Origin of the sequence: Paenibacillus tuaregi (assembly GCF_900086655.1) — a bacterium.
In the GTDB taxonomy this organism is placed as follows: Bacteria; Bacillota; Bacilli; order Paenibacillales; family Paenibacillaceae; genus Fontibacillus; species Fontibacillus tuaregi.
The window spans coordinates 3,734,543-3,965,228 of sequence record NZ_LT575476.1 but is presented as its reverse complement, the minus strand read 5'-3'; the positions used below and the strand labels follow the sequence as shown (position 1 = coordinate 3,965,228).

Sequence of the window (230,686 nt, the reverse complement as noted above, 5' to 3'; positions counted from 1 at the left end):
CAATAATTAATTAGGCGGGATGAACGATGAATTTAGAACAGCTTGAGTATATTGTTGAAATTGCCAAGGCAGGCTCACTGACAGGAGCGGCGCGAAATGCGCACGTGACGCTGCCGGCAATCAGCCAGGCCCTGTCCTCCTTGGAGGAAGAGCTTGGGCTCAGCTTGTTCTCCAGGGCGAGGGGACAGGGGGCGGTGCCAACGGCGGAAGGGCTTGTCATCATTGGGAAGGCCGCAGAAATCATTCATCAGATCCAGGAGATCCGGGAAGAAGCTCAGAGCTATACGAATTCCTTAAGCGGAGAGCTGCGGATTGGAACGATACCGGGTCCCATGCATCTGATTGTGGATGTGGTTGCCCAGTTTAAGAAGGATTTTCCCAAGGTGAAAATCACATTGGTGGAGAAGGGGCCTAAGGAGATTATGGAGGACCTTACCCATCACCGGATCGATATCGGGCTGATGGTTTTATTTGAGCATTTCTCGCTCAGCGGGAGCGGACTGAAGTTTGAGAAGCTGCTTGAGGGGAATATTGTGGCCGCGGTGAGCAAGAGATCCCCAATAGCCCTTTGCCGGAAGATGACACCGGAAAAGCTGTTGACCCAGACCCTGGTCCTGTATGATGATGACTATATCAAATGGTACATGGAACGGTTCATCGGGCAGTTTGGAAGCCCGGAGATTCTATTCACCACAAATAACACACAAGCCATCCAAAATGCGGTCAGAGACGGAATTGCCATCACTATCGGCCTCGATTACTCTTTCATTTCCCAGCTGGCTTACCCAGAAGAGATGACCGTTATCATTCCACTCGACCTGCCAGATTCCAAGCCTGTTTATTACGGCTGGGTTCATCCAGAGGGCAAGTATTCCTCACAGATCGCCAGGAAGTTTGTAAATCGGTTGAAGTCAAGGCTGTAGAGAGACGAGGTGGTGACTTGAATGGCAGACTGTCCTGAGTGCTCTTCCTAATTAAAAAGGCTTAGCGGATTGTGTATTATGTTATGTTGCCTGTACACAGGGGGGAGCTGTATGAAAAAAAGACCGCATAAGCGGTCTTCAGAGCTGTCCTCTCAAATTTTCGGTTAATTACTTCCTTCAGGCTGTCCGTAGCGAATCCCGAATAAGTTACACTTATCATTAGTGGAAAAAATGTAAAACATTAGTTTGGAGAAGACATATTTAATGTCTACCAAGTTTACTATTCCGGCAGATGTACCTTCAGTGCTTCTATTCCGTTCATGTATTTCCTTAACGCCGACGGAATTGTAATCGAGCCGTCTTCCTGCTGATGATTCTCGAGCAGAGGGATCAGAATCCGAGGAGTAGCCACGGCCGTATTATTCAAAGTGTGGCAGAACTTCAGCTTCCCATCGGCTGGGTCCTTGTAGCGGATATTTGCCCTTCGTGCCTGAAAATCGTGCAGATTGGAAGACGAGTGTGTCTCCCCATAAGCTCCTCGGCTGGGCATCCAAGTCTCGATGTCGTACTGCTTGTAAGTCTTCTGAGACATGTCCCCGGTGCAGACCGCCATCACCCGGTACGGAAGCTCCAGCATTTGCAGCAGATCCTCGGCATTACGGGTAATCTCCTGCAGAACCTGCTCGGACAGATCAGGGTCAGCTGCTGTTATGGCGATCTGTTCGACCTTGGAGAACTGGTGTACACGGTACAATCCGCTAACATCTCTGCCTGCCGAGCCAACTTCACTGCGGAAGCAGGTGGAAGCAGCCGCGAGCCGGACGGGTGCAGCCACGTCCACGATATCTTCCGCATAATAATTAATCAGAGGAACCTCTGATGTGCCTGCAAGCCACTTGTCCTCATCTTCAATATGATACGACTGATCTTGCCCCAATGGAAAATATCCCGTATTAACCATCGCCTCGGTGGTGACAATTAGCGGCACCTCCAGCGGTGTAAAGCCGCGCTCTATCAGCATATCCAGCGCCAGCTGCTGTACTGCCCGGTGCAGCAGTACGCCAGCTCCCTTTAGATAATAACTGCGGCTGCCGGACGTCTTAACTCCGCGTGGGATATCTATGAGGCCGTGAAGCTGGCCAAGCTCCACATGGTCTTTCATAGGAAAGTCAAAGGCTGTAGGTTCTCCGATGGTGCGAAGCACCACATTGTCGGCATCCGATAACCCAACCGGTGTATCCGCAGATACGATATTAGGAATCAGCAGGCTCATGGTGTAAAACCGTTCATTCAGCCCGTTCAATTGCGCTTCCAGCTGATCCAACCGGATACGGTCCTCTTTGACCTGCTCCTTCAAGCTATCAGCAGTTTGGTTCTGTCCCAGCTTTATGGCTTCCCCAATCCGCACGGACAACTCATTACGGCGGCTTCGGAGCAGTTCCGTTTCCTGCATGACTCTCCGCCGTTCTTCTTCGAGCTGCAGGAACTCTCTGACCGATACCCGGATTCCTTTCTGATCCGAGACCCTTTGAACCTCATCCGCATGTGCCCTAATCCAACGTACATCCAACATTATAAACCGCTCCTTCGTCTGTAAAAATACAAAAAGCGCCCTCGCCACGTTGGGACGAGGAGCGCTTAGACTCGCGGTGCCACCCAATTTGACCAAACCGGATACGGTATGGTCCTCTTTGGTCCGCGGTAACGGGCGGTTCCGGTTAACTTAGAGGAACAAAGATTCCTCTTGGCGAGAACGCCTCCGAGTTGGATTCTCTTCATCGGCATGATCGGATTTGGATAATTTAGTGAGTAGTATACCTTAATCTGAAGTTCCGATGCAAGAGTTTTAGGGAAATTACTTCACTATATAAAATGAACATTGAAGGTTCCACTTTTGGACGCTGCGATGCCGAGTGTTCTTACGACCGCTGTAGTCTCCGAAATATGCTTGAACTGGCTATCCAAGTAGGGGCATTTCGGAGACAAAGGCGGACGCTCCGCTTCTTCAGAATCACTTGTCCTCCCGCTGAGAAAATTATCGTACCACAATCATCTGAAACAAGCTGCGTGAATCTCCGGTCAACCGGGCTTCTGCCGCGTTCAGCTGGGCGGACCCGTCACCGTCCAGGAATATCCCTTCCTTGACCAGATCTGGGGCCAGGCTGCCTTGTATCGCTGCTCTAAATTCAGCAGCGGTGCAATGGGTTGGAGTCACAATCAGCCACACTGTTCCGCTCTGATCATACACGAGTCCTGAGCGGAGCCGCTTCTCGTCGCCAAAGGGAAGGTTCTCCTGCTTCGCGGCAACCGGCCAGCGTGAATCCTCCTGAAGATTCATACTGACACCGCCCTGGGCAAAATAGCGGCGGCGGTCAGACACCTGAATCTCGGATGCGGAGGACACCACCTGAACGGAAAAGGTGCCCGCTGCCCCGTCCCAGACCAGTGTGCCTCGCGGATACTTCACATTGAACCAGCCGGAGCCGTACTTACCGGGATCACCCTTGACCGGACGGTCGTTCATCACGGCGATGGACAGCAGATCTGCACCGTAAAAGAATCCACCGTTAATTCCGTACTCGGGATAGGCGGATAGAGGCCCTGCAAGGGCCTTCAGCGTGATTTCCTCCGGTTTAGCCGCCAAGGCATGAAGCTGTACCCCGTTGGGCGCTTGCGCCCTCACATAGCGGTATGCATGAGGAACCTCATAGAGACTCCCCCATAAGATTAGAAGCAGCACACCTAAGGTCAGGAGGGCGGCTGACACAATTCCAGGATAGGGCGGTTTACGCCGTAACATACGCCCCAAGCAGCTTGACAGTGTTCAGTACCGCCTGCTTATGGGTGCGTTCCATGGAGTGAGAGGCGTGGACACCAGGCCCAATCAAGGCTGCGCGGATGTTATGTCCCCCGCGAAGGGCAGCGGAGGCATCTGATCCGTAATAAGGATAAATGTCTACGGCATAAGGAATCTTTTCCGCCTCAGCCAGCTCAATCAGCTTGCTGGTCATATCGTAATCGTACGGTCCGCTGGAATCCTTGGCGCAGATGGATACTTCGGTTTCCTTGCAGCTTAGATCATCCCCCATAGCTCCCATGTCAACGGCGATCATCTCATGGATGCCGCCCGGGATGTGAGAGGCACCGTGCCCGACCTCCTCGTAGTTGGAGATGAGAAAGACCAGGTCATGGCGCGGCGTCCAGCCTTCACGCTTGGCCGATTCCAGCAGGCCGAGAAGAGCTGCGACACTGGCTTTGTCATCAATGTGCCGGGACTTGATATATCCGCTTGGCGTAATGACTGCGCGGGCATCAAATGAAATGAAGTCACCGGTCTGGATGCCAAGCTTGCGAACATCCTCCTTGTTCTCGACCAGTTCGTCAATGCGAACCTCCATATTGCTCTCCTTGCGCGGAAATTCCCTTGCATCACTGTAAACATGCACAGAAGGATGGGTGGTCAGGATCGTTCCGGTATACACTTTGCCGCTGCGGGTATGAATTTGACAGTATTCATTCTCAATACTGTTCATAGAGAAGCCGCCAACGGAGGTAATGGCAAGCGTGCCATGGGCCGTTATGGAGCGGACCATCGCGCCAAGCGTGTCCACATGGGCGCTGAGGGCGATCCGGCGGCTGTCATCCCGCCCCTTCAACGTGAGAAGGGCGCCGCCTTTCTCATTCAGGGAGAAGGGAACGCCAAGCTTCCCTGCTTCTTCTTCCACAAGCCGGATGGCCTCTTTGGTGAACCCGCTTGGGCTTGGGGTATCCAGCAATCTTTTGAGTACATCCAGCACATAATTCTCGTTTACGGAAATTGTCATGGTTGAACCTCCAGTTATGTATTTGACGGTTTCTCTGGATCTGGAATGCTCTCTTCCACAGGTGTGGGTTCGGGGAATACATACCCGGTCGCTTTCTGGATGTGAGCTAGCTCAGCTTTTAGTTTCTTGTTCTCCTTGTCAAGCAGGTAGCCTCGGTACAGGCCGAAAGCACCCACGATGATGCCTCCCAGCAGGGTACAGCCGATAATGAGCAGGATCAGGGGAATGCTTACTGTGCCGAACAACAGGTTGACATTCACAGGCTCGACATTAATGACCGCAAAGATGGCAGTAATCAGGGCGAATACAAGTGCGGCAATCAGGGACCACTGAATTTTCATGGTACACCTCCTCTTAAGACAGTATAAAATCCCCTGCCCGAAGCGGGCAAGGGATGAATAGGCTTTTCCCGTAAATATACGGGGCTTATTCCATTATTTCGTCAAATTCTCCATCTGTTCAATCAGCTCTCCGAACACGCTCATCGCTTCGCGAATCGGCTCTGGAGAAGACATGTCTACGCCAGCCTTCTTCAGAATGTTGATGGAATAATCGCTGCCGCCGCTCTTCAGGAATCCAAGGTAGCGGTCGACCGCCGGCTGGCCTTCCTCCAGAATCTGCTTCGAGAAGCTTGTAGCTGCAGAGAAGCCTGTAGCATATTTGTATACATAGAAGCTGTTATAGAAATGAGGGATGCGGGCCCATTCCATTTCAATATCCTGATCTACAACCATGCCTGAACCATGATACTTCTTGTTCAGATCATAATAGATCGAAGAGAGCTCCTGTGGTGTCAGGGATTCTCCAGCTTCAGCGCGTTCATGTATGATTTTCTCGAATTCAGCGAACATGGTCTGGCGGAACACCGTGGTCCGGAACTGGTCCGCATAATAAGTCAGCAGATACATCTTCTGCTTCGGATCTGTGGCCTTCTTCAGCAGGTAATCCATAAGCAGGGCTTCATTTGTAGTTGATGCCACCTCGGCGAGGAAGATCGTATACTGGGCATCCCGGTATTTCAGCGCCTCATCGGAGAAATAGGAATGCAGCGCATGGCCCATCTCGTGAGCGAGCGTGAACATGCTGTTCAGATTGGCATTGTGGTTGAGCAGCACGTAAGGATGCGTGCCGTACGCTCCCCAGCTGTATGCGCCAGTCCGCTTGCCTTCATTCTCATAGACGTCAATCCAGCGGTTGTCGAAGCCATCCTGAAGCACCTTCAAATAATTGTCGCCAAGCGGTTTAAGCCCTTCCTTAACGAGCTTCTTCGCTTCTTCATACGGGATTTCCCATTTATATTCCTCAACCAGTGGAGCGAATAGGTCGTACATATGCAGCTCATCCACCCCAAGAAGCTTCTTGCGCAGCGCCATATAGCGGTGAAGCAGGGGCAGGCTTTCATGGATGGTGTCAATCAGGTTCGTATAGACTTCCTTCGGAATGTTGTCACCGTACAGGGACATTTCCAGAACAGAAGGATACTTGCGGACATGGGAATAGAAAATATTTTTGTTTACGTTGGAGCTGAGTGTTGCGGCCAAGGTATTCTTTTGCTTGCCGTAGGTTTCATATACCGCCTTGAACGCTCTTTGGCGCACCTCGCGGTTAGGATTCTCCAGGAACTGAATGTAGTTGCCGTGAGTCAGTTCGACCTCCTGGCCATTCTCATCTTTAATCTTAGGGAACTTCAAGTCCGCGTTGTTGATCATGCCAAAAATATTTTTTGGTGCCTGGGACAGGTTGCCCACCTGGGCAAGCAGAGCCTCCTCGGCTTTCGTCAGCACGTGGGCTTTCTCCCGCTTGATCTCCTGGAGTGTGAATTTGTAATCAGCCAAAACCGGATTTCCGATCAGGTTGTCCAGCTCCTGCTCCGGCAGGGATAGAATTTCAGGAGTGATATAAGAGAGCGCTTCGCTCACTTCAACACTAAGCTTCTTGGCTTTCTGAACCAGAGCTTGATATGTAGGGTTGGTAGTATCCTCATCATGATGAAGATTGGCATATACGAACAGGCGCTCAAGCTCAAGGGAGATTTCGTCCTCAAGAGCGAATGCCGCCTTGATATTCTCCGCAGTGGTCAGCTTTCCCTCAAACTCCGAGGTTTTAGACTTCTGCGCTTTGATTTGCTCATAGGACTGATCCCATGCCTTCTGGTCAGGGAACAGATCGGTTAGCTTCCATGTGTTTTCTTCAGCAGCTTCGGAACGTTTTGGTAGTGTACTCATGGGAATCCTCCTCGGTAAATGAATAGATAAGGGCCTATTCTGTGGAATGGCCCGCATATCCGTACCCGGGGCAGCTGCGGTCAGCAGACTGCATAGCGTGATTGTACAGAGCAACTTGGCATATTTCACGGGCGGAACGCCTCCTGACCTGTAGTCGGTTTCCATATATGGAATGAACCATCCATATAGTATGACCCAAGGCGGAGTGCAATATTATAGATATGCAGGCCCCAACAAACTAGGCTAAGAAACTGTAAATCACAAGTACAAATGCTACAATGATCATCACCAGGGCGGAGATGGCCATGGGCCGTTTCAGCTTGGGCGGGATGGTATCCCTATTCATAATCAGAATCAGACCCAAGGCGATGGCCAGTACAATAAACAGGGCAATTCTCGAATAGTCCATAAGTAGTGATTCTAAACTCCTTTTAAGGTAGCTCTAAATTTGCTTGAAGGAATCCATCAAAGTGCGCCATTCCTCTTCTCTTCCTTCAAAGTCTTCCTTCGGGAAGCGGTTCTGAGCCCACTGCATCAAGGCTGGACGGCTTAGAAAGGTGTGTGTTTCTTCACCCCACTGATCCGAGATCTCACGCAGAACCAAATATTTCCCCTGAACTTCGACGGTCATCATGTTCCATTTGTCTGTTTTGTAAATTTGATGTTTTTTGATCATCGTGTACTTATCTCCAGTCTGCAGATCATATATGGCTTTTCAGTAGTAGGAACGCATGTGCAAAAGCTTTATAAAATCATAACGCACGACTATTAGGAAAGCAAATGGAATACAGGATAATTCCGCCAATTTCTGCTTCCGGAGATGCAGGGCCAAAGATGCGTTGCAATGAGCCGGACCATAGGTTATAATTTAGATATTCGCCAGTAAATGGCGTTATTTTTAGGAGGTTGTTCATTTGAAAGGTACAGTTAAATGGTTTAACGCAGAGAAGGGTTATGGTTTCATTTCAGTTGAAGGCGGCGAAGATGTATTCGTACATTTTTCTGCAATTCAAGGCGAAGGCTTCAAGACTTTGGAAGAAGGCCAAGAGGTTGAATTCGATATCACTGAAGGTAACCGTGGTGCACAAGCTGCCAACGTAAACAAACTATAATTGATCTTGAACTTTATACGAGAGACACAGCTCCTTTGCGGGCTGTGTTTTTTTGCTTGTCTTTGACGGAAAACCCGGCCTAGTGATAAACTGGGAGAAGATTTGTGCCACGGAATTCACAAAGCGGCAATCGAATTATTACTTGTGGGGAGCGTTAAGGTATGAAATTCAAACTGTTTAAGGAACGCAAAGGTAAAGCCGATCAGGCCAAAAATAACCAGTGGGTGAAGCTCAGCCGTGAGATTTATATGCAGGCTCGTAAGGGTGGACCTAATCCGGAAGCGAATTTCGGACTGAAGACAGCGATTGCCAATGCCAGGGCGATCAAGATGCCTGCCGATAACATTGAGCGTGCGATCAAGAAAGCGTCTGGTAATACGGACAATGTGGATTACGAAGAAATTTATTATGAAGGTTATGGCCCGGGCGGCGTAGCTATTATGGTCAAATGCTTGACAGACAACCGCAACCGGACCGCGGCGGATGTCCGCGCCATCTTTAATAAGAGAGGCGGCAACATGGGCGAATCCGGCTGTGTCTCCTATATGTTCGATGAGAAAGGGCTGCTCGTTATCGACCGCGAGAAATATGAGGATCTGGATGAAGATACCCTGCTGCTGCAGGCGGTTGAAGCCGGAGCGGAGGATTTGGTAACTACGGACGAGACGTTCGAGCTTGTAACCCATCCACATGAGCTGGAGAAGGTGAAGAGCGCACTGGAAGCGGAGAACTTCGAATTCAGCAGTGCGGAAGTCCGCTGGGTACCGCAAAATACCGTGGATGTGGAAGGCGAGAACGCAGAGAAGCTTATGAAAATGATGGATGCGTTCGAGGACAACGACGATGTTCAGGACGTGTACTCCAACTTCGAAATCAGTGCCGAAGAGATGAACCGCATCGGCTAAGATACAGATGAAATTAGAAAGGCTCGTACCTTGTTATAAGGGACGAGCCTTTTTGAAATTTCTATTCAGCGATTTTCTATTCGACGATGCGGAGGATTTCCGCTACTTCCTTGCGCGGTGTAGCCTTAGGTGAGATGGCCGGATGCCCCAGGGCGATGACCATATTGACCAAGCGGTCTTCCGGAATATCCAGGAATTCCCGCAGCTTCTCTTCAGCGAGAAGAACCGGGCCGGTCATCGGGCAGGTTGCAAGCCCTTTGGCATGCGCAGCAAGCATTAGATTCTGTGAAGCCAGACTGCTGCTCTTCAAGCCTTCTTCGTCCCAAATCTCGGGACCGCCGAATTCCAGCGGGTCGAAGATCCGCTCCCGGAATTTGGAGGCATAAGGCGTGGACAGGCATACGATCAGTACAGGAGCGCCGGAGAAGGCTGTCGCATAGGGGCCGAATGATCTGACCAGAAGCTTGGCTTCCCGTGCGAGCCCTTTCTCTTCAGCTTCGGCAGCTCTTAAGTGAAGCTGTTCCCAAGTGAAGTCCTCAATCTGTTTGATCTTCTCACGGTTAACCACAGCGATGAATTCCCATGTCTGTGAGTTGGTGTCGCTTGGAGCGAACCTCGCACAGTCGATAATTTCTTCAATATCCTTAATTGAAACACTCTCTTCCGTAAAGTCGCGAATACTGCGACGAGTCTGGATGAGCTCCATGAATTCAGTAAATACCATTAAGTTCCCACCTTATTAAGACTTGGTACTAACAATTTATAATCACTATTATAACGGAAAGATTCCAGGTTTGATAGGGTGCCCTGAACTATAGTGTTTCTTCCAGATTCCGGCGGGATGGCCCGCTGTATAAGTAACGGGCAGCAAAGCCGAAGAAGGCCAGGATGACAAAGGCCATAGCGATTAGGTAAAAGTCTTTGCGGCCAAAGGTTTCGTAAATTGCCCCGCCGAGTGTGCCGCTGACCAAGCCTGACGCGCTTGACCACATAATCGTAAAGAGAGCAAGTCCAGTTGCCCGGTAATTATCAGGTATCATTCTTGTTAAATAACGGACGGCTGTCACAAAGAAAATTCCAAACGTCACGCTGTGCATCGTCTGGATCACAATGACCATATACGCGGAGTCTGTCAGACTCATCAAGAAGAACCTCAGGGCAAACATCAGACATGCAAACAGAAGTAGAGGAAGTTCCTTGAATCGTTCGCCGTATATGCTTAATAGGAAAAACACAGGGATCTCTGATAAGGAGGAGGCTAGCACTCCCCAGCCGACCAGATTGTCTGCTGCGCCCATTTCCTTCATCGCGATGGTCAGGAACGCATCATTCATCCTGTATCCGATGGACAGGCAGAAGACACAGCCGAAGAACCACAGCAGCTCCTTTTGCCGCAAAATCCTCCAAAGCCCTGAAGCGTCCATTTTATCTACGGAAGAGCGCTGGTCTTTAATCATAAATGTCAGGAACAAGGCTAGAATCGTCAGGAATGTACTGATTCGGATCGTCCAGGACGTGCCTAGGTTTGAAAGGACGTAGCCGATAAGAATTGCAAATACAGCAAATCCAAGTGAACCAAATATCCGGATTACCGTAAAGTTTCTTCCCTGCTCCTTGGCGGTGGCAATGGCCATTGTATCAGCCAGGGGAAAGATTGGATAATAGAAGAAATAGAACATCATAATGACAATCAGGATGCTTATAAACGATGTGGATACCGACAGAATCAAGGAAAGCGCAAGCTGGCCGGCAAGCAGGAACATAAGTATTTTCTTAATTGTCCGGTACCGGTCGCTGATCATACTCCACAGCAGGTTGGAGAAAAGGGAAACCATCGGCCCGATCGCATACAGATAACCGATCTGGGTGGTCGTGAAGCCCAGAGAGCGGTAATAGAGCGGAAAGAAGGAGAAGACAAGCACGCTAAGCCCGTATATGGTAAAAGTAAAAGCCCGGAGCCAGTTGATGTCTCGCCGGGATTGGGGGTTTGATTGCATGGTAGAAGGACTCCGTTTCAGATGAAATATACATCGGTCTATACCATTAGACCACCATGCCAGTATAGCATATAAAGCCCACAAATCCTTGATTTTCCGATATAATATAGAGAAGCGATTTTGTGTCTTGGGAGGGATTGGGTTGGACGTTTTTGTGTATGACAGCAGACTTGGAATCAAGGTTCCGCAATTCGAGACCCCGTTCGAGGAGCTCCCGCTCTCCGAAAGAGCCCGCATTATTGAAGTGTGGGAGGATATCCGCGGTACCATTCCAACCCGGGTCATGGAGCTGGAACAGGTCATTGTGAGTAAGCTGCTTGAGCTAGGGGAAGAGAATAATTTCGAACAATCCTGCCGGATTAACAGTGATATTGCAGAACTTGCGAGCATCGTTAACGATCTTCATATATGGTATAGGGTGTCGGCTGAGGTGTCGGAAGGGAAGCGGCATTCCTGAGTGTCTATGACATAGTTGTTTGTAGATTGGGGAGGAACATATTATAATAAAGAATGGTTTTGGACCATTCTGTAACGACTATCCTCTGGAGGCAAGCCTTTGATTGATCTTGAAGAACGCCCATATCAGATACCCCGTGATCCGATCAGGCTGATGAGCCGGGTATATAAGTATTTATTGCCAGACGTGCGCTCCGAGCTAGGTGAATGGAAACGAAGGGCTGAAGCCATTCCGGATCCTGAGCTTAGACGCCAGGCACTGGCAAGTATTGAGACGAAGGAGTTCCACTGTCAGGGAGGCTCCGTCTATGCTGCCGCCAATTTGGAGATGAGGCACATCCTGATTCCACTCATTGTCGCTTTTCAGACAATCAGTGATTATTTAGACAACCTCTGTGACAGAAGCACATCCATGGATGCGGATGATTTCAGACGGCTGCATCAATCGATGCTTGATGCGGTGGACCCTGATGCCAGTCTGCATGATTATTACGAATTACGCGACGAGAAGGAGGATGGGGGGTATCTGCACCGCCTTGTCGCCACGTGCCGTAAATGCATAGGTGATTTACCCGGATATGAAGCGGCTAAGCCGCAGATTCTTATTCTTGTCAAGCTGTACACTGACTTGCAGGTGTACAAGCACATCAAACCTGAGCTGCGGGAAGACGCTCTGCTTCATTGGCATTCAGAATACGCAGATCTTGCGCCGGATTTGAGCTGGAACGAGTTCGCGGCGGCTACCGGATCGACCTTGGGCGTATTTATGCTGTTTCTTGCCGCAAGCAGCAAGAATCTGGACCCGGCCAGTGCGGAAATGATTCGCCATGCTTATTTTCCTTATGTATGCGGACTTCATATCATGCTCGATTACTTAATTGATCAGGATGAGGACCGGATTGGCGGAGATCTTAACTTCTGCAATTATTATGACAGTTCCGAACAAATGGTGGATCGTATCTCGTTTATTGTACAGTCAGCAAGGCAGGATGTAAGAGTACTGCCGTCGTCATCCTTCCACCGTATGATCATTGAAGGGTTGCTTGCCTTGTATTTATCAGACCCCAAAGTCAGCGAGCAGCAGGAGATTCGCAGCGTATCCAGAAGGCTCATGAAGAAGAGTCCGCTCACCAGATTGTTTTTTTTCGTGAACAGCCGCTGGATCCGTAAGCATATATAAGCATTCATTTTGAGGAGGCAACCATTATGTCAGAAGTGAAAAAAATTGCAATTTTAACAAGTGGTGGAGATTCACAGGGGATGAACGCGGCTGTACGTGCCGTTGTGCGCAGTGGACTATACTATGGCCTGGAAGTGTTCGGAATTCAGCGTGGTTATCAGGGACTGCTGAACAATGATATTTTTGCGATGGACATCCGCAGTGTGGGAGATATTATCCAGCGTGGGGGAACCATCCTCCAATCGGCCCGCTGCCTGGAGTTCAAGACGCTTGAAGGCCAGCAGAGAGGTGCTCAGATTCTGCGTGACCGCGGAATCGACGGGCTGGTCGTTATCGGAGGAGACGGTTCTTACCAAGGTGCTGAGAAGCTCAGCCGTCTTGGGATCAAAACGATGGGACTTCCGGGAACCATTGACAATGACATCTCTTTCACAGACTATACAATTGGTTTCGATACAGCGGTGAATGTCGTTGTGGATGCCGTGAACAAGCTGCGTGACACGATGTCTTCGCATGAGCGTTCTTCAGTGGTTGAGGTTATGGGACGTCATTGCGGCGATATTGCACTGCATGCGGGTCTGGCTTCTGGCGCCGAGACGATTCTCGTGCCTGAGGTGCCTTACGATCTGAACGAGGTTGCCGACCGGATGAAGGCGAACTTTGATCATGGCAAGCGCCACAGTATTGTCATTGTAGCGGAAGGGGTTGGCCGCGGAGAAGATGTGGCCACAGCGCTGAAGGAGCGTTATCCTTCCATCGATCCGCGTGTTACGGTGTTGGGTCATATCCAGCGTGGGGGATCTCCAACTCCGTTCGACCGTAACTTGGCAAGCCGCCTTGGCGATTTTGCCGTACGCAAGCTGATCGAGGGAGATTCCAACAAAGGCTGCGGCGTGCTGAAGGGTGAGCTTGTGGTTACGGATATCGAGAAGGTTGTTAATACGAAGAAAGAGTTCAACATGGAACTTTATGAGCTTGCTTCCCGATTGTCCCAATAAGCGATTGGTAAATTAGAAAAGGCGTCATAGGTGTTTAAGCCTGTGACGCCTTTTTGTTTTACTTCGAATCGTGGTCCGGATCTCCATACGGGTAGTTTATCCGGACTTTTATGGGGAGGTGCTCTAGTGGCGACCTGGCCGCTCTATCTTAGACGATCTTTATTCCGTTTAAGGTAGGGAAAAGCAAAAAAATGAGTGTACCGTCAGCCCGTTGATGCAGCCGCTATATTTGATCCGGGCAGTTTAGTCCTTCTTGCTGGAAATCTCCTCAAGTGTGGAGAGAATTTCTTCGGTAGGCCGAAGCCCTTTCTCTGCATATACAATTCGGCCATCCAGACTGATGATATATACAATTCGCTGCTGGGTGAGAAAGCCCAGAGTTTTCCCAACCTCATACAGATGCCTGATCCGTCCGTCCACATCCGCAATCAGTGGAAAGTCGTAGTTATGCTTGGCTGCGAATTTCTGATGGCTCTCCAGGGTCCCCGGATTTACACCGAGAACAAGAGCTCCATACCCTGCATAGGATGGCTCGGCATCTCTCACAGCACACAGCTGTTTGGTACAGCCGGGTGTATCATCCATAGGGTAGAAAATGAGTACAATGGGTTGTCTGCCCATAACTTCAGCTAGATCTATAGTTCCTTTAGTACTGTCAGCCCGAAAGGCTGGCGCCAAGGCTCCAACACTTAGCATGATTGAATCACACTCCTATCAATTAGTGGGCGGTACTATATAAATAACCTAAGAAGGCACGTACTTCAACTATTGTAGTATGGTTAGCTTCCTGTTGCAAAAAGCGGGCTGGGAATATTTTGGATAAAAATATGTAAAACAGTGGACAAAATGCGGATATAGCTATAATCTTATACATAGAATTACGATGCATAGATTAATGATGTATAAGTGAATTAGCGAGCTGGTTTAAACGGCAAGGAGGATTGTGGTATGAAGATTAGCAAGGAAATGATCAAAGGAAGCACCGGAACTTTGATCCTGACCCTACTGTCCCGACAGCCGATGTATGGTTATGAGCTGATCAAACAGCTTGAGCTGAGCTCGGGTGGTGTATTTGCCCTTAAGGAAGGGACGCTTTATCCCTTGCTGCACACGATGGAGACTGAGCAATGGGTCGAGTCGTATTGGACCGAGAGCGGAGGACGAAAGCGCAAGTACTACCGGATTACGGAAGGCGGGCGGGGACAGCTTGAGGTTAAGCGGACGGAGTGGCAGGTTTTCAGGCAGGCTGTCGATTCGGTTTTAGGGGAGGGAGGTCAGGTATGACTGTGACTGCAAATGAGCTTCGGGACAGGTTTTTGGCTGAGGTGTGCGGATATGTTAAGGCTAGGGAAGTACATACAGCTGTTAAGGAAGAGCTGGGGAGTCATTTGACAGAGCTGGCGGAAGAGCGAATCACAGATGGTTATGAACCTGTAGAAGCCTGGGAGTGGGCGATTGGACAAATGGGGGAACCGGCGGTACTCGGCAAGCAGTTCAACCGGGTGTATAAGCCGCGGGCTCATTATGGGCTGATTATTTCGGTCATCATTCTAGTGGCCATCAGTGTGCTGACTTTGCTGTCGGTACATGAGAATTATGCAGGGTTTTCCCCAAAGTACTATCAGGTAGACTTACCACAAAAGCAGATTGTCTTTATAATCATCAGCATAATCATTATGCTGGCTGTGTGCTTCTTTGACTATCGTAAGCTGTATAGATGGTCCTGGCACGTTTATTTTTTGACTATTTTAAGCTATTTCCTTACCTTTAAGGGTCCGATCGTTAATGGCACACACCGGTATATTTCGATTGGACCTATTGCTCTTGATTGGGCAAATATTAGCTCGTATGTCTTTGTGTTGGCGTTGGCAGGCATCATGCGTCAGGTTTCCACTCGCCAGTTGAAGCCTTGGAAGGGCAGACTTATATTAACGGTGGCATTCCTAGCCCCAGTATTTATATATGTAATGTTACCTGCAGCGTCGGAGCTGGTCTTCTATTTGCTTGCCTGTGGTATCTTGTACATATGGATGTATCGGGACTGGAAAATTCCCGTTTCAGCATTTTTGATTGGAGCTGCCACAGTGTACTATTATGCAGCAATATCAACTCCTTATAGTTCAATATCGAGAATTGTTAAGGGTCCACTTGATCCATATGCTGATCCTAAGGGATTTGGTTATGCATATGTTCAAATGAGGGAGGCAATCCGGTCATCTGGTTGGTGGGGAAACGGATTCGGAGCACCGCTCAATAAAGTACCCTATCTGCACTCTGAAGCGATTGTTACCTATCTCATCTACTGTTTTGGATGGGCAGCGGGTATTGCCTTATTATTTATTGTGATCCTGTTTCTTCGTTATATGTTTGTTGCATTCAGAAGACTGGATGATCCTTACGGGAAATCTCTGTTTCTAATATTATGTGTGATTCTCGGTGCCCGGATGTTATACTGCCTCACTATGGCAATGGGGATTGTTCCTATCCTTGGGCTTTCCTTCCCGATCCTAAGTTATGGCGGCTCACATTTATTCACCGAATTTACTGCCGTCGGTATGCTGCTTGGTATCTACAGGAAGAAAGATATTGTCAGAGCTGCCTCGCGCTTTGATAAGGGAGATAGCATCTTAATAGACAAATAAAGATTTAGGGTAATTACCTTGATTAGACCAAGCCTACCGAACAAGATCAGTTTTTTGGTGGAGATTTCGCCAAAGACTGCTGCTGAGAGACGAATGACCCGCGTACAAGCGTTAGCAGCCGCCTTTGGTTTTGAATTTCATCCACTGTTAAAAGTTCAAGAAATCTAGAACCAAAAGCGATGGGAGCAGGCGCTTGTTCTCGGAGCCTTTCGAATATAAACCGAACTCCTAAACAAAATTCAGGGCCGTCTTTTGGGACGGCCCCGAATTTTTGCAACGAACCCTACACCGCCGACTGCCCGGTCCGCCGTGCATATTTCTTCTGAATGTAGTTCAGACGCAGATACAGCGACACAGCAGCCACCGCCAGACCGCTGATTAGTCCTACCCAATAACCGTAGGGCCCCAGATCGGTAAAGTTGGCAATAACATAACCAAGCGGCAGCCCGATGACCCAATAGGCTACAAAGGCCAGCAGGAATGGGGAATTCACATCCTTGTATCCCCGCAGAGCGCCTTGAATCGGGGCGGCAATTGCATCAGACAACTGGAAGAATATCGCGTAGAGCAAGAAATGCTTAGTCAGCTCAATCACCCGTGGCTCATTCGAATACAGCAAAGCCACACCATCTTGGAAGACCAAGAGAATAACCGCAGTCAGCACGGACATGCCGGCTGCGGTGCCGATTCCGAGTCTTGCGTACTGCTTGGCGTCCTTCAGCCGGGATGCCCCCGTCTCAAAGCCGACCAGGATCGTTAGAGACAAGCAGATGCTCAGCGGAATCATATAAAGTGTTGAGGCGAAATTAAGTGCTGACTGATGAGCAGCAATCGTCTTCGTATCATACTGGCTCATGAACAAGGTCACAGCGGCAAAGACGGCCGTTTCGAAGAAAATAGCAAATCCGATCGGCACCCCAATCTTAAGCAGCTCCTTCCATTTAGCCAGGGAGATCCGGTACAGTTTGCGGAGCATTTGGTATTCGGAGAATACCCCGCCTTTGCGTACGATGATCAGAGCAAGCAGGAAGATGCACCAGTAAGTGAATGAGGAGCCAACACCGGAACCAACTCCCCCAAGCTGAGGGAAACCCAGCTTGCCAAAGATCAGCAGATAATTCACGACCACGTTGATCGGGAGGGAGAGCAGGGTGATAATCATCGAAATTCTTGTCTGACCAATAGAATCGATGAAGGAGCGCAGCACCGTGTATCCGAACAAAGGCAGAATTCCCGTTCCGATTGCGACAAGGAAATAATGGGCGACATGCTGAACCTTGGGTTCCAAGCCCATGGCATTCAGAATGGGGTCCAAGGCAAAGCCGCCAGCGATAATAACAACAATAGAGACAACCAAGGCGAGCATGAGAGCCTGCATTACATTGAAATCCGCCTTATCCTTCTCGCCCCTGCCGATTAAATGGGACACAATTGGCGTAATCCCCATGAGAATTCCGCTAAGACCCGTCTGAACCGGCACCCACAGGCTGGAGCCAATCGCGGCACCGGCCAGATCGGCGGGGCTGGCATGGCCGGACATGGTCGTATCGAAGAAAGTCATGAGAGAGAGCGTAATTTGGGTGACCAAAATCGGAATTAGAATGTGGAAAAACTGAATATACTTTTGTTTCAAGCTTATGGCATGTTTCATCGTTTTCTCCATTTCAAAGACGTATTTACAAGCACGCAATAGAAAGAGCCCGCGCAAACGGGCTCTTTCGCATCACATTCGCTTATTTATAAGTTACACCTGCGGTGTATCGGTTATTAGCATTCCAAAGCAAATACTCATCGACATTCATGTCCTTGAGCGCACGAATCTGCTCTTCCACTTCGTGCTTGCCGTATTTGGCATAATGCCCGCTTCCCAGCCAGCTCGCCGTAAAATCCTGAATCCAAGGACGGATGAGCGGTTTCTTCTCACCTAGGGGGTCCAGCTTTTTATGAGTATCCACAATGGAGCCCTTGATGGTCTGATAAGGTGCCTTATCCGGGTCTTTGGCGCCAAACCAGCCGGCCGTATAGTGGCTTGGATAGATCATCGGAGAGATGACATTGACATTTTTGGAGATCTTCACAAAGTCCTGGCCGATTCCCTCTGCAGCAGGAACCGATGCCGCGTAGCCAAAAATGTCCACGGATACACGAACGCCGAGCGGGTCAAGCTCTTGTCGGGCATGCTCCACAAAAGAGGATACCGCATCTACCCGACTTTTTCCATCTTTAATATATTTCAGAGAATTTGCCCGTTTCTCGAACCCTTCAGGGAACCGGACATAATCGAACTGAATTTCTTTAAATCCGAGTGCCGCTGCCTCCTTGGCAATGGCCACATTATACTCCCACACTTCCTTGCTGTATGGATTCACAAAGCTGTCGCCTTTGCCGTTGCTCCAGACTGTGCCGTCACTTTTGCGGAAGGATAATTCAGGATGCTTCTTAGCCAGAACCGTATCCTTAAACACTACGACACGGGCAATCGGGTATACCTTGTGCTGGTTTAGACGGTCCATAAGTGTATGAATATCATGGATAAAAGATTGAGGTTTGCCGTATTTAAGCAGTTCTTTATTCGTAGTCGGATAAGTTATGTATCCCGAGTCGTCTTTCAGATCGATAACCATTGCGTTAAGATCCGTACTGTCAGTCAGTTTAAGCAGCTGCTCCATCCGGGAGCCTCCTGCACTGTAGGCGGTGACGTATATCCCTTTTACTTTGGGGGCATCTGTCTGCGGATCTGACTTCACCGATCCGGTTGTAGTTGATGTGCCTCCTTTGGACAGGTTCTGTGAAGACGGGTTCTGTGAATAAGTAACCAAAGATTGATAGGATGATTTCAGAATGCCTGATAGATTATCATGTCCGGGATGATCCGCCGGATTTCCGCCTGAAGCGGCACCGGCAGCAAGCAGCAGTAGCGACCATATGATGTTCATGTCCAGTTCTCTCCCTTGTAAAGCATTCTCGATAATTATATCTGAATGAAACATAGCCTTAAAGATCAGGTTTGCCATATTTAATAGATTCAAATTAAAGCGATGTGTCCTTTTAAACTTAAAAATATGTGGTTAAACGCCCGGAAATTAGAAAATCCCAAAATTTAATACTGTCCCCGAAAAAAAGTACAAGCCGCCTCTAAGAAATAAGAAGCGGCTTATTGGTGCATTGATGGTTTTCAATTAATGAAGCTGCCCGGTGCTTTGGTGCTCACAAATGCTGTACTGAATTATCTCTAAAGCATCCTCGGGTTCCAGAACGGTGAAGCCGTCACGGAGTAGAATCTTGGAATCTAACTCCTTGGGATTGAAGAATGGCATCATGTCGGGGAACCATTTCATGACGATCTGAGAAAGTTTTACCGTTTCCATATCCACAATAATCATCCTTTCCTCCGGAATCATTCATTACAGAATCATTCATCGTACCGGAAAAGCCGTTAACCTGTGAAGATAAAGGGGGTAAATCTTAACTTCGCAATCCATGAAACTGGCAAAGATCCGTGCGTCAATATCATAACATATAACCAAGAAAGGTGCTATCGGGGCAATTAACTACGCCTGAAAGCTCCCATTACGCCAACCGTCTCTACAATGTTAACAAAGGCGGCTGGATCGGTAGCTTTGATAATCTCCCTAAGCTCCTGGAGTTCATAACGGGTTGTTACCGTCATCAGCATATCTTTCTCTTTGTGGGAGAATGCGCCTTGGGTCTTTATAAGAGTTACCCCGCGGGGACGGCCAAGAAGCTTCTCAAGCAAGGCTTCTTTCTGATCCGTAATGATGAATAGAGTCACCTTGACATGGCTGATATGAATGTAATCAACCACTTTCCCGCTTAGATAAATAGAAACCATGGAGGCAAGAGCGAGGTTCCAGTCACCATTTAAATATCCCATAGCCAGAACGACGAGGGCATTCAAGACAACGACGACGCTTCCTACAGGGAAGTCCCGGTATTTAGTGACAATGGAGGCCAGAATGTCAAAGCCACCGGATGACCCTCCGGCCCGGAAGCAGATTCCCGCGCCAATTCCTACGAGCACACCGCCGAAAACGGAAGCAAGCAGGGCGTCCTGGGCAAGCATTTTGGCCGGAACCGGAATAATGGAAATGAACGCTGTGGTGGCGACGACGGATAGTATGCTCAGTCCGATATATTTTCTGCCGAGGACGAACAAGCCGGCCAGGAGCAGCGGGATGTTGTAGATGAGATATAAGTTTCCGATGTCGAAGCTGGTGAAGTAACCGGTCAACATGGCTAGTCCGGATACTCCGCCGCTTAGAAGCTTGTGCGGAACCAAGAAGAGATTGAAACCCGCGGCAATGAGGGCGGCCCCGAAGATGACCGCCAGGCTGTGACTGATTAATTTGTACAAATGGTTTCACCTCACACAAATTGGTCTAGGTATGTAACTGGTGTTTCAAGAATGTTTTATGCTATAATGTTTGAGATATTCTTGAGTAGGGATGGATTTCCATTTTAATGAATATATGTGTCACGGTTGCATGGTTCAAAAGAAACGGTAAAGTTTAAATGATTTAAGGGTTTATTTCCAGCTTTCCCCTGCCTGCTGAAATGAAATTTTTTTGCAGGATGGGACAGCCTATAAACGTTTACCGCTACTTAAGAATAACGTCAAGATTGTGGATTTGTCCACCATATAGAAGGAGCATGAATGAATTTGAGTACATTTGCAGAATTTGGCCTAGAGCCTAAGGTTTTACAAGCCATTACAGAGCTTGGTTTCGAGGAAGCTACCCCAATTCAGGCTAAATCGATTCCGTTCGCTATGGAAGGAAGAGACTTGATCGGACAGGCACAGACTGGTACAGGTAAGACCGCAGCTTTCGGTCTTCCGCTGATCAACAAGATCTCCAGAGAAGAAGACCGGATTGTGGCACTAATTATGGCGCCGACCCGCGAACTTGCGATCCAGGTTGCTGAAGAGATCAGCAAGCTGTCCCGCTTTAAGGGTATCCGTTCCCTGCCGATTTACGGTGGTCAGGATATCGTTCGTCAGATCCGCGCTTTGAAGAAGAAACCGCAAATTATTATCGGAACCCCTGGTCGTCTCCTTGACCACATCAACCGCAAAACAATTAAGCTTGACGACGTACAAACCGTCATTCTTGATGAAGCTGATGAAATGCTTGATATGGGCTTCATGGAGGATATCCAATCTATCCTGAAGCTTGTCCCCGAACAGCGCCAAACATTGCTATTCTCTGCAACAATGCCTGCGAATATCCAAAAGCTGGCCCAACAATTCCTGAAGAATCCTGAGCATGTATCTGTTATCCCTAAGCAAGTCAGCGCTCCGCTGATCGATCAGGCTTACATCGAAGTGCACGAACGTCAGAAGTTCGATGCCTTGACCCGTTTGCTTGATATGGAGTCTCCAGAGCTTGCCATCGTATTCGGACGTACGAAGCGCCGGGTTGACGAGCTTGCTGAAGCGCTGTCCAAGCGCGGATATTCTGCAGACGGATTGCACGGGGACCTGTCTCAGAACCAGCGCGACACGGTTATGCGTAAGTTCCGTGACGGCAGCATTGATGTTCTGGTTGCTACCGACGTGGCCGCACGCGGCCTCGATGTGTCCGGGGTAACCCATGTGGTGAACTTTGACCTTCCGCAGGATCCGGAAAGTTATGTTCACCGGATTGGCCGTACTGGACGTGCGGGTAAAGAAGGTGCAGCTTATTCCTTCGTAACGCCGCGTGAGCTCGATCATCTGCATTTTATTGAGCGTGTAACTCGCCATCGCATTACCAAAAAGCCACTTCCAAGTATTGCAGAAGCAATTGAAGGCAAACAGCGCATCACAGCTGAGCGTTTGATTGAGCTTGTGGAGAACGGCGAATTGAACGAGTACAAAGGCATTGCTATTCAGCTGTTGGAACAGTATGATTCTGTGAATCTGCTTTCTGCGGCGATCAAGCTGGTTACTGGCGACAAGAAGGAGACCGGCAACATCGAGCTGACACCGGAAGAGCCAATCCGCGTGAAACGGCGGAAGCCGGATATCCGCTCCAACGGACGCAAGCCGTCCGGCGGATATGGCAACCGTGGTGGCAGAGAAGGCGGCTCCTACCGCCGGGATAACCGTGAAGGCGGCGGCCGGAGCTATGGAAGCAGCTACGGAAGCGGCAAGGGCGGATATAACAGCGGCAGCAGAGAAGGCGGACGTGACGGATCTTCCCGTTCCTCTTATGACCGCAAACCGCGCACAAGCGGCGGCGAGCGTCGTCCATCCACCCGCAGCGACAACGAATAAGGCATAGCCATGCAAACGAAGAGGACGAAGCGGCAGGCGCTTCGTCCTCTCTTTTTTACATTAGATAAATGTGCGGCTAACGATGACGAGCAGAATAAACAGAACCAGAATTGTGCCAGTAGAAGTAAACATGTTGCCGTATCCACCTACATTAGACATGGTCGGGTACCCTCCTTTAATGTGTAAATGTTGATGTTTACAAAGTATCATATGGTATAAAGGATACTCGTGATTAGACGACTACCCATAGCGGTCAAAATAGGCGCTGGAATGCAGGTTCCCAATGGGGTATAGTAATATTAGACAGACACGCAATCAGAGGGGGAGAAACAGTTGGAAACAAGAGGAATAATGGGCGGGCTGTATAAAGTTACAGAATGGATTACAAGAATCGCGGTTAGCAATCTATTGTGGCTGATGTGCTCGATCCCGTTCTTTTTTGTACTGCTTACTAAATATCTGCTTTGGGTTAATATGCCGAATCAGCCCGAGACGCTGACGATTTATCTTATGATTATTTTGGCACCGGTTACATTGTTCCCGGCCACCTCGGCCTTGTTCGCGGTAACCCGCAAATGGGTGATGGGGGAGGCGGATGTGTCGGTATTCCGCACTTTCTTCAAAGGCTACAAAGAGAACTATAAGCAGAGCCTTGTTGGCGGCATTTTTTATACGCTGTTGTTCGTCATTGTTGTTGTGGATTATAAGGTGTACATGAATCAGCTCGGCGCCCAGTTGATTGGCATGGTCATGCTGGTCTTCCTGCTGATACTTATTATTTCGATGTTCAATTTCTTTTCCATGGTTACTCACTATCATATGGGAGTCATACAAATTCTCAAGAATTCAATGCTCTTAACGCTTGTACGTCCACTGCGGATTCTTTCCACGGTGATTTGTGTAGGGGCGCTCATTGCAGCCACTGCTAAGTTCCCGTTCCTGATTCTGTTTGGCTTGGGAAGTCTTAGCGCATATATCGCGTTCTTCAACTTCTATGCGACTTTTACGAAGATGCAGCAGATGGCCGAGAAGCAGCGCTTGGCTGATGAGGCCAAGGCTGCCGGGGACTTGGATAACATGATTAATGAGGAATCCAAGAAAGATTAACTAGGTAACCAAATCTAAGCAGGACTGAGGATTAGGAAATTTTACCATAAATTTTCCCTGCTGGCTTAGTTTACTTTTCCGATGTAAGCGTCTATAATTATCAATACATCCTGCGATGTGCGTTTCGGTTATACTTTGTTTTGAACCAATGAAGATGTCTTGGGAGATCAACATTGCAGCGCGGCTGATAAGCCCTATCTATATGATTAGGGGACTTCAAAAACGGTGCTGAGGTCACCCACCTGCCAATGCAGGTTCTAAGACAATGTGATCGGACGGCATAAGCGGGATTCCTAATGATATGAATCAGGCACTCAGGCTTTCATTTTATGGAAAGCAGGGGTGCTTTTTTGTTTGGCGGGGATCTTGTGATCAATTGACTTTTGTTTGCTTCCTAACAATGTTACACTAGAGATAGCGTATACAAATCTCAGTTTTGATCCGTACGGACTGAAGGAGGTAAAATTTTGTCACTCAAGAGAACGCTTACCGGGCTGCTGCGAAGTTATGAAGGGACCAGCGACCGGGCGAAGCTGCCAGAACTTAAAACACGTTATTATCAATTATCCAAAGAAAGAGCTTGGGAGGAAGTATCCTCCACACTTAAGAAAATCCCGGGGTATAAGGTGCTGCATGAGGTTCCTACGGTAGGTGAAATCCTGCTTGAGAAAAGAAGCACGTTCGGGCGCATGATGGACATTACGGTGTCCATTATACAGACGGGACCTACCCGTTCCGCGGTAGATATCTACTCTGCTTCGCGTGGTTCCATGGGTGATCTCGGCTCCAACTACCGGAATATTATTCAGCTGTTTGGCGTCCTTGACAAAAAGCTGAGTCAATATAAGACTACCAGCGGTTAGGGGTACGGCATAAAAAAACGGGCCAAGGAACTTTTTCCTTGTGCCCGTTTTGCTTAGATGAGTTCTTTAACAGCCGCAATGGCTTTGTCATAATCCGGATGCTCGGTCATCTCGTTGAGATACTCGACATAACGGATTTTGTTATCTGCATCCACTACGAAGATCGCACGGAAATCAATGGCAAATTCCTTGATCAACACGCCGTAAGCTTCGCCGAAAGAGTTGTTCTTATAGTCGGACAAAGTAATTACACGGTCGATTCCGGCAGCACCGCACCAGCGAGCTTGGGCAAATGGGAGATCCGCACTTACGGTGAGAATGACGACTTTGTCTCCCAGTCCGTCAGCTTCTTGGTTGAAGCGGCGGGTCTGAGCGTCGCATACGCCTGTATCCAGTGAAGGGACTACGCTGATCAATTTGATCTTGCCGGCATAATCCTGCAGAGTTGCGGTTTCGAGCAGGTTCTTGTTCAAAGTAAAGTCTGGAGCTGTGTCTCCAACCTTTAGTTCAGGACCTACCAAAGTGATTGGATTGCCTTTGAATGTGGCTGTTTGACGTTCTTGTGCCAAATGAATCTCCTCCTTAAAATGGTTTTACATACCAGAATACATTATAATCTTTTTAAAAAGCGCTTGTCCAATCCTAAAGATCCAAAATCGGTAAAGGGGAGTAATCATGATTTTCATCCGTTATGAGAATTGGAAGAACTACTTGCGGTATTATCCGGTAACTTCCTTGATTCTATTAATTAATGTAATCCTCTTCATCCTTCTCCTACTGAACGGGAATGACTTAATCTCGCTTGGTGCGCTTACCAACTATCCGCCATATGATGAGGAGAAGTGGAGATACATAAGCTCGATCTTCCTGCACGACGGCTTTGACCACCTGCTGTTCAACAGCTTCGCGCTTCTGGTCTTTGCGCCTCCCATGGAGAGACTGCTGGGGTCGTGGAGATACGTGGTGCTGTATCTGGGAAGCGGCCTGTTGGCGAATATGCTGAGCATTGCTTATTATAACTACCAGATGGAACTCACCATGACGGTTGGGGCATCTGGCGCGATATACGGGATATATGGGGCGTTTCTATACGTGGCTGTGCTTCAGCGCCGTCTGATGGATGAAGCTTCACGCAAAATGATCTATGTCATCCTAGCCATCGGGGTGATTTTCTCGTTTATGGTTGATAATATCAACTGGATGGCTCATCTTAGCGGGCTCGTGACCGGGTTCTTTATTTACGGCCTGCTGATCCGTGTGACAAATCGGCGTTGAAGGATAGAGTAGGACATGGTAAAGTTAGTCTGAAATTATTAAGGATTGGAATATTAAAAGCGGCACTATAGTGGAACGCGTTGGAAGCAGAATGGAGAGGTTAAGGAAGTGGAGTTAAGACAACTGCTTTACTTTGTAAAGGTGGCCCAGAAGGAGCACGTGACAAAGGCGGCGGAAGAACTGCATGTGGCCCAGTCTGCGGTGAGCAGACAGATTCATCAGCTTGAACAAGAGCTGGGTGTTGATTTGTTTATCCAGAAAGGCAGGAATGTTCACCTGACGGCAGTGGGGCAATTGTTTTGCGGGCGGGTGGAGACAATTCTTAAGGATTTGGAGCTCGCGGTAAAAGAGGTTCATGAATTTCTCGATCCGGAGCAGGGGGAGATCCGGCTTGGATTTCCACATAGTCTTGGCATTCATCTGATCCCAAGCATTGTGGCGGATTTCCGCAAGCTGTACCCTAACGTGAAATTCAGGTTCAAGCAGGGCATGTTCCCGTCATTGATCCAGGACGTGACTATGGCCGAAGTTGATCTGGCTTTTATTTCTCCGTTCCCGGAGAGCCACGATCAAGTGCAAGGGAATTTGGTGCTTACGGAAGAGCTGGTGGCTATCCTGCCGCAGAATCATCCCTTGGCCCATGAGGAGAGCATTCATCTGAGTCAGCTTAAGGATGATAAGTTCATCCTGTTCAGCAAAGGGTATTCCCTGCGGCCAATTGTGTGGCAGGCCTGTCTTGAGGCTGGGTTTACGCCAAAAATCGCTTTTGAAGGTGAAGAGACAGATACAATACGGGGGTTAGTTGCAGCGGGTATGGGTGTCAGCCTGCTTCCGGAAATGGCCTTGTTCCAGACCAATCTGCTCCAGCCTGCCAAAGTGCGAATTGCGGTGCCAAAAGTAACCAGAACCATAGGGCTGATCCACCGTTCTGATGATAAGCTGCCGCTTGTAGCTCAGTCGTTCCGGCGGTTCCTGCTGGAATACTTCGAGACTGCATCTAAATATAAGCAATAGCGCGCAACAATAAAAGAGGCCGTCCCCAAGCGAGTAATTTTACTGCAGAGAGGACGGCTTCTTTTGTTTTGATTTGTTCGTTCTTGGAGACTTTTGAACACAAATAGAACTCTTAAACAAAAGCAGGGACCGTCTTATGGGACGGTCCCTGAATTAAAGATGCTGGTTAGTCGCGGTTGCTAGCGAAAATCATGATATAGCGGATCAACTCCAGCAAGGCGATGAGAGCGGCAGCCACGTAAGTCAATGCGGCTGCGTTAAGCACCTTGGCTACGCCGCGCTCTTCTTCATTTGTAATGTAACCCTCAGAGACCATAATTTCGCGGGCCCGGTTGCTCGCATTGAATTCCACTGGAAGGGTGACGAGCTGGAAAGCTACAGCTGCCGAGAAGAATATAATTCCTAGCCCAACCAAGTTCATGAATCCGAAGATCAGACCGGCAAGCAGCAGGATCGGAGCAAACCCGGATGCAAAATTAACCACAGGGAACATTTTGTGACGAAGAACAAGCATTGGGTAGTGAACCTTGTGCTGGATAGCGTGGCCTACTTCGTGGCAGGCAACCGATACAGCAGAAATGGATCTCTCATAATATACAGGCTCAGACAACCTTACAACACGAGCAATCGGGTCGTAATGGTCTGTGAGCGAACCTCTGACCGGTTCCACGGGAACATCGTAAAGTCCGTTGGAATCCAGCATGTGTCTGGCGGCTTCCTGTCCGGTCATTCCACGGAGATTTGGCACGTCCGACCATTTCTTAAAGGTGCCCGAGACTCTGAATTGAGCCCACAAAGAGAAAATAAAAGCAATAATTATAAGTATATACATACCGTCAAAATACATCGTTCATTCCTCCAACCGTCAAGATTAAGTAAATGGCCCATGATTAAGCAGGATACGGATGGCTTCGATACAGGCAAGGCTCTGAGGCATGAGATGCGTAAATGCACGATTGATTTGGTTAGGCTGGAGCTGGGAGATAATCGGTTCCAATTCTTTGACTTCCCGCTCAAGCTGCTGCATATGGATCTCCAATGCGGTAAGTTTCTCGGTGACCTGTTCTTCGTTGGTGATTTTGTTCCACATCTCAAGCTTGGCCCGTATTTCTTCCAACGTATACTTCTCTTGTTTCATCTGGTTAATACGTTCAAGCCGTAGTAAAGTTTCATGATTATACAGACGGTAATTCTTCTGTGTACGGGTCTCTGGACTGATGAGCCCGATCTTTGTGTAATAATCGATGGTCCGTTCACTAACGCCTGCGGACTTGGCTAATTCTCCTATGCGGTAAAGCTTCGTATCTCCAATATAATCACTCCTTATTTCCACAGATGATCCTATCCTAACTTATGCCTAAATTTTCTCTCTTATATATGGGCCTTTCCTATAGTCCAACATCTAAAAATATCATACACGATCCTAAAGTGTACAGTCAAACGTCACACTTACAAAAAGTAGTTGGTGTTTCTAGTGTTGTGTAATTAAACGTTACATGAAGCGGCACATTAATTAATTTTATTGCAGTTTTTAATAATTTTTTGTTGTACTATTTAGCGATATAGATATATAATCACTTTAACAAATCAAAAACGTGTTAGATAACATGACATTAGGGGTGGTTTTCAATGAGGAAGAAATGGATGATTGGATTAATTGCAGCTGTGATGCTGATGGCTTTCCCGGTTTCGGCCTTTGCTGCGGATGAGGTGACCGCACCGGTGCTCGAAATTGGCCTTAATACGATGTTCGTTTTTCTGGCAGCCTTGTTAGTGTTCTTCATGCAAGCGGGTTTCGCTCTGCTGGAGGCGGGTTCGGTCCGGATGAAGAACGCCGGTCACGTGGCCGGGAAAACGGTTCTGACCTTAGGTATTGCAGTCATTGCTTTTTGGGCTGCAGGATTCGCGCTCGGATTTGGTAATGGGAACAGCTTCTGGGGTACAACCGGATTTTTATTCGGAGGGGACAGTGCTGCAGGCTCCTTCGCTTCACTTTCTGCTTCGAATGTATCGCTGAATGTCAAGTTTTTGTTTCAGCTTTCTTTTGCAGCCGTGTCTCTGGCAATAGCTTGTGGCGGGATGGCTGAACGGGCGAAGCTCAGCGTATATATTATTTTTGGAACTTTGTTCATGATCCTTATCTATCCAGTAGTTGCTCACTGGGTATGGGGCGGAGGATGGCTTGGAAGCCTTGGCATGCAGGACTATGCCGGCTCTACAGTAGTACATTTGACAGGCGCGACAGCGGCTTTGGCGGCAACCTTCCTGCTTAAGCCCCGGCTTGGCAAATATAATAAAGAAGGTAAGCCTAATGTGATACAAGGTCATAACCAAGTTCTTACGGTGCTTGGAGTGATCATTATCTGGATTGGCTGGTTCGGCTTTAATCCGGGCAGTGCTCTAACCCCGCTTGCGGACGGATTTTTCGGTTATGTGGCTCTGACTACCAATATTGCAGCAGCTGCTGGGGCTCTTGCCGCCTTGTTCATATCCTGGGTATTTGCTGGTAAATCAGATATTCCAAGCATGCTGAACGGAGTACTTGCCGCATTTGTGGCTATCACAGGCTCCTGTGCTTTTGTGGAAGCTTGGGCTGCTGTAGTAATTGGGGCTGTCGCAGGTATTATCGGTTTCCTCTCGGGAAAATGGCTGGAAAGAGCCGGCCTGGATGATCCAATCTCTGCTGTATCTGTTCACGGGATTGCAGGTATATGGGGAGCCGTCTCCACTGGCTTATTCGCCACACCAGAGTTGGTGGCAGCTACTGGAGTAGGGAAGCCGGGATTATTCTACGGCGGAGGCTTTGAACAGCTGGGTGTACAAATCTTGGGAGTCGCCGGAACGTTTGCATTTGTGCTCGTTGCCTCTTTCTTGATTCTTGCAGCTATGAAATGGCTGATGGGCATTCGGGTTACTGAAGAGGAAGAAATGATGGGTCTGGATATCAGCGAACATGGAACCTATGGTTACCCAGAACAAATGCAGCTGCTGACAGGTGAAATCGACAAAGAGAGTCTGAAGGCGCGGACAAATCCGGAGCTTGGGACTATCAGTGTAATTAAATAAATAATAAGCAGGAAGAGGGAGTGAGGCATTCATGTCTGAAGCGCTGGCTTATGAGAATAACTATGCGGGCATACGTGCAGCTTCCTCCCCCCGCACCTTGCGGGCAGCGAGAATTAAAGAGCAGAGCCGGCTCTTGGATTTATTCGCCGCTATGCCCTCACCCGATTGGAATCATGCAGTTAATCAAATGCATGATGAGGTGATGGCCCGCTGCGCTTATCTTGCTGAGAAAGTCCTTGAAGTTGAAGGTATTGGCGTTCCGCCAGTCCCTTATGCTTTTGTGGCTTTTGGCAGTGCCGGCCGTGGAGAACAGACCTTATGGAGTGACCAGGATAACGGGCTGATTATCGGGGAAGGCGGTGGAGAGAGGGGCGAGCTTTATTTTAAATATTTTGCCGGGGTATTGGTCAAAATTCTGGAGAAGGTTGGTTATCCGCCATGCCCGGGGAATGTTATGTTATCGAATGCAATGTGGAGGCACACGCTAACAGGCTGGCGTGAGCAGCTGCAGGGCTGGAGGGATGAACTGCAGTGGGAGCAGATTAGATATCTGAATATCGCTTCAGATATGAGGTGTATTGCGGGAAGCCGTGAGCTTGAAAGGGAGTGGAAGAAAGCATTTCAGGAAGTAATGGAGCCTGGAGAGGCGCTTACCGCTGCATTGCTTAGGGGAACGGTGAGGCATAAAGCGGGCCTTAATGTGTTGGGGCAGGTCATTACCGAACCTTTCGGGGAACACGCAGGCAGCTTCGACGTTAAATATGGACTTTATATGCCGCTTGTCAACGGGATGAGATGTATCGCTTTGCAGTATGGTATCCCCGAGACTTCAACAGCCGAGCGGCTTAAACAGCTCATTCGGCTTGAGGCCGTTCCGGGGCTTGGCCTTGAAGCCTGCCGCCAAGCTTTTTATACGACACTTAAACTCAGGTCCTTGACCTCTTATACGGTATATGACGGTATGCTGCAGGGAAGCTCCTATCTTACTCCGTCTATGATGAAGCAAAAAGAGGTTAAGCAAGAGCTGCGAGAGAGCCTTGGCACGGTTAAGCTGCTGTACAGGACCCTGCAAAGGCAGCTTCGGTTCACGGAGAGGAAAGGGCTATGAAGGAGTCCGGCAAGAAAGGTGGCGGATTCTGGAATACCCTGATAAACCGGAGTGTTCCCTCGGCTGCCGCTTTGAGGGCAGGAAATCCGAGTGCTCAGCAAATCGCTTTTATAAGGTCGATGAACAAAGGGCAGAGAAGAACAGAGACCCTTCATATCCCGCTGACCCAGCTTAAGACCGCAGTATTTGATCTGGAGACGACGGGCTTTCATCCGCATCACGGAGATGAAATTCTGTCTTTCGGTGCGGTGAAGATGGAAGGGGGAAGGATTACCGATCAGACCTTTCATGAGTTATGCCGATCCTCAGGGCCTGTTCCAAGGTCCATTACAGAGCTGACCGGTATTACCCAGGAAATGTCCGACCAGGCACCTCCCCTGATGGGGTCACTTCACGGGTTTATGTCCTTCATTGCTGACAGGGTGCTGATCGCTCATGGGAGTGCACATGATAAGTCATTTCTTGATCAGGCGTTATGGAGGACTACGCGATCCCATCTCGGCCACAGGGTGCTGGATACCATGATGATTGCGGGCAAGCTGGAGCCTTACCGGGGCATCTCCAGCCTGGATGACTGGCTTAACGCCTACGGCCTTCCCATTAGAACCCGCCATCATGCCCTCGAAGACGCGTTGATGACAGCCTCTCTATGGGCTGCGTTAATCCCAAGGCTCAGGCAGATGAACATCATAACCTTAGGAGATTTATACGTGTTTCTAAGCAAGACCTAATGACTCTAACGCATATAATCCATTCTCTTGACGGTGCACCGTGTACACGCCAATCTCAGCGTCCGGTTCACCGTCTACACTTGTTCTGGAGGCGATCAAATAAAGCTGAATCATCTCCCCAAACAGCTGGAGCTGCATAGTATCTTCGGGAGAAGGAACGGGAGATGAATTGGGGTGGGTGTGAAAAATCCCCATCAATCTCGGATTAAAGCTGGAGGTAATCCAGCCCGTAGGGTCCAGCTTGAACATATGTTGTGGATTGCTGGCTGTGTTGCGAATAGGCTGAAAGTGATCCAGAATCCACCCGTTGTCTGTCTTGTCGCCAAGAAGTGCACCGCAGCCTTCCTCCGGAAATACGCGGTATAGATGGGTGACCAAAGAACGACGCACTTCAGGGGTGAGGATGCACTGCTGACGGGATTGAAGCTGCATGATACTCTCTCCTTTGAATAAAAATTTCATCTCTATTTGTGAAAATAAACCTGGCCAGAAACAGACCGCGAATGGATACGCTACCCCGTTGTATATAAGCTGAACTATTGATTTACATGTAAGGCAAACAAGAGAAATGTCCTGGTCTATTGGTAATTTTTATGTTCAACTTATACGGCAGGATTTGATGATGTTTCCGGTTCTTTAACGTACACCTGTAACATTTTGCTCATTAAGGGTACAATAGTAGAAGTTAGTCCTTCAACCTTAACAGCAAAGGAAAGAGAACCATGAAACGAAACGGATTTATTCTGCTCGGGATTGCGCTGCTTCTTGGCGTTGCGTTATATCAAAACTCCGACAAAGGCATCTTGTCCTGGTTTACAGGGGCCAGTGAGCGTAAGTCAGCTTCCATTAGTGCCACTGCTTTGGAGAAGAGCGGACTGAAGCCGGGCGGTGAAGCACCGGCTTTTAGCTTAACTGCGCTGGACGGCAAAACTTATCAGGTTGGCGGCAAGCGGGAGAAGCCGCTGCTGGTCAACTTCTGGGCATCATGGTGTGATCCCTGCAAAGATGAGGCTCCTGATTTGGTTAAGCTGGCTGACAAATATAAGTCTAACCTTGATGTCTATAGTGTAAATGTTACCATGTATGACAAGTTATCCAAAGCCAAGGATTTTGTGAAAACCTATAAAATGACATTTCCTGTGCTGCTGGATGAAAAAGAGACCGCCTACCGAAAATACAATGGCGTGGCTTTTCCGACTAATGTCTTAATTGACCGGAACGGTATGATTCAGGACGTGATCATCGGTTTGATATCCGCGGATGAACTTGATCGTAAATTGGCGAAATTGGTTAATCTGTAACGAATTGTTAAATAAACTGGTGTGAATAAGGCCCGGCTGCTCCTTAGAGGATTAGACGGGCCTTTGATGTCATGATATTAAGTTTGGCCGAAGCTATACGGTTTGTTTAATGATTGACGATTCCTCCGCGCTCTGCGGTGATCTCCTGATTCTCCAATTGGTTCTCGCCGAGCAGGGCGTAGCGGATACTGTCAACCAAGGCTTCCCAGCTTGCTTCGATTACGTTGCCGGATACCCCAACGGTATTCCAGCTGCTGGTTAGGTCTCTGGATTCAATCAGAACCCGTACCTTGGAAGCGGTAGCGTCCATTTCATCCAGCACGCGGACTTTATAGTCAGACAGATGCATTTCGTTCAGCCGCGGGAAGTAAGTGATTAGCGCCTTACGCAGGGCATTATCGAGTGCGTTGACCGGACCGTTACCCTCCGCAGCGGTATATACGCTGGAGCCTGCAATATTAAGCTTAACGAAAGCTTCTGATACAACCGGTCTGCCGGCGGTTTTCTCTACCAGCATTTTGAAGGACTCGAATACGAATAACTCAGTCAATTCCCCATTGGCTTGACGCAGGAGAAGCTCCAGCGAGGCATCAGCCCCTTCGAATTGGTAGCCTTGATGCTCCAGGTTCTTGATCCGGTTAATCACTTCCCGGGTGTCCTCATTGGCCGGGTCGAACTCAATCCCCATATCTTGCGCTTTGGACAGAATATTGCTCTGGCCGGCGAGTTCGGAGACGAGCACCCTTTGTTTGTTGCCCACCGTCTCGGGAACCACATGTTCATAGGTACGGGAGTCGCGGAGAATCGCTGACACATGGATACCGCCCTTATGGGCAAAAGCGGACGTCCCGACATAGGGCTGGTTGTTCGGCATATGAACGTTGGCAATTTCACTGATGTAACGGGCTGTATTGGTCAGCTGTGCCAGCTTGCCCGGCTCCAACACCTCATAGTTCATTTTGAGCTGAAGATTAGGGATTACACTGCAGAGGTTCGCGTTCCCACAGCGTTCCCCATATCCGTTCATCGTGCCCTGGATCTGCCGCGCTCCAGCCTGTACTGCGCTGAGTGAGTTGGCTACGGCCAGCTCGCAATCGTTATGGGTGTGAATGCCGAGATGGGCACCAGGCACCTCCTGAGCAAGAGCCGATACAATTTGGTGAACCTCATGGGGAAGAGTTCCACCATTCGTGTCACACATGACGAGCCAGTCGGCACCGGCTTCCTTGGCTTTCTTCATGACAGACAGCGCGTATTCCGGATTGTTCTTGTAGCCGTCAAAGAAATGCTCTGCATCAAAAATCACTTCAAGTCCACTTTGCTTCAAATAAGCGATGGAATCAAAGATCATCGCGAGGTTCTCGTCCAGTGAGGTCTGCAAAGCCGTGTGGACGTGGAAGTCCCAGGATTTGCCCACGAGGGTAGCGGCTTGCACGCCGGATTCGATGACCCGGTTCAGGTTCGCATCCGCGGAGGCAATGCTGTCTTTGCGGCGGGTGCTGCCAAATGCGGTAATTTTAGCGTTTAACCCTAAGCTTTTGACCCGTTTGAAAAACTCAATGTCTTTATTGTTGCTCCCCGGAATGCCGCCTTCGATGTAATGCACACCCAGCTGGTCCAGCTTTGAGGCGATCTTTAGTTTATCGTCCGCAGACAAGCTGATTCCTTCGCCCTGTGTGCCGTCACGCAAGGTTGTGTCGAAGATGGATAAGGCCTTTGACATAGTGGAGAGTCCCCCTTTAAAAGTCATAAACATGCACGGTATTTTGGTATAATGAATTATTATAACATTTGTTATTTTAAATGTAACATGGAATTAGGATTTTTGCATAAAACCATGAATTTACAAGCAAGTGAGGGGGATTCCGGTGAAGAATGTGGAGGAGTATTATCCCGCTAAGGGCCGGGTCATATTACATATAGATATGAATGCATTCTACTGCTCCGTACATGAAGCGGAGGAGCCGCACAAGTACAAAGACAGGCCTACAGCGGTGGCAGGCAGTGTGGAGCTTCGCAAGGGTGTGATAGTGACGTGCTCTTATGCGGCGCGGAGGCTGGGCATTTCAACGGGGATGCTGGTCAGCCAGGCGCTTAAGTTGTGTCCGAACCTCATTGTCATCTCTCCGGATTTTCATCTGTACCGAAAGTATTCAAAGGCTTTTATGGATATTGCTTATGGATACACCCCGCTTCTTCAAGCTGTGTCCATCGATGAGTGTTATCTGGACATCACGGGCTCCAAGCAGTTTGGAACCCCATTGGAGATTGCTGGCGAAATCCAGGGGAGAATCCGCAATGAGCTTGGCCTGCCATGTTCGATTGGCGTTGCTCCCAATAAGCTTCTCGCCAAGATGGGCTCGGACATGAAGAAGCCAAATGGCATAACTGTGCTCCGGATCAGGGATGTACCCAAGCTGCTCTGGGACAAGCCTTGCTCGGAGATGTTCGGAATAGGCCGGAAGACGGCGGAGAAGCTTCAACGGTTAAGGATTTATACGCTTGGCCAGCTGGCGGCCGCAGACGAGCGGCTTCTCGCGGAGAAGTTCGGAGTGATGGGACTCTGGATGAAGCAGGCTGCCTGGGGAATCGATGACTCTCCTGTAAAGGAAGAGAGGGATAAGAACAAGTCGATTGGCCATACCACAACGCTTCCAAAAGACATCAGCAAGTACGAAGATATATCCCGTGTGATGCTGAACTTGGCTGATCAGGTTGCACGCCGGTTGCGAAGGCAGAATATGATGGCACAGACGGTGCAAATCACGATTCGCACACCGGATATGAAGACGATAACCCGCTCTCAGACCTTGGGAAAAGTGACCGAGAATATGGAGGACATTTACCGGGAAGCCTGTAAACTGTACCAGCGTCACTGGAAAGAAGAGCGTCCTGTGCGTCTTCTTGGAATTACAGTCCAGAACCTGGTTCCCAAGGATGAATCGGCACTTCAGCTGGATCTATTTGATTATGAGAAGCAGCCCAAAAAGGAGCAACTCACCAAAACGATGGATATGCTGCGCGACAAGTTCGGTGAGAGTGCTGTTCTTACAGCCGGGATGCTGGGGGACGACCCCTCCACCTTGATCCGGAATCACCGGATTCGGGGCACTTCCTTGCAGACTGATTTTCTTAGAGAGAAGCGGAAATGATGATAATAATTATCAGTTAAGATTACCTGCAAAAGCATTTGAAATTGTGGTTATATTATTATATATTGTACATGGTGGAACGCACCGGACTTGTACCGTCTTATATTAGGAGGCAGATTAATATGGCGAAATATACTTGGGTGGAGAAAGATACTTGCATCGCGTGCGGCGCATGCGGAGCTACAGCACCAGATATCTACGATTATGACGATGAAGGTTTGGCTGAAGTCATCTACAAGGGTGACGGTAACCATGGTAACACAGAAATTGGTGAGGACCTGTACGACGATCTTCAAGATGCTTGCGATGGCTGCCCTACGGACTCCATCAAGATCGCCGATACTCCATTTAACAAGGAAGGCTAAGATTACAGCCCTCTGTTGATATTCACCATGAGACATCTTTCATCCTGATTTAAAGGATGGGGGATGTCTTTTTTTGGGTTTAATTTCCTATATTATACCCCTGGGTATAAAGTCGTGACTTGCCGCTTAGAACTCCCTTGATCTATAGACTTAAACCCGTCTGCCGATATATAAATAAGGGCTGGTGGCATTGGCTGATAAGAAATAAGTAAGATTCGATACATAAAAAAACCATATACCAGGAGGTTTCGATGAACCCTTCATATCTGAAGAAATACGTCGAGATGCATCCCGGCAATAAGATGGCTTGGTATCTGCTGGGTAAAGAATATGAGCGAAGCGGTCAGGTCGGGAAGGCAAATTACTGCTTCAATAAAGCGGGCCATATTTATGAAGCATTTGAGAGCAGCAAGGTTCCCGCCGAAGTATGGAAGGAATATGAAGCGAAGCTGCTGGAAGCCTCGGCGCAGAAGGAACGAAGAAGCCGCCGAAAGCGTAAGCTGCTGTTAGCCCTGATGATTCTGCTCCTGATGTTTATTCCTTCAATTAATGATCCAAGTATCGCTGAGAATTCCATGATGGCTGGGGATACATCTTCGATCGAAGAGGATTATCTGACGTTGCCTGTTCAGGAAGCGGACAATCCGCCAGCAGCACCTGTCCAGGGACCCCGCGCGGCTTCGTTGGCATTTACGGCTAAGGCTTATGGCGGCGGGGCGGGAAATAAAGCCCTTGGGGAACTGATCATGGACAAGGGACCACAGGCGCAACTAACAGCCGTCCTTGGGATGCGGCAGCACGGCAAGTGGCTGCTGTGGAAGCGTGACATGCCGGTGATGTTCACGGTGGAGAGAGACCCGGCCAGCGGCAGAGCAGCCGTGCAGTCTTATGATGCGAAGAGCTGTGAGTGCAAGCCGCCGGATGAGGGCCCGCTTCGAAAGAAGGCCAACCAGTGGACGAAGGAGCAGGAAGCAAACGCGGTTGTGGCTTCCGCGGTAGAGCATTTCAGGCAGAAGAACGGCAGGAAGCCCGCAAAGCTGGGAGAGCTGGTCAAGCCTTACCCGGACAACTGGATTGCCGGAAGCAGTCCCGAGCTGGAAGCGGCCTTCGAACGGGCTGTTCAGGCGAACCTTGATCCGTCTGGAACAGGAGCAAATGGGAGCTCGAAGGGCAGCTCGACGAAGAGCGCTGCTGGGACTGATGGGGAGATTCGCAGCAATGCGCATGCTGGCAGCAAACCATTTTTTAATGAACCTTTGGAGATTTTGGTCGACAAGACCAGCCACCGTCTGGCCTTGGTTAGCGGGAATGTAATTCTACGCAGCTACAAGGTAGGGCTTGGTGCGGACCGCACGCCTGAAGGTAGTTATGCGATAACGGAGAAGATTGTGAATCCGAATGGGAGGTCAAATGGGGAATTTGGCAGCAGAGGAATGCAGCTGTCAGATACGAACTATGCGATACACGGGACGAACGAGCCGGACAGCATAGGCAAGGATGAGTCGCTCGGATGCATCCGGATGAGCAAGGAGGATGTGGAGGAGCTGTTTGACCTGGCCCCGAAGGGGACGAAGGTTACGGTCGGGAAGGGGATTGTACCTGATCTATCAGCGGACTCGGAGATACGGTTTGTTTTGCAAGACAGACCCGATCAGACCAATCCCCACAGGACATATCACTGGCTCTTCTAGCTTCGGCTCCACAGCAGCAGGATCGTGAATACGATCACAACAACCACCAGGGATGAGCCAATCCAGATCAACGCTTTTTTGTTGACTTCTTCCTTCTTCTGCTGAAGTGTTGGCGGTTTGCGTTTGGTTGACATCGCGCTTATTCCCCTCTCATAACTATCTTTGCATCAAATGGGTTGTTTCTTATGAGGAACAGCCCATTCAGCTATATTGTAACGGCTTTCAAAAAGGTTGGCTATACGTTTGATTAGGCTTGTCCCCGTCAGGTACAAGACTTTTCTTTTGGGGGAGAAAACGATAAACTGAGTTATGGGGCTATAATGTCCAGCGAGAGAGGAACGGAGTGAGTTAACATTGCTATATCGTAACGTAGGCAAACCGGTGTTCTTCCGGATTGATCCGGAGAAGGCGCATCATCTTGTTATTAGCGGATTACATAAAACGTCCAGGATGCCGGGAGGAGTAACGCTCCTTAACAAATTGTACGGCGTGTCCGAAACCCCGGATCTGGCCGTTGATTTGTTTGGTATCCACTTTCCGACACCGGTGGGGCTTGCCGCAGGTCTGGACAAAAATGCTGAGGCGGCTGAAGGTTTCTCAGCCATAGGCTTCGGATTTATGGAAGTGGGCACGGTGACCCCGCTGGGGCAGCCAGGGAACGAACAGCCAAGGTTGTTCCGCCTGCCGCCGGACGAAGCGCTGGTCAACCGGATGGGATTTAATAACAAGGGAGCCGAGAGCATGGCGGAATCGTTGTCCGCTCTGCCCACAAGAAGGATTCCTATTGCTATAAATATTGGTAAGAATAAGGTGACGCCGAATGAAGAGGCGCATAAGGACTACGCCAAGTGCATATCGGTGCTGTATCCGCATGCGGACTTTTTTGTTGTGAATATCAGCTCGCCGAATACGCCGGATCTCCGGGCACTTCAGCATGGAAATGAACTGGCTGATCTGCTTGCGGTGGTGATGCGGGAGATGAACGAGCATAATCAGAAATCCGGCTTGAATAAGGCGGTTCTTGTAAAAATTGCTCCAGATGTAAGTAACGAAGAACTGGAGTATATGGTTAATACGATTAAGGACAGCGGAGTATCTGGGATTATTGCGACCAATACCACCATTTCCCGAGAGGGGCTGACCCACTCCAATGCCAAGGAGACAGGAGGCCTTAGCGGGCGTCCACTGAAGGAGCGTTCAACGGAGATCATTTCAAGAATATACCGTCAGACAGAAGGCAAGCTGCCTATCATCGGATCGGGCGGCATCTTTGACAGCAAGGACGCTTATGAGAAAATTCGTGCTGGCGCCAGTCTGGTGGAGATTTATACTGCACTTATTTATGAGGGGCCAGAAATTAACCGCCGGATACACCGCGGGTTGCGGGAGCTGCTTGCCCGTGACGGGTTCACTCATATATCCGAAGCGGTGGGCGCGGACCACCGCTGATATGCCGGAAATATAGAGAGGAGGCAACAGAATGGATGGCAGAGATTGGGGAACATTTTTGCTTCCGTATGAACAGGCAGTTGAGGAGTTGAAGGTTAAGTTCAAGACGATGCGCTCAGAGCTCAAGAAACGCGAAGAGTACGCGCCGATCGAGTTCGTGACCGGACGGGTTAAGAAAATTTCCAGCATTCTGGACAAAGCGAAACGTCTGAATGTCTCTATGGACAATCTGGAGACGGGGATTGAGGACATCGCGGGAATCCGGATTATGTGCCAATTCGCGGAGGATATCCGGCGGGTGGCTGAATATATTCGTAACCGGAAAGATCTGAAGGTTCTGTATGAGAAAGACTATATTACAAATTATAAGGACAGCGGGTACCGCAGCTTCCATATGATTGTTGAATATCCGGTGCAGACAGCACTCGAACAGAAGATTGTACTGGCCGAGATTCAGATCCGGACACTTGCGATGAATTTTTGGGCGACCATCGAACATTCGCTTAATTATAAATACCGGGAGAGCCTGCCCGGGGAAATGCGCGAAAGGTTGAAGAAAGCTGCGGAAGCCGCTTTTGTGCTCGATAATGAGATGTCCAGCATCCGTCAGGAAATTCTGGATGCCCAGAAGTCCTTCGAGGATGACTCCAGCCTGGTGGCTGAAGCGCTGAAAACCATTCACCAGCTGTATTTCTATCATTTGATCAGCGAGGCCATTCAAGCACAGCGGCGTTTCAACGAGCTGTGGGAAGCGAAGAACCTGACGGGAATGAAGGAGCTTGTGGAGGACGTTAAGGCGCTGCTTAAGGCGGCCCGCAAAGGGGAGGGAACGGATGAAGTATGATCCGCTGTACTTGGCGTATCTGATCTATTTCAACCGGGACCGTGATTATTTTGAATGCCATGAGGTGCTGGAAGAACTGTGGCTTGCCCAGGGACGGGAACCTCTTTATAAAGGATTGCTTCAGGTGGCTGTCGGAATGTTTCATTTCCGCAGGGGGAATTTCAAAGGCAGCAGCAAAATGCTGGTCTCGGCTGTGGATAAGCTTGAAGCATACGGAGATGAATGTTTGGGGATCAACTTGGGCCGGCTGAGGAGAGAGATCCAGCAGTTGTCTGAAAAGCTTGCTGGTCCGGTGCCGCCGGCATATGCCGATCTGACCATTGAAATCATAGATGATGAGCTTCTTCGCGCAGTTGAGACGGCCTCTTCGGAAATACGTCCGAACGAGCCGATTCAGATCCATCCTCAGCGGGGCGAGAAGCACGCGCTTCGGGAGAAGAAGATGCTTGATAAATAGATGCGCCGGCCCGCTGCCTGATCTCTTAGGCGGCGGGCCGCTTGCAGGTTAGAGGGGATGTTATGATGACCGTATATTTGCCTACGGCGTTCTTGGAACGTATGAAGAGAATGCTTGGAGAGGAGTACCCGGCATTCCTTGCTTCTTATGAGAAACCTCATTATGCCGGGGTGCGGGTCAATCCGCTCAAAATTGCACAAGATGAATTCGAGAGTGTGGTTCCTTTCCCGGTGAAACCCATCCCTTGGTGCGGAACGGGGTATTATACGGAAGAGGGACTGAAGCCGGGGAAGCACCCGTATTATCATGCTGGGCTCTATTATATTCAGGAGCCGAGTGCGATGGCGCCGGTAGAGGCGCTGGACGTTCAGCCTGGAGACCGGGTGCTTGATCTGTGCGCGGCACCGGGAGGAAAGTCGACGCAGATTGCCGGGAAGCTTAAGGGAACAGGGCTTCTCGTTACGAACGATATCAGTGCGGACCGGACCAAGGCGTTAGCCAAGAATGTGGAGTTATATGGTGTGCGCAACGCAGTCGTGCTTAATGAATCGCCCGAGCATATAGCGGAGGCGTTTCCGCACTTTTTTGACCGGATCTTGATTGATGCTCCCTGCTCGGGGGAGGGGATGTTCCGGAAGGAGCCGGACATGGCACGTCAGTGGGAGAAGCATTCTGTGGAGAAATGTGTAAGCATGCAGCGGGATATCCTGGCCAGCGCAGCAGATCTGCTCGCTCCTGGCGGAACTATTGTATACTCCACCTGCACCTTCGCCCCGGAGGAGAATGAGGGGATGATCGCTTCGTTTCTGACTTTGAACCCGGAATTCAGGGTTATTCCTATTCCGGAAGAGTGGGGAATTTCAGGTGGACGCCCGGATTGGCTGGAGCTTATAAGTGCTGGTGACAAGCATGAGGCCTGGAGTGAAGAGGCCTTACGGCAAACCCGGAATTGCGGAAGACTATGGCCTCACAAAATCCATGGTGAGGGTCATTTTGTCGCTATACTCCGTCACCAGGGCGCTGGAGGTACAGCTGGGTCCCTGAGTGGAAGCCGCACTGAAAGCGGCGGTCAAGTGAGCCTAAGTATAGCGCCGCCAGTTCAGGCTCAAGGAAAGAGCAATCCTAAGGCAGAACGGCTTGCGAAGGCCAAGCCCGTTAAAGGCAAGGGAGATGCCCGTTCCACGAAAAAGGGGGTTGAAGAGCAGGACCCGCTTGTCAGCTGGCGTGAGTTCTTATCTGGTAATTTGAATCTCGAAGCCACAGGCGGGCCGATATTTTACGGAGGCAATGTATACCTCTCTGTGTTCGCAAAGGAGCGGCTGAATGGCCTGAAGACGGTACGTCCCGGCTGGTATGTGGGTGCGGTGAAGAATGGAAGATTTACGCCGGGTCACCCGCTTGCCGTGGCTCTTCGCCCCGAAGAGGCTAAGCGGGTGCTCTCCCTGTCCTCCAGGGACGGGGAGGCTGTGCGTTATCTGAAGGGAGAAACGCTGATGATTCCGGCTGAGCGGATTGAATGCCGAAGTGACGCGAAGCCCAAAGGGTATGTGCTCGTGTGCATAGATGGTTATTCAGCCGGATGGGGCAAATGGCAGGACGGTATGCTGAAGAATGAATATCCTGCTGGATGGAGGTGGACGTAAAGCGACATGAGTAAAGGCAGAACAACACTGCGGGTGGACAAGATCCTCAGCCATCTTGGGCTGGCCACCCGTTCGGACAGCAAGAAGCTGGTTAAACAGGGAAGAATCCTGGTGAATGGCCTTGTCATTAAAGACAGTGGGCTGCAGGTCGACCCCTATCATGACAAGATTGAGCTGGACGGCGAGCCGGTGCTCTACAGGGAGTTTGTTTACATTATGCTTCATAAGCCTGCTGGGGTCGTCTCGGCCACTGAAGATAACCGGGACCGTACAGTTATTGATCTACTCCCGCCACAGTTCCGGGTGTTCTCCCCTTTCCCGGTAGGGAGGCTCGACAAGGATACGGAGGGTCTGCTGCTGCTTACGAATGACGGACAGCTGGCTCATGATCTGTTGTCACCACGCAAGCACGTTCCCAAAACCTATTACGCCGAGGTCCAGGGAGCAGTTGGTGATGCGGAGGCAGTTCGGTTTGAGCAGGGGGTGGATATCGGAGAAGGATATATCACCCTACCAGCCAAGCTTGAGGTGCTTGAACGGGTCGGGACGGAAGAGGCGACGGTCAGCAGAATTCTCCTGACTATCTCCGAAGGTAAGTTTCACCAAGTCAAGCGGATGTTTGAGGCTGTTGGCTCTAAAGTACTGTACCTGAAACGGGTCTCTATGGGGGCGCTGAAGCTGGACGAGTTCCTGCCCAAAGGGGCGTTCCGGGAACTGACTGAGGAGGAACTGGCTTCCCTGCGATAGACAGAAAGAGAAAACCGCAGGAACAAGGGCTCATTTTCAAGAGACAGCTTATCTTATATAATTATTTATACATAGAGAGGGTGGAGTTATGAAATACAAACTGATTGCTTTGGATGTGGACGGCACGCTGCTTGACGATAATCATGTTTTAACCCCGGCAACTGCAGAGACGATTAAGAAGGTTGCGGCTCAGGGAACAGAAATTGTGCTGTGTACGGGAAGGGCTCCACTGAGCTGCATTCCATTTATGGAATCCATGGGCCTTGAGGGATATGTCATTACTCATAACGGGGCAGCTACGGTAGATGTGGCGACCCGTAAAATTATACATGAATATGCGGTTAATCCAGCCGCACTGGAGCCGTATATCGAGTACTGCCGCAAGAATGGCATACACTTTGATATCAATACGACCTATGGTATTTATGTCGAGAAGCTGGATGAAGTCGGCCCGGATGTGCTGGACATGTATCATAAGTTCTTGATTGAACCTTTAAATCTGCCCGCTTGGGTAGACTTCACCGAGCCGATCGTGAAGATGACCGCATCGGGCTTTACGGAAGCGATGAATAAGGTTGAAGCGGATTGGAATTTGTGGACACACGAGCTGAATATGCTGCGCAGCGGCGACTACTTCATCGATTTGATGCATCCTGAGTCCTCTAAGGGGAATGCTCTTAGGGAGCTGGCGCTTCAGCGTGGAATTCCGGCGGAGCAGGTGATGGCGATAGGCAATTTCTATAACGATATCACGATGCTGACCTTTGCCGGATTAGGTATTGCCATGGATAACTCGCCGCTGGAGGTTAAGGCGGCAGCGCAGGATGTGACAGCATCCAATAATGAGGAAGGCGTGCGCCTTGCTCTGGAAAAATACTGCTTGTAGCTAATGCGCGAAAGGGGGCCGTCTCAGAAAGACGGCCCCCTGATTTTGTTTAGGGGTTAGATTTGTGTTCGAAAGGCTCCTAGGCAAACGCCCGCTCCCATGGCGGTTGGGTTGGGGTTTGGTTTTAGGCCGCTGAATTGGTTCGTGCCCATCGCTCCCGGTTCTCAGCGGATGCCTGTAGATGCCATCGCGAGCCGCTGGGGTCCTAACGGTTAAGCCGGAGACCTTTGGGCAGATGATTCTTCAGCTGCCCGTTACTGGCCTTGCCGAATCCGAGCGGATATCCGGAGACCGTCACAAGGACCCAGCCCCGCAGGGTACCCGGCACCGGCAGAGTCTCTCCCCGCAGATAAGCTGCCGCCTCGGCAGAATCTGGCTCCAGATTCAGGGTCCTTGCAGCTTGTTCCGCAGTGGAGGCCATAGCCAGGGCGTGACCTGGCTGGAAGCGTCCTTTCTTGAACTCGCCAAGATGCAGGCCCGCTCTGGGCAGCTTAAGACCATTTAGCGCTCCCAAGCTGAGCTCAAGCTGGCTGCTGCGTGGAATCAGGTAGAGTGCTTCCCCGAAGAGCTCGGGCGTGCCCGTTGGCTCTCCGAACCCTGGGAGATCCTCGCTCTTCCATGCCAGGTATGCCTCCCAAGCGGCATTGATCTCCTTGCGGGACATAGCATCACGGCCGGTTTTCCCGCGTTTGGAGTCTTTCCCCTTCCTGCCTGAGGTGCTCGTAGAGGCCTCTATCACTTCAGAAGTAGCTGCATCTTTGCGCCGTTCCAACAGAGCAACATAGTGTCCTTCCCCTTCGTGTATATGGGGCCATATGCGTTTCTCCGCGATCAGTTCCATGAACGGGTAGGCCTCGATCAGGCGGGCTATCGTCTCCTCGTTCTCGTTCCTATTGAACGTACAAGTTGAGTAGGCCAGCCTTCCTTCAGGCTTAAGCATCTTAACTGCGTCCTGAATGATATCCCACTGTCTAGCCGCACAGGCATCCACGGAAGCCTCTGACCATTCGCTCACCGCATCCGGGTCCTTGCGGAACATGCCCTCCCCAGAACAAGGGGCATCCAGCATAATCCGATCGAACGCAAGCGGAAATCTCGAGGATAGGTCTCCGGGAGTGGATTGGGTCACCACCGCATTCGGAATTCCAAAGCGCTCAACATTCTCAGCCAGAATCTTCGCCCGCTGCGGATGGATTTCGTTGGCAATCAGCAGGCCCTGGCCTTTCATCTTCGCGGCAATTTGTGTAGTCTTGCCACCGGGAGCAGCGGCCAGATCGAGCACGGTCTCTCCCGGGAGTGGGGAGAGCAGTTCCACCGCGGACATGGCGGAGGGCTCCTGAATATAATAAAGCCCGGCAGCATGGTACGGATGCTTCCCTGGCCTTGTGCTCTCTTCGTAGTAGAACCCCTGTTCAGCCCACGGCACAGGCCTCAGGTGAAATAGCCGCCGCATTTCCTCTGATACAGGTGAAGCAAGACCCACTTTCAACGTATTGAGCCGCAGCCCGTACGTTCTTGGGTTATGGTAGCTCTCCAGGAACCTAGCGGCTTCCTCGTCTCCGAGCAGAGAGGAGGAAGCTGCTAGGTAGGCTGCGGGCAGATCAAGGTTGTCCATCATTGCTAAATCTCCTTCCGGGTCCGTTTCCCTCATGAAAAATTCAAAGTATTAGCAGTTTATCATAAAGGAATTGGATTCTCAAAAGGGAAATGGATGTTCGTTCAGAGCTATGGCATAATGGAAACACAGACTACGATTCTTGTGACACAGAAATAGAGAAAGGGGCAACCCTATGAAATTACTACAGGCGCTTTTCTTCCCTCCGGAGCAGCCAGGCGGCGTATCTTCCATGATTCCTTATCTGCAGGAGAGATTTAACCCGCCCCATTGGGAGATGGATCTGTTCTCGATACCCAAACGCATCCGCAGCAAAGGCACGGAAGAGATAAAGTTCCATACCTTTGACTGGACCGAATTCGGGGATAGTCCCGTAGTGCAAAAATATATCCAGACCTACCGTGATTATTTGTGGTGGACCAAGCTGCGCATACAGCGGCCTTATGACCTTATTCATGCCCATCATCCCATTGCAGGGCTTGCCATGAAACAGACTTTCCCAGAGACCCCGGTGATTCAGACGATTCACTCCAGTTATGAGCGTGAGCTGCTGCTCAATGGCGCCATTCAGGAGGGGGGACCGGAGCAGCGGTTTCTGACTTCGATCTATAGAGAATTGGAGCATCAGACGGACGAGATGCTGACGGTGTCCCGTTCGTTTCTTGAGTATTTGTCACCTTATGTGGATCGTCCCGGCGAGATCCAGGTAATTCCCAACGGTTATGATGAAAAAAGATTTAAGCCTGTTCCTCATGACAATGAGGTTGCCCAGCTTGTGACCGTCTGCAGACTTGTCCCGGCCAAGGGGCTGGACATTCTGCTTAAAGCCTGTGCGGAGCTTAAGCGCAAAGGCCATTCTTATGTGCTTCATATTATCGGGGATGGGCCGATCCGTCCTGATTTGGAGAAGATGGCCCAGGAGCTTGGGATTTATGAAGAGACCATTTTTTACGGGTATACCCTTCACCCGGAGGAATTCATGCCATTCTTCGATATTTTTGTGCTGCCCTCCCGGGCGGAGGCTTTCGGTTCCGTCTTTGCGGAAGCGGCTTTATGCTGTCTGACACTTGTTGGAACAGAAGTAGGAGGGATTGCTGAGCAAATTGAGCATGGGGCAGGAGGACTGCTGGTTCCACCGGAAGACCCGGCTGCGCTGGCAGCGGCTTTGGAATCCGTGATTCTCGATCCATCCTACCGTTATGCGCTTGCCCGCGCCGGTTGGGAGAAGGCGAAACGGGAGTATTCCATAAACCGGGCTGTACATGAACTGAAGAAGACCTATCTGAAGTATTATCCTTAGTTTGGTTTCTCTTTTCGGTACAGCACCAGGTTAGCTACCCATACCAGGCTGAACAGGCCGAACAGGGGATACAATACGGACAGCAGGGAACTGAATCCGAATTGGCTCGTAAGGTAACATATTAGAAGCAAAATTACAGACAACAGCTTAGGACCGATCTTAATACGCTGCCGAATCTGGAGAGCAACCCCATATACATCCGCAACAAAAGTGCTGAAAATTTCCATAAAGATGAGCGCGACATAGATAAGCCGTACAATTGGGCCTAGATGGTTGGCGATATGCCCCATTGGAATCTCGAACTGCACGATGCCGGGCATGTGGGCGGAGAGGGCAAAGTGGCCTGCGAGCAGCAGGAAGCCGACCCCAATCCCCCCTGTAATGCCTCCCCAGACCAGCACTTTTCTGTTCTGGGTGTGGCTTCCGATAGGGACAAGCACCGCTTGAGCCATGCCGAGGTTGAAGGCTGTATACATCAGGGGGGACATCCAGGCGGCACCGACGCTGCTGTCCGTTGTGTACGTTAGGAATCTTGCAGCCTCAGGCATTCCAGCCGTGTTGCCGATAATAATTAGCGAGAGGATCAGCATTAGCGGAACAACGATGGAATTCAGCTGGAGAATAGCCTGAATTCCCCGGTGGAGCAGCAGGTAGGTGCCTATGAGAGTAATCCACAGGCCTGTCTGGAAATGCAGTCCAAGGTGTTCCATGAATACAGAGCCTGCACCGGCCAGCATGACACTGTTAACTCCCATCAGGACAACTAGAGTGAACAAGCTGATCCAGCCTCCCGCCCGGCTGCCAAACAAACGGCGGTTCAGGTCCTCGTAGGAGGAAGCTCCGATATCATGAGCTAAGAGCATCATCTTCGTGCCAAGCCAAATGAACAGCAGGGTGGCCAGCAGGATGGTAAAAGCCCCCCACCTTCCGTATTGGGTGAAAAATTTGATGATTTCCTGCCCGGTGGCGAAACCGGCGCCCACGATGGTGCCGATATAAGTGAAGCCGATCTGAAGTACTTTTACGGCGTTTCTCATCTTTTTCCTCCTTACAGTTTCGGGGAACCCTGTATGGGTAACATTCGAAGTACGAGACTACCGAACCTTCCGGTTCTGTGCTATATATAGTACAAGGTATGTAGATTCGGAACAGGACATGACTGCAACATGTCCATTCTTAAGCAGCGCGCCTGTGTTTTATCTTTAGAAAGGTGAGATATATGTGAGTGTAATTATGTCCTATATCGCCCAATATGGTTATTTGGCTATGTTCGGACTGCTGGCATTGGGCTTTATGGGCATTCCTGTACCCGATGAGACTCTGGTGGTGACCTTCGGGGGATTGACAGCGGAAGGGCATTTTGTATTTTGGATTGCGCTTCTGATGACTTTTCTTGGCAGCATGACGGGGATGATTCTCAGCTACACGCTTGGAAGGGTCGTTGGAACGCCGCTGCTGCACAAGTTCGGGAAATGGATTTTTATTACCCCAAGCAGACTGGAGACCACAGAGAGGTGGTTCGCACGGTACGGGAATTGGAGTGTTCTTTTTGGTTACTTCGTGCCCGGACTTCGCCAGCTGACTTCATATCTGTCGGGTGTTTATCGCCTTCCCATACATGTGTATCTCATCTATGCAAGTATTGGCGCAGCTATATGGTGTTCGGTGTTTATGGCGCTGGGGGCTACAGTAGGACATCACTGGAGAAAAATGGCCTATTTCGTGCATCACCATGTCTGGCGTATAGCCCTTGTGGTCATTGTGCTTCTTCTGATTGGGGTGATTGTCTACTTGTTCATAAGACAATTTAAATTTAAAAAAATGGTGAACCTAGACCAAGAGGCGCCCGAAGACGAGTCTGGGTCCACGGGGAATCCAAATAGGAAATAGGAGGGGAACCATGGAATTATTAAAACAAAGAATTTTGGAAGAAGGCGTGGTTGTATCAAATCAGGTGCTGAAGCTGGACGCTCTTCTTAATCATCAAGTCGATCCTGCCCTAACCATGGAGATGGGGCGGGAGTTCGCGGCACGTTTTCGTGAAGACGGGATAACCCGTGTGGTTACCGTGGAGTCCTCAGGCATACCTGTTGCATTTGCGACGGCTTACGAGCTGGGGGTACCCTTGGTATTCGCCCGCAGAAAGAAGACGCTGCTGGCTGATCCGGATGCGCTGTGCGAACGGGTTCCTTCGTTTACGAAAGGCATTGTAACCGACATTTTGCTGTCTAAACAATTTATTTCGGAGAATGACCGGATTTTGTTTATCGACGATATTATTGCCAACGGGGATGCAGCGCGCGGACTGGTTAAGATCATTCAGCGTTCCGGGGCTGAACTGGTGGGAGTTGGTATTGTGGTGGAGAAGAGCTTCCAGGCAGGTGGAAAAGCGATCCGCGAGCAGGGCATCCGTCTGGAGTCACTTGTGCGGATTGTCTCGTTGGAAGACGGCAAAATAACCTTTGACGAATAGGCGAAACGGAATCAAATTTGCGGGCAGTCCTTTGCAGGCCCTTTCTTTTCAGTTATAATGAAGAAGAAGTAGGGAGAGGAGGCAACGACATGGGGGAACAACAACCGGTAGTCAATGCAGAATATTTTGTTGCTAAGTTGAGTGAAGCTAAGGTTACTTTCGAGCGAGCCCTTGATTGCAAACATACAGAATTTGATGACCTTTATCCCTATATGCTGGAGCATCCACAGTTCTTTTGGTACAAACGCTATGTGGCCTGGTCACAGCTGCTGACCATTGCGGGTCTATGCGAGGATCTTTCCTTCCCTTGGAAGGAGCAGTTCAGTCCTCAGCAGGTAGCCTATATAGAGGGACGTGTGATGTCGGCGAAAGTGCTGGATTTCTGGTTTGAGAAAGAGCATGCACAAAGATAAGGATCATAACATATTTGCGGTTGTCGCCTAGATACCGCGTTCAAGCGGGTCGTTCACCGGTAACGGGAGTGGCCCGTTTTTGTATTTGTTAGCGGGAGTAGAGACTCATTATGGTATAGTTAAGCTTAAATCTCTGACTTGTCTGTCAGGCAGGAGGTGTCCACGTTAAATGATTAGTGACGAACAGTTGGATGCGTACCGGTTATCCGGAGAGAAAGTCCGAGTAGTCCGTGATGCGCTTCCGGAGAATGATGTAAGAGGAATTGTGGTAGCCTGGAGTGATACACAGGTGATGATCCGCAGGCCCAACCGGAATATTGTTAAGCTGGACAGAAATTATACGTATCAGCCGGCTAAGGAGCCACGCATTTCTTTTGACGAATAAAGCATATTATGATCGGCCCTGAGGCAACGTAGTAAGGAAGGCAAGTTAGGTTAGCCCATCTTACGAGGAGGAAATGCCGATCATGTCAGTGCAAAACGATAAAATCAGGGAATACAAAGACGGAATCCAGGCTTTTGGAGACTCCCTGCCCGGCGTAGCTGAAGCATATCACGAGTTCACGGGAAAGGCACTTGCTTCCGGAGAATTGGATGCCAAGACCAAACAGCTGATTGCCCTGGGGATCAGTCTCTTTGCCAATAATGAAGTATGTACCTATTACCATACGGAAGAGTCCAGGTCCAAGGGAGCCACGGATGCTGAAATCCGGGAAGCGGCTGCAGCGGCAGCCGCGGTCAGCTCGGGGCATATTCTATCCCAGGGAGCAACCCGGATAGAACAGGCGCTATCGCATGGACATGTTCACCATTAGCAAGACAAGGCCTGCCTTAGTTCTAAGGTGGGCTTTTTTAGTATGGGGACATGTATACGGAGGTACAGTCAAAATGCACTAATGCTGCAGAGTCTGCTCGTGAACGGACACTGGAATTGGAGCGTCTGCACCGAGGTAAGCCATCATCCGGCTGGACAGTTCCTGTTGAAGAGCGGACCATAGAAAGCGCATTTCACCCTGGTAACCGCGACATATGTAGCTTGCGGTGATTCCTTGATCATTCTGTTTGGTTTCATATACGCGGATTTTGCGTTTGAAGCATTCGTTCTGGACTTCAGACATCACTAGATTGACCCGCCGGATGCCTGAATCAATCATTTCACTGTAAATATGAGGGCTCTTCAGCATTCCGCTTTCCCGAATGATCTTTGAATCCCGCTCAAAGATTCTGCGGATAAGCTGAAGCAGCAGCCAGCTTTTAACTAATGCCAGTTCATCGGCCGTTGTACGAGGGACTGCCATATCAGAAGCCACCACCTTAATGCGAACTTATGTTCTTATCTTATCCTGATTTCCGAAAAAATATCAATGGTAATAATTTTTTTAATTTGGTTGTTGACTTGCTAGGATATGCGTGATAAGATATTTCTTGTCGCCGCAGAGAATATCTTTGCGAAAGACGATGAGCGGTCGTGGCGGAATTGGCAGACGCGCACGGTTCAGGTCCGTGTGGGCTAACCCCCGTGGAGGTTCGAGTCCTCTCGACCGCATTAACTTAAACATAAACAAGCTCTTGACTTTCCCTTCGGGGAGATTCAAGAGCTTGTTTGCATGAAAATGTAATGTCCTACCATTAATTATTTGACTTTTATGGAAGTTCTAGATACATTACAATTCTTATATTTGCAGGTCGATTGGTTTTAAAAGGCGTCCTAACCGTATGGGAGAATGGAACTCCTGCCACGGTGCATTCACACACAGTTCTCAAATTAGAATTTTTTTTGAAAGGGGTGTCATATACTTAATGCTTATCCCATCATTTGAAGACGAAATACTTGACCGGACCTTGTCCTTATTTGTCAATGATATCCATGCCATTCTTAATAGGAAGTTACAGAGCGTTTACCTATACGGTTCTGCCCTTCATAATGATTTATCTCCGGGATACGGGGATTTGGATTTTCTCGTCTTAATTGGAGAGGATCTTAACCAAAATGAGATTGGGCTTTTAAATAAATTAAGAGCAGTTTATAGATCATCCCCTCTTAGAATATGGGTTGGTAACCAGATACATAATCTCTACACCGATATGCTTGAGGGTGCCTTTTTTACGGTTAATATGCTGAATGGGGGGAAGGGATGTGGCTTGTGGTGGGGAACAGTGCGCGAATCAGTCTGGACGGAGAATCAATTAGATCTATTCACCCAGTACACGATCAAGGAGCAGAGTATCTTGTTATATGGCGAGCTCCAGAAGGATAAAATACCATCGTATTCGAGGGAAGAGCTCATTATTTTCCTTAAGGAATATGCCACGTGCATGCGGACGTATGGCAAGGGAAATAGTCTACATTCAGTGGACTGGCTACTGTTAGCTTCCAAGTTCATAGCTTGGTGGCAGGAAGGTAACATTTTGTCTAAAAGCCAAGCGGCAGACTGGGGATATTTACATCTTAGTGGTGGATGGAAAGTGAACTTGAAGAGATGCAAGAAGCTAAGGAAGGACCCATCCATGGTAACACTACTTGAGTATTCCGAATGGCTAAGTAATTTGGGGCCAGCGATTATAGAAGCATCACATGATCTGGATAGAATCCTCGAAACAAGATAACTTATCCGCTAACGGAGAACGAATAGTTGAACAAAGGTAAGACACTCTCTGGAGGAGTAATAAATATTCGGAATCAAAAAAACTTCAAAGATTGATGAACTCACAAATGAAAAAAGATATATAAGTTTGGCTAGGGTTGATGAAAAATTCAGGATCGTAATTAAAATCTATTCCTAGCGTCCTATGTCGATTCTTTGAGAATTTACTCCAAGAAAATTGCCGTAATCGATACCAACCAGTAGAGCCGTGGTAGCGGTACGACTTAACCTCCAAAAGTTCACTTAAAAGCAAAAAAACCGTCCTTTGGTAAAATGGAGGGACTGCCCAGCCATAAACCAAAAGGAACGGTTTCTCTTTGTACTATCAAATTATCCACAGGATTTAGGCAAATTGGAGGCATATATTAATCGCTTTACAGAAAAAGCTCATCTTTTGCGCTAAATTTAAGAAACAGTAACAGATATACGAAGAATGAAAAATGGGAGAGCTTAAGCAAAACTTACCCCAAACACCATTTAAGTTCATAACGATTTGAATTCCCAAGAATAAAATGTTCTTCTTTTTTAGCGTTCATATAAATTTGCTCTAACACTTTATGAATTAGGCTGATTTCAGTAATAGATAGGGATTTTACGCCTTGAATCATGGCATTGATTTTACGGGTGTCTTTTCTCATAGTTAGCTTTATCATTTGATTTCGATAAATTAGAGCGATTTTCTCAAGTCCCTGGTAAGTTTCGACGATGTCCGGGTCCCTTATGATTCCCAGCGTCTCCATATATCTAATTCTGTCTATCATACACTTCTTGTGTTCCCATAAAACATGAAAAAGTCTAAGGTCTATGCTGGCTTTTTTATCGATTAATAGAAACAAGTAATCGATGATTTTATCGTAAACGTCTACGCCTAAAGTTAAATTTCTGGCCCAACTTGAACTTTGATCGTCCCGTATGCGGGTATCCCTTGATGCTAAAAAGTCCTCTAATGAGTCTTTGACTTTAAGAAGATCGAATTGAAAAATTATATCCTCTTTAGGCTTAAGCAAGAGTACCTTCTCATAATTCGCGGTGTTATAAATCGGCGGATTTGAATAAGCCAGTTGAAATTCTTCAAATGTACACCTTGCAAACTTATACTTTCCGCCGAAGTTGTCGGCAAGCTCTAATGTTTGCGTATTAGTGTTATAGCCATAAATCAGTAACTCATGTGCATAATCAGTTCGGTTATACCATTTAAGGCTCGAAGCTGAAAGGTATTTATGATTCACCTTCATATGTATATAATATCCTGAATCAATACAATCTACGATAAACGAAATCACATTTAGTTTCCCGAATATATCCTTATTGATTATTTGTACATCTAGAAAAGGACAATAATAGGGTACCCACGTGATCCATTGTTGAAAAAAGTCAAGCTTAATACTGGAGCCCTCTGGATGAGACGATAATTGTATAAAGTTGCTTAAAAACCATGGGAAGTATTTCTTATTTGCAGCGACGGACAAAATCGCCAAAGGATTGGCATAATAAGAATAACAATTTATTCTCGGGTCCTTTACCGGTAGTAACCGTTCCATGGCCATTTTCAAATCCCTCCATTACTGTTCAATTAAAGGGGGTATCAAAATACAGGGTAACAAATTTATAGAGAGTTCTCAGAATGATGTGGGGGAAGTATTGTTTTATCATTGCTTGTGAATATAATTACAAATCATCGGGCAATTGTCAAATTTAGTTTTCAAAATCGAGATTACTGCTCTCATTTTCTTGACAAAAACACAAGTATAAATAATGCAAAAGTAAAAATAAATAAACATTTGAACACAATGCTTATGTGCAATTATTTGAGTTCTCTGCATTGTTTAATCATCAAGAATGATGAATTCTAGTTCAAAATCCGTCTAAAAGAACTAATATGTTGTAAAAAACGTTAAACAATAAGTTATTTTTTAACATTTTTTACTTTATAAACGCAAACAAAAAAGATGTTGACTTCTAGTTTGAATCGTAGTAAGTTTTATTTGTAAAGTAATGGAAGTGAAAATACTTATTTACATTTGTTTATAAATATCGTGTTTAAATGTAAAAAAACTTGTAAAGTGAGAAGGGAACTTGCTTCTAAAGCGTAGAGTTATACTAATCTCAACCTAAAGTAGGCATATAAAATTATGTAGCGCGAAGGTGTTTGCTCTGAATTATATGTTGTTAAGAAGAGAGGTCTCGTTATGTTAAAAATAGCAACAGCATACTTTAGTAACAATGAGCTTCATTGTCTAGAAGTTGGATATGGGTTTTCAACATTAAAAAAACATGATAATTATTTAACAATACATAAAATTGATGAACATAATATACAAAATGAAATTGATAATATCGCCTATAGTAAACCCAATATAGTAGTTATTTTTTTATCGTATAATTGCTATGATTTGTTGTTAGAACTTAGCTCTCAGTTAAAACGTTTATTGGAGCATGTGATTTTAGTTGCATGCCATAGCCTTGCATCACGTTTAGCCGAACATTTATTAAAAGATATTAGACATATTGACGTTGCTGTAATTGGTGACTTTGAGAATACTCTATCTGAGTTATGTGCTCTAACTGCGAAGAAAAAAAATTATACAGAGTGTAAAGGTGTTGCTTACATACTTAACGGGAAATACGTAATAAACAAATTTAGACAAACAGAGGAAATTGGGACGATATCTTTTCCATATAGGAATTGTTTCCCGACTGATACAAGGTTTTTTCATGTTTATGGGTCTAGGGGATGTGAGGGAAAATGCTTATTTTGTGACAGGAGTATCTTACATACAGCAAGCGGATATAAAAAACCAAGGTTTAGGGACATTGACGATGTAATCAGAGAAGTTGATCTACTCGTTAAAGAGTACAACTGTAAATTTGTGAGTTTTTCTGATCCAACTTTTTGTTCATCCTCAAACATAATTAATAGATTAGAACAACTATATAGTTATCTAAGCCAAAAAAAATATTGGATTCAGTTTTCTATGAATTTAAGAGCTGAGCAAATCACTCAAGAAGTAGCAGCGTGTATGAATAAATTAAAGAAAGTTGGATTAGGTAAAGTATTTATTGGAATAGAAAGTTTTAATGAGTTTGAATTGAAACTATATGGCAAGATTGCGAATATTAGATCAAATATAAATGCAATCAATATACTGCAGGATAATAATTCAGCAGATGATGACTATAATTTGAGGTTCGAATATGGCTTCATTAATTTTAATCCATATTCAAATATAGAAGGGTTGAAAAACAATTTAAATAACTTACGAAAGTACAACGTTCATGTAGATCCGTATATTATTTCAAGCAAAGTTAGTTTAAATTACTTAACCAAACTTACTAAAATTGTTGATAGGGATAATTTGTTCGTAAAAAGTATTGATGAATTTTCTCTCAGAGAGTTAATGAGCTATAGATTTGAGTACCGTTTTATTCATAAGAATGTTCAGGAAATATATGACATTGTACTTAATTGTGTCAAGAAGTTAAATCTTCGTAATATTAACGGTTCAGAGTTTATAAGAAACAGGTATTATCATTTTTTTGGTTTTGATTATATTGTTGAGAAATTTGATGCTGCTTATAGAAAATGGTTATCAGAAGTAAATGATTTTTCTTGTAGTCTTTTTGAATACATCATTTCGAATAAAGATGAATACAATCGTAAACTGTGTTGTGCTATTTCACTCTGTGATGAATTTAAAAAGCAATTTATTACTACGGATCACAACCTAAGATTTATTCAACAAAGAGCATTAATACAGTTAAAAAAAATTGACGAACTAATTTACTATAGATAGAACAACTCTTTAGATGAGGATGTAGATTATGAATAAAGTTAGGGTTGCTATCATCGATTCTGGTATTTCAAAAAAGTCTGAATGCATAGAAAATATATCTGAATCTTTTATGCTGAATAAGTCCGATGGAATTTATTCTATTATTAAGTGTGAACCTATAGATTACATTGGGCATGGAACTGCCGTTGCACATATTATTTACAAAACAAATATTAATGTTGAAATGATTTGTATACGGATATGCGATTACACGATGGAGATTGATGAGGAAGGATTAATATTTGTCTTAGAGTACATTTATGAAAACATGGACATAGATATTATAAATATAAGTGCAGGAATAACCTACTTAAGTAATTACAAAGGTATGAAAAAAGTTTGTAATAATTTATTTAAAAAGGGAGTTGTTATTGTATCGGCTTTTGATAATGACGGGGCTATATCATATCCGGCCGCTTTGGATGATGTGATAGGTGTAGATACGAAAGATGAATATGGAGACAGGAAAGATATTTATTACGTTGAGAATAGTATCATTGATATTTTGGTCCCTAACAAATTTTACCGCACAATGTGGAAGGACAGAAAAACGATTTTGAAAGGATCAAGTTTTGCCTCTGCTAGTATAACTGGAATATTATCTCAAATAATAAGAGGATTTACCTTACCTTTTAAGAAAAATGATTTATTAAAGACAATATCAAATACTCAGATAAATGTAAAACAAAGTAACAATGTGGAACCTCCCAATTTTCAAATAAAAAAGGCAATATTATTTCCATTAAATAAGGAAAGTCAAGTTTTGTTAAGGTTTAAAAAAATGTTGAAGTTCGATATTGCAGGGGTTTACGACGAAAAAACATCTGGTAATGTCGGCAGAACATTATTTGGCAAACATATAGAATCGTTTGATTCCATTAATTGGAATGATGATTTTGATACCGTTATTTTATCGTGTACATCAGAATTGTCAACAATTACGAAACGTCATTATAGTGAAGAAATTCTCGAAATGGCGGAAAAACAAAATAAGAACATTTATACGTTTGAAAAAATAACATCTGATTATAAAAAAATATTTCATCCAAGTATTACATCTAATATGGTTCCTTATAAAAACTATTTTAAGCTTCACAAAGCAACAATCCCAATTGTAGGGGTATTCGGAACAAGTTCCAAACAAGGTAAATTTACGCTGCAATTAAATATAATACAGAGATTATCAGAACTAGGATATAGGGTTGGTCATATTTCAACAGAACCTTCTGGTTATTTATTTGACGCTGATTATGTATTTCATTTCGGATATCGTGCAAACTTAAAAATTCAGCCGTGGGAATGTATTTCAATACTGAATAACATGGTTTGGAATACACAATTAAAAGAAAAAGATATTTTAATAACAGGTTGCCAGTCTGGTACATTACATTACAATAATTCAGAAATTAACAATTTTACGATATACCAATATGCATTTACATTAGGTGTTATGCCCGATTACTGTATTTTATGTATAAATCCACATGATGATATTGAGTATATCAGTAGAACAATAAGTTTTATTAACTCTATTGATGAGGGGAAAGTACGTGCAATCGCAATATTCCCTATACAAGCTATTGAAACCAATACTGGAATAAAGTATAAGACAAAGGAGTTAATAGGTGGGGATCTGCAAGTTTTTAAAGAAAAAATATATGAATTGTTTAAAATACCGGTTTATTCAGTATTCGATGATTTAGATTTAGATAATCTTTGTGATTTAATTATATCTTATTTTGGGGAATAAGTAATACTTTAAAATTAATTTATACATTTATTTAGGGGGATAATTATGGACGTACATGACAAGGTATTGGATTGTTTAGAAGAAAACGGAATTGAAGTATTAGACGATGGTAAGCTTAACAATGTAGACTCATTTGCCTTTATTTCAGCTATCGTTAGCTTAGAGGAAGTATTTGATATAGAGTTTCCGGATGAATATTTATTAATAGAGAAACTATCTAATATTGATAATATATGTTTTATTGTTAAGCAAATGCTTGGAATTCATGAGAAATAACGTTTTTGGGTTGGTTATCTAATAATATCATTAAGCAAAGGAGGTGAATATATATGAAAAAATTAGTTAAAAAAGTTGCCAAGAAAAAAACTTTAGTTGCATTCTATATGTCTGAGTGTAACCAAGGGACTTGCAATGGGAGATAGTGCAGATCAGTAAGAGCGGCAGCAATAACAGCAAGAGTTTTTCTTGCTGTTATTGCATATAGAAGAAGTCATTTATTGTAAACGCAAAAATTAAATTGATCATTGGAGGAACTAAAATGTGCACGGAATCATGTTCTGATGTTTTTTATTCAAAAAACATCGCATGGATATTGCTTGGAGATGATGTATTTGTCTTTGATGAAATAACGGATAAAGTATATCTGCTTAAGGATATATCAAAAGAGTTTTGGTTGTTAATTCAGGAAAAAAAGAAACTAATGGATATTATACATCAAATTGCTGAAAGTTATAATGTTGATTTTATAGTAATTAAAAATGATATTACTAAACTAGCAAGAAAATTTGTTGAAAATAACTTAATAGTTTGGAGCGATGCAGTATGAGACAAGCATTAATAAAAGATTATTTTTATCATCAAGCCTATATGAAGAATGTTCCAGTTAGCGTAATGATAGAACTGCTTACAAAGTGTAATCTAAGGTGCAAACATTGCTATTTGCCTGCTCATAGTAATTCAGGGCTTGGATTCGATAAATTAAAAAGTTTATTATATGAGCTTCGTGAAGCGGGCGTAGTAAATGTATCGTTTACAGGTGGAGAAATTTTTCTTCGGCAAGATTTATTTGAGTTGATTGAGATTGCACGAAAACTGCATATGAGAGTATTTCTTCTAAGTAATGGCACATTACTAAATGATAAAATGGCCGAACGCCTATCAAACCTACACATTGCAGAGTTTTCCACCACTGTTTTTTCATTACGAGAAGGTATTCACGATTCTATCACTGGATTAAAAGGATCTTTAGAGATCTTGTTGAATAATTTGCAGCTCTTGAAGAAACACAATATCCGAGTAAGGGTCAAAACGCCTTTAATGAATGTTAATATGCATGATTATAAAGAAATTAAAGAACTCTGTGATCATAATAAATTTGACTTCCATGTTTCCCCACTTATATTTTCCAAGACAGATGGAAATGAAGCGCCGAAACAGTTAAGAATAGCGAAAGAAGATTTAGCGCCTATTTTGAAAGAGATTGATGAACAAACAAGAAATAAACATTTGCATGAATATGACGTGCCGTGCGCAGCGCTATTTTATTCATTTGCAATTGATTGCAACGGGGATGTATTTCCTTGTAATTCCTTTTTCTATAAAGTTGGGAACATTTTTAACGACACAATAAAAAATATTTGGTATGAGTCTGAATCTTTAAAATTTATAAAAAATATAAAAAATTCAGATTTGAAAGCATGCGTTAATTGCGAATATAAAGTTCAGTGTGATAGATGCCCGGGGATGGCATTGCTTGATAACAAGAGCGTTTTTGCATGTGATACATTTGCAAGATCATGTGCAGAAATAAGATCTAATTATTGTTAGTTCTATGAAAGATAACTCTCATATCAGAACTAATTGAATTCTTTGTTGAAAACATTGGAGGCAAAATGCTTAAATCCAAAGAATATACGACATTGGATTTTTTAATTGTACCACTAAGAATAATACCGTTGCAAACTATCTATTCTATTCTAATAACGATTCTAAATTCGCTGATACCGGCCTATCAAACTCTGGTTGTAGCTAATTTTATCAATACGGCGACGGATATTTTTAATGGAAGGGTTGATTATTCGTCTATTTATTTACCTATTATTTTGATAATGAGTTATGTCATATTTACCAATCTAATTCCTTCTATCACACAAATTATGGATACTTCAGCTCAAAACAAGCTAAATGCAACTTTAAAAAAAGAGATCGCACTAAAACAAGCTCGTTTGGAGTATAAGCATATTGAAAACAATGATACACAGGAATTAATAAACAGGGTGTGCTTGGATCCGATAAAGAATTTTATGGCGGGATTAAATAATTGGTTTAGGGGAGCAACACTTTTAATTAGCTCATTTTCACTGCTTGTTATTGTTATGTCATCTACATTTATAAGCGGCATGGTCATCATAATTATAAGTGTGCCTTTGTTTTATATTGCGATGAAAACGGGCAAAAAAAATTATGAAATGGGCATGGAAGCCAAAAAGATTCAAAGGAAATATAATTATTTATCAAGCGTTTTAATTAATCGCGACTTTGCCGAGGAACGCAAGTTATTTGCCTACAGCACGCATATTCGTGAGAAGTTTGATCAGCTTTACGACGAGTCAAGTAAGATTGAAACTAAAATCGAAATTAAAAGCTATATTAATATGAAAAGCGGCTCTATGGTTACATTGTTAATCGTAATTATTATTGTGGCCTTGCTTTTGCCTTCACTTCATCGTGGGGAAATTTCTCTGGGCATCTTTGTAGCCCTCGTCAACGCCATTTACGGTTTGGTTCAGAATATGTCGTGGCAGTTGTCCAGCACTATGTATGATTATGCACGGTTAAAAGAATATTTAAAAGAATTTTCAATTTTTATTAGGCTTAGCGAAAAAAAAGATGCTTGTGTGTTACCGGCCGATATGTACTCTTTTGCGTTTGAATCCTTGGAATTCAGAAACGTCAACTTTAAATACCCGGGGACGGAACACTACATATTAAAAGACTGCTCGTTTATATTAAGTCACCATAAAAATTATTGCTTTGTTGGAGTAAATGGGGCGGGAAAGACGACCATAACTAAATTGCTAACAGGGATGTATGACGAATTTGAAGGGGAAATTTTGATAAACGGGAAAAGTATCCGGGACTTTACCTTCGCTGAGATCAAAGGAATGATCTCCGTTGTGTACCAGGACTATGCCAAATATCCATTGACCGTAAAGGACAATATTCTCCTTGGAAATCTAACGAAAACGGATGAGAAGAGACTTGAAAAAATCGTTTCGGAAATGGGGTTGAAAGATGTTGTAAACGGTTTGGAATTCGGGATAGACACCTATCTTGGCAAGATAAAAGAAAACAGTAAGGATTTATCGGGGGGGCAGTGGCAGCGATTGGCTATATCCAGGTTGCTGTATTCAGACTCTAAAATAAATATTTTGGATGAACCAACAGCCTCGCTTGACCCATTGGCCGAAAGCCAGGTTTACGAACTGTTTAGTCATGTTAATAAAGACAGATTTACAATATTTATAACCCACAGATTGGGCGCCGCCAAAATGGCGGATGAAATTTTGGTTGTCGACGAGGGGCACATTGTGGAGCGAGGTTCTCATGAACAATTGATATCTTTGAAAAACGGTAAATACAGTAAGATGTTTGCGAGCCAGAAATCTTGGTATGAACCGACGATGAAGTCAGTGCTTTTAGAAGGTGAATGTTAAAAATATGGGGAAAATGAAGAGTAAAGGTTTTTTAATCAACAGCCTTAAGGGCATAAAAATCATGTTTGAAGCGAATCCTGCCATGTTTTTGTTGCATGTTTTCTTTACAGCCGTTCACGGTGCGTCATGGGCTCTGCAAGTAGTATTCATGCAAAAGTTTTTTGATTCGGCTCAAAATTTCGTTGCGGATAAAATTGATTTAGGCATCACAATTTTGTATCTAATCGGTATGGGCTTGTCGTATGCACTATGTCAACTAATGAACGGTGTAGATAACTGCCATGCGCGCATTTTAAACATAGTTGTTGGGAAACGAACGAACAGACTCATTCATCAAAGTATAGATAAATTAAATGTGGTTGAATTTGAGGACACTCATCGACTGGACTTTATTAATAAAGCTTTAACAGGAAGTCAAAACTTGGTTTGGGTATGTTTAACTCTTTTGGATTTGGTATTTTTCTATACGATTTATTTTGGTTTTATGGGGTGGTATCTGTTCACTCTAAAACCTGTTTTAGGTCTAAGTATTGTGATTGTCTTCATCCCCTGTGTTCTTTCTAAGTTTGCGCAAATCCTCTCGTTTAAAAAATTGGAGGAACAATCGGCTCCGATCAGAAGAGAATACGAGAATTATGAAAGATGCATGACAGACAAGGAGTTCTTTAAAGAGACGAGGTTGCTTGGTGCAACGGATTTCTTTAACAAATTGTACACCTCTTCTCTCAAAAAGTTAAATCGGCTTGTTTTTATAGCTCAGCTTAAAAAAAACCTTCTCAATTTGATATTAGATATTGTAACTGTAATAGGTTACGGCATGATCATTTATATGCTTTTTATATTTGTCATGAATCAAGAAATTTCCATAGGGGCGTTTGCGGCTGTACTGGCCTCGATTTACAGACTTTATAGTTTTATGAGCGAACTAGTTTCCGAAAGGATCGGTTGGGCATCTGAAAATGTGGGAACTGTTGAAAACTTCTTAGACTTCGTCAATGAGAGGAATAACCCTGAAAAAAGGATGCCAAGACCTCAAAAAGTTGATATTAAATTGAGTAATGTAAGTTTCAGCTATCCAATGACAGACAAGGAGGCCTTGGATAATATCAGTCTAACGATACCCAGTGGCCAGACTTTAGCGATAGTTGGTGAAAACGGCAGCGGCAAGACAACATTATGCAGAGTAATTATGGGAGTTTATGAGGCGTCTCAAGGAGAAGTTACTTATGGAGAAATGTCTGTTAAAAATTTGAGTTATGATCACACGTCTGCTGTCTTTCAAAAATATTGCAAATATAATATGACCCTGCGGGAAAATTTGATCATCGGTCAAATGGACAAGCCTGCAGACGAAGCGATGCTTATGGATATTTGTGATAAATCGGGGGTGAATTTGAAAGGGAAAAGCTATAAAGACGGATTAAACACTATGCTTGGGCGTGATTTTGACGGGATAGAGATATCCGGTGGTCAATGGCAGCGGATCGCCATCGCACGCGGATTATTTAGGGATAGTGATTTGATGATTTTAGATGAACCAACGTCAGCTATTGACCCTTTGGAGGAAACACGCCTTTATAACGATTTTGCGAAAATTTGCCAAGACAAAACCGCAATCATCGTGACTCACAGATTGGGTTCAGTTCAGATCGCCGATAGAATTATCGTATTAAAGGACGGCAAGATTGTACAGGATGGTAAGCACAGTCAACTTATTAAAATGGATGGCGAATATAAAAAAATGTTTGAATCCCAGAGAAAGTGGTATGTTGTTTAGTAATATTTTGAACGGGGGAATCTGTCAGTTATCTTCGGATAAGTATGGCAGTATGGAAGTCTATTTTTGTATGTTTAATAAATTTAATAAAAAGACCTGACAGAAAAACTGTCAGATCCCTGATTTTTGGATTTTATGCACTCATCCCTAATTGGATATTAACCTTGTGGGTTCGGTCTACAACATTGTTTATCTGAACCCTATCCCTCACTTTTGGGTATTACTAACAGAATTAGCAGCGGGTTGTTTTTGTTCAGGCGCTTGCGGACTCGTATTAAAGTCGACTGGAGTAATGCCCTCCGCTTTCCACACGGTGCCTCTTTTCTCATACTCAAATAATTTTTCTACGGAATTCGCAACTTGGGGGCCCAATTCACGATCAACCAAATACAAAGCCACGTCCAGTCCCGAAGTCACGCCTCCCCCGCTCACGAAACTGGGACCATCTTCAACGACTCTTGCCTCAATCGGGATTGCGCCGAGAGCTCCCAATGCAGCCATGCCTATATGATTGGTCACCGCATGTCTATCTTTTAACAAACCTTTCATGGCTGGCAGCAATGTGCCTCCACATACTGTAGCCACAGTGACTTCCTTATTGTCAAAAGCCTGTTTCAACATATCCGGTAGGCCTGTCTTCATGGCCTGCTTTAATATATTCGGAATGGCGTCTTCCGAATTCCCCGCCGGCTTGCCTGAAGCCCCAGGCACCAAAATAATTCCCGGACGCTTTGGGTCCAATGCGGTTTTAGCTTCGAGAGAGGGACCATTCAGACCGCTTGGGACAGAACGCTTGCCTTCTGCAGAAACCAATTCTACAGTAATTGCTCCTTTTGTGTACATGCCCGCGGCAGCGAATACTTCGTATGGCGCCAAGGCGTCCAGCAGATCGAACCCATCGAATAATACGATTTGAACATGCGTGCTTTTGTCTTTAGATGCCTTATTATCTTCATTTGGTTTGGCACTTGCTGTAGAGGAAACCAGACTTAGAACTAGTGCCAAAGAGGTAAGCAATCCTAGTATTTTTTTCATCCCATACTGTTCCTTTCGATTTGTTATTTTATCAAAAGATCCTTCAGCCTGCGATATTCCGTCTCGTCAATTTCACCCCTGGCCATCCGGCTTTTTAGAATCGATGTGATGTCACGATCCTTTTGATTGTAGTCCCAGTCCCGTCGGTGACGAATCGCATAAATTCGAAGTGCCACAAAACAAAAAAGCGTGAGACAAAATAGAACTCCGAATGGAAAAAATGAGAAATTGCCATGTTCCATTCCCATTGAAAACCTCCTTTATTCAGTCTACTGCGTGGAGGACAAGTCACTAACCGCGATTTTTGCCTTCCTTGTACGCAAGAAGAATCATATCAAATGAATATCTCAAACAAAGGTGTAAAAAGGTCACAAAACAATAAACACTTCATCGCAAATCGGGCGGATAACGTTAGTTTTCTGATTGATTTGAGCTATGTAATCCAAATGAGCGTAAAAATTAGCTGTAGTGGAGAAATTGTAATCTATATTTATTAGTCTAATTAGACTATAATAGAATGCGAAGGAGTGAGTACTAAATGATAAAGTCATTTTTAATGTTGGGGCAGTCTAATATGGCGGGTCGTGGATTTTTGCATGAAGTTGATCCTATCTATAATGAAAAAATAAAAATGCTGCGCAATGGACAGTGGCAGATGATGACAGAGCCAATTAATTACGACCGACCGGTTTCTGGTGTAAGCCTGGCGGCGTCTTTTGCCCATGCCTGGTCGAAAGCCAATCCCGATGAAGAAATTGGTTTGATTCCTTGTGCGGAAGGGGGGAGTTCTTTGGATGACTGGCATCCGGAAGGCATCCTTTTTCAGCATGCTTTGTCCGAAGCCCGCTTCGCCCTGCGGTCCAGTCAAATCTGCGGAATCCTCTGGCATCAGGGTGAGAGCGACAGTTATCGTTCGCTGCATGAAACTTATTACGAGAAATTAAGCCTTATTATCGAGACACTAAGAAACGAATTAAATCTTGATGAGGTGCCGCTTATCATTGGCGGACTTGGTGATTTCCTTGGGAAAAGCGGTTTTGGGCAGCACGCGACAGAATATCAACAGGTCAATGAGCAATTGCAGCGCTTCGCTAACGAACAGCAAAATTGTTATTTTGTAACAGCGGCGGAATTGACGGCGAATCCTGATGGCATTCATTTAGACTCGGTTTCACAGCGCAAATTCGGCTACCGTTATTTCGAGGCTTTTTCGAAAAAGTGTCATGTCATGGAACCTCTCCCTGGGGAGGAGCAGTCGCTGAATGTGGAGCGTGATTATTCGAAAACAGAACAGATTTACCTTCATAGCCTGGATTTGGCTTCGGATAAAATCACGTACGCTGAATTCGAGGCGTTGATGGCGAAGGTGATGCAGATTTGATCCCCTTACTCATCCTTGGCTTGCTCATCCAAAACCCCGGTGCTCACGGCTATGAATTGCTGGCCTTAATGGAAAAACGCCATTACAACTACATTGTAAACTTCACAAAAGGCTCATTTTATTACAATCTGCAGCAGCTTGAAGAAAAAGGTTGGATTAAGCAGATTCAGCAGAATCCTTCAACCAGCGGGCGCGAAATTCGGAACTTTAAAATCACCGGATCAGGAATGGCTGAATTCGAAAAATTAATGGTCAAATACGGGACCAAATCAGAATATGTGAACCTGCAATTTTACGGGGCGCTGCTCTTTGCCGATGAATACGACAAAAGAAAATTGCTGGAACTGATCCAATCGCAAATAGACCAGACTAAAACCCGAATCGCCCTCCTTGATGAATATCTGTCCAACACACAAGAACTTCCTGGCACAATCGATTACTACCGTCGAATGAACGAAAATTCCCGTTCTCATCACTTGGTTAACTTAGAGTGGTTTGAACAATTAAAAGCAGAATTAGAGGGACATATTGCAAAGTAAAAAGAAGCAAAAATTAAGATTTAGAGATACCAAATTGACAATTGAAAGCAGCAGTCCTTGAGCAGGAGAGAGTTTTAACGTAATAGGCAATAATTAGATTGCAAAGGTTCGTGGCGTGAAACGTCATGGGCCTTTTTCAAATTGTACTTGCCAAGGAGTAGGAACGGGAAACGGCTCGCAAGTGGATTAAGAAATCGTTAAGAACAAGCGGAAACTAATGGGGAGCTGGATCTTGCAGGGAATTTGACATTGAATAAACTAAACCTTAAAATAATATTGTTTCATATGAATAAATATTTATTGTGTATGGCGACAAACCCTTTATAAAAGGGTTGTTATATTTATTCAAAGGAAACCATAATAAATATTAGAAAGGAGCTAGGGTAGTCTGAGAAATGAGTTCGACCGTTTTTTTAGAGGAAGGATGCCCCGGGTATACTCATATTGTTTCTTGTGAAACCAAATTTAGTTATAATGAAGAAAAATGAATCGAGGAGTTTGCGTAATTATGAGTACGAACGAGATCATCAAAGCCACCATCCATGAAAATTTCATTCAATTCCTTCACCAAAAAGAGCAATATGAGTCCCGGCTAGCTGGCGTTTTTCTCGAAGAGCTTCAGAAATTGGCTGAATTGGGAGTCAGCATTAACATGACGGAGCTGCATACCATTGCGTGCATTGGTGAGCAGGAACCGATTAATGTCACTTCCATCGCCGAAAAGATGGATTTGAGCAAGGGGAACACCTCAAAGATAACCGCTAAGTTATTGGCGGCGGGTTGGGTGCGCAAGACCCAGCTGAGCGATAACAAAAAAGAAGTGTATTTCCGGCTAACGGCAGCCGGGAAAAAGCTTTTTGCTTATCATGATGAGCTCCATAACAAAGAGCAGATGAGGATGTACGAATTTTTGGACAAATATAGTGAATCCGAGCTTGATTTTATTAAGCGATTATTTGGAGATATAGCTGACCTCTATCGTTAAGGGGGTGAAGACGCTGATTGATCCATTCATGGCCAGCTGAGATTGGCTTATATCGCTAATATCCTCATGTACGGGTTTTAGAGAAATGAGGTCATTTTAATGGATTATGATGTGATACTGATTGGTGGTGGACCTGTTGGCATGATGCTGGCAGGAGAGCTGGCATTAGCCGGGGTTAAGGTGTGCATCCTCGAACGATTAAAAAATACCACGCCGTTCTCGCGGGCGCTTACTGTACATCCAAGGACGCTTGAGATTCTGGATATGCGGGGCATAAAATCGAAACTATTGGAACAAGGACGCCGACTGCCAGCAGGACACTTTGCCTCTCTGGATACACCTTTGAATTTTTCCGTTTTAGATTCTTCCTCTAATTACACGCTTTTTCTGCCCCAAAGCGAAATGGAGAAAGTGCTTGAACAATGGGCACTCGATTTGGGTGTAGAAATACGGAGGGAGGCAGAAGCCCTGTCCGTACATCAGGATGAGGAAGGTGTTGATGTGCGGATGTCGGGCCCTCAGGGTGAAGGCACGCTTAGATCCAGATACGTCGTCGGCACGGATGGCGCTAAAAGTTTGGTTCGAAAACAAGCGGACATTCCGTTCGAAGGCCACAATGCGACGTTTATGGCTATTTTGGGAGATGCCTCCCTTCCCGGCCTTCCTCCAATGAGCGTTAAGTCCCGCATGACAGAGCAGGGGATCGTATCGATCCTGCCTATTGATGCAACGACTTATCGGATATTAATTCTTGATCCGGAAAGATCGGCTGTATCTAAAGACGAGCCAATTACGATTGAAGAATTGCGTTCCTCGCTTATTCGTACGGCGGGAAGTGACTTTGGTCTTACCGAGGTGAAATGGATGTCCCGTTTCGGGAATGCCACTCGGCAAGCGAGCCGTTTGCGGGAACGGCGATTGTTTCTTGCGGGAGATGCGGCACATATTCATTTTCCTGCGGGAGGGCAGGGGATGAATGTGGGCTTGCAGGAAGCGATGAACCTGGGGTGGAAACTCGCCGGAGCGATTAAAGGCTGGGCACCGGAGTGGCTGCTTGACAGCTATCAAGCGGAGCGGCTTCCTTGGAGCACGGCGCTGCTAAAGAATACAGAAGCGCAGTTTACGCTGCTCGACACAAGTCCAGGCGTGATGGAGCTGCGGGCTATTCTGTCCAAACTGCTCCTTGAGCCGGAGGCCAACTATCAGATGGCAGAGCAAGTTTCCGCGATGAATGTGCACTATGCGCCTGATGACTCGGCGCCGTCCCATATTTTAAATGGAAAACGTTCGCCGGAATTAATGCTGCGGCTGAAGAACGGCCGTTTGGCAAGTTCTTATGAGCTGCTTCGGACTGGCCAATTTCTTTTGCTGCAGCTGTCTTCGGGTGTGAATAGCAGTGATGAGTGGGATGGTTATGAGCATCTTCAAGTGATCGAAGCTTCTTTGGCGGCGAAAGCGGCCAATTGGCACGATGTTCACACCGCTTTGATTCGTCCGGATGGTCATATCGCCTGGGCGGTGTCTGTGTCAGAATCGGACCCGGCAGGAAAGATTCGAGATGGAGTTGTTCGTTGGCTCGGGGACTGGAGAAGCTTGAAAGGCGGTTTAGGCCGGGCACAAGCCGGGATAAAATAAATGGAATGGATGACACTGATCAAAGAGCGCAGAAGCATACGCAAATTCAATCCAACTCCGGTCGATCAGGAGTTGGTGTTAGAATTGCTTCGTGCAGCTAGGGAGCTGTATCCAACCGGGGAGACCGTAGATTTCCGGTGCGTGTATGCGGGAACGGCAGACTCCAGGGAACGACTCGCTGCCTGCATGCTTGAGCCACTGGTGAACAATAAACTCGTCAAGTGGCTCCCTGAGAAAGTACGGGATTTCGTTCGCAGAAGAGTTACGGATATTCCGGGCCATCTCGCCATCATTGCCACTACGGATGCGGATAGAAGGAAAAGCGACATGAATTATGCGGCGGTTTGCGGTATCCTGCAAAATTTCCAGCTGCTTGCCTGGCAGCGACAGCTTGGTGTGTTGTGGGACACGGAACCTATGATGCAGAGCAAGGATGTATTCCATCTGTTGAAAATGAAGCCCAATGAGAGACTCGTAGGTATTTTTCACCTTGGATATTTTGATAAAACTCCTAAAGCCAGAGCTCGAACCCGGGCAGAAAAGAAATGGACCAGCTTAAGCGACCAGCCCGCTTCCGAAGTTGGCGTGCTGGAATTATTAAATGCGGCTGTATGGGCTCCTAACGATGGAATGCGGGAGCCCTGGCGGTTTATATTTGTTGGATCTGGGAGGACGGACATCATGTCTGGATTGCAGGATCAGGCTCCGGCCTACCTGATCTTGGTCACGAAAGAAGATGCTGATCATCATAAAAGAGAAGAAGATTTTGCGGCGGTAAGCTGCCTTATGCAAAATTTCCGTCTGCTCGCACAGGAAAGCAAACTTCATATACGAATGACGATGAATGACTGGATTTATGATAGAACTTGTACTCACCGTTTTGGGGTTCAACAAGACGAGCGTATTCTCGCCGTGCTGGAAATGGGTGATCCTGAACAAACTGTTGAGTTTGTGAAGGCAGACGGTTCACCGGAGCTTGCGTTTGAATTGTTGTAAGGTCGTTGTGAAGCGAGGAAAGAGCCTGACTACTGTAGACCCAGCAACTTAAACATGAACGAGCTCTTGGGTTTCCTCTCAGGGAAATCCAAGAGCTTTTTTAATATAATGCTTGCTTATTAAGCATGAGTGTGATATATTCTTAATTACGGTGATTGATTCAAGTTAGTAACTTGCTATTGCAAAGATCACCCCTTGAGTTTCATCTAACACAGATGAAATAATAATATGCGGTCGTGGCGGAATTGGCAGACGCGCACGGTTCAGGTCCGTGTGGGCTAACCCCCGTGGAGGTTCGAGTCCTCTCGACCGCATCCACTTAACAAATAGGCTCGTAGTTGCTTAGGCAATTACGAGCCGTTTTTGTGTAAACAGAAAGTATATTTTCAAGTGTTTGATAGACGCCGTGAGGCGTCTATTTTTCGGCAACGATGGCAAACATGGGCCGATGGCGGTTTAGGATTTTTTCTCCAGCGTTAGAGAATACTGCATCGAATCCTTCATGGACTTGGATTTTAGTAAAGCCAATAAACTTAAGCATTTCACTGTCCCATTCCGGTCTTCTTACGTAGGTTAACGGCAAGGTAAGCGCCAGTTGATCTCCTTCCTCGATGTCTTGTTCTTCGCGGTACGGCAAGTAACCTTGCTCCATCGCCTCCTCCTTAGCTTTTCTAAAAAGCTCCGCCTCCAGGGGATTGCTCAAAAACAAATTCCAATTTGCGTCAAAAATAATAACTTGACCCCCGCCGTTAAGCATCCCATGCCAATTTTGATAAGTCGCAACAGGGTTATATAGGAACCAAGTGACGTTCCTGGAAATGATGACATCAAAGGTTTCTTCCGTTTCATATTCGATGAGATCCGTCTCAATAATTTGGATATTGCAGTTGTATTTTTGCGCATTTTGTTCTGCTCTAGCCACCATTTCAGGCGAGAAATCGATGGCGGTAACCCGGTGCCCCATACGGCTAAGCAGAACCGCAAAGAATCCGGGCCCTGTTCCAACATCGAGGATTTTTAAATTCCGTTTTCCGGATAAAAGATTACTCAGAATCGTGTTCCATTGATCATATGTATCCGTTGCAAATTCGGTATTTACGATTTCATCATACACTGTTGCTCCTTTGTCCCAATAATCACGATATTGCTCTGCAAGTTTATGTTCAGTCATTAAACACTCGTCTCCTTAATTTTAAAAAAATATGTTGCAAATAGTAATAATTACGATTAATAATATACAAAGATTACTTTGTTTGCAAGTGATCATGGTTATTGCAGCAGTTTAATCGCCAACATCGCAGGAGAGAAGTAGGAGGAGTAGGGATGTTTAGCAGATATCGTGTCAGTGTTGCCACCGTTTTGGCATTGTTGTTGCTTGTGGGGTGCTCCCAAGTCAAAAACTCGAATTCCGGTTCTGCCCAGGAAGCGGACAAACAAATCGTTGTAGCGATGACCCAGGATGCCGAAGGGGATAAACTGGATGCCGCGACCTATAATGGAACACGGCATATGCATGCCGCTGTATATGATGCGCTTGTGGAATATAAAGGGGAGGGCAAAATTGCCCCCAGCCTGGCTGAATCATGGGAAATCTCTGATGACGGGAAGACCTATACTTTTCATCTAAGAAAACAAGTGAAATTCTCGGACGGCAGTCCATTGAACTCAGCGGCCGTTAAGTTTTCTTTGGAGCGGGCGGTCAGTCGAGAAGAGAATGCTACGCTTGAAATATCCCGTTTGCTAGAGAAAATAAAAACTCCTGATGAATTTACCGTCGTACTTGCATTTAAAGAAACCGCAACTCAAGTATTGTATGAGCTTAGTCAGGCCAGGCCATTTCGGATGATGAGTCCAAACGCGGTGACTCCTGCGGGAGATGTAAATGGGACCTTTCACCAAGCGATCGGCACGGGCCCATGGAAAATAGGCAGCTATCAGCAAGGAGTTGAGACGGTCCTAGTTGCAAATGAGCATTATTGGTTGGAAAAACCGTCGGAGTATTCACTTGTCTTTAAAGTCATTACGGATCCGCAAGCCAGGGTGCTCGCGCTGCAATCCGGAGAGGTGGAACTTGCAGGTGGGGAAGTTGGCAATATTCCGGCGGAGAGCCTAAGTGTTTTTCAGAATAACGATAAGTACGTGGTGGAAACGGGCACCAGCACGATGTCCTATTTTTTGGTCATCAATCAAAAGAATGCCGCTCTAGCGGATAAAAATATACGCCAGGCCATCAATTACGGAAATGATACGAATAAATTTGCAGATGGAAGCGGTAAACCGGTCAAAGGGTTGTTTCAAGAGAAAGTCGCTTTTGTCACGGACGATAACCAGCCGTTTTACCCTTACGACCCGGAGAAGGCAAAACAGCTGATTGCAGCCTCGGGCTACGTGTGGAATGAGAAAAAGCAGTTTTATGAGAAAGACGGACAAGTGCTGCAGCTGCGATTGGTGATTCAAACGGAAGAATATCCAGAGTGGAAAGAGATGGCGGAGATCTTTCAGGACAACATGAAGCAGATCGGCGTCCAAATAAACATTGTGAATCAGGAACGGGCAGCTTACTATGATACGTTATGGAGCAGCAAGGATTATGATCTGCTTATGTATCGGACTTATACGGATGCGCAATTGCCGTATCGATTCCTGTCTTCTTTATTCTATAGTTCGCCATCTGCGCCGGGAGTTGCTTATCAAGATCAGCAATTGTCGGACCTGCTGGATCAGATCGCTTCTACCGTCTCGGCAGAGCGGCAGCAGGCGTTATTTGACCAAGTATTCCTTCGCATGCATGGGGAAGCGATGTCGGTGCCGATTTACTACGCTAAGCAAACCTTTGTTCATACGCGCGAACTTACCGGCTTTACTTTTAATGCCATTGAAGACGATCCTTTGAAGTGGCATCACTTAAGGAAAGAAGCACAATAATGCTGCGTTCCATTACCCATCGTCTGTTGATGTTAATGCTCACGTTGGTCCTGTTTTCATTGTTCGTCTTCACACTTATGCGTCTGGCGCCGGGGGATCCAGCTTCGATGATGCTGCTAAACATCGGGGCGGTGCCGGAGCGCTCATTGGTGGCTCATTTGCAGGCGCATTGGGGGCTTGATCAATCGTTTATTCAGCAATACATGGCTTGGATTGTTCAGATATTTCAAGGAGAACTGGGAAATTCGTTTATGTCCGGAGAACCGGTATTACACGAAATCATGAGCCGTTTAGAACCGACGTTCCGACTGATTGCCGGCTCCTTTTTGCTTACGATGTCTGTTTCAATACCGGCAGGAATTTGGTTAGGCTTAAATGCAGGCTCACTTCCGGATCGCGCGGTTTATTCGCTAACCATTTTGGGGTTATCAATCCCCTTATATTGGCTTGCTATTCTGTTGATGTATGCTTTTGGTGTGATCTGGCCGATTCTTCCGGTTGTCGGAAGCTCTTCCGTACGGCATTATGTGCTTCCGGTTACGGCGATTTCCCTCGTCCAAAGCGTTTACTTCATTCGGATGGTACGCTCATATACGGTGCAGTACAGTAAATTCTCTTATATTGAGGCGGCAAAAGCCAGAGGTTTGCGGCCCGCTATCTTTTATCCGGCTTATTTATTCCGCGCCATGTTCATCCCGATCTTGACGTTAATCACGACCAGCCTGCCCAGCTTTTTTGGAGCCTCGATCATCACGGAAACGATTTTTAGTTTTCCGGGGTTCGGCAAATATATGCTCGAGGCCATTTACCGCCGTGATTTTCCCGTCATCCAGGGAAGTGCGCTGCTGGTGGCCGCTTTTATATTTGGGTTTAACTTTGTGACCGATATCCTCTATTTTTTGGCCGATCCGCGTGTTCATCTTGATAAACAGAGGTGGGAATTATGATGAATTTCGTTCGGACGAATAAACTTCCAACAACGGCTTTGTTGTTTATTGTGGTTCTTATAGTTGCGGGGTTAAGCGCATCATGGATTTCACCTTATGACCCTTTCCAAACCAATCATCAAGCAAAGCTTCTTCCCCCAAGCCTTGCTTATCCGTTTGGAACGGATTATCTGGGAAGAGATTTGTTGAGCCGGGTGATTCACGGGATCAGCGACTCCGTGTTCCCAGTTTTCATAGTTCTCAGCACCGTTATGCTGATCGGATTGTTTGTTGGCGCGCTGAGCGCTTTTTGGGGGAATAAACTTGACCTGTTGATGATGAGTGTGACGGATATTTTTACGGCATTGCCGAATGTCCTGCTCACTATTGTGGTGGTTGGCTTCCTCGGGTTTGGCATGGAGAAGGTGTATTTCGCGGTGATTCTTTCCTGGTGGGCCAAGTACGTAAGGTTAATTCGCGGTCTGATCCATGATGTGAAAAAGGAGCCGTATATTATTGCGAGCCGGGTAAGCGGATCATTTGGCATGAGAACGATAATACGTCATATGATTCCAAATATCGCCCCGCAGCTTGGAACCATGCTGATTCTGGATGTAAGCAAGGTGATTTTGACTTTATCCGGCTTATCCTTCTTAGGAATTGGCGCGCAGCCGCCTTCACCCGAGTGGGGTGTGATGTTGTTGGATGGGAAAAATTATTTGCAGGTTGCGCCATGGATGGGGTTTTTCCCGGGTTTTATGATTTTTCTGACAGCCTGCTCGTTCCAGATTGTTGGCGAGCGGCTCAGGAGGGGGCAGTAATGGATGCCGCAGTAGAAATAAAATATCTGAATATTAGAAACGCAAATGGTCAATCGCTGGTTCATAACAGCAGTTTTTGTTTGAGGCCAGGAGAAACTTACTGCTTATTAGGAGAAAGCGGAAGTGGTAAGACGTTAACCAGTAAAGCCATTTTAGGAATGCTTCCTGCAGATCTGCAAATGTCGGGGGATGTCCTGCTGCGCGGCAAAAATCTGAATCATTTATCCAAAAGGGACTGGCGCAAAGTCAGGGGGAGACATATGAGTGTCATTTTTCAGCATCCTGAACAAGCCTTGCACCCAGCGCTCCCGATTGGCAGACAATTAGGTGATCTTATGCTTAGTCATTTACCGGTCTCGAGGCATGAGGCTGAGCAACAAGCGGCAAAGATGTTATCTCAAGTGCTATTGAAAGATACGGAACATGTGATGAAAAGTTATCCTCATGAGCTGAGCGGCGGAATGAATCAACGTGTCATGATTGCGATGGCGCTTCTGTTAAAGCCTGAAGTCGTCATCGCCGACGAGCCGACAAGCGCACTTGATGTCACCACCCAGGCCGAAGTTATCTCCTTATTACACCATCTTATAACGGAGTTGAACATGAGTATGTTGTTTATTACCCATGATATTCTTCTGGCAGGTTATCTAGCGGATACGATCGGGGTGATGCGTGACGGAGAAATCATAGAACAGGGGAGCGCCGAGCGAATATTAGGGCAGCCTGAGCATGAATATACGAAGCAATTATGCAGGTATCGTTCGCAAAGGCTCCTTAGCAAAGGAGGTGCCAGTCCTAATGCTTCAAGTGCTGCAACTATTCAAAGAAATGAATGGAAAGCAAATTTTGAATGACATCAATTTCACGATAGAAGCTGGAGGGTCGCTAGCTATCGTAGGCGAGAGCGGCAGCGGCAAATCCACGCTGGCCCAACTGATTATGGCCTTAAAGCAGCCGACTTCGGGTCAAATTATATTTAACGGGCAACACCTGCCCCGCAAAGGAATACAAGCGTATAAACAATGGTATCGCGATATTCAGATCGTTTTGCAAAATACAGCTTCAACCTTAAACCCGGCGATGAGCTTGTTTCAGTGCATGGAAGAACCGTTAAAAAATTTTACAAGCTTGAATAAAGCGGAGCGCAAAACCAGAATCCTTGAGTACTTGGACAAGGTAGGGCTTCAGAAGGAACTGCTTAGATACCGGCCGGGTAAATTAAGCGGAGGACAGTACCAAAGAGCTTGCCTGGCTAAAGCACTGATCATCCATCCCAAACTATTGATCTGTGATGAAATCGTCTCAAACCTTGATATCGTATTACAACAGCGGATCATAGAATTGCTTAAGTCCATTCAGCGGGAACAAGGGTTGTCCCTTCTGTTCATTACCCATGACCTCTCACTTGTTCCCGGACTCTGCGAAGAGATTTTAGTGATGAAAGACGGGAATAAGATCGAGCAATTTCATACTTCTGACCTCCATAATGAGCGCGCGCGAGACAGCTATACCATTGCGCTGCTTAAATCAGCCGAAATGCTTGAAGCCAAGTGGATGGTATGGAAAGAGTCGGGCCCTCTTCTTGAATCTATGTAGATCTTCGCGGCGAGTTCGTGACGGTTTGCCCTTTTCCTGTGGCGTATTTTGTGCAGCATCAACCCCAGGCGGTTTTATAGGTGACCTCGATCACCTGGCTCAGCCGCATCGCCGAGATGCCGTCCTTAAATAGGAACAACTCCAGCGTCTTGAAAGGCTTGTGCTGCACATCAACAATTTCCGTTCTTATGCATCCTCCGATATTGGGCTGGCGTCATTCCATACACTTTTTTGAAGATGGAATAAAACGTATTAAGCGACGAAAATCCGTATTTTTGGATGATCGGCTCAATCGGCGAGTCGGAGGCAAGCAACTCCTGACAAATGTAATTTAGGCGCTTCTCCGATATCTTCTCCGTAATCGACTGATTTGTCTCCGCTTTATACAAACTGCGGAAATAATTCACGGATAGACCCAAATGGTCGGCCAGCATTTTTGCGGATAAGTTCGAATCGGTTAATTTCTCTTCAATGAACTCGTCCGCCTGTTTGATTAGGGCTGCGTTCTTGGACAGACTGCGGGCAGCCTCAATGTCTTCAAGCGTCTTAGCTATAAGCGCTTCCATCCATGGCACTACATTTTCCATCGTCTCCTGCTGTATGATCTGATTTTCGATGGAAGTCAGTCCCCATGAGTGAGGCAGCGGCTGACTGGAGTGCTCCTGCATGAGTCGGCGTATGTTCATAAACAAGGTAATCAACGACATTTTACATTCAAAATAGGGCAGTCCACGCAGCTTGACCACGGCTGAGCGTACGATTTCCAGAACCGCATCCGCGTTACCCTTGGAAAGAGCCTGAGCGATCTGCCGTTCTTTGTCCACAGGCAAATGATATAGTTCTCCTGGTGCATCGGCCAGCCATGCTTTCATGATGAGCACTCCGTGCCCGAATCGGAACCGTTCGTGCGTTAGTTCATACGTCTCCATATATACCTCGTGCATGTCGGTCAGGCTGGGTAACGTCCTACCCCAAGCGACGGTCGTGCCGATGGACAAATACTGCTCTATTAACTGTTGGGATACTTGCAGCTTCTTCGTATATTCTTCGGACATTGGAGCCGATAAGACAACCGCAACGTGATCGTTCCCCATGTCCACCGTCTGCAGCTTGTGCTTGGAAAATTGCAGCGACTCTTGGATAATATTGGACATTGCAAATCGGAGTAGACGCCGGTCCTTCTCCGGATAGGTCTCCGTGAATTCCGAGAAGTGGTCGATTCGGAAGATGGCCACCGACAACTGATCTTCCGGCAGAGCGATTCCCCATTCTTGAAATTGAGCACATATTTCCTCTACCGTATGGTAGATCCCCCCCAGAAAATCCCGTAAAAACCGCTCCCTGCCCAGAATTTTAGTATGCCGCCAGTGCTTGGTCAGTTCATAAATCTGCTTGTGTTGGGCTGTAAACACATTGGATAAGTAGTCAAGTTCATTTGCGCTATATCCTTCGCCGGGCTTTTCAGCTTGATGCTGCCGCATTACTCTGCTAATCAGTTCTTGAATAGGCGAGTACACCCGCTTGGAAACCAGAACGATAACGGTCAATGATGCTATGAACAGCATGAGGAACAAGATCAGGCTTGTGTTGCGAAGAACAGTGATTTTTCCCAAAATGACAGACTTCGGGATAGTTTCGATAAAGGTCCAATCCTGAATCCCTTTAATGGAGGAGCCTGCGTAAACCATCAGTTGCTCTTCCTGATTGCGGGGCTGAAACAACTTCCATCCACTTTCGCTCCTATTCTCTTGGTTCCTGAGCTCCGTTATTTGTTCCTGATTCAAAGGAATGCTGCTAAAAACCTTCTCATTCCGATCATTCAGAACGGTGACCGACCTGTTCTCATAATTCGAATTGTTCTGAAGCAGGGTCATTAAATTTTGAGTATCTATATTCAGAACGAAAGCCGAGATGGAACTGCCTTTTTCGTAAAATCTTACGATGCTAATCACTTCTTTGGTTTTAATCCCGACAAGCGGAATGGACAAGGTTCTCGGAATGAGAACGCTGTGATCCGTTGTAGCCTGATCCTGTAAGCGCTTAATAATGTCCCGATCGTAAAAATCTTCCACATCACTCAATCCAAGTCTGGAATCTACTACAGTATTTGTATAATCGTTGATTAGGTATACCGAATCGATAGACGGATTGGCGTTCTTAATGTCGATAAGCCGTCTCCATACCTCATAAGTTTCAAAATCGCTGTATTGATCCGAAAGGGCATTTACCTTGAGGGTACTGTCATCGCTGGAGGAGAAGCTGAATTCCAAAGACCACTCGATCAGTCGCGCTGTGTTCCGGGCACTGTTCACTAGCAAGGATTCGGAATGATCGCCGATCTCTTCCAGAAGCGTCCGGGAGGACTGCCAATAGAGCAGCGCAAAAGATATAGCCAGAACCAGCACGTTTGCACTGACAAAATAAAAAATAAGTTTCATATAAGTAGGGTGCCGCTTCAACGATGTGAAAAGTGGAAGTCTGAACTTCATTGCTCGAATCCCCCGTTATAACTCCCGATTCTTATCATTGTTAGATTATTAATTATAGCATAACGAGCATTCCCATCCGGAGAATCGGTTATTTTCGGGGGGAGTGTTGTTTTTGGGAAGTTCGGTAATCTGCGCTTGCAGGAAAAATTGGAGCTTGCTGCAATTGGCGTTGCGGTGAGAGCTCGGTAAGGTAAGGGTATAAGAGGTTGTTCAAAAAGTCATCTTTCCATGACGAAGAAGATCAGGAAGTGGATCGGGCTCGAATCTTGAATTCAACCTTCTCGGTCCTGAAACCCCGACTTTTTGAACTCGCACTTTAAATAACGGGACGCAGGTGCGATTGCCTGTTTCGATGAAAGGGGGAAGTAAAACTATGCAATATCAACTTAATGTAAGGAAACGGTCCAAGCTGAAGCATATTGTTCGTAATCCTTTTCTCTATGCTATGGCCGTGCCGGGGTTGCTGTTCTTTCTCGTGTTCAGTTATTTTCCCATATACGGGATTATGATTGCCTTCAAAGACTATAATTTTGCCAAAGGAATTACGGGAAGCGAATGGGTTGGTTTTAAAAATTTCACCTATTTTTTTACTTCGGATGACTTCTGGGTCATACTGCGCAACACGCTGATGCTGAACATGCTGTTCATTTTGTTTACAACGGCGGCGGCTGTATTAATCGCGCTAATGTTCAATGAAATTCGCAATAAGTATTTCAAACGAATTTCGCAGTCTTTTATTTTTCTTCCTTATTTTATGTCCTGGATTGTGGTAGGAATGATTGTCCAATCCTTGTTCGGCGGGGAAGAACCGATGATCAATACTTGGCTGCAATATTTCGGCTTGGAACCGGTCAACTGGATGTTTGAGTCGAAGCTGTGGCCGTTCATCCTGACGGTTATCCGTGTGTGGCAAGGAGCCGGTTATCTTTCGATTATTTTTCTGGCCGCGATTACTGGCATATCGGAGGATTTGTATGAGGCTGCCCGGATTGACGGGGCATCTAAGCTGCAGATTGTGGTGCGCATTACGCTACCGCTGCTCGTTCCTACTGTTATGATCATGACTTTGCTGGCCGTAGGCAAGATTTTCAACGGGGACTTTGCCATGATCTATGCGATCATTGGAGACAATTCCTTGCTGTATCCGACTACCGACGTCATCGACACCTTCGTATTCCGCTCCATGAGACAGTTGCATGACTTCGGCATGTCTTCGGCGGTTGGCCTGTTCCAGTCGGTTATGGGTCTGATCTTCGTCATTGCCGCCAACTGGATAACCCGAAGGGTGTCTAAAGAATCCGCTTTATTCTAAGGAGGTAACGATGAGACTGAAACAGAGTGCTGCGGATCGGACTTTTACGGTATTTGCCTATACGTTCATTTTGTTGTTCACCTTATTTTGTCTGTTTCCTTTCCTGCTGATGATTATCGGATCGTTTACGGACGAGGGGGAACTGATCGCGCACGGGTATACTTTATTTCCGCAAAAATTATCGCTGGACGCGTATAAAGCGGTTTTGAAATCGGATGTGCTGCTGAACGGGTATGCGGTCACGATTTTCATCACCACAGTAGGCGCATTAAGCGCGCTGTGCATTTCCGCAATGCTCGCCTATTCTCTGGCCAACAAGCGGAATGTCCTGCAAACGCCTTTTTTGATTTTTTGCTATTTGCCTATGCTTTTTTCTGGCGGAATCATTCCGTTTTATATTGTGGTCAGTCAGTGGCTGCATTTGCAGAATACCGTCTGGGTGCTAATTCTAACCTTATTATGCCAGCCGTTCCTCGTCTTTTTGCTTGTCAGCTTCTTCCGTACAATTCCCGAGGAATTGGAGGAGGCCGCAAGAATGGACGGAGCGAATGAAATGAGAATTTTCTTTCAAATTATGATACCGATCTCGAAGCCGATTCTGGCTTCCGTCGGTCTCTTTTATGCCCTGAACTATTGGAATGACTGGTTTATGGGATTGATGTTCGTGGATAATGAGAAGCTGTTCCCGCTGCAGCTGATTCTGCGCCGGATGGTATCCAATATGGAGGCCGCCAGAAATCTCATTCCCGCCTCGGCAGCCATTGCCGTGACACCACCAACCTATGGCGTGCGGATGGCGACAACCGTGCTGACGATCGGCCCGATTGTCTTGCTGTATCCCTTGCTTCAGAAGTATTTTGTCAAAGGTCTAACGGTAGGAGCTGTCAAAGGGTAATCGAGGATTTCCGGCATTAACCGGATCACCCCGGTTAATCATAGAAATTTTTTTTCTTCATTATACAGAGGGAGGTTAACGAAATGGGATTGAAAAAATGGTTTGGCGCGGTGACGAGCACAGTATTGGCTTTGTCATTGATGCTGTCGGGCTGCGGAGGCCAAGCGGTGACTGGCGGCAATGAAGGAAATGCTTCAACGAATACGGAAAGCGGCACATCCGCACCGAAGGAAACGGTGACGCTGAAAGCATATTTTCCGGGGGATAAGCCGGTGGGCTTTGACAATGTACTGCAGGCGGTCAACGACAAATTGAAAGCGGACAACGTCGGAGCGGCCTTGAATATCAATTTCTTGCCGTGGTCCGATTACGGGAATACGGTATCTGTGAAGATGTCTGCCGGGGAAGACTTCGATATGTATTTGGATGCCCCTTGGTTGTCCATGAATCAGATGATTGCCAGCAACTCTTTGCTGGAACTGGATGCCAAGGTGGCTGAGCGCCCAGAGCTCAAAGCGTCCATTCCCGATGAAATGTGGAAATATAACAAATTTGACGGCAAGATTATGGGCATTCCGCTCGGCACCACCCAAGGGCCGGTATACGGCCTGCTTATCCGCAAAGATTTGCGCGAGAAATATGGACTTCCCGAGTTGAAAACGCTCGAAGATCTGGAGAAATTTTTGTATATGGTCAAGGAAAACGAGAAGGATATCAGGCCCTTCGTCATTAATGGCATCAAAGCTGATAAACTTCCGTTTATCCTGAGCGAATCCGCTAATCTGGCGCTCGATGAAGTGCTGGAAATCGGCGTCAGCATGTTCGCCTATTCAACCAAAGACAAGAAAGTAATCGGTCAATGGGCAAGCCCGATGATTGCCGATGGTTATGAACGTGTCACCAAATACTACAAGGACGGTTTAATTTCCAAAAATATTGCGCAGGAGCAAAATGCGGAAACCTTATTCAAACAGGGCAAATTTGCGGCAACCTATTATGCGGCTGACGGTGTGGAGGGATTGAAATATTCGGATATGCTGAAGGATGACAACGACAAGCTTGAGGTTTTCGTTCCAAACGGTGATAAGGCCAAGCCGTATACTGCTTTCCAGCAATGGAATTTCCTTTGCATTCCGGCTTCATCCAAGCACAGCGATTTGGCTCTGGACGTAGTCAATTGGTTGTCCATTAAGGAAAACCACGATTTGATGGAATACGGTATTCAAGGAAAGGATTGGCAGCCTGTCGGTGATAAGAGCTATAAGGTGCTGTCCAACTATTCGTTCCCGGGCTTTGTGCTGACTTGGCGGCCAAAGCTGAACCGCACGCCGGATACGATGATGCCGGATGACAAGAAGTGGTTCGACTTCTCCGCCGACCCGGCTAATTTTACGCTTAGTCCGACGTCAGGCTTCAGCTTTAACGCTGAAAAGGTGAAGACGGAATATGCCAAAATTACGCCGCTTCACGATTCACTCTTCCTGCCGCTTAGTCAAGGCTTGCTACCTGCGGGTGAAGGCAAGGCGAAGCTGGAGGAAAAAATGGCAAGCCTCGGTGGACAAAAAGTGATCGATGAAATTCAAGCGCAAATCGACGCCGTTACATCCGGTAAATAACAATCATTGAAAGACGGAAAGAGGTATCTTACATGAACGTAAAACGCTGTACGCAAAATCCTGTTATACGGGCCCAGGACGTTGCACCCTCCCGTCCCAACTTTCGAGTGCTTGGAGCGTTTAATGCAGGCGTCGCGCAAGTACGGGATGAAATTATTCTGTTGCTGCGCGTTTCGGAAGCGCCGGTATCGGACCGGGAAGACGAAGTACTCGTCCCCCGGCTTAACGAAGCGGGCACCGATGTACTTATAGAGCGCTACGACAAGGCCGATCCGAGCTATGATTTCTCCGACTCGCGCTTCGTTGCAAGGGACGGACGAACGGTCATGCTCACATCCTTATCCCATCTGCGGGTGGCGCGAAGTAAGGATGGCGTTCATTTCGACATCGAGCCTCAGCCGGCCTTATTTCCGGAACACGCTTTGGAAGCGTGGGGGATTGAAGATCCGCGCGTGACCCAAATCGGGGACATGTATTATGTCACTTACAGCTCCGCCTCCGCTCGCGGCGTTGGCGTTGGCCTGGCGGAGACCCGGGATTTTCGAACATTCAAGCGTCACGGGCTTATATTCGCTCCCGAAAATAAGGACGTCATGATATTCCCGGAGAAAATTAACGGCAAATACTACGCATTGCACCGTCCGGTGCCGAAATCGTTCGGTTCTCCCGAGATATGGATCGCCGAATCGCCCGATCTTGACCATTGGGGGAACCATCGCTTCCTGATGGGGCTAAGCGAACAAGGCTGGGATTCGGCTCGAATGGGCGGCGGCGCGGTGCCGATTCGAACCGATCGCGGCTGGCTTGCGCTGTACCACGGCGCGGACAGCAAGCATCGCTATTGTATGGGGGCGGTGCTGCTCGACTTGAACAATCCGGCCAAGGTAATAGCAAGATCCCATGTACCCGTATTGGAGCCGGAAACCGCCTATGAGGTGAATGGATTTTTCGGCGGGGTCGTGTTTTCGTGCGGAGCCATTTTATTAGATCAAATGATCCGCATGTATTATGGTGCCGCGGACGAAGTGATGGCTGTCGTGGACATCCCCTTGGAGGATATATATAATACATTCTTTTGAAAGATGGAGGGCAGTATTTGCTGCCTTCTTCAAGGAGGAGCATGAGAATGGCTAACCCAAGGCAAAGGTTTGTAAAAAGGTGGATTTGTCTTGTTATTGTTTGTTCAATGATGTCTTCCCTATTTTTATACTCACTTGTATCGGCGAACACTTTCGAGGAGACGAATGCTTCTCAAGAGATCGCTGATATGAAAATGATGAAAAAGCGCATGGTTGATTTTTACATCTCCACAGATATCATAAATGACGGAACAAACGGTCGGGTCGAATGGACCTTCAAATCACAGGCAGGTACTTATTTATCCAATCAAAACCCGAATGGAAGCTGGGGGGATGTCGATTACGCGAGTACAACTTCCGCCGCTAATGGGAGAGGTTGGTCGCCCTACCTTGCCTTAGACCGGATGCAGTCGATGGCGCAGGCGTTTGCCGACCCCAATGATCCAAATTATCATAGTGAAACGCTGTTAGCTGGTATTCAAAAGGCGCTGGATTATTGGTTCACGGTAAAGCCGACTTCAACTAACTGGTGGGAGACCGGAATCGGCAAACAATTAAGGTTGGGAAAAATCGCGCTTCTATGTGAAGGCTATTTAACCACAACGCAAGTCTCCAATATAATTGGCACGTTAGACAGCAGCCCTCACACGATCGATGGAGCCAATTCGTCCTGGTACAATCAAAATTATATGTACCGCGGCTTATTGCTGGAAGATGCCCGGATCGTCCGGAACGCCGTGAATGCGTTTAACGTACTGTCGAATGTGACGACGACGGTGACGGGAATTCAGTCGGACATGTCTTTTTTCATGCATGGCAAAACGAATTATACGACCGGTTATGGAAGAAGCTTTGCCAGAGATATGTCATTCTGGGCCTACATTACCTCGGGCACCGCGTTCTCGTTCAGTGAAGCGGCGATTGATTCGTTATCTTCCTACTTGTTGGACGGTACCCGGTATCTCGTGAAAGGCGATGTTGCCGATTTGGGCATGGGGATGAATGGACCAGATTGGCCGGGTTATACGAGCGCAGCTCTGACTTTCTATGAAGATCCGATGCAATGGATGCAGGCGGCCAATCCGAAGCGGGCTGCGGAGTTTGCCAGTTTCCTTGACAATATTCGCCGGGTCGGCACGAACACGAGCAACGGACTGGACAAGAGCAATATGACACAATGGCAGACGCTTGTCTCCTCCCATATGCGAAATGACTACGGAATTACGGTCAAGATGTCTTCCAGCACGGTCAAAGGCGGCGAATGGAGAACGATTAATCCCAGCGGATATAACCTGTTATACTGGACGCCGCAAGGAGCCACCGCCATTCAGAGAACCGGCGACGAGTACAGACCCGTGTACCCGTTGATGGACTGGGCCCATGTTCCCGGTACGACGGCCCCGTACGCACTCACGAAAGACGGGAATTTCAACAATCCCAAAACGTTTGTAGGCGGAGTGACAAACGAGCATTATGGAGCCACCGCATTTGATTTTAACAAGTTGAATACAAGTGGAAAGAAGGGCTACTTCTTTTTCGATGATGAAATGGTGGCGCTTGGTGCAGGAATCACTTCGACAAATACCGCGCCGATCCACACGACATTGAACCAAAGTCAGGCGACAGGCGAAGTTCTCGTAGACGGCAATCCGATAGCAGACGGAACGATGCAAACGGGCGGACGCTGGGCCTATAACGACCATATCGGCTATATATTCCCAACTCCAACGGATTTTCAAGTAAAACGGGAGACGAAAACCGGAAAATGGAGCGATGTCATCTCGGGAAGTTCAACGGAGGCGATGACCAAGCCGATTTTTTCGATTTGGCTCGATCATGGCGTGAAACCCACAAACGCTTCCTATCAATATATCGTACTGCCAAACAAAACCTCCCAAGAGGTCGGCAGCTACGCGAGTGATAACCCGATAAGTATTCTTTCGAATACTTCGTCTGTCCAGGCTGTCCGGCATAAGTCTCTGGGGATTGTGGAATTGCTGTTTTATCAACCCGGATCGGTAACGGTGAGAGACGGTTTGATGGTCTCAGTAGATCAACCCGCCATGGTTATCGTTGACGAGTCTTCTGCACCTGTCCGTATTTCGGTCGCCAATCCCGAAACACCGGGGATTAAAGTGAATGTGACGCTGGATCGAAACGGAGAAACATCCACGACAAGCTTTACGCTCGGCAAGGATACGTTCACAGGCCGAAGCATGACTTTGAATGAGGGAGCCTCCATCGACGACAGCGGATTCGATCTTGCTTACGATAAAGGTGCGACCGCTTCATCCAGCAAAGGCAACCTATCTGCCTCGAAGGCTACGGATCTTTACAGAACTTCGTATTGGAGTTCCAACGATTCGGATCATGAATGGATTTATGTTGATTTGCAAAATCAATTTTTGATTAATAAAGTTAGGTTAAATTGGGAGAAGGCATACGGGAAGAGTTATAAAATTCAAGTATCGAACGACGCCGTCACCTGGAGCGATGTTTACTCAACGACGACGGGTAAAGGCGGAATCGAAGATATTTCTTTCAGTCCGGTCAGTGCCAGGTATGTTCGTATGCAAGGGGTTGAGCAGGGTACCGGAAACGGCTATTCGCTTTATGAATTCAATGTGTATGAGGCAGTACCACCCAATCTTGCCGAAGGCAAGACGGTAGCGGCAAGCTCGTCCAGAGCCGCGAACGTAGGACCCGGCTATGCAGTCGATGGCTCACTTAGCACCCGTTGGGGATCTAACTATTCCGATCCGCAGTGGATCTATGTCGACCTTGGCACTAGCCAATCCATCCAGGAGGTCGCTCTACATTGGGAAGACGCGTATGGCGAAGCTTACCAAATCCAAGTTTCCGACGACGCGACGAATTGGACTACAGTTTACAGTACCACAACCGGAGACGGCGGAATCGATAGAATCTCCTTCGAACCCGTGAATGCGAGATACGTTCGGATGTATGGTACGAAAAGAGGAACCAAATACGGCTACTCGCTCTGGGAATTTAAAGTGTATTCGGCTCTTGCTACTGTCCCGGACGCACCTGCCGGTGTGCATGCCGTCGGTCATGACGGGTCCGCTGAGGTGAGCTTTGCCGCGCCAATCCATTCCGGCGGAAGCGAAATTACAGGCTATAAGGTCACCGCGCGGGCAAACGGAGAAGCTGTTGCGATGGCCGAGGGTTCGGACAACCCAATCACCGTCACCGGTCTGACGAACGGAACGAGCTATGCGTTCTCAGTGAAAGCCGTGGGAGCGGGTGGAGAGAGCAAGTTCTCCAACGCCGTGATGGCGACACCAAAGGCTTCACAGCCGGAGACGCCAAAGGATCCTCGACCGGGGACACCGGTCAGCGGCAGCGGCTCAAGCAATGGCAATGATACTTCAGTTATAAAATCGGTCATGGTTGTTGGCGAGAAGAAAGACGAAAGCGGCGAACCGAACGAGCCGGCGCCATCGTACACAGACATTGGGCAAAGAGCGCCATCCTGAGCGCGGCGGGCATGAAGCTTGTCAGCGGCTATCCGGATGGAACGTTCAAGCCGAATGCCGTCATTACCTGGGCGGAAATGGCAGCGATGATCGCTAAAACGCTTAAACTGTCTGCCGAAGCAGGCGCAACGATCGGCTTCGCGGACGATAACGACATCCCGAAGTAGGCGAAAGGCGCGATTGAGGCGGTCCGCAAACTAAGCATCGTGAATGGCCGCGGCGACAATAAGTTCGTTCCGAACGGTACTGCGTCCCGGGCGGAAGCGGGGGAAATTTTTAGTCGTATAAATGGCAGCCTTTTACCCCTAACTTGGGGAGGGGCTGCCATTTTTGAAGTAAGCATCTTTAATCGTTGTCCAAACAAAACGCAATATTGTTAATTTCATGCTGATTCAAGAACGTTCATGGATTAATCGGAGTGCAACCCAAGAAAGTTTAATTTCCTCTATTAAAGGTTAAGAATATTTGCGAAGCTCAGAAACCCACAATTATAAACCTTCTTGCTGTTTCTGACTACATGGAATATATAACTTCTATCAGAAAACGATCAATTTTATTTTAGTTTTTCTTAAAGACAAATAATTGACTCCATTCACTATAATACCCAATAAAGACGCATTTACCGGGCTTAGCAAGGCTAGATTCTTGAAAGCTGTTCTATAACAAGTTCATAGGTATTTGCCGAAATTAATACTCTAACATTAGTACTATAGATACCGGACCATTTAACAATAAGCTTAGTTAAGAGCGATACAAAAGGAAAGTATGATATGCACATCTCAAAGTCCTTCTTGCATTTGATGTACTTCTGGAAGTTGATTGCCCTTATCATAGTAATATATGCGTTCCTGTTTAACTATACGTGCAAGTTTTTTGCCAGCCGGTGCTTAACGGGATTCTTAATTTAGGAACGTGGGATTATATTACATATTAGTACAAACCTTTTTTATTTGATGTTATTCGCAGTTAAAATAACAAAGCTATATTTAGGCCATCGCTCTGCATAGGAGTTATGGCGATGCAGATCCAACAATATTATCCTTCCTTACGAGTACATTTCCGTTATCCTAGTAACAGCTTCTTTAGCAATTATTAATTGATCACAATTCAGGACATTGTATACATTTATGGAATCAGCTACGGTGGTTTCTACACCAGGGATGTTATTGGAACTCTTAATAATAAAGTTATCTATGAAAGGTGTAACAATCAGTACCTTTTTATCTGCTCCAAGAGCATTAAGCATAGCTACAATAGACTTTGTCCTGTAATTGTCTAACTTGATTTCGTCGACGACAATGAATTCTTTGTTCATTACTTTGCTGGACAATGCAGATTTTATAGCGAGCCGCTTTACCTTTTTGTTGAGTTTGTAGCTGTAATCACGAGGTTTAGGTGCAAACACAACTCCTCCACCACGCCAATGCGGCATACGAATGGAACCTGCTCTGGATCTATCAATTTTATTCTGTTTATACGGTTTGCTGCCGCCGCCTCTAACTTCACCACGTGTTAAAGATGACTGTGTTCCACTTCGAAGATTGGCCAGATAATTTATAACTGCATCATGCATAACCGATTCATTGGGATTAATGCCGAAGATAGATTCTTCAAGTTCCATTTCACCAACATCAATGCCTTCCATGTTAAAAAGAGTGACTTTCAACAATATTTTCTCCTCCAGATCCTAAACTTTTACGGTATAGGTACTCTCATCACAGTAAAAGCTTGATTATATAAGAAAGCTTGTTGGGTCGACGCCGCTCTTAGTATATTTACAATTGCATCCATTATGAAAACCTCCGTTTACACTATGACATTTTAGAAGAAACCTTTAGATTAAAGGTAACAGATAGAAATCAATGAAACTATACACAAAATGGTTCTGTGCTGTTTGGTATAACCTGAGCGGCCTATGAAGGGTATTAACCATATCCAGAACGTCAGCAGTCCCATAGTCGATTGAAGAAATGCATGGAACTGCGTATTATTATGATCGATGATTATACCTTTGAATGGGGGCATGGAGAGTATGTCGGAGGACAATATTCGAGGCGAACAAGTGAAAATTATTTGTGCAGAAGATTGTGGAAACGCACCTAAAAAAGAATTACTTAGAGCGTTTAATGTTGCCTTTGTTTGCAACGATAGAGGCTTTATCATGGAGAAGATCATAGAAGAAATCAAATGGAATTTTATCGGTAGCCATGTATTACAAGGTAGGGATCAAGTTTTCAAAATGCTTGAAAAACTGATTGACAAAAAGCCAGTGGAGTTAGTGATCAGCAATATAATAACGCATGGTTATTCTGGTTCGGTAAATGGCATTCTAAACCTCGAAGGCAATATTAGCTACGCTTTCTGCAATATCTACCGTTTCAATAGCAGTTTAAACAAAACCAAAATTAAGGAGATTACTTCTTTTATAATTGACATTTCAAAATAATAAACAAGAAATGAGAGCTCAACAGTTTGATTTAACATGACCAAATAAAAAAGCCACCGCAGCCCTAGAGATGGACATGTGGTGGCAAGACTCTTACGCCTGCGCTTGTTATTTGTTATAAATTATTTTTCGGATAGCATAAACAGAAAGGCAGTAAGAGTCTGCAAGTTCTTGAATGGAAGTACCCGAAGAGTATGCCTGTATTATGTCACGATTTCGTCTATCAATCTCCTCCCGGAAACCGGATAATTCCCCCCACTGCTTATGATGCTCTTTCACTGCTGGAATATAGAGGTATTCACCTTGTACAAAAATTTGCAATTGTTCAACCAATTCTTTGGGGAGAATTGCATTAGCGTTGATATATCTCATGTAGACTCACTCCTTGAATATTTATAATATTTCAAGCAGCAAAGCCAGCATGATTGGTGATGATGTTATTCCATGCAAATATCACCAAATCACTGTCTTTGCATGGAAATGAACATGAGTTATTGTGAAATTGTCATGAGACATCATCCGTTTCTCCTTTTCATTTCAACTCAAATCCTTATATCACTTGTTGATTCCGTATAGTTGACCGCATGCTGCATTAATGTCCGTTCCGAATTGTGCCCGCACGGTGACTTTGATGCCCTTTGTTTTTAAAATACGGACAAACCTTTGAACCCGGTCTTTGTCCGATTGTTGGAAGCTTTCAGGCGTTACGTCGGTTGAATTGTAGGGGATTAAATTGACGTGATATAAATGCTCCCAAGGTCCTCTGTCCTTTAACAAAGCAGCAATGGCTTCCGCATGTTCATTTGAATCGTTTTCTCCCCGAAGTAAGATATACGCAATATATACCTTTCTACCTGTATCCCGGATATGCTGATCCAGCTTGTTCAACACCTCATTCAGCGGAAATCGGTGGTTAATGGGCATGAGCTCGCTCCGCTGTTCGTCAAACGGAGAGTGCAGCGAAAAGGTTAGGTTCACCTGTGGAAATTCCCTTGTCAGACGATCGATCCCCGGCAGAATTCCGATGGTAGAGACTGTAATTCTTCGATGCCCTAAACCAAAGATTCGTGAATCGGTTAGAATCCTAAGCGTGTCGAAGATATTAGGATTAGCGAGCGCCTCTCCCATCCCCATAAACGAGACACTGTCCAAGGCTTGACCATTGAAATGAAAGTACAGCAATTGGTCGGTAATTTCGTCCGCAGTCAGATTTCGTTTCAGCCCGATTGTACCGGTAGCACAGAAACGGCAGCCATATCCGCATCCACACTGACTGGAAATGCAGTACGATTTCCAGCCCCGCTCATAGCTTAGCTGAACGGCTTCTATGCGTTCACCGCCCTCCATGGCAAAAAGTACTTTATTCACTTGTTTCGACGTCTTTTGCATGACAGGGGTTAAGTTCAAAACGTGTTCACCAAGGTTCTTAATTAACTCGTTTCTTATCCCCTTAGGCAGTATGGTCATTCGGTCATATTCACCAATTCTATGCTTGAAGATCGCATCGGCAATTTGTTGGTACCGATATGCGGGTTGTTTCAATTCCGTTAAAATGCGTTGAATCATTTCGTATTTTGAAGTTGATTTCATGTTTTTTTCTCCTCTTAAGCCGGAGAAAATGCCTAAGCACCATTGTCGGTGCTTACCATACACATTAACCAACCCTATTAAAATCCACGAAGCTTGTAGCTGGAATCGCTACGTGCATCTATCAATAGATGGATAATGCTCCGGCATCCGTTTAGTTTGATTGTGAACCGTACCCACGTGCAATGAACGGTTCACATGAACATCTACAACTTCAATCATCTATTTCGACCTCCTGAGATAAAAAATCATAGAGTACATTAAAATTCCGCGATAACAATAACTTCCCCAAAAAATAAAGAGCTGCAAGAAAGTTACCTTTCTTGCAGCTCAAATGAACTAGAATCTACCCACATAATGAAATAGATAAAAATGATTTGAGTGAAGAGAATAAGTAACTTTCTTGCTTAACAAAGAATAAAACAATCGTTGTTTTATCATTCGTAAAATAGCAAGAAATATTACATTATTCTCATCATCTCCTCCGCGTTTATTAAACGTCATTGTAGCATAACAAATTTCAACTTTGCAAGATTAGATGGACTATCGTCCCCGTTATCTCAAGAGCGCCTTTTGGTCAAAAAATAACGGAAGTAAAAAAAACGGCTTGACTAACGATGAAATCCAAGATAATATTCTAATCACTGATTTAGTAAATTAGTAAATCAGTAAACAACTAACGAAATTGTTGATCGAGAAACGAAAGAGGGGGACAAGATGAAGAATCAACTACGTTATAGGCATAAGCCTGTTGTCGTATCCGAAAATTATGAAAAAATTGACGGGCAGCTTGCCAGAAGCACGGCTTCAAAGTGCCTATCATTAGATGTTGCTCAACGGAACGATAGAGGGAAGGTCGATATTTCGGCCATGGGGTATTAAACATGTTTACCAATCAATATGTCCGAACGATTATCTTTTCCCGGGTGCTGCTGCAATTGGGAATATGGATACGGAATTATGCTGTGCTTCTGTATGTTACCGATTTGACGAGCAATAATCCGGTTGATGTATCTCTGATCTCGGTTGCGGAATTTGCACCGATCTTTCTGTTAGGCCTTATTGGAGGGACCTTCGCTGACCGATGGCGGCCCAAGAGAACTATGGTATGGAGCGACTTGTTGTCTGGCGTGTCTGTGGGGGCTGTGCTGCTTGCGGTCATGAACGGTGGGTGGATTGCACTTCTTATCGGGTCGTTTATTTCTGCCAGCCTGTCCCAGTTCTCCCAGCCTTCGGCCATGAAACTGTACAAGCGGCATGTGCCCGCTGAACAGCTGCAGGGTGTCATGGCGATGTCCCAAACGCTTGTAGCTATCTTTACGGTTTTGGGACCCGTCATAGGTACGTTTGTTTTTATTAAGTTTGGCATTAACGTATCGCTAATCCTGACAGCGGTTATGTTCCTAGGGTCTTCCCTTGTATTAACCACTCTTCCCCGTGATGCGGAGGAACCGCAGTCAGGGAAAGCTGGCGGCTTTATCAGGGAGTTAACGGATGGCCTAAATTATATCGGAGCTAACAAATCTCTAAAAACGCTCAGCTGGACCTTTTTGGCGGTCGGTTTAGCATCAGGGCTGACTCAGCCGCTTCAGCTCTTCCTGGTTATTGAGAACCTGGGGCAAGACAAACAGTTCCTGCAGTGGCTGGTGATGGCCAATGGGGCTGCCATGTTGGCAGGCGGAGCTCTCATTATAGCCGTGGCCAAGAACGTAAAGCCACAGCTCTTGCTCTTGGTAGGCCTGCTTGTCAGCGCCGTCTGTACGATTGGATTGGGCGCGTCAAAACAAATTTGGCTGACTCTTATTCTGCTTGTGATCAGCGGGTTGTTCTATCCTTGTATTCAAAGCGGCATTCAGACTCTTCTTGTCCGGAACACCGAAGGAGCATTTATTGGCCGGGTATCGGGAACAATCACACCCATTTTCATGGGAATGATGGTGATAGGTATGTTTGTCTCCGGTTATCTCAAGGATACGTTTTCCCTGCTAGGTGTATATATGGTGAGCAGTGTGTTTCTGATCATCGGCGCGCTGCTGCTGCTCCCTATCGTGGTCAAGAAAAGAAGTAAAGCGGAGACAGGCTCAGCATCTTGATGGGCCTAGAGAGGAGAAACCAATGGAGGAGCATGGACAATATTATTGTCACCAAAGAGGCAGTGGAGTGATACAGAACAAGAGCTGATTTGGAAAAAAATAGTATCCCATAAGACCAGTGAGGAAGAACTCCGTATTAGTAAAGAAGTAAAACGGAACTGGAATCGCGGAGAAATGAAAATTGCCAATATTCTGTTAGAGGGCGATGCCGGTTCTGGAAAAAACCAATTAGCCAAAGCCTTAAAGAGGTCATCAGCGAGATATATGGTTATGAAAGATTTCTGGACATTACGAATCTGCGTGAATTCCCAACAAAGTTAGTTAGGATCATTGCCCGGTATATATGATTTACATGAATTACATTAACACGAGAAGGAGAGAAAGACATGGATAAGAATAAGCGAAAAGAGCTGCTTGAGGAATACAAGCAGATCAAGTCGTATATGGGTGTCATCCAGATCCAAAATAAAGTCAACGGGAAAATCTACATTGACAGTTATCCCAACTTGAAGAACAAATGGCTCACCCTGAAGATGCAGCTGGATCGAGGGAGATTTGCAAATGCTCAGCTGCAAAAGGACTGGCTAGAATTCGGAGCGGATGCGTTCACTTATGAGGTCTTGCAGCAGAAGGAAAGCGATGAGGTGACAGATATGCGCTGGGAACAGAAACAAATGTTGAAGCCGTGGCTTCAGAAGTTGCAGCCTTATGGGGACAGAGGATATAATAGACCACCCAAGGATTAAGCATTTGACTAGCTGTAAAATTCAAGATAAGATGAAACCGTTATCTAGTAAATTAGTAAGTAGATAAACGGAATGAGGGAATAAAAGTGAAGATACCTACAACGTTAAAACATAAACCGGTTGTTGTGTCGGAAAATTATGAGAAGATTGATGGGCGGATGGCCGGGAACACGGATGCGAAAGGTCTTTCCCTGGGCTTGGCTCAATGGAACGATAGGGGCAAGGTCGATATTTCGGCCAAGGTATGGAGATACACGGGGGAGAAATGGTCAAGACAATCGGAGGAGCTGCCTCTTCATCGTGTTCTTGATTTGTCCATTCTAATTTGCCGGTCTCTGGAGCATTTCCGTGAAGCCTATCGTTATGAGGATTTATATGACCCGGAGAAGCCTGTTATTGAGCGGGTTGGTCTGCAAGGGGATGCCATGACCGTGGCGATCTGTACGGACAATGAGAGAATTAATGAAGATATTAAGCTGTTTAATCAAGCGCTGAGCGACGACGATGAAATGATCGGCGAGCGCTTGCGCACATTATCCAAAATATTAAAGGATATGGGATATTAGATTAAGTGAACATCAAACCCGTCAAAAGACCTTGATTTTACAAGGCTTTTGACGGGTTTTTAATTTCTGATGAAAAAAGAAGAAGCTTCTATAAGTAATGGTGGTACAGCTCTTTGGCCATTATGCCTATCCGGTCTGCAATCTCGCGCGGTTCAAGCACCTTGGCTGAGGTGCCCAGCTGAAAGAAGTAGCTGGATACAAACTCCAGCTCACTTTGATCGATCCCGGTCTCCACATAACCGTACTCTTCATCAGTCGTGACGATATAAGGCTCCAGCCATGGCTGACTGCGGCACTGCCGGATGCCTTCCCGGGTCAGCTCCACATACAGCCGGACAGGGTTCTTGGGTGCTTGCGCGGTCTGGTTATCCAACCAGCTGGGCAGGTTAACCGGCGGAACGGCGATGTCCTGTGTCACCTTCAATGATACAATCCGGTCAGCCCGGAACAGGCGGGTTTCGTGAGCGTCGGGATCGAAAGCAGGCATATACCAGAAGCCGTTATACGCGTATAGACCGAGAGGTACAATTTCCCGCACGGTATTATCTGCTTTCGAAGCATATACCATTTCAAGGATTCGATTCTCGGTGGCCGCCTCTATGATTTCCTTCAGAAAAGGTGAGGGGGTGCTTGTTTTGTGAGTCCAAAAAGCTAGAACGGATCCGAGACGGTCGACTTTGTTTTGCGCATCTGCTGGAAGACTTGCATACAGTTTTCTGGAGACTGAATTCATGTTGATGTCAAAAGGCATGGAAGGATAGTACCTAAGAGATTGAAAGGCGAAGAAAATGGCAAATGCCTCGTCTTCATCCAGGATAATCGGCGGCAGCATCCGGTTATTCAGTATCCGGTAACCACCCCCGCGGCCTGGCTCGGTATAGAGCGGAACACCCATTTCACTTAGATCCATTAGATACCTGTGCGCTGTCCGGATAGAAATATTGAATTCATCAGCCACTTCCTTCGCTGTGAAATGGCGTTTGGCATTGATATACATCATCAGGTCCAATAGGGCCTTGGCTTTTGACATGGATGGCTTTCTCCTTCCCTAGGTTAACATGACAGTAATTGACATGTTTAGAGTATACAATTTTAATGAACATGCTTAAAGGGGAGGAGAGGCATCATGAGCAGTAATGATTTTATTCAGGTTACCGGTGCGAGAGAGAAAAACCTCAAGGGAGTAAATGTAGCCATTCCGAAGAAACAAATTACCGTGTTTGCAGGCTTGTCTGGTTCAGGTAAATCGGCACTGGTATTTGATACGATTGCGGCCGAGTCGCAGCGGCAGTTGAACGAAACCTATTCCAGCTTCATCCGCAACCGGCTTCCACATTACGGGCAGCCTGAGGTGGAGTCCATTGACAAGCTGCCGGTAGCCATCGTTATCAACCAGAAGAGAATCGGAGGGAACGCCAGGTCAACCGTCGGTACAGCCACGGATATCTATGCTTTGCTGCGCCTGTTATTTTCCCGTTTCGGGAAGCCGTTTGTCGGGGAGTCAAGCGTCTTCTCTTTTAATAATCCGCAAGGGATGTGTCCCGAATGTGAAGGCTTAGGCAAAGCCAAAACGGTTATGGTCGATCGGTTGATCGATCAGGAGAAATCGCTGAATGAGGGGGCGATTCTGTTCCCGACCTTTTACCCTGGAGATGTAAGATGGAAACGTTTTGTGTGCACGGGTCTGTTCGACAATGACAAAAAACTGAAGGATTATTCAGAAGATGAAATGGACACGCTGCTGCACAAAACCGGATTCAAACCGCCTCATCCACTTGAAGGCTGGCCGCCAACCTCCTTGTATGAAGGAGTCATTCCACGAATAAAGCGTACTTTTCTGGATAAGGCGGAATCCAGGGATGGCGAGCGGTACAAAGAAGCGATTGATCATGTGGTGGTTGAGGCGCTTTGTCCGGCATGTAAGGGGGGCAGATTAAATCAAGCTGTGCTGGCGTGCAGGTTAAATGGGCTGAACATTGCCGACTTCGGCAGAATGCAGATCAGTGACCTGCTCGGGTACATTCGGACCGTTCACATACCGGAAGGCCGAACGGTAACAGAAGCGATTACAGAGCGATTGACCCATCTTGTTACGATTGGGCTTGGATATTTGAACCTGAATCGTGAAACATCCAGCCTATCAGGCGGTGAATCACAGCGGATCAAGATCGTACGCCAGCTTGGAAACAGCTTAACGGATCTTGCGTATATTTTTGATGAGCCGAGCATTGGACTTCATCCGCATGACGTCAGCACGATCAACCGTCTGATGCGGGAGCTCCGGGATAAAGGCAACACCGTTCTCATCGTGGAGCATGACCCTGACGTTATACGCATTGCCGATCATATTGTGGAGATGGGGCCGAAATCCGGAAAATTCGGCGGTTCCGTCGTCTATGAGGGGGATTTGGAACGTTTACTGAAGTCGGACACCTTGACCGCCAAGGCGCTGAAGCATAAACTCACACTCAAACCTGAAGTCAGACAGCCTGCCGGCTGGCTGGAGGTTCAGCACGCCACGATGAACAATTTAAAAGACGTAAGTGTACGCATACCTACGGGAGTGATGACCGTTGTTACAGGAGTGGCGGGATCAGGCAAAAGCACATTGATCCATCAAGAGTTCTCGAAACGCTATCCTGGGGCGGTTCTTATTGATCAGAGCACGATCGGTGCTTCAAGCCGCTCCAATATGGCTACGTATACCGGAATTTTTGATGTGATCCGGAGCCTGTTTGCCAGAGAAAACCGGGTGAGCGCTTCACTCTTCAGCTTTAATTCACAAGGGGCCTGCCCTCACTGCAAAGGCCTAGGGGTGATATACACGGATTTTGCCTTTATGGATACGGTTCAAACGGTCTGTGAAGAGTGTCATGGCCGCAGGTTTAAGGATGAGGTTCTGGCGATGACATTTCGCGGATTGAATATCAGCGATATATTGGCTATGAGCGTGGATGAGGCGTTTGATTTTTTCCGGGATACCCCAGAGATTGCCTCAGTGCTTAAAGGCTTAAAGGAGACCGGTATCGGCTATGTATCTTTGGGCCAGCCGCTCAGCACCTTGTCAGGAGGCGAGCTGCAGCGGGTAAAACTGGCTGCTGAGCTTGAAGCAACCGGGAATATCTATGTGCTTGATGAACCCACGACAGGACTTCATATGTCGGATGTTGATCAGTTGATTCACATCATGAACCGTCTGGTTGAACAGGGCAGCACTTTAATTGTTATTGAGCATAATTTGCAGGTCATCTGTCAGGCGGATTGGATCATCGATCTTGGTCCCGGTGCAGGGCAGGATGGAGGAAACGTTTTATTTGAAGGACCTCCTCAGGGAATTATGGATTGTCCTGCATCGCTGACCGGACACCATATCAAGCAAGCGATATATCCGGACTCAGGCTCCTGATATTCGGCCCATTCCGTGGGCCTTTTTTTTGCCTATTCGAAATCTGTGGTACAAGCATCTACCAGCCCCCTATTTTCCTGTTACGGCTAGTGATACAATGGGAATCAAAAACGATCGGTGAGAAAAAAGATGAGCAAACGCAAAGAATTGTTGTTAGAATCGGCACTCAGCCTATTCATTGAGCATGGCTTGGCGAATACAACCATTCAGATGATTCTTGATCAATCAGGAGTCTCAAAAGGAACATTTTATAAATTTTTTAATTCGAAAGAGGATTGTTTCCACGCTATTTTTGAAAAACGCATGCAGGAAGATCTTGAAATCCGAAAAAGTCTGGAGTATAAGCCTTATGCTTCCGATTTCGACCGACTCGTTGATCAGATTGCTGTGCCCATGATCCTGCCGGATAAAGAACGAGTATGGGAACTATTTTGGGCAGGTTTTTATTCAGGGGAAGTTAATTCAACGAAACTGGCGAGCATGCAATTAAGGTGGCTGTCTGAACGCTTCATTCACCTGTTTGGGGAAGAGATCAGCAGTTATGCCAGCGAAGGGGCTATATTGTGTTATGGAATGCTGCACCAAATTGATAATATGTCGAGGTGCTTTCACTCCCAGAAGCCTGATTGGTATGAGGCTGTATCCAAGGTATTGACCTATGTAGGGGTTCTGCTTCGAGCGATGCAGGAAAGGAATGAGCATATTTTTGATGAACAGGCCTTGTCACTACTCCGTCAATACGAACCTGATGAAGCGGAAAGTACAATAAATAAAGAGGCCTTAATCTCTGATTTACAACAGTTTCACAAGATAGTTCAGAACTCGAAGGAATCAACGAAATTAGAAGATCTTGCTCAGGGATTGCTGGACTTGATTGAAAGGCAGGATTGCAATAATTTTACTGTGATTGAGGTCGTTTTAATTGCATTTCAGAAGGAGTCCGCGCAGAGTGCTTTTAGCAGGGAAGGCCAGAGGATTGCGAGAAGCTGTTGGTGGTATTTAGAGCATGTTAAAACAATATAGACCGGGTGTACAGCTTGGCGGATGCCAGGCTTTTTTGCTGCGGATTTTTAAATAATATACTCATCGTATATTTACAAAAACCTTTAATATAAGTATCTAGTCTGATTTGCATAAGTAAATTTGAAATTAATTATACCATCAGTATATACTTGAAGAGTGGTAAAAAATTCTAATATTATATGAAAATGTCGTTTTAAGGAGAGGGAGTGGTGTCAGTCGATAAGGTATCTCTTATATTTTAGGAGGAAGACGTCTCTGAACTAAAGCGCTGATCCAAGATCAAGCAGAGGAGGAGTAGCCTTAAATGTATAAAGAAGTGATTTTTTTGGATACTATTACTCAATTCAAGACCAGAGCCGAACAGTTTTTCCCTATGGAATGGTATAAGAAGATGTTAAATGAGCACCCGGTTTATTATCATCAGGAGACGGATACGTGGAATGTTTTTCGTTATGATGATGTCAAAAGAGTGATCAGCGATTATGAATTTTTCACTGTGGAGGGCAATAGAACCACCATAACCGTCGGCACCGGTAATAAAGAAGGGGCGGTTCCAGAGAAAATTAGCCTTACAAGCGTAGACCCGCCCCGGCATCAAAAGTACCGCTCGCTCATGTCGGCTGCTTTTACACCACGAAGCTTGAAAGCTTGGGAGCCGCGCATCCAAGAAGTGGTTCAGAACCTCATCAATGACATTCCGGATAACGGTGTGACAGACATCGTGCAGTCACTTGCCAGTCCGCTGCCTGCCATCGTGATGGCCGATTTGCTTGGTGTTCCATCACATGATTATCATCTATTCAAGAAATGGGTGGATGTTCTGTTCCAACCTTACAGCTTGGAAGACGAGCAGGAGATTCAGGCCAAGAAACAGATAGCGGCTAAGGAGTATTTCGAGTATCTCTACCCTGTTGTTGTTCAGAAGAGATCCAATCCCTCCGATGATATTATCTCGGATTTGTTGAAGGCAGAGCTTGAGGGAGAACGTTTCACCGACGATGAGGTCGTTCGCTCGACCATGCTGTTATTGGGAGCTGGAATTGAGACTACAAGTCACATGCTCTCCAGCACTTTTTATTCACTCTTATATGATGATAAGACTCTGTATGAACAATTAAGAAACGCTCCGGAACTTGCCGCCAATGCTGTGGAAGAAATGCTTCGTTACCGGTTCCATATTTCCAAACGGGAACGTACCGTGAAGCAGGACAATAATCTTCTAGGTGTTCAAATGAAAAAGGGGGATGTTGTCATCGCCTGGATGAGCGCGGCTAATGTAGATGAGCATATGTTTGAAGATCCGTTCACCCTCAATGTTCATCGCAAAAACAACAAGAAACATCTTACCTTTGGAAATGGGCCTCATTTTTGTTTGGGAGCACCATTAGCCAGATTAGAGCTTACCATCGCTTTAACGGCGTTTCTTCAAAAATTTTCACGGATCGAACCAGTCCCTGATTTTGATCTGGAGAACAATCTGGTGGCTTCCGCACCAGGCCAATCCCTGATTCACCTTCCAATGAAAGTGATAATTTAACAACGAGGTCAACCAGTTCAGCTGGTTGGCCTTTTTCACTTCAGAAATGAGAACCTGAACCTCCCTTGATTGGCATACATATTTAGTTCCCCAACCTCACACAATGAAGAAACAACTTGTTTAGCTAAGGAGGGGCGGAGTATGGACAGGAGAATGTTCAGGACAATTGGGAAGAAGACTGCCCGTGTGCTTACAGCAACGTTATTATGCGGGTTGGTTGCCGCTTCGTTTCAACCTGAGGTTAAGGTGCAGGCGGCCGGCCTCAGATCAATGCAGATTACCTTGGATGGAGCCGGAAAGTCTGGAAATCCCGCAAATCCCGGAAATCCAGGATCAGTCAAGAGCCCGGAGGTTCACCAGCCTAAGAAAAAACTTGCCGTCATCATTGATGATCTGGGCAACAATATGGCCGGCACGGATGAAATTCTCAGCATGCCGGTCAAGCTGACGGTGGCCGTTATGCCTTTCCTTCCTTCCACCGAAAAGGACGCAAAGCGCGCTCATGAGCGGGGGTATGACGTGCTGCTGCATCTGCCGATGGAGCCCAAACACGGAAGGCCCGAGTGGCTGGGCCCGGGAGCTATCCTGACAAGCATGTCTGATGCTGAGGTGCGAAAACGTGTTGAAGAAGCTATCGACAACGTTCCATTTGTTGTAGGGATCAATAACCATATGGGCTCCAAGGCAACTGCCGATGAACGGATCATGTCGATTGTGCTTGATGTATGCAAAGAGCGGGGACTGTTCTTTGTAGACAGCAAAACAAATTATAGATCGGTGGTCGGAAAGCTTTGTGCCCAAAGAGGCCTGCCACAGGTCAATAACCATATCTTTCTTGATGATGTTGCATCCATCCAGCACATCTCCAAACAGATTATGAAGGTGGCGGAGTGGCTGAAGGAGCATGACCACTGCGTAACGATAGGCCACGTTGGAGGCAAGGGGAAGAAAACCGCAGCTGTCTTGAAGCAGTCGATCGATACGCTCAAGCAGGAGGCGGATTTTGTTGGAGTCAGTGAGCTGGCTCGGGAGCAGCATCAGATTAGCCCTGGACCTATATTTCCGTAAAATAATCCATAATTCCCGCAGCGATAGCCTTGGCAATTTCCATCTGCCCCTTAGAGCGTGTGAGCATAGCCCGATCCTGCGCGTTGCTGAGGTATCCGGTCTCAACGATCACCGCCGGATAGGCGACATGATTCAGCAGATAAAACGGTTTGCCGAGCATAGGCCAGGTGCGCGTATTGTAAAGCGGGTCCAGTGCATTCTGAATAGCTGAAGCCAGCAGCGCACTACGCCCTTCATTCTGATGAAGGACAACCGGACCCCGCTTGGCATTGTTGCGCCCCCAGTTCACATGAACACTGACCACAATGGATGTGGTCAGCTCGTCACTCAAGGCTTTCCGCTGTGCAAGATCACGCATATGACGGGAACGGCTCTTCAGCCAGTGGTTATCGTCACTAAGCGCATAATCCTCGGACCGGTTAAGAACAGCCCGGTATCCTTTAGCCTTAAGAATCAGGTACAGCTTGCGGGAAATATCGAGGTTGATGTCCTTCTCCAGTATTTCCTTGAATGAGGTCCCTCCGTCAATTCCACCGTGACCAGCATCAATTAGGATGATGGGCTCCGGAAAGGCATGTCTTGCCAGCCTGTCCATTTCATCTGGACGGGCTTCTTGTGCTGATGCAGGGATCGCCGCGTGTAGGGTAAGAAATTGTATAGCCATAATAACCAGAAGTATCTTCTTCATGAATAATCACCTTAAGGATTGGTTTCTTTTGCCTTTGTCTTAGGGTTCCCGTTTAGAAATCATGCATGCAAGTCAGCAGCAAAAAATTCAGGAATAAGAAGTGCAATTCGGGCGCACAATAGAGGTAAGGAGATGATTGTCCTTATATAGAGGAGGGATTGTTCATGGCCAGCGGCGATGAACTGGTTAAGATCATTACCGAGAAGGTTGTATATGTGATGGAGACTCCCAAGGAAATCCGGCGGCAGCAGCGTCCTGCCCGGGAGCCCTGGAGCCGCAAGTGGTTTGGAATGCTTCCTTTCGCCATCGGGATGTGGTGGGAGAGCGAGCCGCTGCCCCTTCTGAAGGAACGGCGGAAGAAATCTTCGACCCGTAATGATATCAATTGATGGCATAAAAAAGCTGAGCCCATTCATTTTCAAAAGGGATCAGCTTTTTGTCGTTCATGCCTATAGTTTAGCTGCCGTCCGTCTCATAAAATTCTCCCATCTGCTCTAGGGCAGGAAGTGCAATCCAGCGGCTTAGAGATCCTGATTTGGATAGGATATAAGTGCAGTCCATGATCGTGTCATCTCCAGCCCAGCGCTGGAAGCCGTTTACCGGCAGGGAGATGGAATAAGTACGATCACCACCCCGTGAGGCGTAGACCAGCCTTTTTTTCTGTTTAAGCATAGCCGTAATGGCGCCTGTTTTCAGCTGGAGGGGCTTTTGAATCATCCATGTCAGATTCTCATAAGTATTAAAGGCACGGCTCGTAATCACAGTTTTGTCAGGTTGTATCAACTTATGGCTGCTGTTAACAAACTTCGGTGAGGTCAGGGATAACGGGTTATTAAGCTGTCTGGCCCAGCTTGCGTCTGATTCTGGCAGGAGTTCCCCGCTTACGGCGTCAAAATATTTAGAAGGCCGGCCGACCGTTTTGGGAACGGCCTTCCACTCGGCTAGAACAGGTCCCGCATATCTCATCTCCACTTCAAAGCTCCCAGACTGCCCTTGGCTTCTTAGGGAGCTGAGCATCTGTTCACGGCTCTTCTCGGAGAATAACGGGTCTGACCCAAGCCCGTATTCAATTAAGGCATAACCTCCATGCGGGGCTGCTCCAATAATTAAATACCCGCCGGATGCCGGGGAGGTTCCCTCCACGATCACCATCCAGGAATGGGTGCCTGGTCCCAGCGGCTGAGTGTACAATCTGGCCCCCGCCCAATCCCGGAACGGGTCCTGGCTGGACAGATTTTTGATCATTTTCTGTGCGAATTGCTCCACTTCTTCAGGAGCGGTGGCAATGTTGGCTAATTCTGCAGCAGCATTAGCGTATGCAGGAGCAGCGAACAAAGTCTCATGGCTTGACAGCACCAGCGACAAGAGTAGACCCGTGCGGAGCAGCCGGCATAGTCGGTTCTTCATAGGGGCACCTGCCTTGATAGAGTAGTGAGCTTGTCCTCGGATTGACCTATATAAAATGAACTTTAAAAATTAACCTCTCACAGCGGAGAGGGCGAGTGATTCTGAAGAAGCGGAGCGTCCGCCTTTGTCTCCGAAATGCCCCTACTTGGATATCTAGTTCAAGCATTTCGGAGACAACAGCATCGCAGCGCTCTAAAGGGTAACCTTTATTAGTTCATTTTATATAGTGAAATAGATGCATTTATTGTAGCCAAGCCTGTCTCAGAAGGCTGTTACAACCTGTCGGGACAAGCTTGTCAGCGGCGTTCTATTTTTGCGGTCTTTTAGCGATACCGGTCTATTTGTCTTAACGGGTCCGGACGGAGATGAAAGATTCCGCAATTTATGGCGGAAACAAGAATGCGGGGCTCGTACTGCCAGCGTATTTCCTGACGTCTGGCTCCATATTGCTCCTGAGCAGACAGCTTCTTCTCGGGGTCTTCCTCAAGCAGCAGGTCTTTGTAATAAGCGTCAATCAGCTCCAGTTCCTCCTGGAGCCGGTTATGAGCTTCGATGGCCCAGCTTGAATCAACCGCATCCAATCGGCTCATTAACGCCTGTTCCAGAGCTTCCCGCCCCTGATCCAGACTGAGGCTGGTGGGCTCAATATGAATATTCTCCGGCAATCTAGGCGTCAGCTCCCTGCCCTCAAGCCGTTCGCGGAAGTGAATATCAACTCTGCCGCTGGACAGTGAGACGCCGATGAAGTGCAGCTCCTCGCGTTTCATATCACAAGCGAACTCAGCTTTGAAGCACACGCCCAGCCAGGGCTCATAAGCGGCAGGGAAGAGGGTGACCCGCTGCCGCTGGCCGGGGTCTTCAAACAGGTAGACACAGCTGCCTCCGCGCTTCGCCGCTGAGAAGATTGAATTCAGCCGGGGGCTGCCAAAATGCAGGTGCTCCCGTTGAATTCTTCCCGGACCTACGTTCGGGAGCGGCCGGACGACTCCGAAGTAACGCCCCAAGATGCTGTCTTCGGCTTGGGGAGCCGAGGCGGGCTGGACCCATCCTGATGGTGGTCCTGATGATTCTGATTGGGGGCCTGATACCGCCCCCGATGATCTTACAGGCTGATTCAGCTGGGCGTGAAGCTTGCTTCGCCGCTCTTGTTCCGCGTTCTCGGATTTCAGGAGCTCAGCCGCATCGTACTGTTCAGGATCGAAGACGAACAAGAATGACATCGTCTCCGGTTCCGTCTGTGTACGCTCAATGAATCCCCAGTAGAACGGCCGTCCGGTCAGTTCCTTGTCGGCTTCAGGAGAGAGCTTCGTTGTGACGTGATAGGGGGATTGGTCTAGAATCTGACAACCTGTAGTCTGAAGGTAGGTCAGCACATAATCCCGAATTTGTTCCGTTGTCATGGTCATAACGGTCTTAGCCTCCTAAGAGCTGCTCCAGATTTCCCTCTTCTTCTTGGGAATCTCCGGCGCTAATCACTTCTTGTTTGATCGAATCCAGGGACTGCCCAAGCGACTCCACCTGTTTCCTGAGCTCCTCATCGCTCTCGGACTCCAGCATGATCTTGTACAAGCTTTTCTCCAGTGAGTGCTTCTTCTCAAACCGTTCGAGGATGACATCCAGGCTCCCGATGACGGTCTCGAACATGTTGATCTTCTCATGCAGAAGATTCAGGATATGTTCTTCAATCGTTCCGTTTGTGGACAGGTTGTAGATCCTGACATCGTTTTGCTGGCCGAGTCTGTGAACGCGCCCGATTCGCTGCTCAACACGCATGGGGTTCCAGGGCAGGTCAAAATTGATCATGTTGCGGCAGAATTGCAGATTGATGCCCTCTCCGCCAGCTTCGGTAGCGATCATTACCTGGGATTTCCCCCGGAACAGATCCATCATCCAATCCTTCTTGCCCCGGTTCATCCCGCCCCGGTAAGGAACTGCGGACAAGCCGCGGTCCCGGAAGTAATTGAGCAGGTACTCCTGGGTGGCCCGGTATTCCGTGAACACGATCACCTTCTCATTCATCTCCCGGATAAGCTCCATAGTCTTCTCCGCTTTGGTATTTTCTTTGATAGCCTTGATGACATGAACCAATTCCCAGATCTGGTCTCTGACCGGGGAATCGGGGGCCAGCTTCTTGGATAAATTGACCAGTGTGACGAACACCGCATCCCGGCTGCTGCATACTTCCCGCTGTAGTGTAACGAGGGAGAGCATGCTGCTGAGATTGCCGCCGGACGCCTGGTATTGGCCCTTAATGAAGGAAGTAACCCCGTCATACAGCGCTTGTTCCTCTGGAGAGAGTTGAAGCGGCACATTGCGAACTATCCGCTTGGTGAAATTAAGCTGTCCATCCCCGCGCCGGTTGCGGATCATAACCTTGGCGAGTTCACCTTTTAGTTGGTCCTCATTCTTGACTACCCGCTTATCCACCACAAAATTCGCCGAGAAATCCCCCTGCCGGCCTAGCTGCCCGGGCTTAAGAAGGGTAATAAGATTAAACAGCTCATCCAGATCATTTTGCACAGGTGTGGCGGTCAGCAGAAGACAGTATTTTTTGCGGAGCTTCAGCATGAATTGGTAGTTGGTAGTCTTCTTGTTCTTCAGCTTGTGGGCCTCATCCACAATGACCAGGTCATATTCCTGACCCAGCAGAATTTCCTTGTGGGGATCACGTTTGGCTGTATCCATAGAGGCGACCACAATATCGGACTGCCAGGAGTGCGCCTTCTTCTGGGCGGTTGCCGTGATGCCGAATTTGGAATTAAGCTCTCTGACCCATTGCAGCACAAGGGAGGCCGGGACCAGGATGAGGACTTTGCGGACAAGGCCGCGGATGAGATATTCCTTGAGAATGAGTCCTGCTTCGATTGTCTTGCCCAGGCCTACTTCATCAGCCAATATAGCGCGTCCCCGCATCTCGAACAGCACCTTCCTGGCCGTATCCGTCTGATGGGGGAGAGGTTCAAGTCCATGCAGATGCTTCAGACACTGCATTTCTTCGAAATCTGTTACTAGAGCGGCCTCCTCAGACTGTATGGCTAGTGAGAACAAATCCCAGCTGTCCCATGGTCCTCCCTTGCCCAACCGGGTATCAAGCTGGTTGTACCAGGAACGGTCGAATTCCACTTTCGGGAGATCAGCTTCTCGCTGTGTATTCATGCTCTAGTTCCGTCCTTTCATAGATACTCATTGAGGCAGGGGCTGATGCTTAGTTCCCTGGGTCACGAGTACAAACCCAGGCCGTCTGAATTATAATGAGATGTAGGGTTAGTATGGACGAAAAAAAGCCTATTCATAACTTGTGCGAAACAGAGGAAGAATGCGTGATAGGCAAATCTCTCTTACGGTGCTTTTATCCGGGATTGAGGATATGACGAATATCACAATACTCCGATATGTGGTGTAGTATGATAATGGATGCTCAATATGTTGTGGTATTATACCTATTTGGCTGTAGAGCTAATGAATATATAAATGTTCAGGAGGTTGTTGCAAAATGAGTGGTACACTGCATCATCAACGTCTGACAGGCTTGAGTGAGAAAATATTTCTTGACCGTTATGCCTGGAAAAATCCCGATCCGAGTCATGCCGCGGTAGGTGATACTGTGCTGGTTCTGACGAAGGATGACCCTAAGTTTCCTACCAAGGAAGTCGGAGAAATCATTAGCCGGGAAGGCAGCTGGGCTACCGTGCTGACACGCAGCGGGGAGCAGGTCGTTACCGAGGTGGAGAAGCTTACCCTAAATATAGAGAAGACCCCTGAGGAGATGTGGGACCGGCTGGCCAAGGCCATGGCCTCGGCTGAAGCAACCCAGGAACTGCGGGAAGAATGGGAGCAGCGATTCAGATATATTTTGGATGACTGGAAGCTTGTTCCTGGGGGACGGATCGCGGCAGGTGCGGGAGCGAGTGAAGAACTTACGCTGTTTAACTGTTATGTGATTCCGTCGCCTAAGGACAGCCGCGGTGGAATTATGGAGACCCTTTCAGAAATGACTGAAATTATGGCCCGCGGGGGTGGAGTGGGGATTAACTTAAGCTCCCTGCGGCCGAGAAGAGCGGTAGTTAAGGGAGTTAACGGAACCTCAAGCGGAGCCGTCTCCTGGGGCGGGCTGTTCAGTTATACAACTGGCCTGATTGAACAGGGCGGGAGCCGGCGGGGTGCGCTGATGCTCATGATGAATGACTGGCATCCCGACATTCTTGATTTTATTACCGTGAAGCAGACGATGGGCCAGGTTACGAATGCGAATCTGTCTGTCTGCATCAGCAATGACTTTATGAATGCGGTTAAGCAAGACCTCGATTGGGAGCTGGTATTCCCGGACACGTCGGATGATTCCTACACGGATACGTGGGACGGTAATCTGGAGAAGTGGAAGGAGGCTGGCGGCAAAGTCATTCACTACCGCACCGTGAAGGCGCGGGAGATCTGGGACATTATTATGGAGTCGGCCTGGAAATCCGCAGAGCCGGGAGTCGTATTCATGGAATATTACAACCAGATGTCGAACAGCTGGTATTTCAACCCGATTATCTGCACCAACCCATGCGGAGAGCAGGGTCTGCCTGCTTGGGGGGTATGTAATTTATCCGCCATTAACCTGTCCAAGTTCTATGATGAGCAGCATCACGATGTTGACTGGGAGGAGCTGGGGCGTGTCGCGCGGGATTCTGTCCGTTTTCTTGACAATGTGATTGACACGACTCCTTATCATTTCGAGGAGAACGAGAGAAACCAGAAGAACGAGCGCCGGGTGGGGCTCGGAACGATGGGACTGGCGGAGCTGATGATCAAGCTGAACATCCGCTACGGAAGTCCAGAGTCCCTTGATTTTCTGGATCGCTTGTATGGGTTCATCGCGCGGGAGGCTTATCTCGCTTCGGCGGAAATCGCGGGGGAGAAAGGGGCATTTCCGGCTTTTGATGCAGAGAAATATCTGCAGAGCGGGTTTATGAAGTCGATGGTGGAGACTTACCCGGAAGTGGGGGAGGCTGTGCGTGAGAACGGGGTTCGGAATGTAACGATTATCACGCAGGCTCCTACAGGAAGCACCGGGACGATGGTAGGCACATCAACGGGAATTGAGCCTTACTTTGCTTTCAAATATTTCAGACAGAGCCGGCTTGGCTTCGATGAGCAATTTGTGCCGATTGCCCAGGAGTGGATGGATGCGCATCCGGAGCAACCGCTGCCATCTTACTTCGTCACGGCTATGGACTTGTCCGCCGAGGATCATATTCGGAGCCAGGCTGCTATCCAGCGCTGGGTGGACAGCTCGATCTCCAAGACGGCGAACTGCCCGGCTGATTTTACTATCGAAGAGACGAAGCGCCTGTATGAGCTTGCTTTTGACCTGGGCTGCAAGGGCGTAACGATCTACAGGGATGGAAGCCGGGATGTCCAGGTGCTTCAGACTGAGAAGAAGGAGGCGCCGCAACAGCCCGAGACAGCAGTATCCAGCGGCTCTGAATCCGAGGGAATGGGGCTGAACGCTGATCAGAACCAGCTCCGGAAGGAGCAGGATGGCGAAGCAGCTGCTAAAGCCGCAGCTGTAGAAGATCAGCTTGAACGAATCATTGCCGAGAAAGCGGAAGGTCAGCGTTCCGAAGCGTCCGACCGGCTGATTGAGGTGGAGGGCTCGGGGATACAGAACCTGCTGCAGAGCGGACAAACTGTGGAGCTCAGTCCTTCGGGCAAACCGGGCTCTAAAGTCGTAGACAAGCAGTATAAGAGCCGCCCGCAAGTGTTGCGGGGCGCCACGTACAAGATGAACACCCCTTTTGGCATGGCTTATATTACGATTAATGACCTGGACGGCATTCCAGGGGAGATCTTCCTGAATGTCGGGAAGGCGGGCTCAGATGTGTTTGCCATGGCGGAGGCGCTTGGCCGGGTATGCTCTCTGTTCCTCCGTTATGGAGATCACGGTCATAAGGTTGAGCTGCTGATCAAACACCTCAAGGGAATTGGCGGCTCCGGCGCGATCGGATTTGGCCCGAATCGGGTGGAATCCATTGCGGATGCGGTAGCGAAGGCACTAGAGACGCATGCCCAGCAGTCCTCATCAGAGATCGGTGGCCAAGGACTGCCTGCCCCTGATGAACTCGTGGAACAGCTGCGGCATGAGCAGCAGGTACAGGCAGGGTCTAATGCCTCCGGCTTGGTCCAAAGCGCTTCCCGTGATTTATGCCCTTCATGCGGATCAGCCTCGCTGATCAACATGGAAGGCTGCCGGACCTGCAGCAACTGCGGATACAGCAGATGCTCGTAGGACGGTCAAACTGTTCGAAATGATTCAAGCACCGATCTTAGCTTCGATCCCGAGTGATTCTGAAGAAGCGGAGCGTCCGCCTTTGTCTCCGAAATGCCCCACTGGAGTTCTAGTTCAAGCATTTCGGAGACAACAGTGGTCGTAAGAACACTAGGCATCACAGCGTCCGAAAAGTATACCCCCATAAGTTCATTTTATATAGTGAGAAAGAAATTTCATGATTAATGATTAATGAAATTATATGCATTGTTATACAGATATTTATTTGTAGCGTAGACTGTCTGCCGATGATATTAGAAGCTTAATTTGGCTAGTCAAGGATTCCAAGAGGATAGCCGTCATCGAGGAGATATTGGCTTCAAATAAATCAAACAACATACAAACCAATGAACATTTTACAAAGATGCCGTCCTGAGGTGCTTACTACAGGACGGCATCTTATTTTTTGACCGGAGCGCCCCACAGATTCTTCGCTGCCAGTGCTGTGGCATCGTGATCGGCGATGACGGCTTTGAAAAGCTGTATGTGAACGAGAAGCGGGAAACCGGACATCAATTCGCTTAAGACGACTTATTCAGTAACCCGGCATGGGGGTTTTAGTACATCCCCCTTCGCGAGAGGAGCTGATAAGGAGACATTCACATGAAGGTAGGGCTTTATTTCTGTTCGTGCGGTAACAGCTATGTGTCAGACTGCTCCTATAATGAGGCTCGCTGTCTCAGCTGCAGCGCGGATCTCAAAATTGAATTGGAACGACCAGCAAGCAATTGTCGAAATTGGATGATCGTATCAGCTGGGACACCTTTGGAAACTGTTCAGCAAGGTCGCGTTCGTTACGAAGGACGAGGGCTTGACCGAGCGGTTTCTGCTTTGGCTGGAGACCACCCATCGCTTCGTAATCTGGCTTTGGTTCGCCGAGTGTTGCGCCGGTGCGCCGGTCGCTTTTTTACGTATAGCACGCTGCAAATCCCCCCCTTCGATACAGGTCAAAATAATGCACATCAAAGAGTCGCAAGGCTGTACCGCAATGTCCGAAGCCTCTTGATACAATGAATCCACATATTTAATAGGAGGTAAGCGCAAATGAATGATCAAGTGATTGCCCGCGATACGGTCGCGGCTGTCCATCCAAAAACCTATTGGACGCGCAAGCGGCGAGAGCAATGGGCCGGGTGGATCTTTATCGCGCCGGAAGTCATCGGCCTGATCGTACTTTCTCTGTTTCCGCTGATCTCCAGTCTCGTGCTCAGTTTTACGGAGTGGAACCTGGTAGGCGGCTTGTCGGCGATCCGGTTTATCGGACTGGACAATTTCGTTCAATTGTTCAAGGACGATCATTTTATCCTTGCTCTGAAGAACAATGTATGGTTTACGGTCGGTACAGTACCGCTCACGATGCTGATCGGCATCGTACTGGCTGCGCTCATTCATAAAAAGCTGTATGCGAAGACGTATTTTAAAGTGGCCTTTTTTATTCCGTATATTTGCTCGACCGTCGCGATTGCCGCCGTATGGCAGGCGCTCTATCACCCGTCCAAAGGACCGCTGAATCAAATGCTGATGGATATGGGGATGTCTAACCCGCCGCGCTGGCTGGTCGATACGAGCTACTCGCTGATCGCGATTATGGTCATCTATATTTGGCAGGTTCTCGGTTATCAGATCATTATTTTTCTGGCTGGGATGTCCAACATTCCGGAGGAATTGTACGAAGCCGCCAGAATCGACGGCGCGACCGGCATTCAGCAGTTCAGGCGCATTACCGTTCCGCTGCTGGGGCCGACGATTTTTTTTCTGGCGATCACAAGCATCATTTCTTCCTTCAAGGTGTTCGATCTGATTAAGTTTTTGACGAACGGAGGCCCGAACTATGCGAGCACGGTCATTGTGTACCAGATTTATGAGGAAGGGTTCGAGCGTTTCCAGATGGGGTATGCTTCGGCCATGTCGTGGGCGCTGTTTATGATGATTCTGCTCGTCACCTCGATTACCTGGATCTCGCAAAACCGGAAAGTCCATTACTAGTACCATATGAAAGGAAACCCATGCGATGCTATTGACTAGGTTTAAGACAAGCAGGCTGATATTGACCCTTTTCTTTGCGGCATTATCCGTATTCTTCCTGCTGCCGCTGTTCTGGATGCTGTCCGCCGCCACCAAGACGGAACGGGATGTATGGACGTTCCCGATTCAATGGATTCCGAAGGAATGGAATTTGGTTGAAAACGTCAAAGCCGTATGGCTGGGCGACGTTTCCTTCGGTTTGTTCTATATGAACTCGATCAAGATTGCGGCCATCTCCACCCTGGCGACAATCCTGATCTCTTCCATGGCCGGGTACGCGTTATCCAAATTGGCGTTCAAAGGCCGGGGACTGGTGTTCAGCCTGATGCTCGCATTCATGATGATTCCGGAGCAGGCTACTTTAGTTCCTCGTTATATTATGATTAAGGAAATAGGGCTGTACGACACGCACACCGCACTGATTGTGATGGGGATATTCTCGAGCTATTTTTCATTCCTTCTGCGCCAATTCATGGTGGGCATCCATAACGATTTGCTCGAAGCGGCGGAATTGGACGGCGCGGGATTCTTCCGCGTATTTTGGAACGTCATGCTCCCCTTAAGCAAGCCGATCTTGGCAACGGTAGGTATCATCAAATTCATCTGGACCTGGAACGATTACCAAGGGCCGCTCATCATGCTGAATTCGACAAAGCTATTCACGATTCCGCTAGGCATGCAATTTTTCCAGGAGGAATTCGGCACGCGAATCGCGGTGATGATGATGGCTTCCGTAGCGGCGATCGTTCCGTTGATCGTACTGTTCCTCATGCTGCAAAAACAGGTGATAAACGGAATTGCGATCGGCGGGGTGAAAGGATGATTTGCACTTGGCAGCCAACTCGGCTTGCGTAGACCGAGCGGGTCAGGTCAAAAATGTATACGCTAACAACTCAATTCTGTAGATGGTATAGGCCGTATCAAGGGCTGTATAATGAGCTTGCAACATCCACTAAAGGGGGAAATGATCTTGAAGAAAACAGCATTGTGGGCAACGATTCTGCTCGTGGTTCTCTCCATGGCCGCATGCGGAAGCAACAACAGCAATAACGCATCCGGGACGAATGCATCCACGGCAAGCGGGCAGGCAGCGGGCAAAGAACAGATCAAATTCTACACGTTTAAAGCGAACAATCCGGATGAGCCGATATACAAGGCCGTTCAGGCGTACAATCAATCGCAGGACAAAGTGGAAGTGGAATACGTCTCCCTCGTGCAAAACAGCAACAGTACGGATTTTGTGAAAAAATTGGACATTATGATCGGAAGCGGCGAAGTCATTGACGTGTTCATGACCGGCAATGAAGATGAAGTGCTTGAACGGGCTTCGAGGGGCGTCGTGGAACCGCTGAACGCGTATTTTGACAAAGAAAAGGTGAAGCCGGAAGACGAATATACAAAGTTAGTTAAGTTCGATAATCAAATTTACGGTCTCTTGACGAGCTCGACGCAATGGCTCACCGTATTCAACCGCGAGCATCTGGAGAAGGCGGGTCTTAAGCTTCCCGAGATGGGTTGGACGTGGGATGACTTCCGCGATTATGCCAAGAAGCTGACGGTGGACGGACATTACGGGACGTACTTCCACACCTGGGGCGAATACGCCAACGTCATCGCTTATACCGAACGCCCAAATCCGCAGCTCGATGCGGACTTGAACCCGATCTTCGACGATCCTTCCTTCAAGTACTTCTTCGAACTGCGTCGCGAGATGGAGGAGAAAGACAAGAGCGTGGAGCCATATGCGGATGTGCTGGCATCCAACTACCATGTCCTGCAGCAGTTTTTTGCCGGCAATGCCAGCATGCTGGCGGTGCCTAGCTATGTCGTACGTGCCGGCCTGAACCTGCAGAAGTTCCCGCACGACTTCCAGATGGTATACGCGCCGATTCCGCAATCCGTCGATTCGAAAGAAGTCGGCATGACCAATATTTCCGGCGCTCCGATTGCGATCGGCGCAAAATCGAAGCATAAGGAAGCGGCTTACAACTTCGTGAGATGGATGTCGAAGGAATCTTCCAAGTACACGAACGATGTTCCCGCCTACAAAGGTGCCGATGGAGCCGCGATGATCAAAGACTTTTACAAAGATAATCAGAATCTGATCGACACCGAATCGTTGACCAAGACGTTGTTCGATCCGCGTATCAAAGTGCCGAACGCGTTCAGCGTGCCTTATGGATCCGAATTGAAAACCATCGTGGAGAACGGCTTCTCCAGTTATATGCTGAATCACCTCAGTTTCGATGAAGTGAAGACGACCATGACAAATGAAGTGAAAAAAGTGGTCGATGCGAACAAATAAAGCGGTTAACGGACGGGCAGTCGGCCTGGGATAAGTTATAATAAAGCGTATTATGGGATTTCGGGGTGGTTGATCGATGTCATGGAATGGTTAAGCCGATTTTCGTTTCACCGCAAGATGCAGTACTCGTTCCTGATGCTTATTCTCTTGCCGTTTATTGCCGTAACCTTTTGGGCCTATTCTTCGGTCAAGCAGAACGTAAGCGATAAACTTGCTCGTTCCAACGAAGAAACGCTGACGGTCATTGCGAATCAATTGGATAAGACGATCGACAGCATCTCCTTCGCATCGGTATATTTCTCCAAAACGTACAATCCGGATATTTTGGAAAGCTTTCGGCATCTGAAGGATGCCGAAAGCTTTGCTGATTTCGCGACTTTTCAATCTTACATGCGGCTCGATTCCGTCGCCGATCTGTTGATGATGCAATCGGCGGATGCCAACTTGAAGATGATGATCGTAAATAAGAAAAACCGGATGATCATGGGCGATAAATCCGTTCCCGTATTCTCTGTGCTGCCGCCGTCCTTTTTGCGGGAAAGCAGTCGACTCGATCAGAAGGAAACGACTTCCCTGCAATGGTTTGCTTCCGGCGAGGCAGAAGTTGCTCCCGACTACTTTTATGCCGCCAGCTTCATCGTCGATCCGCGCAATCGCGAGAAGCTGGCGACCATGTTCGTCGGGATCCCCCAATCGTATTTCCACGGCTTGCTGGACACCGGCAATCCCGACATGAGTTTCGCGCTCGCCGACCGGTCGGGCGAGATCATTGCCGTTAAAGGCAAGCGCGTGCCCGCAGATTCCGGTGGCATGCTGACGACAAGGGTTTCCATACCGAAGACGGGCTGGGAACTCACCAGCATGCTGCCTCGAACCTTTATCGACAGCCAGATTAACCGGGAGTTTTTGGTGTCCTTATCGTTGGTGGGCTTGTTTTTCTTCGCGTTCCTCATTCTGTCCCTGTTCTGGGCGGACCATATTAACAGACCTATCAGCTTGCTGCGTCGGAGTGTCAAGCAGTACGTCGGGGGCAAGCGCGATGTCCGTATTCCCGTAAAGGGCAAAGACGAGGTGGCCGTTCTATCCGCCGCGTTCAACCAGATGCTGGACGACATCAACGGACTGCTGCAAAAGGTGGAAAGCGAGCAGGAGGAGAAAAGCAGGATCGAGCTTAAAGCGTTGGCGGCGCAGATTCGGCCGCATTTTCTCCTGAATACGCTCAATTCGATCAAAGTCAGCTTGCTGCTGAGCGGGGATGAACCGCACGGAACGATGATCGACGCATTGATGAAGCTGCTGCGAGCCTACGTTCATATTGACGAACCGCTTAAGCTTGCCGAAGAGTGCAAGGTGCTCGGAAGCTATGTGCAAGTCATGCAAATTCGCAACCGGATGCACATTGCGTTCGATTACGAGCTGGGAGAGGGAACGGAATCGATCGAGCTGCCGAGGCTGCTTCTGCAGCCGATCGTCGAGAACGCGATCCAACACGGATTGTCCGCCAGGCCGGAAAATCCGACCATCGATCTGAGCGCCGCGATTCATGACCGCATGCTGGTGATCGCCATCGGAGATAACGGCAGGGGGCTCAGCGAGGAGAACCTCACCCGTTTGAACCGGAAGATGCTCGGGATGGCGGACGAGCTGCCGTGGCAGCCAGAGAAAGGCGTAGGCCTGGTCAACACGGCACGCCGTCTGCAAGTGCTGTACGGGGATCAGGCGCGGCTGAAGGCGGCGGCTCGCGAAAGCGGCGGTACAATCTTTACTTTTTACATCCCGATCGCGATCAGAAAGGAGACGGATAATCATGATGAAGGTCATGCTGATCGATGACGATGTTCCGATGCTGGAGTATGTGGCGTATTTGCTGGAATCTCTCGATATGGAGCTGAAGCTCGTGGCATCGGCTTCCAGCAGCGATCGGGCGCTGGAGGATTTTCATGAGACGCTGCCGGACGTCGTCATCATCGACATCGGCTTACCGGGCATGGATGGATTCGAGCTCGCCGAAGCGTTTCGGATGGCCAAGCCGGAGGTACGGCTTGTATTCCTGACCTGTTATGAAGATTTCCAATATTCCAAACGAGCGTTCCAGCTCGAAGCCGACGATTATTTGATCAAGGATGAGTTATCGATCGAGCAGCTGGGGACAAGTCTGCGGAAAGCGGAAAATCGATTACGCAGTAGAGAGGAACTGCTGGAACGATATTCGCTCCGGCAGACGGTCGAACGCAACAAAGAGGTGCTGCTGCAAAGCTTGCTGGCGCAATTGCTGTCTCCTGGAATTGATGCCGGTCAGATGCTCGTATTAGGAGAACGGCTTGGTATATCCTGGAAACTTCCATATTTTCGCCAAGGCTTCATACATGTCGACGCCGCTTCCTTGATCGAGCGCTACGGCTACGCGGATGTACGTCTGATTCATTTCGCGGTGAACAATATTGCCATGGAATTCTCTGCAGCGCATGGGGCGATTACGCCAATTTTAACGCAGGAATCGGGAATTTATCTCGTGTGGAATGTAACGAGCCCTGATGTTTCCTATCAGCCGCTGATCGATTTTATGGAATCGGTTCGTTCAAAAGTAGAGTACTTTTTGAAAATCAAGGTAAGAGGGTTTTATGCGGAGCAGACCGTGCCGCTGCAGAAATTCGATACCGTATATAAATCGCTGAGCGAACGTCGGGACAACCTTTTCTATGAAAGCAATCCGGAAAAAACGGCCATTACCGCCGTGGGACAAACCGGAGGATTCCGGCAAATGCCGGAGCGGGGATGGGAAAAAGAACGAAGCATGCTGTCGCTGGCGCTCGAGGAAGGCAATGCCGCATGGATCGATTTGGCCGTCAATCCTTGGATTCAGCAGGTCGTCGCCGAGAGACTCCTGCCACGGGTGGTCAAAGAAATTTGCAGCGACCTCGTCCGTCACATGATGTTCGAATCGAAGGGCATTGCCGAGAGCCGCTTTTTCATTCTGCTGGGTCAGGCCGTACACGTCGAGGAAGCCGCCCAATTAACCAAACGGGAACTGCGGAATCTATGGAGACAGCACACGCTGGCACCGGTATCCGGTCAGGAAAAAGAGATTCGGCTGCAAGAGATCGACCGGTATCTCGACGAACATATCGACCGTATGGTCTCCTCCTTGGAAATGGCGAATCACCTGCATCTGAATGCCAGTTATTTTTCGCGTTATTTTAAAAGGATGACAGGCGTCAATTTTACTGATTACGTCAACCAATTCAAGATGAATATGGCGATTACGATGCTCAGCCAGCCGAACGAAACGGTGGAAAACGTGGCGTACACCCTTGGTTTCTCCAATCGGGCCTATTTTTCCAAAGTGTTCAAAAAATACAGCGGCAATAGTCCAAGCGAATATAAGTTCCAGAACAATAGCTGCAGAGAAAGGGAGGGATAAAGTCAAAACTTTGCACCTCAACAGGCAATGAGAATGTACGTGCTCGACAGGCGTTTGCATTTATGATGAAGCTACGGGGAGGAGGACTTTAGCATCGGTAAAATAGGAGGAACGATGCCGAATGGAGAGACGAAGAAGAGAGGTACTGCCTTTGCTCGCGTTGGTTAGTTTTCTGTTGGCAAGTCTGATGCCAGCCGCATCGCCGGTAGCCATGGCGGCGGGCACGACGTATTATGTGGACGCCGCGCAGGGTAACGACAACGCTTCGGGAACGAGCGCAACGTCGGCATGGAAGACGCTTGCCAAGGTGAACGCGGTAACTTTCGCACCGGGAGACCGCATTTTGCTTAAAGCCGGAGGCGTGTGGAGCAACCAATATTTAGACTTGAAGGGCTCGGGAGCAGGCGGAAGCCCCATTGTCGTGGATCGTTATGGAAGCGGTTCCAAACCGATGATCCATTTCGGCAATACGAGCGTAAACGGGGAAGGATTCGGCGTTCGACTGCGCAACGTATCCTACTGGGAGATCAATAACCTGGAGATCACGAGCGGTGAGCAGCCGACGGATATGAGGCGAAGCGGCGTTCTTGTCGTAGGAGAAGGGACCGGAGCCGGGAATTTCAGACATATTTACATCAAGAACATCGACATTCATGACGTGTTTGGCACAGATCGCCGTACGGGAGGCATCAATTTTCATGCAAGAGGAACGAATACGTCCGTCGAGAGCACGTGGGACGACATCCTGATCGAGAATAACACGATCGTCAACGTGGCGGATACGGGCATTCAGACGATGACGGATGCGTTCTCGAACAGCGGTTGGGCGCATAAGTACGACGCATTCAAGAATGTCGTCATCCGCGGCAACTATGTGGAGAAAATTCACCGTGACGGTATTCTCGTTCGGGCTGCCGTGGCGCCCCTCATTGAGTATAATACAACCAATGCAATTGGAAACGCTTGCAGCGTAAACGCCGGCATCGTGAACTATTTAGACCACATTGCCGTAGTCGCGGCACAGTGGGCGTACTATACGACGGGAGCGGTGTTTCAATACAACGAGGCATTCGATACCCGCAAGCTGGAAGGCGACGGTCAACCGTGGGATTTTGACATTCAGGTAACGGGAAGCGTTTACCAATACAATTACAGCCACAACAATCAGGGCGGCACGCTGCTCGTGATGAACAATACAAACGACAACACGTTCCGTTACAACATCAGCGAGAATGACTTCGACGGTAACGGCGCATTTAACTTGGTTAACGGAGGAGGCAATCTTTACGTTTACAACAACGTTATTTATCGCTCCGGAACGCAGAACCAGGTGCTGACGCATGCCAGCGACACCGGGATGGCTTATTATACGAACAATATTTTCTACAACGGAGCAAGCGGACAATATACCAATAGCCCTAGAATGACTTACGATCATAACAGCTTCTACGGCTTGAACGCCAGTGTGCCAAGCGATCCGAACAAAATCGTTGGCAACCCGCAATTCGTAAGTCCGAATACGGCTACTGGCCGTGCCACGGCGGACGGGTACAAGCTTCAGTCGACTTCTCCTCTGATCAATGCAGGAGCGGCGGTTGCCAATAACGGCGGCAAGGACTTTTATGGAAACGCACTGTACAAGGGAGCACCGGACATAGGGGCCTTCGAATACCCTGGCTCAGTCACACCGCCGGTGACGCTTCTGTCCGATGATTTTGAAGACAATGATATCAGTGATTGGACGGTCTCCGGCGGCTCCTGGGGGACGGCGATGGATGGAAGTGTGACGCTGTCGCAAAATACGTCCGCCGGTGAAGCGGTGGCTTATAAGGGGAACGGAACCTGGAATGATTATACGTATTCGGCGCGAGTCAAGCTGCTTACGGCTTTCGGCAACGTTGGGCTGCTATTCCGGTACGTAGACAATGCCAATTACTATTTGTTCCGCCTGAACGACAGTGGGGACAAGGTTGAGCTGTACAAGAAAAGCGGAGGCACCATGACACTCTTGAGCAGTGCCAGCTGCACGGTCAACCCCGGCCAATGGGCGGCGATGAAGGTGAACGTCGCCGGTCCTTCCATAACCGGCTACGTAGATGATGCTAAGCTTGTCCAATGGACGGATTCATCTGCGCTATTGGCTGGCAAAATCGGCATTCGCATGGTGTCCAGTACAGCCCGGATCGACGACGTAAAAGTCGTGCAGTAATGCGAATCCAAGGAGGGAAGAGGCGATGGTCAGGACCGATCGGAAAATACCTTATGTATTTCTGGTAGCGGGATTAATCGCAGCGCTCGCGCTGGTGTGCCTCGCTTCAGGATCGTTCGGATTGTTGCCCGCTTCCTCTCCAAACAGAGTTGCAGAGCACGCTCAGCCGACGAATGGTGATGCGGCGGTGGCGCTGGTGAACGGTGATGCCGTGACGCTGAAGGAGTTTAAAGCCCGGATGCCTAGGCTGCGCGGGGAGATCATGACGTACTGCCAGCAGACCTACGGCCTGGAACCCAACGAATCGACATTTTGGAGCGCATCCTGCGGCGGGGAATCATCGCTTGAGAGGCTGAAGGAAGCGACGCTGCGTCTCCTGGAAGAAGATCGGATTCGCGAACAAGCAGCGGTTAAGGCGGGACTTCATGCTGCAATCGGTTATGACGCCTTTCTTGAGGCGTGGGAGACGGAGAACCGGGAACGCGCCAGGCGGGTTGCCGCCGGCCAGGTCATCTTCGGTCCTCGCGAATTAAGCGAAGCGGCTTATTACCAATATGTCGTTGCCAACACGGTTCTCACCCTCAAGCAGTGGCTGCTGGAGCAAAAGGGCGAAACGAATTATGAGAGATGGATCGACGAGCAGCTTAAGCAGGCAACGATAGAGCTGAACCGGCAGCTGTATGAGAAAATTGCGCTGTGAAGTCCGGCTTACACAATCTTATTCAGCAGGGGCCTCCAATACCGTCGACCCTCTGTGGAATCCGCCTTGGAGCCGGATATGCTCATAGGGAAGATTCGGATTGGATAGTCTCCACAGCATGCGGTCCGCTCCGCGAACGCCAACTTCCTTGACAGGCATCTCAGGCCTGGTCAAATCCGGCAGGTGCGCATTCGGCGCATGCTCCAGACCGATCAGGGAATAGTCGCTTGGAATGTGGCGGCCCAGCAGGCTGCATCCGTAATACACCCAGGCCAGATCCTGCTCAAGGCCGGAGAGAATTGCGGTCGGTCTCTCCCGTATGAGCAGCTCCGACAGCATGGCGGTATACCATTCCTTCGATCCTGCCCGGGTCAGGTGACAGTCTTCTTCCGCGGACAATCCGGCCGAATTCATCGCTTCCTGGAATGCCTGCCAACGCAGCCGGAAGCCTCGATGCAAACGGATATCTCCGATATACAGAATCCGCCGGTGTCCCCGATCCAGCAGGTATCGCACGGATTGATGAACGGCGGAGGAGACGTCCCAGATCAAACTGTCCACTTGGGCGGCGGGCGGATAGTTGAGCAATATTTTAGTAACGGGCAAGCGTAACAATTGTTCTTCGATTTTTGCGGTGATCATCGGGGTTAGAAAAAGACCGTCTGTATAGTGCAAACCGTTTGTGTCTGCCCAATCATCGAATGCCGCCTCGGATCCTTGGTCCGGCGGCGCAAACAGCATCTCGAGCTTATGACCAAACTCAGCCAGCCTCGATTGGACCCCGTCATATAACTTCTGATGAATAAAGACAAGTCCCTCATGCGGGACGATAAACGCGAATCTCCGGGGCTTCGAGGAATAAATCGGAATTCGTTCCACCGCCAAGCCCCGCTCTTGTTCCTTTGTCCGGTATCCCAATCGGGCGGCCAGCCCGATGACTTCGCTGCGCGTCTCTTCGGACATGCCCGGCAAGCCGCGAAGCGCCTTGGATACCGTATGGACGGTCAGCCCCATCTGATCGGCTATCGTTTGCAGCGTGATCTTCTTCTTATTCGGCATGATGAATTCCCCGCATTCGCTTCTTCTGCTTACATTATAGGGAAAAGTGAAACAAAAATGAAACTAAAAATGAAGCTTTGATGGCGGTACAATGAAAACAAATTCATGGAGGTGTTCCAAATGACCGATCCCATACAAACGCTTCTCTTGCCGGCTCGCGAATTATCCGTCTACGCGAATGTGGATGTCGTCGTGGCCGGAGGCGGTCCGGCTGGAGTTGGCGCTGCGCTCGCCGCTGCCAGGAACGGGGCATCCGTGCTGCTGATCGAGCAAAGAGGATATCTTGGCGGCATGGCGACGGTGTCGCAGGTTCCCGCATTTTGCCCGTATACCGATCATGTCAAACCGGTGATCCGAGGCATAGGCCTTGAGATCCTCGTCGATATGAAGCAGAAGATGGAGGCTTCGTTCCAAGAGGAATGGCAGGAAGAGCTCGATTGGGTGCCGATTGACGCGGAAGTGTTAAAACGCTTGCTGGACCATAAAATGGCGGAGGCCGGCGTCAAAGTGCTGTACCATACGTTCGTCGGACACGTTGTTCAGCAAGACGGCATGGTCGAGGCTGTCGTCATTCACAACAAATCCGGGACGCAGGCGGTCAAGGCTGCGCTCTTTATCGACGCGACGAGCGATGCCGACCTTACGCATCTGGCGGGAGGGCGGTTGGTCAAAGGCGGAGACGACGGCGAGCTCCAGCCGGGCACGATGTGCTTCGTCCTCAACAACCTGGACCGGCAAAAATTTATCGCCGGCGCCGGTATCCACGGCAGCGACCTGAAGCATGCGATCAACAAAGCGAAAAGCGAGGGGAGGCTGCGCGTGGCGAGAGATTGGGCCGGCATCTCTTGGCTGAACGACCATACGGCGGGGTTTAATTTCGGGCACATCTTCGGGATCGACGGCTCGAACGCGGACGACCTCACGCGCGGCGCGATCGAAGGCCGCGCACTCGCCTGGCACATCACCGAGTGGCTCCGGGAATCGATTCCGGGCTTCGAGCATGCCTTCCTAACGCTGACGGGAGAGCAGATCGGCATTCGGGAGACCCGCCGGATCGTCGGCGATTACATCGTCACGGCAGACGATTTTCTCAAAAGTCGTTCATTCCCGGACGACATCGCGCGCAACGCCTACTTCATCGATATTCATATGGCGAAGCCGACAAGCGGCATGACGATGGTCCATCTGCCGCCGGGAGAATCGCACGGCATCCCTTATCGTGCGCTGCTGCCGGTCGGCATCGACAATGTCATCGTAGCGGGCAGGGCGATCTCGACCGACCGGGCGACGCAAGGCTCCACCCGGGTCATGCCGAATTGCTTTGCCATGGGCGAAGCCGCCGGCACTGCAGCGGCGATTCTGGCCGAACAGGGCTTGCGCGAGACGCGCGCCATCGATATCGAGACCCTGCAGCGCAGGCTTGTCCGTCAGGGAGCCTGGCTTGGAGATGCGATCAACGAACGCTACGGCTGAAGATAGGCGATGAATGCCGTTCTGTACTGAAATCCGATCATAACGGAGGTATCTTCTTTTGGTGGAGAATCAGACATTGGAGCCTTAGGGAAGGATTGTATCCGTTCTGGCGTTTCGGGAGAACACGGTATAACGAATAAAGAAATCTTATCCCCATTAATGATTGCTTTGTCGAATTTTCCTTGGTGGTGTAAAGTTCTGTTCCAGTTTGGGGTTTGGCGCTCCATGAGTATATGCCGGCAAGGCCGGGCATCATCTCTAGTTTACTTTTCGGCTATTATCATCAGATTTGAATAGGTATAATTGCCCCCAACCCTAATAGGGTGGGGGCCTCTTCGATTTACAGGTCAAGAATTATGGAACTAGAGCGTCACACCAAGTCGAAAGATGCTCTGGCATATTCCGTATGCTGCGTATAGTGATTCTGGGTTCGACTGATTCGGAAAGCATTGACCGTTCGGAATTTTTGAAACGTTTCAATTTTATTTGTGAGTATATTTGTATATTCCATGCTTAACCTCTTTAATCAACTCAAAAAATGCTTCTCAGTAAATGGTTGATTATGGTATCCTATATTTGAAACGTTTCGAAAAACTGAGTCTGAGAGGAGATAATAATGAAAAAAGGTAAATTCGTAAGTATTATTTTGACCCTGGGATTAGTACTGAATCTTGTGGCGGCTCCTATGGTATCAGCCAGTAATGCCGGAAACGAAACTGCTTTTCGTGCAGAGTTGAAAGCGATTGCAAGTAAAACTTTTAAGTATTTCCAGGAACATACCGATCCGAACACAGGTATGACTTATGATGAGGTGCGTATTACGGAAAAAGGAATGCAGGAAGCGAAGCGTACCTCGCCGACCAATATCGGCATGTATATGATGAGTACGGTCTCAGCACAACAATTGGGCTTGATTTCAAAGACAGAAGCGGTAAAGCGTTTACAAGTCACCCTGAATACGCTCGGAAAGCTGGAGAAATGGAATGGCCTGTTTTATAACTGGTACAACACAGAGGATGGTTCCATTAAGAAAGATTGGGGTCAATTTATCTCTCAGGTAGATAACGGATGGCTTTCAGCAGGTTTAATCGTCGTTGGGCAAGCTTATGCAGAGCTGCATGGGCAAACCAGCAAATTGGTTGACAATATGAATTATCAACCGTTATATGATCCGGAAGTTGGCCAGTTCCGCGGCGGCTATGATGTCGCGAAAGGCAAACTGACCGACCATCATTACGGAATGTTCTACACTGAACCGCGTGTAGCAAGCTATATTGCCATTGGGAAGGGAGACGTTCCTAAGGAGCATTGGTGGAAACTTTATCGTACATTGCCGAAGGAATGGGATTGGCAAGCTCAAATTCCGCAAGGAAGTAATGTGTTGTACGATGGAGTGACCGTTTTCGAAGGAAACTATGAGTACAATGGCGTTAAGTTTGTGCCGAGCTGGGGAGGAAGTATGTTTGAAGGGCTTATGCCTGGAATTGTTTTGAAAGAAAAGGAGCTTGGCACCAAAGCATTGGGTCTAAACAACAAACGTCATGTTGAGCTGCAAATCGCTTATGCAAAGGAAAAAGGATACTCTGCTTGGGGCTTCTCACCATCGGCAACTCCTACTGGATACAGTGAGTTTGCGGCAACACCGCTGGGTACATCAGGTTATAAAGATGGGGCTACCGTAACTGCTCATGCTTCATTTCTCGCCCTGGAGTACGCACCTCAAGCTGTACGAAAAAATATCAAAGCCTTAAAAGGCTTTAATATGTACGGCAAATATGGATTCTATGACTCCGTGAACGTAGAAACGGGAGAACTTGCTAAAGCTTATCTTGCACTTGATCAAGGAATGATTATGGTATCCATAGCTAACTATGTAAAGGATGGGGTTATTCGTAATTACTTCCACAGTGATCCGATCGGCCAAAAGCCAGAGGAATTATTGGAAAGAGAAGTATTCGCTATTTAGCAATACTGGCACCGAATCTTTACGATTGGGTGCCCCCGTTTTTACAGCCTCAAACAAACGACTTGCAATCCGCCCCCTACTCTAAGCGAAATGGGGTATAAGGCCTATTATCAAGAAGATTACAGGGGGTATATTGCATTAATTGCAGTATCAGTTACTGATTCTATAGTTCTATTTTCTGGATTTTATTAATTAATGTGGAATAAGCAGCCGAAGTCCTTTTTAGAGATACATTTACATAATTAGGCAAGCTCCTATTAGGGAGGATTTACTGAATAAGGGTAGGAGCACCAATACTGGAGGGATTGTAGTGCTTACTAATGAGTATCAAGAGCTAATTGGAATGCGCTTGTTAAAGAACATCTATGACGTGAGTGGCACATTACTGATCGGCAAGGGAACACTTCTTCGCAAGAGTCATCTTGAGAAACTCGCCAATTTCAAGATCAAGACCGAGGATGTTGAGGTCGCCGAGGCAGGCCATCTTGTACCAAAGCACATACTTGAGATCGACGATTTCGTGCGGCAAAACAATGAAGTTCCGATGGATGATGTGGAGGAGAAGCTGCTGCCCTTTATTCAGGAGACGGCCAAAAGCTACAACCTCTATCGGGTTTTCTCGGAATTGGAGGAACAGGGGGATTTCCGCTACAAGCAGAGTATTGGGGTCGCCCTTTTGGCTACTGCACTAGGTAGGCGGCTTAAGATGGATGAAGACGAGCTTGACGTGCTTGCGACCGCAGCAAGTCTCTATGACATCGGTTCGGTTAAACTCCCGAGTGATTTAATTCACAAACCAGACAGATTTGATACAAACGAATATGCGATTATGAAGCAGCACACGGTTCTAGGTTACGAGTTGTTAAGCAAATCGGACGTCGATCCCAGAATTGCATTGGTTGCTCTGCAGCATCATGAACGAGAAGACGGCAGCGGTTATCCGGAAGGGCTGAAGGGTGACCAAATTGATCGCTTGAGTAAAATCGTGTCCCTGGTTGATGTGTATGTCGCCTTGATTTCAGACCGGCCCCATAGGCAAGCATTTCCTTTCTTTGATGCTATTCATGAAATCCATCGTCAAATTCGTATGAACCGGTTCGACTTGGTCATTGGTCATACGTTTTTGGATTTGTTGATTTCCACACAAGTCGGCTGCAATGTTGTTTTATCGGACGGTCGAACAGGTAAAATTCTGCTGACCAACGTCAACTATCCCACACAACCGCTTATTGTTTTGGATAGTGACGAGTTTATTGATCTAAGCAAGACAGATCACATTCAGATTAAAGAGGTGATTGGATGAGATGTTTATTCTGATGCTGACCATCCTACCGAACAAGCCGTTAAAATCAAACTTTGCAATCCCCCGAGAATATTTAGCCAAAGATATTTCGCATCTCGCTTACATAGCAGGAACCCAGTATAGTAAAATCTCGATCCAGAAGCTCACGAATATATTACGCCGCAAAGGATTCTATACGGTCGAGGATGTTGTAAACGCCAACGCGAAGCACATTCAACTTATCAGTCATATCGGCGACAAGTCTTTGAAGCTGCTGCTGGATCTATTAAGTGAGATGTCTGGGGAGCCGCGTTCTGTACATCTTGATCGTGCAAACCAAACGATAGAAGCTGATCATTAATATGCCTGGTGGGGGCAAATACTTAGCAGCCAAACAATTAGAGCTCGCATTTTATGCGAGCTTTTTTTTATGGTGGTTCATGTATCCCTTTATAAACTATGCAGGCTGTCTTGTGCGGGCAGCGACGAGTGAGCTCACATGGGTCAGGAAGATCGTCAATGTTGGACGATACCATGCTGTAATCGGTGTCACTGCTGCTGATTTCAGCGGTCTTCATCAATGCCCTTTGTGATCAGGCCTGGCTTCCAATCCCAGCTTTGCGGCCATACTGGAGCCAGACGGACCTGTGTTGTACTTTTTTCGTAATTCGATCAAATCGCGTCCGAATGTTTGTTCCAGTATATCCCGGTGTGCTTGCATCATCTCGTAAATGTATAAATCGTGGATGATTACCTCGGTTATCGGGATGACAAGACCAGGGTGCATGGTCCAAGCAGCACGGCTGTCCGTTCCAAGAGAAACGATACCTGCTACAACCTCTCTCTCATCTATGCTGGCGACAATCCAGCGTCCGCCGTATTCCTGTGTGATCTCTTCATATGAATCGTGTGGGTATACCTGTGCAAAATCAAAGTGTAATTCTCCATAAACCACGATTAGAATTTCGACGCCTCGTTCAGCCGCTATTCTCAATTCCGGTTCAAGCAGCTGGGCTTCTTCTGTCCAAATCTCTAGTAAAATTCGTCCAGTAGCTCTGTTAATCGCTTCCGCCGTACGGCTGAGGATGGCTTCACGCCCGGTGATGTTCCATATGTTCTCACGGTTCAAGGAGACATAAGAGTAGTGGGCAAGTGCAGTTTCGGCTACTTTTAATGAGGATTCAATTTGTTTTCTTTTCAACCGGATGAGCTCTTGCGGCTGGAGTGGTGTATATAGCGAAGGGTCTTCGTGGCTGATCATAATATAACCGCGCTCCACCATTCCGCTTAACACTTCATATATTTTAGAACGTGGTACACCCGAGTTCAAAGAAATCGCATACCCCGTTATAGGTGACTTATCCAGAAGCGCCAGGTAGGCTTTGGCTTCGTATTCGGTAAAATTCATATCCTGCAGTATTTTAATGACTTCTGGTTTCATTATTGAACCTCCTAAATTCCGTTTCACACAATCCCCAATTTTCCCGCTTACTCCATTATTACACTTGACACACAATGATGCCAATGATATACCTGTATTTTAGTAGCTACATTTGTAGCGACTATAAAACATTGCGAGTGCCTTGGAGGTACATTATGAATACTTCAAACGAGATTCAAAAAGCACTTCAAACAAAGGTTCGAACAGAAGCGGGAACAAAAAGCAGCTTTCACCTGCTAGCTATCATTATTGCTATTTTGCTTTGGAGCACTTCTTTTGTGGGAACTAAGATTGCTTATGACTCCTTTCCACCTCTTACTCTGGGGGCCGCCCGTTTCGTCATAGCCTCGATTATATTAGGCATGATTATGTTAGCGAGAAAAGAATTCGCAAGGCCAGCACTGAAGGACATCGGATTAATGGGGCTGAGCGGAATATTGGGAACGACGCTTTACTTTGCGCTTGAAAATATCGGGCTTGAACAGACAACAGCATCAAGCGCTGCACTCATCGTTGCTTCTTATCCGGCAATAACAGCACTCCTTGAATTCATCTTTTTCCGCGTGAAAATTTCTTGGATAAAGGGACTAGGGATTGTAATTGCAGTTGTCGGAGTGTATTTGATTATGGGGGGAAGCCCGAAGGAAATATCGGGGCAATTGACGGGCAACTTAATATTGATTCTTGCGGGTATTGTTTTTGCAGCTTATAACTTTATCACACGCAAAGTTGTCAAAAGTTATTCGATGGTAACGGTTTCGTTCTACCAGACGATTGCCGGAACAATCGCATTTATTCCTCTTGCTTTCATTGAGCAATCCAGGTGGCAGGTTCCGAGCACAGAGTCTCTTTGGGTGCTGCTTTACCTTGGAATTTTCTGCTCTGTTGCAGCCTTTATGTTTTATAACTATGGACTGCGCACCCTTAACTCCAGTACAGCAATGGCGCTGATGAACCTGGTTCCTATTTTCGGCGTACTTTTCTCAACCGTGTTCCTTAATGAAAGATTGAGTGTGTTAAATATGCTAGGCGGATTTATAATCATTTTCGGAGTTGTTTTGAGTGTGAGGGATAAGCGGACATGAAACTTTAAATTGGATTGGTATCCGATTGACTTTGCAGCTTGACTGCTCTAATACCAAGAAGGTTACAGACAGTATAGGTTTGATGTCGTACCCGGAGAAATCAGTAGCTGAAGTACCACCTGTAGGCGGGTATCGTTTAACACCCGGCATTCCTCCTGAATACCATAACATGAGTTCAGGGGAAGGGAGGATGCCCAAGGTGCAAGTGATCAACCCGATTAATATGACAACCTGTAAGCCGCTTATCGGCAAACCAGTATGTGTGGTTAGACACGATGGGAGCTATATGGTAGGCACATTGACTGGGGTGGACGAAAAAGGCCTTTATTTCGGACAGTCAGCTCCAGGGGCCACAGTAATGTCAACCAAGCCGGAAAAAGCCAAGAAACAGCTTAAGGAAGCGGGCAAAAAGGCGAAGACCTCAGCTCTGGGGCCAGGATATGGCTATCCGTATGGCTACCCATACGGCTACCCGTACGGATACGGCGGATACGGCCCATACTCGGCATTGGCTTGGTCCGAGATTGCCCTGTTGTTCCTGCTGCCATTCTTGTTCATCTAGGAAAGATGTAGCATCAACCAGACAGCAACAACAAGTAGAGTCGGCCTTCGGGCGGACTCTTCTTCTGTTGAGTGGGAGGAACCGCATCCAAGTGCGACCGCTATGGACTTTCAGCCACTTAGTTGCGTGAAAGGGGCGATTCATACAAGCAGGAAGAGCAGAGCGGAATAGGTTGAGATATACCTAATTTAAGGAGTGGAATGATATGCGGGGTAAAAAAACTAAACGATCAGCTTCGGCGGGCAAGGCGGCACCCAGAGCAAGACAGCCTCATCCGAACCGTGTGCTTGCGGATAAATGGAAGGGGGTGCCCGTCTGCATTGTGACCAAAGACGGAAGCCTGTATGTGGGAACCATCACTCATGTGGATGAGAAGGCAGTGTCGGTTGCAGGCGTTAAAGGTGCGGAGAGGGTGCGGCGGTCAGGCTCCAAGCAGCAGGTCCAAGTATCCGGATTATTAGACCTGCTGTTTGGGAAAAGTCCGGTCAATGCTGCAGCTCCTGCCGGCAATACCGCCGCAGCCGAAGCCGGAGGTGCTGGGGGGGCTTCACCTGCCTCATTTGGCTCATTCTTTTCCAATATTAAGCTTGGCATTGGAATGCTGCAGACTATCATGCCACTGCTGGGTTCTCTTAAAATCTGACTACGCTGAAGGAAGCCCTTTCTCCGCAATGAAGACACCATAACCTAACTTTTCATGATACTTATCCAGGAATTCTGCATTTTCCGCAAAAAAACAGTTCACTGAGAGCTCGAACAGGATTTCTATATCGATCACCTGAAATGGATCATCCCCGAACGTATTTCCTTGCGGCTGCAGTAGGCTGTTACCGTTGGAGGGGACCCAGAGTCTGGCCTGGCTAAATCCGGCATTTGTGTAATAATTCATCCACCCAGCGGCATCCGGAATCACAGAAATGCCATACAAACGGCGCATTTCAGCTTCCAGATCAGCGTTCTCTTGAAGACTGTACATTTCCCGGTCATACACTCTTCCCCCAGGCTTGAGGACATTCCAAATCTGCCTGAAGACGGAGTCAGGCTCGAAGAAGACGGACACCGATTCAAGCAGGACAAGATCGAACTGTTCATGCGAAAAAGGCAATGATGCCGCGTCTCCTTGTACGAAGTTGACTTCTACACCCATCTGGGCGGATCTCGTCTCTGCCTTTCTGAGCATGATCTCACTTCGGTCCAAAGCGGTAACATAATGGCCCATCTGAGCCAGCATACAGGCGGTTCGTCCTGTTCCACATCCGATTTCCAGTATGTTTGATCCGGATGGTATGGGGTGATCTTGGAGGAAGGCGGCTGTACCGGCGGCTCCACCGGGGTGTGCCGCCCCTTCTCCTAAGAAAGCCAGTATATCCTCGTATTTCATCAGATCCTCCTTGTGTCTGATCGCTAAATAGCGGCCAAACCCTCGATTTCTAGAAGTTGAATTACATTTCATCCGGATGCTTCCATCCGTACAATTGTTTGTTCAACTTATATAGTGTATTAAGGTGAATGTCCATATGATTGGATGAACGCCGCATGATTCAAAAGTCCAGGAATCGGGTAAGAAAGCAGGCATGTAGTCTGTTTCAATATAATTTTTACTTTTCCGACTGGAGGATATTAATAAATGAATGACATATCCATCGACCACCAGGGCTTATTTGAGCAAATTTATACCCAGGCACCGATAGGAATAGCGCTTGTGGCGATTGATGGAACTTGGCTTAAAGTAAACTCTTCGTTCTGTGCCATGCTGGGGTATACGGAGACCGAGCTCATGAAGCTGACCTGCCAGGATATTACCCACCCGGATGATGTAATGGCGGACAAGCAGCATATGACTACACTGATCGGTGCGAAATCCCGTCAGCATAAGTGGGAGAAGCGGTATCTGACCAAGAATGGTCAGGTAAAGTGGGTTTCCAAGTATGTTTCTCTGGTATGCAGCGACCGAAATGAACCGGTGTATTACATTGCCTATGTGACTGATATCTCTACCCAAAAGGAATCGGAGATTCAGATGCGTGAAGCTGAATCCATGTATACGCTGATTTGTGGCAATGCAATCGATATTATCTCCTATATGTCCCCTGAAGGAATTACGGAGTATTGTTCACCATCTCTCAAGGATATTCTGGGGTATGACCCGGATGAATGGATCGGCAAGAACAATTTTCAATACTATCATCCGGATGATATCAAAGCGCTTGAATCCATAGCTTTCACAGATAATGATGTGTATACTTACCGGGTGCGGCATAAGGACGGCTATTATATCTGGTTCGAAACGTCGACCAAGATTATCCGGGATGAAGCTGGAAATATTCATAAAATCCTGGGCATTGGCCGTGATATTACTGAACGGAAGAAGTTTGAGGAGAGCTTCGTGGAGGCGCAGCGAATCGCGCTGCTTGGCAGCTGGGAGTGGGACATCCAAACGGATAAAATCTCATTCTCGGATCAGATTTACGAAATTTTTGGCCTGGACAAGCAAGGTCCTTTACGAAATGACTTTCTGTTCTTGCTTCACCCTGAAGACCAGAAACGGTTCGTACAGCTCCGCGACAAGGCCCTTGAAGGCGAGCCCTTCAGCTCCGAATTCCGGCACATCCGGCAGGATGGCGGTGTGAAGCATGTTCACATTCGCGGTCATGTTATGTTTGACGATAATGGCAAGGCGCTGAAGATGTACGGCACGACCCAGGATGTAACGGAACTCAAAACTGCGCAGATCAAGCTGGAGGAGACGATTGAGCGTTACACATCCTTGAAGAAATATAATCACGATGCGATTATTTCTCTTGATCTTGACGGGAACGTCATTAACACCAATGCTGTGGCCGAAGGGATGACCGGTTATCCCGGAAGTGTAATTTCGGGCATGAGTATTTCCAAATTCATCGGTGAGGAGTACCGGGACCGGATTCTGACGGATGAGGCCAATCATGCCATTATTGAGCGAGAGATCAATCATATCCGTCATAAGGATGGTCATGTGACAGAAGTGCTCACCACGATTGCTCCAATTATAATCAACAAGCAAACACGCGGCTACTACATTATTGCTAAGGACATTACCGACCAGAAAAATCTGCTTATCGCCAAAGAAGCGGCGGAGCGGACGAACAAGGCTAAGAGTGAGTTTCTTGCGATCATGAGCCATGAGATCCGCACCCCGATGAATGGGGTGATCGGAATGACGGATCTGCTGCTCGAAACGACGGAGCTTAACGAGGAGCAGAAGGAATATGTGCAGATGATCAGCAAGAGCGGGAATACGCTGCTGGCTATTATTAATGACATTCTGGACTTCTCTAAAATTGAATCCGGCCGGGCCATCGTCATTACAGAGCCGTTCAATCTCCGGACCCTCGTCTTCGAGACCCTCGATGTTTTCCGTTTGAGGACGAAGGAGAAAAATTTAGACACCCAGATCAGCATCAGCCCGGGAATTCCCCAGACCTTGTATGGGGATTCCAACCGTTTGAAGCAGGTGCTCATGAACCTAATCGGAAACGCCGTAAAGTTTACAGAACGTGGAGGCATTACTATAGAGATTGAGGATCTTGACCAGGGTTATGGAAACATTCATTTAAAGTTTACGATCAGTGATACAGGCATGGGTATTCCTGAGGACAAGCTTGAGTACTTGTTCGAACCATTTACCCAGATTGACAATTTCATGACCCGTAAATCCGAAGGGACAGGACTTGGGCTTGCCATCAGCAAGAAGATTGTGGAGATCATGGGTGGGGAGATTCATGCTGTGCAGAAAGATGAGCCTGGAGCCACGTTTGTGTTCACCGCCTATTTTCAGAAAGAGAACAGGCAGGGGAATGACCTGCTTAAGGGCCCTCTAGAGGAGAAACGAACAGCTGCAAAGCCCCTCTCTATCTTAATTGCTGAGGATAACAAAGTGAACCAGATGGTGCTTACAAGGATGCTGGAGAAGATAGGGCATCAGGCTGATTTGGCAGAGAACGGCAGTGAGGTTATTGACAAGCTGAAGGTCTTTAACTATGACCTGGTATTTATGGATATACAGATGCCAGTCATGAATGGGCTTGAGACATGCAGGGAAATTAAGAGCAGATTTCCAACAGAGAAGTGGCCTTATATTGTAGCGGTAACCGCCAACGCTCTCCGTGGAGATCAGGAGGTATGTATGGAGGCGGGAATGGACGACTACATCAGCAAGCCGATTAAAATGGAAAACTTGTCAGAGGTCCTTGAGAAGTTCCATAATTTCAGGAAAACGCCGATCCATGAATAGGGAATTTGTAATCTCCATGAAATCTGTTTTTCATCTGGCATTAAGGTTACGAGGCTATACTTAAGTTACCCTTTTAGATATATGACCTGGACCCGTGGAACTTAAGCCGCGGGTCCCTTTTTTTGCAGGGACGGGTATAATAATTTAGGCTATATAAAATGAACTTTAGAATTAACCGATCTTAGCTTCGATCCCGAGTGATTCTGAAGAAGCGGAGCGTCCGCCTTTGTCTCCGAAATGCCCCACTGGATAGTTATTTCAAGGATTTCGGAGACAACAGTGGTCGTAAGAACACTCGGTATCGCAGCACCCCAAAAGAGTAACCTTCATAAGTTCATTTTATATAGTTTGAAAGCTTGGGAAAGGTGGTCGTAAACGATCATGAAATATAATCAGCTGGGTCAATCGGACCTGCGGGTAAGTGAAATTGGATTTGGCTGTATGTCTATTGGAACGGAGGAGGGTAAGGCGCTTCGTCTCGTTCATGAAGCACTGGATCAGGGGATTAATTTCCTGGATACCGCAGATTTATATGATTATGGGCGCAATGAGGAGCTGGTGGGCAAAGCTATTCGGGGTAGAAGAAGCGAGGTTATCCTTGCCACCAAGGTTGGCAACCGTCGCCAGCCCGGGCAGGAAGGATGGGTTTGGGACCCTTCCAAATCCTATATCAAATCTGCGGTGAAGGACAGCCTCCGAAGACTGGGAACGGACTATATAGATTTGTATCAGCTGCACGGAGGCACATTGGATGATCCGATTGAGGAGACAGTCGAAGCTTTCGAAGAACTCAAACAGGAAGGTGTCATCCGATATTACGGGATTTCTTCGATCCGGCCAAAGGTCATTCAGGAATATATCAGTAAATCCAATGTGATCAGCGTAATGAGTCAATACAGCATTCTTGACCGGAGGCCGGAAGACGAGATTCTGCCTTTGATCGCCGAGCATGGTGTCAGCCTTATTGCCAGAGGACCTCTGGCCAAAGGTATCCTGACGGAAGATGGAGCCGCCAAGGCAGACCAAGGGTATATGGAATATACTCCTGAGCAGCTGGCTGTGCTGCGGGAGAACTTGCGAAAGGTCTCTGACCGGAGGCACAGTCTTCATCATACAGCGCTTCGTTATCCGCTCTACCATCCGGCGGTGGCTGCGATTATTCCGGGAGCAAGCTCGGTTCACCAGCTTGTCAAGAATGTGCAGGAAGGTGAGGGGGATGCGCTGACCCCGGAGCAATTCAGCAAAATCCAGTCCCTGTCCTATCCGGGACAATACGATCCTGAGCACCGGCTCAAATAACTTTGACCAGATTGTGCATCTTTCAACCATTTTGTTCATATGAATTCCTTCTGAATCAGACTAGAATATATAACTGTAATTAAGCTTTACTAACAGGGGGAACTATTGACGATGATTAACTTGACGATCTGGAATGAGTTTGTTCATGAGAACATACACGAAGAAGTCCGCGAGGTGTATCCGGCAGGAATTCATACTGCGCTGGCGGAAGGGTTGTCCGCTGAAGGCTTCGCAATTCGTACGGCAACCTTGGATGAGCCGGAGCACGGCTTGACCGATGAGGTTCTAAATACAACAGACGTGCTGATCTGGTGGGGACATATGGCTCACGACCGGGTAAGTGATGAAATTACTCAAAAGGTCGTGCAGCGGGTTCAGCAGGGAATGGGACTTGTTGTGCTGCATTCCGGCCATTTCTCCAAACCGTTCAAAGCCCTGATGGGCACCAGCTGTGATCTGAAATGGCGTGAAGCCGGGGAACAGGAAATTGTGTGGGCTGTTAACCCTACCCATCCCATTGCCCACGGAGTAAACGCCAGCATCATCTTGGAGCACGAAGAGATGTATGGCGAATTCTTCGATATCCCAGAGCCGGATGAACTCATCTTCATCAGTAATTTTGAAGGCGGGGAAGTGTTCCGAAGCGGCTGTACGTTCCGCCGCGGGGAAGGCAAAATCTTCTATTTCCGTCCGGGTCATGAAACCTACCCGACTTATTATAACAAAGAAATTCTGCATGTAATTGCCAATGGGGTAAGATGGGCTAATCCAGCGCATACCCTTAAGCCGGTATTCGGCCACAGCCAGCCAGTTAGAGCGCTTGGCGGCGGAGTTTTGGTATAATGGAAGTCTGACCTTTAACCAGGTCAAGGGAAGAAGCTTGGCTAAAGTTATATCTGGAAGGCCGCATTCGGTATGATCCGAGAGCGGTCTTTTTAATATGCGGAATAAGGATTGGAAACAGAGAAGGTGCGCCAGCTCCTGTAGTTGTGATAAAGTGGAAGAAAGTCGGTCAGTCCTGTTAAGCAATTGGCGGATACAGACCAAAGAAGGGTAAAGAGCGGGTGGTTCTAAGATGCCAGTGAAGTCATTACAAGAAGTAAATATCCGGCAGAAGCTGATCATCCTGTGTGTCTTGTTCGCGGCCACGGTATTCAGCCTTTTGCTGGCTGCTTATTTGCGGGAATACACAGGCACAAGCATGTATATGTTCTTATACTGGAACCTCTTTCTTGCTTGGCTGCCGGCCGGGTTTGCCCTGGCTCTGGACTGGATTTACATACGCATTACAAGTCATACGCTCAGGTGGGTGCTGCTGGGCCTTACAGGGATAACCTGGCTGCTCTTCTATCCGAACTCAGCTTATCTGATCACAGATCAGCTTCATCCGTTTGCCAGATTCCAAATGCAGGGTGGGATCAGGTTCTGGTACGGTACTGAATTCTGGTATCATCTGCTGTTGTTCTTCTCGGTTGCGGTTACGGGACTGCTGCTTGGCGTATATTCATTGTTCTCGGTTCACAGGTTGGTCCGCAAATCGCTGGGCAGGCTGGTGGGGTGGGGATTTGCCGTGCTGGTGCTGCTTCTAAGCAGCTTCGGGATCTATATTGGCAGGTTCAACCGCTGGAACAGTTGGGACGCTGTCCGAAATCCCGGAAGTATGATATCGGACCTTGTGTCAATGTTCTCAGACGTGGAGGAAATGAGGCGGCTGGTTCCTTTTACAGGAATCATATTTATGATGACGGCTTTAAGCTATGCGGCCATTTACGGGTTCAGCAAGATTCGGCATTAGGTTATGACTAGGCGATTTTACGGTAAACACCGTAAAGCGCCTTTTTTTATTTTGCTATTGACAACAGAAAGGGAGTATATTAAATTTTATTAATCGTAATAATTACTAATAAGGATATAGAGGAGTGATAAAGTGACACAGCATAAAGTTCCGGTGACCGTACTTAGCGGGTATTTGGGGTCTGGCAAAACCACCGTGTTGAACCATGTTCTGAATAACCGTAATAGTCTTAGGGTGGCTGTTATTGTTAATGATATGAGCGAAGTCAACATTGATGCCGCTCTGATCCGTTCAGAAACAAGCCTGTCTAGAACAGAGGAGAGACTTGTTGAGCTGTCTAACGGCTGCATCTGCTGCACATTGCGGGATGATCTGCTGATTGAGGTTCAGAGGCTGGTACAGGAGGGAAGATATGACTACATATTAATTGAATCAACGGGAATCAGTGAACCCATCCCGGTAGCCCAGACTTTCTCTTATGCTGATCCAGAATCCGGAATCGATCTTACTCAGCTGACCCGGCTGGACTGTCTGGTGACGGTGGTGGATGCGGCCCGTTTCTGGGAGGATTTTGCCTCGGGAGAGACGCTGCTGGAACGCGGCGAGGTAAGTTCCACTGAGGATACCCGGGACGTGGTGGACCTGCTGATTGACCAGATTGAAACCTGTGATGTTCTCATTCTGAACAAATGTGACCTGGTGGATAAGGAGGGGCTTGGCGAGCTTGAAGCGATGCTGCGAAAGCTGCAGCCCTCTGCAAAAATTATCCGGACTGTGAACGGGAAGGTAGATCCGGCAGAGATTCTGAATACCGGGCGGTTCGATCTGATTCGGACCAGCGAATCTCCGGGCTGGCTCCAGGAGCTGCGCAGCGGGGAGCACACACCGGAGACGGAGGAATATGGAATCAGTTCCTTCGTGTATCGCAGAAGGCTTCCATTCCATCCACAGAGGCTGGCGCAATTTATGAGCCAGTGGCCTGAGGATGTGGTTAGGGCCAAGGGCATTGCCTGGGTGGCTGCAGGTGAAGACATGGCGGCTAGCCTAAGTCAGGCTGGGCCTTCCATCCAGTTCGGTCCGGCAGGCTGGTGGGCTGCCTCGAGGCCGGAGGCGGAGCAGAGGGAGCTGCTTGCGAATGAGCCTGAAATCAAGAGGAGATGGGATCCCAAATGGGGTGACCGCATGAGTGAACTCGTCATGATAGGCATCCATATGAACCGGGAAATCATTGAATCTGATCTGGACCGGTGTCTGCTGCTTCCAGAGGAGCTGGAGCAGGATTGGTCAAGGTTCCCCAATCCGCTTCCATGGATTTCGGTGCAATCTTAACGGGTTACTAAACGGGACTATATTTCAGATGAGAAGGAGTGAGACGCATTGGCTAAAAAATCAAAAATCGTCAAGGAACGGCAGCGCAGAGAGTTAGTCGCCAAGTATGCAGAGCTTCGCCGGGAATTGATAGCGAACAAAGATTATGCTGGTCTGAGCAAACTCCCAAGGAATGCCTCGCCAGTCCGGTTGAAGAACCGCTGTGAAGTGACAGGCAGACCAAGAGGTTATCTGGCTAAGTACAAGATTTCCCGTATTGTTTTTCGGGAGCTGGCACATCAGGGGCAAATTCCGGGTGTGAAGAAGGCAAGCTGGTAAGCGGCAGGTTAGGCTAATAACTGGAGTAAAAGGAGAATACAAATGCGCGTAGTCATCACTTTGGCATGTACGGAATGCGGAGACCGAAATTACACAACAACGAAGAATAAGAGAACCCATCCCGAGCGGATGGAGCTTAGAAAATATTGCCCTAGATTGAGGAAATATACGATTCATAGGGAGACACGTTAACGGCCTGATTGAATAGCGCTTGAAAGCGGCGCAAGTGTGCTGTTTTTAAATCGTAATAATTACGTATATGGAAGTGTGGGTACCATGATCCTTGCATCTATGGAAAATGTGGTTTTTGGTTATGGGGACAGACCCGTAGTGGACGGATTAACGTTGGAGATCTATGCAGGCGAGTTTGTTGGCATTGCCGGGCCCAATGGAGCCGCGAAGTCAACCGTGCTTAAGCTGCTGCTAGGATTAATCAAACCCTGGAGCGGAAGTGTCCGTCTAAATGCCGGGGCATACCCAGGCGAGAAGCTTGCTGTTGGGTACGTGCCTCAGCAGGTCGCTTCGTTCAACAGCGGATTTCCCAGCAAGGTGATCGAGCTGGTCCGCTCGGGATGTTATGCAAAAGCCGGCTTGTTCAGGAGATTTACTCCTGCTCAGGAGGCGCTCGTTGAGGCAAGTCTTAAGCAGGTTGGGATGTGGGAGTTCCGCAACCGGCGGATTGGAGATCTCTCCGGAGGACAGAAGCAGCGCATCTGTATCGCCCGGGCATTAGCCGGCCAGCCTAATGTGTTGATCCTTGATGAGCCAGCAACCGGTATGGACCAGGCCGGACGTAATGGGCTGTATGGGCTGCTGAGGCATTATGCCGATGCTCACGGGCTAACGGTGATTATGGTCACCCACGGTCTGGATGAGACGGCGGCCTATCTTGACCGGGTGATCCATCTGGAGAGGAAGGAGAACGAGCAATGGCAATGTTTGACTACGAGTTCATGCAGCGTGCGTTTTGGGCCGGGGGCTTCATCGGAATAATTGCACCTGTGCTGGGTGTGTACTTGATGCTGAGGCGTCAGGTTCTAATGGCAGACACACTGTCGCATGTATCGCTGGCAGGTGTTGCCCTGGGCTCCCTGCTTCACCTTAACCCTGTTCTCTCTGGATTTGGAGTTGCCGTAATTGGCGGCTTGGCCATCGAGCAGCTTAGACGTACATACCGGACATATAGTGAAGTGCCCGTGGCCATTCTGATGACCGCAGGTCTGGCGGTGGCGATGGTCTTAATGAGCCTGAACGGGAATTTGAGCAAGAGCTTCAGCTCCTATTTATTTGGCTCAATTGTAGCCCTGAGTCAAGAGCAGCTGTGGCTGATTGGAGGAGTATCCGTGCTCGGCATAGTTTATTTTGCCGTGTTGAGACGGCCGCTCTACAACCTGACGTTTGATGAAGAAACGGCCAGCATTAGCGGTACTCCGGTAAAGAGACTGTCATTTTCTTTTGCCGTATTAACTGGAATGACGGTAGCTTCTGCAATGCCTGTTGTCGGGGTACTGCTTGTCTCCTCCTTGCTGGTGCTTCCCGCTTCCCTGGCGCTGCGATTAGCGAGTGGTTTCGCTTCAGCCGTGACGATAGCGGTGGGAACGGGATTGCTTGGCATTTTCAGTGGGCTGACAGCCTCTTATTATATCGACACGCCTCCGGGAGGAACAATCTCCCTCGTACTGCTCATCTTTCTGATGGTGGGAATCTTGGCAAAGAAGCTGTTTGTTTATAGGAGAAGAAGATCAGGAAGAATGAACGCCAGAAGTGGGCGCAAGAGAAATAAGGAATTTGGAATATGAAAGGGAGAGTATGCAGTGAAAAGAAGAAAACGGCTTGCTTATATGATGTCGCTCAGCTTGGTTATAATTCTTGCGGCCTGCGGGGGCAAGGGAGGCACGGATGCGGGAAATAAGGAGGCGGGGGCCACATCAACCACTTCGCCCAAGGTAAGCACAGAGCCAGCTAACAAGCTGAAGATTCAGACCAGCTTCTATCCGATGTACGAGTTTACCAAGAATGTAGCTGGTGAACTGGCTGATGTGGAGCTTCTGATTCCTTCCACAATTGAACCTCATGATTGGGAACCCACGCCGCAGGATATCAAGAAGATTGAAGAAGCGGATCTGCTTGTCTATAACGGTGCGGGGATGGAAGGTTGGACTGAGCAGGTGCTGGGAAGTATAAGCAATTCACAGCTGATTCCTGTTGAGGCCAGCCAAGGGATTCAACTCAGCGAAGGGAAAGATGAGCATGAACATGAACATAATCATGATCATGAGCACGATCACAATCATGAGCACAATCATAAGGAAGATGCTCATACTCATGAAGGAACAGATCCTCACGTTTGGCTGTCCCCGGCTTTGGCCATCCAAGAAGTCCATAATATTGAGCTTGCCCTGGAGAAAGCCGCACCTGAGCATAAGGAAGAGTTTAAGAAAAATGCCGATGCGTACATCGCAAAGCTTAAGCAATTGGATAACGATTTTCGGACAGGGCTTAGCCAGGTGAAACGCAAGGATTTTATTACACAGCATGCCGCCTTTGCCTACCTGGCCAAGGAATATGGTCTTGACCAAGTTCCCATTGCCGGCTTGTCACCGGACGAAGAGCCTTCACCAGCAAAGATGGCAGAGGTTGTAAAGTTCGCAAAGGAACACAAAGTGAAAACGATCTTTTTCGAAACTCTGGTTACTTCCAAGGTTGCGGATACCATTTCCAAAGAAATTGGCGCCAAGTCAGCTGTGCTCAATCCCTTAGAAGGGCTGACAGAAGAAGACCAGGCTAATCATCTGGATTACATCGCAGTGATGCGCCAGAACCTTGAGGCACTGAAGCTGGCCTTAAGCGAATAAATGCTGTACATTACTCTCTTACTCTTATCTTGAATTAACAAACAGGCGGCCGTGATCTGGCCGCCTGTTTATTTTGCTTAGATAAATACAGAATAAGAGTTATGCAGAGGCAAATGCCTGGTTGAGCGCATCGAGAAATACCTCGGTCGGCTGGGCTCCCGTAACTGCAAGTTTGCGGTCAATCAGGAAGAAAGGCACCGCCCGGATTCCAAGCTCGCCAGCTTCCTGCTCGTCACTCCGCACATCTTCTGTGAACGCGCCGCTGGCAAGCATCTCCTCAGTCTCCCTACGGTCTAAGCCAATCTGAACAGCTAAGTCCGCCAGAGTTGCGTGGTCTCCAATGTGCTTAGAGTCGGTGAAATAAGATTTAAGCAGCAACTCGACCATCTCGGCGGCCTTGCCATGCTTGGCTGCAAAATGAGCCAGACGGTGAGCATCAAAGGTATTGGTTAGGATCATGGTATCGAATAAATACCGGAGTCCTACAGATTTGGCCTGCTCGGTAATGTCGTTATTCATGGAAATTGCACGTTCTCTGGTCATGCCGTATTTACCGGCGAGCATGTCATGAACGTCGTAGTCCACGTCTCTCTTAGCCTCGGGGTCCAACTCAAAGCTGCGGTAAATGACCTCGACCTGGTCTTTGCCCGCAAATTTCTGCAGCGCCAGTTCAAAACGGCGTTTGCCAATATAACAGAAGGGACACATAAAGTCGGACCAAATTTCTACCTTCATAATTAACCTCCAATATACAAATAGGTGCCAAGTGCGGATAGGGTAACACTTTAATTATAATAGTAACTTTATAAATGGGTGTCAAATTTCAACAGCAACCCTAGGGAACATTCCATACGGCTGCCTTATATGTAAATCCACAATTTTTATATATAAAAATTTAAATATATAATAATTGACGTTTACGTTAAACTCATATTATAATATTTACATATCGTAGTACGGAAGCGGGGGCATGTATGTGTTTAAAATCGAAGAGGTCGCCAAGGAAACCGGGCTTACCAAACGAACCATCCGTTATTATGAAGAACTTGGACTGCTGCCCACTCCGAAGAGAAGCGAAGGGGGCATGCGCTTGTACACGCAGGAGGATATTGTTCTCTTGCAAAAAATCGTCAGTGCCAAGGAGGTTCTGGGCTTCTCCCTGCAGGAGCTTCACAAGTATATAACTATGGCAGAGCTCCTCAAGGACAAGAACCAGAGGTTTATGGGTGAACAGGAGAGTCTAAGCGGCAGTCAGCGCCGCGAAATGCTTGTCGAGATCCATGACATGCTGGAGGAACAGCTCGGTTTGCTCTCCAGGAAGATGGATAACATTATTAAGTTCCGCAGCGATCTAATTGAACTTCAGCAGCGTGTCGGACTTATGCTCGGGGAGATTCAGGATACTTCCGCAGAGCAGGAACACAATAGTTAAACTTTAAATTGGGGGTAAATAAAGTATGGAATCAGAGTCTAATCTTGCCGGTGGCCGTCAGAAGGGGGCCAGCCTGTTATCTCAGCCCAAGGCGGTATGGGCTGTGGCATTCGCGTGTGTAATTTCCTTCATGGGTCTTGGGCTTGTTGACCCTATTCTGCCGGCGATTGCGAAGCAGCTTCATGCGACTGACAGCCAGGTGTCGCTTCTCTTCACGAGTTATAACCTGGTTACAGGCATAGCTATGCTGATTACCGGGTTTATTTCCAGCCGTCTTGGGGTGAAATGGACGCTGCTTACCGGGATGGTATTGATTATTGCCTTTGCGGCACTTGGAGGATCATCAAGCACAGTGGGGCAGATTGTTGGCTACCGGGCTGGCTGGGGTCTTGGGAACGCCTTGTTTATAGCCACTGCGTTGTCGGCGATTGTTGGTTTCTCCACCTCAGGCACGGCCAAAGCGATCATTCTCTATGAGGCAGCGCTTGGTCTGGGGATTTCCGTAGGCCCCTTACTCGGAGGGGAGCTGGGCTCTATCTCCTGGAAGGGTCCTTTCTTTGGGGTCAGTGTGCTGATGCTGCTTGGCTTTATTTTTATTACATTTGTACTTCCGTCAACTCCAAAGCCGAAGAAAAAGGTCTCACTAGCAGACCCAATCAAGGCGTTGTCCTACCCGGCCCTGTTGACCTTGGCGGTTGTGGCCTTCTTGTATAACTATGGCTTCTTCACTTTGATGGCCTTTTCACCCTATGTCATGCATCTGGATGAGCATGGATTAGGTTATGTGTTCTTCGGCTGGGGGATTATGCTTGCTTTCACTTCCGTATTTGTCGCTCCAAGATTGCAGCGCAGATTCAGTCTGGTCAAGCTTATTTCGTGGATGCTGACCTTGTTCGCCCTGGATCTGGGGGTTATGGCCTTGGGCGCGGTGAACGGTTCGTCCACAACGGTCATTATTTCTGTTATTGTGGCCGGGATTTTCCTGGGGATTAATAATACGCTGATCACCACGGCTGTCATGCAATCCGCACCGGTTGAGCGTTCTACAGCTTCAGCCTCCTACAGCTTTGTGCGGTTCCTGGGTGGTGGATTGTCACCTTGGCTGGGAGGTATGCTCTCCAAGCCGGCTGCTTTTACAGTTGGAGCTCTGGTTGTGCTTCTTGGGGTTGCCGTGCTGATTATCCGCAGAAAACACCTGGCTAATATAAATATGGACGGACACTAAGGAGGAGTTGACTTATGATTAAGCATATTTTGGTGCCCATTGACGGCTCGGAGCATGCCCAGCGCGCGCTGGAAACGGCCAAGTCGCTAATAGAAAGTCTGTCTGGAGACAGATTTGCTCTTACGATCCTGCATGTGAATCCCGAACTGTCTTATAATGAGCCTCCGCTCGGTGTAGATGTAGAATCGAAGCTGGAAGAGGAAGGCAGATCGATTATTGAGTCAGTAGCACATTTGTTCGAAGGGATGAACCTGAAGCTTGAAACGGTAAGCTTGCATGGCGATCCGGCAAAATTGATTTGTGAAACCGCCCGTGACCATGAAGTGGATTTGATTATTATGGGCACAAGAGGAATGAGCCTGGTGACCGAAATGCTTCTTGGCAGCGTGAGCCACCAAGTCATCCAGCATGCGCATTGTCCGGTAATGACAGTAAAATAACGGTATACCTGATCCAAAATGAATCCGCCACACATCAGTGGCGGTTTTTTTGCGCATATTAACCATAAATGCTCAAAAACTGACTATTTACAATTATTGAAAACGCTATTATAATCATAAATGAGCACAAACGATCGATAACAATCGTAAATGCTCACAAATTGCTCATTGAAGAGAAGGTGATTCATATGTTGTTTGAAGAGGAGCGAAAAACACAATTACTTCAGTATCTTGAACGGAACCAGCGTGCTTCCGTACAGGAGTTTAGTGAAATATTTGAAGTTTCCGAGTCAACGATCCGCCGGGATTTGAAGGAGCTTGAAGAAGCCAGGCTGCTGAAGCGTACCCATGGTGGGGCGGTATCTCTTCAGAGCACCAGTTTTGAGCCCAGCATTCTGGATAAGGAGGTTGTTCTAAAGAAGGAGAAGGAGTCCATTGCACGGGTTGCGGCCCAGCAGGTTCAGCAGGGAGACACGATTCTCCTGGATTCCGGGACAACGACACTTCATTTGGCCAGGGAAATTAAACATATACCTTCGATTCGGGTGATTACGAACTCGATGCTTGTGCTGAATGAGCTGAGAGATAATCGTAATATTGAAATTACGCTGCTTGGCGGGATTCTAAGGCCTGAGACACAGGCTTTCGTGGGACCGATGACCGAGCAGGCGCTTGGGATGATCCGGGTCGATAAAGCATTTATCGCCACAAACGGAATTGATTTGATCCAAGGGATTACGACCCCGAATTTGATCGAAGCCTCTACCAAGAGGAGAATGATCCGTATTGCGGGAGAAGTTATCCTTCTGGCCGACCACAGCAAGATTGGCAAAGTTGCTTATGCCAAAGTAGCTGATCTGTCGGAGATTCATCATTGTATTTTTGACCAGGAGGTTTCACCCAAGTTCATCAATGAACTTAATAAATTAGACATCGAGGTTACACTTGCCCAAGAACAGGAGAATTTGAAATGAAACCATCAGTAATTACGGTGACCCTAAACCCCGCCTTGGATAAGACGGTTACCCTTGACGGGCTTCAAATTGGCGGATTGAACCGGGTTCAGGAGATCAGAATTGATCCGGGTGGCAAGGGAATCAATGTGGCCAAGGTGCTTCGCAGCTTTCAGGTTCCTGTAACCGCTACGGGTTTTGCAGGAGGATACAGCGGCCGCCAGCTTCTTGAAGATCTGGTCAAGCTGGGAATTGATCAAGCCTTCATCCCTGTAGAGGGGGAGACAAGAACAAACCTTAAGCTTGTGGATAGCTCTTCAGCAGTAACTACAGAGGTGAATGAACGGGGCTCCTTGATTGGAGAGGCGGACACCCAGCTGTTCATTAGACAGATGGAGACCCTCCTTAATGATGTGAAAGTACTGGTACTTGGAGGAAGCATTCCGCCAGGCATTCAATCGGATATTTACAGGACCATTATAGAAATGGCAAACCACAGACAAGTGAAGACGATTCTGGACGCGGATGGAGATGCGCTGCTGGAAGGCCTCAAAGGAAAACCCTACGCAGTCAAGCCGAACATCCATGAGCTTGAACAGCTGATGGGCAGAAAGCTGGAGCATACCGGGGATATCGTACAGGCCAGCCGAAGTCTGATTCAGGAAGGGGTCACGCTGGTGATCGTCTCCATGGGAGCAGAAGGGGCAATTTTTGTAAGCGCTGACGAGGTGCTTAAAGCAAGCCCGTTCCCTATTGAACCTCAAAGTACAGTAGGTGCAGGGGACTCCATGGTAGCTGCGGTCACTTACAGCCTGCTTGAAGGCTACAGCTTGGAACAGATTGCCCGCTGGGCCACTACGGCCGGGACGGTAACAGCATCCAAGGCAGGAACAGAAGTGTGTACGAGAGATGAAATTACTCGCAACCTGGAGCATGTGAATATTGAGAGGATTAATAGCTTCGATAGTTAAGAAGAACATTTTTCGAAAGCAACTCAGAAAGTCCACCATATAAAGGGGAAGATAACTATGAAAAAATTATTGGCTGTTACAGCTTGCCCAACCGGAATTGCGCATACTTATATGGCGGCGGAATCTCTGCAAAAGGCCGCAGAAGAAAGGAACGTTCCGATCAAAGTTGAGACCCGCGGGGCTATGGGGGTTGAGAATGAGCTAAGTCCTGAGGAAATTGCCGAGGCCCATGCAATTATTGTGGCGGCGGATACGGATGTGCTTGAGGAGCGGTTTGCTGGCAAACCTGTAATTAAAGTACCGGTTGCCCACGGCATCAAGAGACCTGGGGAGCTGATTGAGCAGGCGCTGGCGAAGCAGGCGTCCGCCCCGGCAGCTCAAGGTGCCCCGGCTGCGCCGAAATCTGCAGAGAAAGAAACCAGTTCGGCCGGTATGATCTATAAACATCTGATGAATGGCGTATCCAATATGCTGCCGCTTGTGGTTGCCGGCGGTCTGATCATTGCACTTTCGTTTATTTTTGGACTTAAGCCAGCTGAAGGGACGTTGGGGTATCAACTCCTGATGCTGGGGAAAGCATCAATGGGCCTCATGGTTCCAATTCTGGCCGGGTTTATTTCCTTCTCGATTGCCGGTAAGCTTGGACTAGCGCCAGGATTGGTGGGCGGAGTATTATCGACCCAGGTAGGCGGAGGTTTCTTAGGCGGAATAATCGCCGGTTTCCTTGCGGGTTATGTGGTTAAAGCGCTGATTAAGTACATCAAGCTGCCGAAAGTGATGGAGGGGCTCAAGCCTGTGCTTATCATACCTCTAGCTTCGGTGTTGGTTGTAGGCTTGCTGATGATTTATGTAATTGGTGATCCGCTTAAATGGTTGATGGACGGACTTACTTCCTGGCTGACTACGATGGGTTCGGCAAATGCGATTATCCTGGGTGCTATCCTGGGTGCGATGATGGCAATTGATATGGGAGGACCTTTCAACAAAACTGCTTATACCTTTGCGACAGGTCTGCTGGCAAGCAGCTTGTTCGGGCCTATGGCCGCAGTAATGGCTGCGGGGATGACACCTCCTCTGGGAATTTGGCTTGCTACATTGCTTTCCTCCAAGAAGTTCAACAAGGAAGAACGTGAGGCAGGCAAGGTTGCAGCGGTGCTTGGCTTGTCCTTCATTACGGAAGGCGCAATTCCCTTCGGGGCTGCCGATCCGCTGCGGATGATTCCCTCTTTTATGATCGGATCAGGGGTTGCGGGGGCACTGTCCATGGCATTTGGTGTAGGACTGCATGCACCACACGGAGGCATATTCGTTCTGGCTATTCCGAACGCAATCGATAATATCCTCTGGTATGTCGTCGCGATTGCCGCAGGCACGATTGTTACGGCCCTGCTTGTGAATTTGTTTAAGAGAAATAAAATAGCTGCTTAAGGCATTACCTATATTTAATGAGGAGCTGACAACTATGAATATTCAAGATTTGTTAAGTAAAGACTCGATTTTTCTATCACTTGAACCCGGAAGTAGGGAGGAGATTATCCGTAAAATGGCTGCGGGCCTTACAGCTTCCGGATCTGTGACTGACCTTGAGAAATACGTGCAGGCGGTTCTTGCCCGTGAAGCCCAGAGCTCGACAGGAATTGGATTCGGCGTAGCTATCCCGCATGGTAAGTCTGCGGGTGTGGCAAGGGCTAGCTTGTCCTTTGCAAGGCTGGCTCAGCCCGCAGACTGGGAGTCTCTTGATGACAAGCCGGTATCCATCGTATTCATGATTGCTGTACCGGAAGAGAACGTGGGAAATGAACATTTGAAGATCCTGGTGGCTCTCTCCCGCAAGCTTATTCATGAGGAGTTCAGAGAACAACTGTTGAAAGCTGGTTCTGCCGATGAGATTATTGAGCTTGTAAAAAATATCTAAATGATCGTTGATTGATAAACCAATTCAAGGATCTGAAAATAAAGCAAGAAGAGGGAGCCCCATATAGTCATGGTCATGACTGTATGGGGCTCCCTCGTTTTGAGTCTGGAACAGATTTAATTCTGCTGCTGTCTGGAGATGGTGAACAAGGCCAGCCAAATGAAGACAAATCCGATGAATTGAGGTACGGTGATCATTTGATGGAATGCAATCCAGTTCACGAGCACGGCCACCATCGGGAAGCTGAGCTCCGCAAGTGTGGCGAAGGAAGCTTTGGTTGTAGAAAGCCCCTTGTAATACAGAAGGAGACTAAGAAGTCCAGGCACCAAAGCTTGCATGAACATATTGACCGTAATTGCTGTTAATTCACCCGCGCCGGATGGAAGATTCCAGGCTGCGCCTTGATTTGCGGTGATCATGAACAGCAGCGGCAGGGCTAGCAGGAAGCGAAGCGAAGTGACCGTCTCATACTTCATGCTGCCAAGCATATATCGTCCCATCACGGTAGATCCGCCCCAAAGCGCCGCGGCGCCAAGGGACAACAAGCTTCCGATTTGGATAAATTCACTCACATGTCCAAATGGAATACTCCATCCGAACGTTAAGAGATAAGTACCGGCAACAGCCATAAGGAGCAGGCCTGTAAAATATTTTGGCAGGGCTTCCTTAAGCATGAATCTGGCCATCACGATGGCGAATATAGGCTGCAGCTTCTGAAGCAGGAGAACAGCGTTTAGATTGCCGCTGCCTGACGAAAGCGCCTGGGTGAACAGGATCGAAGCGATGGCGGAACCACCCCAGGAAATAAAGAGAAGTGCGGCAGCTTGCTTCAAGCGAATACCCTTCAGCTCATTGCGGTGTGACCACAGGACAGGAGCCGCGAATAAGAACAGCAGCGCATGCTCAAGAAGAACAATCTGGGAAGAGGTCAGATACTTGAGCAGCAGGATTCGGAACAAGGGATCAGCTCCCCAGAGCGCAGCACCCAGAACGACGAACCAAAAGCCGGTTCCAACCCGGCTGCGGTTGTAATTTAAAGACGTATTGACATTTTCCATATTCAAAAACTCCTAACTATATAGTTTTGAATATAGGACCTCGATGTAGAAAACCCCCGTACACACTTGGAAAAGTGCACACGGGGGCTCATCAAACAAACCATGGCATACGTAAAAAAGACCGTAGTACGGCTTGCTTTATGATCTTCTCCCATCCGGACTATACCGTCGGCCTTGGAATTACACCAAGTCAGTCGCCACTTTGCCTGAGCAATCATGACGAGTCGCGGGCTTAAGGTTCACGCACGAACCATCACCGCCGGTCAGGAATTTCACCTGCCCCCGAAGATCCATATTCGATAGTTGTAATATCATCTAACTACATGAAAACGCTTGCTGTCAATATGACATTATAAAAATATAATAAACACCCACATTTGACCCTAAAGATGAGGCAGGACAACTCGGACTACATCGGAGCCATAGAAATGATTAGCTGAATATGCGGCGCACAAGGTGACCTGGATCAACTAGATCAAAGGTTATCTTTTTCTTATTAAGTGCACATTTGAAAAAATGCTATCTCTCAAGCGGGGTTAGATGGAGCACATCATCCTGATGATTTTTCCGGAATGCGCCCGGTGTACAGCCGGTCCAGGAGACAAACTGGCGGCTGAAGCTCTGTACATTCTCGTATCCGATCCGGTGGGCGATGCGCTCTATGGTTTCAGTACTGCTGACCAGCATTTGCATAGCCTCCTGCCGCTTGAGGATCATTAGATACTCCCTGGGTGACATGCCGTAGAACTGCTTGAAGATGCGGTGGCAGTGACGGCGGCTTACGCCCAAGTTATGGGAGATGCTCTCGAGCCAATCCCCGCCTGGCTGGTCTGAAGAGGTAGAGGAGAGAACTCTTGTTTCGATTTCCTTGGCTATAAGGTAGGAGAGCTCGGAATGCAGGGCAGGCTCTTTCCCCTGCCCTTCCTGGTTGAAATAAGATTGCAGCTCTGTAATGAGCGTGAACAAGTGAAGAAATAACCTGGAGGTTGATTTCGAATCCTCGAATAGGGCCTTCATCAGGTTCATCACTAAGGGCACAAGCAGGGTGTTAAGCGGGTGCCCCTTAGCGTACAGCCCCTTATTATTCATTTCGAACAGCTTATGGAAAACCGGATCATCCACTTGAAAATGAACGACGAAAAACGTGGTATTCTCTGAACCCCTGATTTGATAGTCATGCATCTGCATGGGAGAAATCAGCATCAGATCCCCAGCGTGCTGCTCATGTTCTGTTGAACCCGCTATTGCCGTCTGGGTTCCATCCAGCACCAGATTAATTTCAAACAGCATATGGTGGACGTGGCGTCCGCAGGTCCAGCCGCCCGGCACGGTCCTTGTATGCGTTGAATAGATACATATTTCAGAGCGTATGTGGGGGAACCAGCGTTCCGGAGGTAAACTTGTCATGATGAACAGCTCCCATAATGTCCGATTTAGTTAAACTTGCGATAGAATCGGGGCCGAAAATGTTATAGAAGTCGGCTGCCCGGAGAACTATACTTATTCTGGGCTGTAAGCCCTACTCATATCATAAGTAAAAAAGCGGGTGAAGGAAATGGCAAAATTAGAGTCAACCCTGGATTATTCCAAGTGGTTTGAAAATGAGCAGGCAGCGAAGATAAAGCCGATGAGCCTGCTGGCGAGGCTGTTCAGGAATCATGGAAGCAAGGTCGCACTATCGGCTTTTTACTATACACTAAAAGCACTTCCTGTATGGGTGCTGCCTGTGGTCACAGCAAACATTATCAACCTTGTCAGCTATCCGGACCGGCATTCCTTGTCGGAATTCTGGATTAATCTGGCCGTCATTGTTGTGATTATTATTCAGAATATCCCAACGCATACGCTGCATATCAGCAATATCAGCATGGCGGTCAGGCATGTGGAGGCGGGGCTTCGAAGTACACTGGTACGCAAGCTGCAGCAGCTGTCGCTCGGGTATCATGGTGATATGAACGCCGGTAGGCTTCAATCCAAAGTGCTGCGGGATGTCGAAGCCATTGATTTCTTGTCAAGACAGATGATGATGACCATCATTCCTTCTGCGATCAGTTTAGTTATCATTATCGGACTTACTTTGTATCACAGCTGGATTGTGGCGTTGTTCTTTATCCTGATGGCTCCGGCCTCCATTTATCTGGTCCGGTTCTTCCGGGCCAAGATGTCAAGCAGCAACCGGGAGGTGCGCCGGAACATTGAGAGGATGTCAGGTACGGTATCTGAAACGGTTGAGATGATACCGGTGACCCGGGCACATGGACTTGAGGAGGTGGAAATCCGCAAGGTGGATCAGGCTCTTCAGCATATCCGGGAGCGGGGTTACAAGCTGGATGTGCTTGAAGCGTATTTTGGCTCAACCAGTTGGGTAGTCTTTCAGCTGTTCCAAGTAGGCTGCCTGTTCTTCACCGCTTATCTGGCCAGGATCGGCATGATGGAAATTGGTGACATCGTGATGTATCAAGGGTTCTTCAACATGATTATCGGGTCCGTAAGCTCCATTCTGAACGTATATCCCAACCTGGTAAAGGGCTTTGAATCGCTTCACTCCGTATCAGAGGTGCTCTTGTCCAAGGAGACAGAGGAGTATAAGGGGCGCATTAAACCTGATGTCATCCGCGGAGAGTATAGATTTGAGGAGGTGGGCTTCAAATACAAGGAATCGGACCGCCATGTGCTGAGCAGCTTCACGTTAAATGTGAAGCCAGGGGAGAAAGTGGCTTTTGTTGGCGAATCCGGTTCAGGCAAATCCACGATCCTTAACCTGGTTATAGGTTTCTATAAACCGCAGGCCGGCCGAATTTGGATTGACGGGATTCCGATGGATGAGCTGAGCATGCAGCGCTATAGGCAGTCCCTTGCCATTGTACTCCAGAACAATATCCTGTTCTCAGGAACTATTCGGGAGAACATTACATATGGTCTGCCGGACATATCCGAAGATCAGCTCCAGAAAGCTATTTGGATGGCGAATCTGCAGGATGTGATCGATAGTCTGCCTGATGGGCTGGAGACTTCCGTAGGTGAGCATGGCGGGCGCCTGTCCGGGGGACAGCGTCAGCGTATTGCGATTGCCAGAGCCTTGGTCCGTGATCCTCAGATTATTATTCTCGATGAGGCAACATCAGCGCTGGATAATGTGTCGGAACGGCACGTTCAGCAGGCGATGGAACAGCTGATGGAGGGCCGGACCACCTTTATCGTTGCCCACCGTCTCTCCACCGTACGGAATGTGGACCGGATTGTGGTGATGAAGAAGGGTCGGATTGTGGAAAGCGGAACCTATGATGAACTGCTTGAGAAGAAAGGCGAGTTTTATAAATTGAAAAATCTGTAGCTCAAAATATCGACAATGGAGCATTGTCCGGAAAAGCAGCCTGTCCAAGGCTGTTTTTTTGTTCAGTTTCGTTCTGCAACCTTCCAACTTTTGTAAACGTTAGGAATGTGAATTGCAAAATTCTGGACAGGAGGCTTTGAAATGCAAAAACGGGGGTTTTTATGCATTCTGGTACTTACTCTTGCAGTCATTTTCGGGGGCTGCTCTTCGGGTTATGAGAAGAGCGCTTCCTCGGAAAACACCGGGAGTGCGAAAGTAGCCGATCAAGCGGTCACGGCGAATTCATCAGACGCCATCAAAAGAGATGAATCTAACAGCCACACTGCAAAATCGGAATCCGGTACCGAAGAAGCCAAGAGTTCCAAGTCGGGGGCACCTGGCTTCACAGCCGTGCAGGGTAACGCTGAATCAGGCAAGAAGCTGATTTACAAAGCTGACTTATCCATGCAGGTTAAGGACTACAGGAAAGCTCAGGATGAAGTTCGAAGCAAGGTGAAGCAGGCCGGAGGATATATCGTTACTTTCTCGGAGGATCAAAGTGAGAAGCAGATGAACGGCAGGCTGGTCATCAAAGTTCCGGCTGCCGGCTTCAGTTCATTCATGGATGACATAACCAAAATCAAACATGAATCATTATCCCAATCGATGGAAGGGCAGGATGTAACCGAGGAATATGTGGATCTGGAGTCCAGGCTGAAGGCCAAGCAGATTATGGAAGAGAGATATACGGAATTTATGAAGAAGGCAGCCAAGACTGATGATCTGGTGACCTTTGCTAATGAATTGGGTCAGATTCAGGAGGAAATTGAGCAGGTTAAGGGGCGTATGCGATATTTAGACAACAACGTAACCTATTCCACGGTATCGGTTCATCTGTTCCAAAGCGACGGGGCAGCAGCGATTCCAGATTCGGGCAAAGAGCACACTCCGCTGCTGGAGAGGGCTAAGACGGCTTTATCCGATACCCTGAATGTGATGTACCTTCTGGTGCAGTGGCTGCTTGTTGTATTATCCGGTGCCCTACCGGTTCTATTGCTGGGGTGTATCATTGGGGTGGCCGTGTGGAAGGTGCGTGCAGCAAGGGCTCAGCGCAGAGCTGCCAAGCGAGAGTCTTTCCGTCACAATCCCGCCTCGGCCGGGCAAGATCAGGATGAAAAAGCAAGCGAAAAGATAGAAGCTGCAGAATCTCTTGAACCCGAAGACAGAAATACTGGGGAAGCAGCTGAAGACAAGGAAGTTCAGATGCCGGTTAACCAGGAGCAGGATCATAGAGTCAAAGAGTAATTATACGCAGAAGCTCAAATACAAGAGAGAAGTAGAAACCAAAGCAGAACCAAAGCAGAACCAAAGCAGAACCAAAGCAGAACCAAAGCAGAACCAAAGCAGAACCAAAGCAGAACCAAAGCAGAACCAAAGCAGAACCAAAGCAGAACCAAAGCAGAACCAAAGCAGAACCCATTAAAAACCCCAGGATCGAGGTCTAAATAGCCTGCCTGGGGTTTTGCCACATTAAAATTTAAAGATATGTATCGTCTTATGGAGTTTTAGGACTGCCTGATTCATCGCTTCAGCTTCCTCAGCCACAATCTTGATGGAGGCCATCTGCTCATTCATGCTTGCGGATACCTGTTCCGTTCCAGCAGCTGACTGCTCGGTAATGGCCGAAATGTTCTGGATTGCAGCAGAGATTCTCCGCGCGCTGTCATATACAGATTCACTCTCTTGAGTAAAAGCTTCCATCTGCTCCACAATGAACTGGACACTTTGCACCATCTCGCTGAAAATGCCCTGCGCTTCATTGATCATCTCGCTTTGCAGACGGACAACCTCTTCATTCTCCATCATATTCGTGATCGTATGCATAATATCCATTTCAATACTCCGCACAAGTCCAAAGACTTCCTTGGTAGACTGGGTTGACTCCTCGGCTAGTTTACGAACCTCATCCGCGACAACCGCAAAGCCTTTGCCGTGCTCCCCAGCGCGGGCTGCTTCTATCGATGCGTTCAGAGAGAGCAGATTGGTCTGATCTGCGATCTCGGAGATCGTTTTGGTAATCTTGGAGATGCCCTTGGCGCTTCGTGAGAGCTTATCAATGGTTTCGCTAACCTTGCGGGTGGCTTCAATATTTCTTTGCATTCCTTCCGCTTGCTTCTGAGCGGCGCTGCTTCCTTGCTCAACAAGATTCAGGGTATGGGCGGAACGGATGTTCATAGCTTTGGTGGATTCTGCATAACGGCTAACCTTGGTTTCAATATCCTGGATAGCCGTGGTCATTTCCGCAACATCGTTGGAAATTTCCTGGGCTCCTACGGCGAGCTCGTTCGCTGAGAAGGCAACCTGCTGCATAACGGTAGTCAACTCTTGATTCTTCTCGGAGATGCTGCGGCTTGAGCTCATGACCTGACCCGTAATTCCAGCGGCTTCGCGTAGAATCTGGGCCAGCTTGTCCATCATCCCGTTGAAGGAACGGCTGAATGTGCCTGTATTCCCGTTCTCATTAACCCGTTGGGTGAAGTCGCCCTTGGCAATTCGTGAAGTTACACTGTTCATTTCGTCCATGGTCGATGTTAGCGCTTTCTCAATTATGCGCGCAAGCGGGTAAGTTAGAGCAGCGAGCACGACAACCATAATAACGCCAACCAGCACATTCCCCAGGATCAGAAAAGCAGCTAGAACCGGGATTCCGAACAGGGCTGCAACCAAATAACATGATACTGTAATTCGCTTGGACATCGGAAGCTTGTTTAACCATGACATAGGAAAATCGTCCCCCTTTTGATATGACCAGTTCCCACATTATAGCATCGTCCACGACAAATGGTCTAGGTAAAAGATAGGCAAATCCTATATCTATAATAGTTAATGAATCTTGGATTCCTAAGCGTGATTGGGTTAGATTTAAAGACAGATTTGAAGAGCGGTTTGAAAATGACTTCACAGACATCCGATTCAGGGGAAAGGAAACGATGAATATGATCCAACATGTCTTATCCACGCTGCTCCAGACGATTATTCCGTTGTCCATTCCGGTTATCGCTGGGGCGCTGCTTCGTTACTTTATCCACCTGGATACGAAGCCGCTCACTGTGCTCTATCTATATTTCCTCAGCCCCGCAATCCTGCTGGAAACGCTGCTTACGGCTGATATCACGTGGACGGACGTCTATCATACCGCAGGCTTCTCAGTACTGAATTTGCTGCTGCTGTGGGGTGCAGCCCAGTTAATTGGGAGACTGCTGAGGCTGCCTGCCGCAGAGCGGGCCGGACTTACCCTGGTGTCCACCTTCACCAATAGTGTGAATTACGGGCTTCCACTGGTGCTGCTTGCCTTCGGCAAGCTGGGACTGGACAAGGCCTCTGTTTATGTCATCGGTCAGATGCTGATTGTAAATACGGTCGGGGTATATTTTGCGGCGAGGTCTGAATTCTCTGTAAAGAATGCCGTGCAGTCTGTCTTCCGGCTTCCGGCCATCTATGCTGCTGCTTTTGCCATTCTGGTCAGGGCACTGGGCATGCATCTTCCAGAGGGAGTGCAGTCAGGCATTGCGATGGTGGCTGGGGCCTACTCCCCGGTTGTACTTGCCATTCTGGGAGCGCAAATGATCAGCGTAGGAAGGGAAAAGCTGGAGAGAGGGGTGAAGCAGGCATTTTGGACGGGGCTGGTAATCCGGCTGGTGCTGTCGCCATGGATTGCTGCGCTTGTTCTGCTGCTGCTGAACGTGCAGGGAACCTTGTTCCCCGTCCTTCTTGTGCTTGCCTCTATGCCTGTGGCAGTTAATGCGGTGGTCTTGTCCGAGAAATTCAATGCTTCACCGAAGCTGGTATCCAAGTGCATCTTGTATACCACATTGGCTTCATTCGTCGTACTTCCGGTCCTGATAACTCTTGTGCATCCTTAGTGGTTTATTTGCTCTTCAAATACTGCTCGATAAAATTCAAAGCTTTGTCTTTATGAGCTGCTCCGTCACGGATGCCGAGGATAACCCCCGAGTGGGCCAGCGGCAGCTTGGCCGCGAGCGGCGTATTTGAAACATCAATTCCGTAAATGTGCTCGGAAGTCTCTTCGTCGCGTGAGGCCTTAAGAATCTGTGCGTCTTTCAGCCATGGCTTGAAGCGTCCAGAGACTTCCGCATCGAGGGGAATCAATGCGCTGCTCTTAACGATCCAGGCATAAGATTGTTTGTCCATGATGAAGATATCCGGAGTTTCGGTGCTGAGCTGAAGAAGGGCTTTCTGTTGCAAGGCCACGCTTGTCTGCGCCGCCCCTTCGGCAGGCAGATAAGAGATCAAGGCGGTGACTCTTTTCCAATCAGGAAAAGGTGCCTTAAGTGCCGCTTCCAGCGAGGCTGTGGAGTCTTGATTCTCCAGCTGGATGAAATTGCCCATAAGCATCACGGACAGATCAACCGGAGGCAGCTTGGCCAGCCGTTCCTGCTCCGCCCGGTGGTTCAAATACGCATTCACCCCGAAGATGAGTACAATAAGAGCAATGAGGGCTATGAATACTCTTCCTTTGTATAGACGGAAGAAATCGTCGATTTTCTCAGCCGTCCCAGCGAAAGCCTTGTATTTTGCATACTTTTTGCGGGTTAGTTCCTCAACTTTAAGTCTGTCTTGGGTGTTGGTTATGTTTTTGAAGGCTTTCACGATAGGTTCAAACTCTTCAGATGGCTTGGATCGGTACTGACGGGCAAGAACTTCAAACCGCTTCTCCACTTCCTCTCTGGAGGCGGTTTCAGGTAAACCGAGCACTTCATAGGAAATCTTCAAATCAGGGTCCTTTTCCATTCGTATCTAATTCTCCTCTATTGTAGTTAAAGCGCTGCAGTATAATTATACGGCGAGTCCGGCCGAAATGAAAATACGCGTTATTCCAGAGGGGCCGGGTCCTGCCCATAGCCAGTTAAAATAGCTGCCGCCTCAGCAATAATACGCGCCCGGAGTTCCTCAGGGGCCAGCACGCGGACCCGTATTCCATAACCTAGTATAATCTCACACGCGGAATCCAGGGTATTAAACTGTACTTCAAGCCGTGTACCGCTGGAGCCCATGTCCGTGGAGCTGATGATTTGAACATATCGTTCACGGGCAAGTCTTGAATACGCGTCTTTTGCAACAAGCAGGTCGGCCGGGTAAATGGGAAGCCGGCTTTTGAACTCCCGGGTCGAGGCATCCCAATACTCCGCCAGATTAAAGCCGCTTGGACGCACAAAAGAGCCGTGAACAGGTGAAGCTTTGCGTATCCGCGAGACACGGTAAGTCCGGATTTCCCCCTCTGATCCGTCTGTGGCGGCGACCAAATACCAGATCGTTCCCTTGGCGACAATGCCGAGCGGGCATACGACCCGCGACACCTCACCTGAATCTTTGGCATACTCGATCACAAGTTTACTGTCCGTCCATACCGCTTCTTGGATAACCGGAAGAAGGGGGACCCTCTCTGTGGATGGATGCCAGCCGGCTCCGTCAATATGAAGCCGTTCCCTGGCCATTTCGGCGTCTTGGCGCAAAGGCCGCGATGAAGCTGCAAGCAGCTTGCTGGCCGCTGATTTATGCTGATCCTCAATACCCAGGTCACGGAACAGCGAAGGAGAGGCTGCAAGAAGCAGGGAGAGAACTTCCCTGGAGTTCATGCCGGTCAGGTTCGTTCTGTAACCGTCTGTTAGCCGCCAACCGCCTTGCGGCCCACGCTCGGCATATACCGGTATTCCTGCAGAGGATAAAGCCTCCATATCGCGGACAATCGTTCTGGCGTTAACCTCAAGCTCTGCTGCCATTTCGGCTGAGGTCATTTTGCCGTTGTTCTGAAGCAGAAGAACGAGCCTAAGCAGTCGGTCTGCCCTCACTTTAATTCAGCCTCCTTCAAAGTTGTGAGTTTGAATTTATTGTAGCATATAAATAAGACATTGGTTGTCATATATACCTCTCTATACTAAAACTGAGTTTGAAACAGAAGAGGAGGATACATATGAATAAACCTTTGAAGGGCAAGGTAGCATTGGTGGCAGGTGGAACCCGGGGGGCCGGGCGCGGGATTGCTTCAAGACTAGGTGAAGCCGGAGCGACAGTTTATGTGACGGGGCGCAGCAGCCGCGGCAATCTGTCGGAAATGGGCAGACCGGAGACTATTGAGGAAACGGCCGAGCTTGTAAACGCCCTGGGAGGAGAGGGAATCGCCGTGAGGGTGGACCATTCACAGGAATCCGAGGTTAAGGCTCTACTTGAGAAGATTGACGGGGAGCAGAACGGGCAGCTTGATATACTGGTTAATGATATTTGGGGCGGAGAGGATTTAACGCATTGGGATACGCCGTTCTGGGAGCAGCCGCTGGAGGATGGGGTGAAAATGCAGCGGACCGCCGTGTTCACACATATGATCACGTCTTATTATGCTGCCCCGCTTATGGTTAAGCGCGGCCAAGGCCTGATCGTTGAAATCACTGACGGGTTTGATTACCGTTACCGGGGCAACCTCTATTACAGTCTGGCTAAGGTCTCCACCATACATCTTGCAGTCTCCATGGCTGAGGAACTTAGGAAGCACAAGGTCACTTCGGTTGCCCTCAGTCCCGGCTTTCTCAGATCCGAGTATATGCTGGATTATTTCGGGGTTACCGAGGAGAATTGGCAGGATGCCGGGGAGAAAGATCCGAATTTCCTGATGTCAGAGACACCCGCTTATATTGGCAGGGCTGTGGCTGCATTGGCAGCGGACCCGGAGGTTTATAAGAAGACCGGACAGATTCTTACAACCTGGGGTCTGTCTGAGGAATACAGCTTCGAGGATATTGACGGAAGACGTCCCCACTGGGGTAGGTATGCGGAACAGCAAGGATTTTACAAAGATTAGCTAACTTTCGCTTTTGATGCCAAATCGTTCTCTGACCGTGGAAGGTCCTTGTTTGTGGATATGATAGCCTGCTGCATCTGCCGGATGGACATTCCGGTCACCCTCAGATGGCCGGGAAGTGAATCCAACGGAGATCACTAGCGGAGTGCTGACGGCTACCGTTAGTAAGCGGACAATAGAGCAGATGAGCGTGGTCTAAGCCAACACGACCTGTCACGCCGATTGGCTGCATCTGTTGAACATTAAAAAGAGCAGTAACCCCAAGCGAAATGACCGTCCAAAGGGCGGTTCATGCTCACATTATGGGTTACTGCTCTTTGTTGTTATTCTATTGACGGATGGTGACTCTAGTCCCTACCGGCACAAGCGCGGACAAAGCGGTCACATCCTCATTGTACATGCGGATACAGCCATGGGACACATAATGGCCAATTGAGGAAGGATCATTCGTGCCGTGAATGCCATAGTGGGGCTTGGACAAGCCCATCCACAGCACGCCGAATGGACCTCCGGGGTTGTACTGTTTGTTGATAATCGTATACTCCCCGGTTGGTGTTCCGGTCAGCATCCGTCCTACGCCAACCGGGAACCCATGGGTCACTGTATCTCCATCCAGCAGATAGAGCTGGCGTTCAGACAGATCTACGATGATCCTGTATTGCGGCATACACTTCACTCCCTATGGTAGTCACTAGTCACATTCATAATTATTGTATGTGAACAGCCGAAAGGTAGTGACCGCATAGAGGACGACAGGATCTTCTTAAGTCTGCCTGTCTGTCGCCGGGCCTTGAATCCAGCGGAACATTCGCTCGACCGCTTCGAGGTGCTTGGCAGGCGGAAATATGTGCCCATAGCCCGAATAAGAATGGAGCTCGGCGGTCATGCCAAGCTCCATAAGCTTGTGATACATGGTAAGGCCATGGCTGTAGTCGACCTGCACATCCGAGGTGCCATGCATAATCAATACCGGGCAATGAATCCGCTCCGCGAATTGGATAGGGGATCTGGCTGCATAGGCCTCAGGCCGTCTTGCGGGAGTCCCCCCAAGCACGCGCTTCAGCATGCGTCTAAGCGAAATCCGTTCCTCGTAGGTTTTGGCCAGATCGGAGACACCGCTCCACAGAATAAGGCGGTGCGTGTCTTTCAGCTCTGCGGCGGTCAGAGCCGCATTAATGGACCCGCGTGAGAAGCCCATAACCGAAATCCGGTTCTCGTCCACAAAAGGAAGGCTCTGAAGCAGACGGAACGCGGAAAACACATCCTCCCGGTCCGCGCCGCCGAATTCATCCATTCCTTCACCGGTTTCATTTCCCCGGTAACAGGGTGCGAATACAATGTGCCCGTGACGGGTGAAATGCTCCAGCCAAGAGGTTCTGACACTTCCGAAATTGCCCATCCCGCCCCGGCAGTAGATGAACACAGGCCACTTCCGGGACAAGAGATCAGATGAGGTCCTGTTTATGGATTCCGCGGTTCTTATGGCCTCCAGATCAGAATCAGCGCTATAGAAGCCGCTGATCCAGCTCTGAAGCTTAGGCAGGGGAATGTCGTAACCCTCAGGAAGTGCCAAGTATCCCTTAACTTTGTATCCTTCGGAGATATAAGTAATCTTAAATATCATCATAACGGCAGATTAGGCCGGGTTGATCATTTTTTCCGGTTTAACATATTCATCGAACTGCTCTTCGGTCAGCAGGCCTGTCTTCAAAGCCGCTTCCTTCAGAGTCAAATTCTCTTTGTGCGCGAGCTTGGCAATCTTCGCCGCATTCTCATAACCGATATACGGGTTCAGTGCGGTTACAAGCATAAGCGAGTTCTTCAGGTTATGTGCGAGCTTCTCATAATTCGGTTCGATGCCGACCGCACAGTTATCATTGAACGCTACGAGGGAATCGGCCAGCAATCTGACGGACTGAAGGAAGTTATAAATAATGACCGGCTTAAATACATTCAGCTCAAAATTCCCTTGGCTGGCAGCAATACCTATGGTGACATCGTTGCCCAGCACTTGTGCGGCCACCATGGTGATCGCTTCACATTGGGTCGGATTGACCTTGCCCGGCATGATGGAGCTGCCCGGCTCATTCTCAGGGATGGTGATTTCACCGATGCCGCTGCGCGGGCCGCTGGCCAGCCAGCGGATATCATTGGCGATCTTCATGACATCAGCCGCAAGGGCCTTGATTGCGCCATGGGTATAGGCGACTTGATCATGGCTGGTTAGAGCATGGAACTTGTTGGAGGCAGAGATGAAGATTTTGCCTGTGGAGGCGCTGATCTCTTCGGCGGTCTTGTCGCCGAACTCAGGATGGGCGTTGATGCCAGTTCCTACAGCCGTACCCCCGATGGCCAGCTCTTTCATATATTGAACACTGTCGGTAATCATACGGCGGCTCTTCTGCAGCATGTGCTGCCAGCCGCTGATCTCCTGGCCAAGCGTAAGCGGGGTTGCATCTTGAAGATGGGTGCGCCCGATTTTGATAATATCCTTGAATTGTTCCGATTTATGAGCAAAAGTATCCTCCAGCTTGGTTATCGCTGGGAGAAGGAGATCTTCTACCGCGATCACACCGGCAATATGTAAGGCCGTCGGGAATGTATCGTTGGAGCTCTGGGACATATTCACATCGTCATTGGGATGAAGACGTTCTTCAGAGCCTTGTTCCTGTAGAATCTGATTCCCGCGGTGGGCGATGACTTCATTGACGTTCATGTTAGACTGGGTTCCGCTGCCTGTCTGCCAAACGACAAGAGGGAACTGGTCATCCCAGCGGCCATTTTCGATCTCGTCAGCTGCTTGAGCTATAGCTTTAGCCTTCACTTCGGAGAGCTTGCCCAGCTTGTGGTTGGTAATGGCGGCGCTTCGTTTAAGAATGGCAAAAGCTTTGACCACTTCAATTGGCATATGCTCAATCCCGATTGGGAAGTTCTCTCTGCTTCGCTGGGTTTGTGCACCCCAAAGTTTGTCCGCAGGCACTTTAATTTCGCCCATAGTATCTTTCTCAATACGGTATTCCATCGTTATTAATCCCTCCAAATCGTTTGGTTAATTAGAATTATATCATTTTAAAGAAGCCACGGACAGCGTTTACATTTCAGATGCTGGATTGGGGAATACGGGCCTGTTTGTAGGATGAATACGGCTCTATTTGTAGACATAGGAGAAGCGAAGTCAGTCCTATCGCCTACAGTGATAAAGGCGGAATTTCTGAAAGGAATCACTAATGTTATATCAAGGTTAGGGAGGCAAGTGAGGAGAGAGGTGAGTTGAAGGGAAGGGAAAGTTTCTCAAGCCACAAAGGGGCTCCCGCAGATAAGGACTGTGGCTGGGATGTCGAATAAAGAGTTCTGCGGGAATGCTGACTAAGATAACTTGAAAGGTTTCTTATACAATGGATACAGCCATTTGACGCCGCTTGGAGTAAGGGTGTCAGCCAGCAGGTGCGACAGGTAACCCAGTGTGGCTGTGGTCATAATTCCTGGCAGCTGGAGCTGCTGCTCCAATCCCCGGCCGATGGCCCCCCACAGAATGACAGCCCAGACAGTATGAGTCATTCCCCGGTGCTTAAGCCAAGGGGCTATCGCAATGAACAAGCCGAGCCCGCCAAGCCAGGCAAGCTGCCACACTAGAGCGCCATAGATCAAAGCTCCGCCAATGAGACTGACCAGGAAATTGCGAATGATCCCCTCTCTGGTCAACAGGCCAAGCATGAATAGGGCTCCCGAGGCAGCGGTGTATTCCGGGTAGAAGACATTTAGGGTGAAATATTGATATCCCAGAATAGCTAAGGTAATCACCCCTGACCAGAGCAAGAGGCCGCGGATGACCCCGGATACCTTGCCAATCTTGGAGCTCAGCATGCTTGGACCGTCAAGATCTGCGCTGAGTGCGGAGAATGCAGAGACAGCAAGATACAAGGCCGTACTCTTTGGAGAGAACGGATAGTGGGCAGCTGCCGCAGCGCCAATGGCCGTTCCAATAGCCAGATGTGTGGTACCTTTCATGTGTTCCTCCTGCCTGCTCTTGCAGATTAGATTGGCAAACATATGTTTGCCACCAACATTATAACCGTAGAGCGTGGACTGGACAAGGCGAACATTAAAATCTAATAAAATGAGTACTCAAAAGTGGAAGAGAGTGGAATAGCAGCGCTTTCAGACTAACAATCTGGTAGAATGACAACAGAGTTATAATTTTATGAAGCAACAAGTGAAGGGAGAGTTCACACATGGCTGAAGTACAAGCATATCAAGGTGATTATCAGGGCGAAGAAGCGGTCTGTCTAAAGGCCGGACCGTATGAGGCCGTCCTGCTGCCAGGAGTGGGTGGGAATCTGATTGCCTTCCGGGATACCAAGAGAAATTACCGGTTCCTTCGGGAACCGCGGGAAGACGAGATGGACACTTTCAGGCAAGGTCCAGGAACTTACGGAATTCCCGTTCTGTTCCCGCCTAACCGCTACGAGGATGGTAAATTCCCTTGGAATGGCAAAACCTATCAGTTCCCGATCAATGAGCCCGCTACAGGAAATCATCTGCACGGCTTCCTCCACACGATTCCATGGGAAGTGGAGCAGCTTGGCCAGACTGAGCGCGAGAGCTTTGCCACTGTGAAGGTTACAATCACCCGGGAGCATCCGGTCTACGAGGTATTTCCTTTTGAGTTCACAGTAAAGCTTCGTTATACACTGGGACCGGATGGCCTGTCCCAATTGGTAACGGTGAAGAATGAGGGAGCGGAGCCTCTACCTTGTCTGATCGCTTTTCACACCGCCATCAATGCTCCATTTGTCCAAGGTGGAGAGGCCAAGGATTATCTGGCCCAGATTACCATTGGGCAGCGGTGGGAGCTGAACGAGCGAATGCTGCCGACCGGCAAACTCCAGCCGCTGTCCCCCGAGGAAGAGAAGCTGAAGCAGGGGGGAGTGAATCCGTTCTTTGGCCCGATGGACAATCATTACACAGCAGCTCCGCAAGACGGCCGCAACCGTATGGAGCTGACGGATACGAAGCATGGCGTGACACTGGTGTATGACGTAGGGACCTCCTACAAAATGTGGATGGTGTGGAACAACGGAGCGACCGAGGGCTTCTTCTGCCCTGAGCCCCAAATGAATCTGGTGAATGCTCCAAAGGTCAATCTGCCGGCAGAGGAGATTGGGCTTATCAGCCTGGCTCCGGGTGAAATTTGGGAAGAATCGGCACGCTTGTATACCAAAGAATAAAGTGTACAAAACAAAAGCCGTTCTCCATATGGGGGACGGCTTCTTCATATAATATTAGATTGCAATATGATTCTGTTTGATCAGTAGTCGTCTGACCTGTTCCTGGGTTCTGCGGGACACCGGGATGCATTTATCCCCGGAAATCTTATCCTTGAAGTAGAGTGCCTGGTTCTCAATATGTGTGATTTTGTCCAGATTGACATAGAAGTTAGAGGTTAGGCGGTAAAAAGATGCCTCGGATAACAGTTTGGCCTTCTCCGCGGAAGACATTCGCTTCTTTATCGTATAATTCCTCCCGTGAAAGCTGATTAGACCGTAGTCCCCGACTTTGAAATAGTAAGCGTCCAGCTTTGGATTGAAATCCTCGTAAACATTTCGCTGTGGTGTGCTCACTTGTATCATCCAAGTCCCCCCTTTAAATTCTATGGAAGCGTTATCATCGTATCATAAAAATGGGATAACGTGAACCACTTTTTCACAAAAATCACAAATTTATTTGGGCACTTTGTATAACTCTCTTACGATTCAAGTGAAGGGACGGAAATATGATGCGGCAGCTCCACGCTGACCTCCCGGCGTTCCTGCGAGGAACGCAGCACCCCGTCAATGATCGCCTGTTGGATCAGAATTTCCTCACCTGGAATCGGAGCGGGCCGGCCGTCCCTCACGGCCTCGGCGAAATCACGCACCTTCTCGTCGAACAGGTTGATCTCATCATCCTTGAGCAGGATGTCTCTGGTCAGGTGACCAAAATTGTCATCCTGGAACAGCTGCATGGAACCAACCTTGCCCTGCCATACGCCGGACCACGGCCCGATTCCCTGCGGGGTTACCTTAAGTCCGCCATCGGTTCCAAGGAACATAGTTGGCCCTAGAGTGTCCATGTGCATGGCCCAGGAAATTTTGAACTGAAGGACCATGTCATTCTCGAACCGGATCATGGCTACACCGAAGTCTTCCACCTCAAACTTCTCCGCTTCGGGGTGATAGCGTTTGTTCGTTCCAAAGTGATTTGTCGTAAAAGCCGATACGGTCAAAGGCCGCGGATGATTAAGTGTGTTCAGCACGAGGTCCAGGGAGTAGCAGCCGACATCGGCCATAGCTCCGGCTCCGGCCAGTTTTTTGTTGATGAACGTGCCGCCAGGCATCCCTCTGCGCCGCCCTCCACCGGTCTCAACATAATAAACCTTGCCCAGCTCGCCTGAGCTGACAATGTCCTTCATGAGTTTCATATTCGGATCATAACGGGGCTGGAATCCGATCGACAGCATGCCTCCGGTCTGCTTGGAGACATTAACCATATCGATAGCCTCGGCAAGGGTAACCGACATGGGCTTTTCCAGCAGGACCTGCTTGCCCGCCCGCAGGGCATCCACCGAGATTTGATGATGGGAGACATTTGGGGTACAGATGCTGACCGCATCCAGTTCATCCAGTCTAAGGAGTTCGTGATAATCAGTGAAGGCCTGCGTTTCTTTGAGATTATACTGTTCTACGAAGGACTGAGCCCGTCCTTCCATAATATCGGCAACGGCAATGATGTCGACAAAAGGCAGCTTCCGGTATGCCTTGGCATGAGCTCCCGCAATACCGCCTCCGCCAATGATTCCTACTTTGATGGGTTTCATCTGTATTCACTCCTGAGCTTAAATTGATCTTCCAGATACCTTATCATATCCCGAATATCTGTTTCATCCCCGACTGTCCGGTTTATGCTTAATAGATAATATTTAAACCAAATACATAATTCTATATAAGTTGAATTTGAGACTTGCTTGTAAATCAATAGATCAACTTATTTAAGTCAAAATTCTTATGTAATTAGGCTCATAAGCATAACTTTAGGTTGCTTCTAAATAAAAGGATCGGAGGAGATGTTATGAACGAGCAAATTCGTTGGGGCATTATGGGCTGTGCGGGAATTGCAAAGGATTGTGTCATGCCTGCGATCGCAGAGTCTTCAAACGGGGTAATCGAGGCGGTAGCGAGCCGGGGAATTGAGAAAAGCAAAGCGCTGGCGGATCAGCATGAGGTTCAGAAGGCATATGGGAGCTATGAAGAGCTGCTCCAAGATCCTGAAGTGGATGCTGTTTATATTCCGCTCCCGAACCACCTGCATATGGAGTGGACCATTAAGGCAGCTGAAGCTGGAAAGCATGTTCTGTGTGAGAAGCCCATAGCCCTAAGCGCATGGGAGGCGGAGCGCATGATTAAGGCCTGCTCGGATGCAGGGGTTCTGCTCGCTGAAGCGATGATGTACAGGCACCATCCGGTGCTTCAGCGGGCCCAGCGTTTGGTCACCGGTGGTGGTGTCGGGGAACTTCGGGTTATTCGAGGTTCATTCACCTATAACAATCCAGGTCAGCTGGACAATATCAGGTACAGAGCGGACTGGGGAGGCGGCTCGCTTTATGATGTGGGTGGCTATCCGCTCAGTGCTGCGCGTTATTTCACAGACTTGGAGCCTGAAGCCGTGACGGTGAATTCCTTCTTTTCCAAAGACCACGATGGGGTAGACATGATGTCCACCGGACTGGTTGAATTTGCGGGTGGGCTGACGATGACCTTCGATTGCGGGATGTGGGCGGAGGAGAGACGGTGTCTTGAAATTGTCGGTTCGGAGGGCAGGATTGAAATTCCTCATGCCTTCTCGGGCAAGGAGCAATCCGGGTATTATCTGTTCTCCAGCGGTGAGCTGCAAGAATACCGTGAGGCGGCCGTGAACGCATATGTCCGGCAAATTGAGGATTTCGGTAAGGCCGTACTTGGCCATATGCCGCAGCTGTTCCCTCCTGAGGATGCCCTGCAGAATATGAGGCTGCTGGAGGCATGTCTTGTCTCGGCGAGAGAGAGAAGAAGAGTAAGCCTCAGATAGATCCTGATCTGCGCCCCAGACTGGACTTTTGATTCAAATTGAGAAACAATAAGAAAGATGGGGTATGGGTATTGAACCCTTGAAGGATACATAAGGAGGAATTCTGTTGTCTGAACAATTAAACCGGCTATTGCTGTTTATAGGGTCCTACGCGGAAGCCGAAGGGCCAGGGGTTTATGTCTACGAGCTGAATGAAGATAATGGGGCGCTTAACCGGCTCGATCAGGTGTCTGGGCTTGCGAATCCGACATTTCTGAACGTGGATGCTGCCAATCATAAGCTGTATGCAATTACTGAGGCTAAAGTTGATGGGAATAAAGGAGGTGCGGTTGCCTCTTTCGAGATTGACTCTGCAAGCGGCAAGCTGCAGGAGCTGAACCGGGAAGCCAATCTTGGAAGTACGACTTGCCATATTAACCGGAGCAAGGATAACCGTTATTTGGTAGTCTCCAGTTATCATGGAGGCACGGTGGGGTTGATAGAACTGCTTTCGGACGGCACCGTTGGCAGACTGCTGGATACCAAACAGCATACGGGCCAAGGGACTAATCCTGAACGCCAGGAAAGGCCGCACGTGCATTCCGCGTTCTTCAGCCCTGATGGCAGATATCTATTCGTTTCGGATCTAGGAATTGATGTGGTTCGGACTTATACCATTAATGAGGAGAGACGGTCTTTGGAATTCCACGCGGATACTTTGCTGCCGCCGGGTTCAGGGCCTCGCCACCTGACATTCCATCCAAGCGGAGAGTATGTGTATGTCATTAATGAAGTAAATTCCACCATTGCCGCATTCAGCTACGACAAAAGCTCTGGAAAGCTGAGCGCCTTAGAAGTCGTGTCGACACTTCCCGAAGGCTATCAAGGTGAGAATATTACCGCGGAGGTTGCGGTATCCCGCGATGGACGGTATCTCTACGGCTCCAACCGGGGGCACGACAGCATCGTCGTTTATCAGATTAATCCGGATACCGGAAATTTGAGTTATGTGGAGCACGTTTCTACAGAAGGGGGGCATCCCCGTCACTTTGCATTAACGCCGGAAGGCAAGTTCTTGGTTGTGGCGAACCGGGATTCCAACAACCTGACTGTATTCCGGGTCGATGTGGAAACAGGCCGGCTCACATTCACTGGGGAGACGGCTGAAGTGTCCAAGCCGGTATGTGTACAGCCTGTAAGATTTTAATTAAATCAGATAAAGAGGAAGAAAGCGGCCTGCGGGGCCGCTTTTTCTTGTGAGGCAGCAGGAGTGAATATTTAACAAGATTATTGAATAAAAATCATTTTAAATATTGTAAATTATGGAATTGGTGGTATATTGAAGATGGGACGTCCCAAATCCATGAAGTGACGAGAGGATGAGTTGATTTGAAAAAGAGAACGCTTTCCATGCTTATGCTTGTGCTTGTGTTGATCTTCGCCGCAATTCCAATGGCTTCAGCTGCTTCTTCCCAAACCAGCGTCCAAATTACAGGACAAGGAAATCTGGTCTTCTCAGGCCTCTTGCATGGCGGTCATCTTCCATACTATGGACCTGAAGGTTCATTCAAAGTCACAAATTCAAGTGGACAAGTTGTTTTCTCAGATTATCGGGCAACCAACTCAGACCCCGGGTATTTTTTATTCAAAGTGCCCAATCTACCTTATGATACTTACACCATAACAGGCACGGCAGAGACTCCGAATACGTCTGTCGAGTTCTACACGCCTTCATTCTAAATTTAACCCGTTCAAACAACCGCAGCCATGCGCAGGCTGCGGTTGTTTATTGTACAATCCTTCAGGTTATACCCATCATACCAGGTTTAATCCAGGGGTTAGTCTCTGAACAATCCGGAAGCACGCACGCCCTCCCAAAAGGTCAGAAACTGCGGGATATCCATCTGCTGGGCCGCATCGGACAACGCGGTCTGCGGGTCAGGATGCACCTCCACCATAATGCCGTCTGCACCTGCGGCGAGAGCTGCCTTGGCACAAGGGAGCATAATGTCCTTGCGCCCGGTGGAGTGGGTCACATCAACAAGCACAGGCAAATGGGTTTCCTGCTTGAGCAGAGGAACCGCAGAAATGTCGAGCGTATTCCGGGTCCATTTCTCATAGGTTCGGATTCCGCGCTCAATGAGCATGACCTGAGGGTTCCCGCTAACTACAATGTACTCCGCTGCATGGACGAATTCTTCCAGCGTTGCTGAAATTCCCCGCTTGAGCAGAATAGGCAGCTTGGATTCTCCGGCCGTCTTCAGCAGCTCGAAGTTATGCATGTTCCGGGCGCCGATCTGAATGACATCGATATATTGGGCGGCCAGTTCAATATGCGCCGGATGAACAATTTCGCTGATGGTGGCCAGCCCGAATTCATCCGCAACTTCTTTTAACATGCGAAGACCCTCAATACCAAGGCCTTGGAAGTCATACGGAGAGGTTCTCGGTTTGAAGGCTCCTCCCCGGATCACCTTGATTCCGGCCTCCTTAAGTGCGGAAGCGACCGTGCGGAGCTGCTCGTAAGACTCCACGGAGCAAGGGCCTGCAACCATGACTTGGGTGGTACCGCCAATTTGTGTATCCTTGAGTTCGATAACCGTATTCTCCGGTTTCTTCTTGCGGCTGACGAGGAGCTGCTTCTTGTGATCCTCTTCCTGGAGGTTCAGGGAGGCTTTGAAAATTTCCTTGAAAATATGCTTAACTGCCGCATCCTTGAATGGGCCTGGATTCTGCGCCGTCAGCTCATCAAGCATCGTGCGCTCACGAACGGGATCAAATTTGGGAATTCCTTGTTTCTCCTTCACTTCACCAATCTCTCTGGCAATTTGGGCCCGCTCATTCAGCAGGCGAAGCAGCTCAAGATTGATTCCATTAAGCTTCTCACGCAGCAGTTCTAATTGTTCATTCATGACTTATTTCTCCTTTTCTTTTGGAATTATATATTTTGAAAATAAAAAAAAGGCCGCCTATCAAGGGACGGCTTAATTAGCCGCGGTACCACCCTTGTTAGACAACCATTGTGTAATCTCGCTCAGCACGGTAACGGTGTGGGGCCGGATATCCCTACTTAGCCTGTCGTATCAGGCTGTTCAGCATATCGACTCGGGAGCGAACTTCGGCAGCGCGAGATCTGCGGGCCGCTCTCAATCTCCGGCTGGCCCGTCCCTGTCAGAACGCCTCTGCTTACTTTTCTCCGTCGCAGTCTTTGAGGACTACATGCAGTTACATGAGATTATAGGTCTTGTTGGCAAGCTTGGCAAGAGCATGGTAAGTCGCTATAAACAATTGCAGCGTTAGTGCGATAAAGGTGATGATTGTTAACTACTTGGTGTTCATATAGCGGGCCAGCTCGGAGGAAGTCGCCTGTAAGGCCGGATATTCCAGGTTTAGACCCTCCAGGGTCTGTACAAGAATCCGGAGAACCATATAATTGCGGAACCATTTCTGATTCGCAGGTATCCAGTACCAGGGAACCTGGTCTGTACTTGTGGAAGCCATCGCCTCCTCATAAGCTTGCTGGTATTGGTCCCAGTATTCCCGCTCCAGCAAATCAGCCGGGTCAAATTTCCAGAATTTACGGGGCTCCTCCATTCGTTCATGGATTTTCTGAAGCTGCTTTTCCTTGGAAATGTGAAGGAAGATTTTTATGATTTTCGTACCTTCATCGGCAAGCATGGACTCAAAATGTTTAATATGTCTCAGCCGGTGCTTTAGCGTTTCTTCTGCAGCCGTTTTATGAACCCAAGGAACCAGCACATCCTCATAATGAGAACGGTTGAAGGCGGCGATGTAACCTTTGGCTGGGGTATACTTGTGAACCCTCCAAAGGAAATCATGCGACACCTCCTCCAGGGTCGGCTTTTTGAAGCTGGTGACCTGGAAGCCCTGCGGATTGACACCCGAAAATACATGTTTGATCGTTCCATCCTTGCCGCTTGTGTCCATCCCTTGCAAAATCAACAGGACAGAGTGCTTTTTCTCGGCATAAAGCACGTCCTGCAGTTCAGCAAGCCGCTTATGGAGTCCTTCCGTTTCTTCTGCAGCTTCGTCTTTGCTTTTGAATGATCCGGTGTCAGAAGGATCGGCACTGCTTAGAGAAAATTCATGTCCTGGTTTGATCAGAAAATTTTTTAAATCCATGGCTATCACCCCTTATTGATACGTATAAACAAACTGATTGTACAATAATCATTAATCGAACCTATAAAAAATGCATCTTTATCTGAAAAATGTTGTTACTATTCAGGATTTGGCCCGTATTGATAGGAGTAACAGTTGCTATCTTGATTCGGAGCAGTGGACTGGATTAAGATGGAACCAACTACAAATATAAAAAGACGGGGTAAAAGGAGCCATAGCTTAATGAATTTTTTCAAGGAGATGTTTCAAATTGCGGGAGTCAGGAGATTTTTTGCACTCGTTTTCCTGATTCTGGTGCTGTATCTGTTCCGCAGCATGCTGAACCTGATTTTGATCACGTTTATTTTCACGTATCTGATTCACCGGCTTCACAATTTTATTATCAAGAGTACAGAGAAGACAGTCAGGCTTAACAAGACGTTTACCGTAGCATCCATCTATGTCATCATCCTCAGCCTTATGGGTTATGTCATATACAAGTATTCCCCGGTGCTCGTTGCAGAATTAAATGAACTCGTAAATCAGGTCATTTCCTTCTATAACAAGCCCCCTGTTGACATGCCGAGCAACATGATTGTCGATTATTTGATGGAATATTTGAAGAAGATCGACCTGGGCAGTTATGTGGACAAAGGGTTGGATTTCATTCTTAAGACGGTTACCGATATCGGTAAATGGGGCTTGAATCTTTTTCTTGCGATTATCCTTAGCTTGTTCTTCCTGCTTGAGAAAGAGAAGGTTGCGCGCTTCACCTCCAAATTTAGCGAGAGCAAGGCTTCTTATTTTTTTAATGAACTTCAATACTTCGGTAAGAAGTTTGTTCATTCCTTTGGTAAAGTCATTGAGGTTCAATTTTTGATCTCCCTGACGAATGCCGTACTGTCTACTATTTTCTTGTGGATTCTAGGATTCCCTAATTTGATCGCACTTGGAGTAATGATCTTCCTTCTTGGTCTGGTTCCGGTTGCGGGCGTGTTTGTCTCGTTGATTCCGCTGTGTGCCATAGCGTTTAAGATCGGCGGCATTACTAAAATTATCTACGTGCTGGTTATGATTGTCGTACTCCATGCGATTGAGGCGTACTTCCTTAATCCGAAGTTCATGTCCTCAAAGACGCATCTTCCTATCTTCTACACGTTCACCATCCTTCTGGTGTCCGAACACTTCTTCGGAGTATGGGGGCTGATCGTCGGTATCCCAATGTTCATGTTCATGCTTGATATTCTGGAGGTTCCAGTAGGTGTAGGCGTTCAAGCATCCGTTCAGGCGGCGGTGCCTGTCATTGAGGATGAGGGCAAGAACAAATCGAAGAACAGGCCGTTAGACTAACTTCATCGTTTGATCAACACTAAATAATGAAGACCCGATCCATAGACCGGTGCTGCGGTCAGATCAGGTCTTCATTATTTTTATTTTGGCGTCGTAGAAGCGTTGAAAACGTTGAAATTCCTATCCCCTTTTCAGTACAATTCAAATAGATAAAAACGGCAGGTGAGGAGGAGGGCCAAGATGAGAGCTTCCGTGGATAGTATGACTAGCGGAGCCTCGTTTCGGGTAACAGGTCATATATGTGGGGCAAAACGACAAGTGGATACATAAAGTTGAATGGATTTTCATGCAGATCAAAGAGATTGCCCTGATGCTTAAATTTGAAGATCCCCCTGTAATTCTCCAGGAGATTCAAGCGGTTTACCGGAATTTCGGCTAACCGCTACCGGGGCAGCATTTAATTATGAGGAAGATGATAGGAGAGCGGTCACAATGACGATGCAGCAAAATGAAGCTGTTCTGGGATTAGATATTGGCACGACTAGCCTGAAGGCCGTGTTATTCGGCCAGCGTGGCCGTGTGGTGGCATCCAGCACGATCGAGTATCCATTAACCCATCCGAAACCGGATTACGCAGAACAGGACCCTGAACACATTCTTCAGGTACTGATTGAATCCGTAAGGCGGGTACAGAAAGAGAGCAAGGCTAAGGGCTATACCATTAAGTCAATTGGATTCAGTACAGCGATGCACTCCCTGATCGCCATGGATGCCCAGGACATCCCCTTAACCCCGGTTATAGTCTGGACGGACAACCGGAGTATTAAACAGGCAGACAAGCTGAAGAATGAGCTTGGCGGTCACGAAATATACCGGCGTACGGGAACACCTATTCACCCTATGTCGCCTTTAGCCAAAATACTATGGATGAAAGAGGAGGATCCGGGCACATTCAGCCGGACCCGAATGTTCGCAGGAATCAAGGAGTTTGTACTGCACAGGTTGTTTGGCAAGTACCTGAGCGATTACTCCATTGCTTCAGGTACCGGGCTTATGAGGTTAGAAACCTTGGATTGGGACCAGGAAGTGCTGGAACTGCTCGGAATCAGCCGTGAGCAATTGCCTGAGCTTGTGCCAACTACCCAGGTGCTGACGGGAATAAAGGCCTCCTACGCCGTTGAAATGGGCATTCCCGCGGATATCCCTTTCGTAGTCGGGTCAGCAGATGGAGCCTTGGCTAACCTGGGCGTAGCGGCAACCTCTGCCGGGGAAGTCGCTGTTACGATTGGTACGAGCGGAGCTATTCGAACCGTAACAGATAAACCCGTAACGGACGAGAAGGGCCGCACGTTCTGTTATGCATTTCCCGATGACAAGTGGATTGTGGGAGGGCCGACAAACAATGGGGGGATTATGCTGCGTTGGCTCCGGGACCAGTTCGCAACCCCTGAGATTGAGGTTGCCCGTAAGCTGGGAATAGACCCATACGATCTCATGATTAAGTATGCCGAGAAGGTGCCAGCGGGTTCGGAGGGCTTATTGTTCCTTCCTTTCCTTACGGGTGAGCGGGCTCCGTATTGGAACGCGAACGCGAGAGGAACCTTCTTTGGAATCAGCCTGAGACACCAGCGGGAGCATTTCATTCGTGCGGTTCTGGAAGGCGTGGTGCTTGGGTTATTCTCTGTCGGTGTGGCGCTCCGCGATATGACAGGACCCGCCAAAGAGATTATTGCTTCCGGTGGATTTGCCCGTTCTCCCGTCTGGCGTCAGATTCTCTCAGACGTGATGGGCAAGGAGCTGCTCGTTCCAGAGGTGGCCGACGCCTCGGCCATGGGGGCCGCCGTGCTTGCTCTTTATGCGATAGGCGACATGGATTCCCTGGCAGAGAGCCGTTCCTGGGTGCGTATCTCACACCGGCATGAGCCGGACCTTAAGAATAGTGAAGTCTACCTGCAGCTCTATTATATGTATGAGCGTTTATACAGCAAACTTAAAGATGAATTTGATATTATGGCGGAGTTCCAGCGAAGTGGCGGGTTTGGGACAGAACGGGATTAATAAGATGAGCTGCCCAGCGGGCAGCTCAAGTAAGGTTATTGTCCAGAAGTTTTCTGGTTAACTTGATTCTGGTGTGAACGAAAGTCTGGCGTGCTGCCGGGTTTATCCGGGATGGACTTGCAGCTGCGGTTGACCGCTTTTTGAATTTTGCCGGGTAGCATGGCTTTGAACTTGTCAGCCTTGTCTTGGCTGAGCTTTCCGTCTTTGACACTCTGGTCAATTCTTGCTGTAATGGAGGTCTGCAGCCTGCCCACATATTCGGCTTCGCTCCAGCCCTTCTTTTTGCTGGCGATCTGAAGCAAGGTCCTGCCTTGTTTGAGCTCAGCAACGAGTTCCTCCTGTTTAACCCCAAGAAGCTCGGAGGTCTCGCGGACCAAATGACGGTAGAAGTGGCCAGGGTGCCTTCCGTGTCTGCCTTCGGTCTGGTTCAAATCAGTTCCCGGTTGTCTAATGGCATAAGGCTCGCTTAAAGCGGAGACTTTGCCCGCGAATGCGCTCCATGCGGCACCTGCGGTAAGCAGTATAACCGCCAGGGCACGAAGCAGCTGGGATATATTATGCTTGTTCATAGTAGTTTCCACCTTTTCTTGTTGAAGTATGGTGAGCCGTTTGCAGTGGGACATTAGTAAGTGTGGACAACAATACATAATTCATAAACCGGTCAGATTTAAATTTTGCATTAATTTTAGGGTAATGATGTTAATAGCAGCCCAAGGAATAGGAGGGATGGCCTTTGACGTTTGGAGCGAGAATGCTGAAGACCGGGATCGCGGTGACTTTGGCTTTATATTTAAGCGTCTGGCTGAATTTGCCTTCACCGGTTATTGCCGCGGTCGCTGCCATTTTTGCGATGCAGCCCTCCATCTACCGGTCATGGAGATATCTGATTGATCAACTTCAGACGAATACCCTCGGAGCAATTTTAGCGATGCTTGCAGGAACCGTCTTCTCCAAAGAGCCGATTGCAGTGGGATTGGTATGTATTCTGGTTATCATGATCTGTCTTAAGCTGAACATGGGAGACACAATAGGGATTACCTTGGTCACGGTGGTTGCCGTGATGGAGGCGTCAGGCCAGTGGCAGTTCGCGCTGAACCGTTTTGTGCTCAGTCTGGTGGGGATCGTCTCGGCCTTCGTAATCAACATGGCGGTATTCCCTCCTAAGCCCCGCGTCCAGTTCGTCAGTCAGATCCGGCAGACCTTCAACCAGCTGTCTCTGCTGCTTAGAACGGTTATCTCTGACGAGATTAAAGAGGCGGTATTCCGTAAGGAGAAACGGGAGCTTGAGGATTCCATCAATTCACTTGGAGATAAATTCAAGCTGATGGAAGAAGATTTAAAGAAGCTGAAGACACCGAAATTCAGTGACAGCCGCAAGCTGGTAGTCTATAAGCAGATGCTGAATACCCTGCGCAAAGGCTACGAAGTGCTGGACGCAGTAGAACAGCATTATTTCCAGGCGGTCAGACCCGAATCCATTAATCAGGAGTTCGATGCCCATTTGGAAAGGCTGATCCGGTTTCACGAGCATATCCTGCTTAAGTTCGATGACAAGCTTAAACCGAATTTTCTGGAGGCCGAGCTTCTGGAACAGGAGAACGATGATTTTCTGAGAAGAATGCTGGATCATTACGCGGAGAAAAGAGTCGGGGTGCTCAGACTTTCGATTGTGTCAGCGGAAATGTATGACTACGGACACCAGCTTGAGCGTCTCAACCGGCTGTCTGATCATTCGTCAATCTCACCGGATGAGAGCTGAGCTTCCTGAAGTCGCTATAGCTCCTCTCCGTAGATATTAACCAGTAATATGAAACAACACAAAAAGTCCCGCCTGAGGCGGGACTTTACTTTATAAGTCATAACCAGAAGTATCACGACATACTGCACGGTGGTCCGAAATTGATTTATAACCAAAAAGCTGGTAAAATAAAAAATGGACTCAACACATATATGAATCCATAGAAATCCTAGATAAATTTTAGCACATATTAATGAGATTGTCAATAGGGAGTTTGTACAGGAAAAGGGGCGAATTCACTTGAGTATTACGGAGCAGGATTGGAAGGATGAGCAACAGCGTGTTAATGACGTCACCTCACTCATTTCAACACGGATTAAGCGGCTGGAACATGAGGTTGGAAATGTCCGTGGCGATGTAGTGGAAATGCGTAAGGATTTCTGGGATGAGGTCACCATGAACTTTAGTGAAGCGGATGATGTCGGTGAGACGTCCACAAGCCTGCGGCAGCAATCTGAAATTCTCTCCGACCGGGAGCGCAGCCATCTTCATGCTTATGCGGCCCTTGGCAAAATGAAGCGGCTGTTGCAGTCTCCTTATTTTGGCCGGATTGATTTCACAGAGAACGGTGAGGGAACCGAGTCCATCTATTTGGGTATTGCTTCCCTTCTTGATGACGGGGATGAACAATTCCTTGTATATGACTGGCGGGCCCCCATTTCGAATCTGTATTATGACAGCACGCCCGGTCCAGCTTCATATGAGACTCCCTCGGGAGAGATCAGCGGGAATATTGAGCTTAAGCGGCAGTATGTGATCCGGGATAGCGATATCAAGCTGATGTTCGACACCGGGGTAACGATCGGGGATGAACTGCTGCAGGAGGTTCTCAGCCGTTCCTCGGACGCGCAGATGAAAAGTATCGTTGCGACCATCCAGAAGGAGCAGAACCGGATTATCCGCAATGACCGCAGCCGCATGCTGATTGTTCAGGGGGCGGCGGGAAGTGGTAAAACTTCAGCAGCGCTTCAGCGTGTGGCCTATCTGCTGTATAAATACCGGGAGCAGCTTACGGCTGAGCAGGTCATTCTGTTCTCTCCTAATCCTATGTTCAACAGTTATGTATCCACGGTACTGCCGGAGCTGGGTGAGGAGAATATGCGGCAGACCACGTTCCAGGAATATTTGGAGCACCGGATCGGCAGGGAATTTCAGCTCGAAGATCCTTTTGTCCAACTGGAATATGTCTTGTCAAGATACGATGACCCGGATTTCGAACACCGGATTGCAGGTATACGTTATAAATCCTCCCAGCAGTATTACAATGTGATTAACAAATATAAAGAGATGCTGGAGAAGAAGCTGATGCAGTTCAGGCCGCTAAGATTCCAGGGCCAGGAAGTGGTTAGTGCTGCGGCGATTCAGGAGCGGTTCTATGCGTTTGACCCGTCGGTCAAATTGGCGAACCGGTGTGAATTGCTGAAGGAATGGCTGCTGAAAGAACTTGCCGCTTTCGCCAAGGGTGAGCTTCAGGCTCCATGGGTGGAGGGGCAGATTCAGCTGCTGGATAGTGAAGAATATCAGCGGGCTTATCAGCGGATGCGGCGCAAGAACCGCTCTAAGAGTGAGTCATTCAGCGATTATGATGACGAGAAGACTATTTTGGCCAAAATGGTTGTCAGCACCCGGTTGAAGCCGCTGCGCAAGTGGGTCAAGGCGCTTCGGTTCGTGGATGCCAAGAAGCTGTACGCCCAGCTGTTTGAACAGCCGGAAGTGATGAAGGAGCTTAACGGGGGAACACTCCCTGAGTATTGGGCCGAGATCAGCAGTTATACGCTGGATAAGCTTAAACAGTCAGAGCTTGCTTATGAGGATGCGACCCCTATGCTGTATTTAAAAGAGCTGGTACTTGGCTTCCGCTCAAATACTTCAATCAGACATGTCTTTATTGACGAAGCTCAAGATTACGCTCCGTTTCAGTTGTTCTTCCTGAAAAGGCTCTTTCCAAGGGCGAAGATGACTGCGCTGGGTGATCTGAATCAGGCCATTTATGCCCATGCGTCCGTGCTGCAGCAGTCTTCAGTCCTGGCGGATTTGTACGGAGAGCAGGAGAGTGAGCAGATCGTCTTGACCCGGAGCTACAGATCTACGAAAGAGATTGTAGAGTTTACGCGCGGCATGATCCCTGGCGGGGAACGTATCCAGCCATTTAACCGGAGCGGAGACATGCCGCAAGTCCGCTGTGTGGCTGATAATAATGAGCTTCACACTTTAATACACCAAGATATCGAAAATCTCCGTGAACAGGGTTATGAGACCATCGCGGTGATTTGTAAGACAGCTGCAGAAAGTCTGGAGGCATATGAAGCGCTTAAGGAAATCCCTTTCATTAAGCTGATCAAGAAGACAACCTTGAATTTCGAACGGGGGATTCATGTTATCCCGGCCTATCTGGCAAAAGGGGTAGAGTTTGACGCCGTCCTGATCTACGATGGTTCCTCATCGGCTTATGCCCGTGAGACGGAACGGAAGCTATTCTATACGGCCTGCACGCGTGCCATGCATTTGCTGCATATTTACTCAGTTGGAGAATTCAGCTCCTTCATTACAGATACAGAAGCAGGTACGTATCTTACGGCTGATTAATCATGTTCTCCGCTGAATATTCTCTATGCTAATCATCCACAATAACAGGTATCCGAGCCCTGCTCGTCATCTGAAAGGTGGTCCGAAAAGCATGGATAACAAAAAAGGGGATCTGATTGCGCTTGCTTCCATTCCGCTCATCATGACCCTTGGTAATTCAATGCTTATTCCCATTCTTCCGGAGATTTCCCGGAAGCTTCACGTGAGCTCTTTTCAAGTCAGTATGCTGATTACAGTTTACGCCGTTGTAGCTATCATTCTCATTCCGATTGCCGGTTACTTGTCTGACAAATTCGGCAGAAAAGCGGTGATTATACCAAGCCTGATTATTACCGCGCTTGGCGGTGGGGTATCCGGGGCCGCTCCATGGTTCGGAGATGGGATGATGGTGTATTGGATTATTCTGGGAGGAAGGTTCCTTCAAGGTATTGGGGCGGCCGGGGCATTCCCCATTGTCATTCCTCTCGTCGGGGACATGTTCGAGGATGAGGAAGATGTCAGCAAAAGCCTGGGATTGATTGAGACCTCCAATACGTTCGGCAAGGTGTTAAGTCCGATTCTTGGAGCTCTGCTGGGCGCCTGGTTGTGGTATCTCCCGTTTCTGACGATTCCTGCTCTTTGTCTGATTGCCCTGCTGCTTGTGATTTTCTTGGTGAAATCACCGAAGCGGCGGGAGGAGGTGCCCTCGCTGGGTTCCTTCCTTCATTCAGTAAAAGGGATTTTGAAGGAGAAGGGACGCTGGCTGTATGCCATCTTCGCCATCGGCGGAATCTGCATGTTTCTCTTGTTTGGGGTTTTATTCTATCTGTCGGAGCAGCTTGAGACCAAGCATCATCTGGATGGTGTGCTAAAAGGGCTGGTGCTGGCGATTCCTCTTGCGGCCCTGTGCCTGGCCTCATATATCACAGGTAAGAAAATCGGTAAAAATAAGGTGTTAATGAAATGGTCCAGTGTGATCGGCATGGTGCTGTCGACGGCCTCCTTATTCGGCATCAGCATGTTCAATAACATCTATTTCGTGATTTCGTGTCTGATTATATGTGGTGCAGGAATTGGAATTGTGCTGCCTTGTACGGACAGCCTGATCACAGAGGGAATCGAGAAGCAGCAGCGGGGGACGATCACTTCGCTTTACAGCAGCATGCGGTTTATCGGGGTCTCTTTAGGTCCCCCGGTCGTCTCACTGCTCATTAAAACTACACATATGACCATGTTTTTTGTTATAGCTGGTGTATCCCTTGTTGCGGTGGTTCTGATTCTGTTCGCCATCAGACCTACACCGGACAAGGAGGGAGAGCCTCCTATTAGAAGAAGACATGCGATCCATCAACCTTAACTAGTCTTAGAGCCTGCCGCGAGCAGGCTCTTATTATATGATTGAAGGGTGCCCAGGCCCTTAGAGTTTTGGTATGATAGGAACGTGTGAATCTACATACCGGGAGGACGAGAGAATGAACGGAAAGCAAGCTGCGGGCTATTTGGCCGCCGGATGGGTGGAAGACGGAATGAAAGTTGGCCTGGGTACGGGGTCAACGGCTTATTTTGCGATTGAAAAGCTGGGGGAACGGGTGGCCTCCGGTTTGCGTATTAAGGCGATAGCCACCTCCAAGGCTTCAGAGGATCTTGCGCGTAAATTTAATATCCCGCTGCTTCAAGCTTCAGAGGTGAAGAGACTGGATATTGCCATAGATGGAGCGGACGAGCTTGACGCCGCTTTGAATTTGATTAAAGGCGGGGGAGCTGCCCTGCTGCGGGAAAAATTGGTTGCAAAGCACAGTGACCGTTTCATTGTGGTGGCCGACGGCAGCAAGGTGGTTGACCGGCTTGGGGCATTTAAACTGCCGATTGAAGTAGTGCCATTCTGTTATGAATGGACACTGGGCAGCCTTCAGGAGCGCTATGATGTGCCGTTTGCCCTCCGGGTAAAGGAAGGGCAGACTGTTGTAACAGATAACGGCAATTATATTATTGATGCGGCGTTTGGACAGATCGCTTCCCCAAGGCAGCTTGCAGAGGAATTGAAGCAGATGACAGGCATTGTTGATCACGGTCTATTTATCGGGATTGCTGAACAGGCTGTGGTCGGTTATGAGGACGGACATACGGAGATCATCAAAGCGAATTAGCTTTGCCGAAATGGACAAGAGGACCGATGAATTTGTCGATCCTCTTTTTGCTTGTTCTTAATCGTGCGGGTTGAATGGGATAATTCGAGTTGCAAGTTGACGGGTTAAGTTTCTGCAAAAATTCACTTTAGATATTTGTCCGGGTTTCATTCATGGAGTAAACTATACAGGTGTGTTCGGACACTTGATAAAAGGGGGCGGAATGATGTTGTTGGATGTAAAGAAGCAGGTAGCAAGTCCGGAAATTAGCCAGCTGCTGGAATTTGCGGTGTATCCCGATGAAGAAGCCTTGTCTAAGGCGATTCAGAGGTACGAGAGAGAAGAAGATTTGGAACTTTATGCGCTCAAGGATGAGGATGAGCTGATCGGCATCATTGGTTTCCAGATCGATGAGGAGCGAGCTTTGACGATAACCCACTTGGCGATTTCACCCGAGCACAGGGATCAGGGCTATGGCCGGGGGATTATTCTTGAGGTTTTATATGCGAAGGAGCCCGAACGAATTATTGCTGAGACAGATGAGGATGCGGTTGATTTCTACAGAAGCATTGGCTTTGAGATTGTCAGTCTAGGCCGCCTTGATCATGGAGTAGAACGCTTCCGCTGCACTTATGAGACCGAGCCTCAGGAGGATTAACAGGCGGGTATATGCGGAAATTGGTTCTTTTATACAGGAAGCCGGTCTATAATTGAATAGAAAGCTCTTGCAGCTGTTATAGATTTAGGCTGCATGTTACTTGGAACCAGCAGGAGTGTGTGTGAACACGATCTTGTTGGTTCTTTTGCTGTGAGACGGAAGAGGTACAAGGGGAAAATTTGACTTTTGGGCAGAGTGGAATTATAGTTCTATTATCGAACTGTTTCATAGGTGAATTACCTAGGAGATAAAGAAAGAGGGAGTGGTGTATGCAGCAGCCCAAACAATTGATTGACCGGTATGTTACGGCCTTATCAACGGTAACCAAACGGTTGAATTATGAGATCACCAAGGTGGTTCAGGATGACATGACCGTCGATCAGTATCAGATCATGTATTACATCAATGCGCAAGAGAGATGTACCTCTACTGTGCTTGCAGACGCCTTTTGTGTGGGCAAAAGCTCCATTACTGCAATCATCACCAGGCTCGTGGATCGAGGGCTGATTGAGCGTACACGGGATGAGGATGACCGGAGGCTGATCTATCTGTCGCTGACCGACCATGGGCGGGAGGTTTATGACAAGGCAGACCGGAAGGTGCAGGATATGGTCTCCAGCTATCTTACTCATTTCAACCAGGATGAGGTCGAATCTTTTATTGGTACATTTGAAAAATTAGCCCGTCTGGTCGGGGAAGGGAGTAAGGAGTAAATGCGATTCATATTAAAGGCCAGATGGTGGATCATCCTCCTCTGGGTTGCTGCCGCGGTCGGCTTAATGCTTACAGCGCCCTCTATGTCAGATCTGGTCCGCCAGAAGGGGAATCTGTCGGTGCCGGCCGGTTATTCCTCATCGGAGGCTTCGGAGATTATGAAGGAGCTCTCCGCCATGAAGGGTGGGGGGAAGGAGACTCAAATTGCGCTGGTCTTCCATGAGGACAGCCCTATAAGCCAGAGCGGCAAGGATACGGTAAAAGAGGGAATCGAGAAGCTGAACGCTTCCAAAGACAAGATCGGCATTGTCTCGATCACAGATCCTTTCTCCACGCCGGATGCGGCTGACAAAATGATCTCCAAAGATGGCAAGACAATTCTGACGGCGATTTCCGTTAACCATGACGAACGCAAGCTGAAGGATATTGAGCAGGATATCCGCAGCACCCTGGCTTCTGTGAAGGTCAAGCATTATTTGACAGGCCAGGAGCAGATCAATGAGGACACGGTGGCCAGCTCCGAAAGCGGGCTTAAGAAATCCGAATATTTTACGGTTATTTTCATTTTATTGATTCTGTTTGTAATCTTCCGTTCATTTGTGGCGCCGTTTATTCCACTGCTCACTGTGGGGCTCAGCTATGTGGTGTCCCAGTCCGTGGTGGCTTATCTGGTAGATTCATTTGATTTCCCGCTCTCGACATATACCCAGATCTTTATGGTGGCGGTTATGTTCGGGATCGGTACCGACTATTGTATTCTTCTGATCAGCCGGTTCAAGGAAGAGCTTCAGCATACAGATGACAAATGGGAGGCCATTGTGGCAACCTACCGCACAGCGGGAAGAACCGTGTTCTTCTCCGGACTTGCGGTGCTTGTCGGATTCGCGGCCATAGGCTTATCCAAATTCATTCTGTATAAGTCAGCGGTTGCCGTGGCCGTTGGGGTCGCTGTGATGCTGATTGCGCTGTTGACCGTAGTGCCTTTCTTCATGGCGGTTCTCGGCACAAAGATTTTCTGGCCAGCCAAAGGCTCGCTTGAGCATAAGGAGAATAAGCTGTGGGGCGCATTTGGCATGCTGTCCCTCAAGCGTCCTTGGGCGGCTATGCTGCTGGTTGTGATCTTTACGGTTCCTTTCCTGCTGACCTATAGCGGCAAGGTTTCGTTTAACAGTATGGAGGAGATTGGGGACAGCTATGAATCGGTTAAAGCTTTCAACATTATCTCGGACAGCTTTGAGCCGGGAGAATCTCTGCCAACCTCGATCGTAATTAAAAATAATGAACGTATGGACTCTGCGGAATACATGGCCCTCGCCGAGAAGATCAGCCGCGAGGTTAAAGAAGTGGATGGCGTTGCCAGTGTGCGCGGCCTCAGCCGCCCAACTGGGGATGAAGTGAAGGACTTCCAGCTGACTGAGCAGGTGAAGACGGTTGGCGAAGGACTCGGGAAAGGCAACGAGGGTCTGAATACGATTCAGGAAGGCCTGTCCAAGGCAGGGAATTCCCTTAGCGAAAACGAGCCGAAGTTGAAGGAAGCGGCAGCCAGCACAGGCAAGCTTGTGGAGGGTACCGCGAAGCTGAAGAATGGGATCAGCCAGCTCAGCAGCGGGCTGTCCGCCATTGAGAAAGGTATCCGCAGTGGTTCTACTGGCGCGGGACAGCTTAAAAATGGGCTTCAGCAGGCGAAGAAAAGCGCCCAGCAGCTTGCTGCTGCGCAGAAGCAGCTGCTTGGAGCCTACCAGCAAATTGGCCAGGGAATAGGCTCTATAAGCGGGGGACTTGCCCAGGTGAATGAACAGCTGAGCGGCGCTGCCCAGGGACTTACCGGTCTTAGCGGCAAGTTCAGCAGCCTGGAGAGCAAATATCCTGAGCTGGCCAAGGACCCGGATTACCTGACGATTCGTGGTACGGTGACCGAAACGGGCAAAGGCATGGCCCAAATGGCAGCTGGCCTCAAACAGCTCCAAGGCTCTCTGGAGCAGGCAGCAGGCGGGCTGAAGCAGGCCAATGAAGGCCTGGCTAAAGCGGCGGGCGGCCAATCTCAGCTGGCAGGCGGATTTGACCAGCTGATCAGCGGAATTAGCGCCCTCGAGAAGGGTCTGAACCAGGCAGCCTCAGGTCAAGGTCAAATTATCGGCAAGATTCCGGACGTGGTCAGCGGCCTCTCCCAAATTGAGAACGGCCAGAAGCAGGTTCAAACCGGATTCAGCCAGTTCTCCGGGCAGATTTCGAAGCTGACCGACGGCCTGAACCAGAGTGCTGACGGCATTGCGAAGGTATCTGGCGGTATCGATTCGGCTAAGGATTATCTGAATCAGGTTGGCGGCTCCAACAACGGGCTCAGCGGCTTCTATGTGCCGGATGAGGCACTCAATAACAAAGACATGGCGAAGCTGTTTGATACGTATTTGTCCAAGGACCGCAAGATTATGACGCTGGACGTTGTATTCTCAGATAATCCTTATGGGACCAAGGCGATTAATGAAGTCGACGAGATTAAAGCAGCGGTGAACCGTGCCGTAGACGGAACCAAGCTGGCCAAAGCGGATATTGCGTTTGGCGGTGTATCCAGCTCCTTCAACGATCTGAAGAACATTTCCAATGAGGACTATACACGGACGGTAATCCTGATGCTGGCCGGGATCTTCATCATTCTGGTGCTGCTCCTGCGCTCCATCATTATGCCTCTGTATCTCATTGCATCGCTTGTGCTTACTTTCTATACCTCTCTTGGGGTAACAGAGCTCATCTTTGTCAAAATCATAGGGATATCGGGTATCAGCTGGGCGACGCCGTTCTTCGGCTTTGTTATTCTCGTTGCACTCGGAATTGACTACAGTATCTTCCTGATGGACCGGTTTAACGAGAATAAACACTGGAATGTGGGAGATGCCATCCTGCATGCCATGAAGAACATGGGCACGGTCATTCTGTCCGCAGCGGTCATCCTCGGGGGGACCTTTGCTTCCATGTATCCTTCAGGTGTCATGTCCATGCTCCAGATCGCAACCGTGGTTCTGACGGGTCTGGCTCTCTATTCTCTGGTTATTCTGCCGTTCTTCGTCCCTGTGATGGTAAGAACGTTCGGCAATGCGAACTGGTGGCCGTTTCCGCGCAAGTCTGAAGCGGGTACGGGATCGGAACACAGCAGCCTCAAGCTATAGTGGATTGAAATGAAAAACCGGCAGGTCTGTATGAGTTGAATCTCAACTCCAGACCTGCCGGTTTTGTTATGTAAGAAGACTGCGCATGGCTGTTATAACCTTGTCCGCTTAAGCCAGCTTCTAAGCGCCCATTTGCGTTCATGGCGCTTTTTATATTTGGGAAGCGAGCGGTAGATGGCCAGGGATTCGTTATAGGCTTTACGGGCGTCATCTTTCCGGCCCAATGAGTCATAGGCCGTACCCAGCAGATAGAAGGCCTCGCTGGAGGAGGACTGGATCTGCCCGTACTTTTTTGCATATTCGATCGCTTTTGCCGCATCCTTATGCTTGTAAATGGCTGCCAACCGGAGATAGGACTGGCCATATCTTACACGTTCATTCAGCTCCAATGCCTGGTGCAGATGGCGTTCAGCCTCATCCAGATGACCTAGCCCCATGGCGGCCATCCCCAGATCATCCCAGAACTCTGCGGATTGTTCCGAGACCGGCTCCATTTCTTTTAACAAAGCGTAGGCCTCGTTATACTTTTTCCTTTCCAGCAGCAGTCTGGCAAGATCACGCTTGGCTGAGATGTCATGATGATTAAGAGAAAGCTGCTGACGGAGGGAAGATATACTTCGCAAGCGTTTAATGGGTTTGGTAATGCTGGGAAATACACCGATAAACCGGCGGTCAAGAATATAAATGATCAGCAGCAAAATAACCAATGCCACAAAAGGATTGCCGACAAGCCATACTAAAGCTCCGAATAAAAGTAACTTACTCATGAAAACCTCCATATCCATAATTACTCCCGATTATATCACAATTTACCAACCCGCTTGCCGTATAATAGTTATAGTGGGAATCAGATATAGGGAGCGAGCAGTCTCTTGGAGAGGGGACACTTTGCAATCATGCTCTCATTCTTTTGCTCAAGTGGGTAAATTAACGTATAGCGAAATCATTAAGGAATGGAAGGGATCGTACTATGTACAAGCTGGTATTGGTAAGACATGGCGAAAGTATCTTTAATTTGGAGAACCGGTTTACGGGCTGGACCGATGTCGATTTATCGGAAAAGGGCGTTACTGAAGCCAAGGAGGCAGGCAGACTGCTGAAGCGGGATGAGTTCGTCTTTGATATCGCGTTTACTTCCTATTTGAAACGGGCGATCAAGACGCTTGATTATATTCTTGAGGAAATGGATCTGCTCTGGATTCCGGTACACAAAACCTGGCAGCTTAACGAACGGCATTACGGGGCCCTTCAGGGACTCAGCAAGGAGGCAACGGCGGTGAAATACGGGGCCGAGCAGGTCCATCTCTGGCGCAGAAGCTATGACGTGCTGCCGCCTGCTCTTACGAAGGACGATGACAGATATCCGCGCAATGATGTGAAATACCGGGATGTGCCGGATCAGTTCATTCCTCTTACGGAAAGCTTGAAGGAAACCATTGTCCGGGTTGAGGACTATTGGCTCAAAGTGATCGTGCCCCAAATTAAAGCAGGCCAGCGGGTGATTATCTCGGCACATGGCAACAGTCTTCGCGCTTTGGTCAAGTATCTGGATAACATGAGTGATGAAGAGGTTATCGATTTGAATATCCCGACGGGCACCCCGCTTGTATACACGCTGGATGAGCAGCTCAAGCCTGTTGAGAAGTACTACCTTGGTAGTGAACGAAGAACCGAGAAGAAGATTGAAAAGGTGGCAGATCCCGGCAAAATTATGGAATAACCGCCGCGATTCTAAAATGCCGCATCCGGGTACAAGCCGGGTGCGATCCCTCCTCTCCCGCATAGAATGTCGTAGAGGGAAAGGAGGGGGCTTTATTGCAGACCCGAAGCGACAGCCATGCGCAGGGAATCGATGTCTCCCATTGGCAGGGATCCATTGACTGGAAGAAGGTCCGTGAAGCTGGGAAATCCTTTGTGTTCATCAAAGCAACGGAGGGTACCCGCTATAAGGACGATCATTTTCTGTCTTATTTCAAAGGTGCCAAATCAGCAGGGCTGCTTGTAGGCGCCTATCATTTCACGAGAGCTGCCAAGCCTGCGGAGGTGAAGGTTGAGATCGATCACTTCCTTGCGGTAATTGGGCTGGCAGGAGGATTGAACGCATTTGATCTGCCTTTTGTGCTTGATATCGAGACCAAAGAAGCGGGAACGAGAGCTAACGTTACAGCTACGGTACGGGCCTGGGTGGATGAGTTTCGCAGGCGGACAGGCAAATACCCGCTAATCTACACTTACCCCAGCTTTATCGAAGGATATCTGGACAACAGCTTGAAGGATGTGCCTTTATGGTATGCCTACTACAGCCATGTCCCTCCAGGAAATAAGGCGGGATGGAAATCCTGGGAGTTCCTTCAGTACACAAGTGAGGGTAAGGTTCCCGGTATTAGTGGAAATGTTGATTTGAACGAATATAAGGGAAGCGAGGCTGAGCTTATGGCCGCCTATAGCAAAGGAGACTCTGGCAATAACGGTAATTCCGGTTCCACTGGTGGTAACAGCGGTTCTGCTCCCGCCTGGAAGGAGTCCGGCAGGCAGTGGCTGATTGATCAAGCGGGGATCAGCAGCGACTGGAAGGCGGAGGACCCGGTGGATATCGGAACACTTGGCGCTATTCTGGCCAAACTTCAAGCTAAACAAAAATAAGCGGGGGAGCCTCCCGGAATTATAAAGCCATGAGCCATCCAGGGGGCTCATGGCTTTCTGCTGCTCTAACCCAGGTTTGAATTTGACCAGGAAAGTTTCTCTAGGGAAAAATTATTGCAATAACCTTTTGTTTAGGGACAGCGACAACACTGTTTCTCTAGACCCACTCGTTATCTTTGGTTAAGATGAATGGGCTGAATTAAAAAGCGCGGGAAGACATGTGGATTGATACCAGACGCCATCTTCATGTCTTGAAATATTTGAATAAGGCGGTATGTAAGATGCAGGCAGCAAACAAAACCTTTATTGCAGTGTGGATCAGTCTGATCAGCAATTTATTTCTAACCGGGGTCAAAATTTTGGTTGGCGTTCTGTTCAACAGCCAGGTTCTGATTGCAGACGGGATACATAATGCCGGCGACGTGGTGGCGACTTTCGCGGCGCTAACTTCAACTAGGATTTCGAAAAAGCCGGCGGATGAGGATCATCCCTATGGGCATGGCAAGGCAGAGGTACTCGCTTCCGCCGTGGTCGCCATTATTCTTGCGGCTGCGGCCGTATTAATGATTGTCAAATCAGTTGAGGCTTTTCTCGTTCCGGCTGCCGAAGCAAGCTTTATTGCTTTGATAGCTGCAGCGGTATCCCTGGTATGGAAGCAGGCTTTATATGTATACTGTATCCGGATCGGTAGAACGGAGAACAGCAAGAGCCTGACCGCTACAGCTTATGATCATTTGGCGGACGTCTATGCCTCAGTTGCGGCATGTGCGGGGATCGGGATTGCCCTGCTTGGAGATTATTACAACATTCCACTAACTAAGTACGGTGACCCGGTTGCGGGGCTGATCGTATCTTATTTCGTGCTTAAGCTGGCTTACAAGATGGGACAGGAATCCGTGGATATCCTGATGGAGAAGAATATTTCCCAAGCGCAAATTGAGCAAATTCGAAGCATTGTGAGCGGAATTGAGCACGTCAAACGGATCGACCGGATTCGGGCAAGGGAGCTGGGCAATTATATTATTGTGGATGTCCGGGTGAGCATCCCTAGTGACATGACGGTGCAGCAAGGACACGATGTGAGTAAGGAAATCAGGAATACCGTTAAACGGGAAGTGGATTATGTTGAGGAAGTTATGGTGCACATCAATCCGTGGTATCAGGATCATTTAGCCTAGAGGGTTAGATTGGGTCAAGGGGAGATTTGGGAGGAGAAATACAAGAACGCCGCACAGGAACAGATGATAAAGAGGATGATGATCGCGGCAAAAAGCATGAGGATTCTTTCGAACGAGTCTAATCTTTTCACAGATAATCACTCCCCATTTAAATGTTAACTAATTATACAATAATACCCATATTGCGGGAAGAGACTTTTAAAAATAATTTGCTAGATTTCGAATTTAGTATCCCAAAAGTACTAGAACTTTCCTCTGCACTTCCCTATAATTTAGTTATAAAGTAAAGGGTGGTGCAGTAATTGCTGTCTTCGTTTATTTATTTTGGTCTGAGCATATTTGACGCGCTCGCCATGTTTGGCTTGATCATCTCCCTTTACAAGCTCCCTCTGTGGGATCATCGTTATAAAGTGGCTTTATTTGTGATATTTATCGCATTATATTCATTTATCATGAGACTAGTCATCGGATTACCCCAGTTGGACCTGCCTTTGCAGTATCTCTTTTTTATTTTTTTTCTAAAGTACGTTTATAAATTAAAATTCAATTTGTCGGCTTTTGTTGCCGGGGCAGGCATTTCTGCTTATATGGTTCTTCAGCTGACGATCTATTATATCTATAACTTGGTTGGGGTGTTATACAATAGTGTCTTTAACCAGACCGACGGAGTTCCGGTGTATATTATCCAAATCAGCTCAATTCTTGCCGCATATGGCATCGCCATCTTCTTGAAGGCATTTCGACTCGGGTTTTCGTTCATCCGCTCCCACCACGAGAGTTCTACAGGCTCCTACCCTGGCGAAAATAAATCTTTGCTGGTTGCAGCGACCATATCATCAGTAACGATATTCCTGGTCGGCTTTTTTCTGTATACTGTGGATTCATTAGGTTTCATCATCATGGCTTTCGTAACCTTCAGCATTTCTTATTTCCTCTCCCAAAGGAGCGATTATGAAGGTGTTAGAAGCATTGTCGAAGCATATCTCAAGGAGAATAAAGCAAAGTGATCCGCATGGGCCGGTAAGCCTTGAAGTCATGGAGTATCAGCTGGGAATCTGGCTAAATACTCTCTGTGCGCTATTGCTTACCATTTTGCTCGGATGGGCTTGCGGTATTTTGCCGGAAAGTATAACTGCTTTAGCTGCCTTTTATATTGTCAGACGGTATTCCGGAGGCGTGCACATGAGATCGCTGACCGCCTGCACGATCGTTTCTTCGCTTCTCTTTGTATTGATTCCTTTTGTTCCTATGGACAAGAATATGACTCTGATGGTCACCGGAATAGCCGTTGTACTGTTTCTGCTGTATTCTCCGAATATTTTTGAAGAACGCAACCCATCTGCTATAGATCCTTATTTAAAAATAATTTCTTGCATGTTAGTAGCAGCTAATTTCCTAATTCAGTCTTCTGAAATCGCATGGTCCTGTGCGGTGCAAGCTATTCTTCTCCTTCCTTTATGGAAAGGAGGTGATTCTGAATGAAGCAGTCTTTGGCCCGGAAATTATCTGAATTGTTAGAGAGAAGTGCAATGAAGTCTGCCGCTAGCAATAAAAGCCTAATCGGAGCCCCGCGGCTCCCGAAAGAACTGAAGAAGACTACGTCCTGAATTCCGTATCCTGCTAACCCGGTTTATGTGTAAAAGCTCCGTGTTTCAGCATGTTCAGTCAAGAGATAAATATATAATGAGGAAGGGCCAATGTTCGGTATGAACAGGGCCCTTTCTTTTGATTGAAATTAGAACGTATGTTCCTGTATAATTTAACGGAGGCCTAGGAGTATGGAATTGAGAAGGACGAAGAGGAGGTCGAAGCTGTGCTCCCTGATTTTGAAAGAAAACTGCTTAGAATTATGTACAACTATTCGCTGAAATACCGGAAGATGCCTGAAATGCGTGAGCTTCAGCGTCTTACGGGCAGACACCGGAGTACAGAGATAGAGAATGCCCTGCTGTGGCTGGAGAACCATCATTATATTTCATGGGAGAACAAATCTTACGCCGAGTCTGTGCGGATTGTTCAAGGCTGGGAGCAGGAGTCTGAAGGTGGCCTGGGACGAGAACAACGAAGTCGTGCAGAGTATTGGACAAGAGATTGATAAAAATAATCAAAGTTGGACTGGCGTCCAAGCTTCGGGTGAGGGCTGAGAATACAATGAATTGTATTCTAAATATAGAGGAGGTTTTCACAAATGAGCGAAGTAGGTGGCGGATACGGCGGCGGAGGAATGTTTACTTCAACTGGCGCGATCCTGGTATTGTTCATTCTGCTGGTGATCATTTCCCGTTCTATCCTGTACTAATTAAATCCAAGTGATTTGACACACATCCCTGTTAGGCGTGGTAAGCCTGGCGGGGATTTTGTGTTGGGTGTATTAGTCTGGGGAAGATCTGAGAGCGTGTAATAGGGCATGGGTCGGTAAAAAGAATGAAAAAAGAAGCTGTATGACAGCTTCCCAGAGTATTTACTCATATTAGGGTTTAATAATACCGATTTTTGAGTCTGTCTAATTTCTTATTGATCACGTTTAATTTTGTATTGATTTGGTTGAGGCTTTTGCTTAATCCTATCAGGCCTTCCCCTAAAGCTTTGTCTTTGACATGTCTAAAATGCTTCCGGGCTTCTTTTGCATGTTTTCTGTATTTGTGTACTGCCTTGTGAAAAGAATGATCCATATGCCTGATCTCCCTTCAATGATTTGTAATTGTACAATATAATAAATGCTCTTGGCCGCGGAAGCGTATGGACGAAAACCACATCAAAAAAATATTATAAAAATTCCTATATTAAACTATGAATGGAATAGGTTATTGATATTAGATGTTTGAGGGTTTTGTTAGTAATCAGCATATATGGCTAGTTCCTTTCCCACCCCTGGCACATATGAATACATTAGAGGTGGACATGAATGACAAGTATGGAGGAACCTTAAATAAATCCCAGCTAAGTTGATTTCATATTTACCCATCCATCTCAAAAAAGAAGGGGAACTGTACTTTGATAACAGCGTGAAGGGAGGAAGAGGAAATGTATCTCTATATATACTGCATTCTTCTAGGCATACCGCTATATTGGCTCATTCTCCCAACAAAAACCGTAAAGGCCACACCCCCAAAACTAGCGCCTTCATCTGACGTTCTCCCCTTGGGAGGTGAGCAGCAATAATGCCGGACTATCAGCAATGGATCACATTCGGAGTTTTTGTATGCACCGTTATTCTCCTCATGTGGCGTCCCGGGAGAATTAATGAATCGATCCCAACATCACTAGGGGCACTCATTCTCATCTTGGTTGGCGTAGTAGGTTACAAGCATATCCTTGAGGTATTAGGAATCGTATCTGGAGCCGCGGTCACAATTCTTTCAACCATTGTTATGTCCATTATACTTGAGAGTATCGGCTTCTTCCGCTGGGTGGCTTTTAATCTGGTTGAGAGAGCTAAAGGCTCAGGTGTAAAGCTCTTCTGGCTAATACTCCTTCTTTGCTTTCTTATGACTCTCTTCTTCAATAATGACGGCAGTATACTCATAACTACACCTATCATTATCCAAATTGGTAACATTCTGAAGTTGAAATCGAAGCAAAAAATCCCCTATTTGCTCTCTGGAGCACTGATTGCCACGGTATCAAGCGCACCTATAGGAGTAAGCAATCTGGCAAATCTAATAGCACTCCGCATCGTTGGACTGGATCTAAACCAATATACCGTCATGATGTTTGTCCCCTCTATGATGGGTATCTTATGTATTTCCGTACTTTTGTATCTCTATTTTCAAAGGGATATTCCTCACAAAATCAGCAAAAATCCGATCAGATATTCATTACAGCCAGGGAGCCACCCTCTGCTGCATAACCATGAGATTAGTAATAAAGTAGACTGGTGGCTGTTCAGAGTTTGTATAGGTATAGTTGTTTTTATTCGTGGGGGATTTTTTCTTGCCGAGGATTTGGGAATTCCTATTGAGCTCGTTGCATTAACTGGGGTTGTACTTATGATTGCGGTTAGATGGTATCGAACAAGGAAGGGGATTCGTGATGTTGTGACACAAACACCCTGGCATATTCTGTTGTTCGCCTTCAGCATTTATGTCATCGTCAATAGCCTTCATCGTGCCGGGATGACAGAATGGCTGATAACTTTATTACAACCATTTGCTGAGAAGAGCGAAGCAAGTTTAATAGCCGCTTCCGGTCTGATGCTAACACTTCTCTCGAATCTGGTTAACAATCTTCCGTCGGTTATGATTGGCACTTTTGCAGTGACGGATATGGGGCTGGAACAACAGCCTCTTCAACTCGCGTATTTGGCTAATATCATGGGAAGTGATATAGGAGCATTGTTAACGCCTGTAGGTACCCTGGCCACATTACTGTGGATGTATATTCTTAGGAGTAATCATGTCCCCATTACCTGGAAACAGTATATGAAAGTAACTATAATCGTGATACCTATTGGTTTGATTGTTAGTCTGATGTCCTTATATGTATGGACACAAGTCCTGCTTTGAGAGGAGGATGAGAATGGAGGTTTTTAAGAAATGGTTAAATCAGACCGTTGAGCTTGAGTTGTCTGGATGCACTGAGCGTATCATTGGCGAATTAATTGACATGGGAAGCGACATATTAGTGTTATTCTCGGAATCAAAATTCATTTATATCCCCATTCACCATCTGCAGCATTTGAATCTGGCTTCGGCTGATCTTCAACTGTATGATTCAAGCCGTAATCCTTCGCCCGAACAGGATCAAATTTCATATCGGAAAATGCTAATGAATTCCAGAGGGATTTTCACTGAAGTATCCATTGGCAACAAACACTCCATACACGGATACTTGACCGGCATAATGAACGATTATTTTATCTTCTTCTCTCCAGTGTATGGAAGTGTATATGTGGCTATTAATCATGTTAAATACTTGATTCCTTACCCTCCCAATAAAACTCCATTCGATCTAAGCCAAGATCATTTTCCTGTTCAGCCGGCCGCACTGCCTGTCTCCCGAGCTTTAGACCAGCAAATCAAAAAATTAGAAGGTGAACTCATCATTGTAAATCTGGGTGAGAAGCCCTGTCACGCAGGCCTGTTAAAAACTTTAGAGAATAATATACTTGAAATGATCGATGCTGGTGGAAATATTAATGTTATCCATGCTGATCATATCATGACCATTCATTTTCCTAATAAATAAATTAGAAAGAATGCTCATTAAAAGGCATGTCTTGAGTGATTCGGATGTATTATCCGAGTCTTTTTTATTTCGTTCCAGTTCGTCCCAAATAACAAAAAAAAGACAAAAGCCTTCGTACAAATGCACGATACAAAGGCTTTTGTCCGGGGATCTCTTACGAGATCCCCATCATGGGAGAGGAGAAACCGGACGAAGAGCTTATGGGGAAACGTAAGTCTTCTCCGCGGTTGTCTACGACATTTGTGATGTCGATATCTTTATTGTGTCCGCGCTTGCCCTTTTTATACCTGCATCTTATAAAAAAAGGGAATGTGTGTGGAATCGGTTTTTCAATACGGTAGGAGTATGGTACGATATCGTCATAAAAAAAGCGACACGGCATGTGACGAAAAGATAGGGTGTGACAGAAGCTTGCGCGTAATATCAGGAACTGCCAAAGGCAGGCCGCTGAAGGCCGTACCCGGTACTGGGACAAGGCCGACAACGGACAAGGTGAAGGAGGCCATCTTTAGTATGATTGGCCCTTATTTTGATGGAGGGAAAGCGCTCGATCTGTTCGCCGGAACCGGCGGGCTTGGAATCGAGGCATTAAGCCGGGGGATGGACCGTGCAGTATTCATTGATCTTGAATATAAGAGTCTTGAGGTCGTTAAAGCTAATCTCAAGGCCACGGGTTTGGAGAATCAGGCAGAGGTTTACAAGAATGATGCCGAGCGAGCGCTTAAGGCGCTGGCCAAACGGGAGACAGCTTTTGATCTTGTGTTTCTCGATCCCCCATACCGGCTGAAATCCGGAGACAAGCTAATGGGAAAAATGGACGAGCTTGGCCTTCTGAAGGATGAGGCCACGATTGTGCTGGAATATGAATCTTCATTTGAGTATCCGGAGCATTTCGGTAAATTCAACCGGTTGCGTAAAGCTGAGTACGGCGAGACAGCCGTCTCGGTCTATAAGTATAGGCTTAACGCTAATTCTGCGGACGAGAGCCAGGAGGAAGAACACCATGACGGAATCTAATAACAATCTGCGTATAGCCGTATACCCCGGGAGCTTTGACCCGGTAACTATGGGCCATATGGATATTATTCACCGGGCTGCCAGACAGTTCGACAAGCTGATTGTCGCTGTACTGAACAACTCAAGCAAGAACCCCTTGTTTACGATGGAAGAGAGAAAGGAGCTGTTGCAGCAGGCTACAAGGGATGTGCCTAATGTTGAAGTGGACAGCTTCAGTGATCTGCTCGTAAATTATATGGTGCAGAAGCAAGCGCATGTCATTGTGAAGGGTGTGCGTTCAGTTACCGATTTCGAATACGAGATGCAGATGGCTTCCATTAATCATAAGCTCAACAGTGAGGTTGAGACGATATTTATGATGACCAACCCCAAATACAGCTATCTGAGCTCCAGCGTGGTGAAGGAAATTGCCCGTTTTCAGGGGGAAGTCGTGGATTTGGTGCTTCCTGAAGTAGAGGAAGCCCTTCGGCGCAAATATGCTCCGGCTGCGAAAAAATGACAGACAGCTGATTATCGGGCTGCCCGCCCGCGAAACCGCCAAATCAGAGTGAATACCAGAAGGCTTGCCGTGAACAGGGCCAGGATAACGATCTGCCATTTTACCATACTAAGAATATATGGCCATTCCAGAATGTTGTTCAAGCTGTCCGCCGAAGCTGCTGCAGGTGCAGCCTCTTTGTACACGGGTGCAGCACCGGGGAAAAGGCTGGAGAGAGGTTTCCAGCAAAGCAGGGTTAGACCGAAGGCATAGATGGCGTGCAGCATTCGGGTAAGCAGAAACAGGCCTGTGCCAATCCCCGCTGGACCCAGAACAGCTCTAACCTGCAAATAAGACGATAGACCGCTGAATCCCAGGATGGCTCCCAGCAGAGCGGCTTGGAGTGAAGGGGAAGAGAACTCTGCATTTGCGGCGGCATAACTGCCTAAGTGAACCTCTAGGATTCCCGCAAGCCCGAGCGGAGAACCAAGGCCTGGAATATAGAGCTGAATCATACGGGCAGCAACGGCAAAAATCAGCATATACCCGCCGATCATCATTAAGGTCTGAACGGAAGAAGCAACCGTATCGCCTAGGAGCTTGCCAAAACTGCGCCCGTCTGCCTGACGGGCTTCTTCAATACTTTGGAGAAGAGAGCGGGAATGGTGCCTATCCTGATCTGATGTAAGGGGCGGAGGATTCAACCGCTTTTTGTCCCGGCGTGATAGGATCACATGGAGAGTCATTCCGGCAGCCAGGCCTGTCACGGAATGAACAGCAGCCAGAAGCAGGCCGAGTGCCGGATTATGAAGGAACCCGGTGCCGATGACAACAATGATCAACATGGGACTGCAGAAATGAGCGGCCGAAGCCAGCATCCCGGCCTGTCTGGCACTTAATCGTCCCTGAGCGTACAGCTGGGCGGATGCCTCGGCAGCAGAGGGGAATCCGGCGATCAGACCGAGCGGAATGACCCATCCGGCCACGCCAGGCACACCAAACCCTTTGCGAAGCAAAGGGTCCAGCAGTGTACCCAGAACATGTACCAATCCATAAGCGACTAAGATTTGGGATATGACCAGGAAGGGAAGCAGCCCGGGAAATACGATTCTCCACCACAGGGTCAGACCCTGAAGTGAGGCGTCGAACGCGGCGCCGGGGGACTTGACGATACTGGCTGCGAGCAGAATGGCTCCACCGCCGAATAGAATAGTAACCCACAGCCGGCCTCTCGGCTGTTGTTGTCCGTTCATGAATGCTTCACCTCTTATATGAATAGATATAGAGCAGCCGTGTAGGGCTTGTCTGCGGTATTCACGGATGAAACTGAAAAGGCTAGTACAAATATAATTTATGCATGGAGAGCCTGGAACAGACCAGGCTTGTTCCATAAGGCACTATTTGAGGGAGAGGAATACACAGTGCAGCAGAGAAACTCGAGGATATTTAAGTCGTTACTCTATGTAATGTTGCTGGTGGTTATGGTGTATGTGGTTGTATTCATGCCTACTCCTTATATGGTGAATCAGCCGGGATCGGCTGAAGAAATCAAACCCATGATCCGGGTAGCGGGGGGCGATCCCGAAGAAAAAGGGACATTTATGATGACTACTGTATCGGTGACGTACGCCAACGTTGCGGCACTTATCGCGTCCCAATTCAACAGCCAGGCCCAAATCGTCCGCAAGACGCCCGAGCAGGGGGGCAAGGAATATGAAACCCAGCAGATTTATTATATGAGTGATTCCCAGTCCAGCGCGATGGCGGCCGCATATCACAAGGCGAAGGTTCCATTTAATATCGTATCCGAATATGTATTTGTCGTGTCCTTATCCAAATCTAATCCTCCGAAAGGGGATTTTGCCCCAGGAGATATTATCCGGAAAGTGGAGGGTCAGGCGCTGACCCGGTTCGAACAGCTTTCAGGAATCTTGAAGACAAAGAAGGCTGGGGACCGTGTATCCGTAGAGCTGGAGCGGGATGGGAAGACGCTGAGTCAGCAGGCGGAATTGATCCCGCTTAAGGACCCGGCAACTGGAGGGAATAGAGCGGGGTTTGGCCTGAACATCGGAGAGCTTAGAAAAGTGAAGTCCGTTGATCCGAAGCAGCAGGTCGAATTTGCGCACACCCAGGTGGGTGGTCCTTCAGCCGGTTTGATGTTCACGCTGGAAATTTACAACCAGCTTACCCCGGGAGATTTGAGCAAGGGGTACCGGATTGCGGGGACGGGAACCATGTCAACAGATGGGACGGTAGGCCCGATCGGCGGAGTGCAGTTCAAAATCGTGGCCGCCGACCGGGAGAAGGCCGAAATCTTCTTCGTACCAGAGGATAACTATAAGGATGCGAAGAAGAAAGCAGAGGAAATTGGCACCTCCATGAAGCTTGTTCCTGTGAAGACGGTGGACGATGCCTTGAATTATCTCAGCAAACTGAAGGCTAAAGCCGGATAGGCGGCTGACGGTAATCCCGGAAGATCTGGTCAGTAGCATGATCACTAAAGGCGCCCGCATAGACAGCGGAGGCGGCAAGATCCAGCTCCAGCTGGGGATGGGATAACGTGGACGGTCTCGTGAGGATGAGCAGCGAGGCCGTCTTTTTCATTTGTTTCAGGAGCTCACGTCCTTGTTCTGAGAATCCGAGTACCCGGAGGTAGCCGGGCCCCTCCGCAAGAGCTTCCCTGGTGAAAGCCGCTTTCTTATGCTGGAGCAGTACATGGACCAGCAGGCGCTGCAGCTTCGTATGGGTATATCTCTTGGTCTTGAGCGCCTCGAGCAGATGAGCGACGGTCGGTTGGTTCAAGGAAGGCAGCACCTTCTTAATCCGGTATTCAAGTCCTTCGGTCATTTCATGGATATGGGAGAGCGTTTCAGCCGGGCTGGTCAGAAGCTGATAAAAAAGCGGCCCGCGAAGCGATTCCCAGGTCACTGGCCCACGGCCCGCGGCGATCTCGCGGGCCAGGATGCCGGCGGCATAATCCGGCATGTAGGGACTTGCCTCTGGCAGTCCCCCGGCCAGAATCAGCCGCCGGATGGCGGTCGCGCTGGCGATGGACCCCTCGCCCGGCTGCGCATCATGGTATCCGGCGGCTTCGCGCCGGATCGTTAAGGGCTGGATCGCGCTGCCAAGCCGGCGCAGCGCGATCATATAGTGCAGCCCAAGCGAATTGTTGGGCTGCTTCAAGAGCTCGCGGGCGCCTTCGGCTGCGCCGCCCGCGAGAGTCCTCTCCGCCGCCGCAGCGTAGGCGGCGGGGTAGCTGGCGCCCGTGGCGAGCTCCTCCGCCACGGCCTGGCGCATGGGGCCGCTTTCCTCCGCAAGCGCCCCAGCGAGGGCCTGCAGCTTGTCAGTCCCGCCTTCCTCGCTGCCGAATACCAGGTGCGTGACCAGGCCGGTCGCGTTCAGCAGCGCAGCCGCCCCGTAGGCGAACCACTCCGCCGGCTGTACGGCGTAAGCTACGGGCAGCTCAATGACCAGGTCTGCCCCCATGGCCAGCGCCATTTCGGCCCGGGCCCACTTGGAGACGACAGCCGGTTCGCCCCGCTGCAGGAAATTGCCGCTCATGACGGCGATGGCCGCCTTAGCCCCGGTTTCCTGCTTCGCCCGGTTGAAATGATAGAGATGCCCGTTATGAAGCGGGTTATATTCTACGATTAAACCGACAATACTCAAAATCTGGGCCCCCCTTGGAGAAAAGGTAATAAGTATTAGAAATAATATCATGAACTGCATGTTTTACCGAATAAACATGGTATAATTTACAGACTTGTTCCGAATGGAGGGTTTATATTCCTGCCGGGGATGGGTAGAATGTCTGGAATTGCCGTATAATAAAAGGGGGAGTCAAGTTTATGATATTGACAAAACTCTCTTGAAATCGGTATAATAATTTTTGTTTGTTTGGAGTGATGGATATGCACTTTCAATTTCGTAAGATGGCGTCCACCGACGGCCCTGTGGAACTCCACGAGGCATTGGATGTCCGGCATGTTGCCAAGGACCGCAAGGATATTACCCGTATAAGCCCCCTTCAAGCCGATCTAAAGGCTGTTTATTTGGGCGATAATGAAGTGCATGTACAGGGCAATCTGTCCACGGAATTGGACATGACGTGCTCCCGCTGTCTGAAGCCTTTGAAGAAACAGATCGGTATCGGTTTTGAGGAACGGTTTAAGTATAGCGAGAATGCGGAAGATGTGCAGAACGAGGAAGACGATATCCGCTACATTGCAGAGGATGACGTTGATCTTGTTCCTTTCATAGAAGAAGATCTGCTGCTTAATCTTCCTTTTGCAGCCATCTGCAAGGATGATTGCAAGGGACTTTGCCCGACATGCGGAACCGATTTGAATGAACGCGAATGCGGCTGTGACAGAGAAGTGGTTGATCCGCGGCTTGCGGCACTCAAGGATTTCTTTAAACAGTAATGAAAGAGAACAGAGTTTAGCTTTTCTTGTGATATGGGGAGGATGAAGTTCATCTTAACTTTCACATATCTAACAAAGTCTGATACCTAACTGCTCTTGCAGCAAGGATATGGCAAGGTTGACTTGAATAAGGAGGTGGGAACCATGGCAGTACCTCAACGGAGAACGTCCAAAACACGTCGTGACAAACGTCGTACTCATTTCAAATTGGCTGTGCCGGGCATGGTAAAATGTGAACAATGCGGAGAATTGAAGCTTGCTCACCACGTATGCAAAGTATGCGGAACATACAAAGCAAGAGAAATTATCAAAGCATAGTCAAACAATCAAAGTAGTACCTACATCTTGGATGGGGTGCTATTTTTTTTGGAGAAAACAGGTGATCTGCAGAATTCCTCTTGCGGCAGAGGGATTATCTTTCTTTTTAAATGCGGATGATTTATACTGGAGCTTAGTACCTGGTTCTAAAGAGATCACCGGAATAATAGAATCTTACATTTACTATAGATCAAGCAGGGGGCGATTCTTATCGAACGTTTGCCCAAGCGGGCGAGGCAGCAGCAGCTCGTGAGAATGATTGAAGATAATCCGTTCATTACAGACCAGGAATTGACCCGGCAGCTGAAAGTCAGCATCCAGACCATCCGTTTGGACCGTCTTGAGCTTGGGATTCCCGAGCTTCGTGAACGGATGAAGCTGATGGCTGAGCGAAGCTATGACCAGGTGCGGTCTCTGCCGCTGCATGAAATTATCGGGGATATCGTAGATTTGCAGCTCGACAAGAGCGGAATATCCATTTTTGAAATACGTGAAGAGCATGTGTTCTCCAGAACCGGAATCGCCCGGGGGCACCATGTGTTCGCCCAAGCTAACTCCCTTGCTGTAGCCGTGATTAACGACGAGATCGCTCTGACCTCATCCGCGGATATCCGGTTTGTCAGACAGGTTCATCTCGGGGAGAAATGCATTGCCAAGGCCTATGTCCGTTCCGAGCCGGGCAATAAAGGAAAAGCCAAGGTGGAGGTATTCACCTATGTGGGTGAAGAAATGGTCTTCCAGGGCAACTTCGTCATTTACCGTTCCGGGAAAGAGGAACACAGCGAAGGGGGAACTAAGCATGTTGATAGCTATTGATGCCATGGGGGGTGACCATGCGCCCGAATGTAACGTGCAGGGGGCGCTGGCCGCAGCCAAAGAATGGAGCGATATTCAGATTGTCCTGGTTGGCGATCAAGAGCGGATTGAGAGCCTGCTTACAGAACGTCCGGCCAACCTGAGCATCCGCCATACCTCGGAAGTGATTGGCGGGGAGGACGAACCGGTAAAGGCAGTCCGCCGCAAGAAGGATTCGTCCATGGTCGTTGCGGGACGGATGGTTCGCGAGGGCGAGGCGGACGCCATGATTTCGGCGGGGAACACCGGGGCTTTAATGACTACGGGGCTGCTTGTGGTTGGACGGATGGAAGGCATTGAACGTCCGGCTCTTGCGCCAATGATTCCTACAGTTGACGGTAGAGGTGTACTGGCGTTGGACTTGGGAGCCAATATGGACGCGAAGCCGGAGCACTTGGCCCAGTATGCGCTAATGGGCAGTGTATACCGGCAGCAGGTTCATGGAATAGACAAGCCCAGAGTGGGACTTCTTAACGTAGGCACAGAGGCAATTAAGGGGAACGAGCTTACGAAGGCCGCCTACCCGCTTTTGCAGGAGCTTCCGATTAACTTCGTTGGCAATGTGGAAGCGCATGGCGTGCTGGCTGGGGCTTGTGATGTCCTGGTCTGTGACGGCTTTGCGGGCAATATTCTGCTTAAATCGCTGGAAGGGACTGCCGGAGCGCTGTTCTCCATTCTTAAGGAGAAATTTACAAGCTCTTTGAAGAACAAGCTGGCGGCTGCTGTGTTGATGCCTCAGCTGCGCAGCCTCAAAAGCATGATGGATTATAAAGAGCACGGCGGCGCGCCGCTCCTCGGATTGAGCGGGCTCGTGGTGAAGGGGCACGGCTCCTCCGATGCGGATGCGATCAAGAATGCGTTCCGCCAGGCGCGGATAGCTCTGCGCAGCCAATTGACACAGACAATTTCCAAAGAATTCAGCAGCAGGGAGAGAGTGGATTAAGTGAATAAATTTCGTCCGGTAGGGATTATTGGTACGGGGAAATATGTGCCTGAGAAAGTATTAACCAATGCGGATATGGAGAAAATCGTGGAAACGAACGATGAATGGATCGTATCGCGCACCGGGATCCGTGAGCGTCATATTGCCGCACCGGAGCAGGCTACCTCGGATTTGGCTTATGAGGCGTCCATCAAGGCGCTGAAGTCGGCTGGACTAGCCCCGGAAGATTTGGACCTCATCATTGTGGCTACGGTAACGCCAGACATGACGTTCCCTTCCACGGCCTGCCTCCTGCAGGAGCGGCTCGGCGCCAAGCAGGCTGCCGCCTTTGATTTGTCGGCCGCCTGCTCGGGATTCGTATACAGCTTAGCCACAGCCACGAACTTTATTAAGACAGGCATGTACAATAATGCGCTCGTAATTGGTGCCGACACCTTGTCACGCATTACGGACTACACGGACCGCAACACCTGTGTGCTGTTTGGAGATGGGGCGGGTGCTGTAGTCTTGGGTGAAGTGCCAGAAGGAAGGGGCTTCCTTTCGTTTGATCTGGGGGCGGAAGGAGCCGGGGGTTCCCAGCTGAAGCTGGAAGCCGGAGGCTCCAGACTGCCCGCTTCCGCGGATACCGTTGGTTCCGGCAAACATTTCATTTATATGAACGGGCGCGAGGTGTTCAAATTTGCGGTGCGGGTGATGGGCACAGCTACAGAGGAAGTGCTTCGCAAGGCGGGGATTTCCAAAGAAGAGGTTGATTTATTCGTGCCCCACCAAGCTAATATCCGTATTATCCATTCCGCTATGGAGCGTCTTGGATTACCGGAAGAGAAGTGTGTGATCAACGTGGATAAGTACGCGAACACTTCCGCCGCATCCATTCCTCTGGCTCTGGTAGAAGCTGCGGAAGAGGGACGCATGAAGGAAGGGGACACCCTCCTGCTGGTCGGTTTTGGAGGAGGCCTCACCTGGGGAGCCTCCGTACTTGTTTGGTAATTTTCATATCTAATTTAGGAGTTCTCTCGTTGGCGGGGGCTAGTCGCTCCGCCTGAAGAGGACTAGACATAAGGAGAGCTGGCAATCGTTATGGGGAAGTTAGCATTTGTATTCCCGGGACAGGGTTCCCAAGCTGTGGGGATGGGCAAAGATATTTATGAAGCTCTGCCGGAGGCGGCAGCATTATTCGGTAAGGCCGACGAAGTCTTGGATTTCAAGCTGAGTGACCTGATCTTTAACGGTCCGGAAGCTGAACTCAAGATGACGGCGAATACACAGCCGGCCCTGCTGACTACAAGCTACGCGCTGTACAGCGCTTTTGCCTCACATGGCATAACGCCGGATTTCTTCGCTGGGCACAGCTTGGGTGAATATACAGCCTTGGCAGCCGCAGGGGTCCTCTCGTTCGAGGATGCTGTAGCCACTGTCCGGTCCAGAGGTTTGTTCATGGAGCAGGCTGTTCCGGGAGGACAGGGAGCTATGGCAGCGGTGCTTGGAGCGGAGCGTGGAGCGCTTGCGGCATTATGCCAAGACATCACTTCCGGCGGACATCTGGTTGAGCTGGCGAATATTAATTGTCCAGGTCAAATTGTTGTATCGGGAACCCAGCAGGGAGTTGCTGCGGTCGTGGAGAGGGTAAAAGAAGCCGGAGGCAAGCGGGCGATTCCGCTCGAAGTGAGCGGACCTTTCCACTCCTCACTCATGAAGGCCGCTGCTGAGCGTCTCGAGGAGAAGCTGACTGCGGTCCGCTTCGAGGATGCGAAGGCTCCAGTTGTAGCAAACGTAACGGCGCAGCCGGTTCAGAAGGCAGCGGATATTCCGGCCCTTCTAACTCAGCAGGTCTATTCACCGGTTCAGTGGGAAGACAGCGTGCGCTGGCTGATTGAACAAGGTGTCGATATGTTTGTTGAGATCGGCCCGGGCAGTGTCCTTGCCGGGCTTATCAAAAAAATTGACAAAAGTGTGCGTGTTCTGAATATCAGCACACGGGAGCATGTGGAGCAGGTGGCCGGGACGCTGAAAGAAGATCTGTAAGGGGTGTCTAAGCGGCGTCTAAAAGGCGTCTAAAAGGCGTCTAAAAAGTGCCCATAAGCCTTCGGATCTCTTTCAGCCAGGCCTGCGTAAGCAAAAGCTGGGCAGCGGCTGCTTGGCACCGTTGTCTTCAGTCTTTCGCTGCAGCTGTGCTTTAGATCTGCCTTCAATAAAAGCAGCTCTTGAAAGCGCGATGCCCTTTAGGTGAATTGGCTTAAGCTAAGGGGAGTAAAAGGAGTAAATGCTTGGGAAAGGAGGCACATTCCATGACAAAACCACTTGCGGGTCAGACGGCGCTTGTCACCGGAGCTTCACGTGGGATCGGTAGAAGCATTGCGCTTGCCCTGGCTGAAGCAGGGGCTAATGTGGCCGTAAATTATGCCGGTAACGGGGAAGCTGCGGCAGCGGTTGTCCGTGAGATTGAAGCCTTTGGCGTAAGCGCGCTGGCTATTCAGGCCCATGTAGGTGACAGCGGCCAGTTTGATGCCATGGTGAAGCAGGTGCTTGACGCCTGGGGCCGAATTGACATCCTCGTAAATAATGCAGGAATCACTAGAGATAATCTGATTATGCGTATGAAGGAAGAAGAGTTCGATGCGGTGATCGAAACCAATCTTAAAGGCGTGTTTAATGGAATCAAATCCGTAACGCGTCCGATGATGAAGCAGCGTTTCGGCCGGATTATCAACATTTCATCTGTTGTCGGGGTTCTGGGCAACGCCGGTCAGGCTAACTATGTTGCCGCCAAAGCAGGTGTGATTGGACTGACCAAAACATCCGCCCGTGAGCTTGCATCCCGGAATATTACGGTGAACTGCGTGGCTCCCGGATTTATTGACACGGATATGACGGGAGAGCTTCCCGAAGAAGTCCGCGCTAAAATCCTGGGCGACGTCCCGCTGGCCCGTCTAGGCAAGCCAGAGGAAATTGCGAGTGTTGTTCTGTTCCTGACCTCGGAAGGGGCTTCGTACATGACCGGCCAGACACTTCATGTGGACGGCGGAATGTACATGTAGCCGGCTTGGCTTGGGGACAATAAAGGCAATGAGGGTTTTTAAAAGCGCCTCTATGGCATTTTAACTTTAATTCTCGTATAATACCAAAGAGGAGGTGAACCGGATGTCCGATGTATTGGAGCGTGTAAAACGCATTGTAGTTGATCGTTTGGGTGCTGATGAAGCTGAAGTAACACTTGAAGCTTCTTTCAAAGAGGACCTTGGTGCTGATTCCCTCGATGTAGTGGAATTGGTTATGGAATTGGAAGATGAATTCGATCTTGAAATTTCAGATGAAGATGCAGAGAAGATTACGACCGTAGGTGAAGTTGTAAATTACATACAATCTCATACCTAAGTCATTTAAAGTCCCGTACCTTGTTTAATGCAGGCGGGACTTCTCCTCATCTTGCAGAAGTTTCTGTTCGGAGAGTTCATTAACATTTAAATAGTACACATGAAGTCTATACGAGGTGAATGTGTTTGAAACATAGAGTAGTTGTGACAGGAATGGGAGTCATCACTTCCCTTGGGAAGGATTTGGACACGTTCTGGGATAGTCTTATGAACGGCAAATCCGGGGTATCCCGGATTGATTCGTTTGATGTTAGCGACTATACCACCCAAATCGCCGCATCGGTGAAGGATTTCAACCCAGAGGATTATTTTGACCGTAAGGAAGCAAGAAAGATGGACCGTTTCGTTCAATTTGCGGTCGCTGCGGGCTCTCAGGCCCTGAAGGACAGCGGGATTGAGATTGGCAATAACACAGATGCAGAGCGTATCGGCGTGTCCATCGGTTCAGGTATCGGAGGACTTGGTACCTGGGAGGATCAACACAATGTCCTGCTCGAAAAAGGACCCAAACGCGTAAGCCCTTTCTTTATTCCGATGATGATCGCCAATATGGGCTCAGGCCAAATGTCGATCATGTTCGGAGCTAAAGGACCGAATACCACACAGGTAACTGCTTGCGCCACCGGAACTCACTCCATTGGCGATTCCTTTCGCATGATTCAGCGCGGTGATGCTGACGTAATGATCTGTGGGGGAGCTGAAGCCACCATCCGCCCTACGGGAATGGCAGGCTTCTGTGCAATGAGAGCGATGTCCACACGTAATGATGAGCCTGAGAAGGCAAGCCGGCCGTTTGACACGGGCCGTGATGGCTTCGTCATGGGTGAAGGTGCTGGAGTACTAATTCTGGAATCCCTTGAGCATGCCCAAAAGCGTGGAGCCAAAATCTATGCAGAAGTGGTTGGGTACGGACTTAGTGCGGATGCCCATCATATGACTGAGCCGGATCCGGACGGTGCGGCACGCTGCATGCGTATGGCGATCCGTGATGCCGGACTTAATCCGGAAGATATTGATTACATTAATGCCCACGGGACTTCAACTCCGGTAGGCGACCGTTCCGAGACTTTGGCCGTCAAGAAGGCGCTGGGCGATCATGCCTACAAAGTGGCGATCAGTTCAACCAAATCCATGACCGGACATTTACTGGGTGCTGCAGGCGGGGTAGAGGCTGTGATCTGTGGTTTGTCACTGCAGAACGGTGTTATTGCTCCTACGATCAACCTGGAGGACCAGGACCCGGAATGTGATTTGGATTATGTGCCGAATCAAGCGAGAAAAGCGGATTTAAATATTGCTATGTCCAACTCCTTTGGGTTTGGTGGCCACAATGCCACTATCGTCCTGAAGAAATTCGATGCATAAGGAGTCAGTCTGTTGAGTGGAGATCTGAAGCAGTTACAACAAAAACTTCAAATTCAATTCCAGAACCGACAATTGTTGAAACAGGCATTTACCCACGCTTCCTATGTAAACGAACACCGGTTCAGCCAGCATGAAGACAATGAGCGCCTGGAATTTCTGGGGGACGCTGTGCTTGAACTGACGGTGTCGGAATATTTGTACCGTTTGTTTCCGAACCGGCCGGAAGGGGAGCTTACAAAGCAGCGTGCCGCTATTGTTTGTGAACCGTCTCTGGTTAAATTTGCTGAAGCGCTGGATTTCGGGAATTATGTGCTGCTCGGCAAGGGGGAGGAGCTGACAGGCGGACGTACACGTCCTGCGTTGCTTGCGGATGTATTCGAATCTTTTGTCGGCGCGTTGTATTTGGATCAGGGACTCGGGGCAGTCACTTCCTTCCTGGACAAGCATGTATTCACTCAGGTGGTCTTAAACGGGAAGCTTCAGGTAACGGATTACAAGACGGAGCTTCAGGAGTTGACCCAGCACCATAATCTCGGGACATTGGAGTACCGGATTATCGAAGAGCGGGGGCCTGCGCATGAGCGGGAATTTGTCTCTGAGGTATTTATGGATGGGAACAGCCTCGGCCAAGGGAGCGGACGCTCCAAGAAAGAGGCGGAGCAGCAGGCTGCGGCCGTTGCACTGGAGCGTTTAAGAGTACAGGAGTAGGCGGTCCGGATGGTGGGGCAGACAAGCCCTGTGGAGTTACTAAGGCAGATCAGAATGTAATTCTGGTCTGTCTTTTTTATGTCAGATGTATGAAGGTTTTGGCGAATGGAGTGAGCTGTGGCTGTCAAATTTATTGCCCGTTATTGTATTTCATCGGATTATCCACCGGGGCGTCTTCCAATGTCCATGAGGATCAGCGAACGCTTCCTAACTGCTTTTCGTATTGCGGATCGGCTTCATGTTCACGGCTATGTCATCAAAGTGTCGATGAAGTCCGCGTACGTGTTTTTGCTGATACCCTCGCCATTGTTAAGCACACGAGAGACGGTTGCATTTCGGACTCCAGTTTGCTTCGCTGCATCTTGAATGGTCGTTTTTCTAATTTTGTCATACAATGTTTATCCCTCCATAACGGAAACGATTTCTTTCACTGTCAGATTACGAAAACGTTTCCTATTGTGTTCAATAAAAAGGTCATCTTCCAATATGAACGACATATAAAAACTTGACAAAGTAAGGGAAAAGTGGAATGATTATTTTCGGAAACGTTTCCTATTGTTCCAAAAAAACGAGATATGTCTATTCTAAATTAAATATATTCGGAGGAAAGTATAATGAGCAAACAAAAAGTAGCAGTAATTACCGGGTCAGGTCAAGGAATTGGTAAAGGATTGGCAGAGCGCTTAGCGAACGATGGATTTGCAATTGTACTTAGTGATATTAATGAGGCTACACTGAGCGAAACCGTTAAAGAATTTGAAGAAAAAGGTGTTAACGTAACATCAATGGTTGGAAATGTTGCAAAGCTGGAGGATCAAGTAGCTCTAGTTCAAAAAGCGGTTGACACGTTTGGCAGTGTAGATGTATTCATTAACAATGCAGGCATTGAAGGACAAATAGCTCCTCTTACAGAAGCTGATCCAAGAGCTGTTGATCGTGTATTTGATATCAATGTTAAAGGTGTAATCTACGGTATTCAAGCAGCTGCAAATCAAATGAAGAAGCAAGGAACTGGCGGTAAAATTATTAATGCTTGCAGCATCGCTGGACAAGAGGGATTCGCATTGTTAGGTCCATACTCTGCAACTAAGTTTGCGGTTAAGGGCTTGACACAAGTTGCTGCAAAAGAACTTGCGAGAGACAAGATAACTGTTAATTCCTATTGCCCAGGCATTGTAGGAACTGCTATGTGGGAACGTCTCGATGAGGGAATGATGAAATACTTGGGTACTAAAAAAGGTGAGGCACTTGCAAAATATTCGGAAGGCATTGCACTTGGCCGTACTCAAACTCCCGAGGATGTTGCTAACTTGGTTTCATTCTTGGCGTCGTCTCAATCTGATTACATTACTGGTCAAAATATTCTGAGTGACGGTGGTATGGTGTTTAATTAAGCCGCATCCACCACGAAATAAAAATGTGATTATTGGGTCATTCCACTGTATTATGGAACCGGGAACACTGCTGGCGCAAATTATACAATACGTCTGAATAAAAACAACTATAAGCGTTACAAGAATAAGGTAACGTACCGGTTGACCTTTAACGAAATCAATAGGATGCCCATCAGCCCTTTTACGGGTGGAGGTATAGAGCTCATTGGTTACAAAATTATACCAGATTAGTCCCAGTGTAAAATTGGCTGTATTCTTGCCCAGATGGAAAGTTATGTGCATACATGCGAACCCTCATTAAGGTGAACACCCCGGTAACGGCAAAACACACGCAGAATATCTTGAACTAATGGAAGCGGTGCTGAAAATCAGCACCGCTTATTTTGTATATAAACATGTTGTTTAGTTTCTTCTTAACCTCCAGATCTCCAAAGCTGCGAATTACCACGTTCGCTAAAATGTTCATTGTAATCCATCACATCAAGGTAGAAGGTAGACAAATTTTCTCTGCTGCATCCATGTTCGCATCATCTCGATTCTCTGCTATCAAGTTCATGATCAGATGCCGGTTATTCTGGAGGAGCCTGGTGTGGATGTCTGGTTGGATTAGGGTTGTCTGCAGCGAATTTTGTCTAGTCACACTGGGGCTTCAGTTATGTTACAATAGGCGTTAGAGGTGATAGGGTACGTATGTTTTTGAAAAGAATTGAACTATCCGGATTCAAGTCGTTTGCGGATCGTACTGAAATGGAATTTGTGCGTGGAATTACGGCGGTGGTCGGTCCTAATGGAAGTGGAAAAAGTAATATTTCCGACGGAATCCGTTGGGTGCTCGGGGAGCAAAGTGCGAAATCGCTTCGCGGCGGCAAGATGGAGGATATTATTTTTGCGGGTAGTGATGCCAGAAAGGCCGTTGGTTATGGTGAGGTCTCACTTACGCTGGACAATACGGACCAGGCGCTTCCCCTTGATTTCAATGAAGTGACGGTTACGCGCCGTGTTCACCGTAGTGGGGACAGTGAGTACCTGATTAACAAGCAATCCTGCCGACTTAAAGATATCACTGAATTGTTTATGGATACAGGGATCGGAAAGGAAGCTTACTCTATTATCGGACAAGGTCGTATTGAGGAGATCCTGAGTACAAGATCGGAAGACCGCAGAGGTATTTTTGAAGAGGCCTCCGGAATTGTGAAATATAAATCCCGTAAGAAAGACGCCCGTAAGAAGCTGGATGAAACCGAGACGAATCTGCTGAGGATTCACGATCTTGTCAGTGAACTTGAGGACCAGATGGGCCCGCTTAAGGAACAATCCGAGAAGGCCCTGCATTACAAAGAACTGCGTGAGCAGCTTAAGCATAAGGAAATTTCAATGTATGTGTACCAAATTGAACAGATTCATACTTCCTGGAGTGAGGCCAATGAGAAGCTGGCCAAGCTGCGGGAGGAGCAGCTTACCCTCTCCACCGTTGTTTCTGCCCATGACGCTACTCTGGAGAAGGAACGCTCAGAGCTTAGAGTGCTTGAAGAAGAGATTGAGTCTTTGACCCAGCAGCTTCTGGAGTACAGTGAGAATTATGAGAAGAACGAGGGCTTCGGCGGCCTGCTGAAGGAACGTGCAAAGAATCTGATGCAGAACCGCCAGCAGTTGCTTGATTCCATTGCCGCGAACGAGGAGCGCTATAATCAGCGTGCGGCCGAGCTAAAGACAATGAAAGAGAAGTACGAGGAGTCGGACAGGCTTCTGACAGAGCTGCGGGCGCTGCTCTCGGCGGAAGAAGCCAAGCTGCTCGGGGTTACCGGCGGAATCAGTCAGGCTCAGGAGGAAGCGCTTAAGGGCGATTTGCTTGAAATTATGAATCAGATTGCCCAGGCGCGCAATGAAATCCGGTATGCGGAGCAGCAGAAGGAAGGCGTTGCCCGGAGGATGGAGCGGGCTGAAACCGAGGGCTCCAAATGGCGTGATGAGCAGCAGAAGCTTGCTGAGCGCAAGGCGGAGCTGAACAGCCGTCTGGAGAAGATGGCTAAAGAGATAGCGGAAGTCCGTAAAAGCTACATAACGGAGAGCGAGCGTCTGCACTCGCTTCAGAAGCTGACGGAAGAGAGCCGGGACGGTCTGCGCAAATGGGAGCAGAAACGCGAAGCGCTCGTCTCCCGCCGGGATACGATGAAGGAGATGCAGGATGATTTTGACGGCTTTGCGCTTGGCGTCAAAGAAGTGCTGAAGGCTTCCCGCAAAGGTGCACTAGGCGGAATTCATGGTGCAGTGGCTGAGCTGATCCGGGTGCCGGAGAAGCTGGAGATTGCAGTAGAGACCGCTCTTGGCGCGGCGATGCAGCACATTGTCATGGAGAATGAGGCGGTATCCAGACAGGCGATTGCTTTCCTGAAGCAGCGCCAACTAGGGCGCGCAACGTTCCTGCCGCTCGATGTTATCCGCCCGCGCCAAATCTCCGCTTCGGATAAGCGGACGATGGAGGATGCCGAAGGCTTCATCGGAGTCGGGGCAGAGTTGGTTGGCTGTGAGCCCAAGTATGAAGGGATCATCGGAAGCCTGCTCGGCAATGTAGTGTTCGCGGATACGCTTGAGCATGCGAACCGGATGGCGGCCAAAAGCCAGTACCGGTTCAGAGTAGTTACTCTGGAGGGCGACGTTGTAAACGCCGGGGGCTCCATGACCGGAGGAAGCCAGCACCGGAAGAACAGCAATCTGCTGGGACGCAGCCGCCAGCTGGAGCAGCTGGACCAGGATATCCGCCAAAGCGAGAGCATGATCCAGAAGCTGCGCAGCAGCATGGAGGAAGTCCGCGGGCAGATTGCCCAGCTCGAGTCGGAGTTGGAGCGAATGCGGGAATCCGGGGACCGGATGCGCAGCGAGGAGCAGAGTGTGGCAAGCGACCTGAAGCAGGTCGATCATGAATACAAACATGTGACTGAGCAGTTTGAGCTGTATGGCCAGGAAAAGGGCCATTATGTGAAGGAAATGGAGGAGCTCGATAAGAGCCGGATCGAAGCTGAACAGAAATTGAAAGAGCTGACGGCCGAGCAGCAGTCGAAGCATGATTCCATTCAGGCAGCTGAATTTGCCCGCAAAGCGAATGAATCCGCTAAGGAAGAGCTTCAGGCCCAGTTAACCGGACTTAAAGTACGTGAAGGGAAGCTGGATCAGGAATGCCTCTCCCTGCGGGAGCAGCTTAGCAGGCAGCAGGAGGAATTTAACGCCCAGGAGAAAGAGCTTGAGCAGAACAAACGGATATTAGCTTCAATTGAAGCTGATCTCAAGGAGAACGAGAATCAAAGTGTCCGGCAGATTGAAGATTTAAATGAGTACAAGCTGAAGAAGACCCGAACAAGCGAACGTCTTGATCTTCAGCGGGCGGCGAGAGCTTCTCTAATGAAGAAGCTCGAGGAAGGCGAGAGTGAGACGAAGGATCAGCGGGCTGCGCTAAAATCGGTGGACGAGCAGCTCTTGCAAACCGAGATTCAGGCGAACCGCCTTGATGTGGAGCTCGAGAACATTCTGAAGAAGCTCAGCGAGGATTACGAGCTGACCTACGAAAGAGCGAAGCAGCGTTACACAGTGCCGGAGGATGTGGCTCAGACCCAAGGCGAGGTCAGAGAGCTCAAACGCAGCATCTCCGCTCTCGGTGAAGTGAACCTGGGCGCAATCGAAGAATTCCAGCGTGTCTCCGAGCGTTACGAGTTCCTCAGCGAGCAGAAGAATGATCTCGTTGAAGCCAAAACTACACTGTATCAGGTTATCCGTGAGATGGACGATGAAATGTCCAAGCGCTTTAAAATAACCTTTGACGCCATTCGCCGGGAGTTCGGCACAGTATTCACCAAGCTCTTCGGCGGCGGAAGTGCGGATCTGATTTTGCTTGATCCGTCAAATCTCTTGGAGACAGGGATCGACATTGTGGCTCAGCCTCCTGGCAAAAAGCTTCAGAACCTGCAGCTGCTATCGGGTGGTGAGCGTGCGCTTACGGCAATGGCTCTCCTCTTTGCGATTCTTCAGGTGAAGCCAGTGCCGTTCTGCGTCCTTGACGAAGTGGAAGCAGCTCTGGATGAAGCCAACGTTATCCGGTTTGCCCAGTACCTCCGGGAATTCTCGGAGCAGACCCAGTTCATCGTGGTCACCCACCGCAAAGGAACCATGGAGGAGGCCGATGTCCTGTACGGCGTTACGATGGAGGAAGGCGGCGTATCCAAGCTGGTCTCCGTGCGGCTTGAGGACGATGAGGCTGAAATTGCGTAGCCGATAGGCGGCATGCGATAATAGAGGCAGACGTTTGAAGTCTGCCGATGATGTGAAAGTGCAGTACGATAAAGTGAAGGCTACGATGTACGTAAAAGCACAGTCCGAGAAAGTTTGGGCTTCCGATCGCTGTTATCTTCGGATTTCTTGATTGAACTCACCCCTTGCGGGTGAAATCCGAAGATAAAGGCGAACGCTGGCGCTTCTACAGCTCCAAACTTTCTCTCCCTGCTTTTGTCCTCCCCATCCTTCAATTAAAGGTGGGGAGTAGTAGAGAAAGAGCGGTTCCTCCGGGTAACCGCTCTTATCTGCAGAGCAACTTTAACAAACATTTTGTGTTTGTTAAAGTTTGCAGAACTAAAGCCCATACTGTAGAGATAGTCATCCATATTGTCATGAGATGTGTTAGGGACAGAGGGCATTGGAACATAGTTACTCAAATACACAAGAAAGCGCCCATCGTAGAACGCATCCTGCACGGACAGCGGGGGCATGCACTCTGCCTCATTGATGGCTCCAAGCAGGAGTGCCTAAAGTGAAGCGGGTCCCGAAGGGACGACAAGCGAGGAAATGCACACAGTCGTCCGGGAGCACCAACCGCTAATCATACCCCCAACCTTTCGGGTGTCCAGAGGGCAAGCCCTCTGGGGCCCTCCCTAGTAGGGAGGGTTTGGGAGGGTAGCAGCCAAGCGAGGAACGCACAAAGTTGCCCAGGAGTACCAACTGATAATCACACCACCAAACTTTCGGGTGTCCAGAGGGCAAGCCCTCGGGGCCCTCCCTGTTAGGGAGGGTTTGGGAGGGTAAACACTACTTTAAAGGAGAATTCCATCTGTGAGTTTTTTTAAGAAGCTTAAAGAGAGCATTGCAGCAAAAACCGAATCGGTCACCAAACAGTTTAAAGAAGGTTTGGAGAAAAGCCGGAAGGGCTTCGTGGAGAAGGTTGCCGAGCTTGTAACCCGGCGCAAGAAGATTGATGAGGAATTTTTCGAAGAGCTGGAAGAGATTTTGATTGGAGCCGACGTGGGGGTTAATACGGTTCTCCAACTGATTGATGATCTGCGCGTGGAAGTGAAGAAACGCAAGATCGAAGACGCGGCTGAGCTTCAGCCCGTGCTGTCCGAGAAGATCCAGGAGCTTCTCCGCGGGGATGAGGACAACAGCATTCGGATGAATCCGGATGGGATAACGGTCATTCTGTTTGTAGGCGTAAACGGTGTAGGCAAAACCACAACGATCGGCAAGCTTGCTCACCACTACAAGCAGGAAGGCAAGAAGGTGCTGATGGCGGCAGGAGACACATTCCGTGCCGGTGCCATCGAGCAGCTGGAGGTCTGGGGACAGCGGGTTGGTGTTGAGGTGATCAAGCAGCAGGCTGGTTCAGACCCGGCGGCCGTCATGTATGATGCTGTGCAGGCCGCCAAGCAGCGCGGTGCAGATATCCTGCTCTGCGATACGGCGGGGCGCCTTCAGAACAAGTCCAACCTGATGGAAGAGCTCAATAAAATCTACCGTGTGATCCAGCGTGAAATTCCAGATGCGCCGCACGAGGTGCTGATGGTGCTTGACGCCACCACGGGCCAGAACGCGCTCAGTCAAGCGAAACTGTTTGGTGAGAAAAGCGGGGTTACAGGCCTGGTGCTGACCAAGCTTGACGGTACAGCTAAGGGTGGGATTGTCGTGGCGATCCGCCAGGAGCTCAGTCTTCCTGTCAAACTGGTTGGACTCGGAGAGAAGATGGAAGATCTTCAGAAATTTGATTCCGAGCAGTTTGTGCACGGATTATTTTCAGGCATCCTGAAAGAGGAAGCAGACGAGTCGGAAGCCCAGTCCTAAAAAGGAGGGATGAACATGGCTAACACCCATACTTACCCGCGAAGAGAAGAAATCGCCAATGCGGTTACCCATGGCATCGGTGCGCTGCTCAGCGCGGCGGCGCTCGTGCTCTTAATTGTGTTTTCCAGCACAAAGGGAACGGTATGGCACGTGGTCAGCTTTACCGTCTATGGCATCAGCATGCTGATGCTTTATTGCAGCTCGACGCTTGTACACAGCTTTAAGGAAGGCAAGCTGAAGGATCTGTTTGAGTTTTTTGACCATTCCTCCATCTATCTTTACATCGCGGGAACCTATACGCCGTTTCTGCTGGTGGCGATCCGGGGGACGCTGGGCTGGAGTCTCTTTGGGGTTGTATGGGGGATTGCTTTGCTTGGGGTGGTATTCAAAGCCTATTTCGTCAAAAGGTTTTTGTTCCTCTCCACCCTTTTTTACCTCCTAATGGGCTGGTTAATTGTCATCGCCTGGCAGCCTCTGACGGCGGCGGTACCAGCTGCCGGCATGGAATTGCTTGTGATCGGTGGTCTCATGTACACGCTGGGAACTATTTTTTATGTGTGGAGGGCATTTCCGTATCACCATGCCATCTGGCATTTGTTCGTACTCGCGGGAAGCGTGCTTCATTTTTTTGCAATTTTTCTCTATCTGCTTCCGGTACATTAGGACCGGCAAAGTGGATGTGAAGCTTTAGTGAAGAAGATGTTAAGGGAAATAGCTTGACATCTTCTTTTGTTTTCGTTATGATTAGGTTCGTTGATGAGCTGTAAAGTGTTTTTCCTTGACGGAGGGGAGTGCCCGCTGGTGAGTCAGGAGAATAGGCTTGAGAAGACAAATCGGGTGAATCTCTTATTCGATTTCTATGAACCGCTGCTCACAGAGAAGCAGCAGACTTTCTTGAAATATTATTTCCATGATGATTTCTCGCTGGGCGAGATTGCATCTGAGTTCGATATAAGCCGCCAGGCCGTTTATGAGCATATTAAGCGGGCTGAGCAGATGCTGGAAGTTTATGAGGACAAGCTGGGATTGCTGGGCAAGCAGATGAAGCGTGCCGGAGAGCTTGAGAATCTTCGCCGTCTGCTTGAAGAAGACAATTTTACGGATGTACATAAAGAGACCGCTCTTGATCTGGTTCGGAGATTGCAAGAGTGGTAATGAGATAAAATTTCAATTGGAGGTGACTGACTATGGCGTTTGAAGGATTGACCAGTCGGCTGCAAAGCGTGTTTAGCAAGCTTCGCGGCAAAGGCAAGGTATCGGAAGATGATGTGAACGAAGCGATGCGGGAGGTTCGTCTCGCGCTGCTTGAAGCCGATGTTAACTTTAAAGTGGTTAAAGAATTTATCGCCAAGGTGAAGGAGAAGGCCATCGGCAGTGAAGTGATGGATAGCTTTACACCAGGGATGGTCATCATCGACATCGTAAACAAGGAACTGACCGAGCTGATGGGGGGAAGCCAGGCGAAGCTGGCCAGAAGCAACAAACCGCCAACCGTCATTATGATGGCGGGTCTGCAGGGGGCAGGTAAGACCACTACGTCCGCTAAGCTGGCCAAGCTTCTTCTGAAGCAGAACCACCGCCCATTGCTTGTTGCAGGGGATATTTACCGTCCTGCGGCGATCAAGCAGCTTCAAGTGCTGGGTGAACAGATTCAAGTTCCTGTATTTGCGCTTGGTGAAGGCATCAGTCCTGTAGAGATCGCACGCCAGGCCCTTCAGCACGCCAAGGACAACGGTAATGACTATCTGATTGTCGATACAGCGGGTCGTCTGCATGTAGATGAGCAGCTGATGGAAGAGCTTCGCCAGATTCACGAAGTAACCAAGCCGGACGAAGTTCTGCTAGTGGTGGATGCCATGACTGGTCAGGACGCTGTCAACGTCGCCGAGAGCTTCCACAGCCAGCTCGAGCTTACGGGTGTCGTTCTCACCAAGCTTGATGGAGATACCCGCGGGGGTGCAGCGCTATCGGTTAAAGCTGTAACAGGCTGTCCGATTAAATTCGCAGCCCTGGGTGAGAAGATTGACGCGCTGGAGCCATTCCACCCAGAGCGCATGGCCTCCCGGATTCTTGGGATGGGAGATATGCTCTCCCTGATTGAGAAGGCTCAATCCAATATTGATGCTGAGAAGGCGAAAGAAATGGAGCGCAAGATGCGCAACGCCGAATTTACGTTCGACGATTTCCTTGAGCAGATGGATCAGGTCAAGAAGCTGGGTCCAATCGATCAGATCATGGATATGATTCCTGGCATGGGCAAGGTGAAGCAGCTCAAGGACGTCAAAGTCGATGAGAAGCAGATGGGGCGCGTCGAAGCCATCGTCCGGTCGATGACCAAGGAAGAGAAGCAGAATCCTGATATGATCAACCATAACCGCCGCAAGCGCATCGCGCTTGGCAGTGGTACCACACTCGCTGACGTGAACCGTCTGATCAAGCAGTTCGATGAAATGCGCCGCATGATGAAGCAGTTCTCGGATATGATGGGCGGGCCGAAGGCTGGCAAGATGGCCAAGGCGATGAAGGGTCTGAAAGGTTTGAAAGGCGGAGGAATGAAGTTCCCGTTCCGGTAAGCCTTGATATATATTTTATCCTATTTAAGGAGGTGAATTTCGTTGGCAACTCGTATCCGTTTGAAACGTATTGGTGCTCATAAAGCTCCATTCTACCGTATCGTGGTTTCGAACTCCCGTTCCCCGCGTGACGGTCGCTTTATCGAGGAAATTGGTTACTACAACCCTGTCGCTGAACCGGCAGTTGTAAATATCAATGAAGAAAAAGCATTGCAATGGCTTCAAGATGGTGCTCAAGCATCTGACACTGTCCGTAACTTGCTTAGCAAAGCTGGTGTCCTCAAAAAGTTCCATGAACTTAAGAACCAGAAATAATTGCTGATTCGGAGGGTCTCTTATGGAGCAATTAGTCAGCGTTATTGCGAAGGCTTTAGTTGATCATCCGGAAGATGTGCGTGTGAACGTCGTGGAGAAAGAGCATCTGGTTGTTTTTGAACTGTCCGTGCATCCTGATGATGTAGGGAAGGTCATTGGCAAGCAGGGGCGGATCGCCAAGGCGCTTCGCACGGTCGTCACATCAGCAGCAGTGAAGCTAGATAAACGGGTTACCGTGGACATTATGTCTTAAAAATATACGAAAGAGGGTTAGGATGCATTTCCTAGCCCTTTTTCGTACATGCTGAAGCCATAAGCGGTTAGCGGCCCAGCCCATTTTATATTGACGAGATCAGGAGGAAATTATGTCCGAATCATTATTATCGATCGGTAAGGTCGTAAATACACACGGAATCCGCGGCGAACTGAAGGTGCTGCTCAGCACGGATTTTCCAGAGGTGCGGTTTGCCCCGAAAAGCGAGCTTCTTCTTGTAAATCCCGAGAACCAGCGGAAGATCAAGGTTACCGTTGATCAATCACGTCCCTATAAACAGACTTATATTGTTAAATTCAAAGAATATGGGAATATCAATGAAGTGGAACAGTATAAGGGATGGGATTTGAAAGTAACGAAGGATCAGACGATTGAGCTGCCGGAGAATGAGTACTATTTCCATGAAATTATCGGCTGCCGGGTTGTGACGGATGAAGGTGAGGAGCTTGGGGTAATTGATGAAATTCTGCGCCCAGGTGCAAATGACGTGTGGGTTGTTAAGACTCCCGCCCGCAAACAAATTCTTCTTCCGGTCATTGACGATGTTGTTCTTGATGTGAATGTTAAGGACAAGCTGGTGAAGGTTCATCTGATGGAAGGGTTGTTATAACATGCGCGTGGACGTGCTCACCCTATTCCCAGAGATGTTTGACGGGGTGTTTCATTCCAGTATTCTTGGCAAAGCCCAGGAGAAAGGCATTATTGCTCTAAATGCGGTGAACTTCAGAGCGTACTCGGAGAGCAAACACGGCACGGTCGATGATACGCCGTATGGAGGAGGGGGCGGCATGGTTCTGAAGCCCGAGCCGATCTTCCGTGCGGTCGAAGAGCTGTTGTCCCAGGAAGATGCCGAGCCGGAAGAGGCTTCCAAGCGTCCAGCACGGGTGATTCTGATGTGCCCGCAGGGAGAGCAGTTTACCCAGAAGAAAGCCGAGGAACTCGCTCAGGAGGATCGACTGATCTTCATTTGCGGCCACTATGAGGGCTACGATGAGCGGATTCGGGAGCATTTGGTTACCGATGAGCTCTCTGTAGGAGACTACGTGCTGACCGGCGGGGAATTGCCCGCTATGGTTGTGATTGACAGTGTGGCCAGACTTCTGCCCGGCGTGCTGGGGAACGAGACAAGTGCGGTTACCGACTCCTTCAGCACTGGGCTGCTGGAATATCCGCATTACACCAGACCAGCGGAGTTCAGGGGCTATAAGGTGCCCGACATTTTGCTGAGCGGTCATCATGCCAACGTGGCAGACTGGCGGCGGAAGGAAGCCCTAAGACGTACCTGGCAGCGTCGTCAGGATTTGCTGGAGAAGATTGAGCTCAGTAAGAAAGATCTTCAGTGGCTAGAGGAAATCAGGCTAGAGGAAAATCCTCAAAACTAATTAAACAGTCTTCACCAGGCTTGCTTAAGAAGCTTGATGGAGGCTGTTTTTTTTGTACATAAGCCGGATCGTTTCTGAAGATTCTGAATAAAATAAGGAGATGGATTGTTACAATATGGGGGGAAAGAGGGTAATAGATAGTGCAGCAAGATAGCAAATAACAAGTGAGGGATTAAGCTATGACACAAGACATGCAGCAGGAGCTGTCCAATATAGAGTTGTATATGGAGCCTCAAGAGGAACCGGAGAATCATCAATCGGAGCCGCTGCGCACCGTAGACGACGTGCTCGCCTACTATGCCAGCCGAAAATAATGGGGAGGAATCCTTAATGTATGAACTTCCAGATACGATTCATACCGAGACAGAGTGGATTATAGACACACTTCCGAACGAGTAAGCCTTTCAAATCAGCTCTCAGCCAATTAAAAAGATCATTTTCTTGACGGTCAGACCGCCAGGAAAATGATCTTTTATTATGCGGACATACACCTCATCATGACAATCTCTGTATATTGTTAAAAATGAATCTGTGCGATTGAACCGGCTTTTATTTGCCGCTTTTGTCAATCAGCCTGAAATCGTCATAATGAAATCCTGGGGCTACCACGCAGGAAACGAAGACAGGCTCATCTCCAAGCGGTTTAGCGGTCTGCCATACTTTGGCTGGAACCACGGCCTGGGGCTTCTGGCCGTTTAATACATCAGGACCGAGAATGATTTCTTGGGGATCTGAAGGCTGGTCACCGTCACCGCCCAAAGTAAGCACAAGCGGGCTTCCTGAATGCCAGAGCCAGACTTCATCGGATAGAACCGTGTGCCATTCAGAGAATTCATCCCCATGAAGCAGGAAGTAAATTGATGAGGCGGCATAACGGGAACCGGAGTACTCTGATCCGAGTATTTCCTGGGGAATTTCAAAGGAAGCTTTCCAAAGCTCTTTGTACCATCCGCCTTCCTCATGGGGGGACAGCTGCAGGGCTTCGACTAGTGGAGAAAGTGGTTTATTGGTCACTGCATTATTCCTTCTTTCCTAAATTTACTGGTATCCATCTATATTATTATACAGCTTTGACGAAAGAAAGCCGATAACGGTGATTTCCCGAGGGGAGGCGGATGTATGCCTATTAAAACTGGAAAAGGCTACATCGAGAATTTAAACGGACTTAGTCCGGAAGTGTGGCTCGGCGGAGAACGTGTACAGGGGTTGATCTCGGAGCATCCTGCATTTCGCGGGCTGGTGGAGTCTCAGGCAGCACTGTATGATATGCAGTCAGAAGAATCCTTAAGGGCGACGATGACTTATTTATCTCCTGCAACAGGAGACCCGGTAGGCCTTTCTTTTCTCCAACCCAAGACCAAAGAGGATCTGCAAAAACGCCGGAAGATGATGTCCCTTTGGGCAGAGAGTCATCATGGCTTTCTTGGCCGTTCCCCGGATTATATGAACACGGCTCTTGTAGCCTTTTCCAGCGCAGCTGGCCTATTGGAAGACAAATACCCCAAGCATGCTGAGAACTTGAAAAATTACTACGTCTACTGCCGCGAGAACGACATCACCTTGTCTCATGGTTTTATCCAATCCAAAGCAAGCATGCTGTCTGCTGTAATCAGCGACAATCCAGAACAGTCCACAGCGGCAAAGGTTCATGAAATTAACCGAGACGGCTATGTAGTGAGCGGTTCCTTTATGATGAATACACAGGGAGCCACGTCCGAAGAGATGCTTGTGTACCCACAGCCTATCGCTGTGTCCGAATCGGTTAACCCTTATGCCTTCTTTTTTGCGGTTCCGAGCAATCTTAAGGGGATCACATTCGTCTGCAGGGAGAATACGCTGGCGGGTACGTCCGGTTATGACTATCCTCTTAGCTCCCGCTATGAGGAGATGGATACCTTGGTCATCCTCGATCATGTGTTGGTTCCACACGACAGGATGTTTCTGTATGGGGATGAGGAAATGGCTGTTGACCTGTTTGAAAGAAGTCATTTCCATACCCTTGTCTCCCATCAAATTTTGTGCAGGTATATTGCAAAGACGGAGTTTCTAATCGGTGTGCTGGAATATATGGCCGATTGCCTGGATAAAAGCGAGGATTTTTTTGTCATTGAGAGGGTTTCCGAAATCCTTATCACACTCGAAATTTTGAAATCTATCGTCATAGCATCGGAAGAACAAAGTGAGCTGAATGAGTGGGGGATTATGCTGCCAAGCCCCAAACCGCTCTATGCGGCCAACGCTTATTATCCGAAAATTTACCCTAAAATTATAGAGACAATCCAGCTGCTTGGATCAAGTGATCTGATCATGCTGCCGAAGGAGCAGGATTTCAATTCCCCAGTATCGAAATACCTTGATTCTTATCTGAGCGGTGCCGGGATTGATGCATATGACAAGGTTAATTTATTCCGGCTGGCCTGGGAGCTGGGTGTCAGTGCCTTCGGGGGAAGACAGATGCAGTATGAACGCTTTTTCTTTGGCAATCAAGACACACTTATGACCAGAGCCTACGCCAACCTGTCGGACAGGGAAAAGTATATCGATAAGGTGAAGCAGTTGATGAAGAATAGATAGAAAACGGTCCAGTATTTATTGTTCTAAGAAGTTTTGCAAGAGTCTCCACCTTCTTGTCCAGAGCTAGTGGATGAGCAGGTGGATCTTTTATGTCAAATGAATTCAAATCCCCTATGGTATAATTATCCTTATACATAATTGAAGTGAGGGAGTCCTATGCAAAAAGACAATTTTGGTAATCGAATGAAGGGGTATGAGAATGTATTTAGACAAATACTTCCGCAAAGGCTGCCCGTGATCCTTCGTATAGACGGCTCACATTTTCATACATACACCCGTGGAATGAAAAAGCCATTTGACGAGTCTTTAACTCGTGCTTTTTGGGAAACGTGCAAGTATTTAGCCCAGAATATTATGGGATGCAAGTTGGTATATCATCAAAGTGACGAAATATCTATTTTACTAACTAATTATGATAAGTTAACTACACAGTCTTGGTTTGAGAACAATCTTCAGAAGATTGTGTCTGTATCCGCCTCTATGGCAACTGCCAAATTTAATGAAGTTATTAAAGAATACTACCCCAATCAACCACTTGCCACCTTCGACAGCCGGGCATGGGTGCTGCCCCATGATGAAGTGACAAATTATTTCTTATGGAGACAGCAGGACGCGACCAAAAACAGTATTTCCATGGTTGCTCAAGCCAACTTCCCCCATCATGAACTTGAAGGATTGGACGGAAAGAAGCTGCAGGACAAGCTGTTTATAGAGAGAGGCGTAAATTGGAATGACCTGCCTGTCTGGCAGAAACGTGGTGTGTGTATTACAAAACAGGATTATAAGAAGCAAGAGGCTACGCGAAGCAGGTGGGAAGTCGACTTCGATACCCCGATCTTTAGCCAAGATAGGGAGTACATCAACCAATACGTGTATCTTTCAAAGGATGAATAGCGATGGAATGCATCATTTTCACGGGAATCCAGGCTTCGGGCAAGTCCACGTTCTACAAGGAACATTTCTTTAAAACTCACATGAGAATAAATTTGGATATGTTAAAGACCAGGAATCGGGAAAATATATTTTTAGAGGCCGCGTTGCTTGCCAAGCAGCCTTTTGTGATCGACAATACAAACCCGGCCATTACCGACCGGCAGAAATATATTGAGGCCGCCAGAAAGCATAAATTCAGGATTATTGGCTATTATTTTGAACCGGATTTTGAGTTGTCTATGGAAAGAAATGATCACAGAAGCGGGAAAGAAAGAGTTGCGGAAGCAGGAATCAAAAGTACCTTAAAGAAGCTCGTTGCTCCTACCTACCTGGAAGGATTTGATGAGTTGTATGTAGTTAGAGAGAGGAATGGAAGTTTTGAGATTAGTGAAAAGCCCTAACGCTCATCTTGAGATGTGAAAGTTCTTGCTATGACCGTTGTAATATGATAAAATTTCATTTGTTGTGAATTCGGTGGTCCTCTGCGGATAATGATGAAGAACCTATAGATGTCTTCGGAAGAGGCAAGAACACCTGAGTGGAAGGAGGGAGTCATATATGAATATCGTACAAGCGATTACGCAAGAACAGCTTCGCAAGGATATTCCGAGTTTCCGCCCTGGTGACACTTTGAAAGTGCACGTTAAGGTTATCGAGGGATCTCGTGAGCGTATCCAGTTGTTTGAAGGAGTTGTAATCAAGCGTCGTGGCGGTGGAATCAGTGAAACTTTTACAGTTCGTAAAATTTCCAATGGTGTAGGTGTGGAAAGAACTTTCCCGCTTCATTCCCCGAAACTCGATAAAATCGAAGTGGCTCGCCGTGGTAAAGTGCGTCGTGCTAAACTGTATTACCTTCGCGAACTGCGCGGTAAAGCAGCAAGAATTAAAGAAGTACGTCGTTAATCAATTGATAACGATCCGGGGGCTTGATCTTCAAGCCCCTTTCGTTTTTAATAAAATAGGGTTACATATTGCATCCTAAACATAAAGGGAGGGCAGTGAGCTATGGAGCAGCAATTTCAATCGGAGCAGCCGGATCGTACGGATATAAACCCTGAGTCGACTAAAAAGAAGAAAAATGAAGCGCTTGAATGGCTTAAAGCCATTGTGATTGCGGTTGTACTGGTTTTTCTGATTCGATGGCTTTTATTTGCCCCGTTTATTGTGGATGGCCCGTCCATGCAGCCGAATTTCCACACGGGCGAGCGAATTATTGTTAATAAGATTTTATATGATTTCAGACAGCCTAAACATGGGGAAGTTGTTGTGTTCCATGTACCATCGGAAGGCAGAGATTTCATCAAGCGGGTTATCGCCGTTCCAGGTGACACTGTGAAGGTTGAAGGCGATACGGTGACGGTTAATGGCAAGCAGGTGAGTGAGACCTATATTCAGGAAGCGATTGACGAAAAGCATAAGAGCAATCAGCTTTACAACACAGAAGCTGATTTCCCGAATGAAGAGTTCAAAGACGGAAAGGTGCCGGAAGGTTACGTATTTGTGCTCGGAGATAACCGTTCCAACAGTACCGACAGCCGACGTCTGGGTTTTATCTCCCAGAAAGAGATTGTGGGCCGGGCAGACCTCGTTTTCTGGCCGCTGAAGGATATTCATTTTATTAAACACTAATACTATATAAAATGAACTTTAGAATTAACCGATCTCAGCGCCACAAAAGGGTAACCTTCTTAAGTTCATTTTATATAATACAAGATATTTATAGAATTCCGCCTCCATAAGAACGAACTAAAGACTGATCAGGATACAACGGTCTTTGGTTCGTTCTCTCTTATATGGGTGAGTGGTCGGGAGATAAAGAGGTGAGCAGACAATGACAATACAATGGTTCCCGGGTCATATGACAAGAGCCCGCAGACAGATCCAAGAGAAGCTGAGCCTGATTGATGTGGTGATTGAACTCCTGGATGCCCGGCTTCCCTTGTCCAGCCGTAATCCGATGATCGACGAGATTCTGATGAATAAGCCGAGGCTGATTGTGCTCAACAAGTCAGACTTAGCAGACTCATCGGTTACCGGTGAATGGATTGACTACTTCAAGCGTGAGGGACATACGGCAATAACCGCTGATGCCTCATCTGGTCAAGGCATTAAGGAAATTCCAGTAAAAGCGAAAGAGCTTATTAAGGAGAAAATCGATAGGCAGATTGCCAAAGGAATCCGTCCCAGAGCGGTAAGAGCTCTGATTGTGGGAATTCCTAACGTTGGAAAGTCCACGTTAATTAACCGTATGGCCGGACGCAGCATTGCGGCAACCGGTGACCGGCCTGGCGTCACGAAAGGACAGCAGTGGATCAAGGTGGGTACGGAGATGGAACTTCTGGATACGCCAGGGATTCTGTGGCCTAAGTTCGAAGATCAGAACGTGGGCTACCGGCTGGCTGTGACCGGAGCAATCAAAGAAGAAATATTGAATGTGGAAGATGTCGCTTTTTTTGCGATCAAATATTTGTCCCGTTATTATTGGTCCCAGCTTCAGGAGCGGTTTGAGCTGGGGGAGCCTCCGCAGGATACCGAGAATCCGGACGAGATTGTAGAGGTAATGGAGGCAATAGGCAGAAAGCGTGGCTGTATTGTAAGCGGTGGCCGTGTCGATCTGGAGAAGGCATCAGGAATTATGCTTAGGGAGCTTCGTGCCGGCAAGCTTGGAAAGTTCTCTTTGGAATCACCCTACTAATGTGAAGCGTCGGTTCCCCGGCGCTTTTTTTTTTCGTACATAAGCTAAACGATTTGGAATTAGTGCCTGGACTATTGAAACAATTTACAGGTAATCTGCGTCTATTATTTATAGAATGTGGAAAGGGAGGGAACTAGTTCAACAGAAATATCCAAGAAATAACTTTATAAATGGACCGCTTTAACCGATAAAATTGTTACAAAAAAGAAACGCAGCTTATCATAGCATGTGTTAATCTAAGCAATAGATTAATTAGGGAAAGACAGAGAGGAATTAGGAATATGAAGAAAATCAAATGGATATCTGCCGCAGTTATCGTTCTTGTTCTAGTTCTCACAGCTAATTCTTTGTGGCAGAACGGCAGCAGCAAACATAAAATTAATAATTTAACGCCTCTGAGCACTATTGGAGATATCGGGGCTAGTATTGGAGCCGGGAAAGGCTCAGATAAGCCTGTCAATGTAAAGAGCAGCAAGACAACTCCTTCTCAAGCGACACCTAATAAAATATACTACCGCAACAAAGTGATTGTCCTAATGTACCACGAGGTTACACCTGAGCAAATTGACAGTGGAACCGTACTGGTATCGAAATTCAAACGGCAGATCGAGCTGATGAAAGCCAATGGCTTTAAATGGATTACGATGAAGGAATACAGCGATTTTATTCTAAAAGGAACTCCGGTTCCGCCAAATGCGGTCCTGATGACATTTGACGATGGATATGAGTCATTCTATGAGTATGCTTATCCAGTGCTCAAAGAACATAAGATTCCAGCGACCATGTTCCTGATTGCGAACACAGTGGATAATCCGAAGCATCCGGGAATTCCAAAGCTGACATGGGCTCAAGTTGACGAGATGCACAAGAACGGAATTGATTTCTATAATCATACGTATGATTCCCATATTCTTGCTCCAACCAGTGCATCACATAAATCGTCAAGAGCGGTTCTTGCAGGACCTATGTATCTGGAGAAGCTGAACCGGAAAGAAACGATGACCGAATTCAAGGCCCGCGTCAAGAAAGATTTGTCTCAGGCTCAAGCAATACTGAAGCAGAGGCTCGGGAATAACATGGACGTTCTTGCCTTCCCTTATGGCGCATATACGAAAGAAACCCTGCAGGTATGCCGTGAGCTGGGGATCAAAATTACATTTACTGTCAAGCCGGGAATTAATGCAAAGGGTCAGCTGAATGGTTTCAGAGTGAATGCCGGGGGGAAACAGAACAACCCGGACGAACTGATTAAATTGATGAAGAGCGGGGCTAAGCAGGAAACGAAGAAGAAGCTGAGCAGTCCGTTTGATCTGCTTCATGAAGGTCCTTTTAAAACACTGGAGCAATTGATTGAAGGTGACCGGACACATAACAGTGATTTGGTTAAGCTCAGTGGTGAACAATCCGCGTCTTCAGCCGTAGGCGGGGCATGGGGAGCACACAGTCATGGAGAAGCTGCATGAGTGAAGATATGTTAATGTATGAAAAGCAAATCTGGCAGGATCACTGCCAGTATATTGCTGGAGTGGATGAGGTAGGCCGCGGTTGTCTGTTTGGCGATGTGGTTGCGGCCGCCGTCATCCTGCCTCAGGATCTGGTTATTGATGGAGTTATGGATTCTAAAAAGCTCAGTGAGAAGAAGCGTAATCTGCTTTATGAAGTGATCCTCGATAAAGCGGTCTCCGTTGGCGTTGGATTTGCCGATGCACAGACCATTGACCGGATCAATATTAAACAGGCCACACGACTTGCTATGCTGGATGCGATTGGGCAGCTGTCTGTAAAGCCGGATTACCTTTTGATTGATGCGGAGAAGGTGGATTCGGATATTCCGCAGCTGTCTGTAATCAAGGGAGACGCCCTTAGCCAGACCATCGCAGCTGCTTCGATCGTTGCGAAGGTGACCCGGGACCGGCTCTGTCAAGGGGAATGGGAAGCAATGTTTCCAGAGTATGGAATTGCTGTACATAAAGGTTATGCTACCAAACTGCACAGGGAGCAGATCCTGGCTTTGGGGGCAACGCCTATGCACCGTAAGAGTTTCATGCGTAATTTGTTTGTCCGTCAGCAGGAGCTGTTCTAATAAAACCCGCCGGGAGCCGGCGGGTTTTATTAGTTGAGGAAGGTAAAGCTTAAATATCTTTCTGCAAAGACCGATACATTAGTCATAGATATTAACTCGACGGCTTCATCATAGGCACCAGCGCAGCGGGGTGCTTAAATTATAAAAGCCAGCCATTCGGGCGAAAGGGGGCAGCATAAGGTGAACATCGGTCCAATAGTAAGAGGACTGCTCGGCGAGAGCCGGGCCGGTCAGCCCAAAGAGCTGGAGTTGAAGATGGGGCAGGTTATTCGCGGTGTCGTAATGAGTGTCTCGGATGACGGACAGGAGGCGGTTGTCCAGGTGCAGGGTGTACAGCTAAGAGCAGCCTTGGAAACCCCGCTGGAAAAGGGACAGACCACTCTGCTGCAGGTTCAGCCTCCGGGCAAAGACGGGATGATTGTTCTAAAGCCGCTGAATCTGCCTTCGGCGGCTTCTTTCTCCGAAGCTTCTCTGGCAGGAATGCTGGGCAGCTTCGGGTTGGAGAATTCCCCCGAGAATAGAGAGCTTCTTAAACTAATGCAGACTCAAGGTATTCCTCTAACCAAAGATCAGGCGCTTGCGTTGTCTGAGTCTCTTGCAGGGAAGCCACAGAACGTGCCGCTTGAGCAGTGGGTGCAGTCTGCGGCTATTGCGTACCATCGGGGGCTGCCAGTCACGGCCGCAAGTGTGGCTGGGCTGCATCAGGCGGTCTTTGGGGCACCGCTGCAAAATCTGTTGACGGTGCTTGGAGATCAGGTTGCAGATCTATTGACTGAGCTATTGAAAACGGAAGATCAGACAGGTACGAAGGCACGTGGGCAGGACGCTTCAGGATCAGGGACGCTGCGGGCTGCATCTTCAACAGGAGAAGCTGTGGATCCGGAGGGGAATGCGACAGGTAAAGCAGCAGGAACCCCATTGTCTGTAAGTGCGGGTAACGTAACAGCCGCTTCGGCAGCTTCTGCCAAGGGCAGTGAATTGTTGATAAAGCTGCAGAGCCTCCTGGGAGAACTGCGGGCATTGGGATCTGAGGAAGCCTTGAATTCTGTGACGGTCAAGACGGCCAATACTTCACAGGCCGGCTCAGTCGCGACAGCAACTGCAACGGTGGATACGCAGTCTGCAGCTGAAGCTTCAACAGGAGATGCTGCTGAAGCCTCCATGACGGGGGCGAGGGGCTCAGCTATAAACGGCGGCAATCCGGCCGCTGCTCAGACGGCTCCAGGATTAGCCGGCATGGATGCGAAGGCATTATCTGAGCAGGGGAAGACCGCCGCCCCGCCTGCGGCTGGCGGCGTGGCTAACCCAGCTGCCCCGGCGGGGGCAGCTGCAACGGCTGCGGGCGCTGCTGTGCC

General features: G+C 48.2%; 217 protein-coding genes, 2 tRNA genes, 1 other RNA gene, 3 pseudogenes, 1 riboswitch and 1 other annotated feature. Of the genes and pseudogenes, 161 read left to right on the top strand and 62 right to left on the bottom strand.

The genetic code is table 11. The annotated features are described in order from the left end of the window. The first annotated feature begins 26 nt into the window (after positions 1–26). On the top strand, positions 27–923 hold the full coding sequence (locus BN6628_RS17760; protein WP_068619717.1) for a LysR family transcriptional regulator: 897 nt from the start codon (positions 27–29) through the stop codon (positions 921–923). A gap of 280 nt (positions 924–1,203) precedes the next feature. Here the strand turns inward: BN6628_RS17760 and serS are convergent, their stop codons facing one another. From serS to BN6628_RS17730, 7 genes are all read right to left on the bottom strand, one after another. Further along, complete coding sequence (gene serS, locus BN6628_RS17755; RefSeq protein ID WP_068619716.1) at positions 1,204–2,496, bottom strand: serine--tRNA ligase; 1,293 nt, start codon at positions 2,494–2,496, stop codon at positions 1,204–1,206. 462 nt (positions 2,497–2,958) lie between these two features. Further along, complete coding sequence (locus BN6628_RS17750) at positions 2,959–3,723, bottom strand: hypothetical protein (protein ID WP_068619715.1); 765 nt, start codon at positions 3,721–3,723, stop codon at positions 2,959–2,961. Then, a complete protein-coding gene (locus BN6628_RS17745) occupies positions 3,710–4,747 on the bottom strand; it encodes a M42 family metallopeptidase (protein ID WP_068619714.1) in 1,038 nt (345 codons plus the stop codon). Before BN6628_RS17745 ends, BN6628_RS17750 begins: the two co-directional genes overlap by 14 nt. Positions 4,748–4,761: 14 nt before the next feature. Continuing rightward, positions 4,762–5,088, bottom strand: a complete 327-nt coding sequence (locus BN6628_RS17740; protein WP_068619713.1) for a LapA family protein — start codon at positions 5,086–5,088, stop codon at positions 4,762–4,764. A gap of 93 nt (positions 5,089–5,181) precedes the next feature. Next, the gene (pepF, locus tag BN6628_RS17735; RefSeq protein ID WP_068619712.1) at positions 5,182–6,972 is read right to left on the bottom strand and encodes an oligoendopeptidase F; all 1,791 of its coding nucleotides are present in this window, start codon (positions 6,970–6,972) and stop codon (positions 5,182–5,184) included. A gap of 238 nt (positions 6,973–7,210) precedes the next feature. Then, positions 7,211–7,381, bottom strand: a complete 171-nt coding sequence (locus BN6628_RS26470) for a hypothetical protein (protein ID WP_187386146.1) — start codon at positions 7,379–7,381, stop codon at positions 7,211–7,213. A gap of 33 nt (positions 7,382–7,414) precedes the next feature. Continuing rightward, the gene (locus tag BN6628_RS17730) at positions 7,415–7,648 is read right to left on the bottom strand and encodes a hypothetical protein (protein ID WP_068619711.1); all 234 of its coding nucleotides are present in this window, start codon (positions 7,646–7,648) and stop codon (positions 7,415–7,417) included. A gap of 238 nt (positions 7,649–7,886) precedes the next feature. Here BN6628_RS17730 and BN6628_RS17725 point away from each other — a divergent pair, with 238 nt between their 5' ends. Both BN6628_RS17725 and BN6628_RS17720 read left to right on the top strand, forming a co-directional pair. Next, complete coding sequence (locus tag BN6628_RS17725) at positions 7,887–8,084, top strand: cold shock domain-containing protein (RefSeq protein WP_068619710.1); 198 nt, start codon at positions 7,887–7,889, stop codon at positions 8,082–8,084. Positions 8,085–8,245: 161 nt separating this feature from the next. Continuing rightward, entirely contained in the window at positions 8,246–8,989 is a 744-nt protein-coding gene (locus BN6628_RS17720; RefSeq protein ID WP_068619709.1) for a YebC/PmpR family DNA-binding transcriptional regulator, read from the top strand. A 76-nt stretch (positions 8,990–9,065) separates the two neighbouring features. On the opposite strand, the gene BN6628_RS17715 is transcribed toward BN6628_RS17720, so the two are convergent. Both BN6628_RS17715 and BN6628_RS17710 read right to left on the bottom strand, forming a co-directional pair. After that, positions 9,066–9,713 carry a nitroreductase family protein gene (locus tag BN6628_RS17715; protein WP_068619708.1) on the bottom strand — a complete coding sequence of 216 codons (648 nt, stop codon included), beginning with the start codon at positions 9,711–9,713 and terminating at the stop codon, positions 9,066–9,068. Positions 9,714–9,801: 88 nt separating this feature from the next. Further along, complete coding sequence (locus tag BN6628_RS17710) at positions 9,802–10,986, bottom strand: MFS transporter (protein ID WP_068619707.1); 1,185 nt, start codon at positions 10,984–10,986, stop codon at positions 9,802–9,804. A gap of 142 nt (positions 10,987–11,128) precedes the next feature. Between BN6628_RS17710 and BN6628_RS17705 the strand changes: the two genes are divergently transcribed. The 3 genes from BN6628_RS17705 (at position 11,129) to pfkA (ending at position 13,620) form a co-directional block, all read left to right on the top strand. Next, positions 11,129–11,443, top strand: coding sequence for a hypothetical protein (locus BN6628_RS17705; protein ID WP_068619706.1), 315 nt, complete (start codon positions 11,129–11,131; stop codon positions 11,441–11,443). 153 nt (positions 11,444–11,596) lie between these two features. Continuing rightward, entirely contained in the window at positions 11,597–12,622 is a 1,026-nt protein-coding gene (locus BN6628_RS17700; protein WP_082927129.1) for a tetraprenyl-beta-curcumene synthase family protein, read from the top strand. Between the two features lie 26 nt (positions 12,623–12,648). Beyond that, positions 12,649–13,620: a 6-phosphofructokinase gene (gene pfkA / locus BN6628_RS17695; protein WP_068619705.1), complete on the top strand. Its 972-nt coding sequence runs from the start codon at positions 12,649–12,651 to the stop codon at positions 13,618–13,620. A 243-nt stretch (positions 13,621–13,863) separates the two neighbouring features. Here the strand turns inward: pfkA and BN6628_RS17690 are convergent, their stop codons facing one another. Beyond that, the gene (locus tag BN6628_RS17690; protein WP_068619704.1) at positions 13,864–14,316 is read right to left on the bottom strand and encodes a peroxiredoxin; all 453 of its coding nucleotides are present in this window, start codon (positions 14,314–14,316) and stop codon (positions 13,864–13,866) included. 252 nt (positions 14,317–14,568) lie between these two features. Between BN6628_RS17690 and BN6628_RS17685 the strand changes: the two genes are divergently transcribed. Further along, entirely contained in the window at positions 14,569–14,904 is a 336-nt protein-coding gene (locus tag BN6628_RS17685) for a PadR family transcriptional regulator (protein WP_068619703.1), read from the top strand. Next, entirely contained in the window at positions 14,901–16,262 is a 1,362-nt protein-coding gene (locus tag BN6628_RS17680; RefSeq protein ID WP_068619702.1) for an FtsW/RodA/SpoVE family cell cycle protein, read from the top strand. The genes BN6628_RS17685 and BN6628_RS17680 overlap by 4 nt, the downstream gene beginning before the upstream one ends. A gap of 283 nt (positions 16,263–16,545) precedes the next feature. Here BN6628_RS17680 and BN6628_RS17675 read toward each other — a convergent pair whose 3' ends face one another. The 4 genes from BN6628_RS17675 to BN6628_RS17660 form a co-directional block, all read right to left on the bottom strand. Next, on the bottom strand, positions 16,546–17,913 hold the full coding sequence (locus BN6628_RS17675) for an MATE family efflux transporter (RefSeq protein WP_068619701.1): 1,368 nt from the start codon (positions 17,911–17,913) through the stop codon (positions 16,546–16,548). A gap of 82 nt (positions 17,914–17,995) precedes the next feature. Further along, entirely contained in the window at positions 17,996–19,198 is a 1,203-nt protein-coding gene (locus BN6628_RS17670) for a putative glycoside hydrolase (protein ID WP_068619700.1), read from the bottom strand. Positions 19,199–19,441: 243 nt separating this feature from the next. Beyond that, positions 19,442–19,645 (bottom strand): hypothetical protein, encoded by a 204-nt coding sequence (locus tag BN6628_RS17665; protein ID WP_068619699.1) that lies wholly within the window; start codon positions 19,643–19,645, stop codon positions 19,442–19,444. 164 nt (positions 19,646–19,809) lie between these two features. Beyond that, positions 19,810–20,637, bottom strand: a complete 828-nt coding sequence (locus BN6628_RS17660; RefSeq protein WP_068619698.1) for a YitT family protein — start codon at positions 20,635–20,637, stop codon at positions 19,810–19,812. 306 nt (positions 20,638–20,943) lie between these two features. Between BN6628_RS17660 and BN6628_RS17655 the strand changes: the two genes are divergently transcribed. After that, a complete protein-coding gene (locus tag BN6628_RS17655; RefSeq protein ID WP_068622402.1) occupies positions 20,944–22,539 on the top strand; it encodes a degradosome RNA helicase CshA in 1,596 nt (531 codons plus the stop codon). Between the two features lie 60 nt (positions 22,540–22,599). Here the strand turns inward: BN6628_RS17655 and BN6628_RS26465 are convergent, their stop codons facing one another. Beyond that, the gene (locus tag BN6628_RS26465) at positions 22,600–22,698 is read right to left on the bottom strand and encodes a dihydroorotate dehydrogenase (RefSeq protein WP_204249260.1); all 99 of its coding nucleotides are present in this window, start codon (positions 22,696–22,698) and stop codon (positions 22,600–22,602) included. Positions 22,699–22,872: 174 nt separating this feature from the next. Here BN6628_RS26465 and BN6628_RS17650 point away from each other — a divergent pair, with 174 nt between their 5' ends. From BN6628_RS17650 to BN6628_RS17640, 3 genes are all read left to right on the top strand, one after another. Then, positions 22,873–23,646, top strand: a complete 774-nt coding sequence (locus BN6628_RS17650; RefSeq protein WP_068619697.1) for a YesL family protein — start codon at positions 22,873–22,875, stop codon at positions 23,644–23,646. Between the two features lie 104 nt (positions 23,647–23,750). Next, a non-coding RNA gene (gene ssrS / locus BN6628_RS17645) (6S RNA) lies at positions 23,751–23,941 on the top strand. A 172-nt stretch (positions 23,942–24,113) separates the two neighbouring features. After that, the gene (locus BN6628_RS17640; RefSeq protein ID WP_068619696.1) at positions 24,114–24,509 is read left to right on the top strand and encodes a DUF1499 domain-containing protein; all 396 of its coding nucleotides are present in this window, start codon (positions 24,114–24,116) and stop codon (positions 24,507–24,509) included. A 53-nt stretch (positions 24,510–24,562) separates the two neighbouring features. On the opposite strand, the gene tpx is transcribed toward BN6628_RS17640, so the two are convergent. Beyond that, positions 24,563–25,078: a thiol peroxidase gene (gene tpx / locus BN6628_RS17635; RefSeq protein WP_068619695.1), complete on the bottom strand. Its 516-nt coding sequence runs from the start codon at positions 25,076–25,078 to the stop codon at positions 24,563–24,565. A gap of 106 nt (positions 25,079–25,184) precedes the next feature. Between tpx and BN6628_RS17630 the strand changes: the two genes are divergently transcribed. Both BN6628_RS17630 and BN6628_RS17625 read left to right on the top strand, forming a co-directional pair. Continuing rightward, positions 25,185–25,784 (top strand): rhomboid family intramembrane serine protease, encoded by a 600-nt coding sequence (locus tag BN6628_RS17630; protein WP_068619694.1) that lies wholly within the window; start codon positions 25,185–25,187, stop codon positions 25,782–25,784. Positions 25,785–25,892: 108 nt separating this feature from the next. Beyond that, entirely contained in the window at positions 25,893–26,798 is a 906-nt protein-coding gene (locus tag BN6628_RS17625) for a glutamate biosynthesis transcriptional regulator GltC (protein ID WP_068619693.1), read from the top strand. A 166-nt stretch (positions 26,799–26,964) separates the two neighbouring features. Here BN6628_RS17625 and BN6628_RS17620 read toward each other — a convergent pair whose 3' ends face one another. Beyond that, positions 26,965–27,645 (bottom strand): zinc metallopeptidase, encoded by a 681-nt coding sequence (locus tag BN6628_RS17620; protein WP_068619692.1) that lies wholly within the window; start codon positions 27,643–27,645, stop codon positions 26,965–26,967. 24 nt (positions 27,646–27,669) lie between these two features. Then, positions 27,670–28,131, bottom strand: a complete 462-nt coding sequence (locus tag BN6628_RS17615) for a MerR family transcriptional regulator (RefSeq protein ID WP_068619691.1) — start codon at positions 28,129–28,131, stop codon at positions 27,670–27,672. Positions 28,132–28,427: 296 nt separating this feature from the next. Here BN6628_RS17615 and BN6628_RS17610 point away from each other — a divergent pair, with 296 nt between their 5' ends. Genes BN6628_RS17610 through BN6628_RS17600 form a run of 3 tightly spaced genes read left to right on the top strand, consistent with a single transcriptional unit; the run spans position 28,428 to position 31,703 of the window. Further along, entirely contained in the window at positions 28,428–29,864 is a 1,437-nt protein-coding gene (locus BN6628_RS17610; protein ID WP_068619690.1) for an ammonium transporter, read from the top strand. Positions 29,865–29,895: 31 nt separating this feature from the next. Then, on the top strand, positions 29,896–30,972 hold the full coding sequence (locus BN6628_RS17605) for a DUF294 nucleotidyltransferase-like domain-containing protein (RefSeq protein ID WP_068619689.1): 1,077 nt from the start codon (positions 29,896–29,898) through the stop codon (positions 30,970–30,972). Further along, the gene (locus BN6628_RS17600) at positions 30,969–31,703 is read left to right on the top strand and encodes an exonuclease domain-containing protein (protein ID WP_068619688.1); all 735 of its coding nucleotides are present in this window, start codon (positions 30,969–30,971) and stop codon (positions 31,701–31,703) included. The genes BN6628_RS17605 and BN6628_RS17600 overlap by 4 nt, the downstream gene beginning before the upstream one ends. Here BN6628_RS17600 and BN6628_RS17595 read toward each other — a convergent pair. Then, entirely contained in the window at positions 31,689–32,135 is a 447-nt protein-coding gene (locus BN6628_RS17595) for a M67 family metallopeptidase (protein ID WP_068619687.1), read from the bottom strand. The genes BN6628_RS17600 and BN6628_RS17595 overlap by 15 nt on opposite strands. Before the next feature lie 290 nt (positions 32,136–32,425). Between BN6628_RS17595 and BN6628_RS17590 the strand changes: the two genes are divergently transcribed. Continuing rightward, a complete protein-coding gene (locus tag BN6628_RS17590) occupies positions 32,426–33,004 on the top strand; it encodes a TlpA family protein disulfide reductase (RefSeq protein WP_068619686.1) in 579 nt (192 codons plus the stop codon). A gap of 106 nt (positions 33,005–33,110) precedes the next feature. Here the strand turns inward: BN6628_RS17590 and cimA are convergent, their stop codons facing one another. Beyond that, positions 33,111–34,727 (bottom strand): citramalate synthase, encoded by a 1,617-nt coding sequence (gene cimA / locus BN6628_RS17585; protein WP_068619685.1) that lies wholly within the window; start codon positions 34,725–34,727, stop codon positions 33,111–33,113. A 145-nt stretch (positions 34,728–34,872) separates the two neighbouring features. Between cimA and BN6628_RS17580 the strand changes: the two genes are divergently transcribed. The 3 genes from BN6628_RS17580 (at position 34,873) to BN6628_RS17570 (ending at position 38,212) form a co-directional block, all read left to right on the top strand. After that, entirely contained in the window at positions 34,873–36,156 is a 1,284-nt protein-coding gene (locus tag BN6628_RS17580) for a DNA polymerase IV (RefSeq protein WP_068619684.1), read from the top strand. A 122-nt stretch (positions 36,157–36,278) separates the two neighbouring features. Continuing rightward, the gene (locus BN6628_RS17575; RefSeq protein WP_068619683.1) at positions 36,279–36,521 is read left to right on the top strand and encodes a ferredoxin; all 243 of its coding nucleotides are present in this window, start codon (positions 36,279–36,281) and stop codon (positions 36,519–36,521) included. A gap of 251 nt (positions 36,522–36,772) precedes the next feature. Next, the gene (locus BN6628_RS17570) at positions 36,773–38,212 is read left to right on the top strand and encodes a L,D-transpeptidase (protein WP_068619682.1); all 1,440 of its coding nucleotides are present in this window, start codon (positions 36,773–36,775) and stop codon (positions 38,210–38,212) included. Here BN6628_RS17570 and BN6628_RS26460 read toward each other — a convergent pair. After that, entirely contained in the window at positions 38,209–38,346 is a 138-nt protein-coding gene (locus BN6628_RS26460) for a hypothetical protein (protein ID WP_187386145.1), read from the bottom strand. The two genes, BN6628_RS17570 and BN6628_RS26460, sit on opposite strands and share 4 nt — an antisense overlap. 220 nt (positions 38,347–38,566) lie before the next feature. Here BN6628_RS26460 and BN6628_RS17565 point away from each other — a divergent pair, with 220 nt between their 5' ends. The 6 genes from BN6628_RS17565 (at position 38,567) to BN6628_RS17540 (ending at position 44,238) form a co-directional block, all read left to right on the top strand. Further along, positions 38,567–39,661 carry a quinone-dependent dihydroorotate dehydrogenase gene (locus BN6628_RS17565; RefSeq protein WP_068619681.1) on the top strand — a complete coding sequence of 365 codons (1,095 nt, stop codon included), beginning with the start codon at positions 38,567–38,569 and terminating at the stop codon, positions 39,659–39,661. Positions 39,662–39,692: 31 nt separating this feature from the next. Next, positions 39,693–40,505, top strand: coding sequence for a GTP diphosphokinase (locus tag BN6628_RS17560; RefSeq protein WP_068619680.1), 813 nt, complete (start codon positions 39,693–39,695; stop codon positions 40,503–40,505). Next, complete coding sequence (locus tag BN6628_RS17555) at positions 40,495–40,962, top strand: DUF309 domain-containing protein (RefSeq protein ID WP_068619679.1); 468 nt, start codon at positions 40,495–40,497, stop codon at positions 40,960–40,962. Before BN6628_RS17560 ends, BN6628_RS17555 begins: the two co-directional genes overlap by 11 nt. A gap of 65 nt (positions 40,963–41,027) precedes the next feature. Further along, positions 41,028–42,605, top strand: coding sequence for an RsmB/NOP family class I SAM-dependent RNA methyltransferase (locus BN6628_RS17550; RefSeq protein ID WP_068619678.1), 1,578 nt, complete (start codon positions 41,028–41,030; stop codon positions 42,603–42,605). Positions 42,606–42,611: 6 nt separating this feature from the next. After that, complete coding sequence (locus tag BN6628_RS17545) at positions 42,612–43,352, top strand: pseudouridine synthase (protein WP_068619677.1); 741 nt, start codon at positions 42,612–42,614, stop codon at positions 43,350–43,352. An 88-nt stretch (positions 43,353–43,440) separates the two neighbouring features. Next, the gene (locus tag BN6628_RS17540) at positions 43,441–44,238 is read left to right on the top strand and encodes a Cof-type HAD-IIB family hydrolase (RefSeq protein WP_068619676.1); all 798 of its coding nucleotides are present in this window, start codon (positions 43,441–43,443) and stop codon (positions 44,236–44,238) included. 205 nt (positions 44,239–44,443) lie between these two features. Here the strand turns inward: BN6628_RS17540 and BN6628_RS17535 are convergent, their stop codons facing one another. Further along, positions 44,444–45,853: an RsmF rRNA methyltransferase first C-terminal domain-containing protein gene (locus tag BN6628_RS17535; RefSeq protein ID WP_068622400.1), complete on the bottom strand. Its 1,410-nt coding sequence runs from the start codon at positions 45,851–45,853 to the stop codon at positions 44,444–44,446. A 175-nt stretch (positions 45,854–46,028) separates the two neighbouring features. Between BN6628_RS17535 and BN6628_RS17530 the strand changes: the two genes are divergently transcribed. After that, entirely contained in the window at positions 46,029–47,153 is a 1,125-nt protein-coding gene (locus tag BN6628_RS17530; protein WP_068619675.1) for a glycosyltransferase family 4 protein, read from the top strand. On the opposite strand, the gene BN6628_RS17525 is transcribed toward BN6628_RS17530, so the two are convergent. Next, the gene (locus tag BN6628_RS17525; protein WP_068619674.1) at positions 47,150–48,190 is read right to left on the bottom strand and encodes a YkvI family membrane protein; all 1,041 of its coding nucleotides are present in this window, start codon (positions 48,188–48,190) and stop codon (positions 47,150–47,152) included. The genes BN6628_RS17530 and BN6628_RS17525 overlap by 4 nt on opposite strands. A gap of 184 nt (positions 48,191–48,374) precedes the next feature. Here BN6628_RS17525 and BN6628_RS17520 point away from each other — a divergent pair, with 184 nt between their 5' ends. From BN6628_RS17520 to BN6628_RS17500, 5 genes are all read left to right on the top strand, one after another. After that, positions 48,375–49,043 (top strand): DedA family protein, encoded by a 669-nt coding sequence (locus BN6628_RS17520; RefSeq protein ID WP_068619673.1) that lies wholly within the window; start codon positions 48,375–48,377, stop codon positions 49,041–49,043. A gap of 10 nt (positions 49,044–49,053) precedes the next feature. After that, on the top strand, positions 49,054–49,626 hold the full coding sequence (locus BN6628_RS17515; protein WP_068619672.1) for a xanthine phosphoribosyltransferase: 573 nt from the start codon (positions 49,054–49,056) through the stop codon (positions 49,624–49,626). A gap of 89 nt (positions 49,627–49,715) precedes the next feature. Then, complete coding sequence (locus tag BN6628_RS17510; protein WP_068619671.1) at positions 49,716–50,039, top strand: hypothetical protein; 324 nt, start codon at positions 49,716–49,718, stop codon at positions 50,037–50,039. A 169-nt stretch (positions 50,040–50,208) separates the two neighbouring features. Further along, on the top strand, positions 50,209–50,424 hold the full coding sequence (locus tag BN6628_RS17505; RefSeq protein ID WP_068619670.1) for a hypothetical protein: 216 nt from the start codon (positions 50,209–50,211) through the stop codon (positions 50,422–50,424). A gap of 82 nt (positions 50,425–50,506) precedes the next feature. Then, positions 50,507–50,854: a carboxymuconolactone decarboxylase family protein gene (locus BN6628_RS17500; protein WP_068619669.1), complete on the top strand. Its 348-nt coding sequence runs from the start codon at positions 50,507–50,509 to the stop codon at positions 50,852–50,854. Between the two features lie 78 nt (positions 50,855–50,932). Here the strand turns inward: BN6628_RS17500 and BN6628_RS17495 are convergent, their stop codons facing one another. Beyond that, positions 50,933–51,337 (bottom strand): YhjD family protein, encoded by a 405-nt coding sequence (locus BN6628_RS17495; protein ID WP_068619668.1) that lies wholly within the window; start codon positions 51,335–51,337, stop codon positions 50,933–50,935. A gap of 164 nt (positions 51,338–51,501) precedes the next feature. On the opposite strand from BN6628_RS17495, the gene BN6628_RS17490 reads away from it, so the two are divergent. Beyond that, positions 51,502–51,585 (top strand) — tRNA-Leu (locus tag BN6628_RS17490). Between the two features lie 170 nt (positions 51,586–51,755). Then, the gene (locus BN6628_RS17485) at positions 51,756–52,646 is read left to right on the top strand and encodes a hypothetical protein (RefSeq protein WP_148449291.1); all 891 of its coding nucleotides are present in this window, start codon (positions 51,756–51,758) and stop codon (positions 52,644–52,646) included. A 499-nt stretch (positions 52,647–53,145) separates the two neighbouring features. Here the strand turns inward: BN6628_RS17485 and BN6628_RS17480 are convergent, their stop codons facing one another. Further along, positions 53,146–54,231 (bottom strand): hypothetical protein, encoded by a 1,086-nt coding sequence (locus BN6628_RS17480; RefSeq protein WP_068619666.1) that lies wholly within the window; start codon positions 54,229–54,231, stop codon positions 53,146–53,148. A gap of 642 nt (positions 54,232–54,873) precedes the next feature. On the opposite strand from BN6628_RS17480, the gene BN6628_RS17475 reads away from it, so the two are divergent. The 7 genes from BN6628_RS17475 (at position 54,874) to BN6628_RS17445 (ending at position 63,760) form a co-directional block, all read left to right on the top strand. Further along, positions 54,874–56,478, top strand: a complete 1,605-nt coding sequence (locus tag BN6628_RS17475) for a B12-binding domain-containing radical SAM protein (RefSeq protein ID WP_068619664.1) — start codon at positions 54,874–54,876, stop codon at positions 56,476–56,478. Positions 56,479–56,506: 28 nt separating this feature from the next. Beyond that, positions 56,507–58,267 (top strand): S8 family serine peptidase, encoded by a 1,761-nt coding sequence (locus BN6628_RS17470; protein WP_068619662.1) that lies wholly within the window; start codon positions 56,507–56,509, stop codon positions 58,265–58,267. Positions 58,268–58,312: 45 nt separating this feature from the next. Further along, complete coding sequence (locus tag BN6628_RS17465; protein ID WP_068619660.1) at positions 58,313–58,543, top strand: acyl carrier protein; 231 nt, start codon at positions 58,313–58,315, stop codon at positions 58,541–58,543. A gap of 262 nt (positions 58,544–58,805) precedes the next feature. After that, positions 58,806–59,093, top strand: a complete 288-nt coding sequence (locus BN6628_RS17460) for a PqqD family protein (protein ID WP_068619659.1) — start codon at positions 58,806–58,808, stop codon at positions 59,091–59,093. Further along, positions 59,090–60,094, top strand: a complete 1,005-nt coding sequence (locus tag BN6628_RS17455; RefSeq protein WP_068619657.1) for a radical SAM/SPASM domain-containing protein — start codon at positions 59,090–59,092, stop codon at positions 60,092–60,094. Before BN6628_RS17460 ends, BN6628_RS17455 begins: the two co-directional genes overlap by 4 nt. A gap of 65 nt (positions 60,095–60,159) precedes the next feature. Beyond that, entirely contained in the window at positions 60,160–61,983 is a 1,824-nt protein-coding gene (locus tag BN6628_RS17450; RefSeq protein WP_068619655.1) for an ABC transporter ATP-binding protein, read from the top strand. Between the two features lie 4 nt (positions 61,984–61,987). After that, positions 61,988–63,760 (top strand): ABC transporter ATP-binding protein, encoded by a 1,773-nt coding sequence (locus BN6628_RS17445; protein WP_068619653.1) that lies wholly within the window; start codon positions 61,988–61,990, stop codon positions 63,758–63,760. A 207-nt stretch (positions 63,761–63,967) separates the two neighbouring features. Here the strand turns inward: BN6628_RS17445 and BN6628_RS17440 are convergent, their stop codons facing one another. Together BN6628_RS17440 and BN6628_RS17435 are read right to left on the bottom strand one after the other, a co-directional pair. Next, a complete protein-coding gene (locus BN6628_RS17440; protein ID WP_068619651.1) occupies positions 63,968–64,795 on the bottom strand; it encodes a DJ-1/PfpI family protein in 828 nt (275 codons plus the stop codon). 23 nt (positions 64,796–64,818) lie between these two features. Then, complete coding sequence (locus BN6628_RS17435; RefSeq protein ID WP_068619650.1) at positions 64,819–65,043, bottom strand: SHOCT domain-containing protein; 225 nt, start codon at positions 65,041–65,043, stop codon at positions 64,819–64,821. Positions 65,044–65,333: 290 nt separating this feature from the next. On the opposite strand from BN6628_RS17435, the gene BN6628_RS17430 reads away from it, so the two are divergent. The 6 genes from BN6628_RS17430 (at position 65,334) to BN6628_RS17405 (ending at position 70,645) form a co-directional block, all read left to right on the top strand. Next, entirely contained in the window at positions 65,334–66,176 is an 843-nt protein-coding gene (locus BN6628_RS17430) for a sialate O-acetylesterase (RefSeq protein WP_068619648.1), read from the top strand. Next, entirely contained in the window at positions 66,173–66,715 is a 543-nt protein-coding gene (locus BN6628_RS17425; protein WP_068619646.1) for a PadR family transcriptional regulator, read from the top strand. The genes BN6628_RS17430 and BN6628_RS17425 overlap by 4 nt, the downstream gene beginning before the upstream one ends. A 508-nt stretch (positions 66,716–67,223) precedes the next feature. Beyond that, positions 67,224–67,700 carry a MarR family transcriptional regulator gene (locus BN6628_RS17420; RefSeq protein WP_089153560.1) on the top strand — a complete coding sequence of 159 codons (477 nt, stop codon included), beginning with the start codon at positions 67,224–67,226 and terminating at the stop codon, positions 67,698–67,700. 99 nt (positions 67,701–67,799) lie between these two features. Continuing rightward, positions 67,800–69,335 carry a monooxygenase gene (locus BN6628_RS17415; RefSeq protein ID WP_068619645.1) on the top strand — a complete coding sequence of 512 codons (1,536 nt, stop codon included), beginning with the start codon at positions 67,800–67,802 and terminating at the stop codon, positions 69,333–69,335. Then, complete coding sequence (locus BN6628_RS17410) at positions 69,336–70,331, top strand: nitroreductase family protein (protein ID WP_068619643.1); 996 nt, start codon at positions 69,336–69,338, stop codon at positions 70,329–70,331. Between the two features lie 230 nt (positions 70,332–70,561). Then, positions 70,562–70,645 (top strand) — tRNA-Leu (locus BN6628_RS17405). 101 nt (positions 70,646–70,746) lie between these two features. Here BN6628_RS17405 and BN6628_RS17400 read toward each other — a convergent pair. After that, positions 70,747–71,502 (bottom strand): class I SAM-dependent methyltransferase, encoded by a 756-nt coding sequence (locus tag BN6628_RS17400; RefSeq protein WP_068619641.1) that lies wholly within the window; start codon positions 71,500–71,502, stop codon positions 70,747–70,749. A gap of 152 nt (positions 71,503–71,654) precedes the next feature. Here BN6628_RS17400 and BN6628_RS17395 point away from each other — a divergent pair, with 152 nt between their 5' ends. From BN6628_RS17395 to BN6628_RS17375, 5 genes are read left to right on the top strand one after another with little or no spacing between them, the layout of a single operon-like run. Next, on the top strand, positions 71,655–73,256 hold the full coding sequence (locus tag BN6628_RS17395; protein ID WP_068619639.1) for an ABC transporter substrate-binding protein: 1,602 nt from the start codon (positions 71,655–71,657) through the stop codon (positions 73,254–73,256). Continuing rightward, on the top strand, positions 73,256–74,203 hold the full coding sequence (locus BN6628_RS17390; RefSeq protein ID WP_068619637.1) for an ABC transporter permease: 948 nt from the start codon (positions 73,256–73,258) through the stop codon (positions 74,201–74,203). The genes BN6628_RS17395 and BN6628_RS17390 overlap by 1 nt, the downstream gene beginning before the upstream one ends. After that, a complete protein-coding gene (locus BN6628_RS17385) occupies positions 74,200–75,003 on the top strand; it encodes an ABC transporter permease (protein ID WP_068619635.1) in 804 nt (267 codons plus the stop codon). The genes BN6628_RS17390 and BN6628_RS17385 overlap by 4 nt, the downstream gene beginning before the upstream one ends. After that, positions 75,003–75,857 (top strand): ABC transporter ATP-binding protein, encoded by an 855-nt coding sequence (locus BN6628_RS17380; RefSeq protein ID WP_068619633.1) that lies wholly within the window; start codon positions 75,003–75,005, stop codon positions 75,855–75,857. The genes BN6628_RS17385 and BN6628_RS17380 overlap by 1 nt, the downstream gene beginning before the upstream one ends. Then, on the top strand, positions 75,802–76,599 hold the full coding sequence (locus BN6628_RS17375; protein ID WP_068619632.1) for an ABC transporter ATP-binding protein: 798 nt from the start codon (positions 75,802–75,804) through the stop codon (positions 76,597–76,599). Before BN6628_RS17380 ends, BN6628_RS17375 begins: the two co-directional genes overlap by 56 nt. A gap of 38 nt (positions 76,600–76,637) precedes the next feature. On the opposite strand, the pseudogene BN6628_RS27035 reads toward BN6628_RS17375, so the two are convergent. Both BN6628_RS27035 and BN6628_RS17370 read right to left on the bottom strand, forming a co-directional pair. Next, a pseudogene (locus BN6628_RS27035) lies at positions 76,638–76,759 on the bottom strand (transposase); the annotation flags it as partial. 10 nt (positions 76,760–76,769) lie between these two features. After that, entirely contained in the window at positions 76,770–79,088 is a 2,319-nt protein-coding gene (locus BN6628_RS17370; RefSeq protein WP_068619630.1) for a helix-turn-helix transcriptional regulator, read from the bottom strand. Between the two features lie 373 nt (positions 79,089–79,461). Here BN6628_RS17370 and BN6628_RS17365 point away from each other — a divergent pair, with 373 nt between their 5' ends. The 7 genes from BN6628_RS17365 to BN6628_RS26965 all read left to right on the top strand — a co-directional run bounded on the left by BN6628_RS17365 (position 79,462) and on the right by BN6628_RS26965 (position 87,867). Next, on the top strand, positions 79,462–80,400 hold the full coding sequence (locus tag BN6628_RS17365) for an ABC transporter permease (protein WP_068619627.1): 939 nt from the start codon (positions 79,462–79,464) through the stop codon (positions 80,398–80,400). A 10-nt stretch (positions 80,401–80,410) separates the two neighbouring features. After that, positions 80,411–81,295 (top strand): carbohydrate ABC transporter permease, encoded by an 885-nt coding sequence (locus BN6628_RS17360; RefSeq protein ID WP_068619625.1) that lies wholly within the window; start codon positions 80,411–80,413, stop codon positions 81,293–81,295. Positions 81,296–81,378: 83 nt separating this feature from the next. Beyond that, on the top strand, positions 81,379–82,911 hold the full coding sequence (locus BN6628_RS17355) for an extracellular solute-binding protein (RefSeq protein WP_068619624.1): 1,533 nt from the start codon (positions 81,379–81,381) through the stop codon (positions 82,909–82,911). 32 nt (positions 82,912–82,943) lie between these two features. Then, positions 82,944–83,990 (top strand): glycoside hydrolase family 130 protein, encoded by a 1,047-nt coding sequence (locus BN6628_RS17350; RefSeq protein ID WP_068619622.1) that lies wholly within the window; start codon positions 82,944–82,946, stop codon positions 83,988–83,990. Positions 83,991–84,178: 188 nt separating this feature from the next. Next, on the top strand, positions 84,179–87,487 hold the full coding sequence (locus tag BN6628_RS17345) for a polysaccharide lyase family 8 super-sandwich domain-containing protein (RefSeq protein ID WP_162272660.1): 3,309 nt from the start codon (positions 84,179–84,181) through the stop codon (positions 87,485–87,487). A gap of 11 nt (positions 87,488–87,498) precedes the next feature. Continuing rightward, the gene (locus BN6628_RS25720; protein ID WP_082926953.1) at positions 87,499–87,654 is read left to right on the top strand and encodes an S-layer homology domain-containing protein; all 156 of its coding nucleotides are present in this window, start codon (positions 87,499–87,501) and stop codon (positions 87,652–87,654) included. A 12-nt stretch (positions 87,655–87,666) separates the two neighbouring features. Further along, entirely contained in the window at positions 87,667–87,867 is a 201-nt protein-coding gene (locus BN6628_RS26965) for an S-layer homology domain-containing protein (RefSeq protein WP_082926952.1), read from the top strand. 665 nt (positions 87,868–88,532) lie between these two features. On the opposite strand, the gene rplD is transcribed toward BN6628_RS26965, so the two are convergent. Next, positions 88,533–89,156, bottom strand: a complete 624-nt coding sequence (gene rplD, locus BN6628_RS17340) for a 50S ribosomal protein L4 (RefSeq protein ID WP_068619618.1) — start codon at positions 89,154–89,156, stop codon at positions 88,533–88,535. Positions 89,157–89,519: 363 nt separating this feature from the next. On the opposite strand from rplD, the gene BN6628_RS17335 reads away from it, so the two are divergent. Further along, complete coding sequence (locus BN6628_RS17335; RefSeq protein ID WP_068619616.1) at positions 89,520–89,933, top strand: hypothetical protein; 414 nt, start codon at positions 89,520–89,522, stop codon at positions 89,931–89,933. A 108-nt stretch (positions 89,934–90,041) separates the two neighbouring features. Here BN6628_RS17335 and BN6628_RS17330 read toward each other — a convergent pair whose 3' ends face one another. After that, a complete protein-coding gene (locus BN6628_RS17330; protein ID WP_068619615.1) occupies positions 90,042–90,305 on the bottom strand; it encodes a CD3324 family protein in 264 nt (87 codons plus the stop codon). 183 nt (positions 90,306–90,488) lie between these two features. Next, on the bottom strand, positions 90,489–91,523 hold the full coding sequence (locus tag BN6628_RS17325) for a Cfr family 23S rRNA (adenine(2503)-C(8))-methyltransferase (RefSeq protein ID WP_068619613.1): 1,035 nt from the start codon (positions 91,521–91,523) through the stop codon (positions 90,489–90,491). A gap of 714 nt (positions 91,524–92,237) precedes the next feature. Between BN6628_RS17325 and BN6628_RS26455 the strand changes: the two are divergent. The 4 genes and pseudogenes from BN6628_RS26455 to BN6628_RS17305 all read left to right on the top strand — a co-directional run. Further along, positions 92,238–92,390 (top strand): annotated as a pseudogene (locus tag BN6628_RS26455) (DUF6530 family protein); the annotation flags it as partial. 14 nt (positions 92,391–92,404) lie between these two features. Beyond that, positions 92,405–93,613 carry an MFS transporter gene (locus BN6628_RS17320; RefSeq protein ID WP_068619612.1) on the top strand — a complete coding sequence of 403 codons (1,209 nt, stop codon included), beginning with the start codon at positions 92,405–92,407 and terminating at the stop codon, positions 93,611–93,613. 386 nt (positions 93,614–93,999) lie between these two features. Continuing rightward, entirely contained in the window at positions 94,000–94,359 is a 360-nt protein-coding gene (locus BN6628_RS17310) for a GIY-YIG nuclease family protein (RefSeq protein ID WP_068619608.1), read from the top strand. 86 nt (positions 94,360–94,445) lie between these two features. Beyond that, on the top strand, positions 94,446–94,925 hold the full coding sequence (locus BN6628_RS17305; protein ID WP_068619607.1) for a DUF6530 family protein: 480 nt from the start codon (positions 94,446–94,448) through the stop codon (positions 94,923–94,925). 88 nt (positions 94,926–95,013) lie between these two features. Here the strand turns inward: BN6628_RS17305 and BN6628_RS17300 are convergent, their stop codons facing one another. After that, a complete protein-coding gene (locus BN6628_RS17300) occupies positions 95,014–95,955 on the bottom strand; it encodes a helix-turn-helix transcriptional regulator (RefSeq protein WP_068619605.1) in 942 nt (313 codons plus the stop codon). A gap of 96 nt (positions 95,956–96,051) precedes the next feature. Here BN6628_RS17300 and BN6628_RS17295 point away from each other — a divergent pair, with 96 nt between their 5' ends. The 4 genes from BN6628_RS17295 (at position 96,052) to BN6628_RS17280 (ending at position 101,959) form a co-directional block, all read left to right on the top strand. Further along, a complete protein-coding gene (locus BN6628_RS17295; RefSeq protein WP_068619604.1) occupies positions 96,052–98,331 on the top strand; it encodes an ATP-binding cassette domain-containing protein in 2,280 nt (759 codons plus the stop codon). 129 nt (positions 98,332–98,460) lie between these two features. Further along, positions 98,461–99,354 carry a TetR/AcrR family transcriptional regulator gene (locus tag BN6628_RS17290; protein ID WP_068619602.1) on the top strand — a complete coding sequence of 298 codons (894 nt, stop codon included), beginning with the start codon at positions 98,461–98,463 and terminating at the stop codon, positions 99,352–99,354. Positions 99,355–99,658: 304 nt separating this feature from the next. Next, positions 99,659–100,891 carry a cytochrome P450 gene (locus BN6628_RS17285; RefSeq protein ID WP_068619600.1) on the top strand — a complete coding sequence of 411 codons (1,233 nt, stop codon included), beginning with the start codon at positions 99,659–99,661 and terminating at the stop codon, positions 100,889–100,891. Positions 100,892–101,032: 141 nt separating this feature from the next. Next, on the top strand, positions 101,033–101,959 hold the full coding sequence (locus BN6628_RS17280) for a divergent polysaccharide deacetylase family protein (RefSeq protein ID WP_068619598.1): 927 nt from the start codon (positions 101,033–101,035) through the stop codon (positions 101,957–101,959). Here BN6628_RS17280 and BN6628_RS17275 read toward each other — a convergent pair. Beyond that, positions 101,946–102,647 (bottom strand): N-acetylmuramoyl-L-alanine amidase family protein, encoded by a 702-nt coding sequence (locus BN6628_RS17275; RefSeq protein WP_068619596.1) that lies wholly within the window; start codon positions 102,645–102,647, stop codon positions 101,946–101,948. The genes BN6628_RS17280 and BN6628_RS17275 overlap by 14 nt on opposite strands. Before the next feature lie 164 nt (positions 102,648–102,811). Here BN6628_RS17275 and BN6628_RS17270 point away from each other — a divergent pair, with 164 nt between their 5' ends. Then, a complete protein-coding gene (locus BN6628_RS17270) occupies positions 102,812–103,036 on the top strand; it encodes a YqzE family protein (RefSeq protein ID WP_068619594.1) in 225 nt (74 codons plus the stop codon). Positions 103,037–103,103: 67 nt separating this feature from the next. Here BN6628_RS17270 and BN6628_RS17265 read toward each other — a convergent pair whose 3' ends face one another. From BN6628_RS17265 to BN6628_RS17255, 3 genes are all read right to left on the bottom strand, one after another. Further along, entirely contained in the window at positions 103,104–104,054 is a 951-nt protein-coding gene (locus BN6628_RS17265) for a hypothetical protein (protein WP_068619592.1), read from the bottom strand. 323 nt (positions 104,055–104,377) lie between these two features. Next, the gene (locus BN6628_RS17260; protein ID WP_068619590.1) at positions 104,378–105,460 is read right to left on the bottom strand and encodes a YqhG family protein; all 1,083 of its coding nucleotides are present in this window, start codon (positions 105,458–105,460) and stop codon (positions 104,378–104,380) included. 7 nt (positions 105,461–105,467) lie between these two features. Then, positions 105,468–107,210 carry a DEAD/DEAH box helicase gene (locus tag BN6628_RS17255; RefSeq protein ID WP_068619589.1) on the bottom strand — a complete coding sequence of 581 codons (1,743 nt, stop codon included), beginning with the start codon at positions 107,208–107,210 and terminating at the stop codon, positions 105,468–105,470. A gap of 337 nt (positions 107,211–107,547) precedes the next feature. On the opposite strand from BN6628_RS17255, the gene BN6628_RS17250 reads away from it, so the two are divergent. From BN6628_RS17250 to BN6628_RS17215, 8 genes are all read left to right on the top strand, one after another. Beyond that, entirely contained in the window at positions 107,548–110,328 is a 2,781-nt protein-coding gene (locus BN6628_RS17250) for an adenosylcobalamin-dependent ribonucleoside-diphosphate reductase (protein WP_068619587.1), read from the top strand. A gap of 1,083 nt (positions 110,329–111,411) precedes the next feature. Next, positions 111,412–112,353 carry a carbohydrate ABC transporter permease gene (locus BN6628_RS17245; RefSeq protein WP_068619586.1) on the top strand — a complete coding sequence of 314 codons (942 nt, stop codon included), beginning with the start codon at positions 111,412–111,414 and terminating at the stop codon, positions 112,351–112,353. A 25-nt stretch (positions 112,354–112,378) separates the two neighbouring features. Then, entirely contained in the window at positions 112,379–113,215 is an 837-nt protein-coding gene (locus BN6628_RS17240; RefSeq protein ID WP_068619584.1) for a carbohydrate ABC transporter permease, read from the top strand. 147 nt (positions 113,216–113,362) lie between these two features. Further along, positions 113,363–114,697: an ABC transporter substrate-binding protein gene (locus BN6628_RS17235; protein ID WP_068619582.1), complete on the top strand. Its 1,335-nt coding sequence runs from the start codon at positions 113,363–113,365 to the stop codon at positions 114,695–114,697. 69 nt (positions 114,698–114,766) lie between these two features. After that, positions 114,767–116,530, top strand: a complete 1,764-nt coding sequence (locus BN6628_RS17230; RefSeq protein ID WP_162272659.1) for a sensor histidine kinase — start codon at positions 114,767–114,769, stop codon at positions 116,528–116,530. After that, positions 116,505–118,118, top strand: coding sequence for a response regulator transcription factor (locus BN6628_RS17225; protein ID WP_068619579.1), 1,614 nt, complete (start codon positions 116,505–116,507; stop codon positions 118,116–118,118). The genes BN6628_RS17230 and BN6628_RS17225 overlap by 26 nt, the downstream gene beginning before the upstream one ends. A 121-nt stretch (positions 118,119–118,239) precedes the next feature. Next, the gene (locus BN6628_RS17220; protein WP_068619577.1) at positions 118,240–120,327 is read left to right on the top strand and encodes a right-handed parallel beta-helix repeat-containing protein; all 2,088 of its coding nucleotides are present in this window, start codon (positions 118,240–118,242) and stop codon (positions 120,325–120,327) included. 25 nt (positions 120,328–120,352) lie between these two features. After that, complete coding sequence (locus BN6628_RS17215) at positions 120,353–121,027, top strand: hypothetical protein (protein ID WP_068619575.1); 675 nt, start codon at positions 120,353–120,355, stop codon at positions 121,025–121,027. Positions 121,028–121,045: 18 nt separating this feature from the next. Here the strand turns inward: BN6628_RS17215 and BN6628_RS17210 are convergent, their stop codons facing one another. Beyond that, entirely contained in the window at positions 121,046–122,086 is a 1,041-nt protein-coding gene (locus BN6628_RS17210; protein ID WP_068619574.1) for a LacI family DNA-binding transcriptional regulator, read from the bottom strand. A 120-nt stretch (positions 122,087–122,206) separates the two neighbouring features. Between BN6628_RS17210 and BN6628_RS17205 the strand changes: the two genes are divergently transcribed. From BN6628_RS17205 to BN6628_RS17190, 4 genes are all read left to right on the top strand, one after another. Then, positions 122,207–123,559 carry an FAD-dependent oxidoreductase gene (locus BN6628_RS17205; RefSeq protein ID WP_068619572.1) on the top strand — a complete coding sequence of 451 codons (1,353 nt, stop codon included), beginning with the start codon at positions 122,207–122,209 and terminating at the stop codon, positions 123,557–123,559. Between the two features lie 616 nt (positions 123,560–124,175). Continuing rightward, positions 124,176–125,525: a glucoamylase family protein gene (locus BN6628_RS17200; RefSeq protein ID WP_068619570.1), complete on the top strand. Its 1,350-nt coding sequence runs from the start codon at positions 124,176–124,178 to the stop codon at positions 125,523–125,525. Between the two features lie 310 nt (positions 125,526–125,835). Then, on the top strand, positions 125,836–126,828 hold the full coding sequence (locus tag BN6628_RS17195) for an HD-GYP domain-containing protein (protein ID WP_068619569.1): 993 nt from the start codon (positions 125,836–125,838) through the stop codon (positions 126,826–126,828). A 1-nt stretch (position 126,829) separates the two neighbouring features. Further along, positions 126,830–127,168, top strand: coding sequence for a hypothetical protein (locus BN6628_RS17190; protein WP_068619567.1), 339 nt, complete (start codon positions 126,830–126,832; stop codon positions 127,166–127,168). Positions 127,169–127,384: 216 nt separating this feature from the next. On the opposite strand, the gene BN6628_RS17180 is transcribed toward BN6628_RS17190, so the two are convergent. Further along, the gene (locus BN6628_RS17180) at positions 127,385–128,248 is read right to left on the bottom strand and encodes a TrmB family transcriptional regulator (protein WP_068619563.1); all 864 of its coding nucleotides are present in this window, start codon (positions 128,246–128,248) and stop codon (positions 127,385–127,387) included. Positions 128,249–128,403: 155 nt separating this feature from the next. Between BN6628_RS17180 and BN6628_RS17175 the strand changes: the two genes are divergently transcribed. From BN6628_RS17175 to BN6628_RS17165, 3 genes are all read left to right on the top strand, one after another. Further along, positions 128,404–129,333: a DMT family transporter gene (locus BN6628_RS17175; protein ID WP_068619561.1), complete on the top strand. Its 930-nt coding sequence runs from the start codon at positions 128,404–128,406 to the stop codon at positions 129,331–129,333. A gap of 190 nt (positions 129,334–129,523) precedes the next feature. Next, complete coding sequence (locus tag BN6628_RS17170) at positions 129,524–129,895, top strand: LSm family protein (protein ID WP_235847660.1); 372 nt, start codon at positions 129,524–129,526, stop codon at positions 129,893–129,895. 205 nt (positions 129,896–130,100) lie between these two features. Next, the gene (locus BN6628_RS17165; protein ID WP_082926950.1) at positions 130,101–130,538 is read left to right on the top strand and encodes a hypothetical protein; all 438 of its coding nucleotides are present in this window, start codon (positions 130,101–130,103) and stop codon (positions 130,536–130,538) included. Here the strand turns inward: BN6628_RS17165 and BN6628_RS17160 are convergent, their stop codons facing one another. Further along, a complete protein-coding gene (locus tag BN6628_RS17160; RefSeq protein WP_068619559.1) occupies positions 130,539–131,276 on the bottom strand; it encodes a class I SAM-dependent methyltransferase in 738 nt (245 codons plus the stop codon). 246 nt (positions 131,277–131,522) lie between these two features. Here BN6628_RS17160 and BN6628_RS17155 point away from each other — a divergent pair, with 246 nt between their 5' ends. The 10 genes from BN6628_RS17155 (at position 131,523) to BN6628_RS17115 (ending at position 141,764) form a co-directional block, all read left to right on the top strand. Next, complete coding sequence (locus BN6628_RS17155) at positions 131,523–134,168, top strand: PAS domain S-box protein (RefSeq protein WP_068619557.1); 2,646 nt, start codon at positions 131,523–131,525, stop codon at positions 134,166–134,168. Positions 134,169–134,549: 381 nt separating this feature from the next. Then, entirely contained in the window at positions 134,550–135,467 is a 918-nt protein-coding gene (locus BN6628_RS17150) for an aldo/keto reductase (RefSeq protein WP_068619555.1), read from the top strand. Between the two features lie 111 nt (positions 135,468–135,578). After that, complete coding sequence (locus tag BN6628_RS17145) at positions 135,579–136,310, top strand: ThuA domain-containing protein (protein WP_068619553.1); 732 nt, start codon at positions 135,579–135,581, stop codon at positions 136,308–136,310. Between the two features lie 232 nt (positions 136,311–136,542). Beyond that, positions 136,543–137,262 carry a DUF1361 domain-containing protein gene (locus BN6628_RS17140; protein WP_068619551.1) on the top strand — a complete coding sequence of 240 codons (720 nt, stop codon included), beginning with the start codon at positions 136,543–136,545 and terminating at the stop codon, positions 137,260–137,262. Positions 137,263–137,394: 132 nt separating this feature from the next. Then, complete coding sequence (locus tag BN6628_RS17135) at positions 137,395–138,591, top strand: GTP-binding protein (RefSeq protein WP_068619549.1); 1,197 nt, start codon at positions 137,395–137,397, stop codon at positions 138,589–138,591. 48 nt (positions 138,592–138,639) lie between these two features. After that, complete coding sequence (rpsN, locus tag BN6628_RS17130) at positions 138,640–138,909, top strand: 30S ribosomal protein S14 (protein WP_068619547.1); 270 nt, start codon at positions 138,640–138,642, stop codon at positions 138,907–138,909. Positions 138,910–138,951: 42 nt separating this feature from the next. Next, on the top strand, positions 138,952–139,101 hold the full coding sequence (rpmG, locus tag BN6628_RS25710) for a 50S ribosomal protein L33 (RefSeq protein ID WP_082926948.1): 150 nt from the start codon (positions 138,952–138,954) through the stop codon (positions 139,099–139,101). Positions 139,102–139,185: 84 nt separating this feature from the next. Further along, entirely contained in the window at positions 139,186–139,902 is a 717-nt protein-coding gene (locus BN6628_RS17125) for a metal ABC transporter ATP-binding protein (RefSeq protein WP_068619545.1), read from the top strand. Then, positions 139,839–140,708 carry a metal ABC transporter permease gene (locus tag BN6628_RS17120; RefSeq protein ID WP_068619543.1) on the top strand — a complete coding sequence of 290 codons (870 nt, stop codon included), beginning with the start codon at positions 139,839–139,841 and terminating at the stop codon, positions 140,706–140,708. The genes BN6628_RS17125 and BN6628_RS17120 overlap by 64 nt, the downstream gene beginning before the upstream one ends. A 42-nt stretch (positions 140,709–140,750) precedes the next feature. Further along, positions 140,751–141,764 (top strand): metal ABC transporter substrate-binding protein, encoded by a 1,014-nt coding sequence (locus BN6628_RS17115; RefSeq protein ID WP_068622391.1) that lies wholly within the window; start codon positions 140,751–140,753, stop codon positions 141,762–141,764. A gap of 99 nt (positions 141,765–141,863) precedes the next feature. Here BN6628_RS17115 and BN6628_RS17110 read toward each other — a convergent pair whose 3' ends face one another. Beyond that, positions 141,864–142,499 (bottom strand): DsbA family oxidoreductase, encoded by a 636-nt coding sequence (locus BN6628_RS17110; protein ID WP_068619541.1) that lies wholly within the window; start codon positions 142,497–142,499, stop codon positions 141,864–141,866. A gap of 235 nt (positions 142,500–142,734) precedes the next feature. Here BN6628_RS17110 and BN6628_RS17105 point away from each other — a divergent pair, with 235 nt between their 5' ends. From BN6628_RS17105 to BN6628_RS17075, 7 genes are all read left to right on the top strand, one after another. Further along, entirely contained in the window at positions 142,735–143,196 is a 462-nt protein-coding gene (locus tag BN6628_RS17105; RefSeq protein ID WP_068619539.1) for a MerR family transcriptional regulator, read from the top strand. Between the two features lie 25 nt (positions 143,197–143,221). After that, positions 143,222–144,421, top strand: coding sequence for an MFS transporter (locus BN6628_RS17100; protein WP_068619537.1), 1,200 nt, complete (start codon positions 143,222–143,224; stop codon positions 144,419–144,421). A 14-nt stretch (positions 144,422–144,435) separates the two neighbouring features. Continuing rightward, the gene (locus BN6628_RS17095; protein ID WP_068619535.1) at positions 144,436–144,861 is read left to right on the top strand and encodes a universal stress protein; all 426 of its coding nucleotides are present in this window, start codon (positions 144,436–144,438) and stop codon (positions 144,859–144,861) included. Between the two features lie 188 nt (positions 144,862–145,049). Beyond that, positions 145,050–145,835 (top strand): DeoR/GlpR family DNA-binding transcription regulator, encoded by a 786-nt coding sequence (locus BN6628_RS17090; protein ID WP_068619533.1) that lies wholly within the window; start codon positions 145,050–145,052, stop codon positions 145,833–145,835. Next, positions 145,832–146,785, top strand: a complete 954-nt coding sequence (gene pfkB / locus BN6628_RS17085; protein ID WP_068619532.1) for a 1-phosphofructokinase — start codon at positions 145,832–145,834, stop codon at positions 146,783–146,785. Before BN6628_RS17090 ends, pfkB begins: the two co-directional genes overlap by 4 nt. Positions 146,786–146,842: 57 nt before the next feature. Beyond that, entirely contained in the window at positions 146,843–148,213 is a 1,371-nt protein-coding gene (locus tag BN6628_RS17080) for a PTS fructose transporter subunit IIC (protein WP_068619530.1), read from the top strand. 34 nt (positions 148,214–148,247) lie between these two features. Continuing rightward, positions 148,248–148,700 carry a PTS sugar transporter subunit IIA gene (locus BN6628_RS17075; protein ID WP_068619528.1) on the top strand — a complete coding sequence of 151 codons (453 nt, stop codon included), beginning with the start codon at positions 148,248–148,250 and terminating at the stop codon, positions 148,698–148,700. Between the two features lie 116 nt (positions 148,701–148,816). Here BN6628_RS17075 and BN6628_RS17070 read toward each other — a convergent pair whose 3' ends face one another. Next, positions 148,817–149,758, bottom strand: coding sequence for a DMT family transporter (locus BN6628_RS17070; protein WP_068619526.1), 942 nt, complete (start codon positions 149,756–149,758; stop codon positions 148,817–148,819). Between the two features lie 139 nt (positions 149,759–149,897). After that, positions 149,898–150,052: riboswitch (FMN riboswitch) on the bottom strand. A gap of 225 nt (positions 150,053–150,277) precedes the next feature. Continuing rightward, positions 150,278–151,165, bottom strand: coding sequence for a helix-turn-helix domain-containing protein (locus BN6628_RS17065; RefSeq protein WP_082926947.1), 888 nt, complete (start codon positions 151,163–151,165; stop codon positions 150,278–150,280). A 148-nt stretch (positions 151,166–151,313) separates the two neighbouring features. On the opposite strand from BN6628_RS17065, the gene BN6628_RS17060 reads away from it, so the two are divergent. Both BN6628_RS17060 and BN6628_RS17055 read left to right on the top strand, forming a co-directional pair. Further along, positions 151,314–153,092: an ABC transporter ATP-binding protein gene (locus BN6628_RS17060; RefSeq protein ID WP_068619518.1), complete on the top strand. Its 1,779-nt coding sequence runs from the start codon at positions 151,314–151,316 to the stop codon at positions 153,090–153,092. A gap of 141 nt (positions 153,093–153,233) precedes the next feature. Next, positions 153,234–154,376: a DUF4349 domain-containing protein gene (locus BN6628_RS17055; protein WP_068619515.1), complete on the top strand. Its 1,143-nt coding sequence runs from the start codon at positions 153,234–153,236 to the stop codon at positions 154,374–154,376. 225 nt (positions 154,377–154,601) lie between these two features. On the opposite strand, the gene BN6628_RS17050 is transcribed toward BN6628_RS17055, so the two are convergent. Then, positions 154,602–155,852, bottom strand: a complete 1,251-nt coding sequence (locus BN6628_RS17050) for a methyl-accepting chemotaxis protein (RefSeq protein WP_068619513.1) — start codon at positions 155,850–155,852, stop codon at positions 154,602–154,604. A 215-nt stretch (positions 155,853–156,067) separates the two neighbouring features. On the opposite strand from BN6628_RS17050, the gene BN6628_RS17045 reads away from it, so the two are divergent. After that, positions 156,068–156,994, top strand: a complete 927-nt coding sequence (locus tag BN6628_RS17045) for an AEC family transporter (RefSeq protein WP_068622390.1) — start codon at positions 156,068–156,070, stop codon at positions 156,992–156,994. A 4-nt stretch (positions 156,995–156,998) separates the two neighbouring features. Here the strand turns inward: BN6628_RS17045 and BN6628_RS17040 are convergent, their stop codons facing one another. Next, on the bottom strand, positions 156,999–157,883 hold the full coding sequence (locus BN6628_RS17040) for a J domain-containing protein (protein ID WP_068619511.1): 885 nt from the start codon (positions 157,881–157,883) through the stop codon (positions 156,999–157,001). Positions 157,884–157,963: 80 nt separating this feature from the next. Further along, entirely contained in the window at positions 157,964–158,941 is a 978-nt protein-coding gene (locus BN6628_RS17035) for a helix-turn-helix transcriptional regulator (RefSeq protein WP_068619509.1), read from the bottom strand. Between the two features lie 122 nt (positions 158,942–159,063). Between BN6628_RS17035 and BN6628_RS17030 the strand changes: the two genes are divergently transcribed. After that, positions 159,064–159,945, top strand: coding sequence for an SDR family oxidoreductase (locus BN6628_RS17030; RefSeq protein ID WP_068619507.1), 882 nt, complete (start codon positions 159,064–159,066; stop codon positions 159,943–159,945). A gap of 328 nt (positions 159,946–160,273) precedes the next feature. Here BN6628_RS17030 and BN6628_RS17025 read toward each other — a convergent pair whose 3' ends face one another. From BN6628_RS17025 to BN6628_RS17010, 4 genes are all read right to left on the bottom strand, one after another. Continuing rightward, on the bottom strand, positions 160,274–160,612 hold the full coding sequence (locus tag BN6628_RS17025) for a L,D-transpeptidase (protein WP_068619505.1): 339 nt from the start codon (positions 160,610–160,612) through the stop codon (positions 160,274–160,276). A gap of 96 nt (positions 160,613–160,708) precedes the next feature. Further along, entirely contained in the window at positions 160,709–161,518 is an 810-nt protein-coding gene (locus BN6628_RS17020) for an alpha/beta hydrolase family protein (RefSeq protein WP_235847658.1), read from the bottom strand. 63 nt (positions 161,519–161,581) lie between these two features. Then, positions 161,582–162,967, bottom strand: coding sequence for a class II fumarate hydratase (gene fumC, locus BN6628_RS17015; protein WP_068619503.1), 1,386 nt, complete (start codon positions 162,965–162,967; stop codon positions 161,582–161,584). A 344-nt stretch (positions 162,968–163,311) separates the two neighbouring features. Continuing rightward, complete coding sequence (locus BN6628_RS17010) at positions 163,312–163,953, bottom strand: metal-dependent hydrolase (protein WP_068619501.1); 642 nt, start codon at positions 163,951–163,953, stop codon at positions 163,312–163,314. A 224-nt stretch (positions 163,954–164,177) separates the two neighbouring features. Between BN6628_RS17010 and BN6628_RS17005 the strand changes: the two genes are divergently transcribed. Next, the gene (locus BN6628_RS17005; protein WP_068619499.1) at positions 164,178–165,173 is read left to right on the top strand and encodes an aldose 1-epimerase; all 996 of its coding nucleotides are present in this window, start codon (positions 164,178–164,180) and stop codon (positions 165,171–165,173) included. A 54-nt stretch (positions 165,174–165,227) separates the two neighbouring features. Here the strand turns inward: BN6628_RS17005 and BN6628_RS17000 are convergent, their stop codons facing one another. Both BN6628_RS17000 and BN6628_RS16995 read right to left on the bottom strand, forming a co-directional pair. Continuing rightward, a complete protein-coding gene (locus BN6628_RS17000) occupies positions 165,228–165,575 on the bottom strand; it encodes a LytTR family transcriptional regulator DNA-binding domain-containing protein (protein ID WP_068619497.1) in 348 nt (115 codons plus the stop codon). A 116-nt stretch (positions 165,576–165,691) separates the two neighbouring features. Next, entirely contained in the window at positions 165,692–166,801 is a 1,110-nt protein-coding gene (locus tag BN6628_RS16995; protein ID WP_068619495.1) for a Gfo/Idh/MocA family protein, read from the bottom strand. A gap of 251 nt (positions 166,802–167,052) precedes the next feature. On the opposite strand from BN6628_RS16995, the gene BN6628_RS16990 reads away from it, so the two are divergent. The 3 genes from BN6628_RS16990 to BN6628_RS16980 all read left to right on the top strand — a co-directional run bounded on the left by BN6628_RS16990 (position 167,053) and on the right by BN6628_RS16980 (position 169,767). Beyond that, positions 167,053–168,048 carry a Gfo/Idh/MocA family protein gene (locus tag BN6628_RS16990; RefSeq protein ID WP_068619494.1) on the top strand — a complete coding sequence of 332 codons (996 nt, stop codon included), beginning with the start codon at positions 167,053–167,055 and terminating at the stop codon, positions 168,046–168,048. A 106-nt stretch (positions 168,049–168,154) separates the two neighbouring features. Further along, entirely contained in the window at positions 168,155–169,234 is a 1,080-nt protein-coding gene (locus BN6628_RS16985; protein WP_392397645.1) for a lactonase family protein, read from the top strand. A gap of 182 nt (positions 169,235–169,416) precedes the next feature. Then, positions 169,417–169,767 carry a hypothetical protein gene (locus BN6628_RS16980; RefSeq protein WP_148449289.1) on the top strand — a complete coding sequence of 117 codons (351 nt, stop codon included), beginning with the start codon at positions 169,417–169,419 and terminating at the stop codon, positions 169,765–169,767. A gap of 98 nt (positions 169,768–169,865) precedes the next feature. Here the strand turns inward: BN6628_RS16980 and BN6628_RS16975 are convergent, their stop codons facing one another. Further along, positions 169,866–170,939: a bifunctional 3-deoxy-7-phosphoheptulonate synthase/chorismate mutase gene (locus BN6628_RS16975; RefSeq protein WP_068619488.1), complete on the bottom strand. Its 1,074-nt coding sequence runs from the start codon at positions 170,937–170,939 to the stop codon at positions 169,866–169,868. 60 nt (positions 170,940–170,999) lie between these two features. Next, positions 171,000–171,239 (bottom strand) — a binding site (T-box leader). Positions 171,240–171,351: 112 nt separating this feature from the next. Next, entirely contained in the window at positions 171,352–172,170 is an 819-nt protein-coding gene (locus tag BN6628_RS16970) for a polyphosphate kinase 2 family protein (protein WP_068619486.1), read from the bottom strand. 222 nt (positions 172,171–172,392) lie between these two features. On the opposite strand from BN6628_RS16970, the gene BN6628_RS16965 reads away from it, so the two are divergent. Next, complete coding sequence (locus BN6628_RS16965; RefSeq protein ID WP_082926946.1) at positions 172,393–173,499, top strand: AI-2E family transporter; 1,107 nt, start codon at positions 172,393–172,395, stop codon at positions 173,497–173,499. Between the two features lie 438 nt (positions 173,500–173,937). Further along, positions 173,938–175,497, top strand: coding sequence for a gluconokinase (gene gntK, locus BN6628_RS16960; RefSeq protein WP_068622386.1), 1,560 nt, complete (start codon positions 173,938–173,940; stop codon positions 175,495–175,497). A 35-nt stretch (positions 175,498–175,532) separates the two neighbouring features. Here the strand turns inward: gntK and BN6628_RS16955 are convergent, their stop codons facing one another. Continuing rightward, on the bottom strand, positions 175,533–176,066 hold the full coding sequence (locus BN6628_RS16955; RefSeq protein ID WP_068619484.1) for a hypothetical protein: 534 nt from the start codon (positions 176,064–176,066) through the stop codon (positions 175,533–175,535). A gap of 164 nt (positions 176,067–176,230) precedes the next feature. On the opposite strand from BN6628_RS16955, the gene BN6628_RS16950 reads away from it, so the two are divergent. The 7 genes from BN6628_RS16950 to BN6628_RS16920 all read left to right on the top strand — a co-directional run bounded on the left by BN6628_RS16950 (position 176,231) and on the right by BN6628_RS16920 (position 186,522). Further along, positions 176,231–177,256, top strand: coding sequence for an FUSC family protein (locus BN6628_RS16950; RefSeq protein ID WP_068619482.1), 1,026 nt, complete (start codon positions 176,231–176,233; stop codon positions 177,254–177,256). Positions 177,257–177,535: 279 nt separating this feature from the next. Further along, on the top strand, positions 177,536–179,881 hold the full coding sequence (helD, locus tag BN6628_RS16945; protein WP_068619480.1) for an RNA polymerase recycling motor HelD: 2,346 nt from the start codon (positions 177,536–177,538) through the stop codon (positions 179,879–179,881). Positions 179,882–179,972: 91 nt separating this feature from the next. Further along, positions 179,973–181,217: a bacillibactin exporter BcbE gene (locus BN6628_RS16940; protein ID WP_068619477.1), complete on the top strand. Its 1,245-nt coding sequence runs from the start codon at positions 179,973–179,975 to the stop codon at positions 181,215–181,217. 115 nt (positions 181,218–181,332) lie between these two features. Beyond that, a complete protein-coding gene (gene rpiA / locus BN6628_RS16935) occupies positions 181,333–182,007 on the top strand; it encodes a ribose-5-phosphate isomerase RpiA (RefSeq protein WP_068619475.1) in 675 nt (224 codons plus the stop codon). A gap of 202 nt (positions 182,008–182,209) precedes the next feature. Next, a complete protein-coding gene (locus BN6628_RS16930; RefSeq protein ID WP_235847657.1) occupies positions 182,210–182,644 on the top strand; it encodes a GNAT family N-acetyltransferase in 435 nt (144 codons plus the stop codon). Positions 182,645–182,913: 269 nt separating this feature from the next. After that, positions 182,914–183,357 carry a MarR family winged helix-turn-helix transcriptional regulator gene (locus tag BN6628_RS16925; protein WP_068619471.1) on the top strand — a complete coding sequence of 148 codons (444 nt, stop codon included), beginning with the start codon at positions 182,914–182,916 and terminating at the stop codon, positions 183,355–183,357. After that, entirely contained in the window at positions 183,358–186,522 is a 3,165-nt protein-coding gene (locus BN6628_RS16920; RefSeq protein WP_068619470.1) for an MMPL family transporter, read from the top strand. 92 nt (positions 186,523–186,614) lie between these two features. On the opposite strand, the gene BN6628_RS16915 is transcribed toward BN6628_RS16920, so the two are convergent. After that, positions 186,615–187,289, bottom strand: coding sequence for a tetratricopeptide repeat protein (locus tag BN6628_RS16915; protein ID WP_068619468.1), 675 nt, complete (start codon positions 187,287–187,289; stop codon positions 186,615–186,617). Between the two features lie 203 nt (positions 187,290–187,492). Between BN6628_RS16915 and gpmA the strand changes: the two genes are divergently transcribed. The 7 genes from gpmA (at position 187,493) to BN6628_RS26450 (ending at position 192,642) form a co-directional block, all read left to right on the top strand. Further along, a complete protein-coding gene (gene gpmA / locus BN6628_RS16910) occupies positions 187,493–188,242 on the top strand; it encodes a 2,3-diphosphoglycerate-dependent phosphoglycerate mutase (RefSeq protein WP_068619466.1) in 750 nt (249 codons plus the stop codon). A 95-nt stretch (positions 188,243–188,337) separates the two neighbouring features. Continuing rightward, positions 188,338–189,165 (top strand): glycoside hydrolase family 25 protein, encoded by an 828-nt coding sequence (locus tag BN6628_RS16905; protein WP_068619464.1) that lies wholly within the window; start codon positions 188,338–188,340, stop codon positions 189,163–189,165. A 281-nt stretch (positions 189,166–189,446) separates the two neighbouring features. Beyond that, a complete protein-coding gene (locus BN6628_RS16900; RefSeq protein ID WP_068622383.1) occupies positions 189,447–190,343 on the top strand; it encodes a cation diffusion facilitator family transporter in 897 nt (298 codons plus the stop codon). Positions 190,344–190,645: 302 nt separating this feature from the next. Further along, positions 190,646–191,350, top strand: coding sequence for a hypothetical protein (locus tag BN6628_RS16895; protein ID WP_068619462.1), 705 nt, complete (start codon positions 190,646–190,648; stop codon positions 191,348–191,350). Continuing rightward, a complete protein-coding gene (locus tag BN6628_RS16890) occupies positions 191,295–191,825 on the top strand; it encodes an accessory gene regulator ArgB-like protein (protein ID WP_082926945.1) in 531 nt (176 codons plus the stop codon). Before BN6628_RS16895 ends, BN6628_RS16890 begins: the two co-directional genes overlap by 56 nt. A gap of 331 nt (positions 191,826–192,156) precedes the next feature. Beyond that, the gene (locus BN6628_RS16885) at positions 192,157–192,438 is read left to right on the top strand and encodes a hypothetical protein (RefSeq protein ID WP_068619460.1); all 282 of its coding nucleotides are present in this window, start codon (positions 192,157–192,159) and stop codon (positions 192,436–192,438) included. A 93-nt stretch (positions 192,439–192,531) separates the two neighbouring features. Then, positions 192,532–192,642: a sporulation protein YjcZ gene (locus tag BN6628_RS26450; RefSeq protein WP_204249258.1), complete on the top strand. Its 111-nt coding sequence runs from the start codon at positions 192,532–192,534 to the stop codon at positions 192,640–192,642. A gap of 178 nt (positions 192,643–192,820) precedes the next feature. Here BN6628_RS26450 and BN6628_RS16880 read toward each other — a convergent pair whose 3' ends face one another. Further along, positions 192,821–193,015 (bottom strand): hypothetical protein, encoded by a 195-nt coding sequence (locus tag BN6628_RS16880; protein ID WP_068619458.1) that lies wholly within the window; start codon positions 193,013–193,015, stop codon positions 192,821–192,823. Between the two features lie 489 nt (positions 193,016–193,504). Here BN6628_RS16880 and BN6628_RS16875 point away from each other — a divergent pair, with 489 nt between their 5' ends. The 4 genes from BN6628_RS16875 to coaD all read left to right on the top strand — a co-directional run bounded on the left by BN6628_RS16875 (position 193,505) and on the right by coaD (position 197,046). After that, the gene (locus tag BN6628_RS16875) at positions 193,505–194,848 is read left to right on the top strand and encodes an arsenic transporter (protein ID WP_068619456.1); all 1,344 of its coding nucleotides are present in this window, start codon (positions 193,505–193,507) and stop codon (positions 194,846–194,848) included. A 13-nt stretch (positions 194,849–194,861) separates the two neighbouring features. Then, on the top strand, positions 194,862–195,530 hold the full coding sequence (locus BN6628_RS16870) for a DUF2642 domain-containing protein (RefSeq protein WP_068619454.1): 669 nt from the start codon (positions 194,862–194,864) through the stop codon (positions 195,528–195,530). Between the two features lie 411 nt (positions 195,531–195,941). Next, positions 195,942–196,547, top strand: coding sequence for a 16S rRNA (guanine(966)-N(2))-methyltransferase RsmD (rsmD, locus tag BN6628_RS16865; protein WP_068619452.1), 606 nt, complete (start codon positions 195,942–195,944; stop codon positions 196,545–196,547). Further along, positions 196,534–197,046, top strand: a complete 513-nt coding sequence (gene coaD / locus BN6628_RS16860; RefSeq protein WP_068619450.1) for a pantetheine-phosphate adenylyltransferase — start codon at positions 196,534–196,536, stop codon at positions 197,044–197,046. The genes rsmD and coaD overlap by 14 nt, the downstream gene beginning before the upstream one ends. An 11-nt stretch (positions 197,047–197,057) precedes the next feature. On the opposite strand, the gene BN6628_RS16855 is transcribed toward coaD, so the two are convergent. Further along, on the bottom strand, positions 197,058–198,278 hold the full coding sequence (locus BN6628_RS16855; RefSeq protein WP_068619448.1) for a nucleoside recognition domain-containing protein: 1,221 nt from the start codon (positions 198,276–198,278) through the stop codon (positions 197,058–197,060). Between the two features lie 168 nt (positions 198,279–198,446). On the opposite strand from BN6628_RS16855, the gene BN6628_RS16850 reads away from it, so the two are divergent. Further along, the gene (locus BN6628_RS16850) at positions 198,447–199,478 is read left to right on the top strand and encodes a SepM family pheromone-processing serine protease (RefSeq protein WP_068619446.1); all 1,032 of its coding nucleotides are present in this window, start codon (positions 198,447–198,449) and stop codon (positions 199,476–199,478) included. Here the strand turns inward: BN6628_RS16850 and BN6628_RS16845 are convergent. Beyond that, positions 199,465–200,694 (bottom strand): nucleotidyltransferase, encoded by a 1,230-nt coding sequence (locus BN6628_RS16845; RefSeq protein ID WP_089153559.1) that lies wholly within the window; start codon positions 200,692–200,694, stop codon positions 199,465–199,467. The two genes, BN6628_RS16850 and BN6628_RS16845, sit on opposite strands and share 14 nt — an antisense overlap. 242 nt (positions 200,695–200,936) lie before the next feature. Here BN6628_RS16845 and BN6628_RS16840 point away from each other — a divergent pair, with 242 nt between their 5' ends. From BN6628_RS16840 to rnc, 10 genes are all read left to right on the top strand, one after another. Beyond that, positions 200,937–201,449, top strand: a complete 513-nt coding sequence (locus tag BN6628_RS16840; protein ID WP_068619442.1) for a YceD family protein — start codon at positions 200,937–200,939, stop codon at positions 201,447–201,449. Positions 201,450–201,593: 144 nt separating this feature from the next. Then, positions 201,594–201,767, top strand: a complete 174-nt coding sequence (gene rpmF / locus BN6628_RS25705; RefSeq protein WP_082926944.1) for a 50S ribosomal protein L32 — start codon at positions 201,594–201,596, stop codon at positions 201,765–201,767. Positions 201,768–201,986: 219 nt separating this feature from the next. Beyond that, entirely contained in the window at positions 201,987–202,583 is a 597-nt protein-coding gene (gene fapR, locus BN6628_RS16835; protein WP_082926943.1) for a transcription factor FapR, read from the top strand. Beyond that, on the top strand, positions 202,567–203,565 hold the full coding sequence (plsX, locus tag BN6628_RS16830; protein WP_068619440.1) for a phosphate acyltransferase PlsX: 999 nt from the start codon (positions 202,567–202,569) through the stop codon (positions 203,563–203,565). Before fapR ends, plsX begins: the two co-directional genes overlap by 17 nt. Then, positions 203,566–204,555, top strand: a complete 990-nt coding sequence (locus BN6628_RS16825; RefSeq protein ID WP_068619438.1) for a beta-ketoacyl-ACP synthase III — start codon at positions 203,566–203,568, stop codon at positions 204,553–204,555. A 90-nt stretch (positions 204,556–204,645) separates the two neighbouring features. After that, positions 204,646–205,590, top strand: coding sequence for an ACP S-malonyltransferase (gene fabD / locus BN6628_RS16820; RefSeq protein ID WP_068619436.1), 945 nt, complete (start codon positions 204,646–204,648; stop codon positions 205,588–205,590). 263 nt (positions 205,591–205,853) lie between these two features. Beyond that, positions 205,854–206,603 (top strand): 3-oxoacyl-[acyl-carrier-protein] reductase, encoded by a 750-nt coding sequence (gene fabG / locus BN6628_RS16815; protein WP_068619434.1) that lies wholly within the window; start codon positions 205,854–205,856, stop codon positions 206,601–206,603. Positions 206,604–206,706: 103 nt separating this feature from the next. After that, positions 206,707–206,940 carry an acyl carrier protein gene (gene acpP, locus BN6628_RS16810; protein ID WP_024630176.1) on the top strand — a complete coding sequence of 78 codons (234 nt, stop codon included), beginning with the start codon at positions 206,707–206,709 and terminating at the stop codon, positions 206,938–206,940. A gap of 125 nt (positions 206,941–207,065) precedes the next feature. Then, a complete protein-coding gene (fabF, locus tag BN6628_RS16805) occupies positions 207,066–208,304 on the top strand; it encodes a beta-ketoacyl-ACP synthase II (RefSeq protein ID WP_082926942.1) in 1,239 nt (412 codons plus the stop codon). A gap of 12 nt (positions 208,305–208,316) precedes the next feature. Then, positions 208,317–209,012, top strand: coding sequence for a ribonuclease III (gene rnc / locus BN6628_RS16800; protein WP_068619429.1), 696 nt, complete (start codon positions 208,317–208,319; stop codon positions 209,010–209,012). A 248-nt stretch (positions 209,013–209,260) separates the two neighbouring features. On the opposite strand, the gene BN6628_RS25700 is transcribed toward rnc, so the two are convergent. After that, positions 209,261–209,407 carry a LacI family DNA-binding transcriptional regulator gene (locus tag BN6628_RS25700; RefSeq protein ID WP_082926941.1) on the bottom strand — a complete coding sequence of 49 codons (147 nt, stop codon included), beginning with the start codon at positions 209,405–209,407 and terminating at the stop codon, positions 209,261–209,263. 219 nt (positions 209,408–209,626) lie between these two features. Here BN6628_RS25700 and BN6628_RS16795 point away from each other — a divergent pair, with 219 nt between their 5' ends. From BN6628_RS16795 to BN6628_RS26855, 11 genes are all read left to right on the top strand, one after another. Continuing rightward, on the top strand, positions 209,627–210,406 hold the full coding sequence (locus BN6628_RS16795; RefSeq protein ID WP_068619427.1) for an acetoin reductase: 780 nt from the start codon (positions 209,627–209,629) through the stop codon (positions 210,404–210,406). A gap of 690 nt (positions 210,407–211,096) precedes the next feature. Beyond that, positions 211,097–214,666 (top strand): chromosome segregation protein SMC, encoded by a 3,570-nt coding sequence (gene smc / locus BN6628_RS16790; protein ID WP_068619425.1) that lies wholly within the window; start codon positions 211,097–211,099, stop codon positions 214,664–214,666. Positions 214,667–215,500: 834 nt separating this feature from the next. Continuing rightward, the gene (gene ftsY / locus BN6628_RS16780; protein ID WP_068619421.1) at positions 215,501–216,502 is read left to right on the top strand and encodes a signal recognition particle-docking protein FtsY; all 1,002 of its coding nucleotides are present in this window, start codon (positions 215,501–215,503) and stop codon (positions 216,500–216,502) included. 15 nt (positions 216,503–216,517) lie between these two features. Next, a complete protein-coding gene (gene trhA / locus BN6628_RS16775) occupies positions 216,518–217,165 on the top strand; it encodes a PAQR family membrane homeostasis protein TrhA (protein WP_068619420.1) in 648 nt (215 codons plus the stop codon). A 138-nt stretch (positions 217,166–217,303) separates the two neighbouring features. Further along, positions 217,304–217,657, top strand: coding sequence for a putative DNA-binding protein (locus BN6628_RS16770; protein WP_068619418.1), 354 nt, complete (start codon positions 217,304–217,306; stop codon positions 217,655–217,657). Positions 217,658–217,689: 32 nt separating this feature from the next. Then, positions 217,690–219,075: a signal recognition particle protein gene (gene ffh / locus BN6628_RS16765; RefSeq protein WP_068619415.1), complete on the top strand. Its 1,386-nt coding sequence runs from the start codon at positions 217,690–217,692 to the stop codon at positions 219,073–219,075. Between the two features lie 42 nt (positions 219,076–219,117). Continuing rightward, complete coding sequence (gene rpsP / locus BN6628_RS16760) at positions 219,118–219,390, top strand: 30S ribosomal protein S16 (protein ID WP_068619412.1); 273 nt, start codon at positions 219,118–219,120, stop codon at positions 219,388–219,390. A 22-nt stretch (positions 219,391–219,412) separates the two neighbouring features. Further along, the gene (locus tag BN6628_RS16755; RefSeq protein WP_068619410.1) at positions 219,413–219,643 is read left to right on the top strand and encodes a KH domain-containing protein; all 231 of its coding nucleotides are present in this window, start codon (positions 219,413–219,415) and stop codon (positions 219,641–219,643) included. Between the two features lie 112 nt (positions 219,644–219,755). Continuing rightward, positions 219,756–220,274 carry a ribosome maturation factor RimM gene (rimM, locus tag BN6628_RS16750; protein ID WP_068619408.1) on the top strand — a complete coding sequence of 173 codons (519 nt, stop codon included), beginning with the start codon at positions 219,756–219,758 and terminating at the stop codon, positions 220,272–220,274. Between the two features lies 1 nt (position 220,275). After that, the gene (gene trmD, locus BN6628_RS16745) at positions 220,276–221,046 is read left to right on the top strand and encodes a tRNA (guanosine(37)-N1)-methyltransferase TrmD (protein WP_068619406.1); all 771 of its coding nucleotides are present in this window, start codon (positions 220,276–220,278) and stop codon (positions 221,044–221,046) included. A 179-nt stretch (positions 221,047–221,225) separates the two neighbouring features. Continuing rightward, positions 221,226–221,360 (top strand): hypothetical protein, encoded by a 135-nt coding sequence (locus BN6628_RS26855; RefSeq protein WP_262363157.1) that lies wholly within the window; start codon positions 221,226–221,228, stop codon positions 221,358–221,360. Between the two features lie 235 nt (positions 221,361–221,595). On the opposite strand, the gene BN6628_RS16740 is transcribed toward BN6628_RS26855, so the two are convergent. Next, positions 221,596–222,060 (bottom strand): cupin domain-containing protein, encoded by a 465-nt coding sequence (locus BN6628_RS16740; protein ID WP_068619404.1) that lies wholly within the window; start codon positions 222,058–222,060, stop codon positions 221,596–221,598. A 105-nt stretch (positions 222,061–222,165) separates the two neighbouring features. Between BN6628_RS16740 and BN6628_RS16735 the strand changes: the two genes are divergently transcribed. From BN6628_RS16735 to BN6628_RS16695, 9 genes and pseudogenes are all read left to right on the top strand, one after another. Continuing rightward, on the top strand, positions 222,166–223,620 hold the full coding sequence (locus tag BN6628_RS16735; protein ID WP_068619403.1) for a 4-hydroxyphenylacetate 3-hydroxylase family protein: 1,455 nt from the start codon (positions 222,166–222,168) through the stop codon (positions 223,618–223,620). A gap of 156 nt (positions 223,621–223,776) precedes the next feature. Next, positions 223,777–224,514, top strand: coding sequence for a tRNA(His) guanylyltransferase Thg1 family protein (locus BN6628_RS16730; RefSeq protein ID WP_068619401.1), 738 nt, complete (start codon positions 223,777–223,779; stop codon positions 224,512–224,514). A gap of 2 nt (positions 224,515–224,516) precedes the next feature. Continuing rightward, a complete protein-coding gene (locus BN6628_RS16725) occupies positions 224,517–224,954 on the top strand; it encodes an AAA family ATPase (RefSeq protein ID WP_068619399.1) in 438 nt (145 codons plus the stop codon). Positions 224,955–225,111: 157 nt separating this feature from the next. Continuing rightward, on the top strand, positions 225,112–225,456 hold the full coding sequence (gene rplS, locus BN6628_RS16720) for a 50S ribosomal protein L19 (RefSeq protein WP_068619397.1): 345 nt from the start codon (positions 225,112–225,114) through the stop codon (positions 225,454–225,456). Positions 225,457–225,558: 102 nt separating this feature from the next. Further along, positions 225,559–226,182, top strand: coding sequence for a signal peptidase I (lepB, locus tag BN6628_RS16715; protein ID WP_068619394.1), 624 nt, complete (start codon positions 225,559–225,561; stop codon positions 226,180–226,182). 202 nt (positions 226,183–226,384) lie between these two features. Continuing rightward, positions 226,385–227,248, top strand: a complete 864-nt coding sequence (gene ylqF / locus BN6628_RS16710) for a ribosome biogenesis GTPase YlqF (protein ID WP_068619392.1) — start codon at positions 226,385–226,387, stop codon at positions 227,246–227,248. A gap of 281 nt (positions 227,249–227,529) precedes the next feature. Beyond that, complete coding sequence (locus BN6628_RS16705; RefSeq protein WP_068619390.1) at positions 227,530–228,711, top strand: polysaccharide deacetylase family protein; 1,182 nt, start codon at positions 227,530–227,532, stop codon at positions 228,709–228,711. Further along, the gene (locus tag BN6628_RS16700) at positions 228,708–229,331 is read left to right on the top strand and encodes a ribonuclease HII (protein ID WP_068619388.1); all 624 of its coding nucleotides are present in this window, start codon (positions 228,708–228,710) and stop codon (positions 229,329–229,331) included. The genes BN6628_RS16705 and BN6628_RS16700 overlap by 4 nt, the downstream gene beginning before the upstream one ends. Before the next feature lie 180 nt (positions 229,332–229,511). After that, a pseudogene (locus BN6628_RS16695) lies at positions 229,512–230,686 on the top strand (flagellar hook-length control protein FliK); the annotation flags it as partial.

Excerpts from the sequence above, each read along its gene's own strand:
- BN6628_RS17745 (WP_068619714.1), bottom strand. The coding sequence starts at position 4,747 with ATGACAATTTCCGTAAACGAGAATTATGTGCTGGATGTACTCAAAAGA.
- BN6628_RS17265 (WP_068619592.1), bottom strand. The coding sequence starts at position 104,054 with ATGAAGAACCGACTATGCCGGCTGCTCCGCACGGGTCTACTCTTGTCG.
- BN6628_RS16755 (WP_068619410.1), top strand. The coding sequence starts at position 219,413 with ATGGAGCAATTAGTCAGCGTTATTGCGAAGGCTTTAGTTGATCATCCG.
- BN6628_RS16840 (WP_068619442.1), top strand. The coding sequence starts at position 200,937 with ATGCACTTTCAATTTCGTAAGATGGCGTCCACCGACGGCCCTGTGGAA.
- BN6628_RS16940 (WP_068619477.1), top strand. The coding sequence starts at position 179,973 with ATGGATAACAAAAAAGGGGATCTGATTGCGCTTGCTTCCATTCCGCTC.
- BN6628_RS17345 (WP_162272660.1), top strand. The coding sequence starts at position 84,179 with ATGAAAATGATGAAAAAGCGCATGGTTGATTTTTACATCTCCACAGAT.
- BN6628_RS17605 (WP_068619689.1), top strand. The coding sequence starts at position 29,896 with ATGTCTGAAGCGCTGGCTTATGAGAATAACTATGCGGGCATACGTGCA.
- BN6628_RS16875 (WP_068619456.1), top strand. The coding sequence starts at position 193,505 with ATGCCGGACTATCAGCAATGGATCACATTCGGAGTTTTTGTATGCACC.
- BN6628_RS17335 (WP_068619616.1), top strand. The coding sequence starts at position 89,520 with ATGTCGGAGGACAATATTCGAGGCGAACAAGTGAAAATTATTTGTGCA.
- BN6628_RS17435 (WP_068619650.1), bottom strand. The coding sequence starts at position 65,043 with ATGGGAATGGAACATGGCAATTTCTCATTTTTTCCATTCGGAGTTCTA.
- BN6628_RS17255 (WP_068619589.1), bottom strand. The coding sequence starts at position 107,210 with ATGAATACACAGCGAGAAGCTGATCTCCCGAAAGTGGAATTCGACCGT.
- BN6628_RS16995 (WP_068619495.1), bottom strand. The coding sequence starts at position 166,801 with ATGAAACCCATCAAAGTAGGAATCATTGGCGGAGGCGGTATTGCGGGA.
- BN6628_RS17145 (WP_068619553.1), top strand. The coding sequence starts at position 135,579 with ATGATTAACTTGACGATCTGGAATGAGTTTGTTCATGAGAACATACAC.
- BN6628_RS17010 (WP_068619501.1), bottom strand. The coding sequence starts at position 163,953 with ATGAAAGGTACCACACATCTGGCTATTGGAACGGCCATTGGCGCTGCG.
- BN6628_RS17060 (WP_068619518.1), top strand. The coding sequence starts at position 151,314 with ATGGCAAAATTAGAGTCAACCCTGGATTATTCCAAGTGGTTTGAAAAT.
- BN6628_RS16870 (WP_068619454.1), top strand. The coding sequence starts at position 194,862 with ATGGAGGTTTTTAAGAAATGGTTAAATCAGACCGTTGAGCTTGAGTTG.
- BN6628_RS17205 (WP_068619572.1), top strand. The coding sequence starts at position 122,207 with ATGACCGATCCCATACAAACGCTTCTCTTGCCGGCTCGCGAATTATCC.
- BN6628_RS17720 (WP_068619709.1), top strand. The coding sequence starts at position 8,246 with ATGAAATTCAAACTGTTTAAGGAACGCAAAGGTAAAGCCGATCAGGCC.
- BN6628_RS17530 (WP_068619675.1), top strand. The coding sequence starts at position 46,029 with ATGAAATTACTACAGGCGCTTTTCTTCCCTCCGGAGCAGCCAGGCGGC.
- BN6628_RS17330 (WP_068619615.1), bottom strand. The coding sequence starts at position 90,305 with ATGAGATATATCAACGCTAATGCAATTCTCCCCAAAGAATTGGTTGAA.
- BN6628_RS16990 (WP_068619494.1), top strand. The coding sequence starts at position 167,053 with ATGAACGAGCAAATTCGTTGGGGCATTATGGGCTGTGCGGGAATTGCA.
- acpP (WP_024630176.1), top strand. The coding sequence starts at position 206,707 with ATGTCCGATGTATTGGAGCGTGTAAAACGCATTGTAGTTGATCGTTTG.
- BN6628_RS16880 (WP_068619458.1), bottom strand. The coding sequence starts at position 193,015 with ATGGATCATTCTTTTCACAAGGCAGTACACAAATACAGAAAACATGCA.
- BN6628_RS17540 (WP_068619676.1), top strand. The coding sequence starts at position 43,441 with ATGAAATACAAACTGATTGCTTTGGATGTGGACGGCACGCTGCTTGAC.
- BN6628_RS17295 (WP_068619604.1), top strand. The coding sequence starts at position 96,052 with ATGAGCAGTAATGATTTTATTCAGGTTACCGGTGCGAGAGAGAAAAAC.
- BN6628_RS16855 (WP_068619448.1), bottom strand. The coding sequence starts at position 198,278 with ATGAACGGACAACAACAGCCGAGAGGCCGGCTGTGGGTTACTATTCTA.
- BN6628_RS17250 (WP_068619587.1), top strand. The coding sequence starts at position 107,548 with ATGAGTGGTACACTGCATCATCAACGTCTGACAGGCTTGAGTGAGAAA.
- BN6628_RS17715 (WP_068619708.1), bottom strand. The coding sequence starts at position 9,713 with ATGGTATTTACTGAATTCATGGAGCTCATCCAGACTCGTCGCAGTATT.
- BN6628_RS17730 (WP_068619711.1), bottom strand. The coding sequence starts at position 7,648 with ATGATCAAAAAACATCAAATTTACAAAACAGACAAATGGAACATGATG.
- BN6628_RS17170 (WP_235847660.1), top strand. The coding sequence starts at position 129,524 with ATGCCCAAGGTGCAAGTGATCAACCCGATTAATATGACAACCTGTAAG.
- BN6628_RS17390 (WP_068619637.1), top strand. The coding sequence starts at position 73,256 with ATGCTGCGTTCCATTACCCATCGTCTGTTGATGTTAATGCTCACGTTG.
- BN6628_RS17000 (WP_068619497.1), bottom strand. The coding sequence starts at position 165,575 with ATGATACAAGTGAGCACACCACAGCGAAATGTTTACGAGGATTTCAAT.
- BN6628_RS17215 (WP_068619575.1), top strand. The coding sequence starts at position 120,353 with ATGGTCAGGACCGATCGGAAAATACCTTATGTATTTCTGGTAGCGGGA.
- BN6628_RS17700 (WP_082927129.1), top strand. The coding sequence starts at position 11,597 with ATGAGCCGGGTATATAAGTATTTATTGCCAGACGTGCGCTCCGAGCTA.
- BN6628_RS26450 (WP_204249258.1), top strand. The coding sequence starts at position 192,532 with ATGAGCGAAGTAGGTGGCGGATACGGCGGCGGAGGAATGTTTACTTCA.
- BN6628_RS17200 (WP_068619570.1), top strand. The coding sequence starts at position 124,176 with ATGAAAAAAGGTAAATTCGTAAGTATTATTTTGACCCTGGGATTAGTA.
- BN6628_RS17670 (WP_068619700.1), bottom strand. The coding sequence starts at position 19,198 with ATGAACATCATATGGTCGCTACTGCTGCTTGCTGCCGGTGCCGCTTCA.
- BN6628_RS17375 (WP_068619632.1), top strand. The coding sequence starts at position 75,802 with ATGCTTCAAGTGCTGCAACTATTCAAAGAAATGAATGGAAAGCAAATT.
- BN6628_RS17420 (WP_089153560.1), top strand. The coding sequence starts at position 67,224 with ATGAGTACGAACGAGATCATCAAAGCCACCATCCATGAAAATTTCATT.
- BN6628_RS17525 (WP_068619674.1), bottom strand. The coding sequence starts at position 48,190 with ATGAGAAACGCCGTAAAAGTACTTCAGATCGGCTTCACTTATATCGGC.
- BN6628_RS17665 (WP_068619699.1), bottom strand. The coding sequence starts at position 19,645 with ATGATTATTGTGGATATGGAAACGGTAAAACTTTCTCAGATCGTCATG.
- BN6628_RS17050 (WP_068619513.1), bottom strand. The coding sequence starts at position 155,852 with ATGTCATGGTTAAACAAGCTTCCGATGTCCAAGCGAATTACAGTATCA.
- rimM (WP_068619408.1), top strand. The coding sequence starts at position 219,756 with ATGTCCGAATCATTATTATCGATCGGTAAGGTCGTAAATACACACGGA.
- BN6628_RS17385 (WP_068619635.1), top strand. The coding sequence starts at position 74,200 with ATGATGAATTTCGTTCGGACGAATAAACTTCCAACAACGGCTTTGTTG.
- BN6628_RS17155 (WP_068619557.1), top strand. The coding sequence starts at position 131,523 with ATGAATGACATATCCATCGACCACCAGGGCTTATTTGAGCAAATTTAT.
- fabD (WP_068619436.1), top strand. The coding sequence starts at position 204,646 with ATGGGGAAGTTAGCATTTGTATTCCCGGGACAGGGTTCCCAAGCTGTG.
- BN6628_RS17575 (WP_068619683.1), top strand. The coding sequence starts at position 36,279 with ATGGCGAAATATACTTGGGTGGAGAAAGATACTTGCATCGCGTGCGGC.
- BN6628_RS26855 (WP_262363157.1), top strand. The coding sequence starts at position 221,226 with ATGACACAAGACATGCAGCAGGAGCTGTCCAATATAGAGTTGTATATG.
- BN6628_RS17245 (WP_068619586.1), top strand. The coding sequence starts at position 111,412 with ATGAATGATCAAGTGATTGCCCGCGATACGGTCGCGGCTGTCCATCCA.
- BN6628_RS17325 (WP_068619613.1), bottom strand. The coding sequence starts at position 91,523 with ATGAAATCAACTTCAAAATACGAAATGATTCAACGCATTTTAACGGAA.
- BN6628_RS17290 (WP_068619602.1), top strand. The coding sequence starts at position 98,461 with ATGAGCAAACGCAAAGAATTGTTGTTAGAATCGGCACTCAGCCTATTC.
- plsX (WP_068619440.1), top strand. The coding sequence starts at position 202,567 with ATGTTGATAGCTATTGATGCCATGGGGGGTGACCATGCGCCCGAATGT.
- fumC (WP_068619503.1), bottom strand. The coding sequence starts at position 162,967 with ATGGAATACCGTATTGAGAAAGATACTATGGGCGAAATTAAAGTGCCT.
- BN6628_RS17475 (WP_068619664.1), top strand. The coding sequence starts at position 54,874 with ATGTTAAAAATAGCAACAGCATACTTTAGTAACAATGAGCTTCATTGT.
- BN6628_RS17400 (WP_068619641.1), bottom strand. The coding sequence starts at position 71,502 with ATGACTGAACATAAACTTGCAGAGCAATATCGTGATTATTGGGACAAA.
- BN6628_RS17100 (WP_068619537.1), top strand. The coding sequence starts at position 143,222 with ATGGAATCAGAGTCTAATCTTGCCGGTGGCCGTCAGAAGGGGGCCAGC.
- BN6628_RS17680 (WP_068619702.1), top strand. The coding sequence starts at position 14,901 with ATGACTGTGACTGCAAATGAGCTTCGGGACAGGTTTTTGGCTGAGGTG.
- BN6628_RS16955 (WP_068619484.1), bottom strand. The coding sequence starts at position 176,066 with ATGAACAAGCATAATATATCCCAGCTGCTTCGTGCCCTGGCGGTTATA.
- BN6628_RS17595 (WP_068619687.1), bottom strand. The coding sequence starts at position 32,135 with ATGCAGCTTCAATCCCGTCAGCAGTGCATCCTCACCCCTGAAGTGCGT.
- BN6628_RS16900 (WP_068622383.1), top strand. The coding sequence starts at position 189,447 with ATGCAGGCAGCAAACAAAACCTTTATTGCAGTGTGGATCAGTCTGATC.
- BN6628_RS17260 (WP_068619590.1), bottom strand. The coding sequence starts at position 105,460 with ATGACCATGACAACGGAACAAATTCGGGATTATGTGCTGACCTACCTT.
- BN6628_RS17430 (WP_068619648.1), top strand. The coding sequence starts at position 65,334 with ATGATAAAGTCATTTTTAATGTTGGGGCAGTCTAATATGGCGGGTCGT.
- trmD (WP_068619406.1), top strand. The coding sequence starts at position 220,276 with ATGCGCGTGGACGTGCTCACCCTATTCCCAGAGATGTTTGACGGGGTG.
- rpmF (WP_082926944.1), top strand. The coding sequence starts at position 201,594 with ATGGCAGTACCTCAACGGAGAACGTCCAAAACACGTCGTGACAAACGT.
- BN6628_RS16795 (WP_068619427.1), top strand. The coding sequence starts at position 209,627 with ATGAGCAAACAAAAAGTAGCAGTAATTACCGGGTCAGGTCAAGGAATT.
- trhA (WP_068619420.1), top strand. The coding sequence starts at position 216,518 with ATGGCTAACACCCATACTTACCCGCGAAGAGAAGAAATCGCCAATGCG.
- BN6628_RS17275 (WP_068619596.1), bottom strand. The coding sequence starts at position 102,647 with ATGAAGAAGATACTTCTGGTTATTATGGCTATACAATTTCTTACCCTA.
- BN6628_RS17180 (WP_068619563.1), bottom strand. The coding sequence starts at position 128,248 with ATGAAACCAGAAGTCATTAAAATACTGCAGGATATGAATTTTACCGAA.
- BN6628_RS17115 (WP_068622391.1), top strand. The coding sequence starts at position 140,751 with ATGATGTCGCTCAGCTTGGTTATAATTCTTGCGGCCTGCGGGGGCAAG.
- BN6628_RS17095 (WP_068619535.1), top strand. The coding sequence starts at position 144,436 with ATGATTAAGCATATTTTGGTGCCCATTGACGGCTCGGAGCATGCCCAG.
- BN6628_RS16700 (WP_068619388.1), top strand. The coding sequence starts at position 228,708 with ATGAGTGAAGATATGTTAATGTATGAAAAGCAAATCTGGCAGGATCAC.
- BN6628_RS17080 (WP_068619530.1), top strand. The coding sequence starts at position 146,843 with ATGAAAAAATTATTGGCTGTTACAGCTTGCCCAACCGGAATTGCGCAT.
- BN6628_RS17555 (WP_068619679.1), top strand. The coding sequence starts at position 40,495 with ATGAAGTATGATCCGCTGTACTTGGCGTATCTGATCTATTTCAACCGG.
- BN6628_RS16725 (WP_068619399.1), top strand. The coding sequence starts at position 224,517 with ATGGAATGCATCATTTTCACGGGAATCCAGGCTTCGGGCAAGTCCACG.
- ylqF (WP_068619392.1), top strand. The coding sequence starts at position 226,385 with ATGACAATACAATGGTTCCCGGGTCATATGACAAGAGCCCGCAGACAG.
- BN6628_RS17510 (WP_068619671.1), top strand. The coding sequence starts at position 49,716 with ATGGGGGAACAACAACCGGTAGTCAATGCAGAATATTTTGTTGCTAAG.
- ffh (WP_068619415.1), top strand. The coding sequence starts at position 217,690 with ATGGCGTTTGAAGGATTGACCAGTCGGCTGCAAAGCGTGTTTAGCAAG.
- BN6628_RS17075 (WP_068619528.1), top strand. The coding sequence starts at position 148,248 with ATGAATATTCAAGATTTGTTAAGTAAAGACTCGATTTTTCTATCACTT.
- BN6628_RS17090 (WP_068619533.1), top strand. The coding sequence starts at position 145,050 with ATGTTGTTTGAAGAGGAGCGAAAAACACAATTACTTCAGTATCTTGAA.
- BN6628_RS17105 (WP_068619539.1), top strand. The coding sequence starts at position 142,735 with ATGTATGTGTTTAAAATCGAAGAGGTCGCCAAGGAAACCGGGCTTACC.
- BN6628_RS17610 (WP_068619690.1), top strand. The coding sequence starts at position 28,428 with ATGAGGAAGAAATGGATGATTGGATTAATTGCAGCTGTGATGCTGATG.
- BN6628_RS17690 (WP_068619704.1), bottom strand. The coding sequence starts at position 14,316 with ATGCTAAGTGTTGGAGCCTTGGCGCCAGCCTTTCGGGCTGACAGTACT.
- BN6628_RS16705 (WP_068619390.1), top strand. The coding sequence starts at position 227,530 with ATGAAGAAAATCAAATGGATATCTGCCGCAGTTATCGTTCTTGTTCTA.
- BN6628_RS17465 (WP_068619660.1), top strand. The coding sequence starts at position 58,313 with ATGGACGTACATGACAAGGTATTGGATTGTTTAGAAGAAAACGGAATT.
- BN6628_RS17040 (WP_068619511.1), bottom strand. The coding sequence starts at position 157,883 with ATGGAAAAGGACCCTGATTTGAAGATTTCCTATGAAGTGCTCGGTTTA.
- BN6628_RS17150 (WP_068619555.1), top strand. The coding sequence starts at position 134,550 with ATGAAATATAATCAGCTGGGTCAATCGGACCTGCGGGTAAGTGAAATT.
- BN6628_RS17760 (WP_068619717.1), top strand. The coding sequence starts at position 27 with ATGAATTTAGAACAGCTTGAGTATATTGTTGAAATTGCCAAGGCAGGC.
- BN6628_RS17025 (WP_068619505.1), bottom strand. The coding sequence starts at position 160,612 with ATGCCGCAATACAGGATCATCGTAGATCTGTCTGAACGCCAGCTCTAT.
- lepB (WP_068619394.1), top strand. The coding sequence starts at position 225,559 with ATGGAGCAGCAATTTCAATCGGAGCAGCCGGATCGTACGGATATAAAC.
- BN6628_RS17675 (WP_068619701.1), bottom strand. The coding sequence starts at position 17,913 with ATGAAACATGCCATAAGCTTGAAACAAAAGTATATTCAGTTTTTCCAC.
- BN6628_RS17160 (WP_068619559.1), bottom strand. The coding sequence starts at position 131,276 with ATGAAATACGAGGATATACTGGCTTTCTTAGGAGAAGGGGCGGCACAC.
- BN6628_RS16925 (WP_068619471.1), top strand. The coding sequence starts at position 182,914 with ATGCAGCAGCCCAAACAATTGATTGACCGGTATGTTACGGCCTTATCA.
- BN6628_RS17560 (WP_068619680.1), top strand. The coding sequence starts at position 39,693 with ATGGATGGCAGAGATTGGGGAACATTTTTGCTTCCGTATGAACAGGCA.
- BN6628_RS17445 (WP_068619653.1), top strand. The coding sequence starts at position 61,988 with ATGGGGAAAATGAAGAGTAAAGGTTTTTTAATCAACAGCCTTAAGGGC.
- BN6628_RS25720 (WP_082926953.1), top strand. The coding sequence starts at position 87,499 with ATGAAGCTTGTCAGCGGCTATCCGGATGGAACGTTCAAGCCGAATGCC.
- rpiA (WP_068619475.1), top strand. The coding sequence starts at position 181,333 with ATGAACGGAAAGCAAGCTGCGGGCTATTTGGCCGCCGGATGGGTGGAA.
- BN6628_RS17500 (WP_068619669.1), top strand. The coding sequence starts at position 50,507 with ATGTCAGTGCAAAACGATAAAATCAGGGAATACAAAGACGGAATCCAG.
- BN6628_RS17285 (WP_068619600.1), top strand. The coding sequence starts at position 99,659 with ATGTATAAAGAAGTGATTTTTTTGGATACTATTACTCAATTCAAGACC.
- BN6628_RS17070 (WP_068619526.1), bottom strand. The coding sequence starts at position 149,758 with ATGGAAAATGTCAATACGTCTTTAAATTACAACCGCAGCCGGGTTGGA.
- BN6628_RS17740 (WP_068619713.1), bottom strand. The coding sequence starts at position 5,088 with ATGAAAATTCAGTGGTCCCTGATTGCCGCACTTGTATTCGCCCTGATT.
- BN6628_RS17380 (WP_068619633.1), top strand. The coding sequence starts at position 75,003 with ATGGATGCCGCAGTAGAAATAAAATATCTGAATATTAGAAACGCAAAT.
- BN6628_RS16930 (WP_235847657.1), top strand. The coding sequence starts at position 182,210 with ATGATGTTGTTGGATGTAAAGAAGCAGGTAGCAAGTCCGGAAATTAGC.
- rplS (WP_068619397.1), top strand. The coding sequence starts at position 225,112 with ATGAATATCGTACAAGCGATTACGCAAGAACAGCTTCGCAAGGATATT.
- smc (WP_068619425.1), top strand. The coding sequence starts at position 211,097 with ATGTTTTTGAAAAGAATTGAACTATCCGGATTCAAGTCGTTTGCGGAT.
- BN6628_RS17570 (WP_068619682.1), top strand. The coding sequence starts at position 36,773 with ATGAACCCTTCATATCTGAAGAAATACGTCGAGATGCATCCCGGCAAT.
- cimA (WP_068619685.1), bottom strand. The coding sequence starts at position 34,727 with ATGTCAAAGGCCTTATCCATCTTCGACACAACCTTGCGTGACGGCACA.
- BN6628_RS17220 (WP_068619577.1), top strand. The coding sequence starts at position 118,240 with ATGGAGAGACGAAGAAGAGAGGTACTGCCTTTGCTCGCGTTGGTTAGT.
- BN6628_RS17630 (WP_068619694.1), top strand. The coding sequence starts at position 25,185 with ATGATTTTCATCCGTTATGAGAATTGGAAGAACTACTTGCGGTATTAT.
- BN6628_RS17710 (WP_068619707.1), bottom strand. The coding sequence starts at position 10,986 with ATGCAATCAAACCCCCAATCCCGGCGAGACATCAACTGGCTCCGGGCT.
- BN6628_RS17190 (WP_068619567.1), top strand. The coding sequence starts at position 126,830 with ATGTTTATTCTGATGCTGACCATCCTACCGAACAAGCCGTTAAAATCA.
- coaD (WP_068619450.1), top strand. The coding sequence starts at position 196,534 with ATGACGGAATCTAATAACAATCTGCGTATAGCCGTATACCCCGGGAGC.
- BN6628_RS16915 (WP_068619468.1), bottom strand. The coding sequence starts at position 187,289 with ATGAGTAAGTTACTTTTATTCGGAGCTTTAGTATGGCTTGTCGGCAAT.
- BN6628_RS17515 (WP_068619672.1), top strand. The coding sequence starts at position 49,054 with ATGGAATTATTAAAACAAAGAATTTTGGAAGAAGGCGTGGTTGTATCA.
- BN6628_RS17485 (WP_148449291.1), top strand. The coding sequence starts at position 51,756 with ATGGGAGAATGGAACTCCTGCCACGGTGCATTCACACACAGTTCTCAA.
- BN6628_RS17550 (WP_068619678.1), top strand. The coding sequence starts at position 41,028 with ATGACCGTATATTTGCCTACGGCGTTCTTGGAACGTATGAAGAGAATG.
- BN6628_RS17440 (WP_068619651.1), bottom strand. The coding sequence starts at position 64,795 with ATGAAAAAAATACTAGGATTGCTTACCTCTTTGGCACTAGTTCTAAGT.
- BN6628_RS17030 (WP_068619507.1), top strand. The coding sequence starts at position 159,064 with ATGAATAAACCTTTGAAGGGCAAGGTAGCATTGGTGGCAGGTGGAACC.
- pepF (WP_068619712.1), bottom strand. The coding sequence starts at position 6,972 with ATGAGTACACTACCAAAACGTTCCGAAGCTGCTGAAGAAAACACATGG.
- BN6628_RS16890 (WP_082926945.1), top strand. The coding sequence starts at position 191,295 with ATGAAGGTGTTAGAAGCATTGTCGAAGCATATCTCAAGGAGAATAAAG.
- BN6628_RS17240 (WP_068619584.1), top strand. The coding sequence starts at position 112,379 with ATGCTATTGACTAGGTTTAAGACAAGCAGGCTGATATTGACCCTTTTC.
- BN6628_RS17310 (WP_068619608.1), top strand. The coding sequence starts at position 94,000 with ATGGATAAGAATAAGCGAAAAGAGCTGCTTGAGGAATACAAGCAGATC.
- BN6628_RS17535 (WP_068622400.1), bottom strand. The coding sequence starts at position 45,853 with ATGGACAACCTTGATCTGCCCGCAGCCTACCTAGCAGCTTCCTCCTCT.
- serS (WP_068619716.1), bottom strand. The coding sequence starts at position 2,496 with ATGTTGGATGTACGTTGGATTAGGGCACATGCGGATGAGGTTCAAAGG.
- BN6628_RS17055 (WP_068619515.1), top strand. The coding sequence starts at position 153,234 with ATGCAAAAACGGGGGTTTTTATGCATTCTGGTACTTACTCTTGCAGTC.
- BN6628_RS17355 (WP_068619624.1), top strand. The coding sequence starts at position 81,379 with ATGGGATTGAAAAAATGGTTTGGCGCGGTGACGAGCACAGTATTGGCT.
- BN6628_RS26470 (WP_187386146.1), bottom strand. The coding sequence starts at position 7,381 with ATGGACTATTCGAGAATTGCCCTGTTTATTGTACTGGCCATCGCCTTG.
- BN6628_RS16975 (WP_068619488.1), bottom strand. The coding sequence starts at position 170,939 with ATGAATGAACAATTAGAACTGCTGCGTGAGAAGCTTAATGGAATCAAT.
- BN6628_RS17225 (WP_068619579.1), top strand. The coding sequence starts at position 116,505 with ATGATGAAGGTCATGCTGATCGATGACGATGTTCCGATGCTGGAGTAT.
- BN6628_RS17455 (WP_068619657.1), top strand. The coding sequence starts at position 59,090 with ATGAGACAAGCATTAATAAAAGATTATTTTTATCATCAAGCCTATATG.
- BN6628_RS16920 (WP_068619470.1), top strand. The coding sequence starts at position 183,358 with ATGCGATTCATATTAAAGGCCAGATGGTGGATCATCCTCCTCTGGGTT.
- BN6628_RS17370 (WP_068619630.1), bottom strand. The coding sequence starts at position 79,088 with ATGAAGTTCAGACTTCCACTTTTCACATCGTTGAAGCGGCACCCTACT.
- BN6628_RS17495 (WP_068619668.1), bottom strand. The coding sequence starts at position 51,337 with ATGGCAGTCCCTCGTACAACGGCCGATGAACTGGCATTAGTTAAAAGC.
- BN6628_RS17110 (WP_068619541.1), bottom strand. The coding sequence starts at position 142,499 with ATGAAGGTAGAAATTTGGTCCGACTTTATGTGTCCCTTCTGTTATATT.
- BN6628_RS17410 (WP_068619643.1), top strand. The coding sequence starts at position 69,336 with ATGGAATGGATGACACTGATCAAAGAGCGCAGAAGCATACGCAAATTC.
- BN6628_RS17545 (WP_068619677.1), top strand. The coding sequence starts at position 42,612 with ATGAGTAAAGGCAGAACAACACTGCGGGTGGACAAGATCCTCAGCCAT.
- BN6628_RS17125 (WP_068619545.1), top strand. The coding sequence starts at position 139,186 with ATGATCCTTGCATCTATGGAAAATGTGGTTTTTGGTTATGGGGACAGA.
- pfkB (WP_068619532.1), top strand. The coding sequence starts at position 145,832 with ATGAAACCATCAGTAATTACGGTGACCCTAAACCCCGCCTTGGATAAG.
- BN6628_RS16730 (WP_068619401.1), top strand. The coding sequence starts at position 223,777 with ATGCAAAAAGACAATTTTGGTAATCGAATGAAGGGGTATGAGAATGTA.
- BN6628_RS17590 (WP_068619686.1), top strand. The coding sequence starts at position 32,426 with ATGAAACGAAACGGATTTATTCTGCTCGGGATTGCGCTGCTTCTTGGC.
- BN6628_RS17365 (WP_068619627.1), top strand. The coding sequence starts at position 79,462 with ATGCAATATCAACTTAATGTAAGGAAACGGTCCAAGCTGAAGCATATT.
- BN6628_RS17685 (WP_068619703.1), top strand. The coding sequence starts at position 14,569 with ATGAAGATTAGCAAGGAAATGATCAAAGGAAGCACCGGAACTTTGATC.
- BN6628_RS17280 (WP_068619598.1), top strand. The coding sequence starts at position 101,033 with ATGGACAGGAGAATGTTCAGGACAATTGGGAAGAAGACTGCCCGTGTG.
- pfkA (WP_068619705.1), top strand. The coding sequence starts at position 12,649 with ATGTCAGAAGTGAAAAAAATTGCAATTTTAACAAGTGGTGGAGATTCA.
- BN6628_RS17470 (WP_068619662.1), top strand. The coding sequence starts at position 56,507 with ATGAATAAAGTTAGGGTTGCTATCATCGATTCTGGTATTTCAAAAAAG.
- BN6628_RS16735 (WP_068619403.1), top strand. The coding sequence starts at position 222,166 with ATGCCTATTAAAACTGGAAAAGGCTACATCGAGAATTTAAACGGACTT.
- BN6628_RS17175 (WP_068619561.1), top strand. The coding sequence starts at position 128,404 with ATGAATACTTCAAACGAGATTCAAAAAGCACTTCAAACAAAGGTTCGA.
- BN6628_RS17350 (WP_068619622.1), top strand. The coding sequence starts at position 82,944 with ATGAACGTAAAACGCTGTACGCAAAATCCTGTTATACGGGCCCAGGAC.
- BN6628_RS17210 (WP_068619574.1), bottom strand. The coding sequence starts at position 122,086 with ATGCCGAATAAGAAGAAGATCACGCTGCAAACGATAGCCGATCAGATG.
- BN6628_RS17480 (WP_068619666.1), bottom strand. The coding sequence starts at position 54,231 with ATGGCCATGGAACGGTTACTACCGGTAAAGGACCCGAGAATAAATTGT.
- BN6628_RS17415 (WP_068619645.1), top strand. The coding sequence starts at position 67,800 with ATGGATTATGATGTGATACTGATTGGTGGTGGACCTGTTGGCATGATG.
- gntK (WP_068622386.1), top strand. The coding sequence starts at position 173,938 with ATGCAGCAAAATGAAGCTGTTCTGGGATTAGATATTGGCACGACTAGC.
- BN6628_RS17045 (WP_068622390.1), top strand. The coding sequence starts at position 156,068 with ATGATCCAACATGTCTTATCCACGCTGCTCCAGACGATTATTCCGTTG.
- BN6628_RS17140 (WP_068619551.1), top strand. The coding sequence starts at position 136,543 with ATGCCAGTGAAGTCATTACAAGAAGTAAATATCCGGCAGAAGCTGATC.
- BN6628_RS17620 (WP_068619692.1), bottom strand. The coding sequence starts at position 27,645 with ATGTATTTTGACGGTATGTATATACTTATAATTATTGCTTTTATTTTC.
- BN6628_RS17360 (WP_068619625.1), top strand. The coding sequence starts at position 80,411 with ATGAGACTGAAACAGAGTGCTGCGGATCGGACTTTTACGGTATTTGCC.
- BN6628_RS17395 (WP_068619639.1), top strand. The coding sequence starts at position 71,655 with ATGTTTAGCAGATATCGTGTCAGTGTTGCCACCGTTTTGGCATTGTTG.
- BN6628_RS26465 (WP_204249260.1), bottom strand. The coding sequence starts at position 22,698 with ATGTCTAATGTAGGTGGATACGGCAACATGTTTACTTCTACTGGCACA.
- fabG (WP_068619434.1), top strand. The coding sequence starts at position 205,854 with ATGACAAAACCACTTGCGGGTCAGACGGCGCTTGTCACCGGAGCTTCA.
- BN6628_RS17320 (WP_068619612.1), top strand. The coding sequence starts at position 92,405 with ATGTTTACCAATCAATATGTCCGAACGATTATCTTTTCCCGGGTGCTG.
- gpmA (WP_068619466.1), top strand. The coding sequence starts at position 187,493 with ATGTACAAGCTGGTATTGGTAAGACATGGCGAAAGTATCTTTAATTTG.
- BN6628_RS17120 (WP_068619543.1), top strand. The coding sequence starts at position 139,839 with ATGGCAATGTTTGACTACGAGTTCATGCAGCGTGCGTTTTGGGCCGGG.
- BN6628_RS17750 (WP_068619715.1), bottom strand. The coding sequence starts at position 3,723 with ATGTTACGGCGTAAACCGCCCTATCCTGGAATTGTGTCAGCCGCCCTC.
- BN6628_RS17300 (WP_068619605.1), bottom strand. The coding sequence starts at position 95,955 with ATGTCAAAAGCCAAGGCCCTATTGGACCTGATGATGTATATCAATGCC.
- BN6628_RS17165 (WP_082926950.1), top strand. The coding sequence starts at position 130,101 with ATGCGGGGTAAAAAAACTAAACGATCAGCTTCGGCGGGCAAGGCGGCA.
- BN6628_RS17505 (WP_068619670.1), top strand. The coding sequence starts at position 50,209 with ATGATTAGTGACGAACAGTTGGATGCGTACCGGTTATCCGGAGAGAAA.
- BN6628_RS17065 (WP_082926947.1), bottom strand. The coding sequence starts at position 151,165 with ATGACAAGTTTACCTCCGGAACGCTGGTTCCCCCACATACGCTCTGAA.
- rpmG (WP_082926948.1), top strand. The coding sequence starts at position 138,952 with ATGCGCGTAGTCATCACTTTGGCATGTACGGAATGCGGAGACCGAAAT.
- BN6628_RS17460 (WP_068619659.1), top strand. The coding sequence starts at position 58,806 with ATGTGCACGGAATCATGTTCTGATGTTTTTTATTCAAAAAACATCGCA.
- BN6628_RS16965 (WP_082926946.1), top strand. The coding sequence starts at position 172,393 with ATGAATTTTTTCAAGGAGATGTTTCAAATTGCGGGAGTCAGGAGATTT.
- BN6628_RS17005 (WP_068619499.1), top strand. The coding sequence starts at position 164,178 with ATGGCTGAAGTACAAGCATATCAAGGTGATTATCAGGGCGAAGAAGCG.
- BN6628_RS26460 (WP_187386145.1), bottom strand. The coding sequence starts at position 38,346 with ATGTCAACCAAACGCAAACCGCCAACACTTCAGCAGAAGAAGGAAGAA.
- BN6628_RS16970 (WP_068619486.1), bottom strand. The coding sequence starts at position 172,170 with ATGGATTTAAAAAATTTTCTGATCAAACCAGGACATGAATTTTCTCTA.
- BN6628_RS17270 (WP_068619594.1), top strand. The coding sequence starts at position 102,812 with ATGGCCAGCGGCGATGAACTGGTTAAGATCATTACCGAGAAGGTTGTA.
- BN6628_RS17450 (WP_068619655.1), top strand. The coding sequence starts at position 60,160 with ATGCTTAAATCCAAAGAATATACGACATTGGATTTTTTAATTGTACCA.
- BN6628_RS17600 (WP_068619688.1), top strand. The coding sequence starts at position 30,969 with ATGAAGGAGTCCGGCAAGAAAGGTGGCGGATTCTGGAATACCCTGATA.